Below are 230,686 nucleotides of genomic sequence, written 5' to 3' on the forward strand. Positions count from 1 at the left end.
TATCAGATCTAGATTTAAATATTTACCATGAATTTTTACCTTACCGGCTTCCATGGGACCGCCGGAAACAAATACAGCCGGAATATTCAAGCGCAACGCAGCCATTAACATACCGGGGGTAATTTTGTCACAGTTAGAAATACAAACTATAGCATCCGCACAGTGGGCATTGACCATATATTCTACCGAATCGGCAATAATTTCCCGGGAGGGTAGAGAGTAAAGCATTCCGCTATGACCCATGGCAATCCCATCGTCTATAGCAATCGTATTAAATTCTTTGGCGACTCCTCCCGTCTTCTCAATTTCCCGCGCTACAAGTTGACCTAGATCCTTAAGATGTACATGGCCGGGTACAAACTGCGTAAAAGAGTTAGCGATAGCAATAATCGGCTTACCAAAATCATCCTCCTTCATTCCTGTGGCTCGCCATAAAGCACGGGCACCGGCCATATTTCGGCCATGGGTAGTGGTTCGAGATCGATAAGCCGGCATAAATATCTCCAAAAATCAGATTTAAATTAATAGCAGAGAATAAATTTATCAAAAATAACCATTAACGTAGCAATGCCCGCAAGTGAGCTAAATGAGCTTGACCTCTTTCCATACGCTCAGCCGGATCCCTGAATACGCCTTCTTGCTCCCACTGAAGATCAGAAGCAGGTAGCTCCAATAAAAACCGACTAGACTCCCGTGCTAGGGTTTCTCCATACTGTTGGCGTTTCTCAGCTAGAGTCAAGTATAAATTTCGCTGAGCCCGGGTAATGCCTACATACATTAAACGCCGCTCTTCCTCTAAAGCGCCTTCCTCTATACTAGTGCGGTGAGGTAGTAGCTCTTCCTCCATCCCCACCATAAACACATAGGGAAACTCTAACCCTTTTGCTGCGTGGAGAGTTAATAAATTTACCGCATCTTGATCTTTTTTTTCCTGAGTGCGCTCTAAGATATCTTGTAGATTAATTTTTGCTACTAGGTCGCCAAGGCTCTGTCCCTCTTCTCGTTGATATAATCGCTCCAGCCAGCTGATCAGTGCCTCTATATGGGCCATTTTCCGTTCAACCCCACGACGATCATTACCTATCTCATCTAGCCAAGCCTCATAATTAATCTCTTTGATGAGATCTCTAATTACCATTATAGGGTCACTGCGACGACTGCGATCAGCTAAATCTACAATCCAGTGACAAAATCGACGCAGCCGAACTAAATTCTCACCTGAAAGGTATTCCCCTAGACCTAGTTCAAAACCAGAAGCTAAGAAACTTTGCCCTCGTAGTGCAGCGTATCCTGCGAGCTTTTCTAGCGTTGTTGCTCCAATACCTCTACGGGGCGTATTGGCTATCCGTAGAAAGGCATTATCATCCTCTTCATTCGCAAGTAAGCGTAAATAAGCCATGATATCTTTCACTTCAGCCCGCTCGAAAAATGAAGTCCCCCCACTTAAAATATAGGGAATTCCATGGGAGCGTAACCCCTCTTCAAAGAGACGAGACTGATGGTTACCTCGATAAAGAATGGCGTAATCTCGATAAGCAGTACGATGTTTAAATTGATGATACATTAACTCAGCGATAACCCTATCTGCTTCATGACGTTCATCTCGGCAAACCAGTACTCGAATAGGATCCCCTTCGCCTAAAGCGCTCCAGAGACGTTTTTCAAATACGTGGGGGTTATGGCTAATAAGCTGGTTAGCTACCCGTAAAATTCGCGTAGTCGAGCGATAGTTTTGCTCTAATTTAATAACAGTCAGCTGAGGAAAATCCCTTTTAAGCTCCTGCAAGTTTTCTGGCTGCGCGCCTCGCCAAGCATAAACTGACTGATCATCATCTCCCACTACCGTGAAAGCACCTCGTATTCCTGCCAAATGCCTAATCAGCTGGTACTGAGCCTCATTGGTATCCTGATATTCATCCACAAGCAAGTAACGTATACGGCTTTGCCAGCGACTGAGAACTTCTGGGTAAGTGATAAATAAATGTACTGGCAAAGCGATAAGATCGTCAAAATCAACCGCATTGTAAGCCCGTAAACGGCGCTCATAGGCCGTGTAAATCTGGGCTGCATTTTTTTCCTGGTTATTACCAGCAATCTGTAGCACCCTTTCAGGGGCGACTAAAGCGCTCTTCCAAGTAGAAATCCGCCACTGCAGGCTGGCCTTCTCCTCACTGCCACTCGACTCATGTTGGCAGAGGTCGCCTATAATCGCTAGGCTATCTTGAGCATCTAATAAAGAGAAACCCGCCCTCAGACCCATAAAATTCTGCTCACGGCGCAAAATATTCAGCCCTAAAGTATGGAAAGTAGAGACAGTTAGACCTCGTGTCTTTTCCTTAGGCAGGAGCTGTCCAATCCGACTCTTCATCTCCCGCGCTGCTTTATTGGTAAATGTCACTGCAGCAATAGCGCCTGCTAATAAATGGCATTGATCAATAAGATAGGCAATTTTATGGGTAATGACTCGAGTTTTGCCACTACCAGCCCCTGCTAGCACCAACACCGGGCTCTCAATATGACGTACCGCTAAACGCTGTTGAGAATTAAGGGTGGCCATACAATCGATCCAGCCGTCGATAGCTAATTGCTTCAGAAAGATGCGGAGTACGAATAGTCTCACTCGCTTCTAGATCGGCAACTGTCCGTGCCACTTTTAGAATTCGATGATAAGCACGAGCCGAAAGCCCCAGTTGCGCTAGGGCTTGATCAAGCAGATGATGATCCTTATCACTCAATCGACAAACCCGTTCTACTTCTTGAGTATTTAATCCATTATTAGGCTGACCTGATCGGGATAACTGGCGCGCTCGTGCGGCTTCCACCCGCGCTTGAATTTGATAGCTGGTTTCAACGACTTCTTCACAATGAGCTCGCAACAGATTGAGGGGTACTGGCGGTATCTCAATGTGTATATCAATACGATCCAATAGGGGTCCGGAGATTCGGGCGCGATAGCGCTGTACCTGCTCCAAAGTACATCGGCAACGACCCTTATTATCCCCCAGATAACCACAAGGGCATGGATTCATAGCTGCTATTAACTGGAACCGCGCCGGGAATTCTGTCTGTTGGGCAGCTCGGGAAATCACAATACAGCCTGATTCCAAAGGTTCCCTTAAAACCTCCAGCACGCGACGCTCAAACTCTGGTAGCTCATCTAGAAATAACACTCCATGATGGGCTAAAGAAATTTCCCCTGGCCGTGGTTGTCCGCCACCGCCTACTAACGCTACCGCAGAAGCAGTGTGATGAGGTGCCCGAAAAGGGCGTTGACCCCAATGACTAGAATCAAACCCTTGGCTGCCCACTGATTGCACTGCCGCACTTTCCAACGCTTCAACTTCGGTCATTTTAGGCAAAAGCTTAGGTAGCCGGCTGGCCAACATCGTTTTACCTGATCCGGGCGGCCCAATCATCAGTAGGTTATGACTGCCAGCGGCAGCCACCTCTAAGGCTCGCTTCCCTTGATATTGACCCCGAACATCGGCAATATCAGCGCTTTCTCCCTGTATTGTTTCAAAAGCAGAAACGGTAAAGGGGGAAAGCGGTAATTCACCTCGAAGGTGCTGGCAAATCTCTAACAGATGGGAGATAGCAAGTACCTTAATTTTAGAGACTAAAGCCGCCTCTGATGCGTTTTCTTTGGCAACCACTAGCGTGCGCCCTGTTTTTACCGTCTGCAACGCCGTGGGTAGCACTGCACGAACACCTCTCACCTCTCCGCTTAAAGCAAGCTCACTTACAAACTCATAAGTAGCTAAAACAGCGGGCAAGATCTGATCTGATGCGGCCAAAATGCCCAAAGCAATGGCTAAATCAAAACGCCCTCCCTCCTTAGGAAGATCGGCTGGTGCTAAATTTACAGTAATGCGGCGAGTAGGAAATTCAAAATGACAATTAAGTAATGCGCCTCGAACACGTTCTCGACTCTCTTTAACCGCAGTCTCTGGTAAACCAACGATAGAAAAAGCAGGTAATCCATTTGAAAGATGCACCTCCACAGTCACCAGAGGGGCATCAATACCTGTTTGAGCCCGACTATAGGCAATCGCCAACGACATAAGCTATTGTTGATGTTTCAACTTCAAAGAAGTGCTACAAAGACTCACAACGCCCTGCAACGACGACGCAAGATGAGGTAAAACCTGACCAGTACCTCCATTTTGGTTACTACTGCAAGAAGGCATGCGGGAAGTAAAGCCTGTAGAGGCATACAGCCACTTAATGATAGCTTGAGTCCAAGCAACCATAGATGAAGCAAGAAAAACGTAGTAAGCAACTTGGCAAAAACCAAGTCGAAGAATGCACATAAGCCGATAATTGCAACACGTAAGTAGTTAACTTCGAATTACGTTTGTTCCTCTAATGGCTTTTGGGATTCTTTTCTCAAACCTGCTTGCACTTCAAGCTCAACAACCTGAGTCTCAAGTGCCTCTAGCTTCATCCGCGTACGGGCTAATACCGCTTGTTGAACATCAAACTCCTCTCGTGTAACCAAATCAAGCCTAGCAAAGGCGCTGTTTAAAGTCGCACGAAAATTCTTCTCTACATCTCTTTGAAAATCCTGTAACCCTCTGGGAACAGAATCTGCCAACTTACGGGCTAAATCATCTAAAATCTTGGGTTCTATCACGAATACTACTCTCCAAAATCAATACCATATCTAAATTACACTCCAGTATATCTTATTATGCTGATTTTATAGTGGAAAAATAGCACTGATAAATCTGATACTAACTCCAGCTATAGACTATACTTAGCTTAAAGAGCAAAGAACATCTACTTATTCAGTTTAAGTTAAGCTCATACAGCTATACTTAGTAGCGGTTATAAAAATAAAGAAAGCAGAATAAGCTCTAGCGTGAACAGAAAAAATGAACCTCATCCATGGTTAAAAAAATTACTATTAGCGCTCATACTTATTATAAGTGATATACAAGCAGAAAACATATCGCAAGATCTAGAAGGAAGAGGGGGCTTTGCTAAGAGCGAGGGGCTTTTCGATCTCGCGCCTGGAAAAAATGTGAATGAAACCAAGTTTATGCAGTCTATCCGCACCACTATTGGGGGTTGGCTGGAAGGGGGCTACACCATTAATCCCGACGGGCCACAGAGCGGGATTAACGGACCCACCACCTTTAATAATAGGGCTGATGATCCCGTACTAGATGCCTTTTATCTATTTTTTGAACGGCAAGTTGATGCTAAAGGAAAACACTGGGATATTGGCTGGCGGGCTGATTTTCTCTACGGCACTGATTCCATTTTTACTCAAGCCTTCGGGCTAGACAAAAACATTCTGAATAATGACACCGCCCGCTTTTATAGGACCGCTATTCCTCAGCTCTACGTAAAAACTTTTATCCCTGTAGGCAACGGCATCACGGTTGATCTTGGGCATTTTTATACGTTAATCGGTTATGAAACCGTCACCGCGCCTGAGAATTTTTTCTACTCTCATGCTTACACCATGCAATATGGTGAGCCCTTTACCCATACTGGAATCATTGCTCACTATCCGGTTAACGATAACATTAGGCTCAGCGCAGGCAGCGTTATGGGCTGGAATGATTTCTCCGGTAATCCTTCGAATCAGAACTTTATAGGAAGAATAAGCTGGGCTAGCGATGATCAGCGAACCTCTCTTGATGCTGCCCTGATTACGGGGGATGTGACCAAAGTTGTCACTCCAGTAAACCCTGATCGCAACCGCACTGTATATAGCCTAGTACTTCAGCATCAGGTCACTGAACGACTAAAGTATGTCTTCCAGCATGACTTTGGGATTGAACCCCATGCCGTTGAAAATTTCACTAAGACAGCACGCTGGTACGGCATTAATCAATACCTATTCTATCAAGTTAAAAAAACCCTAGGGGCCGGCCTGCGTTTTGAATGGTTTCGGGATGCGCAGGGCGTTCGGGTAATGGCCAATGGCCTGTCTGGGCCAGCAGATTACTTTGAGGCCACGGTCGGATTAAGGTGGGACATCTTAAAATGGGTTACCTTTCGCCCAGAAGTACGCTATGACTGGATGAGCTCCAGCACGGGCTTTAGGGCTTTTAATGATAATACCAAAAGTAATCAGGTCATTATCGCTGCAGATTTAATTATTAAATTCTAGCACCCTACCCCTTTCCTCCTCGCTGTCGCTCCAGCCTAGCCACAAAAACTTCAATTAAACGTTGGTAAAGTTCATCTTTCAGCACCTGATCTTCAACTCCAGAATCAATATTAGGATTATCATTCACTTCAATGACCTTTACTCCGCGCGCAGTCTCTTTAAGATCGACCCCATAAAGCCCATCACCAATCAGGGTTGCCGCCCGCAAACCCACTTGTATAACTTTAGCTGGAACATCCGCTATTTTAAGGGTCTCGTACCCTCCATGCTTTGGACGCCCAGGGGCATTATGATTCAAGATCTGCCAATGTTTCCGCGACATAAAATAACGACAGGCAAAAAGCACCTCCTTATTTAGTACCCCGATCCGCCAATCAAAAGTCGTATAGACAAACTCCTGAGCTAACAGTAAATCTGAGTCCTTAAATAACTGTTTAGTCACCTGAAGCAGCTCTACTTTATTTTCTACCTTAAATACCCCTCGAGAAAAAGAGCCATCGGGTACCTTAATCACAATCGGGTAAGCAATCTGTTGTTCTACCTCCTCCCAATTATCTTTACGAAGAATCACCGTCTTGGGTATAGGGAGCTGATTACCTTCTAGTAGTTCCTTTAAGTAGATTTTATTGGTACAGCGAAGAATAGAATCTGGATCATCAATCACCACCATCCCCTCACTTTCTGCTTTCTTGGCAAAACGATAGGTATAGTGGGTAATCTGGGTAGTTTCACGAATAAATAAAGCATCATATTCAGCTAGCCGAGCATAATCCTGTCGCTGAATCAATTCCACATTTACCCCATAACGCTTACCCACCCGGATAAGTTTTTTGAGCGCTTGGGGATCTGAGGGGGGAAGTTGCTCTTGAGGATTATATAATACTGCTAAGTCATAGGGATAATGGCTACGGTTTCGGGGTTTACGCCATGGACGGCTAAGATGATCTTTCAATGCCGTGAAGAATGCCTCCATCTGATCTTTCTTCAACGTATGAAGCGATAAGGGCTTAAGAGTAGCAATGCGCCAACTGCCTTGAAGCTTAAATTCGACACGTAATATAGGCGCGCGAAAAACGCCAAATAACTGGTAAGCTAGCTCTTTTAATTCCCCTACTTCACATTGACCAAAAAACAACGTCAGGGTAAAGGTCGTGGAATCTCCATTCTCTTGTCTACGCGTTAAAATTTTATGGAGCTTTGAATCTAAATCCTCAGTATCCAAGCTATAAATCGCTTTACGACTGAGATCTTGGATAGTTCTCACCGTAGGTATGGATCTATGCCCCCGGGCTTCCGCTAACAATGAACAATAATAACCTAAGCTAAGATAGCGATAGCTCCGGCACAAATTAACAATATGCAGGTGCTTTTTTTTAGAGTACACCGGCAGAGTTAGGTAATCTTTCGCAGCAACTACTGAAAACGATGGATAATCAGCTTTCCAATCAGAAAGATTTTCCACCAATAGAATATGCTCAGCCATATTTAAGCTACCCTTCTCGACGGGAGATCATCAATACGGCAGCCAGCCCAGCACGGCCATAGCGCGCCATACATCCAAACTCCCAGTGCAAAATGGGCATACTGATGGAATCGGTAGGGGTTTCTTCATTCTCATAATCCACATAAGGATCATGAACATAAACAAAATGATCATCAAAACCAACTACTACTACCCAATGAGGAAATTTTTCCCCATAAATACGATAAGAGCTGATAAATATTACGGGAATACTACCTTTCTCAAATTTTTCTCGAATTTCAGGCACTGTTAAACTTCCTTGAATAATAGGAATATCTAAGGAATGAATCTCTTCAATCATATCTTCTTGTACTAAGCGCACCACTTCTTTTTTCTCCGCACTACGGACGCTGTTTAACAGGAATGTCTCTTCTGCTTTAACGTAGATTTCCACACCAAATCCCCGATGCCATGCTGATAAGGCAAGCCCATAAGGACCACAGCCTCCATGACCAGAAGTCATAAATATAGTTGTCGCCTCGCGCCAAATACGAAGCTCAAGCTTGCGATTTAAGGTTAATTCTGGATGTAGCGCTTTCATTGCCATCATCAATGCTGATGGCCCACAAGTGAAATCTAAAGTTTGCTCATAAAAAGGAACCCGAAGAAGGTCTAGATTCAAATCTGGGGTTAATGTCTTTTCTAGCCGCAGTGCATCCATATGATCTTCATAATAGCTCGCAAATTCCCCAAATTTCTTATAGCCTAGGCGGTTAAACAAACTCAGCGAAGCCCTATTGTCCTTTCGTATCTCTAAACGTAAGCAGGCTGCACCTCGCTCCCGTGCTGCTACTTCAGCCGCTTTCACCAATACCTCACCCACCCCCTGTTTGCGAGCTAAGGAACCTACCGCAATGGAATATAAACGAGCCATTGCCGTGCCTCGGCTAAATAGCAACAATACATAACCGCGCACTGTATGATCATCTTCTTCTACTAAAATTGACCCATTAGCCCTAGTAAGCATATAGCGAAAATTACGACGAGAAAGACGATCAGAGTGAAAACAGCTGGCTTCTAGATCAACCAAAGCATCTAAATCAGAAATTGTAGCGAGGCGAACCATAAATAAACGACTATATAAATTATTACAGAAACTTTAAATATTCTGGAACAAACAGGCTTTAACCTAAAAATCAAGCTAGGTAGAATACAATAAATTGATTAGTATCAATTTAAAATACTTTCTTATTTATCCTATTCCTAATTTATAGCGATGGATCAACGCTGGAAAAGGTAACTATCATGCCTCATTCTGCTCCCCCCTTAATGGAAATGATTACTCAGCTGATTGCTACCCCTTCAATAAGTAGCGTCAATCAAACTTGGGATCAAAGTAATCTTCCAATCATCGAGTTACTTGATTCTTGGCTATCTGCGCTAGGATTTAGCATCGAAATTCAGCCCATCCCCGATCAAAAAACTGACAAAGCCAACCTGATTGCCACTTTAGGCCAAGGATCAGAAGGACTCATATTAGCAGGTCATACCGATACAGTGCCTTTTGATCAAGGGCAATGGAGGCAAGATCCTTTCCAGCTGACGGAGCGAGAAGGAAAGCTTTATGGTTTAGGGACAGCCGATATGAAAGCCTTTCTTGTCCTAGCTATTGAAGCAGCCCGATCATTTAATCCTTCTACTTTAAAACACCCCCTCATCCTACTGGCCACGGCTGACGAGGAAAGTACCACCTGCGGTGCTCGCTCTTTGGTCAATGCGGGTCGATATCTTGGGCGCCACGCTCTTATTGGAGAACCAACTGGATTACGTCCCATACGCCAACATAAAGGGGTATTCATTGAGGGTATTCAGCTCCGTGGCCACTCGGGGCACTCTAGCAATCCTGCCCTTGGCAATAATGCCCTTGAAGGTATGCACGCCGTGATAAGTGAGTTACTTGCTTTTCGCGCTGATCTGGAATCTCGCTACCATAACCCAGTATTTGATGTACCCTCGCCTACCCTTAATCTAGGGCATATCCACGGCGGGGATAATCCTAATCGTATCTGCGCTGAATGTGAACTGCATTTTGATTTGCGCCCACTGCCAGGAATGGACATTCAGGAGCTTCGCCAAATGCTACACTCCCGAGTGACCCAAGTTGCTGTAAGCCGTGGCTTAACTTGTAAGACCATGATTTTAGCAGAAGGGATTCCTCCTTTTGAGACTCCCTCAACTGCAGCTATTATTGAGGCCACAGAACGCCTGACTGGATATCCAGCTGGCACGGCAGCCTTTGGCACTGAAGGCCCCTTTCTCAATCAGCTAGGCATGGAAACCGTTATCCTAGGACCTGGTGATATCGCTCAAGCCCACCAACCTAATGAATACCTCTCTTTAGACCGAATTAAGCCAACGATAGATTTATTACAACGACTGATCCAGCAGTTTTGCTGTCATTAACCCAGTTGATATAGGTGTATTAGCATTTGAGTCAGGATTACCTCCTACCTGAAGTTCACTGGCTTAGAAACGCCGCTTCCTATATTCACGCTCATCGGGGTCGAACATTCGTCATTGCTTTTGCTGGGGATACCGTACGGGAGCCTCATTTCCCTCACCTAATTCATGATATCACCCTACTAAGTAGTTTAGGTATTCAGTTGGTACTCGTCCATGGCGCTCGCCCCCAGATTGAAGCGGCACTTGCCCAACGAAACCTTAACTTACGCTATATCAATGGCCTACGAGTCACGGACGATAGCGTCCTCCCTCACATTAAAGAAGCGGTGGGTGCAGTACGAATTGAGATTGAAGCGCTATTATCCATGGGCTTACCTAACTCCCCTATGGCGGGAGCCAAAGTTCGAGTAGTCTCAGGCAATTTTATTACCGCGCGTCCCCTAGGAGTGAGAGAAGGGGTAGACTATTGCCATACTGGAGAGGTACGTAAAATAGATGCCCAAGCTATCCGCCAATGCCTTAATCATGGGGCTATTATTCTCCTCTCCCCACTGGGTTATTCACCTACTGGAGAAGTTTTTAACCTCAGTGCTGATGAAGTCGCTACCGCCTCAGCTATTGCCCTTAAGGCCGATAAGCTTATCTTTATGAGTGCGGAACTCTGGGCAGCAGAGCTATTGCCTAGAGAACTTACGCCCACTGGGGCAGCGCAGATTCTTCAGTCATCGCCGCAGCTACCGGGTGAACTAGCTTACTATCTTCAAAATGCAGTACGCGCCTGCCGGGCTAAAGTTCAGCGGGTACACATTATTCATCAGCACCTAGATGGCGCTTTGTTGATGGAATTATTTAAACGGGATGGGATTGGCACACTGGTAACGGCTACCGCTTTTGAGGATACCCGCAAAGCCACGATTGAAGATATCGGGGGGATTCTGGAACTTATTGCACCCTTAGAGGAAAAGAGCTTACTGGTACGACGACCCCGAGAGCGGTTAGAGATGGAAATCCATTGTTTTACCATCATGGAGCGGGATGGAGCAATCATTGCCTGTGCTGCATTATACCCTTTCTCAGCGGAAAAAATTGGTGAACTGGCCTGCTTAGTAGTACACCCGGATTACCGTCAATCCGGACGGGCAACGGCTTTGCTGGCTACTATCGAAAAAGCCGCCATGGAGCAAGGACTTCACCATCTATGCGTCCTGACCACCCAAACTGCTCATTGGTTTCAGGAACGGGGGTTTACTCCAGCAAACTTAGAGGTGTTACCGGAAAACAAACGAAGACTTTACAACTATCAACGTAATAGCAAAGTGCTGGTGAAATATTTATAATAAAGCACAGTATCTCTTGCTTAAAGCCATCAAGCTGCCCCCTGCCTAAGGCTAGCTAGCTAGCATTTACCGTTAAATAGCGGATCTCAATATATCTGCCCATGATCGTTAACCGCTCCCTTTTGCTCTAGGTAGAAAAATCCCTACTGACAAGGTTAGTGACCAATCTATTCAGATCGTCATGGCACCCTAGTGGCAGAGAAAAAATGCGCTCCTAGCGACTACTCGTCTCTGATTAATCACCTTGCAATTAAGGAATAAATAATCTATTTATTATGATTAACTCATTTGTAAAGGTTGAAAAAAAATCAACAGAGCGCCCCTACTGAGCGGGAACTTACGGAGGCAATGACGGCAGTTGGCGGTACAGTTATTTCTGTTGAAGGAAATAATGCATGTAGGCGCGTAGACTACACTGGAACTGTAAACCATACTAGGTTTGAAAATAAACTAATTGAGATTGCTAATGGCAACCGAAACAGTTGGAATTTTATATGGGCTGACGCAATAACAACAGGATTAGCTTCTTTAGCAGAACTATCTAACCCCGACTACTACCAATATGAGCAAGGTCTAAAAATATTATTGGCAGCAACCGAAAAAGTAGTAACTATTAAGATTGCTAGAGAGGATAGGAGGACTCTGAAGGACAACAATTACAGTATTTGTTTTGCAAAGCGCGTTGGAAATAATGATTACAATGTTGTGTGGCAATCCTCTGATGGATATCTAGAAACTAATACCTTTAGGTGGACACCTCAATATCAATTGTTTGGTACAAATACCTTCACATCAGGTCTAATTGTAGATGTAGCAACTAACAGAGTAAATATTAGCTTAGGGGAAACTTCTATCTTAGACAAGTACGGTGATCTTTTACCTTCTACAACAAGAGGGCCTTCTACAGCAATCACGATGGACAATCAATACGGTCTAATTCACCCCGGAATAAATCAGCTTGCAACTAATATTGATGGTAGCCAGAGTAATACACCAATTTATGTTGCGGCGAATGCGGTTCTTAAAGGAACAATTGAGCTAACGCCTATTGAAAAGATACTCGTCTGGTTTGAGCAAAACGTTAAAACCGGCACCATGTTTAGTACAGCAAGAACCAATTCAATAGAAATTGATCTAACTACAGAGAATACAGCCACATGGTTATTTTCTAGCAATAAATGGTCGAAGGTATAGCAGTCAGGTAATTTAAGCTACTATCCCCTATACTTAAATATCTATGTGCTTTTACGAGAAAGTCTGTATTAGTCTACAGGCTTTCTTAATTTATACCATTACGTTATACATGGGTACAGTGTTAAGTACGCTAGCTATCATAGTGTTTTCTTCTTTGATAGCGGCGGCGTTTACCTCTCCTAGATCGAGCTATGGCTAAAGATTGGTAATTCGGAAAAATTAACGGGGCAAGCTCATTTAAAGCATGGTAGTAAACTTTACGTTTAAAGTACACAATTTTACTCAGAGGATACCAATAATTCACCCAACACCAATAATCAAACTCGGGGGCACCCGTAAGATCAAGGCGAACGTCTTGCTCTTCGCCCATAAAACGAAATAAGTACCACACCTGCTTTTGGCCAATACATAAAGGCTGATTACCATAGCGAACATAACGGTTAGGTAGGCGATATCGTAGCCAATTTCGAGTACAGCCAATAATTTTTACGTGCTCTGGGCCTAACCCTATTTCTTCTTCCAGCTCTCGATAAGCTGCCTCTTCAGTGGTTTCATGCTCTTTAATCCCGCCTTGGGGAAACTGCCATGATTCCTCCTTAACCCGTCTCGCCCATAGCACCTTATCATCCCGATTACAAAGAATGATACCTACATTGGCTCTAAATCCATCTTGGTCAATCATGACCTATCCATGCCCTATATGGTCATTAAACGCTATTTAACCAAGATACCTAAAATTAAGTCCTCAACGCAAATTTTAATTTTCCACGGGTTTTTATGTTAGTCTTGAAAATTTTATAAGAACAAGGGGTACAAAATTTATGAGTCTCGCTATATTTGATTTAGACAACACCCTATTAGCTGGGGACTCTGATTATTTATGGGGGCAATTCTTAGCAGAGCAAGGTGTGGTAGACAGTCAATATTACGAGCAAACTAACAATGCCTTTTATCGGCAATACCAAGAAGGAACGCTAGATATTGATGAGTTTCTGGCCTTTCAATTAGCACCCTTGAGCCAATATGCCCCTAGTCAATTAGAGCGCTGGCGATCTCAGTATCTGGAGGAGAAAATTCGCCCTATTATGCTACCAAAAGCCCAGAATCTACTGAGCGCACATCAGGCACAAGGGCATACCTTACTCATTATTACGGCAACAAATCGCTTTATTACGCAACCTATCGCTGAAATGTTGCAAGTAGATCATCTTATTGCGACTGAACCTGAAATTCGAGAGGGGCGTTATACTGGACGTGTTAGCGGTATTCCCTCTTACCGAGAAGGCAAAGTTATTCGCCTAAAAACATGGCTTAAAACGCAATCATTAACGCTAGAAGAAGCGAGCTGGTTTTACAGTGACTCCCATAATGATATACCCCTATTAGAGCAAGTCACCTACCCAGTAGCGGTAAATCCTGATAAAAAGCTAGATTCTTATGCTCGCATCAATGGCTGGAATATCATCAACCTACGAGAAAATATAGATAGTCTCTAATCTTTGCTATAAGTAGAGAGTCGATATAATTCAGCGGTTGAGGCTGACCCAGGTTGAATATTCCTAGCTAATCTATCTACTGCTTCCTCTAATATAGCTACCGTTTCTTCTAGCCGAGCAAGCCTTTCCTCAAAAAGCTGATCAGATTTTACCGCCACTTTCGTCGCCCGTCCGGAGTAAAAATCCTCTGAATTCATTTCTTTAATCACGGCATTAATAGTCTGTTGATCAACGACATGGCTTTCCTCAACATAAGTACATAACAGTACCCGATCACAAAATGTATTTATCCGCCGAGGCAGCCCTTCTGTATAGCCGTAGATCGCCTCATAGGCTTTATCCGTAATCATAGGATCAGAATCCCAGCCAACCAGCTTAAGTCGGTGCTCAATATATCCTCGAGTTTCATCTTTCCCTAAGGGATTTAAGTGATATGCCACAATAATTCGCTGCCGAAGCTGTTCCATATTCTCCAGCGCCAGAGTTTGGCGAAACTCATCTTGCCCCAAAAGAAAACACTGCAATAACGCCCGCTCTCTTACCTGAAAATTAGAAAGCATCCGTAACTCTTCAAGAGAATCTGGAGGTAAATTCTGAGCCTCATCTACTAACAGGAGCACTCGTTTACCTTCTCGTGCCTTAGATATCAAAAAAGACTCAATGGCTTTAAGTAAAGTTGCCTTAGTAACCCCTTCTTGAGCAAGACCGTAGGAGGCCGCCACAATTCGCAGCATGTCGTTTGCCTCCAGCTGGGTTGTTACCACTTGAGCAACCACAGTGCTATTATCTGCTAGCTCAGAGACTAAAGTACGGGCTAACATAGTCTTACCAGCGCCAACCGATCCAGTGATAACAATAAAACCTTCACCTTGCATCAAGCCATAGCGTAGATAAGACATAGCGCGCTTATGAACCGTACTACCATAAAAAAATCGAGGATCAGCGCTGAGTTGAAAAGGTTTTCCCGTCATCTTATAAAATTTTTGATACATCGTAACTATCTTTATAATGTATTAGATTTCAGTAGATTGCCTGAGATCATAAAGCCCTTTAGCGTATAAAATCTATCTATATATCGGCATCTGTATTGCCATCTACAGTAATAAATAGCTTTCATCAGCCGATACGCATATCAGGGAATAAAAAACCTAGATTGCTATAAAAATCAAAGCCTATATCGCCCATCAAGATAATTAAAATCTGTTTTACCCATACTTATTAGTGTACGTTAATTTTAAAAGATAGCCTGATATATTTATAACGCCAAACTTTAAGGAGATAAAATCGAATGAAAATAACCATTTTTGGTTCAGGTTATGTAGGTCTTGTTACCGGCACTTGCCTAGCTGAAGTCGGTAATGATGTGCTCTGCGTCGATATTAATGAGCAAAAAATTGCTATGCTTAAACAGGGTAAAATCCCCATCTATGAACCGGGGCTAGATAGCCTAGTACAAAAAAATATAGAAGGAAACCGCCTCAATTTCACCACCGATATCGCCCAAGGGGTAGCCCATGGTTTATTTCAATTTATTGCGGTAGGTACTCCGCCCGATGAGGATGGCTCTGCAGATCTTCAATATGTGCTTACAGTAGCTCGCAGCATTGCCGAGCATATGGATCAATACCGTATCATTATCAATAAATCTACTGTCCCCGTAGGAACCGCTGATAAAGTTAAAAACACAATACGGGGTACTTTAGAAAAACGAGGTTTAAATCTCGAATTTGACGTGGTCTCTAATCCAGAGTTTCTCAAAGAAGGCGCAGCGGTTGAAGATTTTATGAAACCTGATCGGATTATTATCGGCGCTGATAATCCCCGTACTATTGAGTTATTACGAGTGCTCTATGCCCCTTTTAATCGAAATCGTGATCGTTTAATCGCTATGGATATTCGCTCAGCAGAGCTTACCAAATACGCAGCCAATGCTATGTTAGCTACAAAGATTAGTTTCATGAATGAGCTTGCCAATTTAGCAGAAAAACTCGGGGCTGATATTGAGCAAACCCGCCGAGGTATTGGCGCTGATCCCCGTATTGGTTACCATTTTATCTACCCAGGCTGTGGTTACGGTGGATCCTGCTTTCCTAAAGATGTAAAGGCGCTAGAGCAAACTGCCCGTCAAGTAGGCTATAATGCTGAATTATTGAGTGCCGTAGAAACGGTTAATAATCGACAAAAACAAATCATTTTTAACAAAATACAAGCGCACTTTAAGGGGCAATTGGCTGGGCGAACCATAACCCTATGGGGGCTAGCCTTTAAACCCAACACCGATGATATGCGTGAAGCCCCTAGTCGCACGCTTATGGAAGCCCTATGGAAAGCGGGAGCTCGGGTTCAAGCCTACGATCCAGCAGCTATGGAAGAAGCTCGACGTATTTATGGCGATCAAACAAACCTAACACTATGTGAAACACCAGAGGCAGCCTTACAAGGATCTGATGCATTAGCTGTAGTCACCGAATGGAATGTATTTCGTAGCCCTGATTTTGAGGTGATTAAATCTTCGCTTAAAACCCCTGTAATATTTGATGGCCGCAATCTCTATGATCCCATTTTAATGGCTAACCAAGGTATCATTCATTACTCTATTGGCCGATTACCCGCAGTTAAATAGGCTTAAATAACAATTTAATCTTCTTAATCTTTACCAGGACTTAGATATGCAGTGGGAAACAGTGATTGGGCTAGAAATCCATGCCCAGCTTGCAACAAAATCTAAAATCTTCTCAGGAGCCGCTACTACCTATGGAGCGCTGCCAAATACTCAAGCCTGCGCCATCGATTTAGGATTACCCGGTGTATTGCCAGTATTAAATGAAGCTGCCGTACGCATGGCCGTTAAATTTGGATTAGCCATTGAAGCTGAAATTGCCAAACGCTCTATCTTTGCCCGTAAAAATTATTTTTACCCTGATTTGCCCAAAGGCTACCAAATCAGCCAATATGAACTGCCCATTGTTGCAGATGGCCATATAGTCATCAGCTTAGAAGATGGAACTGAAAAATCTATCATGATTACCCGAGCGCACTTAGAAGAGGATGCTGGAAAATCTTTACACGAAGATTTCCATGGCATGACGGGAATTGATTTAAATCGAGCAGGAACACCCTTATTAGAAATTGTCTCTGGGCCAGATTTGCGATCAACCCGAGAAGCCGTAGCTTATATGAAAAAAATTCACACCCTAGTACGTTACCTTGAAATCTGCGACGGTAACATGCAAGAGGGATCTTTTCGTTGCGATGCTAACATTTCCATCCGCCCTCAGGGGCAAAAATCCTTGGGTACTCGTACTGAACTTAAAAATATCAACTCTTTCCGCTTTGTAGAACGCGCGCTCCAGTATGAAATTGAACGTCAAATTGAGATCTTAGAATCGGGGGGTAAAATTATTCAGGAAACCCGTCTTTTTGATCCGAGTAAAAATGAAACCCGGTCTATGCGTACAAAGGAGGAGGCTACCGATTATCGCTACTTCCCCGATCCCGATCTATTGCCCTTAATACTAGATGATGAATTTATTCAAAAAATTAGAGTAACTTTACCCGAACTTCCCGATACCAAACGTAACCGCTTCATGTTGGCATATAAACTCTCCACCTATGATGCCAGCGTTCTAACCGTCAGCCGAGAATTAGCTGATTACTTTGAAGCCATGGTTGAAGCCACCGGAGGAGAACCTAAACTATGCGCTAATTGGGTAATGGGTGATCTCGCAGCTGCCCTTAATAAAGAAAACAAAAATATTGAAGACAGCCCAGTCTCTCCACAACAGCTCGGAGGGTTGATCAAGCGTATTGTAGATAACACGATCTCTGGCAAGATTGCCAAGACTGTATTTGAAGAAATGTATACCCAACAAGGCGACACCGATGATATCATCGAGCGCCTTGGCCTAAAACAGGTCACGGATACCGCAAGTATTGAAAGCCTTATTGATGAAGTGCTTACTGCCAATCCTCAGCAGCTAGAGCAATATCGAGCAGGAAAAGATAAGCTCTTTAGTTTCTTTGTGGGTCAAATCATGAAAATTTCTAAAGGTAAAGTTAATCCGCAGCAGCTTAATGAACTATTGAAGAAAAGGCTTAGCATGTAAGAAACAACTTGATTTTATGTTACTTTGAATTAGCCTTAGCTGGCTAGCCAGCTAAAGCTAAAAAACCTACAAGTGACGGTTAATCTAGGCTACTGCTAATAGCTCTTGACAAGCTTTTTCACAGGCACGGCAGGATTGGGCACACAGCTGGCAATGCTCATGCATTTTAGCATGCTTCTCGCATTCCACAGCACAGGTATTACAAGCTACGACGCAGGCCTCTAATTGCTTGCGCAGCATATTCTGGCTTGGCTCAGTCTGTCGAGCCACCACCTGCCCTGTTACTTCACAAATGGCAGCGCAATCAAGGCAAGTTCGGATACAGCGCCGGACATGGGCTACATCCTCCTCAGCTAGACAGGCATCAGCGCAGAGAGTACAGGCCTCTAAACAAGCGTAGCAAGCCTTAATACAAGAGGCTATTACATTAATATTGCTAGGTTTTAGAGGGTGGGTTTGCAAAAAATCATTGACACTCATTATTTATCTCCTTATGAAATAAATGCTAGCAGTTATTATTTTAATAGTAGCAGGCATTAGAAAAATTTAAATAGAGGAAAATCATTATTTAGGTAGAACGATGGCCTTCCAGTGGTTATTCTTAGCCCTGCTCTTTAAAAGAGCAATACTACTTTGCGTTACAAGATTTAACTCTAGATGAAATTCAATCTGCTATAAATCCCCCCAAAGTAGCTGCACGCTTGCTAACGCCGCTACCGTGGCCGTTTCAGTGCGTAAAATACGGGGCCCAAGGCGAGTACCAATAAATCCTGCATGTTGCGCCTGCTTAATTTCTGCCTCACTTAGCCCGCCCTCTGGCCCAATCAATAAAGCTAGCTGTCCACCCAGTGGCGGAGGTAGCGCTTTTAATGACTGATTATTCTCTGGATCTAATACAATCTTCATCCCTTCATAGGAGGTATGAAGAAAAACAGTCAATTGTTGAGGGTTATCTATCGAAGGAAGGTAGCTACGGCCACATTGCTCGCAAGCGCTAAGAATCACTCCCTGCCAATGGCGCAAACGCCTCGCCACCCGATCCAGCGACAGCTTTACCGTACTATATTCAGTAAATAAGGGAATAATACTGCTTACTCCAAGCTCTACTGCCTTCTGCAAGGCATAATCCATTCGCTCACCGCGAGAAATTCCTTGTCCAAGGGTAATACGCAGTGGCGATTCGGTATGGCGTGTGATCTGACCCAATATCTGTGCTTCCACCCCTTGCTTTCCCACTATCTCTAGTACTGCTTGGTACTCAGCCCCTTGGCCATCAAACAAATATAATTGATCGCCAGGCTTAAGACGCAGTACCTGAGACACATAAAGCACAGCCCGCTCATCTAAGGCTACCTTAGCGTGAGCGGATAAAGGTAAAGAGGAATAAATACGGGGAACGCGCATATTACATAAGTATAAGAAGAATCCTTTCTCTAAGGTTGCCCTTAGACATAATCAGACTCTGAGCTTAGTCTTGGGTTGCCCGCCTAATACCTTCCCAAGCAACCTGAGCGAGATCCCTAATTTGCTCAGACGTAATCACATAAGGAGGCATAAAATAAACCACATTACCTAAGGGCCGAAGCAATACCCCTTGCTCTAATCCATATTGATAGACTTTCAACCCGCGCCGCTCTTGCCAAGGGTAAGGCTCACGGGAGACTTTATCCTTAACCATTTCAATAGCCAAAATCATTCCCCGCTGACGTACCTCGGCCACATGGGGATGATCGGTAAAATGGGCGGTAGCCTCTTGCATAGTTTTCGCTAGGAAACGGTTATTTTCTAGCACTGAGTCCTCTTTAAAGAGATCTAGTGTTGCTAACGCTGCACTACAACCCAGCGGGCTACCGGTATAGCTATGTGAATGGAGAAAAGCCCGTAAGGTCGTATAGTCATCATAAAAAGCTTGATATACCTTTTCATGGGTCAGCACGACGGCAAAAGGTAGATAGCCTCCCGTCAAACCTTTAGATAAACAAAGAAAATCTGGGGTAATATTTGCTTGCTCACAGGCAAACATCGTTCCCGTACGACCAAAACCAACGGCCATCTCATCAGCAATCAGATGAACCTCGTACCGATCACAAGCCTCCTTTAACAGAGACAAATAAACGGGATCATACATTCGCATATTCCCAGCACACTGAACTAAAGGCTCAACAATCACCGCGCACGCTTCTTGCCCGTAGCGTTCAAGGGCTTTTTCCATATGGATAAATTGGCGCTCAGCGTAAACCCGTTCGCTCTCCCCTTTTTCTCGGAAAAAACTATCAGGAGAGGGAGCTGTAATCACATCCATGAGCAGTGGTTTATAGATCTCCTTGTATAAAGCCACATCTCCTACTGCTAACGCCCCTAAGGTTTCACCATGATAGCTATTAGCAAGGGTGATAAAACGAGTCTTATTTTTTTTCCCTAGATTATGCCAATAATGGTAGCTCATCTTAAGGGCAACCTCGATTGCTGAGGAACCATTATCGGCATAAAAACAACGTGCTAGCTTTCCTGGGGCAAGCTCTCGTAATTGCTCCGAGAGGCGAATAACTGGCTCATGGGAAAATCCAGCTAATAATACATGTTCTAATTGATCGAGCTGTTCCCGTATCGCTTGATTAATCCTAGGGTTTGCATGGCCAAATAAATTAACCCACCAAGAGCTGATAGCATCCAGATAACGCCGACCCTCAAAGTCCTCTAACCAGACCCCTTTCCCGCTTCGAATAGGAATGAGTGGTAATTGTTCGTGATCTTTCATCTGGGTGCAAGGATGCCAAAGCACGTTTAAATCCCGCTGCACCCATTGTTGATTATTCATACTATTTTAGAAGTTTTTTAAAAGATAGCTTATTAAATGCTTATCTATGGAGGGTATACAATCAGGGACATAATTTCTATAGTTTAAAAATTTTCTCACTTCGTTCTTGGCTAGCAAATCCTCTGAAATCATTATTTTTTCAGAAACTCCATAGGCTATATGATTGTGAAATACCTCAAAAAAACTCATCGCTAAACTCAAAATCATCCTTGTAATAAAAACATTAGATGATTCCATCCACTGGATAAAAAATAAAGTCACTTCAAAAAGAAAAATACTATTTCACGGGCACAGCGAAATGAATTTCAACGTGATCAAACCTCTCTACAGAAAAGTATCATCATGCTCAAATACAGAAATGTTTTTCTCTTTCAATAATGACATTAGTGAAAAGGGTAAAGCACCCTCTAAATTTAATTTAGAGTCTATAAATCAATATATTAAACCAAAATACATATTACCTATTGAGAAAACAAAATACATAAAATGGGACGCAGTTATTGACTCTGATGTCTACACCCCTTGGTTTTATAGAAACACTCAATTTATTCAGATATTTCATGGCGTAGCTGCTAAGGCCGTTACCCTCGAGGATGGGACTATTGTCAACTACAACTACCATCCCAATCTGAAAAGATATGATATTTGCTTTTTTACAAATAAGCTTTTCTTTAATAACGCTAAAGAGGCGGGGTTAGGGAAAAAAGACGATACTGGGGAAATCATTGGATTATGTTATTTAGATGATTTGATAGAAAAAAACAACGAAAAATCAATAAAAGAGATAAAAGAAAAATTAGTTCCAGAAAAATTTAGATCTAAAAAGATTATTCTTTATGCCCCTAGCTGGGGGAACCACAATTCATTAGCTTGTAAAGGGGCAGAAATTCTAAGAATATTAGCTCAAATGGATATGTTTACCCTTATAAAGCCACATCCAAACTCCATCATGGATGACATAAAAGACATGGAAGAAGGCTTAGAACTATTTTTAAGTAAAACATTTAAAGACAATAATTTTTCCCTTATCACAAGCTCACCTTATGAACCTGCTGTCATCTCAGATGCCTTAATCACAGATTTGGGCTCTCTAGCCTTAGAATATGCATTGCTACGCAAGCCTATTTTTTTATTTTGCGGTACTGATCACAAAAAATACATAGCAGATCTAAAACAATTCGATATGACGCTTAAATGTAGCACTCCTGTTTATGAATCAGAGCCCATCACTCAAAAAACTTTTGAGATACCGGAAATGAGTGAAGAAAGGCGTACTGCAATGATAGATCTAGAAAATAGTTATTTTGCTAATGTCGGTCATGCTACAGAGGCGGCATTTAATGCCTTACTACGCCGGAATATTATCTGTAGTAAAAAACCCTTAGCATCAATATTACAATAATGCATAGAATAATAAAGCAAGACGGAGGAGTTCTAGCCATCGTTCTTCCTGCCTATGACCTCTACTTAGATAGAACGCAGGATATTTCAACTACAGAACTAAAAAAATCATTAAAAAAACTCATCACAATTAGCCCAGATGAATTAAAAGCGGCCTTATCAGTCATTGCTCAGCTACAGAAAGATTTAGAGTAATCCTTAAATAATGTTAATTTTAGGGTTTAGTCATTAGTAATATTTCTCTATACTTCTCTTTCCTATCTATTCATACTAAGCCATCTATAGATAAATCAATTTTGTCAGCTATAAATAACCTTATTGATTGGCACCCCACAGTATTTCATTAATAATAGTAACTCCCAAAATTAGCTATCAATCCTACTCTAGTTGATGTTAAAAAATAATATAAATGAAAGTTCTAATTCACCCCTTGTTATTACTCCCTGCTGGCCTGCACCAAGCAATATCCGTGCTTATACTACAACTCGTAACGGTGGGGTAAGTTGTCCACCCTATGATTCATTTAATTTAGCCGATCATGTGGGAGATAGGACAGATAAAGTACAGGAGAATCGAAAGATTTTAGCTAAATCTTTAGCTTTACCTAGCGAACCTGTTTGGCTAGAGCAAGTACATGGGAATAACATTATTGACGCTGCTCATGGTATAGGCCAAGGGGATGCCAGTATTGCCCATAAGCCCGATATTGTTTGTGGGGTACTCACGGCTGACTGCCTACCCTTACTTTTGTGTAATCAACAAGGCACCCGAGTAGCCGCTGTTCATGCCGGCTGGCGTGGCCTTGCTGCTGGTATTATTGAACGTATCATCAAAGCACTGGATATTTCTAGCGAACATTTACTCGCTTGGATGGGACCTGCTATCGGCCCAACAGCCTTTGAAGTAGGCTCTGAGGTAAAACAAATCTTTATCCATCAAGATAGCCGTAATACTGTAGCCTTTAGTGCCCTCAGTCCCCTCAGCCAAGGACGCTGGTTAGCAGATATTTATCAATTAGCCCGTTTAGCACTTACAAAACTAGGGATTCGATATATCTATGGGGGTCACTATTGCACCATGACCGAATCTAAGCGCTTTTATTCTTATCGACGGGATGGGGAAACCGGACGTATGGCCACCTTAATTTGGTTAGCAAATTCTTACTAGTCTAGCAAATACTTCTATTTTGGCAAAAATCACTCAACAAGAGGTGCGCCAAATATTACTTATTACCTTAAGTAATATCGGCGATGCTATTCTTACTACTCCTGTCCTAGAGGTTTTACATCAACGTTTCCCTAAAGCTGCTATTGACTTAGTAACAGATCAGCGATCAAGTATCGTTTTCAACCACTGTCCTTATCGAGGTCAGATCTTCCATAAAGACAAAAAAGCGGGCTGGCAAGGGTTAATTCAGCTTATTTATCAACTACGCCATACCTCTTATGATTTAATAGTCGATCTTCGCACCGATGGTCTAGCCTATTTATTAAAGGGGCAAAAACGACTCACCAAATGGCAGGCCAAACCTGTCGGTGACCATGCGGTAGAGCGTCATATGGCAGTAATCGCTTCCTTATTATCTTCATCAATTCCTATCCCCTCTTGCCGGATCTGGCTGCAAACAGCACAAATACAATTTGCTAGAAAACAATTATCCCAGCTACCTAGAAATCGCTGGTTAGCTTTAGGGCCAGGGGCTAATTGGACACCCAAGATCTGGCCTGTACCGGCCTTCTCCACGCTAGTACAGGCAGTTAAAGCATACTTTGATGGTATCATCTTTATCGGTAGCTTGGATGATCAAGAACGAAGCCAGAGGATAGCTGCCGATATTTCTTTGCCTTGGGTAGATTTATGTGGAAGGACTGATTTATTACAAGCAGCTGCAGTGCTTCAACAAGCCAATGTCTTTGTGGGTAACGACTCCGGTTTAGGTCATCTTGCGGCTGCAGTGGGAACCCCTACGTTCACTGTATTTGGTCTTGGCCACCCAGAACGTTATCATCCTTGGGGGAAATATAGTCATTGGCAAGTAGCTCCAAACAATAAGCTCCAAGAATTAAGTGGAGAGATGATTGCTAGCCAAGTGATTAAACTGGCAACATATAGTCAAAAAACTTACTCAGGCGCTTAAAACACTCATGAAGATTTCCCAGATTATGCTCTCCAAAGGATTCGGGGGCGCAGAGCGCTATTTTGTGGATTTATGCTTAGCGTTAACAGCTGCTGGACATCAAGTTCAAGCCATATGTCATCCTAAATTCCAACAGCAAGGGCTATTAGAGCATTGTCCTCAACTTACCTTGTCATCCGCGCGTACCTATGGCCCTTGGGATAGATGGGCAGCACATAAAATTAAACGGCGAATCGCCTCTTTTCAACCTACACTGATTCATACTCACCTCGCGCGTGGTGCTTGGATCGGCGGTAAAATAGCGGCAAATTTAGACGTTCCTTCCTTAGTCAATATCCATAACTATGTAAAGCTTAAACGCTATACTTATATCGACACGTTTATACCTTCCACCATTGATCAAGAAAAATTCTTAATTAATGAAGGAATCTCGCCAGAAAAAATCGTTTGTATACCTCATTTTTCACGGCTACAGCCAGTAGATACTCCCCATATCCTTACCAATAATACCCCCGTCTTTGCTACCCTAGGACGTTTTGTAAAGAAAAAAGGTATGGATGTACTTCTACGCGCCTTTGCCCATTATATTAACCAAGGAGGACAGGCTAAACTTCGTATTGGAGGCGCAGGAGAAGAAGAAGAGGCACTATTTCGCTTATGCCAAGATTTACATTTATCTAAGCAGGTGGAATTTTGCGGCTGGATCAATGATATAAGTGAATTTCTAAGCCAAGCAGATATTTTTATCTTACCCTCTCTGCATGAGGCTTTTGGTATCGTGGTGTTAGAAGCTATGGCCTTAGGGGTACTTATTATTACTACTCGTACCCAAGGCCCTTTAGAGATTCTAAACCCAGAGGCTGCTTATTTTGTGGAGGTTGGAGATAGTATTGGATTAGCAAAAGCGATGGCAGAGGCTGCTGCTCATCCTCAACTCGCCCATCAAAAAGCCGCTACCGCTCTAGCATTATTCAAGGATAAATATACACTTGCAGCGGTGCTCCCTAAAATACTGCAACTTTATCAAACAATAGAGGCACGTTCATTTATTTAAATTTATTTACAATAAACCATCATTACGAATACAGGCTAACACTTTTTCCGGGCTTAAGGCTACCAAACACTGATGTGCCCGCTCTGTAGGGCACTGAGGCAGGTAACAGGGACTACAAGACACTGAATGGGTAAGTACCCGCTCCTTCTGGCCAACAGCGTGACTACGTTGCCAATCAGTAGGCCCAAATAGTGCATACACTGGAGTACCCGCAGCCGCTATAATATGCATAGGGGCTGAGTCAGTAGTAATTGCAAATCGAGCTTGGCGCGCCAGTGCAGCAAGTTCCAAGAGAGAGAAAGCTTCTGAAGCATCGATACCGATCACCTGAGCTAATTTTTGATTTAGACTAGAATCCTCTGCACCGCCTATCCAAATCACCGCTAACCCTTGCTGCTCAAGTATGGTTGCTAAGGTGATAAAATGAGCTTCTATCCAGCGCTTACTTTCCCAACGAGCGCTAGAACCAGCATGAATTAGGATCATATCCCGTCCTAGTAATTTTTTTTGAGCTAGCCAGTCACGAACTACCCAATATTGCGCCCCACCAGCACCCAGATAAGGGCTAGTGGGAGCTATAGGTAAATCCGCTGCTTCTAGTAATCTGTTAAGACGGCTAAAACTATGAACTTCGCCCGCTACAATACCCCGATTAGGGGGACAATGAGTATAGGGAAACCCAGACCCAAGACCGTAGCGCTCATTCGCGCCAGAAAGCGCTACCATTGTTTTACTACGATCACTTCCTTGCAGATCAAAGAGGATTTGAAAAGATTGGCTGCGTATCCATTGAATTGGAGCGGCTAGAGACTTAAGGCCTCTTCTTGGAAAAGATTGAATTTTTAAATAAGGAAATTCTGTAAACAGAGAAGCAAATTCAGGCGCCGTTAATAGCCAAACCTCTTTAGCTTTAGAATAATACTCCATAATTTGCTTTATATGGGGCATAGCAATAATCACATCTCCCAAGGCTCCCAGCTTGACAATCAGTACTTGTTCCATGTAATTTACTATATATGTGGCCTTAGTTTAAATAAATTAAAATTTTATCAAAATGTAACATCAACAACTTGACTGACAAAAAGTAAAATAAAACCAATAACCATTTATGAAACGCTTAACATCAATGATGACGATGTGAGGCCTAGTGAAATTATAAAATAAATTACTCCTGCTACATGAAAAACCAATCCTAAAAAACATCTAAAAATGTTGTAAACCGCTATAAACCTAAATGTTATTATATACTAATATTTATTAGTTTGATTGCCGTAGGGCTATGAACAACTATTTTTACAACAGGCAAAATATGTAACAATTCGTTGTTAACAGTGTTTATAATTTCGTTTATTATCCTTTTAGATCATTTCTAATTTTATTTCAGGTCTACCATTGGTATATGAGATCAGCTAGCAATAAAACTGACACTAAATCAATGCGCTACAACGTAGGCAAATAAACTTATAATTAAATTTCGAATGTAGGTCATAAAACTTAGATTTTCTTTCATCGGTATGATAACATAAATTTGATATAAAATCAAACAGACAAGACCCATTGCACCTAATAAAAGTAAATATAAACTAATAAACCCGATACCCATAGATAAAATGGATTGGATTGTAACGTTATCAGAACTTAGTATTTGCAGAGGCGTAGTATTTTCCTAAAACTAAAAAATTAAAGATTTGTCCATTTTTTACGGGTACCTACAACCGTGTTTTAACTGATCTTCCAATTCGGTATCAGAGTTAACGGTTTACGCTTCACGACCGGCTAACCTGTATCGGTTAACCTGAATTCTCGCTTGCTACGTTTTTCTTGCTTCATCCTAGCCCGTATTCTCATTTAGCTTATACTAAACAAGCTTCCGGTTTGTCTGCCAGTCCACAAGCTTTAATTCCCGTGCGCCTCACGGTATCCTGTCTGCCCGACCTGTCTTGCCGACAGGCAGACAGGCAGGTTAGTGCTTTCTGTAGGATAACTTTAGCTGCTGCACTATCTCTATCATGATGAGCATGACATTCCTTGCATTCCCATTCTCGGACATTTACCAGCAGTTTCTCACCTATTGAGCCACAATCAGGGCAAATGCCAATAGAGCGTTCAAACCGGCCTATGGTCATTAATTGTCTACCATACCATTGGGCTTTATAGGTCAGTTGACAGCGTAGCTCAGACCAATCGCAGTCCCCAACCGCTCTCGCTAGCTTTCCGTTGGCCATGATGCCACGCACGTTTAAGTCCTCAATTGCTGTTACTTGGTTTTCGCGTACGATTGAAGTACTTAAGTCGTGCAGAAAATTCCCTCGCTTGCTGGCTATTCTTTGGTGGATACGGGCTACGCCTATTCTGTTTTTGGCTCTGTTACTTGAGCCTTTTACTTTTCTTGATAAGTCCCGTTGTGCAGATTTAAGCTTACGTAGATACTTGAAATAAAACTTCCTTGGTTTAACTCTATTACCGTTGCTATCGGCTATGAAGGGGGTTAACCCAAAATCTAACCCTATCGCTTTATCGGTTTCAGGGGGATTAATGACATCTATGTAATCACATTGAAGTGAGATAAACCATTGTCCTGAAGAATTACAAGATACCGTAGCACTATTTGGGGTTACGGGTATCTCTTGAAAGCTCCAGACTACTTTAACCTTGCCTAGTTTCGGTAAATCATTTGGTTTAAAGATTTTAGCACCTCTACGTTTATCTAACGTATAACAGCAAGACTTTACTTGATGACGCTTTTTAAACCTTGGGTATTTGCTTTGTTTAGAGAAAAAGCGCTTAAGGGCTTCATCTTGTGTCCAGAGTACATTAATATACATACATGTATGTATATTAATGTAAGGGTTAGTTATGGTTCGGAGGACAAAAGAGGATGCTCAAGAAACACGGGAAAATATCCTAGAGGCTGCATCTATTATCTTTGTAAAAAAAGGAGTAGCTAAGGCAAGTCTTGAGGAGATAGCCCAAGAAGCTAGAGTCACACGGGGAGCAATATACTGGCATTTCAAAAATAAGATGGATATTTTCCAAGCACTTCATGATCAGCTGTATAAGCCATTAACAGATATGATCTTACAAGATTTGGAAAAAGGACACCCAAATCCATTAAAGCAGCTAGAAGAGCTATGTGTAAAATTACTTATAGATTTAGAGCATAATGCTCAGAAAAAACGTATTCTTACTATTTTTTTCCTAAAGTGCGACTACTCTGGCGAAATGGAAGAAATTCTAAGGAAGCAAAATGCAAGAAAAATAGAAAGCTTTAGCTTATTTACTCGTTATTTCGAGCGCGCTCAGCATAAAAAATATTTACCCCCTGAGACTAATCCAAAAATTCTTACCTTATCCATCTCTTGTTATTTGACTGGCATTGCTCAAGAGTATATCCGTAATCGAGGCTATTTTAGCTTGGAAGAACAAGGGCCTGCTATGATGCGGCAGTTTTTTGCAGGGTTTAGTAAAAAAGTATAATCTCGGAGATGATTCAATATTTTTCAATGAATATGCTTCCTAGAGCGAACTCGCTTTAGCTAAATATAATAGGAAAATCTACTTTCTTTCCTCGCCAGTGGGTGAGAGGTGGAATTCTTTAACCGACTTCAGCCGACCCAAAACCTCCGCTAATCTACTGATATTGGAGGCACGATGGGTACAAATAACCATACTGTATTCGAAGAATTCCTTATCACCATTTAGCCAATACTTAAGATTTGACATAGTAAAACCATACTCAGCAATAAGGTGTCGTACCTCAGCTTCTGGCATCCTATCGCTATAAGCAAAGCGTACGATCAAATAAGCATAGGACTGCGCTGGAATTTTAGTCTCAATCCATTTAAAAACAGACAATATCCCCAGAGTAAGCAAAGCTGCTAACGCAGCTGGAAAATAAAAACCAATACCAATCAGGATACCAATAGCGGCAGTTGCTAAGATAGAAGCGGCGGTAGTAAGACCCCGAACTGACCCTCCATCCTGCATGATAACACCAGCGCCAAGGAAACCAATACCCGTCATGATTCCTTGTGCCATCCTAGTGGGATCCATACTGGTATGTCCTAGGGCGGCACTTGAAAGCCAATGGGTTTCGTATACTGTAATGAGCATCAGTAGGCAGGTAGAAAGACACACTAACGCACAAGTACGAAACCCAGCGGGCCGACTATGATAGCTTCGCTCAAGGCCAATGGCAGCCCCTACCAAAAGCGCTGCCAATAACCGTAAAATAAGCTCATTATAGATCCCATTGAAAACATTCTGCATATTATCCCACCCTGAGTCTTCCCCTGTTTTTTACTTTAATACATGTTTTAAATAACAAGCACAACTTCCGGCATAGCATCTACATAATTAAGCGTAGACAGCGAAGGTTTTTCATTATCAGATCGTATAACTCTATGTATCCTGAAATCAGGGGAACATTAACTACCTAAAAGAGGAAGGAAATGAAAAGATTACTTATTGCTATACTCGCCACCTCACTTATTACTGGATTTGCTACTGCAAACGAGGGTAAAGAAGGCGATTGGAAACAACGCCACCATGAACAAATGGAACAGGCGCTTTCCCAGATTCCACAAGATAAAGCAACATTGGTAAGGAACTGGATGCAGCAAATGAAGCAAGAAAGGAAAGCCGCCCATCAACAGCTAAAGGAGTTACATAAGCAAGTAAAGACAATAGCATCAGCCGAGACTTTTGATAAGGGAGCCTTCCTCGCTAAAATGACTCAAATTAGGCAGATCAAATCCCAAAGAGCAGAAAAATACGCCCTAACAGCCGCTGATCTAGGCGAAAAATTAACAGCTCAAGAACGTAATACGCTGCTAAAAGCCTTTAAAGGTCATGATGGCCATGGCCATCACAACGAAAAACAAGAGGATCAGCACCACAGCAACTAAGAGGACGCAGCGCCAAGTAGGATGGCTATAGCCTCCATTATCCAAGAGAGCGCTATTTCGACTCTTGCTAGAGAAGAGGATAATTGCGGTGATGCCATCCTTATGGGGTGGGTGCGGCAAGGAAATCATACCGCATTCACTCGCCTTGTTGAACGCCATGCAGAGCGATTCTATCGCCTTGCTTATCGCTATCTACAGCACCGCCAAGAAGCTGAAGATATCGTACAGCAATCATTCACCCGATTATGGGGGCAGCCAGAATTATGGAATCCAGCAAAGCAAGTGCAGTTTACTACTTGGTTTTATCGAGTCATTATCAATGCCTGCCTAGATGCGCGTAAGGGGCGACGTATATGGGTGGAGGTGTCAGAAGAGATTAATGATACTGCGTTATTGCCCGACGATAGGCTGCAAAAACATGAAGAACAGCGGGTACTAGAGCGTGAGATTCAAGCATTACCCGAACGGCAACAAACTGCATTAAACCTCTGTTTCTATGAAGGAATCAGTAATCAAGAAGCGGCTGAAATCATGGGCATAGGACTTAAAGCACTACAATCGCTCCTCATACGCGCTAAAACCACATTAAAAGAGCGGATGAAAATCTGCCTGTGAGCAGCCAATGGAGCATGAAGAACAAGAAGATCAAGAAGCATTAAAGCTGGATAGACTGCTTAAGCAGCGAGCAGAGCCTCCAGAATCACCAAAACTAGTAGCCCGTATTATTGGAGCAACAATGCAGTCTGTACCCAAAAAACAAGTTTACCCCAATCTAGGAGGCATAATGGGGCTACTCGCCGAAGTCATACCCCAACCCATCCATATTCTCTTCACTGTGCTACTCTTGGGTTTTCTATGCGGGTATGTGATACCACTGCAAATATCGGACTCAATCCCTTCCCCTCTGCAGCTGACAAAAACCTTAGCGCAAGATTTTTTCATGACTGATGAAACTGAAACACTTTTTCCATGAAAAAATTAAAGGGATTACTCGCCGTTTCATTGCTCACTAACGTCATGCTTGGGGGGATAATTGTAGGCCATCTCTCTCACCGTTGGGGTCATAGTATGATCACTGCCATACAAGAATCACTTAAAACCTCTAGCCTACCAAAAGCACGGCAGGAGGCGCTCCAAATGCAGCTCGTCAAGGTACGGCAAGAAGGGAAAGCTACTCATAAAGAGATACGCGCTGCGCATAAGGCGTTGCTGGCTATATTGGCAGCTCCCGTATTTGATGGACAAGCCTATGATATCCAGATTGATCACGTACATACTTTGTACAGTCAGCAACTGAATCGGGTCTCAAAGACCATTAAGGAAACAGCAGAAGAAATGAATCCCGCAGAGCGAGCCGCACTGGCGGATGCACTGCGGCATTTATCCCAAAAGAAATAATAGCCACCTAATATTATCTGTGTAGATATTAGAGCGGCGCTGCTGAAGGGTAAAAGAAGCTCATCATCACCCCTCAGCAGCGCCAGTGGTACTTATCCTCCGATTAATCTGGGGAATATTTTTCTACGACGTTTTACCGCTTACCCTTCCCTTCTGGTCTGCCGTCGGCCTATGATACCTAACAACCCTAGCCCCAAGCTTAAAAGAGCCAGACTTGAGGGTAGAGGTACACTCGCTGTAGTAGGAATAGCTAGGAAGGGAACATCAACACTACCATTATTAGTTGCCCCTGTTCCCAAAATCCAGCCTTGATTATTAATACCAGTTGCTTGATTTAAGCTGCTAAACATCGTCTTGCTCGCAGGCGTGAGTAAATTATACAGATTATACTGAGCTCCCTGATCGTCGAGAAAAGCGCCACCACTACTGCTCTGGCCTACTATTTCGCCACTATCATTGATACCATAACCCGTGCCACCTAAAGAAATAATCTGACCAGTACTAGGATTATAAAGCCCAAAACTCCCCACTGCCTGACCGCTATTATTAATAGCATAGCCCGTACCCCCTAGGGAGGTAATTTTGCCGGTGGTGGGATTATAAAAGCCAAAACTCCCCGTAGCTTGACCGTTATCGTTAACAGCGTACCCTGTCCCTGCCCCTAAATTAATCCCTTTATCCGTATTAAAATTAAAAATAACCGCATCATTCCCAATCTGACCAATGGCTTGATTATTGTTACTGATACCATAAAATTCGCCGCCTGTTACTGTTATCTGATCTGGTGATACCGGCTGGCCGGTGCTTGGATCTGTTACAAAGCCATCATTGTTTATAGCATAGGTTTGATATATACCATTATTGTCTAATCCGACTGCTAACCCCGTACCCCCACTAAAGACGGCCGCAGAACCCCCAAATGAGTTCCCTGGGGAGGTGAAGGCGCTACCCGCTACCTGACCGTTGTTATTCAAATCATTACCAAAATAATCTCCATCGCCTGGGGATACTGGAGAGCTAGTAAGGAAGTCACCGTTGTTAAGATTGGTATAAGAACTAACAAAAACATCAAAACCGGCCTGCTCTGCATTAATCAGTAGCTGGTTATTATTATTAATCCCACTAACACCAGTAAAACCAGGTACGCTTGGGCTAAGTTCAATCACCCTATAAGAAGGCACGGCCCAAGCGCTGGAAGTAGTAATCACTCCGATTAGAATCAAACCAGTACAAAGCAGTGCCTTGAAATAAGGCCCTATCTTAGAGGCACCCTTTAAGCTTTCTAGATAAAGAAATTTCATATAATAAAACCTCTCTAATAATTGAAATTCGAAATGATGATAGATCCATTATTAAGTTTACTTTACTATGTTATCTATTCCATAAAAGATTAGGCAAAACCCATGCCTGTATTGTTTATATTTATGATTTGATGAAATATCAAAAATATATATAGCTATCTTTATAAGTAAAAGTGTAAAAATTTATGACAATTTTATCTGGCTATAACAGGAGTATCCTAACCGCTAAAGGCTTATTAAAAGCTGGGTAATTATGATTATTTTCCTAATAAAATCAATTCAATAACCGTAATAGCTTAATAGCAATGACCTTAATTTACTTTCGATAAAATCAAGTTTAGGGGAGAATGTTAAATTAATTGACAGTCAGGCCAAGGTGAGGATAGAGAAGCTGCGAGCACCTTAGGGAACCTTGCCCTATGGCTAATTATCATGAACTCAGTCAGTGTAAAGATTTAGAACAGTGGGGATAATAATAAGCTGTTGTGAGGTATTCTACTTTTTAGCTTTCGCGCCTTGAACTTTATCTTCGTTGATTAAAATATCTTTTAGAGTCTCGATAAAAATACGATTTTCCTCTGGAGTGCCCACCGTCACTCGAAGACAATCTGCTAGTAACCCTCCATGACTAGAGAGATTTTTAATCAATATCCCTCGGGATTTAAGGGCAGTAAAAATCTCCTGAGCTTGATAAGGGAGAGTACGGAATAGAATAAAGTTTGCATCGCTAGGATATATCTGAAGCCCCGGTAATTGCTGCAAAGCATGTTGCAGCGAAGATCGATCGGATCGAATATTTTGAGCTTGGCGATCTAATTCCCCTCCATGCTTCAAAGCAAACTCAGTGCTAACTTGGGTGAGCAGGTTAATATTATAGGGCAATCTTATCTTTTCCAGCTCTCTCATCCAAATGGGGCTACCCACTAGCATTCCTAGTCGAAGGCCCGCTAAACCTACCTTAGAGAGGGTTCTCATCACCAGTAGCTGATCATAATCACTTAATTGAGGCATAAAAGTTTTGCCTGCAAATACACTGTAAGCTTCATCTACTACCACCAACCCCGGAGCTGCTTCAATAATCGTTTGAATTTCTTTCTCTGAAAAAAGATTACCCGTGGGGTTATTCGGGTAAGCCAAAAAAACTACTGCAGGCGCTTGCTTTTGGAGTACCTGCAGCATTGCAGGTAAATCCAAAGAAAAATCATCTCGAAGAGGTACGCCTTGATAGCGCAACCCAAGCATGGTTGCAATTTGACGATACATGACAAAGGTGGGTTCAGGGGCAACAATCACCCGATCTGAGCCTGCCACAGCTAACAATATCATCTGAATGATCTCATCAGATCCATTGCCTAGAATGATCTCTTTATCCTTGGGCACTTCCATATAGTGCTGGAGTCTTAGCTTAAGGCTTCGGGATTGAGGATCGGGATAGCGATTGACACTTACCTCTCGCAGCTGTGCTAACCAAGCCTCCACAAGCTCAGGGGGCCAAGTGTAAGGATTTTCCATAGCATCTAGCTTAATTAACCCTGCTGCATCCATCACCTGATAAGCAGAGAGCTGCCGTACTTCAGGGCGAATCCATTGATCTACCCGGTTCATTATTATTTTGCTTTTAAACGGTATTCTGCTGAACGGGCATGAGCGGTGAGTCCTTCGCCACGAGCTAATACGGAAGCCGCCCGGCCTAAAGTTTGGCTACCTTGAAGTGAGCACTGAATTAGGCTAGATCGTTTTTGAAAATCATATACGCCAAGGGGTGAGCTAAAACGGGCGGTACGAGAAGTAGGCAACACATGATTCGGACCAGCACAATAATCCCCTAGACTCTCAGCGGTATATCGTCCCATGAAAATAGCACCCGCATGACGAACACGAGTCACTAGCGCTTGCGGATCTTTTACCGATAACTCTAAATGCTCAGGGGCAATAAAGTTAATAACCTCTAGCGCCTGATCCAAGCTCTCCACTTCAATGAACATACCGCGAGATTGTAAAGAGGCAGTAATAATTTCCCGTCGCTCAAGCGTAGGTAGTAGCCGTACCATAGCCTGCGCTACTTTATCCAGAAAAACAGGATCGGGGGAAATTAGAATAGCTTGTGCATCCTCATCATGCTCGGCTTGAGAGAATAGATCCATGGCAATCCATTCTGGGTCCGTTTCTCCATCGCAGAGTACCAGGATTTCAGAAGGACCGGCAATCATATCTATACCTACCTGACCAAAAACTAAACTTTTCGCTGCCGCGACATAGATGTTGCCAGGACCTACGATCTTATCAACCCTTGGAATAGTTTCTGTACCAAATGCTAGGGCAGCAATAGCTTGAGCACCTCCAATAGTAAATGCCCGATCCACACCTGCGATAACAGCCGCAGCCAGTACCAGATCGCTAACTTCACCATGGGGTGATGGAACAACCATAATGAGCTCTGAGACTCCAGCTACTTTTGCCGGCAGAGCATTCATCAGCACTGAAGAAGGGTAAGCCGCTTTACCGCCTGGAACATAAAGACCCACCCGATCTAAAGGCCTTACCTGTTGGCCTAGGATAGTGCCATCTGCCTCGGTATAAGTCCAAGATTCTTGTTTCTGATGATGATGGTAAGCCATAATACGCTCGGCTGCCATTTCCAGTGCTTCCCGCTGTACTATGGGAATAGTAGCCAGTGCAGCTTGAAGACGCTGAGCTGATATTTCAAGCTCTGTAGCGCTTGCTATCTTTAAGTTATCAAAGCGCTGAGTATATGCTAATAAAGCAGTATCTCCTTGAGTACGAATAGCATGGATAATATTGCGTACCACGCCTATCACTGCTTCATCGGCGATACCCTCCCAAGATAAGCGCTGCTCTAAACGGGGCCAGAAATCTTTCTGGGCGATGTTCAACCGAGTAATATTAACCATTCTGCCTCTCCACCGCTCTAGCTATAAGATGGATAAATTCCTTAATTCGCTGATACTCAATCTTCATTACTGCCTTATTTACGACCAAGCGGGAACTAATATCGGCAATATGTGCTAACAGAACTAAGCCATTTGCTTTAAGTGTATTTCCAGTATCGACTAAATCTACAATACGATCAGCAAGCCCTACTAAAGGAGCTAGTTCCATCGAGCCGTAGAGCTTAATCACCTCCACCTGCTCACCTTGCTCGGCGTAAAAACGGCGAGCACTATGAACATACTTAGTAGCAATCCGCAAATGTCTGGATTTTGCTGGTATCTGAGGTTTACCAGCAACTACCATACGGCAGCGAGCAATTTGCAAATCCAAGGGTTCATATAATCCATTCCCAAGATGCTCTAACAACACATCTTTTCCTGCCACACCCAAGTCAGCCGCCCCATATTCAACATAGGTAGGCACGTCAGCTGCTCGGATAATGATGAGCTTAAGATCGCTTCTATTGGTATCAAGTACCAGTTTACGGCTAGTTTTTGGATCATCAATAGGGTAGATATCAATAGTAGCCAACAGCAATAGCATTTCATCAAAGATTCGCCCTTTAGAAATAGCTAACTTAAGGGGTTCAACCATAGGCCGCCGCACAAGCATTGCTAGAAACAATATGGCTCGGAACGCGACGAATTTTTGCCCCTAGATTCTGTAGTTTCTCTTCAATGCATTCATAGCCACGATCTATGTGATAAATACGATCCACAGTTGTTACGCCCCGAGCTACTAGCCCAGCTAAAACCAAACAAGCCGAGGCTCGGAGATCAGTTGCCATTACTGGAGCACCAATAAGCGTTTCCACTCCACTGGTAAACGCTGTATTACTTTCTAGCCGAACTACAGCTCCCATACGCTGTAGCTCCTGAATATGCATAAAACGATTTTCAAAAATAGTCTCAACAATAGCCCCACTTCCTTTGGCAATAATATTTAGCACAGTAAATTGAGCCTGCATATCAGTAGGGAAGGCGGGATAGGGAGAGGTACGAATATCTACTGCCCGAGGTCGACGACCTTTCATATCTAAGGTAATCCAAGTATTCCCTGTATTAATTTCAGCCCCAGCTTCCTCTAGCTTTAGCAATACCGACTCTAAAATTTCTGGGCTTGTATCCTTAAGCTTTACACATCCACCCGTTAAAGCTCCAGCTACTAAATAAGTTCCCGTTTCAATACGATCAGGAAGTACTGTATGGCAAGTTCCCTTTAGAGAATCAACGCCTTCAATAATTAAAGTAGAGGTACCCATACCACTAATCTTGGCACCCATTTTATTAAGAAAATGAGCCAGATCTATTACTTCTGGCTCACGGGCAGCATTCTCTATAAAGGTAGTCCCTTTAGCTAAAGTTGCAGCCATCATTAGGTTTTCAGTCCCTGTTACCGAAACTCGATCCATTAATACCCGCGCCCCCTTCAGTCGTCCTTGTATATGAGCACAAATATACCCTCCCTCAACTTTAATATTAGCCCCCATTAACTGTAAGCCATGGATATGAAGGTTAACTGGCCGAGAACCAATAGCACAGCCGCCAGGTAAAGATACCTCGGCTTTTCCATATCGAGTCAATAATGGCCCTAATACTAATATAGACGCTCGCATTGTCTTTACTAAATCATAAGGAGCATAAAATTCTTTTAGCTCACGGGTATCTACTTCAATATTAAGCTGCTCATCCACTGTAAGCTGGGCTCCCATACGCCCAAGTAATTCCATGGCTGTAGTAATATCATGTAAGTGAGGAATATTACAGATTTTAATTGGCTCATCGGCAAGCAGGGTAGCGGCCAACATAGGTAAAGCAGCATTTTTAGCGCCTGAGATTCGAATCTCTCCATTAAGGGGGGTACCACCGGTTATCAATAACTTATCCAATAATACAATTCCTAGATATTTCTATTTTTTATAAGCTGAGCAGAAAAATTTCTAATTTTCTCCAGGTGCTTGGGTACGTAGAGCTAAGGCATGCAACTTAGATTTAAAACTATCACCTAACGCTTGATATACCATCCGATGGCGCTCAAGTAAGCTTTTATTACTAAAGTGCTCATATATTACAAGAGCCTCAAAGTGGAATCCATCCTCGCTATATACGGTTACCTCCGCTCCAAGCAAGCTCGTTTCTATCATATGTTTGATTGTATTAGCGTCCATTTAAGTTATTCCAATTTAAATCCGTATAGGCAAAAAATTCCTATTCATAGCCTGAATAGTATATTCCTCTTTCTTCTATTTCCCTGCGCTTAAAAGACTCTTTATAAAGAGTCTATTGAGCTAAGAATGCTCAAATATAGAAAGATAACTCCTGAGAAAATAACTACCTCCTCAGCGTAGACGGAAGACTTGATCTAAGTTGTAAGATTTAGCAAGCGCTAGCATTTGATTTGGGATATTTAAAAATTGAAGCGTTTTATTTTTTCTGCTTGCATAACGCACCCACGCAATAAGCAGAACAAGGCCAGCACTATCGGTATGGGATATTTCCTGTAAATCAATATAAAGATCTTCTCCCTCCGTCATATCAAACAAAACCATTCCTTTTTCATCAACCCCTGATACGGTATTAAAGGTCAATTCACCTATAATCCGAAAATCTCCGTTTTGTGCTGATTCAATATGCAAAGCCATTTATGCTCCAGCTTTCTTATTTTTTTCAGCTAGCTTTTCAATCAATTGATCAAGCCCTCCATTTCGAATTTGAGAAGCAAAATCAGCTCGATAATTGGTCACTAAACTCACACCATCAACGGCAACATTAAAAATTTTCCAGCTACCATTTTTATTATAAAGATGCACATTCATGAGTATAGAAGGACTGCCCTCACCTGGCTGAATTTCAAGTCGCACTATAGTATCATTTGCTTCAGCCGATCCACGGATCGGTAAATAATGAACCTTCTGCTCAGAGTATTTCAGTAAAGCTACAGAATAGGTTCGTACTATAAGTACACGAAACTCATTCGTAAACCGTTGTCGCTGCTCTAGCGTAGCTTGCCGCCAATACTTCCCTAAAGCCAGCTGGGCTACACGCCAAAAATCAAAATGAGGTACTACAATATTCTCAACTATAGAGTAAATACGATCAGGGTGATCATCCAACTCTTTTTGATGCGCTTTAACCGTTTTTAACAAACGATCTGAGGTTTGTCTCACTAGATCCTGGGCAGAGGCTGTAGATAAACCGTCAGCAGAAACTGACAAGGGCGTAGCCCCCCACCCAATTATCACTAATATCAAGATAGTACTATATAGCTTTCTCTTGTGATTCATTATCTAGTTACTCAATGGTAATGCCATTAAAATAAAGCCAGCTAAATTCCATTAATCCACTTACTTAGAATCCCCAGCAGCCTTACTGTAAATAAACTGGCCAATAAGCTTCTCTAACACTAAAGCAGATTGAGTAAGGGTTATCTCGCTACCTTCCTTAAGATAAGTGTCCGATCCCCCTGGCTCTAATGCAACATATTGCTCCCCAAGTAACCCTGCTGTGTAAATACTCGCCGAAGTATCATCCGGTAGATAATCATACTCAGAATTAATTCGAATGATTACCTCTGCTTCGTAGGTTTGGGGATCAATCTTTATTGAGGCAATTCGACCTACAGTTACCCCAGATAGGGTAACCGCAGATCGCACTTTAAGCGTTCCAATATTCTGGAATTTTGCAGTTACCGAGTAGGTATTTTCTTTATTAATGAGACTTAAATTACTTACTTTTATGGCTAGTATAAATAGTGCTATTAGACCCGCAGCTACAAACACACCCACAGTAAGCTCCACCGCTGGAGATTGTCTCATCGTCATCCAGCCCCAAACATTAATGCCGTTAGTACAAAATCTAGTGCTAACACGGCAAATGCGGAATGGACAACCGTACGAGTAGTTGCTTGAGCCACTCCTTCAGAAGTAGGAATCGCATCATAGCCCTCAAAAACCGCTATCCAAGTCGCTACAACTCCAAATACAATACTTTTAATAATACCGTTAAGCACATCTTCCTCCCAATCAGTCTTAGCTTGCATCTGTGACCAAAAGGCACCGTCATCTACTCCTAATAATCCTACACCTACAAAATACCCTCCTGCTACCCCCACAACACTAAACATTGCTGTTAGCAGAGGCATAGAAATACAGCCAGCAAAGAATCGAGGCGCTGCAACTCGGCGTATTGGATCAACCGCCATCATCTCCATTCCAGAGAGTTGCTCGGTAGCCTTCATTAACCCAATTTCAGCAGTCAGGGCAGATCCTGCCCGCCCAGCAAAGAGTAAAGCACTAATCACTGGCCCCAATTCCCGAACTAAAGAAAGAGAGACCATTACCCCTAGCGATTGTTCGGCTCCAAAATCCACGAGCGTATTATAACCTTGAAGTCCCAACACCATACCCACAAAGACCCCAGACACCACAATAATAGGTACTGTTAATACCCCCACTGAGTACATCTGAGCAACCACTAAAGAGAACCGCAGTAACAAAGTAGTACAGCTAAGGAAAAGCTGGATCAGAAAAAGGTGGCTACGGCATAGACGTTTAAAGGTTCCTATTCCCTGATAGCCTAAATAACGAAGAGATTTAATCACGTAGGCTCCACTATAGCACGTCGTTTAAATAAGGATTTAACTCCACTTAGAAAATGAGAAGAGGCTCGCTCTGCCCCTGCCAATAAATCTTCACTGTAATCTATACCTGGATAATGAAATGGCACAGGCCCATCGGGTAAACCCTGCATAAACTGTTTAACCGCTGCTGAATTAGAGCAATAGATTTGTTCAGGTGCACCATGATCTATTACTTTTCCTTCCGATAAAATATATATATAGTCCGAAATAGAGGCAGCTTCTTGGACATCGTGGGAGACGATGATACTCGTTAGACCTAAAGCATCATTAAGCTCGCGTATCAGCTGCACCAAGGTACCCATAGAGATAGGATCTTGGCCAGTGAAAGGCTCATCATACATAATTATCATGGGATCTAAAGCAATAGCCCGGGCTAAAGCAACGCGACGAGCCATACCTCCAGAGAGTTCATTAGGCATCAGGTAACGAGCGCAGCGTAAACCCACGGCTTGAAGTTTAATAAGGACTAAATCTCGAATCATAGATTCAGATAAACGGGTATGTTCGCGTAATGGGAAAGCGACATTATCAAATACGGAAAAATCAGTAAGTAAAGCGCCCGTTTGAAATAACATGCCAATACGTCGACGTAAAGCATAAAGCCTCCTACTAGATAAAGTAGGGACATTACAGTTATCCACTTCAATTGTACCTGAATGAGGGTATAGCTGTCCGCCGATCAACCGTAACAAAGTAGTTTTACCTGTTCCGCTAGGCCCCATAATAGCCGTTACCTTACCCCGCTGGATATCAATATCAATGCCCTTAAAAATAGGACGGCTGCCATGGAAGAAATGCAAATCCCGAATTTTTACTAAAAGTGTATCAAATTCTGTATTCATACTCATTAACTTATTGATTTCATTTTCCATTAACTCAGCTTACCATCATTCCCTAGGCAGCTAAAGAACATACTTAGGTCAAAACCTAAGACTCATTTTTAGTTTTCCTAGCACATCAATTTCGCTATATTTAAGGAGTACGATAATTAATTCATTAGCGTTATAGCTTTAAAGTTGATCCACGTTCATCTACCATGCGATGATAGGGATTACTTAGATTTCAGGTTGAAAACTATCAAAAATATAGTGGATATTACCCAGAGATCAATGAAAAAATATATTTTATCAGGAATTAAGCTAGCTATTGGTGTTAGCAGTAGATCTTTAAATCTATAGCGAGCTATTAAAAATCTACTTTGAACGTAAATCGATCGGAATCATGAACTGGGCGCCTATAATAACATCGTGGAATCGATATAAATTACTACTACTTATTAGCTTATTAGCTGGTTGCACCGCCGTAGCCCATAAAGATCCCAAAGATCCCTATGAGAGCTTCAACCGCTCGATGTACAAATTTAACGATAAGGTAGATCGCCATTTTATGAAACCTGTAGCTAAAGGTTATCATAAAGTCATACCGGGGCCCGTTAATAAAGGTATCTCTAATTTCTTTAGCAATATTCAGGATTTAATCGTCACTGCAAACGATATCCTTCAAGGAAAATTTCAGCAAGGATTAACGGATTTTGCCCGTTTTTTAACTAATACCACTGTGGGGGTAGCCGGTTTTATTGATGTCGCAAGCTCAGGTGGTATGGTGAAACACGAGGAAGATTTTGGGCAAACGTTAGGGGTTTGGGGCTTTCATACTGGTCCTTATCTGGTACTGCCTTTTCTGGGACCAAGTTCTGTTAGAGATGGGGTTGGTCTGGGAGTCAATGCAGCTGCTTGGCCTGTTACCTATTTGAACAATCTGTGGATACAAACTGGGCTGTCTGGCGTACGAACAATAGATCTCAGAGCAGATCTTCTTCAAGCTACGGATATCTTGCAACAAGCAGCTTTAGACCCCTATGTTTATGTTCGCGAGGCTTATCTGCAGCGCCGGAAATTCCTAGTATATGACGGCAAAATACCTGAAAGTGAAATGTCTAAGGAAGAAGAATTCGAATTTGATGATGAAGGTGCACCTGAAGAGCCTGCCGAAATTCCTGCTCCAGTTCCTACTGAGATCCCCTCAAAACCGCTATCATCACAGAAATAAGATTATCAGCAACCATATCCCTAAGCTAGCTCAGCTCATATAATATAGTTAGGGAAAAACCCTTAACCGCTCAGCTTTTGCGCCCTGTTAATTCTAGAATAACGCTAGAAACGTTTTATTAGCTCAAAAATTACTATGACACCCCATCCATTAGGCTTATCTTCAATAGGCGACGATATCGATAAACGACTCGCCCAGTTAGGAGCAGCAGTCATTGAAACTGAAGCTAACGCAGTTGCTGCATTAAAATCTAGGATTAATAGTTATTTTGTTACTGCTTGTAAATACATGCTGGCCTGCACAGGCCGTATTGTTATCCTCGGCATGGGTAAATCAGGCCATATCGGCGCTAAAATTGCGGCAACCCTTGCTAGCACCGGTACCCCTGCTTTTTTTGTCCACCCTGGAGAAGCTAGCCATGGGGATTTAGGTATGATCACTGAAAAAGATGTGGTGCTAGCTCTTTCCAATTCCGGAGAAACTGAGGAGATTTGTGTTCTACTCCCCCTTATAAAACGCCTCGGTATTCCATTGATAGCCTTAACCAGCGAACCACAGTCGACCCTTGGAAAAGCAGCTGATATTCACATTGACATCAGCGTAGAAAAAGAAGCTTGTCCATTAGGATTGGCTCCAACTGCAAGTACCACAGCAACCCTGGCAATGGGTGATGCTCTCGCTATTGCCTTATTAGAGGCGCGAGGATTTACGGCAGAAGATTTCGCTCGCTCTCATCCGGGGGGCCGCCTAGGACGGCGTCTCCTGCTTCGCATTAACGATATTATGCACACAGGGGAAGAAATTCCAATTGTTACAGATGAGGTTTCCCTGAGTAGCGCTTTACTGGAAATGACTCGAAAAGGATTAGGAATGACCGCTATAGTGAATAAACAAAATTGCGTAGCAGGAATATTTACCGATGGTGATTTACGTCGAACTCTAGACCGAGAAATTAATATCCATACCACACCTATTACCCAGGTAATGACCATCCACTATAAAACCATGAGTCCTGATCTGCTTGCAGCTGAGGCATTACAAATGATGCAACGTTATCGTATTAATGCGCTCTTAATTGTTGATCAGTCCCAGCATTTAATTGGTGCTTTAAACATGCACGACCTGCTTCGAGCAGGTGTCTTATAAAGAGGCGATTAAATTGCTTCACCCTACGCATGATATCTTAGACAAGGCTTTAGTAATAAAGCTTGCTATTTTCGATGTTGACGGAGTATTGACCGATGGTGGACTCCACTTTGGCAGCAATGGCCAAGAGTATAAAGTTTTTCACGCACGGGATGGTCACGGGATGAAAATGCTCCAGCATACGGGAGTTAGGATTGGAATCATTACTGGCCGAACCTCGCTAGTTGTTGACCATCGCATGAAAGATCTCGGAATAATTGATGTCTATCAAGGACAACAACCTAAGCTACCTGCTTATGAACACCTACTACAAAAATGTAAACTCCAACCCCATGAAATTGCTTATGTAGGCGATGATTTAGTGGATTTAGCCATCATGCAGCGAGTAGGGTTAGCGATTACTGTCCAAGATGCTCATCCCCTAGTCAAACAGCATGCCCATTGGATTACTCCTAACGTAGGCGGACGAGGTGCTGCTCGTGACGTCTGTGAACTCATTATGGAAGCTCAAGGCACTTTCAAAGCGTTACTGGAGAGTCATTATTAAATCAGCGCGCACTTGGGGTATTGTAGCGCTTGTACTTATCGCCACTTTAACCGCTTGGGAATTATTGCGTGAAGAACCTACATCCCAGCCCAGCCTTAATATCGATTCAAACTCACGTACTATAGATTATTTTATGGAGCAGTTTATCTCAACAGTGATAGATCAGAAAGGTTTACTTCTCTACCAATTATCAGGCGCTTATATGGCTCATTATCCCGATAACGACACTATAGATATCACTGCACCTCACATGTTGTTTTATCATCAGGTTGCAACTCCCAGCTGGGATGTTATTGCTGAGCGGGGGCTGACTAATAGCAATGGTGATGAAATTTATCTTCTGGGTAAAGTAATTATCCATCAACTTAAGGACAGCTCCCAAACCAGCCACATGAAGATATTAACTCGAGATGTACGAGTTGAGCCTGCTGCAAAATATGCTGAGACTCAGCAGCCAGCTACTTTATTAGATAATTATGGAAGAACTGATGGTATAGGCGCCAGAATCTACTTTAAAGAGGAGCGTGTAGAAATTTTATCTCAAGTTAGAGGAGACTATGCCGCAGCAGATAAGCCTTAGATTAATAATTTTTTGGCTTATTACCCAAAATCTAGCTTATGAAACTGCTTTAGCTTTCTCTAACGATTCAGGGCAACCCATTCATATTGAAGCTGATCGAGGGGAGCTAGACAACCGCAAACAGGTTGCTATTTATTATGGTAACGTACACCTTACCCAAGACAATTTACGTATTGACTCCGATACGCTTACTATTTTTTATACTCCAGAGAAAAAAATCAAGAAAGCCATTGCGGAAGGTCAGCCTGCTTGGTATCGGCAGCAATCTAATGATGATAGTGAAGATATGCGAGCTAAAGCCCTCAAAATAGAATACCATGCCGATAATGCCACTATCTATCTCTTCCAAAAAGCCCATGTTTGGCAAGGTACAAACGAGTTTACTGGAGATCGGATTGTATATGATACAGAGCACCGTATTGTCAGAGGCCAAGGCTCTAAAGCTGGATCTGGGCGTGTACACGTTACTATCCGCCCTGATGAAGTCGAACCCTCACCCAATAATTCTAACTCTACTCCTAAAAACTCAGATTCTACACCATCTCTAGCAGCTCCTCCTAAAAATCAGGTAGCCGATAATCAGCAGCTTAAAAGCGGAGAAGATCAAGGCCGTACCACAGATTGGCTGGCTTTATACGATAGCGCTAATATTAAGAGTAACCAAATAATACTTCTCCAGCCACGTACTCAAGTCACCATTATTAATCGCAAAGATGAGTGGCTCCATATCACTACGCTCATAAAAGGTGAGCTGCTAGAAGGCTGGGTCGAAAAGAAGTTTATTCGGTTACCTGAATCAAATACAGATTCTATATCCTCCTCTCCCATCCCTATAGAATCTTCTAAAAATCAGGTAGTTAAAAATCAAAAATCTGAAAGCAGGCAGGCTCAAAATCGTACCACAGATTGGCTAAATTTATACGCTAGCACTGATATTAAAAGTAACAAGGTAGCCCGTCTTCAGCCCCAGACCCAAGTCACTATTATAGATCGCAAGGATGAATGGCTCTATATCACTGCTCTTGTAGAAGGCGAGCTACTGGAAGGTTGGGCTGAGAAAAAATTTATTCAATTACCCGAAACAAGTATGAATTCTACGCACCCCTCTCCCATCCCTATAGAATCTTCTAAAAATCAGATAGTTAAAAATCAAAAAATTGAGATCGGACAAGATCGGGGTCGCACTGCAGATTGGCTAAGTTTATACGCTAGCGCTAATATTAAAAGTAACAAGGTAGCCCTTCTTCAGCCCCATACCCAAATCACCATTATAGATCGCAAAGGAGCCTGGATCTATCTCACTGCCCTCGTAGAAGGCGAGCTACTGGAAGGTTGGGCCGAAGGGAGATTTATTCAACTACTAGAGTCCAGTCAGCCGAAATAATTACATTATCCATGAGCAGACTATCAGCAGATCATCTCGCCAAGCGCTATCAATCTCGATGGGTTGTTAAAGATGTCTCTCTAGAGCTTTTAAGCGGTGAAGTTGTGGGATTATTAGGCCCAAATGGTGCAGGTAAAACGACCTGTTTTTATATGTTAGTGGGATTAATTCCATCTGATAAAGGGCTAATTTCCCTAGATCACCATGACATTACTCACTACCCTATTCATCGTCGCGCTCGTCTAGGAATCAGCTACCTTCCCCAAGAAGCTTCAGTTTTTCGTAAGCTAACCGCCGCTGACAATATTGCTGCTATAGCTGAAACTAGATCCGATCTGACAAAGCCTCAGCGCAAGGATTTAGTCGACAGTTTACTACATGAATTAAATATTATGCATGTAAAAGATACCCTAGGCATGAGTCTCTCAGGCGGGGAACGTCGACGAGTTGAGATCGCTCGTGCACTGGCAGTAGATCCACAGTTTATATTATTAGATGAGCCTTTTGCTGGCGTTGATCCTATCTCAGTACTTGATATCCAAGGTATTATTCGGCACCTCATAGCCCGCGGCATTGGCGTTTTAATTACTGATCATAATGTTCGAGAAACTCTCGGGATCTGCAAACATGCCTATATTGTTAATGCAGGGGAGGTCATTGCTAAAGGCGAGCCTCAGGAAATTCTTAATAATGAGCGGGTAAAAGAAGTTTATTTAGGATATAATTTTTATCTTTAGCTGCCTTTGTGGCACATTTATTGCTTAATATTATAGCTAATCTTGCCATAACAACAGATTTTCCAAACATGAAAACTTCTCTTCAGTTACACTTGGGGCAGCAGCTCACCATGACCCCCCAAATGCAGCAAGCAATCCGCCTGCTGCAGCTCTCCTCCCTAGAGCTACAAACTGAGATTCAGCAAACGCTAGAATCTAACCCATTACTAGAGCAAATTGAAAGCGAGGAGGATCAGGAATATTTACCCAGCCATGCTTTACAAAAAGAGTGTAATTCTGACAATAACGAATTAAACTCCTCTCTAAAAGAGGAAATTATCCCTGAAGATTTACTCTTGGATTCCAGCTGGAGCGATACTTATGATAGCGTATTGTTACTCACTTCCTCCGAGCAGGAGATCTTATCAGACTTAGCTCACCAAAAAAATAATGAAGAAACCTTGCAAGAATATCTGCTTGGGCAAGCCTATTTATCTTTTACTGATAAAAAAGATTTTACTATTGCAGCTAGCATTATTGATGCTATTAATGATGAGGGATATTTATGCGATTCTCTCACAGAAATAATGCAAGATTTACAAAAAAATATAGTGATTGATCCTAATGATGTCAAAGTAGTGCTACACCGCATACAAAATTTTGATCCCCCAGGTATTGGAGCAAGTAACCTAAGTGAATGCCTACTACTACAACTCAAGCGCTACCCACCTGATACTCTCTGGTTAGAAGACGCTAAAAAACTGATTTCTCACCACCTAGAGGCACTTAGTAAACGAGATTACGCCCAAATAATGCGGGGAATGAAATTATCCGAACAGGATCTACTCGCGACTATTCGCTTAATTCAAACGCTTAACCCTCGTCCAGGAAATAAAATACAAGCCAATAGAGTAGAATATATAGTACCTGATATCTATGTTACTAAACGTGGTAATGGCCGCTGGGAAGTTGAGCTTAATCCTGACATAGTACCCACCCTCAGAGTGAATAATTATTATGCTAATCTTATTAAACGCGCGGATAGTAGTTTCACTAACAGCTACCTTAAAAACCAGCTCCAAGAAGCCCGTTGGTTTTTAAAAAGCCTGCATAATCGTAATGAAACGCTACTTAAGACCGCTTGCTGCATTATCGATCGTCAGCAAGCATTCTTAGAATATGGCGATAAAGCTATGCAACCTTTAGTTTTACATGATATCGCTAAGGCAATTTCTATGCATGAATCAACTATCTCTCGCGTGACTACTAACAAGTACATATATACCCCCCAAGGAATTTATGAGCTGAAGCATTTCTTCTCTAACCACGTGGCTTCACAAAATGGTAAGGAATGTTCTGCAACAGCTATTCGCGCAATCATTAAAAAACTCATTGCAGTAGAAGATCCCCGCAACCCCCTAAGCGATGACAAAATTGCGCAAAACCTAGCTAAGCAAGGAATTAAAGTAGCGCGGCGTACTATTGCTAAATATCGAGAGTTCCTAAATATATCCACCTCTCATGAGCGAAAACGTTTAATCTAACCTGCTATAAACAATAGGAGTAGTTATGCAAATAAATATTACTGGTCACCATATCGAAGTCACTCAAGCGTTACGTCATTACGTAGAAAATAAATGCCAGCGCTTAGAGCGTCACTTCGATCAATTGTCTAGTATTCATGTAGTACTTAGCGTTGAAAAAACAAGGAAAAAGGCTGAAGCAACCTTGCACCTTGGAGGGGTTAGCGTGTTTGCTTCATCTGAAGATGAGGATATGTATGCGGCTATAGATAATCTAGTTGATAAATTACACCGACAGACTAAAAAACAACGAGATAAACTCAACGATCATCATCGTAGTGAGGGGATAGAAGAAAAAAATAAATAAAGAATTATACAGAAAGCACATGCGAGTTACCGAGATCCTAGTTCCTCAAAAAATTGCTATTGGCGCTACTGCCAGCAGCAAGAAGCGAGTATTAGAGCAACTTAGCGAGTTACTGGCGCACGGTGCAGATGACGTAGACTCAAAAGAAATCTTTGAACGTTTACTTGCTAGGGAACGTCTTGGAAGTACTAGCCTTGGGAAAGGAGTCGCTATTCCCCATGCCCGTATAAGTAGTAGTCAATACCCTTTAGTTGCATTTATGCGTCTAGAACAAGGAATTGATTTTGATGCCATAGATCAGCAGCCAATAGACCTATTTTTTGCCTTACTCGTCCCTGAAGAGTCAACAGAAACTCACTTACAACTACTCTCCCAATTAGCAGCAATATTTCGTAACCATAAGCTACGGGACCATTTACGAGATGCTAAAGATCCAAATACTTTGCTAGAAGCCCTGAAAAAATGGGAACAAACCACAACAGTCAATAACATTATTAATCATTAAGCGAGCTCATACGAAATGGATTCCCCTAGCCAAAGCAGCGCAATAGGCCATGGGGTACTGCTAGTGATTTTTAACTTAGGAGTCCTATTAACTGGAGAAAGCGGTATTGGCAAAAGTAGTTTAGCTTTAGAGTTAATTAGACGAGGGCACCATCTAATTGCTGATGACACTCCCATTTTTCATCGCGAAGGATCTACTAAACTAATAGGCAGCTGTCCTTATATATTACAGGATTTTTTAGCAGTACCCGGCCTAGGAGTCATCAATATCCGCGCTATTTATGGCGATCAAGCTATTATTGATCATCACCCACTTGATTTCGTTATTCGCCTTATTCCTAATAAGTATATTGAGCCACTAACCCGTAGCTTAGGCCAATGGGAGCAATTAGGCATTAAAATGACTGAGCTTACCTTACCTTTAGCAGGAAATATTCCACAGGCAACCATGATAGAAACAGCTGTTCAAGATTATCAGCTACGGTTGAAAAACTATGATGCCTTACTTGAGCTACAAAAGCGACAAAATAAATCTATCTAATGCTTACTGCTAGGTTAAGAAAAAGATAACAGTTTTTATAATATTCTATTTTGTATACATACATTATTCATAGATGAACTTCGCTTAAAATAAAACTAGTGTAGATCCAATGAGATTGATTATCATTAGCGGGGTATCAGGATCAGGAAAAAGCATCGCTCTTCATGCTTTAGAAGATCAGGGTTATTACTGTATTGATAACCTCCCTATCGATCTTCTCCCCCATTTTGCCCAGAAAATGCAAGGAAGTACTAATCGACTGCGAGCTGCTGTTGGTATCGATGTGCGTAATCTCTCCCAAGAATTAAAACAATTTCCTCAGATTCTAAAGGAAATTGAAAGCACAGGAATTGAGTGTCGTATTATCTTCTTGGATGCTAATGATGCAACACTCCTTAAACGTTTCAGTGAAACCCGTCGTAAGCACCCATTCGGTCATATCCCTCTAGCAGAGGCAATTCGCCATGAACGAAACTTACTAGAAGCTATTTCTGAGAAAGCTAACCTTAGGATAGACACCACGTGCACTACAGTGCACCAGCTACGAGATTTAATTAGCGAACGAATTGGCAATAGCGCCTCTACAGAGATGTCAGTATTATTTCAATCCTTTGGCTATAAGCATGGAGTTCCTTTAGATGCTGATTTTGTGTTCGATGTCCGCTGCCTACCTAATCCTCATTGGGAACCCCATTTACGCCCCTTGACGGGGCGCGATCCAGAAGTTATTTCCTATCTTGAGCGCCATAAGATCGTCGCCAATATGAAACAAGATTTAATTATATTTTTACAACACTGGCTACAACATTTTCAAAATACCAATCGCAGCTATTTAACTGTTGCTATTGGCTGTACAGGAGGACAACATCGTTCTGTTTATTTAGTAGAGCAGCTTACAGCTCATTTCCGCTTCCTTCACGACCAAGTGCTTTGCCGTCATCGAGAGTTATCATGACTGTCGGCGTACTTATCATTACCCACGACAATATTGGTCCGTCTTTACTAAATATCGCCAACGATATACTAGGGAGCTGTCCTTTGCAGCTTAAGGTATTACACGTTACCCGAGCATCTCATCTAGAATTCTTGCAAGCACAAGCACAAGTATTGATAAATAGCTTAGATACAGGCCATGGGGTCTTGATTTTAACAGACATGTATGGCTCTACACCTAGTAATATTGCCTGCAATGCAGCTGATAAAAAACACGCTCAAGTAGTATCAGGTCTTAACCTGCCCATGCTAATACGGGTACTTAATTATTCACGCCTAAGCCTTAATGAGCTAACAGAAAAAGCAATCAGCGGTGGACGTGAAGGAGTCCATATCTGCCTGACTACGATAGAGAAACATAATGATACGCGGTGAGGTCATTATTCTAAATAAATTAGGGTTACACGCCCGGGCTGCGGCCAAATTCGTTACTCTAGCTTCACAGTTTACCAGTGAGATACGAATCCAGCATAAAACAAAAGAGGCTAATGGTAAAAGTATCATGGGGATAATGATGCTTGCAGCTTCCCAAGGATCTCACTTATGTATCACAGCCTCAGGATCCGATGAGATAGCAGCACTACAACAATTAGAAGCCTTAATTAATGAGCGCTTCGGGGAGCATGAATGAGCATTAGAGCCAATACCTCTCTCAGGACTAGAATATGACCTTAGCATTACATGGTATTGGAATCTCACGAGGCATTGGTATTGGTAAACCGCACATACTTGCACGAGATCAGCCCGAGACTAATAAACGTATATTAGCGCCAAACCTCATCGAAGGTGAAATTCATAGATATCAAGCAGCCCTCAACACAGCTAAAGCGCAGCTACACACTATTCGAGAACAAATCCCCAGTAATGCTTCTATTGATATAGCCGCCTTTATCAATACCCACTTATTGATGCTTGAGGACAAGGCGCTTGCTACTGCCCCCATAGAGTTAATACAAACGCAACGCTGTAATGCCGAGTGGGCACTCATGCTACAGCATGATCTCCTAACAAAGATTTTTAATGAAATGGATGATCCTTATCTTCGTGCCCGCAAAAATGATATAGATCACGTTGTCAATCGTATTCTAGGAATCCTCACTAATTCAGAGATATTCCGCCATGAGGATACGGGTAACCGGCTTAAAGGTTATATTGTATTGGCTGACGATTTAACGCCCCCGGATCTTGTGTTAATGCAGCAACAGCAAATCACGGGCTTTGTTACCGAACAAGGCGGCACTAATTCCCACACTAGCATACTTGCTCGCAGTTTGGGAATCCCTGCAATTATCGGCCTGCGAGGAGCTCGGCGCTACATTCAAGATAATGAGATTATTATTATTGATGGTGAACAAGGCGTTCTTCTTGCTGGGGTTGACGGGTTTCTTATTGGTAAATTTCAAGAAATACAAGCTGCTCAACGACGCAGGTTTTCCGTCTTGGCAAAACTCAAGCGCCAACCTGCTATCACCCTTGAAGGCCAAGCTATCACTTTAGAAGCCAATATCGAGCTGCCAGAAGATTTACCGTTAGTGGCTGACTCCGGAGCCAGAGGCATAGGACTCTACCGCACTGAGTTCCTATATATGAACCGCACCACCCCGCCTAGCGAAGAAGAGCAGCTAGAAGCCTATACTCTCGTAACAAAAACCCTAGGAAACGTACCTATTACTATCCGTACTATCGATCTGGGTGCTGATAAAACAATCAATGGGAACTACGCAACTGTACCTGCGGCAACTAATCCCGCCTTAGGCTTGCGCGCGATTCGTCTTTGTTTACGGGAACTAGGATTATTTCGGCCACAGTTACGGGCTATCCTCAGAACATCTGCACAAGCCTCTGTACGGCTATTACTACCTATGATCTGCACCCTACAAGAACTCATGCAAGTCATGGCATTACTAGAAGATTGTAAGCGAGAGCTTAAACAACAAGGCTTAAAGTATGATCCTGCTTTACCTGTAGGGGCAATGGTTGAAGTCCCAGCTACTGCTATCTGTGCTGATATTTTCGCACAACATTTAGATTTTCTTTCTATTGGTACCAACGATCTTATCCAATACACATTGGCTATCGATCGCATTGATAATGAAGTTAATTATCTCTACGATCCCTTACATCCAGCGATACTACAGCTTATTTATCGCACTATTACCGCCGGAAAAAAGAGAGGGATAGCTGTCTCGATGTGCGGTGAAATGGCGGGAGATACTCACTATACTCGGTTACTATTAGCCCTAGGGTTACAGAATTTCAGCATGCATCCCGCCTCTCTACTGGAAGTGAAACGAATCATCAACAATAGTAACCAGCAGCGTCTCGCCCAATTTTCTCAACGAATCTTGAGCTATCACGGATTTTCAGAAATACAAGCCTTATTGAGTCAAATGAACGAAGATCTCCCAGGTTAACAATCTCCTTCTTCTAAACCTCACAAATCTGACTTAGCCTAGGTTAAGGCACCTCGCCAGCGCCTAGGAATTACAAACTCAAAATTCCCAATTCCATCAGTCTTAATAGTGTTCCAACACTATATAGCTAAGCGGTTAACCCTAAGCCTTTTAGAAATACAGTCGATAATGCAACTATAGCGTTATTTTTGTATTTTTTAGAATAGCGATACCGTGTTTAGTAGCTACCAAAATTTCTAACGGTAATGAGTCAAGTATGGATGTAGCATAAGGAAAAATAATGAGTAAAAAGATCAGTGGTTCAGAATATCCTTTAGCTAAAATTTTTAGTTCAGAGTTTGAATATGTCATACCTCCATACCAAAGACCCTACGCTTGGGAAATAGAGCAGATAACTACCTTATTTGATGATTTATATGATTTTTTTGAAGCAAATAAAGATGAGGACTATTTTCTAGGAAGTATTGTACTCATTAAAGAAGAAAGAGGAGCTCGTTCAGAAGTAGTTGATGGGCAGCAAAGATTAACGACGTTAACGATATTACTCGCTATTATCGCCTCCAAAATGGAGGAAACAAAAAGACAAAATATTTCTATATATATTTCAGAACCGGGCAATCCGTTTGAGAATTTAACACCTAAGTCAAGATTAACACTCAGATCACAAGATAAAGACTTTTTTAAGCATTATGTCCAAGAATTCAGGTTTGAAGGACTATTTAAGCTTGATGAAAAGCAGCTTAAAAATGAAGCCCAAATCAATATTAAACGTAATAGCCAAGCGTTACATTCCAAAATAATGGAGATTTTTGGCGAAGATATCAAAAAACTTAAAGACTTTACCAGCTTTCTTATACAACGATGCTTTATTATCGCTGTAACAGTATCTAACCAAAACACAGCCTTACGTATATTTTCCGTGATGAATAGCCGAGGCTTAGATCTACAGGAAACTGACATTATTAAAGCTGATATCATACGTTTATTAACAAGTGAATCTGAGCAAAATTATTACAGTAAAAAATGGGAAGAGCTAGAAATTGAGATAGGTCGTGAGAGCTTCAAGGATTTATTTAGTCATATCAGAATGATATATGCAAAAGAAAAAGCAAGGCGTAATATTTTAGAAGAGTTTAGAAAGCATGTTCCTAATAAGAATACTGATCCTAATAAATTTATTGATGACATTTTAGATCCATATGCACAAGCTTATACTTTATACTATTGTTAAAAATAGTGCCTATACGGCAGATACGGCAGAAACTCATGCTGTGGAGGTCAATAATTATCTAAAATGGTTAAATCGTATAGGAATAAAATCTAATAATCCCCATTCCTATAGAGACTGGGTACCTGCTGCAATTCAGTTTACCGTTCAGAATAAAAATTACCCTGAATATATGGCTAGCTTTTTTAGGCAATTAGAAAGTTTAGCCGCTTATATGTACATTTGTAAATTGCAGATTAATGATCGTATAAAACGCTACAAGCCAATACTCTCGGCTTTAGAGAATCCTAACTCAATTGATAAATCTATTGATAAGTCTATTCGAGCTGCTGAATTAACAGATTCAGAAAAACAAGAAATGCTGAAAATCCTAGATGGCGAAATCTATAACTTAACTCAAGGTCGTATGCCCTATATTATTTTGAGACTAGATTCTTTCGTTACTGATGGGGCAGCCACATACGATGGTAAACAACTAACGATTGAACATGTCCTTCCTCAAACAGTAGCAGATAATAGCGATTGGGCAAAAATATGGCCTAATTCTGAGGATCGTCAAACTTGGTGTCATCGTTTGGCAAACTTGGTTCCTTTAAGTAGAAAAAAGAATTCTGAGGCCCAGAATTACGATTTTGAAAAGAAAAAACAGCTTATTTCTCAGGAAAGAACGGGGTTTCATCCTATGCATTAACAACGCAAGTGCTTAAGGAATCTAGCTAGACTTTAGAGGTAGTTCAGCAAAAACAAGAATATTTACTTGAAATATTTAAAGACAATTGGGATCTAAAATACTCATGTTAAGTAGGTTAAAAAACCTATTCTAATAGATATAGAAACTCACTCAGCTAAATTGATCGAAATTCCGTTAAGCGGATCATTTTACCAGCAGTACTCACTGATATATTTATTCTCATTGGATTTCTAAGTAACCGAGGTCAGTACAATAACTTTTCCCTACCGGCGCTTATCCAGCTTTTATCTGCTCTATTTTGCAGCTCTAGGCGCATTACTTCCTTACTGGGGGCTTTATCTACAATCTTTAGGATTCTCTTCCCAAAGCATTGGCGAGCTGATGGCGCTATTAATGGCTGCTCGGATTCTAGGCCCTAGCCTCTGGGATCAGGTTACTAATCATAGTGGCAGAAGAATGGCTACTATTCGCCTAGCTTCCCTGTTTGCTACCCTTACCTTCAGCACCGTGTATTTCTGTCAGAGTTACTTGGCCCTAGCCGTAATGATAGTAGCCTTTGGTCTTTCTCGAAATGGCATACTACCGCAATTTGAGGTAGTTACCCTTTCTTATTTGGATATAGCGAAACAACTCCACTATTACGGCCGAATACGGTTATGGGGTTCTATTGGCTTTATCCTTAGCGTTATTTTGCTTGGCCCAGTATTAGATCGGGTAAATATCCATCTGTTACCTACCGTTATTTTAACTTTAACCATGAGTATCTGGATACTCAGTCTCACAATACCTGAGAGTAATGCCCATAACTACCATAGTAGTCCCCATGACTCTGTATGGAAAATACTAAAAAGCTCGGAGGTTTTAGCTTTTTTTACCCTAGCTTTCTTAATGCAGGCCAGCCACGGACCTTATAATATTTTTTATACCATTTATCTGGAAGACTATGGCTATAGCCGTAGCCTCATTGGCGGCTTATGGGCTTTAGGGGTGATTGCCGAAGTAGGGATATTTCTCTTTATGCCTCGGTTATTACTCAGACTAGGCGTTCGCCGAATATTGCTTGGCAGTCTACTCCTTGCCAGTCTTCGCTGGCTCCTCATTGGCTTATTTCCTGTTCATTTACTGGTAATAATTTTCGCGCAACTATTACATGCAGCTACCTTTGGTGCTTTTCACGCAGCCGCCATTGATTGGGTCTATCATCGCTTTCGAGGTATCCATCAAGGCCAAGGACAAACCCTTTATAGCAGCCTAGGATTCGGCATCGGCGGCGCTTTCGGCAGTTTTTACAGTGGCCATTTATGGGCTATCAATCCTAGCGGTACTTATTTTATTGCGGCTGCTATTACCGTTATTGCTTTTTTTCTTGCTTATTTTACCATTGCTGAATCACCAGCAAGCGAGTAATAGCAATAAAACTTATGATAGGTTTGCGGCAGCATTCAGCCCTCAGTTTTACATCTCCTCAAACAAATGAGTAATTCCAGGGAATTTTTTAACCGCCTGCTGATAATCATGAGCTAGTAACCTTTTTGCGGCAGCAGCAAAAGCGCGTTGGTTATCCGTCTGAGGGGTAGGTACAGATACAGGTACGGTTGCGTTAAAAATAGTATTTTGCGGTGACGCAGGTATATCAGCTCTTGGCTGGGCAAGTCCCGCTTGGATAAGTACTTGCGATACACTTTGTATCCCAAGATCCTTCCGCCGTTTAACCTCCTCATTGTAGTCTGGGGTGCCCGCAAATTTTTCCGATAATAATTGTAATATGGAGGTATGATCCAGAACCCCCTTGAATACCATGCTAGGAGGTATCCATGGTGATATAACAAAAGCAGGCACCCGAGGGCCGGTACTCTCAAATCCTACCGAATATAGGGCTTTAGGCGGTACTGGGGTAGGAATGGTTAACGGTGGAATATGATCGAAAAAGCCTCCATGTTCATCATAGGTAACAATCAATAAAGTACGTTGCCATTTAGTGGGATTATGCGTCAAGATAGTATAAATATCACGCAGAAAATGTTCTCCAGGACCAATAGAGGTAGGTGGATGATTATCATTTGGAATCTGTTCAAAATGAATCGGTGAATCAGTATATTCAGGCTCGATAAAGATGACCTCTGGCGCTGCTGCTAAAGACTCTGATTCCCAATCTGCAGACAAATCCTTGAAGCTGCGGAAATTAGGCCCTAACACATCTTCAAGCCGATCAAACAATGTAAAAAGCGAGAATCCACAATGATAGTTACGCCAGCGTACCTTGTGCGCGCTTAACCAATCAAAAAAAAAGCTCCCTGGAACTAAGGGAATCATTTGAGCTTTTGTATCATCAATTAAAGCATAACCACTGTAGGCCACTGAACGGTTTGGCTGTGTGCTGGTAGGTATAGGCGCAAACCAATGATCACATACAGCATATTGGTTGGCAAAGAAGTTCGATATGGGTACATCTTCAGGCGTATGAAAACCCATTGGCAGATGAACGTCAACCTTACGCTTAGTTTGCTGGTAGTAGGCATCCACGAAACCCCGCATCGTAAACTGGCCATCCTTTTTTGCTAGCTGTACTGCTACTAAATCCCGACTATGAGGGAGATCACTGGGTAAAGGTCCATCTTTTAGATGGAAAGGCTGATAGCCTTGGCTATCCAAGAAATTGGTATAGTCAGGGTTTGTTTCTGGATTAATAAGACCGATGATATCTTTTCGGTTACCATATTGAGCCATACTCAGATGCCCAAGAACATGATCAAAAGAACGATTTTCCATCATTACAATGACAATGGTTTGGATCTGATCAAGAATATTCACAAATCTGCCCTCCACAATTCTCTAACCTCTTAAAACGAGCTAATGACTCATAGTGTTTATCACTATTACACAATTAATATAGACTATCCGCGCTGATCCTCAAGCCATAAGTGATGTGTATAAGCATAATCATTGGAAAGCACTGGTCTGGGGGAATGATTATTTCTATAATCGAAAAGAGGTTCTAACGAAGGCTATCTATCACTGTTAATTTTAAGCTTCAATAGAGATACTTCCATTCCATCATTTTATTTAGCAGGATTTAATTCTAGGTAGGTAATTTGCACAAATGAAGACCCAATCATTATCAATTTCTGGCTGGATGCTTATTGTTACTATTCTATGGATAGGGTTTTTGCTTACGATAAGTTCCCTAGAGAGTCCACTTAAATCCTCTGCCACCTTACCTACGCTATTTCGAATTCAGCTTATCGTAGAAATTTTATTTACCGTATTTATCATTTTAGCTGCTTATTTTGGCAAAATCCCTCGAAATACCCGAGTTTTAATCACAATTATTGCCATTACGCTCATTCTTCAGCTAGTCCTTTTATTTGCCATACTGAATGAAAACATGAATCATGGATCAGAAGCACTAGCTTCACCCTATCATATTGTGCATGTTGTAATAGCAGGGCAAATTATTCGCGCGGTAACCCTACCTTCGTACCCTATCATGTACATGATGATAAAAAACCTCAAATTATTAATCTTAACAATCTTAGCCTTCAGACTATATAGTGAATTGAGATCAGGAAAATCGACTCCGAGAGATCCAGAAAATTCCACTTATATTCAATAGCAGCTCCTATTTTTTGCTAGCGCTAAGAATATTAAAAAGAATGCGCTAACTAAATAGCTTGGATACTCTACTTAAGATTTAATTCCCTTAATTCATGACCACTTGGGATGTAGTGATCATTGGAGGGGGCGCTGCCGGTTTAATGTGCGCTATTGAAGCCGGTAAGCGCCATCGGCGAGTATTAATAATCGAGCATAGCAACCGCGTGGGTAAGAAGATTCTCATGTCCGGTGGCGGTCGTTGCAATTTCACTAATCTTTATACTACCCCTGAAAATTTTCTATCCGCTAACCCCAATTTTTGTAAATCGGCGCTGGCCCGCTATAGTCCATGGGATTTTATTGCCATGGTAGAGCGTTATGGGATTGCCTATCATGAAAAAGAACAAGGGCAACTGTTTTGCAATCAATCTTCAAAATTGATTGTAAACATGCTAGTGGATGAATGTCAGCAGGCTGGGGTGAGAATTGAGATTAATTGCCATATCACTGCCGTTGAAAAAAATGTTACTGGCTTTGCACTAGAAACTAGCCTCGGCTCATTTCAAACCGTAACCCTAGTGATTGCCACTGGTGGATTATCTATCCCAAAAATGGGCGCTACCAGCTTTGGCCATGGACTTGCTAAGCGCTTTGGCCATAGTATCCTTCCTCTTCGCCCAGGGTTAGTGCCCTTAACTTTAAGCAAAAAAGAGTTAGTACAGTATCAAGACTTAACTGGTATCGGGCTTTTAGCTGAAGTTTACTGCCACCACCAGTATTTTACGGATAGTATATTATTTACCCACCGAGGCATAAGTGGCCCAGCTATCTTACAAATATCTTCCTATTGGCAATCAGGCGGTGAACTAAAAATAAATTTACTGCCGGGGATAGCCATTGATGCTTGGCTGTTCGATTGGCAGCGGCACTACCCAGCCACTACACTTAAAACCGTACTGGCTGAGCGGCTACCTAAACGCCTTGCTCAGCGCTTAGGTGAATTAGCCTTTGATAACCGCCCCTTGCGACAATACCATCCACAAGAAATACTAGCAGTCGCTAAGCAGCTACAACGTTGGAGCTTCCATCCTAGCGGAACTGAAGGCTATCGTACGGCTGAAGTTACCTTAGGCGGGGTAAATACTCATGAGCTTTCTTCAGCTACGATGGTCTCAAAAAAAATACCAGGGTTATATTTTATTGGCGAGGTGGTAGATATAACTGGTCATTTAGGGGGATTTAATTTCCAATGGGCTTGGGCCTCTGGTCACGCGGCTGGAAATGCGATTTAAGCTACTTAAAAATAACCTACAATAGTTCTCTGCTAAGCTTTTTCTTCAAATTTAGCTTAAGGAATTGACTCATGGATCGTATCGATATTAACCGCCTAGCAATTGCAGCTGTTATTGCTATTATTTCAATTATCAGCTACTTCTCCGCCTCTGATAATAACCCTATTACTGGTGAAAAACAGCAGGTAGCTCTCAGCACTAGAGAAGAAATTAACCTTGGATTGCGTGCTGCACCAGAAATGTTACAGCAATATCAGGGATTACTGCCTAATCAGCAGGCGCAAAACCATGTAAATAATATAGGTAATCAGCTAATTACAGCGCTAAATAGTGCTTTAGAAAGAAAGAGTAGAAAAAACCCCTATCCCTTCAAATTCTACTTATTGGCAGATAATCAAACCATAAATGCTTTTGCCCTTCCGGGTGGGCGGGTATTTATAACAGCTGCACTATATCATCGGCTCGCTACTGAAGGCCAGCTCGCCGGTGTATTAGGGCATGAAATTGGCCACGTTGTTGCCCGGCATAGCGCACAACAGCTTGCTAAACAGAATCTCACCCAAGGGCTCACTGGAGCTGCTGATATCGCCGGTGGCGATATTAAAACTGCGCGGATAGCTCAAGCTATTGGGCAGCTCATTCATATGAAATATGGTCGTGCTGATGAATTAGAAGCGGATACGTGGGGTGTAAAACTAGCTGCTCAGGCGGGCTATGATCCTCGCAGTATGCTCAACGTAATGCAAATTCTTGAGCGTGCTGCTGGCGGGCAAAGCCCGCCTGAATTTCTCAGTACCCATCCTAAGCCTACTAATCGGATTGTCTATATTCAGCACGTTATTCACGAAGCATTTCCTAATGGCGTACCCGAAGGTTTACGTCCATAAACCACTGCACCCTTAAAAACGGAGTAGTCCCTTTTATACTAGCCTTTAAGACTTAATCCTCCTACAATAGATCCTATGTCAGGTGATACTATTGGTAAACTTTTTACCGTAACTACTTTTGGTGAGAGCCATGGGGCAGCGTTAGGTTGTATCGTCGGCGGCTGTCCCCCAGGATTGGCTTTATCTGAGGCTGATCTTCAAACTGATCTGGATCGGCGACGCCCTGGTAAATCCCGCCATACCACCCAACGTCGTGAGCCTGATCAAATTAAAATCCTCTCTGGGGTATTTGAAGGAAAAACTACAGGCACCTCCATTGGCCTGATGATAGAGAATATGGATCAACGATCTAGGGATTACGACAAAATTAAAGATCAAATCCGACCAGGCCACGCGGATTATACTTATTGGCAAAAATACGGCCTGCGGGATTATCGAGGCGGCGGTCGTGCTTCAGCCCGAGAGACAACAATGCGTGTAGCGGCAGGAGCCATCGCTAAAAAATATTTAGCCCAACGATATAGAATACAGATCCGAGGGTATTTAGCTCAGTTAGGCCCTATTCAAGCAGAAGTATTTGATTGGAGCACAATTGAAGAGAATCCATTTTTTTTCCCAGATGCTAATAAAATATCTCAATTAGAATCCTATATGGATGCCCTTCGTAAAGAAGGTAATTCTATTGGCGCCCGAATTAATATTGTTGCTACTGGGGTTCCTCCAGGCCTTGGGGAACCAGTTTTTGATCGCCTAGATGCTGATTTAGCTCATGCTTTAATGAGTATCAATGCAGTTAAAGGCGTGGAAATTGGCGCAGGCTTTGCTGCTATTACGCAAAAAGGTACCGAGCATCGCGATCCCATTACCCCTAAGGGGTTTCTCAGTAACCATGCAGGAGGAATTTTAGGTGGGATTTCTACTGGACAAGATATCCTTGCCAGTATTGCTTTAAAACCCACTTCTAGCCTTCGCTTACCTGAGCGTAGTATTAATATTCGTGGTGAACCTGTAGAGGTCATTACTACGGGCCGCCATGATCCTTGTGTTGGAATCCGAGCCACCCCTATTGCAGAGGCGATGACCGCTATCATTTTAATGGATCATATGCTGCGCCATCGGGCGCAAAATATGGATGTCGTACCAAAATTATCACCGATTGCGGCTCATCCTAGTGATACTGTTAGCTAGAAATTTTCTTTTCAAGTATCCAGTATTTTCTAAAAACTTAAATTAGCTATGATATATATCTCTCTTTTTCTGTTCTATCTTTTTTTTGCCATTATTCTCTATTTTGTAGCTAAAAAAAAGGGGCGAGAACCAATATTCTGGGCTGGGCTAGGATTTTGTTTTGGCCCATTAGCCCTTTTCTTCTTATTATTTTCTAATAGCATGACTACGCTTAGTCAAAAACATCCTAAAAAAAATGGTAAACGACTTGCTTAAACCAAATTGCTTTTAGCAATCATCTTTTACAAGATGAATCACTATCCTGCAGATAGAGTTTTACATAGTGATAAAAATTAAAATTACTAGAGATAAGCATGGTTAATACAAAAGCAGAGCGATTATTCTCCGGTTTAATTGGTGAAGAGTATAAATGGCTTCACATTATGCTGCCTGAGGCTACTAAAATGAGCACTTTAATCGGTGAATTTGTTGCTCGTAGCAATAAGCTGAATAAGGAACAAGCACTCAATGTCTTGGAAATAGGCTGCGGTACCGGGATAACTACCCTTGCGCTTGTTAATTCTAGGGAAGATATTTGCCTGACTTCCGTAGATAACGAGCCTACTATGCTCAATCAGGCTCGAAAACTTCTATCTCAATGGATTGAACAGGGAAAAATCACTTTAATAGAAAATGATGCTCTCTCCACCCTGCGTGAACTACCTCCTAACAGCGTCGATATTGTCGCTTCAGCTTATACATTACATAATTTTATTAACAGCTATCGGGATAGAGTGCTGGCTGAAATTTTCCGCGTATTAAAACCGAATGGAGTTTTTGTTAACAGCGATCGCTATGCGTTAGATGATTTTGAAGCGCAAACCCAACAAGTACAAGCAGAGGTAAAACGCTACTTTGAAACCCTATCAAAAATGAATCGGATAGATATATTAGAGCAATGGATTATTCACTTATTTAGCGATGAGTCACCTCATCATGTGATGAGAACCTCACAATCTCTTCAAACAATGGAAGCAATTGGCTTTCATTCAATAGAAGAGCATTATCGCCATGGTCTTAATGCCCTTATTAGCGGAACTAAGCCAAAAGATTCCTAAATATTCCTTCTAAATAAGGTGATATGGCCTGCTTAATTCATGCACCATATCAACAAGAGCAGCTACCTTTTCTGGATCCACCGTTGGATAAATACCATGGCCTAGATTAAAGATATGGCCACTACCTAGGCCATAGCCTTTAAGGGTATTACTTGCCTCTTGGCGTATTCGATCGATCGAGGCGTAAAGCACACAAGGATCCATATTACCTTGCAGAGCAACCTGTTTCCCTACCTGAGCTCGAGCTTTAGCAATATCCACAGTCCAATCCAGACCTAAAGCATCACAACCCGTCTTAGCCATCGCTTCTAACCATAAACCTCCCCCTTTGGTAAATAAAATAACAGGTACTCGATAACCCTCATTCTCTCGCAATAAACCTGCCACTATTCGGGACATATAAGAAAGGGAAAAATTTTGATAATCACCATGACTCAGCGCCCCACCCCAAGTATCAAAGATCATTACCGCTTGGGCACCTGCCGCTATCTGTGCATTGAGATAAACAGTCACAGCACTAGCAAGAGTCTCCAGTAACCGATGCATCATCTGGGGCTGATCAAACAGAAGGCTTTTAATCATAGCAAAATTTTTGCTAGATCCTCCCTCAACCATATAACAAGCTAGAGTCCATGGGCTTCCAGAAAACCCGATTAATGGTACGCGCCCATCTAATTCTTTTCTAGTTAACCGAAGCGCATCCATCACATAACGCAATTCTGTTTCTGGATCTGGAACTCCAAGGGCTGATATCTGGCTTTCAGTCCTAACAGGACGTTCAAAACGCGGCCCTTCGCCTTCAGAGAAATATAAACCTAATCCCATCGCATCGGGGATCGTCAAAATATCCGAAAAAATAATGGCTGCATCCAAATCAAAGCGACGTAAAGGTTGTAAAGTCACTTCGCACGCAAGCTCAGGGGTCATGCACATAGTTAAGAAACCCCCAGCTTTAACACGTACTTCCCGATATTCAGGAAGATAACGCCCTGCTTGGCGCATAATCCATATAGGGGTTTTATCTACGGGTTGCCGCAACAACGCTCGAAGTAGACGATCATTTTTCAGCACTACCATGGGTAAAATCTATCCCCTAAAAATAATAAAAGATTTCTTTGTCTATTCATTAAAAGCCCTAATTTATATTGAAATATTGGCTAAGCATTATTATCGCTATCTAGCAAATTTTGAAGATGATCTGTCTACTATTATATATAATTATTTCTTTCTAGCCTTTGGCTTATACCAGCATTAGCATGCTTTGAAGTATTTTAATTAGATTATAAAACGCTTAGGAATAGCCCGGTACCATATCGGCCTTAGCAAGAATGGACTGTGCCATCGCTTGGCGATCAGAAGCCAGACGTTGTGCCAAAGCCGGATCACTCAGTCCCAAAATCTGAGCAGCTAGATAAGCGGCATTTTTCGCCCCCGCCTTACCAATAGCTACACAGGCCACAGGGACACCTCCCGGCATCTGCACCGTTGATAATAAAGCATCCATTCCATTTAATGGCCCTCCAGCCATGGGTATACCAATCACTGGCTTTAAAGTATTAGCAGCTACTGTGCCGGCAAGATGGGCAGCTAACCCAGCTGCAGCTATAAATACCGCACAACCACGAGCATCAGCCTCTTTAACATAGCTAGCAGTAGCCTCAGGTGTTCGATGAGCAGAAGTAATCCGAGCCTCAAAAGATAGCTCTAACGCTTTTAATACCTCCAAAGTAGCCTGCATCACTGGTAAATCTGAATCAGATCCCATCAGTACTGCAACAAAGGGTTTATTCATCCAAGATTTTCCTCCATAAAAAAACTTTAAATCTAATCTATAGCGCTTTATCTTAAAACAATTATCCTTTAGCCTTCTTTTGTGTACTCACTCGATGCGCCTGTTTTTTTACGAGTACTTTGTCGCCTAGAGTTTCGGCTTTACGACGACTTTGTTTTCTTATTGGTGCTTCACTTATTAGCGTTTGCACCTGTTCTAGGCTCAGATCTTTAGGCGCTTGATCTTTAGGAACCCGAACATTACGCTCACCATCAGTGATATAGGGTCCATAACGGCCGTTGAGAATCTGGATATTACTTTCTGGAAAAACCTTGATAACTCGGCTAGCATCCGCCTGATTTTTCTCTTCAATGAGATCAAGGGCACGCGCTAAGGTTATGGTGTAGGGATCCTCTCCCCTTATAGAGAGATATTTATTATCGTATTTAACATAGGGGCCGAAACGGCCAATATTAACACTAATCAATTTACCTTCGGCCGTAACCCCCAAATCCCGCGGTAACTCAAACAACGCTATGGCTTCCTCTGAAGTAATGGTATCCATTTTCTGCCCTAGTCGTAAGCCAGCAAAGCGGGGTTTTTCTTCATCATCTTTAGATCCTATTTGGACATAAGGTCCATAGCGCCCCATACGCACCGATATAGGGCGACCACTTTTAGAATCGATACCTAATTCTCGAACTTGGATGGCTTCTTCTCGGCTAACACTTTGTTCTTTTTCTTGTACTCGCATAAAAAAAGGCTCCCAAAACTCCTCTAATATGGGAATCCAGTCTTTTTCTGCCCGAGAAATAGCGTCAAGATTATCCTCTAAACGGGCGGTAAAATCATAATCCACATAAGGGTTAAAATGTTCTGTTAAAAACCGATTAACTACACGCCCTACATCGGTTGGCTGAAACCGTTTATTTTCTAACACGGCATAATTGCGCTGCTGAAGAGTGGAGATAATCGCAGCGTAGGTAGAAGGTCGCCCAATCCCAAACTCCTCCAAGATACGTACCAAGCTAGCCTCAGTATAACGGGGGGGTGGTTCAGTGAAATGCTGCTCCGGCCGTATCTGTAGTAATTTTACGATATCTCCTTCTTTCATTAACGGCAGTGTCCGCTGCTCCTCCTCTTTAACCTCATCTTGTCCTTCCTGGTACACGGCCATAAAACCGGGATCTACAATAGTGGCTCCCGTCGCTCGAAAAAGATTACCACTACCCTTACTAATAACTCCCTTTATCACAGGTCTTTGTACGTCTAAATCTACAGCAACGGTATTAATAGTGGCATGAATCATCTGGCAAGCAACAGTGCGATTCCAGATAAGCTGATAAAGCTTAAATTGCTCAGGTTTTAAGTAAGACTCCAAACCCTCAGGTATTCGATATACTGAGGTCGGGCGAACAGCTTCATGAGCCTCCTGAGCATTCTTAGCTCGGGTCTTAAATACCCTAGGTTCAGCTGGCAAATTAGTTTTACCAAAACGCTCAACAATAAAATTACGAAGCTCATCCATTGCTTCATGGGCTAAATTAACTGAATCAGTTCTCATATAAGTAATCAAGCCTACAGATTCAGTTCCGATCTCGATCCCTTCATACAGCTGTTGGGCTATAGTCATCGTCCGTTTTGTCGTGTAACCAAGCTTACGAGAAGCTTCCTGCTGTAAAGTAGAAGTAATAAAGGGGGATGCGGGGTTGCGCCGTCGTTGTTTACGCTCTACTTTCAGTACATGCAGTTTATTTTCCGCTGCCCTAGTGAGTTGTTCTACCAAAGATTGAGCCTGATCTTTATTTTCGATAGAAAACTGCTCTAATTTTTTGCCCTCTAGGTGAGTCAATTTAGCTACAAATGCTACTTGATCTGCTTCAGAATCAGCCTCAAGAGTCCAATATTCCCGTTTCTTAAATTCTTCAATTTCTTTTTCTCGCTCGCAAATTAAACGCAATGCAGGACTCTGCACTCGCCCTGCGGACAAGCCACGGCGAATCTTCTTCCATAGTAATGGAGAGAGATTAAACCCGACTAAATAATCCAAAGCACGGCGAGCTTGCTGGGCATTGACTAAATCTACAGAAATATCCCGGGGGTGAGCAATCGCTTCGCTGACTGCCTGACGGGTAATTTCATGAAACACTACCCGTTTAACCGGTTTATCCTCTAGCGCTCCTTGTTCTTTAAGAAGCTCTAAGAGATGCCAAGAAATCGCCTCCCCCTCTCGATCTGGATCAGTGGCTAAAAAAAGGAAATTAGCTTTTTTCAAAGCTTTAGCAATAGCATTCACATGGCGGTTATTTTTTTCAATGACTTGATATTTCATAGCAAATCCATGCTTAGGATCTACTGCGCCTTCTTTAGGAATTAAATCTCGTACGTGCCCATAAGAGGCTAAAACTTCAAAATCCTTCCCTAAGTATTTTTTAATCGTCTTAGCCTTAGCAGGTGATTCTACGATAACCAGACTTTTACTCAACGTACTACCCCTTGAAAATCCAATACTTTGGTTTTGTACACACCAAATAGACCTATAAAGCGAATTTCCATAAGGGCTAAGCAAAATAATTTCATTTTTTAATGTAAAAAATCTCCTATCTCATCAAAAATAAAATCTTCCATCCAAACATAAGCCGCCTCATGCCCTGGCTGATGAGATAACACCATCAAAATAACCCATTTGAGTTGCTCTAAGTCAAAATCCTCTGCCTCTAGCGCCATCACTCGATCGATAACCAATTCTCGCGTCATAGGATCTAATACCCCTACTCGCTCTAAAAACAGTAAAAGCCCCTGACATTCAGTATCTAATTTTTCCTTTTCCTGCAAGGTAAAAATTCGAATTGAAGAATTGGTCACTGGGAACTGCCATGGTTTGCTCTGCTGGAGGATTACCAACCCTTCTAACCAGTCCAATGCTTTACCTATTTCAGTATGATGGAAACCTACCGCTGCTAATTCTACTGCTAGCGACTCTTTAGTAGGTTTTACCTCGGCTTCACTATCCATATAATTCTGAAATAAGTACATCAGCACATCGAGCACATTTTCTTTCATAACTGGCCCTCTTTACTGCAACGAAAATAACGCCCTCCTGGCAATGTTGTAATAAGACCCTGTAGCTCTAAAATTAAAAGCATGGAGGAAAGCCGCTCTGCCGTCAATCCACATCGCTCAACTAATACGTCTACAGAAACCGGATCATAACCTAAATTATCCAGTAAAAGCTGGTATTCTGGATCCTGACTTAATGAGCTAGTTTCTTTAAATACTTCTCTAGGTTGTGGTCTAGCCACTACATTTATTAGAGACCCTAATTCCTCCAAAATATCCTGAGCAGATTCCACTAATTTAGCTCCTTCACGAATTAAACGATGACAACCGCGGGCTAACGGATTATGAATAGATCCTGGAATTGCAAATATCTCTCGCCCCTGATCGGCCCCTAGACGGGCAGTAATCAGCGATCCACTCTGCAGGGCCGCTTCAATCACTAGAACACCCAAGCTAAGACCGCTAATAATCCGATTCCGGCGTGGAAAATTCTGAGGTAACGGTGGCGTTCCGATAGGAAACTCTGATACGAGGGCTCCCCCTTCGCTGATAGCATAGGCTAAAGCCCGATGACGGGCAGGATAGACTCTATCTAATCCAGTTCCCACTACAGCAATAGTAGGTGTCTTTGCCGCTAGCGCGCCCTGATGAGCGGCAGCATCAATTCCTAGAGCCAATCCACTGTCGATCACAAGCCCAGCACCGCCGAGATAATGGGCAAATTGAGCAGCCATCTCTGATCCAGCTGGCGAAGGATTACGGCTACCTACAATGGCTAACTGAGGTGACGAAAGTAAGGACAAATCACCATGAATAAATAATACAGGAGGAGGATCTGGGATCTCCTTCAGTAAAACCGGATAGCATTTATCCGCTAGGGTTAACAAATGGCAATTAGGCTGCTTCAGCCATGCTAAATCCTGCTCTATCCCCTTCCAATCTGGCTGCCTCAGATAGCGCTGTGTTTCATCGCTAAGATGAGTAATCCTAGCGGAGGCGGCAAATACCTCAGCGGGCGAACCATATTGTTCCAAAAGTTGACAAAAAATCGCGCTACCAATCCCCGGAGCACGGTGCAATGCCAACCAATAGGAGCGTTCGTTCATCGGATTATAAAAACAATGTAACTAAAATTATAGCGTGCTGACAATATCATAAATATAGATAGCCTGTTCTGATCTCATCACTAGCCCATAGCTCACATGATCAAAAACGGAAAAAACTATAATTTCCCCTACACGTTTATTGGGTAGCTGGACTTTATTCTCAGCTAGGGGGCTGATAAAATCAGAAATTGTTTCACCGGATCGGTATACGGTGAACATTAATCCTTTCTCTATACCCTCTGCCACCCCTAGGTTCAATGCAACCACTTGATGTTGGCCAAGCTCAGAGATACCTTCTACTATGGAAATAATCTTGCCCTTTATTAAAAAAGAGGATGTATGGGGGGAGAGATCCTCAAGTTCCTGATCAACTACTGGCAATAAACGATCTCCTATCAACACCTCTTGCTTAGAACTTAAAATAGCTAATGTAGCTGGATCACCAAATTGGTGTACCTTACCATCAGCGATAAAAATAGCTTCATAGCCTAAAATTTTATCGGGATAATCAGGATCTCGATAAGCCTCTCCCTCCCGATATATCCCATATTCTGTTATAGCAGCATCGCTCACACCACGGGCATAAACCTCATCTCCGGCTCCTAAAGTCAAACGCCCTTCTACCCCAGCAACAATATAAGGGGCGTTCTCTAGCGTCTCTTCGGTGACTACCTGAGAGCGTAATAAAAACTGTTGGATAGCTTCCATCGGTATGATAACAGCAGAATTTTCCGATTTGAGAATACGGGTCTTGGGTGAAAGCTTATATAGAGGCAGGATTTGGCGTGATTCTAGCTTAAAGTTATGAGGAGGACTAGCACTATGGATTGTAGGATCTCCCCAAACTTCATCAGCAATAATATATAATAGAGTAATAATTAATAATTGTTTAAGTCCCATTAAAATCTTCTCTATAATAGAACTATAGGGCAAGTCAACTATTATAGTGACGTAATAGTTCAATTCTAGAATGAGTTACCCTATGGGTACCCTTTCAAACAAGGTGCCTTTTTTTATAATACTAGGAAAACATCCAATATAATATTTGGTTAAAATCCCATGGCGATACTAAACATATTGCATTACCCTGATCCACGGTTACGGCAAAAGGCTCAACCTGTAACAGTTATCGATAGTTCTATTAAGAAACTTGTCGATAATATGCTAGAAACTATGTATCAGGCTCCTGGTATTGGGCTTGCTGCAACGCAGGTAAATATCACTAAGCAGGTAGTGGTTATCGATATCTCTGAAGATAAATCTTCCCCATTGATTCTGATTAACCCAGAAATCACAGCGCGGCAAGGAACTGTTGAGAGTGAAGAGGGATGTTTATCTGTGCCTGAAATTTTTGAACCTGTTACACGCGCTGCAGAAATTACAGTTCATTATTTAGATTATAACGGCCAAGAAAGAGAAGCCCAAGCACAGAATCTACTTGCAGCCTGTATTCAACATGAACTAGATCATTTAACAGGTAAGCTTTTTATTGATTATCTCTCGAATCTTAAACGTAACCGTATCCGGAAAAAAATGGAAAAACGACGGCGCCTTTCTGCATAATAAAGTAAATAGCTACTTGCCTGAACAATACTAAAGTGTCACGGCTAAAAAGCTCGGCTGGCCTTCTAGTAAGATTAAAATAACTTCCAAGGCAAGCTATCTTTTATTAATTATTTAACAATATACAACGCTATCAGTGCAGATTATCTTTGCTGGAACACCAGATTTTGCAGCTATTATCTTACACCAGATTCTTGAAGCGGGATATCCCGTTAAAGCTGTCTATACTCAACCCGATCGCCCTAGCGGTCGAGGCCGGCACCTAACGCCAAGCCCAGTTAAAATAATAGCGATAGAACAACAGATTCCTATATATCAACCTATCACGCTACGAGACAAAGCCTCACAAGATCAGTTGGCAGCACTTACTCCGGATATTTTAATCGTTGCTGCCTATGGTCTTATTCTACCTGCAGCGATACTTCAAATCCCCCCGCTAGGCTGCATTAATGTTCATGCTTCTCTATTACCACATTGGCGAGGTGCGGCTCCAATTCAAAGATCTTTACTCGCAGGAGATAAGGAAACAGGTGTCAGTATTATGCAGATGGATTCTGGAATGGATACTGGGGCTGTTCTACATATAATTAGCCATCCTATACAGCCTAATGATACAGCCGCTACTTTGCATAACGATCTGGCTAGACTTGGAGCAACCGCCCTACTCCAATGCCTACCCCTCCTTGCTGAAGGTACTATCACTGCTATCCCTCAAGATGAAAGCCAAGCGTGCTATGCGCCTAAAATCCACAAAAAAGAATCTTGGATCAATTGGTCTCAATCCGCAGTACAGTTAGAGCGGCAAATACGAGCCTTTAACCCTTGGCCCATAGCACAAACTCAGATTCAAAACCAAATCTTACGAATATGGTCAGCTGCTGTTCTTACCCAAAAAACTGAGGCTTTACCTGGAACTGTAATCTCTGCCAATAAAACAGGAATTAACGTAGCCACTGGTGACGGAAGAGCGCTGAATCTACTAGAAGTGCAACCTACAGGTAAGCGAATCATGGCAGTTCAAAACTATCTTAATGCCCGCCCGTTAACACCAGGCACTGTATTGGTCAGCGCTTTAGAAAATCCACAAGATTAATTTTTCCCTAAATGGGCAATACACTTAGATCCCTTAGCGCTCGGGTCATTGCTGCCGCTGTGTTAACTCAAGTCTTTAGCCAAGGACGTTCTCTAACTGCAGTTTTGCCCTTAGCAGTAACGTCTCTCTCAGAGCGAGATCAAGCGTTTGTGCAAACTTTGTGTTATGGCGTTCTGCGCTGGTTCCCTCGACTTGAATATCTAACTCAACAGCTGCTACATAAACCATTACGCGCTCGAGATACGGATATTCATACCTTATTGCTTCTAGGGCTATATCAGCTGATAGAAATGAGTATTCCTGCTCATGCCGCATTATCTGAAACCGTAGCGGCTGCTGAAAATCTAGGGAAACCATGGGCAAAAAAGCTTATCAACGCTACTTTACGTACCTATTTACGTAATGAAGCTACGCTGCAAGCTAAGCTTATCACCCATGATATCGCCAATACGGCACATCCTTGGTGGCTTTTAGAAGCTATTCGCCACTATTGGCCCGATAGCTGGCCTCAGATCATCGCGGCGAATAATAACCATCCGCCGCTGAGTCTACGGATTAACCGCCTGCAGAAAAATCGTGAGGATTACCTAAAAACGCTTCAATATAATCATATTAAGGCACATGCTATACCCTATACTGAATCTGGAATAATACTAGAGCAGCCTTGCTCGGTAACTACTTTGCCTGGATTTTCTCAAGGCCATATCTCAGTCCAAGACGGATCTGGGCAGCGAGCTGTACCATTACTAGCTTTAAAACCAGGGTTACGGATCTTGGATGCCTGCGCTGCCCCTGGCGGTAAAACTAGCCATATCCTTGAATTGGAGCCTCAGCTTGATACTTTAATTGCTTTAGATATAGACACCTCTCGTTTAGAACGAATCAAGGAAAATTTAAACCGCCTGCAGCTCACTGCTCAAATAATTCAAGGGGATGCCACCAATCCTAAAACTTGGTGGGATGGAATATCTTTTGATCGCATCTTGCTGGATGCTCCCTGTTCGGGCACAGGGGTTATTCGCCGTCACCCTGATATTAAAGTATTACGACGAGAAGATGATATTTCCAAGCTAATAACTCTACAGAAACGTTTATTATCTGCCTTATGGTCGCTACTTACCCCACGCGGCCTACTACTTTATTGCACCTGTTCTATATTGCCATCAGAAAATGAGCAGCAAATACTTGAGTTTCTTTCTACTCATCCCAATGCAAGAGAGCAACCGCTACAGGTACCATGGGGGATACCTCAAGCTGTAGGACGACAACTGCTAACGGGCACAGAAGAATTAGACGGGTTTTATTATGCTTGTCTGGAAAAATACTAAAATCCGGCCGTGCCAATCTTAGCTATTAAATTGATTAACCTATACCTTTACCGCTTAAGTATAGGCTATCGAGAGGGATTCGTTTTGAATGAACTACTAAACGTAAAAAGCCCATCAAAATATCATTAAGCCGGTAACATAGTAAATAAATATATTCTATGAAAATTATTATCCTAGGCGCAGGCCAAGTGGGCTCTTCAGTAGCTGCTAACCTTGCTAGTGAATCTAATGATATTACGTTAGTAGATATCAACGGCAGATTATTGCAAAACCTTCAAGATCGCTTAGATATTCGTACCGTAGAGGGATTTGCATCCCATCCGGATGTACTGGCTCAGGCTGGCGCTGAAGATGCAGATATGCTGATAGCTGTTACCAGTAGCGATGAAACTAATATGATTGCCTGTCGGATGGCCTATAGCCTATTTCATACCCCTACCAAAGTAGCCCGAATCCGTTCCCCCGCTTATCTAGCATACCCGGAGTTATTCTCCTCTACTCAAATTCTTCCTATTGATATGATGATTAGCCCAGAACAGCTAGTCACTGACTATATTAAACGTCTAATCGATAACCCAGGCACCTTACAAGTACTCAGCTTTGCCAATGGCAAGGTTCAACTAGTAGCCGTTAGAGCCTATTATGATGGTTTATTAGTAGGCCACCAACTTCGAGAATTACCCAAACATATCCCGGGGGTAGAAACCCGCGTGGCTGCAATTTTCCGCCATAACAAACCCATCTTCCCTCAAGGGGATACCATTATTAATGCTGGAGATGAAGTTTTCTTTATTGCGGCACAAAAAGATATACCAAAAGTGATGAGGCAATTACGCCGCCTAGATAATCCTTATAAACGAATCATGCTAGGAGGGGGCGGCACTATTGGTCAGCATCTAGCTAAAGTCTTGGAAAATAACTATCAAGTCAAAATTATTGAATCTAACCCTGAGCAGGCAAAAATACTCTCCGAATATCTCAACAAAAGCATTGTTCTTTTAGGCGATGTAGCGAACGAAGAGCTGTTACTAGAAGAAAATATTGAAGATACGGATATTTTTTGCGCGCTAACGAATGATGATGAGATCAATATCCTCTCTGCTATGCTGGCCAAGCGACTCGGCGCGGGTAAAGTGATGTCCTTGATCAACCGGGCAGCTTATGTGGATCTAGTAGAAAGTGGAGTGATAGATATTGCAGTCTCTCCGCAACAAGCTACTATTGATCTACTGCTTACTCGTATCCGCCGAGGGGACATAGTTGCGGCTCACTCTCTACGCCGAGGCGCAGCTGAGGCCCTTGAAGCGGTTGCCCATGGAGATCCCGCCTCCTCTAAAGTAATAGGCCGCGCCATTAATGAGATTAAACTTCCTTCAGGAACCGCTATCGGTGCTATTGTGCGAGGTGATGAAGTCTTCATGGCACATCATGACACAGTCATCCAGTCTGAAGATCATGTGATTTTATTCTTGGTGGATAAGCGTCGGATTCCTGAGGTAGAGCGCCTATTCCAAGTAAGCTTTACATTCCTGTAGCTTAATAGCTTATTTAATATCCATCAAGATAGCTATTATCTAAGCATGGTGGCAGGACTGTGGTAAGACAGTGTGCGCTTGGTGGTTAGAGCGGACACTAGCATGTCCAGAAGCACTATTTACAAACATGCCGGAGCAGAGTAGTCACACCGGCAACTGTAACAAGATAATGAGGTAAAGATGAACCTAGCCATTGCTGAGTCTCCTATGCTGCAAGGAATCGCTGACGTGAAAAGTATTATCGACGAGTTCCTAGAACGTGATGGTGTTGTCATCCTGCCGCCGCAAGATGTGAAACAAACTCTCGCACTGGTGCGATTGTGGGGCTTCCCGGAGATAGCTGCGCCGTTCATTGCCAGCGCCGGTGATCTACGTGATGACATTTCCCATTCATAAACATTTGCCACGGATATCAAGGCGCTATCTCAGCGCGGCTTTACGATGATGAGATGAGGATAGGTAGATCAGCTATTGACTTCTGTGCTGGAAAATAGATGTCTGATCTAACCAGAATGGAACGTCGCCAGCTGGAAAATCTGTTTGGTATGGGTAGCGGCTACGTCCTAGATTTCACAAACTACACCTTCAGTAACTTTTTCTACGATCGCAGAGTCAATATTGATGCTAAGCGGTACGAGGAAGATGGCGCGTCCAAAGCCAAGCGGATGCGCACCTTTTGGGACGTTGAGGGCAATCATGTCGTGGGGCGCGTCATTGATGGGCTGATCAAGTATGCGACCGATGAGCAATGTTTCGGTGACAGTGACCCGTTGCTGATCAATGACTGCCGGAAGATTGCCCAGCGTCTTCTCAGCGACCAGCCGGTGACTGAGCTGGACGCGCTGACGGCCATCGCAAATGAGAAGGACTTTGAGGTAGTTGCGGAGCATGTCCGCGAAGCCATCGAGAAGAACCAGCCCGAGGGCGGGCTGGATCGACTGCATACCTTCGTTAACAAATTCATCCGGGTGACGTGCGAGTCGCACGGCATCTCGATCACTCGTGACAAGCCACTGCACAGCGTCTTCGGCGAGTACGTGAAGACACTACGGGAAGGCGGCCACCTTGAGTCGGCCATGACTGAGCGGATTTTGAAGTCCAGTATCTCGGTGCTCGAAGCCTTCAATGATGTGCGCAACAACAAAAGCCTCGCACACGACAACCCGATCCTGAACTACGAAGAAAGCCTGCTGATCTTCAACCACGTCGCGGCATCCATCCGCTTCATCAAGGCGCTGGAGACGAAGATCAAGGCTCGAGCCAAGGCGGCAGAACAGCAAGCGGCACGGTTTCCATGGGATGAGAGCATCCCTTTTTAGATAGCTGCTAAGCAGTCCACTGTAAAAGCCATATGCTATTCAGCAGCGTACTGAAAATCGGGCTAATCGAAAATTACACAGACAGTGTCGGGCATTGATCGGAGTTTTTCGAGCGCGGCAGTGGTTTTATGATCTATTTAAGGATAAGCAGCTGTAGGCATTATCTTGATAGAATTTGGGCTAAATAATGGCCAGTATATGAATCTCGAACAGTCGCTATCTCTTCTGGTGTACCCGTAGCGATAATTCTTCCCCCGCCTTTGCCGCCTTCTGGCCCTAGATCTACAATCCAATCAGCAGTTTTAATGACATCAAGATTATGCTCTATGATGACAATCGTATTCCCTTCATCTCGCAGTCTTAGTAACACTTGGACAAGTTGCGCTATATCATGGAAATGTAACCCAGTAGTCGGCTCATCAAGAATATACAAATTCCTTCCCCTCCCTCGCTTTGATAGCTCCCGAGCTAATTTAACCCGTTGAGCTTCACCGCTAGAGAGAGTCATCGCATTTTGTCCTAATTTAAGGTAAGAAAGCCCCACATCTAATAAAGCTTGGAGCTTACCTATAGCGGTTGGAATATGGATAAAAAAATCTCGAGCCTCTTCAATAGTTATCTCTAATATTTCATAAATATTCTTTCCCTTATAGCGGATTTCTAAGGTCTCTCGATTGTACTGCTTACCCTGACAAGTATCGCAAGGGATGTAGATATCGGGAAGAAAGCGCATCTCTACCTTAACCAGACCCTCCCCTTGGCAGGATTCACAACGTCCCCCTTTCACATTGAAGCTAAAACGCCCTGGACCATAACCTCTAGATCTAGCTTCAGGGGTTTCTGAGAGCAAAGCACGAATAAGGGTAAACAAACCCGTATAGGTTGCTGGATTAGAGCGAGGCGTACGACCAATAGGGCTTTGATCAATGCTAATGACTTTATCTAATTGTTGCAGGCCAGTAATTTTTTGATAGGGCGCAGGATTAGTTGAAGCCCGATTAAGGATTTGGGCAGCAGCTCGAAATAAAGTCTCATTCACCAAAGTTGATTTACCAGAGCCGGAAACTCCCGTTACACAGGTCATTAATCCTAAAGGAATATCCAGATCTAAGTGATATAAGTTATTACCATGTGCCCCTCGTAAAGAAATTAGACGGTGAGGATCTGGAGTTACCCGCCGTAAGGGTAAAGGAATTATTTTTTCACCGCTTAAATACTGTCCAGTTAAAGAGGTGGCATTGGCCATAATCTCTGCGGGGGTACCTTGAGCAATAACCTCCCCTCCATGAATACCAGCACCTGGCCCCACATCAATCACGTAATCAGCTGCACAGATAGCGGCTTTATCATGCTCTACTACAATCAGGGTATTGCCTAAATTGCGTAGACAAGTCAAGGTATTTAATAATCGTTGATTATCTCGTGGATGTAGGCCAATGGAAGGCTCATCTAAGACATACATTACCCCTACCAAACCCGCACCTAATTGGCTAGCAAGGCGAATCCGCTGAGCTTCGCCGCCTGAAAGGGTTTCCACTGATCGATCCAAAGTTAAATACTCTAACCCTACGTTATTCAAAAACGTTAATCGAGCTTGAATCTCTTTAATTATTTTGGCAGCAATCCTACCCCGCTGCCCCGGTAAATGTAGCTGAGAAAACAATGCTAATGTCTGCCCCACGGGTAAAGCCGTGATCATAGGAAGACTATAGTTAGCTACAAATACATGGCGAGCTTTTAAACTCAGACGAGCACCTTGACAATCAGGGCATACGCCTACAGCTAGATAGGCAGATAATTGCGCTTGTATCTCAGGCGATTGAGCTTCTCGGTAACGACGCTCCATATTAGGCAATATGCCTTCAAAGGGATGACCGCGAATAACTTCTTTGTCTGCGCTATTACGATACTGAAAACTAATCTCCTCTTGGCCACTGCCATAAAGTACGGTTTGGCGTATAGCGGTAGGTAAATCCTGAAAAGGCGTTTCTACACTAAAACCATAATGTTGCGCCAAGGACAGGATTAAGCGGTAGTAATCGCTATTGCGCTGATCCCAGCCACGTATAGCCCCAGTGGCTAAGCTTAATTCAGGATGAAGCACTACCTTTTCAAGATTAAAAGACTGTTTCACCCCCAACCCATTGCAGCTTGAGCAAGCCCCTTTTGGATTATTGAAGGAAAAAAAAGCAGGATCCAAATCGCTTAAGGTATAGCTACAAATAGGGCAAGCAAAGTTAGCAGAAAATTCCCACTCTTTCTGATCAAGATCATCCAGAGAAACTATCCGCGCTAAACCGCCCGCTAGCTGTAACGCACTTTCAAAGGATTCTGTTAACCGCAATCGAATATCAGGCCGAATCCTAAATCGATCCACCACCACCTCAATAGTAGGTTTTTTATCTAGCCTGAGTTTTAAAGCTTGACCTAACTCTATCACCTCACCATTAACCCGAACGCGGATAAAACCCTGCTGTGCAAGATTGTCTAATACCTCTAGATATTCCCTCTCATACTCTTTTCTCAGCGGTGCTAGTAACATATACCGCCTCTCTAAAGGGAGGCTTAAAACCTGATCCACCATCTGGCTTATAGTTTGAGATTTCAGTACCGTTCTATGCTCAGGACAACGAGGCTCACCTACACGGGCATACAATAACCGTAAATAATCATAAATTTCGGTAATAGTACCCACAGTTGAACGAGGGTTGTGAAAGTTAGATTTCTGCTCAATAGCTATGGCTGGAGACAGCCCTCCAATATGATCTACATCAGGCGCTTCCATAATTGAGAGAAATTGGCGAGCATAGGTAGGTAGCGATTCTAGATAGCGACGTTGCCCCTCGGCGTAAAGCGTGTCAAAGGCTAAAGATGATTTTCCTGAACCAGATACGCCGGTAATCACTACTAACTGATTCCTAGGTAAATCTAGATCAATTCCTTTCAAATTATGGGTACGGGCACCTCGAATATAAATATAATCCACAATTTTTAGCCTATAATCTCTATATCTTGCTAATATACACGGCTTAATAAATACAGCAGCTATATCAGGATGGGGAACAATGAAATCTGATAAGTCAAAACGCCAATTTACTTTTGGGATGACACCGTTAGAGCGGCGCAGTATCTTATCTTTAATAGGAATCTACTCCCTGCGCATGCTAGGGCTATTTTTAATTTTACCTGTTTTCTCTCTTTATGCTCATGACCTTCAAGGCGCTACACCCGCATTAATCGGTCTAGCGCTAGGTGCCTATGGTATTACTCAAGCCTTACTTCAGATTCCTTTTGGTCTGCTTTCCGATCGTATTGGGCGTAAACCAATCATTACCGCTGGACTTATTTTATTTGCCCTAGGCAGTGTAGTAGCCGCCATGGCTAATACTATTACTGGCGTGATTATCGGTCGAGCTTTACAGGGCAGTGGAGCGATTGCAGCAGCAATCATGGCACTAGTAGCGGATCTCACCCGAGAGGAACAACGGACTAAAGCCATGGCCTTAATAGGGCTTTCTATTGGAGCATCCTTTGCAATTGCTTTAGGAGTAGGGCCAGTGCTTAATCGTTGGATTGGGGTACCCGGCCTATTCTGGATGACCGCCGTCTTAGCAATGCTAGCGATTGCGGTGCTTCACTTAGGCGTTCCTCAGGTCACTATTCCTCGCCACCATTTGGATGTAGAGCCTACTCCCAAGCAGTTTCTCCGAATTCTAGGAGATTCTCAGATTATGCGGCTAGCTTTAGGTATTTTTATGCTGCATGTCCTGCTCACCGCCACATTTGTGGTTCTACCTATTAGCTTGCGAGATGAAAGCGGTCTTGATCCGGTATATCACGGTTATATTTACCTGCCAGTGCTCATCGTTTCAATTCTCACCATGGTGCCGTTTATCATCTTGGCGGAAAAAAAGCACCACATGAAAGAGGTTTTTATTGGCGCAGTTATCACCCTTGGCCTAGCAGAGATTACCTGGATTTATTTTCATGCCTCCCTCACCGCCACTGTTATCGCCTTATGGTTATTTTTTAGCGCTTTTAATTTGTTAGAAGCCACCTTACCTTCTTTGGTCTCCAAACAAAGCCCAGCAGGTAGCAAAGGCACTGCTATGGGAGTTTACTCTACTTGCCAATTTTTAGGCGCTTTTGTGGGGGGATGGTCTGGAGGCGCTGTGTATGGTCACTTCAGCTTTACAGGAGCTTTTACCTTCTGCGCTGGTATCGTAGGGGTATGGCTGTATTTTGCTGCCACCATGAAGCCTCCTCAATACTTACGCAGCCATATTCTTGCTGTTGGAAAAATCGATCCTGAAGAAGCTCAGCATTTAGCTAAACGTCTTACTGAGATTGCTGGGGTTGCAGATGCAGTTGTGGTAGCTGAGGAGGGGGTTGCCTACTTGAAAGTAGATGATGAACAGCTAGATCAGACAGCATTAGATCAACTAAGCGCGAATAAAACAGGCTAATTTTCTAAGTAAATCCTAGCAGGGGAATCCATTGTGGCAACAAAAGGTGTCAATAAAGTCATTTTAATCGGTAACCTAGGACGCGATCCAGAAATCCGCTACCCGCCAAGCGGCGGAGCCATTGCTAACATCACCCTTGCTACTTCAGAAACTTGGAAAGATAAAACCACCGGTGAGCCGCAAGAACGTACGGAATGGCATCGAGTAGTGTTCTTTGGTCGTTTAGGGGAAATTGCCGGTGAGTTTCTTAAAAAAGGAGCAAAGATTTATGTAGAAGGTCGCTTACAAACCCGTAAGTGGCAGGGCCAAGATGGCCAAGATCGCTATACTACTGAGATTATTGCTAGCGACATGCAGATGCTAGATCGAGCTGCGGGCGGTAGTGTTCCTTATAATGATAATAATGAACTGATCCAAAGATCCGAATCTAGTCCAAGTCCTTCTAACCCCTCATCACGCCCATCATCTCCATCACCTTCAACCCATAATGATGATTTTGAGGATGATATACCATTTTAAAATATAGTAGTAGTTTTCTTGTAAATAGAGCCCCAATAAATACTGTATTCTAGCGAAAAACCATAGACATTATACTTAGAAGCGTGGTGGTTTCTCATCTGTTTTCTGATAGCTACAAGCTCCTCAGCTGAGATTAAACTCAATACCGCTGCAAGCCGGCTGTACTGTAATCGCAGAAAAAAGCTACAACACCACCCTCATGAGAATTTCAAGCGATGAAAACTGATCGACCTAATCAGACGACATCGTTTGCTGTCGACAGCAGAGTAGAAGATCAGGTGCCACTGCACACACTGTGGCTAGGCGCTATTGGTGTGGTTTTTGGCGATCTAGGTACTAGCCCGCTCTATACCTTACAAGAAATATTCAGCCCCGCTTATAGTCTAGGTGTGACACGCGCTACCGTTCTAGGCGTACTTTCACTGGTGTTTTGGGCACAAGTATTAGTTATATGCATCAAGTATATTACGCTGGTAATGCGCGCTGATAACGAGGGTGAAGGTGGTATTATGGAGCTGCTTGCGCTGGCTGGACGTGCAGTGGGCAGCACGAGTCGTTGGCGTACAGCCATTACCCTGCTCAGTATTTTTGGCGTCGCTTTATTTTATGGCGATAGCGTGATCACGCCTGCTATCTCGGTGTTATCGGCAGTTGAAGGCATCCAAATGGTTGATGCCACGCTTAAATCGTGGGTACTGCCCATTAGCATGGCCATTTTGCTGCTGCTATTTACGCTGCAAAAATTTGGCACCGAACGTATTGGTGCTCTATTTGGACCTATCATGTGTATTTGGTTTATTACCATCGCTACACTTGGTGCTGTACAGATCATACGCGTACCAGAGATTTTGCTGGCGCTTAATCCACTGTACGCCGTACGGTTTTTTGCGGCACACGGTGCAGCTGCGTTTGTCGCTTTGGGGGGTGTAGTATTAGCGCTTACAGGCACCGAGGCATTATATGCTGACATGGGTCACTTTGGTAGGCGACCGATTCGTATGGCATGGTTGACTTTTGTTTTTCCAGCGTTGCTGATTAATTATTTCGGCCAAGGTGCACTACTATTGCAGGAACCCAGTGCAGGTGGTAACCCGTTTTACCGTCTCGTACCACATGCACTATTAGCACCTACAATCATACTTGCTGCCATGGCGACCGTGATCGCCTCGCAAGCAGTGATCTCAGGTACCTATTCTATGACGCGCAGTGCTTTACGTTTAGGTTACTTACCAACGATGCGGGTAGTACACACTTCAGATCGGATAGCAGGCCAAGTATTTGTTCCTTGGATCAATGGTGCGTTGCTAGTGTTGGTAATAGCTGCTGTTTTGGGTTTTCGCTCATCTGAGAACTTGGGTGCAGCATATGGCATTGCCGTTACCGGAACCATGACCGCTACCACTTTGTTACTGCTCGTCGTTGCGTTACATTTGTGGCGCTGGAAGTGGCCAGCCGTCATCACTATTGGTACGCTATTATTGCTGATTGATGGTGCTTTTTTCAGCGCTAATCTGCTCAAAATCGACCATGGTGGATGGTTTTCGCTAGTACTAGGACTACTGATCTTTGTTGTGATGACCACCTGGCACCGCGGGCACACGATGCTTTTGGAGCAAACACAAAACACGACACCTGAGCTGGCCTCTTTCATAGCCCAAGTTACTGCAAGGCCGCTACGCCGACAGCCGGGAACTGCCGTATTCCTTGCAACTAATACAGTGACTATACCACCAGCACTGTGGCTCGTGTATGAACATTTTTACGCGCTGCACGAACACAATCTCATTGTCCACGTCGAAACATTAGAAGTACCCTATGTAGATATACAAAAGCAGGTGCAATGGCACGACTTAGGCGCAGGGTTTGCTGCTGTTACGCTACGCTTTGGTTTCAGACAAGTGCCTAACATGCCAGCTGCGTTAGCACAATGTACTGCACTTTCGTTGTCAGGCTTTGATACTACCGACATAACGTTTTTTCTGTGGGTAGAGCTTGTTCTGGGCAAACGGTACTTTGGTATGATGCTATGGCGCGAGCGGCTCTTTGCTTTTCTTATACGCAATACACCACCGGTGGCGGAATATTTTCATATCCCTAGCCGGCAGGTTATTGCACTAGGTCAATTGTTGGAAATCTGATCTTGCTGAATACCCCGATCTACTCAGGTAATTAAGATCAAAATATTTTTTATAATCGGAGTTGACTGCTTACACGTCTCAATTATCGGTATATTTGCATTCACTGACTTGGCTCCGTAGCTTACTACGTTTTTTCTGCTTCCTCAGAGTTTCTATGGCTGCTTTGCCTTGCCCAGCTATCATCGTCGAGCTGTTATGTCCCTCTACAGGCCTTACTTTCTCGCGCTCCTTGTGGTAGTCCTAGATGGAAAGTTCATCCTATAACAGAAAAACTAAGTTAGTTCACTACCCTTAAGAAAACTATTAAATAATCCTTAAGCACTACAATAAAAACTTATTTTTTTAAAATTTGCTCCTCAAATTTTCATTCCATACAATACAATATCTGTAGTAATTAAAAATCACCCAAGTAATAACGATGCGGAGGATAGTAGTGGAAGGAGAAAAAATTGCTCGTACTGAGGTATTTACAAAAACCCCTGATCAAGTGAGCGATCTTCGTAATTATACAATTACGTTAGTAGTCTTTATTTCTATTGCTGCCAATTTACATTTAGATGCCAATTCTACGTTAGCTTTTCAAAATATTTTAGGCATTCTTGCTTGGATATTTTTATTGGGGTTTCTGCGAGGAGAGAGTAATTTAGTTCGCAGCCAAGTGCTGATAGCAGTCGCATTTGCCACAATAGGAGAGCATTTTGCTTCTGTCTATATGGAAGGCTATATTTACCGATTTCACAATGTACCCGCTTACGTACCTCCAGGGCATGGTTTAGTATATTTAACTGCCGTGGCTCTTGCTCGCTCTAGTCTTTTCAGATTGAACCTTAAAATAATCAGAAATATAGTTTTAATGGCAGGTGGTGGGTGGTCAATCTGGGGGCTTACGGGTGCAACGCAAGAAGATATACTAGGTGCCTTATTATTTGTGATTTTTATCTTTTCTGTTTACTTTGGCCGCTCACCGGGAGTCTATCTAGGGGCTTTTTTTGTCACCACGTGGCTAGAGTTAATAGGTGTTTCCCATGGTACTTGGCGCTGGGTATCTTATGAGCCAATACTACAGCTTACTCAAGGAAATCCACCGAGTGGCGTTGCAGCTTGGTACTGTTTAGTTGACGCGGTCGCCTTAAGGTTTGCTCCTAACATTATAATAGGCTTTAATTGGATACAAGCTACTTGGCGGAAGTAATATTTTTATCCAGAGATTGTTCCCTGTCTACTTTTATTTCCTATCTACAACAGGACTATATCCCCGCATTAGGGCCTGTGGTGCTGTCATAAATAGCAATATTAAAGAATCCCAACGCTATAGTTATCTGATTAAACCGTTATTTATTTAATACTAATCACTCCAAATAATTTTCAACCTAACCTATCCTAGAAATATCTACTAATATAGTTAGAGTAGAGAGAATAAATCTTCATCTTAATTTTCTCAAAATCGTTGTATTTGATTACCAATCTAAGATATGTTAAAAATACATAAATAGATTATTTAACAATCCTACTTTTCGGAGAGAAGCCATGGGCCAGCATACCTCCAAGGCAACTATTGATGTCCGCAGTATTCCACCGCAAGAGCGCCACCCCTTAATCTTTCGTACCTTTGATGATCTTGAATTAGGGGAGTCCTTACTTCTTATTAATGATCATGATCCTAAACCGCTTTATTATCAACTCCAACACAGTCGAGGAAAAAATTTTGACTGGCAATATCTGGAAAATGGACCAAGTATATGGCAAGTACAGATTAGTAAAACAAGCTAGAGCTTCATAAAAACTAACTTGCATAGTGGCTTGCTACTCCCAGCCGACGGGTTCGTATCCACGCTCTTTTAAGCATCTATTAACAAAGTTAATATAAACTTGATTAGGCTGCTTTGAGGAGCCAGATACCAATTCTTGTAACCCAGACATCGCAGCGCTTCCAACCGCGCCAATGGCTGCACCTACACCCGCAGATCCAACAACCGCACCTCCAATAGCACCGGATGCTGCGCCTATTCCCGCATTCGTCACCGAGCGCTTTACTGCCTCTATAGCTCGGCTATCTTTTGGCGTAGCTCCAGCTGCTTTTGCCATCGCCTGACACTCAGCAATATCCCGCTCAACAGTACTCTGACCGACCTCCTTAAGGTGGGCATTAGGATATAAAATCGGCCGTGCTCCTGAGCAACCAATTATCACTAAGGCCATCATTAAAGAACATAGTAAAGTAACTACCTTTATTAGAACATTCATGTTATCTATAATTTAGCGCTCTTTTAGTGGAGGAAAGACTCACTTCTCATTATTCCCATAGATAGGGAAACAGATAAGATAAATCTCGCTCTGCCCAGTTTATTGGCTATTGATGTTGATTAAAATTCAACTTGATTGCTCTACGTTCCCAATTAATCAAAAGTTTAATTATTAGTAATTCACTGGGTTTTAATAGGAGGACAAAACTATTATTTTTTACTACTTTTTATTTTATCTCCGGCCAGTTGCTGCATCTGTTGGCGAAGCTGATCCATTTTGTGCAATAACTCTTCAGTCTTAGCCTCTTGCTTACTCATAGCAGTAACGGTAGCCTTAGAAAGATCTTCAGCTGCTTTATGAACTTGCTTAATTTGCACAGCATCGTAGCTTGCTCGCTGAAGCTCTATAGTTTTCTGTTGGTACTCAGCAACAAGGTGTTTATGCTTATCCTTGCTTAAATCTTTATTTTTCAGCTCTTTTTCAATTTGGTGCATACGCGCTAACACAGGATCAGGGTTATTTCCTTGCTCTTTCATCGTCTTTAATAGCAAAGATTGATACTTATCCTGCTGAATCTTCAAATCAGGGCTGGCCTGTAAGGCTTTTTGCCGAATCTCATCTAGCTGTAGCTCAATTGCATACATTTCCACCTGTAACTTCTTAAGTTCTTTCATCTGATCAGCAGTTAGCGATTGAGAAGAATGAGTGGACTCAGCATGGATGGGTACAGTAACCATAGTTAATCCCATAAAAACAACAAACTGTATTCCTAAAGATAGATATTTCTTGAGAATTTTCATAAATTTCTATAATTTTTTAGAGAGTATAAGATTTTCAGCCTAAGAGATTTTGTACACTTCTGCCGCTTAGCTCAAAGCACGTGTCATAATAACTGGCTTAGATACAGTTAGCTATATTAAGGTTTATGAATCAAATTTATTTTTTATTTACAGAAAATAAGCAACCTTCAATAATATTTCACTATAAAATAAGGATGGTTAGCAAACAACAAGCTGCCAAATGAACATAACTGCTTTTGCTATACTCTTCTTGCTTATTGCAGTTAATTCTCTATACGTTGCTGCAGAGTTTGCTGCCATAGGGATACGCCGTAGCCAACTTTTAGGTCTTGCTGAAAACGGCCACTGGCTCGCAAAGGAGCTACTACCTATAGTTGAAGATCCAACACACCTAGATCAGTACATTGCAGCTAGCCAAATTGGAATTACATTATCAAGCCTAATCCTAGGCGCTTATGGGCAAGCTACCCTAGGGCAGAACCTAGCATTCCTGCTTGAAAAAATACTCAATATAGAGCCATTGGCCGCTCAATCAGCAGCAGTGGTGGTAGTATTGATATTACTGACTGGGCTACAAGTAGTATTTGGTGAGTTGATACCTAAATCATTAGCGCTTCAATACCCGATCCAATTTGCCCTCTACACTTATCTACCAATGCGCTGGTCCTTAAAATGCTATAGTGTTTTTATTGCTTTCCTTAATGGCAGCGGAGTCATCCTGCTTCGATCACTTGGAATTAAGCGCTCACAGCACCAGCACGTCTACTCTCCATGGGAGATCGGCATGCTAATCGCTGAAAGCCGAGAAGCCGGATTGCTTAAACTACATGAGCAGCAACGTTTATATCAAGCGCTATCACTAAATAAACGTACTGCAAGGCAGCTTATGGTACCTCGTCGCTTTGTTGCTGCTGTAGATGTAAAAACCTCACCTCAGCAGTTATTTCAGTTAGCTATAGAGTCACCTTTCTCTAGCTTACCTGTCTATAGTGAATCCTCTGATAATATTATTGGCATTATCCACATTAAAGACATTGCTTCTCATTTTTCTAGATACAAAATACTACCCGCAGTCCGCGAAGTAATGCGCCTAACCGTTAATGTACTTGACAAAATAACAGGCGATCGCCTGCTTACCATTATGCGACAGCAACGCTCTCGTAAACTCATTGTTGTGGATGAATATGGCGTAATGCAAGGTTTAGTAACCCTAGATGACATCCTCATCACCTTAACCGAGGGTACAACCGAGGAGTCCAAAACAAAACGGGCACAACCAGAGTACCTTGCTGATGGGCGAGTTCGGCTACCTGGGTTACTGCGTACAGAAGAAATGGTACTTTGGGTAGGGATGGCTTGGCATAGCCAATCTAATACCGTAGCAGGCCATATTATATCCGTTTTACAACGAATCCCAAGCCAAGGTGAACGAATCATTATTGATGGCTTAGAAGTGGAGATTGAAAAATTAGATGGACCAGTTATCCATTCTATTTTGGTAGACGCTCATTTACTGCCAAAAACCACTCCTGTAGAAGAAAAAAATGAGGTTTAATTCATGGAGTGGTTAATACCAACCATTATCATGGCCTTACTCGTCATTTTAAACGGAGTTTTCGTAGCAGCAGAGTTTGCAATTATTATAGTTCCAAGGGCCAGTATTGAGCGCGGAGTAATAGCTGGCAAATCCAGCGCAAGCTTAGTGCAAGCTATTTTACGGGATCCAGTACGACAAGATCGCTACATTGCCACTGCTCAGCTTGGTATCACCTTAGCCAGTCTAGGGTTAGGTATGTACGGTGAGCATACACTTGCTCAAGGACTCTTTGGCTGGTTAGATGGGTTAGGGACATCTCGCTGGATCGCCACTCATACACTAGCTAGCCTACTTGCCATTACTATCCTCACTTATTTTCATATTGTTCTAGGTGAAATGGTACCTAAATCCCTTGCCCTCACCCATATTGAAAGCACTGCCCTCTGGGTTATCCGTCTGATGCTCTGGGTTGAATGGATCTTTTATCCTTTAATTACTACCCTTAATAAAATTGGTAGTGCTATTTTGCAGTTCATAGGTATCAAGCGCCAACTCTCTAGCAGCCATTACTACACTGCTGAAGAATTACAATTCATTGTAGAAGAAAGCGAGGAGAAAGGCGTACTTAACTCTGAGGCTGGACAAATGTTACGTGAGCTATTGGAGTTTAGGGAGCGAACCGCTGAAGAAGTCATGACCCCCAGAGTTCATGTCACCGGTATCCCTATCGGAGCAACTCCTGAAAAATTAACCACTATCATTAATCAAGCCCACTATACTCGTTATCCAGTATTCGATAGCACCTTAGATCAAATTGTTGGCTTCATCCATATTAAGGATGTGCTGCGCCTCTTAGCTGCAAACTGCTATGTACGACAAGAAGATACTAGACCACTTTCATTTGTTCCTGAGACAGCCACTGTAGATAGTGTATTGGCTGCAATGCGCCGCGCCCATACTCACATAGTCGTTATCATTGATGAGTACGGCGGAACCGCTGGTATCGTCACGATTGAGGATCTTTGTGAAGAAATTGTAGGTAGCATTGAAGAAGAGATTAACGATCCACTGACTCCTTTTATAGACGATCAAGGCGGTATACACGTACCAGGGGTATGGCGACTTGATGAGGTTAGCGAGAAGCTTGGCCTAAACACTAAGCTTTCCCATGAAGAGGTAGACACTCTAGGGGGGTTAGTGCTTCACTTACTTAATCATGAGCCTACTGTAGGTGATACTATTACCTATAAAGGTATCCATATCAAGGTGGCAGCTTTAGAAGGTCACGGAATTCAATGGTGCGTACTCACACCTGAGCTATCGGAAAAAAGCCTAGAATAGATGATTTATCCTAAGAAAAGCACTTGCCTTGAATGATTATCAAGCCAAAATTTCCCCCGTTGCTACAGATACAAAAAAGATGACGAATGACACCCAAAAATTAGGGCAGCTTAATAATTAGTTACTCGGTTATGAGTCGCTTTCAGCAACTTAGCCTTACATTCAAGATCCAATTTTCCCTCATACATATACATCATGAGAGCCTCCAGAAAATCGATGGATAGGCTAAGCTCAAGCTTATCAGGCGGGGTGAGACCATGGGCAGCACCGTTGCCTATAAATGTTATCCTTTTTAACCTTTCAATTATATTAATCGATATCTTAGACACGTCACTCAAATGGCCAATCTTTTCTGCAAGCCACCGCGCCTTTTTATCGTCAATACCTTCAAGAACGCATATCCCTTCTAATAAAGCTCTTACACCCATAGCCGTAATAATATCAAACTCTTGCTAAAACGCAGTTATTATTTCTTTATAGGTTTTAATTAACTTTTCATCTACATGACAAAAATGTTTTGCTTCCCGTTCACGAAAATCCTTTCTCTTTCTCTTTGGATAGTAACAGTAACTATAAAAATCGCCACCATTGTCGTCAGTCATACCTGCGCTAGCCCACTTTTCATCTAGGGTAGCAGTATCACATCCTCGGCAAACTAGAAAGTAGTACTCTGTCAATGCATAATATCCACCGGGAACAACGTAATCTAGGTGATCCACCTCATAATATTCCTTATTATGAGAGGCTTTAATCTCATGGTTAGTTTCACCTTTACAGGTATTGCAATATATTTGCTTTATTTTTGCCACTGCAGTTTCCATGAATCATAACGTCTGAGTTTAGCTACCCGCACTACCCGCAATAGCAGACCTGTAGCCTTGTATAAATCCTAGCAATAACAATAATTGACCTAGACTCCAAGTAATAACCGTACGGGATCTTCTAGGGCTTCTTTAACAGCTACTAAAAATTGAACGGCCTCTTTACCATCAATAAGACGATGATCATAGGAAAGCGCTACATAGGTCATTGGCCGGATTTTAACCTCACCATTTTCTGCCACTGGCCGATCTTCAACCTTATGCATCCCTAAAATAGCGCTCTGAGGTGGATTGAGTATGGGGGTGGATAGTAGAGAACCAAACACTCCACCATTAGTAATGGTAAAAGTACCTCCAGTTAACTCTTCCAGAGTCAGTTGATTATTACGGGCTCGTTGGGCAAAATCAATAATCTTAGTTTCGATCTCAGCGAAACTGAATTGATCCGCATCACGTAATATAGGGACTACTAACCCTCGGGGCGTAGCCACTGCAATCCCAATGTGATAATACTGATAATACAAAATATTATTGTCTTCAATAGCAGCATTAATCACAGGATAACGTTTAAAAGCTTCAATACACGCTTTAATAAAAAATGACATCAGACCTAATCGTACTCCATAGCGCTTTTCAAAAGCATCACGATAGCGATGGCGTAGATTCATCACTTCCTGCATATTCACTTCGTTAAAAGTCGTCAAGGTAGCAGTACTTTGTTGCGATTGAAGTACTCGCTCAGCAATCCGCTGCCGTAATCGACTCATAGGCTCTTGTCGAATATTAGGCTCCTCTCCTTTGGAAGCTACGGTTGCCACTACTTCTAAAGGTGGTTTCTGTACAGTAACTGTTTTCTCCGATTGCAGAAACTGTATGACATCATTTTGAGTCAAACGACCCTCCTTACCTGTTGCCGTAATCTTTCCCGGATCGAGCTGATATTCTTTAATTAAACGGCGAACAGAAGGACCAGAAAGAGGCATTTTCTCACCTTCAACTTCGTTAATGTGACCTGATTCTGCTATATCCTGGGCAGATTCTCGGATAAGTTCTGCTCCTTCATTTTGTCTCGTAATTTTACGACTCCTGCCTTCTTCCTCAGTAAAAGCTCCTCCCTGAGCTACCTCAACAATACCCAGCACCTCTTCACTATTTACGGTGGCTCCTTTTTCCTTTCGTATTTCCTGTAAGATACCATCACTTGGAGAGGGAACCTCAAGCACTACCTTATCAGTCTCAAGATCTAATAAAGGCTCATCTTGTCGTACCTGATCGCCAGGTTTTTTATACCAATTACCTACCTCAGCTTCCGTAACCGACTCTGGTAACCTAGGCACCCGCACCTCTATTCCCATAATCTTTTTATCCCCTACCTTCTACCTTACCTAAAGCTTCTGCGATCAATGTCTGTTGCTGTTTAACATGTAGATTAAAATACCCTACCGCGGGTGCCGCTGACGAGGGTCGTCCCCTATAATACAAGGTTTGATTTTGATGTAAGCATCCTTGTAAACGATGCTGAAGCAAATCCCACGCACCCTGATTTTGAGGCTCTTCCTGACACCAGATAATCTCCTTGGCGTTACCATAATACTTTAATTCTTCTTCTAGCCGCTGTTTTGGAAAGGGATAAAGCTGCTCCAGACGAAGAATAGCCACATTATGCTGTTGTTGCGCGCGTCGTGCCTGTAGTAAGTCATAATATACTTTGCCGCAGCAGAGAATCACACGACCCACTAAATCTGGATTGATATCATCCATTTCACCAATAATCAACTGAAAAGTCCCACTAGTAAAATCATCCAAAGATGAAACTGAAAGCCGATGGCGTAGCAAGCTTTTGGGCATCATCACCACCAAAGGCTTACGGTATGGTCGTAGCATTTGCCGCCGTAATACATGAAATATTTGCGCTGGGGTAGTAACCACACAAACTTGAATATTATGTTCTGCGCAAAGCTGCAAGAATCGCTCTAATCTGGCTGAGGAATGCTCTGGCCCTTGGCCTTCATAACCGTGGGGCAGAAATAGGGTAAGCCCGCAAAGACGAGACCACTTGGCTTCCCCAGAGCTGATAAATTGATCTATGACCACTTGGGCACCATTCATAAAATCTCCAAACTGAGCCTCCCAGATCACCAAGGTATTAGGCTCGGCAGCTGCATAACCGTATTCAAAGGCTAGAACAGCTTCTTCCGATAGCAGAGAATCAATAACACTAAATTTTACCTTTGGATTCAGGTGAGCTAAAGGGGTATAAGTACTGCCATCTTTCTGATTATGGATCATGGCATGACGATGGAAAAAAGTACCCCGACTACTATCCTGACCCGTTAACCGTACGGAATAATCTTCATCCAACAAAGTAGCATAGGCTAAAATTTCCGCAAACCCCCAATCAACCGGTAAAGTTCCAGTGGCCATTTTATGACGATCGGCCCAAATATTGCTTACTCGTGAATGCAGCTTAAATTCTTCAGGAATCTGATTCACGCCAGTGGCTAAATCCTGTAGTCGTGGTAAAGATACCCCTGTCTCTACGGGCTGATCCCATACAGTTCCTAAAAAAACCTTCCAATTTACTTTAAAAGAATGCTGATTTCCTATGATACGGGGAGCAACATTAATTCCCTGCTCTAGAATTTTCCGATAGTCCTCTAACATACGATCTGGATCTTCAGGGGCAATGACTCCCTGGGCTATCAGTTGCTCTGCATAAAGATAGCGGGTTGTAGGATGAACACGGATCTTCTGATACATGAGAGGCTGGGTCACGGCTGGCTCATCAGCTTCATTATGCCCTTGTCGTCGATAACACACTAAATCAATTACCACATCTTTTTTAAAAGCCATACGATAGTCAAAGGCTAAATTAGTGATAAATATTACCGCATCAGGATCATCTCCATTGACATGAAAAATAGGCGCCTGCACCATCTTAGCAACATCAGTACAGTAAACGCTAGATCGTGTATCAAGCGGGTTGCTGGTAGTAAAACCAATCTGGTTATTAATCACAATATGCACCGTCCCGCCAGTGTGAAAACCTCGGGATTGAGACATATTAAAATTTTCCATGACTACCCCTTGACCAGCAAAAGCAGAATCTCCATGAATAAGTACCGGTAGCACCTTATCGCCTAACTCATCTCCTCGTCGCTGTTGGCGCGCTCGCACCGATCCTTCTACTACTGGGCCAATAATTTCTAGGTGAGAAGGATTAAAGGCTAAGGCAATATGTACCAAGCCCCCTGGAGTATCTATATCTGAAGAAAACCCTAGATGGTATTTTACATCCCCTGAATGCTGATTATCTGATTCATGGTGGCCTTCAAATTCCATGAATAGATCTCGGGGTAACTTACCCAGAATATTCACCAATACATTCAATCGCCCACGATGGGTCATACCAATAACGATTTCCTCTACCCTCTTATTGCCCGCGCGGAGAATAAGATTATCTAAAAGAGGAATTAAGCTATCCCCTCCTTCTAAAGAAAAACGTTTTTGACCAATATATTTAGTATGTAAATAATGCTCCAATCCTTCAGCTGCTGTAAGGCGCTCTAAAATATGATGTTTTAGCTCTGTGGTTAATACTCGATTAGCTCTCGATCTTTCTAAATAATCTTGAATCCAGCGTTTCTCAGCCGTTTCAGTAATGTGCATGTACTCAGCGCCAATAGTACTGCAATAGATCTGTTTGATTACATTAAGAATCTCCTGTAGAGGAGCTCTATCAAGCCCTATAAATGATCCAGTACAGAAGGACGTATCTTCATCCTCTTTCGTTAAGCCATAAAAAGCGGGATCAAGATCTGGAATTTCAGGCCGTTCATAGAAGTGTAATGGGTCAATATTAGCCTTTTGATGGCCACGGAAACGATAGGCATTAATAAGTTGAAGTACCGCTGCTTGTTTTGCAGCTGTTTCAGCTGTTGTAGCTATTCTCCTTGGGGACGTTGGCTGTATTGCCGGTACCGGAGAATAAGATAAGGGCATAGAAATAGCGTGTTGTTCTGAAGGGTTATTTTGGATCTGATCAAACCAGTCTCGCCATGGAATAGATACACTATGAGGATCTTTCAGGTAAATTTCATAGAGATCTTCTAAATAAGCAGCATTAGCCACATATAAAGGAGAAACAATGGCTTGTTTTTTAACGCTAGTGCTCATTACCTAAAATTACCTAGCTCCTAATTGAGGTTTTCTTAATAAGAAATTTTTGCACTCAAGCATATTTATACTCATACGTTGTGCACAAAAAATATCCAACACTGAAAAAATACAGCCAAATACTCCAAGATATAGCTTAATATCGAATGAAACTATAATTGTAATTCAATCTCCTTATAGATCCCTTCTCGTAATCGAAAGCCACGCATCTCCAGTACCCCTTTAATGCTCAAAGAAATGATTAGATATAGAGCCTCTGGATAGGCTACCTGGGTTAAATCACTCTTTGAAGGCCAAGGAGGGATATCGAGATGAGAATGATAAATAGCAAATAGCTCCTCCCCTTGTTCACGCATACAGCGCATGGCCTTTATTTGATCTTGTGGATCCATAAGAAATTGCTGCTGCGGATCAGGGGCAATGTTATTTATCAAATAGCAGGTAACGGGAGTACCCTCACGAGCACTAATCAGCCCGCATATCTCTCCTTGAGGATTTATTTGCGCTTGATGCAGCAGCTGATTAGCTATACATCGAGGAAGAATAACCTGCTCTATTGGGTGAATTCTTGTCATTTTTCTTGAAAATTAGCGCATATAGCGCATCTTGGATCCCGATGGATTCTAGTCTCACGCCAGTGCATCTTCATCGCATCTAATAGTAATAATCGATTATATAGACTCTCCCCAATGCCTAATAGCAATTTAAGCGTTTCTAACGCTTGAATACTACCAATAATACCTAGCAGAGGAGCAATAACACCCACTTGAGAGCAAGTCTCTTCGCTTTCTTCGTCTTCTTGAAATAGGCAGTAATAACAAGCGCCATCTGGCTGTCGGCTATCAAACACAGCGACCTGCCCTTCCATACGAATAGCAGCACCAGAAACTAGCGGTCGACCAACGCTAACACAGGCGGCATTTAGCGCAAATCGAGTTGCAAAATTATCACTACCATCAACGACCACATGAGCCTGAGTAACTGCCGCCCGCAAATCCTCATCTTGTAAATGGCGAGCAATTGCCCGTATCTCTATCTCTGAATTTAAGGAAAGCAAACGATGACGGGCAGCCTCCACCTTAGATGAACCAATACATTCATTACTATAAAGGATCTGTCGCTGTAAATTCGAGAGATCTACCTGATCAGAATCAACTAAGGTTAGTTGTCCTACGCCTGCCCCAGCTAAGTATAGGGAAATTGGGGATCCCAAACCCCCAACTCCCACCAGCAAGACTCGAGATCTCAGTAACTTTTGTTGGCCTTCGATATCAATTTGAGGCAGCAGAATCTGCCGGCTATAACGCAAAAGCTGCTGATCATCCATTTAGGTAGGGTATTAACATAAGTCAATTAAATATGGGTCTCTCAATATAATGTAACCTAAGCTACTTAGCCCAGAAGAAAATAATAAAATCCTATCTACTCTAATAGACTGAAGTGATGCCACAGATAGAGATCAACGCAAGGGCAAGTGTCATGATTTTTTACAAAATAACTGTCAATGATTTTTGCACCATGGCTGAATATAAAATTAACTATAAAACAAAAACAAATAGTTATAAATTTGGATCACTTTTTGCAATTACTATTATATAGCTAAGTTATCACAGCTATTCAACAGCTAAATGAGTCTTTAATAATTTTACACGCATGAGGAAAAAATGAAGCATTTATTAGCCCTTTACATCACCTTAGGGTTGTTATTATCCCCAATAACGGGGAAAGCAGTCATCATTACACTACATAGCTATGACATCAGTGTTACTGATCCGAACATCCAAACGCAACAAATTATATCTAGCTTTACAACCGATAATTTGGGTCTAAATGGCCAAGAACAGCTTCCACTGTTTAATATCTGGACAGAGAGTCCTTCTCTAAACATTCCGGTGGACGGTACTCCCATATCGGTTAACTTTAATTTCAGTATGCCCGAGGTTAAGGCAACAATTCAGGGTAATATACAGGGTCTCTTTAACTCAGCGGGGGCAGTAGTATGGACTAATATTGCTCGAGTAAATTTCGGTCTTAACAATACAGGTACATTTATAGCTTCTCTAAGCCCCGCATTTTTCAATTTCTTTGGCCCAGGAGAGCAAAATGGGGCTCAAGTTTCAATAACCATCGCTGTTACTGCTCTACCTACCTTACCTAGCTCTATTTCAGAGCCTAGTACCTTAGCTCTTTTCGGGATAGTTCTTTTATTATTTTTAAGCTTTAGAATTAACACTTGGAGGCAGCGCTTGCACAATTAATCATAACCTTTAGTCTCTTTCAATCTACTCAGACATATGACTGGCTTAGATTCGCTTAAATATGTAATTCCACGATCTTCCACTCGCGCGGCTAGTGATTCTAGCAATTAATTCACCAATCTACTGATCGCGCGTTGAAGATTATGGGCGATAATGTATTTATTAGATATACCGGTAACTTAAATAGCTTAATAAGCCCACCATTGTCCTACAGCCACACGAGGTAATCCAGCAAGATCATAAAAATCTGCTACTTGTTGATAACCTAATTTTATCAGTAGCTTTAACAAAAAGGAGCCTTGATTATAGCCATGCTCAAGAATCAACCAACCGCCATTTACAAGATGTTCTCGAGCGACCCTAGCAATATACGCTAAAGCTTCTAAACCATCAGTACCGGCAACTAAAGCCTGATAAGGTTCAAAGCATAAACTGCCTTGGGTAAGATAGGGATCTTCTTCTGCAATATAGGGAGGATTACTGACTATAAGATCAAACCGTTCATCGCCCAAAGGAGTCAGCCAATCTCCTAATCTAAAAACAACATTATTAAGATCTAAATTTTTCCTATTTTCTTCTGCTACTTGAATAGCTGCTGGAGATATATCGGTTGCAATCACCTGAGCTTGAGGCCGCTCGCTTGCAATAGCAAGGGCGATAGCTCCACTACCTGTGCCTAAATCAGCGATTTTTAGCTGCTCTTCCAAATTCATCCGTTTTAGCGCTAATTCCACTACCTGCTCAGTCTCTGGACGAGGAATTAAAGTTGCTTTACTAACACGTAGAATTAGTGACCAAAATTCCCGTCTGCCACAAATATAAGCAAAGGGCTCATGATTAGCTCGTCGTTGTAGTAGCTGCTTCAAATAGCTCCATTCAATTACTGTCAATCCTCGCTCAGGCCAAGCGTAAAGATAGCTGCGTTCTACTTTAAGCACCCAGCAAAGTAATCTTTCAGCTTCCAAACGCCCATTATCTAAATGAGTTAGTTGATATGTAGCAACAGCAATAGCAGAGGCGATAGAGATGTTGGACATTAATTATCACTGAACTTATTTATTCTAAAAAAATCTAAAGGTGATTTTCTTGCAATCTTTAATATTTAGTCTATATTATAAATGAATAGTAACTTAGTATATTATTCAATGGTTCAGAAGATATAAAAATAATAAATAGAGAGGCTTAAGGTTTATAATTAGAGGCTCCAATAGGAGCCTTTTTTATTAATCTAAAAATAGCTAAGATCAAAGTCCTGTTGCAACAGCCTAAAATAGATCTATAATCCCTAGCCTAATTTAAACTATTCCAACCAAAAAATACCGACTATTGGTTTACTAGCCCAGCCAAGATTTTATAGGGCGATACCGGAAAACATACCTCACTAGCAGTCATAATTATAAAGATAGCTTTATAATCATTCACTCACTATAGGCGCATTCTTTATCCAGCAGCAGCCTGTTTAACTGGACTTATATATATAGGTAATGTATGACTAAACTTATCTATGATAGATATGTTATACACTATAGCTACTTCTTTTCCCTAGCATGACACTATAGTACAAGAAAATACTCATACTTCCCTTAAAAAAACCCATAATAAATTAGGAAAAACCCCAGCGTATTGTAAAAATACCTTTTTACCTAATTATAATAAGTAATGTTTAGCCAGCATTTAATTTTAATCAGCTTAAGGGAGTGTAATGATACTAATGAATAAAGATACTATCTGCATCCTAGGAGGTACAGGCTTTGTGGGCCTACAATTAACTGCCCACTTGGTAAATCAAGGTTATAAAGTACGGGTACTTACCCGGAATCGACAACGGAATCGAGATCTACTCGTTTTACCGGGGCTACAGCTTAGAGAGGTCAATATATACGATTTAGCTGAGCTTAAATCTCAGTTTAATGATTGTTACGGTGTAGTGAATTTAACCGGAATCCTTAATGAAGGAAAGCGAGAGGGTCATAGATTTCGCCACGTCCATATCGATTTACCAGAGAAAATAGCTCAAGCTTGCCTTGATACCAGAGTTAAGCGCTTGCTTCATATGAGCGCCCTTAATGCTAATGCTGACAAGGGATCCAGTTACTATCTACGCAGCAAAGGCGAAGGAGAGTCCCGTATCCTACCCTTAGCAAAGCAAGGACTCCAAGTGACAATCTTTCGTCCTTCAGTAATTTTTGGCCCAGAAGATAGCTTCTTTAACCGTTTTGCTACTTTACTTGAAATCTTCCCCTTTATCTTTCCTCTAGCTTGCCCAGATTCTCGTCTTGCTCCTATCTACGTAGGTGATGTAGTACAAGCGTTTGCTCGTATTCTTACAGATGATAAGTATCACTTTAACCAAAGCTATGAATTATGTGGGCCTAATACTTACACTCTAAAACAATTAGTTGAGTACACAGCAGCAGTTTTAGGACTTAAGCGTCGAATTATCGGGCTTTCCGACAAACTTAGCCGCCTTCAAGCCAGTGCCTTAGAGTATCTACCCGGAAATCTTTTCTCTAAAGACAATTATGCCTCTTTACAAACACCTAGTATTTGTCGCCAAAATGAGCTAGATAAATTAGATATTAAGCCTACTACTATTGAAGCAGTAGTACCTGAATATTTAGGCCAGCGTAATCAAAAAGCGCGTTATCTTGAACTACGGCGATATGCTCAACGTAACAAACTTAGCTAGCCCAGCGGATTAAAACGCCTCATGGAAGTCTATCTTGTCGGTGGAGCCATTCGGGATCAGCTTCTAGGACGGCCTATTAAAGAACGAGATTATGTAATCGTTGATGCTACCCCAGAGGAGCTCGCAATCCAAGGCTATCGTCCGGTAGGAAAAGATTTCCCCGTATTTTTACACCCACAGACTCAAGAGGAATATGCCTTGGCCCGTACTGAACGCAAGATCGGGCCAGGTTATAAAGGCTTTATAGTTCATGCCGCCCCTGATGTAACATTAAAAGAAGATCTACAACGCCGCGATCTCACAATTAATGCTATCGCTCAAACCCCTGACGGTGCACTTATCGATCCCTTTGGGGGACAACAAGATTTAAAGAAAAAAATCTTGCGACACGTCTCCCCTGCTTTTACCGAAGATCCAGTACGTATCCTTCGCACAGCCCGTTTTGCTGCCCGATTTGATTTCAAAATTGCCCCAGAGACACTAGTACTTATGCAAAAAATGGTAGCTGCCGGCGAAGCTGATCATTTAGTACCCGAAAGGATATGGAAAGAACTAGAAAAAGCCCTTTCCGAATCCTATCCTTGGCGATTCTTCCAAACTCTAAGAGCCTGTGGTGCTCTAGTGCGAATATTTCCTGAAATTAACCAACTATTTGGTATTCCGCAACCTAGGCGCTATCATCCAGAGATTGATACGGGTATCCACGCTTTAAAAGTCTTAGAAATAGCTTCCCGTCTAAGCCAAGATACCCAAATCCGATTTGCTGCTTTAACACATGATCTAGGAAAAGGAGAGACTCCCTCTCATAAGTGGCCTCATCATTATGATCATGGAATGCGAGGAGCGCTACTAATTCTTAATCTCTCTGAACGCTTACGTATTCCTAAATCTTATCGAGATTTAGCGACTTGTGTAGCGCGCTATCACGATCTAGTGCATCAAGCTTATAAGCTGCGGCCTAGCGTTCTTCTTAAGCTACTTAACGATATTGACGCCTTTCGCCGCCCTCAACGCCTTAATCAACTTTTGCTGGTTTGTGAAGCTGATGCTAGAGGGCGCCCTGGATTTGAGGATTATCCATATCCCCAGTCTCACTGGCTTCAATCAGTTTTTAGTGAGGCTGTAAAAATAAAAGCTCAACCTTTAGTGGCAAGAGGGCTTCAGAATGAAGCCATTGCTCAAGCACTACAACAACAGAGAATTGAGGCCATTAAGCACCTAAACCGTATTTTTATGGATTAGTAAAATCCTAATTTAATAAAAATAGGAGCATTAGAGGCGTTGGCCTTTATATTCGGGGTCAACTGCTTACGTACGGGTTGGAGTTATTGGCTTATGTGCGTTCGCTAACTTGGTTTCTGCCAAGCTGCCCACTGTGTTTTTCCTGCTCTATCGGAGTCTCTATGGTTGCTTGGGTTTGTCAAGCTATCGTTAAGTAGCTGTGCGTCTCCACAGGCTTTACTTCCTGCACCCCTTACAGTAGTAGCCAAAATGAAGACACCGACCAGATTTTATTATCTCATCGCCGGTCTTCTGACCATACCTTCAAAACCACTTTATTGCGACCTGCAACCCTACCCTAGCTTAATAGCTTAAGATTGTACAGAAAAACGTCGCAATTAATCCCGTGTTGTTTATCCTCGCGCTCTGCGCTCCGCTACGCAAAATCACTGGGAGCCGTCGCTCGTCCTTGCCTTCTTTCAAAGAATCGGCCGCTACCTCTTATTTATTATTTATATTGCGAACGGATCACGCAAAACGACGGTTTGCTCACGATCCGCTCCCGTTGAAACAATATCGATAGGTATACCACATAGCTCTTCAATCTTCTGCAAATAACTACGTGCATTATGCGGTAATTGATCATACTCTGTGATTCCAGCCGTTATTTCTTGCCAGCCAGGTAATTCTATATAGATAGGCTCACAACGATCCAAAATTTTACTGTCAGATAACAGATCAAAACGCTGACCATTATAATAATAGGCTATACAGATATGAAGGCTTTCTATACCATCAAGCACATCCAATTTAGTAACACAAAGGCTAGAGACGCTACTAATAGTGATCGCACGTCGCAGTGCTACTAAATCCAGCCAGCCACAGCGCCGTGGACGGTTAGTGGTAGCACCAAACTCTTGTCCTCGTTTAGCAAGATGAATACCAATATCATCCTTTAGCTCTGTAGGAAAAGGCCCATAACCAACTCGAGTTGTATATGCTTTAGTGATTCCAAGAACATAATCTAAATGAAGCGGTCCTACCCCGCTTCCTGTAGATGCCCCACCAGCAGTAGTATTAGAAGAGGTCACATAAGGATAGGTTCCATGATCGATATCCAAAAAAGCGCCTTGAGCCCCTTCAAAAAGAATATTTTTATTCTGCTGTCGGATCTGAGCTAGCAACATCGGTACATCCGTTATTAAGTGATCAATATTTGATCTTAGCTCTAGTGTTTGCTCTAACACCTGATCATAATTAACAGGCTCAACTCGATAATATTCTCGTAAAATAAAATTATGATAATCTACGATCTCTCGTAAATTGGCTGTGAAATTAGATTCATCTAACAGGTCACCAACTCGCAAGGCACGACGAGCTATTTTATCCTCATACGCAGGACCAATACCTCGGCCAGTAGTACCAATTGCTTGCTTGCAGCGAGCGGCCTCCCTTGCTCGATCAAGAGCAACATGATAAAGCAAAACCAATGGGCACGCAGAGCTGATCTTCAGCCGTCCCTTAACCAATATGCCTTGCTGCTCGAGCATTTTAATCTCTTCCATGAGAGCAGAAGGAGAGATCACTACTCCATTGCCAATCACACACAATACATCTTCCCGCAATATTCCAGAAGGAATTAGGTGTAAGATTATCTTCCTACCCCTAATAACCAATGTATGGCCAGCATTATGCCCACCTTGAAACCGAACTACTGCACTAACACGATCAGTTAAAAGATCAACTAACTTTCCCTTCCCCTCATCGCCCCATTGACAGCCTATAATTACGACGCTTTTAGCCACGCCCTAGCTTCCTCATTTCTATAACTTGCCATTGTCCTGCCTGTAACACTAGCTCCCGATCACAGCTTAACTCCTGAGAGTTATTAATAGCGCCTGGGAGTCCATATATAACCTGCTCTCCCTGCTGGCGTAAGCGGGCTACTTCTCGTTCAAAATTAACATCCTCCGACCAAGGAGCGTAGATCTTATGGCGGAAGTTTGAAGCTTCATAAAGAGTAATTAACTCTTTTAAATCCATACTAAAACCAGTAGCGGGCTGCGCTCGGCCAAACACTTGCCCAATATCATCATAGCGTCCTCCCTGAGCAATTGCCTGTCCACGCCCCAAGATGTAAGCAGCAAAAACTAAGCCCGTATGATACCGATAACCTCGAAGCTCACCTAAATCAAAATGTATAGGCAGTGAGGGCAAATATTTCTCTGCTAATACTGCAACTTTCTTTAGGGTTACTAACGCTTGCTCCACTCCACTTCCTGCTAACACTCGCTCTGCCTCGATAATAACCTCTTTTTCTCCATTAAGGTTAACTAAAGCTAAAAACATATGCAGGAGTCTCGCCTTTACATTATTATTTTGTAATATCCATTTAATTTCATCATGAGATCTACGCTGTAGAGCATCAAATAATAGGTATTCTTGTTCAGATGATAATCCTGCTTGCACTACAAGATCTCGAAATATTCCTACATGACCTAAATCTAAATGCACTTGCTTAATTCCAATTCGATCCAAAGCCTCCACAGTTAATCGTAAGATCTCTAGATCGCTTTCAACCCCTCCATGGCCATAGATTTCAGCCCCCATCTGAATCGGGTTACGGGTTCCTCCTAGATATTGGGGTAAGGTATGCAACACGTTTCCCATGTAACATAGTCGAAGAATACCCTTTCTTTTAATACGATGGGCAGCAATCCGGGCTACTTGCGGAGTAATATCAGCACGCACTCCCATCAGCCGACCCGTTAATTGATCAGTAAGTTTAAATGTACGTAATTCTAAATCAGTCCCAACACCTGTAGTAAGGGATTCTAAATATTCAATCAAGGGGGGAATGACTAACTCATAGCCCCAAGAATAGAAAAGGTCAATAAGCTCACGCTGCACGCGCTCGAGCCTCTCTGCCTCGGCAGGCAAAAGCTCACCCACCCCTTCAGGCAGAAGCCAGCACTCAGTTATTGACATTGGTATTACTTAGATTTTTATAGTAAGCGGGGGCAAATAAAGAGCGGCTAAAAAACTCCTCTATCCATATATACAATAGTTTTTTATTCTAACCCCTTAGATTGAATGGTTATTGATTCAGGCTTAGGCATAGAATCAGAGTTTATATTATTAAAAAACCGAAAAAAATCCCCTTTAGGTTCAAGAAGCAAAAGATCCTGGCCCTCTTGTGAAAAGATATTACGATAAGCTTCTAGGCTACGATAAAGCGCATAAAATTTTGAATCTTGATTAAAAGTATCAGCATAAATCTTTGTAGCGATAGCATCTCCAGCACCTCGAATAGTTTCTGATTCCTTCTGAGCATTTGCTAAAATGATAACACGTTGCCTATCTGCTCCTGAGCGGATTTTCTCAGCAGTTTCAACACCTTGCGAACGTAGCTCCGCCGCCACTCTCTCTCGTTCAGCTTCCATTCGATCATAAACTGAGCTACTTACATCCGCGGGCAAATCAATTCGCTTGATACGCACATCCGCAATTGTAATTCCAAATTCTTTAGCCTGATCATTTGCTCGCCTAGCCATAGTTTCCATGATAAGGGACCGTTCGCCTGAGATTACCTCTTGAATGGAACGGCGCCCAAACTCACTACGTAAACCATCCTTAATAATTTGAGATAACCGTACAGCAGCCCGACTTTCATCCCCAGTCATTGACCGATAATACTGAGCAACATCACTAATCCGCCACATTACAAAGGAATCAACAATAACATTTTTCTTTTCAACAGTTAAGTAACGCTCAGGATCAACGTCTAAAGAAAGAGTCCGGCCATCAAATTTACGCACGGAATTAAAAAATGGAGCTTTAAAATGAAGACCCGGCTCAAAATCTGAGCGCTCAATCTTACCTAACCATAATAAGAGCACACGCTCTCTTTCATCTACAAAAAAAATACTTTGCAGACCAATCACTAACAAAACTACAAAAAGGCTAGCCAAAACACCAAAATTTTTACTCATTAACGTGCCCTCCGATTTCGGCTATGGCTATGGCTATCATCGTTGCTTTGATTTGTATGCTCCTCATTACTCGATGTATTATTACCATTAGAAGATAATCTATCTAGATCTAAGGAAATAGTATGCCGATCCCTAGAGCCTCCTTCATTCGCCATACGATCAAGGGGCAGATAAAAAACATTAGTACCTTTAGGAACATCTACCAATACTTTACGGCTTCGCTCCATGACCTTTTCCATTGCTTCTAAATAAAGCCGCTCTTGAGTAATCTCTGGTGCTACCTGATACTCTTTCAATATCTGTGCAAAACGAGCTGTCTGACCCTCAGCATGAGCGACAGCTTCGCTCTTATAGCCCTCTGCCTCTTGAATTTTACGAAAAGCAGCACCGCGAGCTTTAGGAAGGATATCATTAGAGTAAGCCTCAGCTTGATTTCTTAGTCTCTGCTCATCTTCTCTAGCCTTAATAGCGTCTGCAAAGGCTGATTGCACCTGTTCTGGTGGCTGAGCATCCTGCATATTAACGCTGGTAATAATTAATCCAGCATTATATTGATCTAAAACCTGCTGGGCTAATTTTTGCGTCTGCACCATAGTTTCACTACGGCCAGAGGTCAGTACAAAATCCATAGTACTTTTCCCTACAACTTCGCGAAGAGCACTTTCAATAACTTGGCGCAAATTAATATCAGCATTACGCACATTAAATAAATAATAGCTTGCATCTTTTATTCGGTACTGAACTGCAATCCGAACATCTACGATATTCTCATCTTGGGTTAGCATTAGCGCTTCACTTGGCACTGGGGACCCTGATTGCCCTCTACCTGTCGAGCGGTAGCCAATTTCATAGCTTCGAATCTGAGCTACATCAACCAATTCCACTTTTTCAATAGGATAAGGGATATGCCAGTGAGGTCCAGAATCAGTAGTTGTTAAATACTTTCCAAACCGCAGCACCACCCCTTGTTCAGCAGGCTTAACAATATAAATGCCTGAAAGAAGCCAAGCAATAACAAGAATTAATATTAACAGGGCAATACCCGCAGTCCCGCCCCCTCGGCCTAAAATCTGAGATCCATTTCCACCCTGCATCCGCTGCCCTCCGCCACCAAATAGCTTATTGAGTTTAGCTCTTAAATTTTGAATAATCTCATCAAGGTCAGGTGGCCCTTGTTGGTCACTCGTTTTACCCCAAGAGTCTTTATCTTTATTTTCATTCGGCTCATTCCAAGCCATTAGCCTAGATACTCCAACTGTTGATGTACGTATTTAATTCGGAGTTGACTGCTTACGTGTCGCAATTATCAGCTTATTTACATTCACCGACTTGGCTCCTGCCAAGTAACTCACTGCATTTTTCCTGCTTCGCCGAGGCATCTATTGTTATTTAGGCTTTAAACTATCGTCGAACTGTTATGCCTCTCTACAGGCTTTACTCCCCGCGCTCCTCACAGTAGTCTTTCATGGAAATTCTATTTTATCATAGGAAAAACGCAAGCCGTCAAAATATTTTTTCTGCCTTCGCGCCCCGCTGCATAACATCGCTAGGGGGTCGTCGCGCATCTTTGCGCTCCGCGCTCCTTCCAAGTTATTTAATTAAGCAAACGGGATACACAATTATATTCTACAGGGATAAGCCGTTAATCGGCAAGCTTCATAAAGCTAATATATCGACTCTAATCTTCTAAAAGATTCCTTAGCCGGAAAATACTCAATTAATGCTTGCCGTAGCAAATCAATACCCTCTCCATTAAAGGCTGATAGCCATATTCGACAGATTCTACCAAAAGAATCCCTTTCTAACCGTGGCTTGCAACCTTCTATCTGATCGATTTTATTGTAAATTTCTAACTGAGGAATCTTTTCTGCGCCTATCGAGTTAAGGACTTTATTTACTTGAGTGATTAAATCCATACGCTCTTCAGAAAAAGCATCAATTACATGAAGTAACAAAGCTGCGTCCTGAGTTTCCTCCAATGTTGAACGAAAAGCTTTCACTAAACTATGGGGCAAATTGCGAATAAACCCAACAGTATCGGCTACTACCAAGGACTGAGGTGTTGCTAACCGTAAACGCCTCAACGTGGGATCTAAAGTTGCAAACAATTTATTATCTGCCAAAACTTGAGCCCCAGTTAAATAATTAAATAAAGTAGACTTACCCGCATTAGTATAGCCTACTAAAGAGATCGTGGGTATCTGAGCTCTGTATCGTGATCGTCTGCTTTGATCTCGTTGTTTATGCACTCGATCTAATTGTTTATGTAACTGACGAATACGATTATTAATCAAACGACGATCAGTTTCTAACTGTGTTTCACCCGGCCCTCGTAGACCAATGCCGCCTTTTTGGCGCTCCAAATGACTCCAGCCATGCACCAAACGCGTAGACAAATGTTGTAACTGAGCTAACTCTACTTGCAACTTACCTTCATAGGAACGAGCTCTTTGGGAAAAAATATTAAGAATAAGCTCCGTTCGATCCAGTACTTGGCATCGTAAAAATTGCTCCAGATTACGCCCTTGGGTTGGGGTTAAATCGTGATTAAATACGATTAAATCTGCCCCTTTAGCATCAACCCAAGCGCGGATTTCATCCGCTTTACCGCTACCAATAAAATATTTAGGATGAGGTGTGTCCCGTTTTCCAGTAAAAGTAGCTACTATTCGAGCTCCTGCTGAGCAAACAAGCTCAACAAACTCTGCCTGTCCCTGATAGTACGCAGATTTTTGAAAGATAACATGAACTAAAATCGCGTTATATTTATACTGCTGATTATTGTTAGAATACTTAATCAACAAAGAATACCCACGATCTTTCAGCTCCTCAACTTGTAAGCCACCCTTGATTACAAAAATTTAGCCTTCATCAGTAACCTCATCAGGTTGATGGATATTTCCAGCTTCGCTACTAGGTAATTTGACATTACGTATAGGTACTACAGTAGAAATAGCATGCTTATATACCATCTGGCTAACAGAGTTTTTTAACAGAATTACAAACTGATCAAAGGACTCTATTTGTCCTTGTAATTTAATTCCATTAACAAGATAAATAGAGACAGGAACCCGCTCTTTACGTAGAACATTAAGGAAAGGGTCTTGCAACGACTGCCCACGTGACATTGGCCTTTTCTCCTCGTATTTTTTTGTTTTCAATGATAGATAAGGCCAGAGAGGAGACGTACTAAGCGTCTATCCGGCTTTAAGATAACTCCACTGCAAAATAATAATAATTTTATCACCTGCTTCCTTGGCTATCACATATCACCGTTATTTAATAAAAACCTTTATTTCTAAACGCCTTAGATTTTTAGCCTAATCACTAAAAGCTGATGTATTTTATATCAGATTTTTCGTTTTTTTTTCACTAATTAGACCATTATATTAAAGTCTAGCATACCCTTCTAGAAACGACAGTTTTAGGAAAATTAAACCAACACCCTATCCAATATCCCCCATATTTCTTTCTCACGAAGATCTTCTCCTGATTGAATATATATTGCATTATTCTCTCGCCTTAACCACGTCAATTGCCGCTTAGCCATTTGACGGGTAGCACTAATTGCCCGTTCAACCATAATATCAAAAGAGAATTGACCTTGTAGATAAAGCCACGCCTGACGATAACCAACCGCGCGAATAGAGACTAGCTCTATACTCAAATCATGACGCATAAACAATTGCTTCACTTCCTCCAGAAACCCCGCTTCTAGCATAGCCCAGAACCGTCTCTCAATACGTTTATGGAGTAATGATCTGTCTTTAGGAGCTAAAATAAGTGTGATAACCCGATAGGGTAAAGTAGGTTGCTGGCTATTGGCAGTTAACTCGCTTAAAGGTTTACCCGTTAATTGAAAAACTTCTAAAGCTCGTTGAATGCGCTGAGGATCATGGCTACTAATACGCTCTGCTGTTACAGGATCCACGTTAGCTAAGTGAAGATATAAAGTATCCCAACCTTTAACCATTGCTTCTTGTGCTATAGCCGCCCTAATTTCTGGATTAGCTGGAGGAAGAGAAGACATTCCATACTTTAGAGTATGAAAATATAACATAGTTCCCCCTACTAACAGAGGGATACGCCCCTGATCGCTAATAGCCTTCATTAAATTCTGAGCATCGGTATAAAAACGACCCGCTGAATAAGCCTCTACTGGATCAAGAATATCAATTAAGTGATGAGGGTAGCTACGGCGTTGTATCAAGCTTGGTTTGGCAGTGCCAATATCCATCCCACGATATACCTGAGACGAATCAACACTAATAATTTCGCAGGGAAAGCGCTCCGCAAGCATTAAAGCAAACTCTGTTTTACCTGCAGCAGTTGGCCCCATGAGAAATATTACTGGAGGCCGATTACGCATAATACTAAAAATATAGTACTTTAATACGCTGGTTGCTTAAATTTAAGGATAGGTATAGTAAAGATATCAGCGCTTCATAGAATCAAAAAATGAAGCATTTGTCTTTGATTCTTTTAGCCGATTAAGTAAAAATTCCATAGCCTCTGCCTCATCCATCGGGGCAAGCAGCTTATGTAAAATCCATGTTTTCTGTAAATTGTCAGGATCGGTAAGGAGTTCTTCTCGACGAGTACCCGATCGGTTGATATTAATTGCTGGATAGATACGTTTCTCAGCAAGCTTACGCTCAAGGTGAATCTCCATATTACCAGTACCCTTAAACTCTTCATAAATCACATCATCCATACGTGATCCGGTATCAATTAGTGCAGTTGCAATTACAGTTAGGCTACCCCCTTCCTCTAAGTTACGAGCCGCACCAAAAAAGCGCTTTGGCCGCTGTAGAGCATTAGCATCAACACCTCCGGTAAGTACTTTACCAGATGAAGGTATCACCGTATTATAGGCACGAGCTAAGCGGGTAATAGAATCTAGTAAAATAACAACATCCCGCCTATGCTCTACTAGCCGTTTAGCTTTTTCAATCACCATTTCTGCAACCTGAACATGGCGGCTTGCCGGCTCATCAAAAGTACTAGAGATAACTTCTCCCCGCACTGAACGAGCCATCTCCGTAACTTCTTCTGGGCGCTCATCAATAAGCAAAACAATAAGGTAGCACTCTGGATGATTAGCTGCGATAGATTGGGCAATATTTTGGAGCATAACCGTCTTTCCCGATTTAGGAGAAGAGACAATAAGCCCTCGTTGCCCTTTACCTATAGGCGCAATTAGATCTATCACTCGCGGAGTAAGATCTTCTGTACTCCCATTACCTCGCTCTAAAACTAAACGCTTATTAGCAAAAAGTGGGGTTAAGTTTTCAAATAATACTTTGTCCCGAGAATGTTCTGGCGACTCAAGGTTAATACTACTTACTTTAAGTAACGCAAAATAGCGCTCTCCTTCTTTCGGAGGTCGAATTTTACCTTCAATAGTATCTCCAGTGCGAAGACCAAAACGTCTTATTTGGCTTGGTGAAACATAAATATCATCTGGACCAGCAAGATAGGAGGCGCTTGCTGAACGAAGAAAACCAAATCCATCTTGGAGTAGCTCTAAAACTCCACTACCGTAGATATCATCGCCGTTTTTTGCGTGAGCTTTAAGCAATGCAAAAATAAGATCTTGTCGACGTAAACGAGACATCCCCTCCAGTTCGAGGGATTGAGCAATATCTAAAAGCTCAGAAGCGCTTTTTATCTTGAGTTCAGTGAGATTCATGAAAGTTCGTCTAAATGTATAATATAGGGTGAGATAAATATTAAGTGGAAATAGATGCGCAAAATATCCACTTAGCCAAGAAATATACGAAGCTGCTAAGGATCTTAGGCGGCCTAAATATTAGGAAGTAATACTTAGATAATCCATAAAACTAACTGCTAAAAATGCTTCTACCTAGTCATATAACTGGGATCTATAATAATAACCTTTACATATCCTATTAATATTAATTGCACCTTGAAACATTCTGAGTTAGTCTTCACAGTTTCCACATTAGGAGAGGTGGCCGAGCGGTCGAAGGCGCACGCCTGGAAAGTGTGTATACGTTATACGTATCGAGGGTTCAAATCCCTCCCTCTCCGCCATATCGTTAAGTTTTTTAATATTTTATTGATTTCAGGGAAAAATCCCTAATTACTCATCTTTATTATAGATATAAATCAGAATACGCTACCTAATAACTAAGTTAAGTAATTTTCTGCTTAACCATTTATAGTTAGCTCATTTCTCGCCTGTAAACTACGTCAGATTCTATTTATCGCTATTAGCCTATTACTAACCTGAGCTTATGTATGTCCATTTGTTGTTTTTTAGGTAAAAACTAGATGAGACTAGATTCTGAGGTGAGGTAATAACAGTGATTTCTTGAATTTTAAATTGTATTTAAACTTTAAACTAGATACTTAATCAATATCAGTCGTTTAGCTTACTGAGGTCAGTTACTTGAAGGCGAGAGAGCTCTTTAGGATATACTCCTTAGAAGCAGAACCTCCCTTAATTTGGCCATCTTTAAACGGGAACTAATAACACACAATAGTAACAATACAATACTATCTTTTCAAGAGAAATTGCTACCCTCAACTTAAAATTAAAATCTTGCATTTACAATTAACCTTAAGCAAAATAATTATGATGGTGGCTTGTATCGGTCTCCTCGCAACGATACGCTGTAAACCCCGTCAGGCCTGGAAAGGAGCAGCGGTAGCAGTAAACTCGGGTGCCGAGGTAAGGCTGGTACAAGCCACTACCTTAATTGTAAGACTCATAATTAATTACATTGAGGAAGCACAAATCCTCTAGCGATGTTGCGTAGCGTAATGGAACACAGAGCGCGAGGGTAGATAACATGTGCTGTTAATTGCGTCGTTTTTTCGTATAATCTTCATCGGGCTGCGGCCTTGAAGGTGTGATCAGAAGACCGGCGATAAGGTAAAACCCCACCGGCACCTCCACTTTGACTATTGCAAGGAGTGCGGAAAGTGAGGCCTGTAGAGGTAAGTGTACAGCTACTTAACGATAGCTCTGACAAGTCCAACAAATAACCTTAGGGATTCCGATGGAGCAGGAAAAATCCAGCGAGCAACCCAACAGGGTGGGCAAACGCGCATAAGCTGATAATTGCAACAGGTAAGCAGTTAACTCTAAATCATGAATCCTTTCTCAAAACGAGTAATTAATTGATAAAATAAATATGGTAAATAAAAAATACCGCTATTATTAAATAAACCATTAAATTTTATGAGTTATCAAGTTCTTGCACGAAAATGGCGGCCTCGTAATTTCACGCAAATGGTAGGACAAGAACATGTCCTTCAAGCCTTAATCAATAGCCTTGATAATAATCGACTACATCATGCTTTTTTATTCATTGGGACTCGAGGTGTAGGTAAAACAACCTTAGCTCGCATCCTAGCAAAATCCCTTAATTGCAAAGAAGGGGTGAGATCCTCACCTTGTGAAAACTGTCAAAATTGCCAAGCCATTAGCACTGGTAATTTTGTAGATCTTATTGAAGTAGATGCAGCATCTCGTACTGGCGTGGATGATACTCGCGAGTTATTGGAAAATGTACATTACGCACCAACTACCGGTCGCTATAAAATCTATCTTATTGATGAAATCCACATGTTTTCTACTTCAAGTTTTAATGCCTTACTCAAAACCTTGGAAGAACCTCCCCCCCACGTTAAATTCTTACTAGCTACAACAAATCCCAAAAAGATACCTGCAACAGTACTCTCCCGCTGCCTTCAATTTAACCTAAGGCACATTACCCCTAAAGCAATCTCCACTCATCTAGACAAAATTCTAACTGAGGAACAAATCCCCTCTGAGATGGAAGCCTTAAGCTTAATTGCTTGTGTAGCTAAAGGTAGTATGCGTGATGCCCTCAGTCTTCTAGATCAAGCTATCGGCTACGGAGGTGGCCAAGTCACTACGGCTCATGTGCGTATGATGCTAGGTAGCACTGATCAACAAAATTTATTTGCGCTACTCAATGCCTTGTTGCTTCGAGATGGTCAGGTACTTATTGAGAAAGCCCGGGAAATCTGTAGCTATTCAGTAGATATAGCCTTTATTATAGGAGATTTACTGCACTTGCTACAGCAACTTGCTCTCTATAAAATTGCCCCCAGCACCGTTGATGAAATAGGCGATCTTGAAGAATTTCAGACTCTTGCAAATCAAATGAGCCCCGAGGATATCCAATTATTTTACCAGATTGCTCTCATAGGTAGCCGTGATCTTGCTCATGTACCTGATCCTCGTACAGCTTTTGAAATGTTACTGCTACGTATGCTGTGTTTCCATCCCATAAATGAGGATTTTACGCCACAAATATTTGCTCAGACTAAATCTACTAAAGCAGAAATAACTGCCTTAATTCCACCCTTAGAGCAAAAATCCATCGACTCATCTCTCCCAAACCATGATGATTGGCCAAAATTAGCTATCCGGCTAAAATTAACTGCCGTAGCCCGACAATTAGCAGAAAATTGCACCTTAGATCGATGCGAAAATGATACTTTGTACTTACAATTAGCCCCTAACATGGCTAATCTTCATAATAAGCGTGCAGAAGATCGCCTACAGCAAGCTTTATCTGAGCACTATGGGAGATCTATGCGATTAGTTATTCAAATTGCAGAGTCAGCAACGACTGTCGATACAGCAGCAATTAGACGTAATAAAGAACATACAGCACAGCAGCAAGCGGCGGCAGAATCCATTCAAAATGATACTAACGTTAAGGCGCTTTGCGAAACGCTTAATGCTCGACTACTACCCAATAGTATTCGCCCGCTAGAGATTAAATAAAATACTTCCAAGGAGAATAAAAAATGAAAGGCGGACTTGGTAACTTAATGAAACAAGCCCAACAACTTCAATCAACTATGGAAAAAGCACAAGAAGATCTGGCTAACATGGAAGTCACTGGCCAAGCTGGAGGAGGAATGGTAACCATTATAATGACCGGGCGGTATGATTGTCGACGTATCACTATCAGTGATGAGCTATGGCAAGAAGGGAAAGAGATGGTAGAAGATTTAATAGCCGCAGCAATCAACGACGCAGTTCGTCAAGTTGAAACTAAATCAAAGGAGAAAATGGCCAATATGACTTCAGGTATCTTGCCTCCTGGTTTTAAATTACCATTTTAATCCCTTTCTTCTTTAATTGTCTCTCGGCTCCTAAATATGAACTTATTTGGTCCTTCTCTGGAGCGTTTAGTTGTAGCATTACGCTGCCTTCCTGGCGTTGGCCCTAAATCCGCTCAACGTATGGCTTTTCATTTACTAGAGTCTGATCAAACAGGAGGGCGACGCTTAGCTGATGCGCTAATAGAAGCTTTAGATAAAATCACCCATTGTCAAGCCTGCCGCATTTTAAGTGAAACAGATCTATGCGCCTTCTGCGTTAATCCTAAACGAAATCATAGCCAGCTATGTGTCGTAGAAATGCCTAGCGATGTTCAAGCTATCGAGCAAACTACGGCCTATCAAGGATTATACTTTGTTTTGATGGGGCATCTATCCTCCCTTGATGGTATCGGCCCTACTGCTTTAGGTATGGATTTACTAGCAGAGCGCTTGGATAAAAATGAAATTCATGAAGTTATCCTCGCAACTAACCTAACAGTTGAGGGTGAGGCGACAGCTTATTACATCGGCGAGCTGGCGCGAGGCCGAAAGATTACAGTAACCCGTATTGCCCATGGAGTTCCTTTAGGCGGAGAGCTTGAGTTTGTGGATAGCAATACGCTATCCCACGCCTTTAAAGGCCGACAGCACTTATAATTAAACTAAAACTAAATTTATTAAGATCTTGATTAAATTATATTTAGAGAAATAAATTCTCTTACCCTAACCTTACCTTAACCCAATATCTCTAAGCCTTTCTATGAGTAGGCTTTATTATCTTGATCCTCATGGGCCGGCTAATGCTTTCCCTAACCCAGAGCTAGCACTTACCGATCCAAACGGATTATTAGCTGTAGGAGGCGATTTATCAGTAGAGAGAATCATTGCTGCCTATCAGCAAGGCATATTTCCTTGGTACAGTGAAGGGCAACCTATACTTTGGTGGTCTCCTGATCCGCGTATGGTCTTATTTCCTGAAAAACTGCATATTTCTCGAAGTCTACAAAAACAACTACGCCGAGAAACTTATCAGGTGACACTGGATCAAGACTTTTTAAGTGTAATTCAAGCTTGCGCTAGCTCCCGCTCAGTTAGAGAAGGAACTTGGATTACACCAGAAATAAAAAATGCTTATCTTTACCTTCACCAAATGGGAATAGCCCATTCAGCGGAAGCATGGAAAGATGGAAAATTAGCAGGGGGGCTTTATGGGTTAAGTATAGGCTATATCTTTTTTGGTGAATCTATGTTCAGCCGATATCCTGATGCTTCTAAAGTAGCTTTTGTCCATCTTTGTCGCCAACTTCAACGATGGGGATTTCCGCTTATCGACTGCCAAGTCGAATCGGCTCACTTGCAGCGACTAGGGGCTGAAACTATTTCCCGAAGCAAATTCCTCTATTGGCTACAAAAACTATGTAATCACACCTCAAATAATGGATTATGGCACCTAGATCATGATCTAAGTATTTAGCTTAAATCGCCCTATTCTTCTTTCTTATTAGAGCTATTAAGCAATCTTATCAAGGGTAATATAGAAAGTTTTTCAAAAACCATGATAGAATTTAATATTCTAAGTATTCATTATAGGAGATTATTAAGAATTACATGGCAAAAGAAAAAGAAGGTTTCATTGAAATGGAAGGAACGGTTATTGATACCCTGCCAAACACTATGTTCAGAGTAGAGTTAGAAAATGGGCACGTGGTTACTGCTCACATCTCTGGTAAAATGCGTAAGCACTATATTCGCATCCTCACAGGAGATAAGGTTACTATTGAGCTTACCCCTTACGATCTCAGCAAAGGTCGTATTATCTATCGTGCTCGCTAAGAATTTTACCCGTGCCTCTCTTCAAAATTACCCATAAACCCCTAAGCTTTAACAGCAACTATTATTTACCCCCCCTAGCTAATAACTAAAAGATCAGCGTTTTAATTTATTAATTTAACTTACCAGAAAAAAAATCCACCTACACCCACCACATTAGCTTCTTGCCGATTACCATGCCCATACCATTCATTAATTATGCGAGAATACTCAGCCACTAGTTTTAGGTTAGCATTCACATCATGATAAATCCCAGCGACATAAGCTTGTTGATCCTTAATGGTAGCCCCAGCTCCTGATAGCCGTAAAGCCGCATCAGTGGCCGTCTCATTCTCTCGTGATACCCCATAACTAAAGGCTATTTTAGTATGCTTCAAGAAAGTATATCCTCCCTGAGCTATCCAACCCTTATCTCGGCGAAAATTTCCATCTGCATCCATAGAATCGGCAGCCATAAGAAATGAGGTACCTAAACCTGCGCCTGCATAGTAAGAGCCGTTAAAATCCCAGCCACGATACTTCACCTGAGCACCCGTTGACCAGCCCCAAACATCGTTCTTCTTATTTGTCGGGTTAATATCTATTGGCTCACGCTCTAAGCTTTGCCACATTCCTGAGCCCCAGACCTGAAAACTACCATCCGTAAATGTACCCACATAGCTGGCCAGACCTTCACCTCTGGGGGTATTGGTAGTTCTAATACAATTTGCACCGCTAGCCGCTACATACTGCCCTCCTACGGCTTCTGCGCCACAAAGCTGAGAAGGATCAACCGCCGCTAAGGAAATTTTAAGACCATTCATATCTGGACTAGTCCAGCGAACTTGGGCATTAAACCCAGGATAGAGATAGCCAAAACCAATTCGCCCAAGGGTAAATCCACCTCCGTGCACATTACCCGTACCGCCTACGCCAAAGAGGGTTTGATCTGTAAGAATATTCTTACCCATGAAAAGATCCAAAGTTCGTCCTGCTAAGATTTGGCCAAAAGTTCCATCAATAGTGAAATATCCTTCTCGAAATTCAAAATTTCCCCCAAGATTAGTGGTATTACTAGAATTTTGGATACCCGTGGCTGTACCCGCTCCCCCGACTCCGCCGAATGAGCCCAAAGTATTATTCGTACTATTATCATTATTAGTTTGGCCCGCAAAGCTAATTCTTCCGCCAATATCTAGCCCATGCCAAGTGGGCGCCTTTACATTAAAGCCAAACAGCGCCGGCATAAGACCAGTACGGAAACGACTAGAACTCTGACTAAAAGGATCCATCGTCATGTTCCCACCAATGACTTTACCTAACGGATTAGAGGCAGTGGGATTATCAGGCCGACCAGATGGATCACTCCACACATAAAACTGGTTGATATTACCATCAAAGCTCACTTCCCAGCCATTGTCACCGCCGACAACAACGATAGCTTTTGCCGGCAGTGATAACCCCATGACGGCAGCTACTACGGCTAACCTAGTTTTCTTGAAATGCTCCATCCCTTATCCTCTTCATTCACAAGAAACTAAAACCCTACAACCTAAAATATTATTGTTAATTCTAGCCCCCTTAAACATGATTGCAAAACTAATCTTTTCTTCGTTGGCTAGCTATATGTATTTTTGAGGTTTTATTAAAATTTCTCAAATATACTAGGAATAATGCTTGAATATTAAGCGTTTTTTACCTTATTTTCATCAAAAAACAATACAAACCTACTTTATTACTTTAGGATTCCTCGATTTTCCCTATCGGCGAGTCCGAAAAAAAGTAGACATCATCAGCCCACAAGACTCAGCTAAAACCCCCCCTTGAATTTCAGCTCGATGATTTAATCCCTCCCCAGGAAGCACCGGCAACACACTGCCCGCTGCCCCGGCTTTAGGATCAAAAGCACCAAACACCACTCGCTTAATCCGCGCTTGGATAATGGCCCCAGCGCACATGACACAAGGCTCTAAAGTTACATAAAGGGTTGTGCCCACTAACCGATAATTACCCCTATATTGGCCAGCCGCCCGAATAGCCTGAATTTCCGCATGGGCAGTGGGATCATGGGTTCCTATAGGACAATTCCAGCCCTCGCCAATAATCTCATTATTTTGCACCAACACCGCCCCCACTGGCACCTCTCCTGCCTGTTCAGCCTGCCGGGCAAGCGTTAAAGCATAGTTCATCCATTCCTGATCTTTTTCCATTATTTTTGGAGTTTGCGGCTAAATGTCACTCGGCTGTTCCATACAGCCTCACTTGATTTGCTACAATTCGCGTTTCGCAGGAGTCCTTCAGCAGGCATAATCTGCCTCCAGTTTGTGTACCCCTCCACGCACATCACTTTCCCTCCTCCCGAGGGTAGCTAACGCTAAGATATTCTTGGCCGCGTTGATATCGCGGTCGTGGACTGTCTGGCAGTCTTGGCAGGTCCATTCACGTACCGATAGCGGTATGGTCTCTTGTACCGTACCGCATGTGCTACAGGTCTTGCTGGTCGGTGCCCATCGATCCACTTGCACCCACTCACAGCCCGTCCATTTGGCTTTATATTCCAATTGCCGTTTAAGCTCGTCCATGCCTACATCGCTAATGGATTTAGCCAATCGCCGATTGGCCATCATGCCTTTGACGTTGAGATCTTCCATGGCAATAAAACCGGCTTGACCGATAAGGGTTGTTGAAAGCTTGTGTAGCCAGTCTTGGCGGGTATTCCTCACTCTGGCATGGGCATTAGCGACCCGCATTCGCTGACAGTGCCAGCGCTGGCTGCCTTTCACTCGCCTAGATAAACGGCGTTGGGTTTTCGTGAGTTGGCGTCTGTAAGTGAGTAGATATCGAGGATTACCCGACTTCCAACCGCTTGAGGTCACGACAACGTCTTTAAGTCCGAGATCGACCCCGATACCGCTTGGCTTTTGCGGTAAGGGCTGGATACTTTCTTCGCACGTAAAGGAGGCAAAATAATGGCCTGTACAGTCTTTGGTAATCGTGACCATCTTTGGAATACCCAAGGGCTTACGGGACCACTTGAGCTTAAGCTCCCCTAACTTGGGAAGCTTGAGAAATTCACCGGCTCGGTACAGATTCGCCACTATCCGTTGATCAAGTTGATAGCGGATGCTTTGCCCGTGTAGCTTCTTTTTAAACTTTGGATATTTGGCCCGACCGGCAAAGAAGTTTCTAAATGCCGTGTCCTGATCCCGTAGCTTTTGCTGTAAGACACAAGCACTGGCCTCTTTCAGCCAGTCGTAGGTTCCAAGCTGTTTTAAAAAGGTAAGTTCACGGCTAAAGTCTATCGCTGTGACTTTCTCGCCCACATCTTGATAAAGATTGCTACGCCAAGCTAGACACTGGTTCCACACCCAACGGGCATGGCCAAATTCAACGGCTAATTGCTGGCGCTGGACGCTACCGGGATAGCAGCGAAACTTGTAGCTACGTTGGATTTTGATAGAATCTAAGTCGGTCATGGCCTCAATATTTTTCCTATTGGGTCTGTGGCAAGTGGCTAGCGGGTATTGCAAGTACCTACTAGCCGCGACCTCGATTATACTGCGAATTCCAGCCGCTGCAAACGTCACTTTATATTGCCCTCGCGCTCGGTGCGCCGCTACGCTTCTCAACCTCGCTAGAGGGTCGGAATGCATCCCTGTATTCCTTCAAAGAGTAGTTCAGCCTGTAAGCCTTGAACATCTTTGGTGACTTGGTAAACCACTTCCTGATTTAAAGTAAAATGAGCTTCGCCACATTTAATTTTTAAGTTTTCATCCCGGCGACGCTTCGCCTCCTCCAGTTCAGATTTAGTTTCTACGATAAAATACACCCGAGTATCATTTTCAAATACTAGCGCCCAATCAGGATTATAATTACCCAAAGGAGTCGGGATTTTAAAGGCTGCAGGCAATTTGAAGAAAAACTTCACCCGCTCATCCAAAACACAATCCTGAGCAAAACCACTTTCCACGTCACTGTCTTTCACCACACAGGCAAAAGCTTCCCCCAAATCACCGTTGTCTAAAATAGGTTCAGCCTGTAACAACGTTTTACTAAGCGGTAGAGTGGTAGCGTTATTATTTGACGGGTAAACACTGCTTAAATAGGTTTCTATTGGTTCATCAAATAGCGTCATTTCATAACGTTTACCGTTAATCTCATGATATTTAATACCTTGCACCAACAACCCTTGCAAACAGGTAGTAATCGCCCTCACCACGGTATCCAAAAATCCTTGCCCATTGATTAATAACTCACCCAAACGACCAGCGCCTTTTAAAATGGCAAACAAGCTTTCCCGGGATACCGGCACCCGATTTTGCAAATAGGCATATACATCAGGCACAACAGCGCTTTGATAGCTTACCGCTTGCTCACTGACTGCATTGACCACACTCTGCACCCCTTTGTTATCCAGTACCAATTTTGCTTTTTTTGAGCGCACTTTAGGCGCTTGCACTTTGGGGTATTGATTAAAATCCTGTAAAGCGGCTATACAGCTTTGCATCAATTCAGTGGTATCCAGCTTCACGCTATAACGGGTTTGGTAATTGATTTTGTTCCAAATCGCGGTAAATAAAGCGTGTTCCTCAGCACTTAACGGCTTGCGGCTAATACGAACTTTTGCCCGCGCGTCCTTAACCCGCCCTGCAAACTTCACTCCGGCATCTTCTTCCAACTCTTGTTGCAAGGCTGTCGCAAAACTTGCATAGCTTTCATTGGGGATTACGGTTAATATATTCACTTGTTTATCGTGTACCCGCTCACCTTGCTGGTTGACGGGCAACCGCAAACCCCGCCCCAGCTCTTGGCGTTTTTTCAGCAGGCTTTTACTTTCATTCAGGGTACAAATTTGAAACACATTGGGATTATCCCAGCCTTCCCGTAGCGCCGTATGGCTAAAGATAAATTGTAACGGCTCATCCAAGCTTAATAAGCGCTTTCTCTCTTGCATGATCAGCTCATAGGTATCGTCATCTTTTGAGCTTCCCCGCTCCGTACTGTCTACCCAAACGGTGTTAGCGCCGCCCCCTTTACCTTTTTTATCGCCGGAAAAATAACCGCCATGGACGGTTTTTACATCATAAGGAATTAAATCGGGATAACGTTTGGCGTATTTTTCAAAAGCGGCTGTAAACCAAATAGCAAATTTACCCGCCACCGCCTCGCTGCTGTCATCAACGCTACGATAACTAGCCACCTTATCAATAAAAAATAAACTGAGTACTTTAATGCCTTGGGGTTTTAGTCTTTCGAGCTTGGCAAAGTGGGTTGCTACGGTACGTTCAATCTGAAAACTCATCACTTCATCCATCAATCCGCCGTGGGCATGATGCAGCTTGAGCACCAAACCGCCAGAAAATACTACCTCATCGCTACGGATTTCATTGAGAATAAACCCAGCTTGGTAATAGGCGCGCTGGTTGGACTTCACATACAAATCATCCCCCAGCTTTAAGGGCAAGGTTTTACGTTTCACCTCTGTTTTATCGTTGACATCTAGGCTGATCTTCGCCGTCATCCTCTTGGCTTTGGCTTCAATATCTACCAGTTCTACAAAAGCCATATTTTGGCTGTGATCCGCCAAAATCCCATCCACTTCAATTTGCTTCACCAAGCCCAAATCGTAAGCTTGCACCGGATCGAGTTTATACAGCAGATTATAAAGATTTCGATGGGTAGCCGAGTAACGCAAAGTACAAAGGGGATTTAAGTCAAACAAGGCTTTACGGCGAATATCAGTTTCAAAGTTTTGCGGTTCATCCACGATCACAATCGGCTGTACTGCTCGAATGTGTTCAATGGGCGCACAAGCTCGTTCGCCTAGTTGATTAATTTTGTTGCTGTCTTTGGTGAAACTATCGATAGTGATCACCAAAATACTCAGAGCATCGCTTTGGGCAAAGTGTTTGAGTTCGTTGAGTTTATCGCTGTTATAGAGTATGGCTTCGCAAGGCACTCGAGCATAATCCGCCGCAAAGTGCTCATGGGTATCCCGCAGATTTTGCAACGTGCCCTCACGAATGGCCACACTGGGCACCACGATTACAAACTTTTTAAAGCCATATTGTTTATTCAGCGCGTAAATGGTTTTAATAAACGTATAGGTTTTACCCGTGCCCGTTTCCATTTCAATGGTAAAGTTCAACAGACAAAACGTCTCTTTACCATTATCGGATTTTGATACCTCCAAAACGGTAGAAGGAATTAAGCCATTGGCTTGTTGCACCCGCTGTACATTACTCAGGATTTGCCCATCATCAATCTGTAACTGATTACCAATGCTGCCATCAGCGCCATAGCGCACACTGGAATTTTGGCTAACTAAAGCAAATTCAGATTTAGCCAAAGGCTGGCCGTCAAACAATTGTACCACCGCATTTACCGCTTGGGTTTGATACGCTTGGTGGGTAAATTGTAATTTCATCCCTGCCCCATTAAATCACCCACAACCCAATATCCAAGCCCGCTAATTCTAGTTGTAAATTACTCAGGGCTTCATCTTTGTTATCGCCGGTAAAACAAGAATTCAGTAAAATCACCTGCGCCGGTTTAGCTTTAACGATTTCCTCTTTTAGCCCTTCGCTATAAGGCTCAAAGCATAACCACAGCCGTTTATCATCCGGCATCAACACCCGATGCACGGTCACACCGGCCATTGATGTAGCTTTCCCAATGGCATGCACTCCCAGCACCCCTAAACCGTTTTTGAGCAATAACTCCGTCAGCATATTGGTTTGTAAGTTATCCTGCCCGTCAGCCGCAGGCGCTTTTTCTGTTTTTTGAAAGGCTTCTAGCTGCTGTTCAATTTCTTCTACGCTGTTTAAATCACTGCGCCACACCTTAAAATTGCTCGGTGCCAGCGTAAAATAAGCACAGGCCAGATCTTGGGTTTTATCAGGATACTCGGCTTTGAGCTTGGCCATCACCTTATCGATGCGGGCGCGGGTAATATCGGCAATGGTGCGATAACCGGCTTTATACGCTTCGCTATTTTCTGCTAGCTTTTCTGGGAGCTGTACCAAAATACATTGGCGATTACCGCCATCTTCTAGGTTCAGTGCCATCACGGCGTGGGCGGTAGTGCCAGAGCCGGCGAAAAAATCGAGGATGATGCCGTCGGAGTTACATCCTATTGTTAAGATTTTTTTTAAATATTCAACTGGTTTCGGATAATCGAAAAAAGCTTGGTTATTAAAAATTCTCTTTAATGCTTTATTTGAGCCATCAGTATGTCCTACTTCATCGTAATCCCAAAATGTTGATGGTGTAAGTCCTTGTTTAACTTCACTTAAGAATTTTTTTACCGATGGTACATTATTTCCTGTTTTACCAAACCAAATCCTATTATCTTCAACCATTTCTTTAAACTTATCTTCACTAACCACCCAACTTCTCCCCTCTGGAGGGAGAATCTCTCTTCCTGAAGGGGTAATAATTTTATACCTATCTTTTTCTGTAACTCTACCAACACTTAGATCTGCCGATTTCCATGCTCCTCTTGAGTCATCATCTATATTTTTATATCTATTATCCTGTTCTTCTGTCCGTTCTACCAAGTTCAATCTAAATTTCAATTTATCTTTAGCAAAAACAATCAAATTTTCATGACTAATAGAAAAATATTTTGCATCATTTTGAAGTCCGTACTTCTTCCTCCAAATAATTGTGCTTACAAAATTCTCTTCCCCAAACACCTCATCACACAGCAATTTCAAATTCGCCGCTTCGTTATCATCAATAGAAATAAATATCACCCCATCATCCCGCAATAAATTACGGGCTAAATACAAACGGGGGTACATCATGGACAGCCAAACGCTGTGATAATGGCCATTTTCTTTGCTGTTTTTCTTCCATAGGCTTTGTTTGTTTAACAAGCCTTGTTCATCTATTTCGCCGGTGCGTTGGCGGTAGGCTTCCAGTGTTTCAGAATAGTCATCCGGATAGACAAAACTATCGTTGCCGGTGTTATAGGGCGGGTCGATATAAATCATCTTCACCTTGCCGTAGTAGCTTTTTTGCAATACCCGCAGCACTTCCAAGTTTTCCCCTTCAATCAACATATGCTGAGCATGCTCAGGGTTATTGGCCGCAGGGCGTAAAGTATGGCTGGTGGTTTTTTGAATTTCACGCCGAGCGGCACTTTTACCCGCCCATGAAAGTTCGTAGTGTTCTTTTTGGGTTAACCGATCTTCACCTAGTAACGCTTTTAAGGCGTTGAGATCAAGATGATTATCGCGGATCAACTCCGGCGCCGCTTGCTTGAATAGATCAAGCAGTTCTTGTTTGCGTTGCGCCAAAGCATCCGGGCTATGGCTAATATTAGGAGGAGTTTGGTTATTCATCATTCTTCCGGCCAACGTAGATTAAAGTGCTCTAGCAGCACATTTTTTAACTCATTGGGCTGGATTCGGTGGGTAGTTAAACCCCCATTGGGATGACGGTGCCTCAGTTCATCGCCCAATACCGACAAACGTCCGCCCTCCGGTAAAGCACGGGATACAATGATTTGATCACGAAAACTAGACTCTGGATGGGTACTGGTATACCAATTGGCTACTTTTTGATCACTAATGGGCATCACCTCGCCCCAAAACTCGTAGATATCCTGCCAGTGATTATCTTGCCACACCTGATGAAACCAACGCCCTTCTTCCTGAATCAAGCGACGACGATCGTGAGGCGTTTGTTGTTCAAGGCCATTTTGCCACAGCAAAGCTTGAGTGAGAGAAAGACTGCCTACCCCGACATCAGTCAGCCATTGCTGCGCTGCTAACGTAACTATAATAAATAAATGGGTACGGGGCGGCATTTCTGAGCGATCTACGGTACGCAAACGCACCCGCGCCGCCAGTGGCTTGGCCTTAAACCCTAACTGCAATAGCACCTGCAAAAACAACCCATTTTGCTCAAAGCAATAACCCCCACGCTGGGAAAGCACCAGCTTGTTAAACAACGCATCCAGCTCTAACTCCACCGGTCGGCGTAAAAATACATCCAGATTTTCAAAGGGAATAGATTGGCTATGGGCGCGGGTTAACCCGTGCAAAACGGCTACTGTAGGCGCTAGCGAACCTTGATAACCAATACGAGTTAAGTACTGTGATAGATTGATTTGCATTGCTGAAAACCCTTAACTCCAGATTAAGAATCTTATCATTTTCAAATCTATGATTTGTATCACATTTTTGACTTATAGTGCTTGAAAGAAAGCTATTTCACTAGTAAATCTTAAACCTTAAGTTAAAAAATCAAATTTATACAGTTATTTATGCTACTGAGAATGCAAGCAACCACGGCTACCTATCTATCTGCATTCATCATACATAGTATTAAAACTAACTAAAGGAGACGATTATGGGCATTAACATCAGCATCGTTGCTGGACAAGATAAATCTTCATCCAGTGTAAATGCTAGCGGAACTGTACAGCATGTTATTACTGATGAGGAACGAACAACTTTTCATTTAGGTGATAAACAGCTTAAGGATGCGGTAAAAGCCTATTTTGGTAAGAGTCCAAACGATGCTTATCTTCATAGCCCAACACCCTGGGACGACCTATACAAAAGATATAATTGGCCACAAGTAGAAATGGTGCTGGTTGTCCAGAGCGCAGAAATCCTTGGTATTACCTCAGAGCCGGTTATTGTTAAAACCCAAGAATTTTCAAATAACAGTAATAAGACGGGAACCTTCAACGTTAATATCACTGAGTCAGTAGACAATACAACATCATCTAACTGGAGCACGGGGGGTACACTCACCATCGGCCAAAAAATTTCCTATAAAGTAGGATTTCTAGGTACTGGTGTTGAGGGTGAAACTTCAATGTCATACAGTCAATCATGGGGCGTTGGCGGGCAAGAGTCAAAATCAATCACAGTGGGTTCATCCTCTGGCGTAACCGTAGAACTTAACCCTGGTGAGTCTGTTATTGCTGAGCTTTCAGCAAGCCGTGGCGTAATGAAAGTTCGTATCCATTACAATGCCTATCTCATCGGAAGTACGGCGGTAAACTATAACCCTACCTACAAGGATCATCATTTCTGGAGCTTAGACATTGCCGCTGTTATGTCCAAAGGAGGCATCATCAACTCAGTGAAATCAACCGAAGACATAGAGATTGGTTATTATTCTAACTCTAAGATCGAACTGAAAGATAAAAAAACGGGAACCTTTAAAGCCGCGTACTCTATGGCCGATCAACCGGGTAAAGCAGCATAAACACTAAGATAAGACCTAACAGGTGGCTATGGCACACATAGCCACCTTCTTTCGTTCTCAACTAGATCACCAGTTTCTAATCATTAACAGATAGAGATCCCTTCACCAGAAGGGAGTGATTAGACCTTACCCAGCACAGATTACCCATGCACGTAATGGCGCGGCGGCACAATGGGGATCTTCACTCCGCTTTCTTCAGAAGCGCGACTTTGCTCGTTATAATGCCAAATAACGCCAAGCTGATAATGAGCTGATGACTATTTAAAACAAATTTAAACAGGAATTTCACTATGACAAGTGCCCAACAACGCGCCGAACTCCAGCGCCGAATTTGGCAAATTGCCGATGATGTTCGCGGTTCGGTGGATGGCTGGGATTTTAAGCAGTACGTATTAGGCACCTTGTTTTATCGTTTCATCAGTGAAGATTTTGCCAATTACATTGAAAATGAGGATGACAGTATCGATTACGCAACACTTCCCGATGAGGTGATTACCCCAGAAATTAAAGACGATATCATTAAAACCAAGGGCTATTTTATTTTCCCCAGCCAGTTGTTTGCCAATATTGCGACTAACGCTAACAAAAATGACCGTTTAAACACCGATTTAGCAAACATTTTTACCGCCATAGAAAGCTCGGCCAATGGCTACCCATCTGAGCCAGATATTAAAGGCTTGTTTACCGATTTTGATACCACCAGCAACCGCTTGGGTAATACAGTGGTGGATAAAAATAGTCGTTTAGCGGCAGTCATCAAAGGCGTGGCCGAGTTGGATTTTGGCAGCTTCCAAAACAGCCAAATTGATTTATTCGGCGATGCCTACGAATTTTTAATTTCTAACTATGCCGCCAATGCAGGTAAATCCGGTGGTGAATTTTTCACTCCGCAGCATGTTTCAAAACTCATTGCACAACTGGCCATGCACAAACAAACCAGTGTCAATAAAATTTACGATCCCGCGGCGGGTTCAGGTTCTTTGTTGCTGCAAGCGAAAAAACACTTTGAGGCCCATATCATTGAAGAGGGTTTCTTTGGCCAAGAGATTAACCATACTACTTACAACTTGGCGCGGATGAATATGTTTTTGCACAACATTAATTACGATAAATTCAATATCGCCCTCGGCAATACCCTGCTCAACCCACAGTTTAGCGACGAAAAACCTTTCGATGCCATTGTTTCTAACCCGCCCTATTCAGTGAAATGGATCGGCAGCGACGATCCCACCCTGATTAATGATGAACGTTTTGCCCCCGCCGGTGTGTTAGCACCTAAATCCAAAGCCGACTTTGCCTTTGTGCTCCATGCGTTGAGTTATTTATCCAGCAAAGGGCGGGCGGCCATTGTCTGCTTTCCTGGTATTTTTTATCGCGGCGGTGCCGAGCAAAAAATCCGCCAATATCTAGTGGATAACAACTATGTTGAAACCGTGATTTCGCTTGCGCCTAACCTATTTTTTGGCACCAGTATCGCGGTGAACATTTTAGTACTTTCTAAACATAAAGCCGACAACACCACCCAGTTCATTGATGCCAGCGAACTGTTCAAAAAAGAAACCAATAACAACATCCTGAAAGATGAGCATATTACCCAAATTATGCAGGTATTTGACAGCAAAGAAGCTATTGAACACTTTGCCAAAACCGTAGAAAGCAGCGCGATTGCGGCCAACGACTACAACCTAGCCGTCAGCTCTTACGTGGAAGCCAAAGATACCCGCAAAATCATTCCTATTCATCAGCTCAACGCCGAACTCAAAACCACTGTCGCTAAAATCGACCAACTCCGTACCGAAATTGATGCCATCGTGGCAGAAATCGACCTGCCTGCCCTGTCTGCCGTCAGGCAGAGCAGGCAGGAAGAAAACTGATGTTTTATACGTATGTTTTGCTTTGTGATAATGGAGCGTATTACAAGGGTTTTACTAATAACCTTGAGCGTCATTATCAACAGCACTTGAATGGTAATGGTGCAAAGTACACTGCAAAACACAAGCCTATAAAAATAACTTACTATGAAACCTTCAAAACCGAACAAGAAGCCGTTGCAAGAGAAAAATACTTCAAATCTGGCGCTGGTCGTGAATGGCTGAAAACTCAAATTGATCTGCTGCCCTGCCTGCCGTCAGGAAGGTCAGACAGAACAGCATGATATTAGAAAATAAACTAAACATCACCCATCAAGCATGAATAGCCACGAGATTGATAAGTTAAGTAAGCAAAAAGCCTATGACTTATATGACTCTGGTTTTATAAATACGGTTGAAGTGGGCACAACCCAAGGTTTACAACAGATACATCGCTATCTGTTTGCTGGCTTATACGATTTTGCTGGGCAAATCCGTGCGTTAAATATCTCAAAAGGCCACTTTCGTTTTGCCAATGCACTCTATTTAAAACCGGCCTTACAGGCGATTGAGCAAATGCCGGAAACCACCTTTGCAGACATTATCGATAAATATGTAGAAATGAATATCGCCCATCCTTTTTTGGAAGGCAATGGCCGCGCTACCCGTATTTGGCTGGATTTAATGTTTAAGAAAAATCTTGGCCAAGTGGTGGATTGGCAACAGGTGGATAAAAAACGCTATTTACAAGCCATGGAACGCAGTCCCATTAATGATTTGGAAATCAGCTTTTTACTAAAAAACGCCCTAACCGACAAAATCCACGACCGCGAACTCTATATGAAAGGAATTGATCAATCCTACTACTACGAACAACCCGAGGATAACCACTAATGGGTGGAAACATTCTGGAATTGATTAAACAGAATCCAGTGGAATGGAAGCCTTTGGGTGATGCGCTGATTCGTACAAGAGGAACCAAAATTACCGCTGGACAGATGAAAGAGCTACATAAGGATAACGCACCGTTAAAAATATTTGCTGGCGGTAGAACTTATGCATTGGTTGATTTTCAAGATATTCCAGCAAAAGACATTAATCTGAATCCATCTATTATTGTTAAATCACGCGGTGTAATTGAATTTGAATACTGTGATCAGCCCTTTTCACATAAAAATGAAATGTGGTCTTATTATTCAGATAATGAAAGTGTCAATATCAAATATATTTATTACTATCTAAAAACTCAGGAGACGTACTTTCAGAATCTTGGCACTAGAATGCAAATGCCGCAAATAGCCACACCAGATACAGATAAATTTACCGTTCCCATCCCACCCCTCGACATCCAAGCTGAAATCGTCCGTATATTAGACGCATTTACCGCCATGACCGCCGAGCTGACCGCCGAGCTTAACATAAGGCAACAGCAGTACAACTACTATCGCGATTTATTGTTAAGCGAAGCTGAATTGCAGAAAGTCGGCTTTGAGTGGAAGACTTTGAGGGAGGTTGGCGAGTTGGTTCGTGGAAATGGTTTACCAAAAGCTGATTTCACAGAATCAGGAATCCCAGCGATCCATTATGGGCAAATTTACACTTATTACGGGCTATCGACCGTAGAAACTCTTTCATTTACTTCACTTGAAACTGCTGAAAAACTAAGAAAAGTAGATACAGGTGATGTAATTATTACTAATACAAGTGAAAACCTAGAAGATGTAAGTAAGGCGCTTGTTTATCTGGGAGAGCAGCAAGCTGTAACAGGCGGGCATGCAACTATTTTTAAGCCTAGTAATGCCATTTTGAACAAGTTTTTTGCTTATTATACACAAACGAATTTTTTCTTTACCGAAAAAAGAAAATATGCAAAAGGAACTAAAGTAATAGATGTTTCGGCAACAGACTTAGCAAAAATAAAAGTCCCCATCCCACCCCTTACCGAACAAGCCCGCATTGTCGCCATTTTGGATAAATTCGACACTCTCACCAGTTCCATCAGCGAAGGTTTACCGCGTGAAATCAAGCTGCGCCAACAACAGTACGAATACTACCGCGATCTTCTACTAAGTTTTTCTAAGACAGAAGTAGATACATTGTCTAAATTTAAGATTAATTAACTACTTAGTGTGTATTATGATTTGAAATATATACATAAAAGTATGAGGTGTACTTATGACAACTGGAACAATTAACTTCAAAATTGATAACGAACTAAAAGAGCGATTTCAACAACTCGCCAAAGATTTAGGCGCTAACACCACAACGCTTCTAACCATGTTTGTAAAACGTGCGGTTGATGACCAAGCCATTCCCTTTGATGTTAAGGTCAAACCCAAGCTTAATGCGGTTTATCGTCAGCTTATTGCTGAGGAAAATGCCAAAATTTTAGGTTTAATTCCTGATGATGCTACCGAGCTTACTCAAAAAGAAATGGAGGAATATCGAAGCCTTTATCAATGAGTTTTACAGTAAAAGAAACAAGCCGATTTATACGACATATGCGCACATTGCCAGAGCGTTTATTAATTTCAAAAGAGCAAGCTAAAGAAGCAGTTAACGAAATTCTAGACGCTATTGAAATTTTAAGAGAAAAAGGCACTTTGCCGCCCGAATGCCATTATTCGCTACATCGACTAGAACATGAACCTTGGGCGGGTTTTATGGAGTTTCATGCTTTAGATGATGTGTTAGTCGTGTATGCTGATTTAACCAATAAAAACGTCATTCGCTTAATAGGCATTTATAACCATGAACTGTTATCAAGCGGCCAATTAGATTAGATAGGTATTTGGAGCAAAACGGTGAATACTTATAGCAACCCATCGATCCATGTGTTATAGTGATATGTATTAAATAAATACATAAATAAAGGTGATGTATGTCTGGTTTAACCATACGGAAAAACTTTGCATTGGATGCCGAGGCGGTTAAAAACGCAGAGCAAGTGCTAAAGCAAAACCATAAAAGCCTGACTGAAGCCATTAATTTGTATTTCAAAGCCTTGGCTAAGGATGCGTCAATTTTAGAACAGGTTGAAAAAACAGCGACTAAACGCACAGGTAGTTTTATTGGTTTGCTCGATAATCAAGTAGGCGATACAAGCTTTCAGCAAATGAAAAAGGATTACCATGAAAGTCTTTCTTGATGCCAATATTTGCTTAGATTTATTGGATAATAGTCGTCAAAACGCACCTGCTTCTGTCGCTTGGTATATGAAAAACAAAAATAACCCCGCATGGGATTTTTATTTTTCTGGTGACTTTATTACCACTTTTTATTATGTCTTAACGCAAAAGAGAAAAATAAAACCTGATGAAGTTATTAAAGCAATAAACCAAGTATGTACAGAAATCAGCCCTATCTATCTTGTTCATCATGATTTTCTATTGGCACAGAAAAGTTTTTTTACAGGCATTTTTGATGATTTTGAAGACTTAATCGTGTTGCACAGTGTATTGCGAGCGTCTTGCGTTCAGTTCATTACCAACGATAAGAAATTATTGAAACTAAAAGCATTAGATACCTTGGCAATTTTGCATCCATAGGGCAGCTGTACAGAGCGGATAAAGGTAAATCTATGATGGAATATAACCCCATCGCCGAATCCAACAACTTTATTATCTTAGAAAAATATACCCAGCTTGATGACATCAGCGAAGGCTATAAATGTAAAATCATCCATATTTATGATGTAATATCATCCATTAAATGGCTGTTTTTACATCTATGTATTACCGTACGATTCAACATAATATCCTAGAAGCACTCAAAGATTCCCCGGTCGTGCTGCTTAATGGCGCGCGGCAAACAGGCAAAAGCACGTTGGCCCAAGCTTTAGGGCAAGACATGCGTTACTTAACATTGGATGATCCTACCGTGCTGGCCGCCGCTAAATCCGATCCTTTTGGCTTTATTGCTGCATTCAACGAACCCATTTGCCTTGATGAAGTGCAGCGTGCACCAGAATTATTTTTAGCGATTAAAACGGAAGTGGATAAAAACCGCACGCCAGGCCGCTTTTTATTAACAGGCTCGGCTAACGTGTTGATGCTGCCACAAATGGCCGACTCCTTAGCTGGACGCATGGAAATTATCCAACTATGGCCACTGTCTCAAAGTGAGCTAAACAATCAATCGAACAGCCTAATCGACACCTTATTTGAGGGTGATTTTGCCCACAGTTATGCCTTTGAGCGCGCCGACTTTATTACGCGGCTTACAACCGGGGGTTATCCAGAGGCCAGCAAGCGCAGAACAGAACGCCGCCGTGAAGCATGGTTTGATAATTATCTCGCCACTATTTTACAGCGCGATGTAAAAGACTTGGCTCAAATTGAAGGTTTGACCGAATTGCCCAAACTGCTTGAACTATTGGCCATACGCAGCGGTGGGCTACTGAATTTTGCCGAACTTTCTCGTAGCGCTGGTATTGCACAAACCACCCTTAAACGCTATATGGCGCTTTTAGAAACTTTGTTTTTAGTTCGCCAAGTGCCTGCGTGGGCTTCAAACTTGGGTAAGCGTTTACAAAAATCACCCAAACTCTTTTTATCTGATTATGGCCTCATGGCGCACTTACAAGGGCTGAGCGCAGCGCAGTTAAACGTAGCACATGGTTTGCCGGGTGATTTGGTTGAGGCGTTTGTACATGCAGAATTAGCTAAACATCAAACTTGGGCACAAAGCTATACAAAACTCATGCACTACCGTACCACCACGGGCGTTGAGGTGGATTTTGTATTAGAAAACCGCCGCAAAGAGCTATTGGGCATTGAAGTTAAAGCCGCCGCTACCGTGGTGAGCAAAGATTTTAATGGTTTAAGACATTTACGCGATACGGCTCCCGAGCTTTTTAAATATGGCGTGCTTTTATATACGGGCGAACAAGTTGTCGCTTTTGATAAACAATTGATAGCCGTACCTATAGGGTTTTTTCTCGGATAAGTCAAAAGATGCAGAAAGAAAAACACTAGCGGCTACCCAATAAAGGCAACTATATAAATGAGCAATTATAAAACCATCGCCGAAACCAGTCATTTTATCGTACTGGAAAAATACACCCAGCTTGATGGCATCAGTGAGAGCTATCAAACGGAATATCACCTAGAGAACGAGTTTATTCAGGATTTACAAAACCAAGGCTATGAGTATTTGCCTGATTTGATTACACCCAACCAGCTGCTGGCTAATGTGCGGGTGCAATTGCAAGCGCTTAATCAGGTGCAGTTCAGTGAAACCGAATGGCGGCGCTTTGTTATTGAATATCTCGATAAACCCAGCGATAGCATCATCGATAAAACCCGCAAAATTCATCATGACTATATCTATGACTTTGTGTTTGATGATGGGCATATTCAAAATATTTACTTGCTGGATAAAAAGCATCTCACTCACAACAAGCTGCAAGTGATGCGCCAGTTTGAGCAAACAGGCACGGCGGCTAACCGTTATGATGTGACCATTTTGGTGAATGGCTTGCCTTTGGTGCAGGTGGAGCTGAAAAAGCGCGGGATGGCGATTCGTGAAGCCTTTAACCAAGTACACCGTTACAGTAAAGAAAGCTTTAACGCGGAAAGCTCGCTGTTCAAATATCTACAAATTTTTGTCATTTCTAACGGTACGGACACGCGTTATTTCGCCAACACCACCAAACGCGATAAAAACAGCTTTGATTTCACTATGAATTGGGCCAAGGCCGATAACTCCTTAATCAAAGATTTAAAGGATTTTACCGCTACTTTCTTTCAGAAAAATACGTTACTGCATGTACTCACTCAGTATTCAGTATTTGATGTGAGCGATACCTTGCTGATTATGCGCCCGTATCAAATTGCAGCCACCGAACGGATTTTATGGAAAATTAACTCTGCCTATCAGGCAAAAAACTGGAGCACAACGGAGAGCGGAGGCTATATTTGGCACACGACTGGATCAGGCAAAACCCTCACCAGTTTTAAGGTGGCACGCTTGGCTACCGAGTTGGATTTTATTGATAAAGTCTTTTTTGTGGTAGATAGAAAAGACCTTGACTATCAAACCATGAAGGAATACCAGCGTTTTTCACTGGATAGCGTGAATGGCTCCGAAAACACCGCGGGCTTAAAGCGTAATATTGAAAAAGATGACAATAAAATTATTGTTACCACCATTCAAAAGCTGAATAACCTGATAAAAAGCGAAACCAGCTTGCCTATTTACAATAAACAAGTGGTTTTTATTTTTGATGAGTGCCATAGAAGCCAATTTGGTGAGGCGCAAAAAAACTTACAGAAAAAGTTTAAAAAATATTATCAGTTTGGTTTTACTGGCACGCCAATTTTCGTACAAAACGCGCTGGGCGCAGAAACCACCGCCAGCGTGTTTGGCCGTGAGCTGCATTCCTATGTCATTACCGATGCCATTCGGGACGAAAAAGTACTGAAATTTAAAGTAGATTACAACGATGTACGCCCAAGATTTAAAGCCATTGAAAGTGAACAAGACGAGAAAAAACTCAGCGTCGCCGAAAACAAACAAGCGTTGTTACATCCTGATCGTATCCACGAGATTACACAATATCTATTGAACAATTTCCAGCAAAAAACACACCGTTTAAACGCGAGTGGCAAGGGTTTTAACGCCCTGTTTGCCGTGAGCAGTGTGGATGCAGCTAAACTGTATTATGAAAGCTTTAAACAGCTGCAAAAAGACCGCAAAAAGCCTTTAACCATCGCCACAATTTTTTCATTTGTGGCCAACGAAGAACAAGATGCCATGGGCGATATTGTCGAGGAAACCTTTGAACCTACGGCCATGAACAGCAGTGCGAAGGAATTTTTAGCAGGCGCTATTGCGGATTATAACGCGCAATTTAAAACCAACTTTAGCATGGATAGTCAGGCCTTTCAAAACTATTACCGCGATTTAGCGCAGCGCGTTAGAAATCAAGAAGTAGATTTGCTGATTGTGGTGGGTATGTTTTTAACGGGCTTTGATGCCCCTACGCTTAATACTTTATTTGTAGATAAAAACTTACGTTACCACGGGTTAATTCAAGCCTATTCACGCACTAATCGTATTTATGATGCCACCAAAACCTTTGGTAATATCATCACCTTCCGCGATTTGGAACAGGCCACCATTGGTGCCATCACGCTGTTTGGCGATAAAAACACTAAAAACGTGGTGTTGGAAAAAAGCTATAAGGAGTACATGGAAGGCTACACTGATAGGGCAACAGGTGAGGCACGTCGCGGCTATCTTCAAATCGTAAAAAAGCTACAAGATCACTTTCCAAATCCTGATGACATAGCTACCGAAAAAGATAAAAAAGACTTTGTTAAACTGTTTAGCGAATATTTACGGGTTGATAATGTGCTACAAAACTATGATGAGTTTGCAAGCCTACAAGCCTTGCAAAATTTAGATATAGCCAATCCAGAAGCGGTAGAAGCGTTTAAAGCAAAGCATTATCTAAGCGATGATGATTTAGTTGCCATGCAAGGCATTAAAATACCCGCACCTCGTGTTATTCAAGATTACCGCTCAACCTATAACGATATCCGCGACTGGCTACGTCGCCAAAAATCCAGCGATGAACAAAGCGCTTCAACGCTGGATTGGGCTGATGTGGTGTTTGAGGTAGATTTGCTGAAATCGCAAGAAATCAATTTAGATTATATTTTAGAGCTGGTTTTTGAGCACAATAAGAAAACCAAAAATAAATCCGATTTAATTGAAGAAGTACGCCGCTTAATTCGGGCCAGTCTTGGCAACCGCGCTAAAGAAAGTTTATTGGTGGATTTTATTAACCAAGCGGATTTAGATGGAATTCCCGACAAAGCCAGCATTATTGAGGCTTTTTTCTTATTTTCCCAAGTACAACAGCAACATGAAGCACAAAAGCTCATTAGCTCCGAAAACCTACATGAAGAAGCGGCTAAACGCTATATCACCGCCTCATTAAAGCGTGAATATGCCAGTGAAAACGGCACCGAGTTAAATAGAATATTACCCATAATGAGTCCACTCAACCCGCAATATCTCACCAAAAAACAAAGTGTTTTCCAAAAAATTACCGCGTTTGTTGAGAAGTTTAAAGGCGTGGGCGGGAAAATTTGAACCAAAAATTATAATGTTACTAGGCAATGGGAACGAAGATTTAGGTGTTATTTCACGCTAGTCAGTACCAGCTATTACCTAACGCGAGATCTCCATTTTATTGTATTTTATACGAAAAATTATTTTAATATCAATGCATTATAATGGAATACATACGCAATACCATCCAAAATATCATGATCCATGTAGTTGATGTCGAATGCGACTTCCAAAGAAATTTGAGATGAAGACTCGCTAAGTATAGGCTTAGGTTTTCCTAGTGCCTTAGTCGACAGCGTATCCCAACCTCTGTATCATGTTGCTCTGCCTCCTGTTCATACCTTTTGACCATTGACATTAAAAGTAATGACACTACGAAGGGATGCGTGAACTGCAAAGCGTCAGCCCAAGTGCGATACTTTTCCGTGAGATCCCGTTCCTGGCCTCTGCCTTCATCGCGCCAATGGGCACCCCGCGCATTGTAGAGACCCGTACAGGCACCTCTCATAATGCTCTCGGACCGCACATCTTCCATTAAGTCTCGAACAGCCTCATTTGGCCACACGCCATCCTTACCAACAGGTGCGTGCGAAAGAAGTTTACCGAGGCAAACGTCCGCAATATCTGTCCGATCAAGCTCAGCGCACGATTTCCTTACCGCTGAGACCCATTCAGCAAGCTTTTCACGCTGTTCCTCTCCGGTCGCCTTATCTTGGCCGGGGATACGCTCAATGGCATCGAGAAGACGATACCCACGCTCGGCTAAATGCTTGTGACCTTCTGAGACGTGAAGCGCCAAAGGATCCTCACCACGATCTTTGCGCTTGTATGCCCACACGATTACCTGCACGAACATCCCAGGATGTTCCTCGATATAGCGTTCGAGATTTGGAATCTGGTGCCTATCTCTACCCCGGAACGGGCGCGCTAAAACATCAAGGTACGCGAACTCCAGCCTAGCCTTCTCATCTGAAGAAACATCCGGGTTACGATTAAGCAGTTGGAAAGCACGCTGAACATGGTGGTCGCGCAGCTGGTACTCACCCGGCTTGTCCTTTCCCTCTTTAGTCATGCCTGACAACATCTGCACAAGCAGTGGTGGTCGTATTTCTTCAAGCTTAAAATCCACCGACGTAAAGGCCGCCCTAGGACGCTCAACAGCGAGCAGATAGCGAACGCTTTCGTTGTTTTCCTCAGGAGAATCGAAAATATATTGCGGGACTACCTCGCGCCAGTAGCGCAATCGCGCGTCTACCGAGAGCTGTTCTGCAAAATTCCACGTCAAAGCGCAGTATGGCGAATGAAACAGAATATTAAGTGCTTCCGCTTCCGTAATCTTGCCCCGTAGGTTGGTATATATCACCTCTCGCCGATCATTGCCAAGAGTCCAAAACGCACCAGCAACTATGCTATTACGCCTCACGTCATTCGATTCTGGACGTAGGCATTGCAGAATCATGTCCTCGACCTGCTCGTCCTCAAGTATGGAGACTAGATGTCTACCAATTTGGCGCTGAGAATCCCCTTTCTCAGCGAGTGAGAAAATGCCCGGGATGCCTCTATCTCGCACAATTTCCGTTAGGGCTTCAGCGCGAAGCTTTTCGATGCGTTGCTCCCGCCCCCGAGAGTCCATATCTTCTTCAGCGAGCTCATCTGCTGACTCCTCAACCCACTCCTGACGAAACAGCCATTCATGCTTGTTAACAATGTCCTTGGGCTGCATTGCCACATATACCAACTTAGCTTGTTTAGTTAGAGTTGCCTGCCCCATCTCATTAGCCCTCTTAAGCCCCCCGCGAGAAAGGACAGTCACGCGGATTTTCTCGCGTACTTTAGCGATTTCTTCGTCTGAGAGACTCGAGCGCCATTCACCAATAATCTCCCAGACACGTTCCTGATTCTCAAGCTTGAGTGAATTCAGCTTTGAGACGAGATCACACAACATTTCCGCTGTATAGGAAGGCCTAGAAAGGATAATTTTAACTATCTCCCTGATAAATGCGTAGACCGGTTCCGGTGTCTCAAATGGCTCTCCGAAATTGTATCCATCGCGCCGCCACTTAGGTTTGTGACTATAATATCCACTGCGCTTCCCGCCATCGCCGAATTGCTGTAGACAAACCTTCCAACCGATAGTGGGATACTTCGCTAGAAGCATGTGAATCGCTTTCAAGCGCATCTTGTGATCAGCTGCCGTTTGAGGCATCAAAGCCCAGAGTATAGAACTAAGCGAATTAATGGGCTTGTTCGTCAAGTTATCGTTGATCTCTATTTCAGAAAGCTGAGCCAAAATCTTCACAACACGAGGAAAGGTCAATGGATTCCACGCAAGTCCTTCGAGCGCCCAAAGCAATCCTGTGCGCGGACACGGGCTAAAGAATCTAGTGCTAACAGGCCTCAGCAAACCCATTACCTCCGGCTTTTCTGTGCGTAGATCACGCTCGATGATGTCGAGAAACTCGCCGGGGGCGGCTTCTGCATAAAGCGGAAGGTCACGCTCATTCGCCTCCAATTTCCTCGCTTGAACCGGCTCAAGAAGTTCCCGCACGAGTTTCGCAGCCTCAAGTTCGCCGTCAAAGCCGAAACGCTTCCCGAAGAGATGCTTGCCATGTACTGCCAGCAAAACAAGGGTCTCGGATACACCTTCACGCACTGACCCAGAGAGCTCGCGCTGTTTACCGTGTATAGCCGCCGCCCAACGATCTTTCTCAGGCAGGTCAAGGGCAGGCTCATCTTCGCCCAGAACGCTCCTCGCAATGTCGAGAAAACGGTCAAGATCAGCCTTGGAAATAGCACCACTAATTGCAAAGAGGGAATCCATTTTTGAAATCACACCCCTGTATCCGCCAATCGACCAAACCGGAGAGTCATTAAGCCGTAACAACTCAAGAATACGTTTTTCCAGAGCCTCGAAAGGGGTGTCTTCCGCTAGGCGGGACAGGATGATTTGATCCGCCTTGTTCTGGGCGTCCCATGCGCCGACAAGGGCAAGCGGAACAAGCCCGGATGCAATTTCTAGGTTGTCAGCCCAAACAGGTGTACGGATTGCCGGAATGTTCGAGAATCGGCGTCGAAGAACTGTTAATGAACGACCTGAAGCGTTAGTCAACTCCGCTATTTCATCACGCGTCTTGCCCATTGCTTCCAGCGCCTTGGTAAATGCCTCATCTCCGAGAGGCTCCAACACAATATCGGGTTTGGAACTTGTGGCATTTCTCGGATAGACGACGATAGTTTGCAGTGATGCGCTATAGGGTCCAAGCTCGCGCTCTACTTCTCGCGTGTGAGCAACAGCGATAAAATTTGTTGCTCCTTGGGCGAGCTTCGGCAGTACGCCAAGTTGGTCAAATACCAACAGCCTGTCCTTATGCAGTTCAAACCCAGGGGTCGCTAGAACTTGGCTGAGGAAAGCAAGAGCCTCTTCCACGGAATCAGCTGCGATCACTAGAAGATCGGAGCTGCCTCTCGCCAAGAAAGATTTGATCCGGTCACCCCACACCTGGTTCGCGGTGGCGAAGAGCAAGGGGTGAATGGCTAGCTCTGCCACATTTGCCCAATCATCCCAGCAGCGCTCCAGCGTTCTAACTCCGTCAGAGGGGCGATTCGTCTGATTCGCAAACCATGTCTGCGCGGCGATTGATTGCTCCATCCATTGCTCAAGATCGCTAGCATCGTAGACACGAACATCTCTCCAGCGCCTCCTCGCCTTCATTTCTGCAACCCAAGCCGTTTTGCCAGGCCATCGCCTAGGAGTGACAAAAACGAAAGCTATTTCTTTCTGATCTGCTGTCGAAATCGCCTTAACACTCTTTGCAAAATCACTGTCTGCCTTGGATTTAATATTCTCTGTGACGCCGAATTCCCAGCCAGAGATACCTAACGGTATCCAAGGCGTGCCAGAATCCGACTCAATGAGGCCGTCCCATCCGGGACGCTCCGCGTCATCATTACCGGGGAAGTCCACCTTCTGAAGATCATGACCCGTAGAGTGAACAAGCGTTCGCAACAGAACCGCGAGCTTAGTACGAGCAGGAATTGTTGTTGTGAACCAATTTACGAGATCGTTGGCTTGTATATTAAGAAATGGCGGTACGTATGTCCGCGTTTTCTGAGCGGCATCCGACGTTTTTCCTGTATGCGTATCATAAGCGGTTTGTAGGTCAAGGATGGTTTTAGCCGAAATACTAAAGGCGCGCTCAAGACAGGCTGCCATATCTGGCGTTGCCGATACCTTTCCATTCAGAAAATTCGATACACTGGGACGGCTGATACCGATCAATTTTGCCGCCTGCGTGACGGTAAGCTTACGAGGATTGAGAATGTTTTCTCGGACATATGAGCCTGGATGAACCGGAAGTGTTACGCTAGCCATAACTAAAAATCCTAGTTTTTTGTTAAGTGTTAGGTTACACATTACATAAACAAGGAACAAAAAACAAGTATTTGCTTAGACGCATGATGCACTTGGGACAGAAAGCGCTTGCGGGGTATTATAAACTACATGCGATAAAGGGCACGCTCTTATTCCCGGTTATCATTTTTTTGTCGGAACGCTTTGGCTATTTGACGCAAGAGAATGGTCAATTCTGCCGAGTCCCCATCCCTGCGGACTTCGGCCAACAGCTCGTGCGCATAGGCTAAATCAGCGCAGAGTTGTTCGGCCATCGCATCATCGTGCGGCCTATCCTTCACTTTTGCTTCCTCCGCGCTTGCTCGGGTACTAGGGATAAAGGCCTTGTCTATAGCCTCCCCAAAGCAGCTATTCGATAGTCCTGCCTAATCTGCTATTTCCGTTAGCTCTTTCTGTCTCATCAGCGCTGACCCACCCGTCGGCGTCTCTCGCGCGAATACGGCTTGATCGCCCCAATCGCATTTTCACCGGCCATCAGCCTCTCTCTTTGGCGTAAATGTCGCGGAGCGACTAGACTAACAGCCTCGCAGAGCAAGATGCCGTTCTATGCCAGACGCGGAATCACTCCCACTCAATAGTAGCGGGAGGTTTGCTAGAAATATCGTAGGTGACTCGGGAAATTCTGGGAACCTCATTCATGATGCGGCGGGAAGTACGATCCAGTACATCATAAGGTAAATAAGCCCAATGAGCGGTCATAAAATCAATGGTTTCTACGGCCCGTAGGGCAATGACAAAATCATAGCAGCGCCCATCGCCTTTAACGCCTACTGATTTCACTGGTAAGAAAACAGCAAAAGCTTGACTGACCTTAGCATACCAATCGGCTTGGTGTAGTTCTTCCATAAAAATGGCATCGGCTTGGCGTAGTAAATCGGCGTATTCTTTTTTCACTTCTCCTAAAATTCGCACGCCAAGCCCAGGGCCGGGAAATGGATGGCGATAAATTAAATCAGCCGGTAAGCCCAACCCAGTGCCAAGCTGGCGTACTTCATCTTTAAATAATTCTCGCAACGGCTCTAAGAGTTTTAACTTTAACTGCTCTGGCAACCCCCCCACATTATGATGGGATTTAATTACCTGAGCTTTTCCAGTCTTAGCAGCGGCTGATTCAATGACATCGGGATAAATGGTGCCTTGGGCAAGCCATTTAACATTAGGTAATTTTTTAGCTTCTTCCTCAAAAACTTCCACAAATACTCGGCCAATGGTTTTACGTTTTTCCTCCGGATCGACAATGCCCGATAACGCCGCTAAAAACCGAGATTCCGCTTCAATCCGAATAATCTGGACACCCACCAAGTGCTGGGCAAAGATAGTCATCACCTGATCGGCTTCTTCTAGCCGTAATAATCCATTGTCTACAAACACACAAATCAGTTGATTCCCAATGGCCTGATGGAGTAAAGCAGCCACTACTGAAGAATCCACGCCCCCCGAAAGGCCGAGGAGCACTTGATCCTGACCGACCTGATTTCGTATTTTTTCAATGCTATCGGCAATAATTTGGGTAGGGGTCCATGAAGCCTCACAGCGGCAAATATCACGGACAAAGCGGGCTGAAATCTGAGTTCCTTGGCGAGTATGGGTCACTTCCGGGTGAAACTGAAGACCATAAAATTTTCTAGTTTCCTCTGCCATCCCTGCAATAGGGCTATCTTCAGTAGAAGCAATGGATACAAATCCTTCAGGTAAATCTATGACTCGATCTCCATGGCTCATCCATACTTCTAACACAGCCTGACCATCGGGGGCACGATGATCGGCAATTTCTTCAAGCAAGGCTGAGCTACCATGAACCCGTACTTGGGCATAGCCGTACTCGCGATGGGTAGAAACGGTTACTTTACCGCCCAATTGAGCTGCCATGGTTTGCATGCCATAGCAAATGCCAAGCAATGGTATACCCAGAGTAAATATCAATGCCGGTGCTTTAGGCGCGGATTCTTCTACCGTGGAATCCGGCCCTCCTGAAAGAATAATGCCTTGCGGGGCAAAGGCTCGTAACGTTGCTTCATCCAAGTTATAAGGATGAATCTCGCAATACACCCCTATTTCTCGTACCCGACGAGCGATCAGTTGCGTATATTGAGATCCAAAATCGAGGATCAAAATCCGGTAGGTACGAATATCCCTCATCTTAAATCCAAGCGATAATTAGGCGCCTCCTTCGTAATGGAGACATCGTGGACATGGCTTTCTCTAACACCCGCTGCTGTAATACGCACAAAGGTCGTCTTAGTGCGCATTTCCTCAATATTGGCGCATCCCGTATAACCCATGCTTGACCGTAATCCGCCTACGAGCTGATGCACCACTGGACCAAGATTACCCTTATAAGGCACCCGCCCTTCGATGCCTTCTGGAACTAATTTATCCACGCTTCCCGATCCTTCCTGAAAATATCGATCGCTAGAGCCTTGCTGCATCGCCCCTAATGACCCCATGCCTCGATACGCTTTATAAGATCGGCCTTGGTAGAGTTCCATCTCCCCAGGAGCTTCCTCAGTACCAGCGAACATGCTTCCAATCATGGCAGCATAAGCCCCAGCGGCAATAGCTTTGGCAAAGTCCCCCGAATAGCGAATTCCCCCATCGGCTAAAAGGGGTACACCGGTACCCTTTAGCGCTTCAGCTACATTAGTAATGGCAGTGATTTGGGGCACCCCCACGCCTGTCACTACTCGGGTAGTACAAATAGATCCTGGACCAATACCTACTTTCACCCCATCAGCCCCTGCCTCCATTAAGGCTTTGGCCGCCTCTCCCGTAGCGATATTACCGCCAATCACCTGAACATCAGGGTATTCTGATTTAATCCAGTGCACCTGATCCAGTACCCCTTGGGCATGGCCATGAGCCGTATCCACTACGAGCACATCTACTTCCGCCTCAATTAAAGCTACGCTTCTCTTTTGGCCAGCGGACCCAATGCCAACAGCCGCCCCAACTCGAAGTCGCCCATACTCATCTTTGCACGCTAAAGGATATTCCGTCGCTTTTTGGATATCCTTAACGGTAATCAGCCCTTTTAGCCTGAACTGATTATCCACCACCAGCACCTTTTCAATCCGGTTTTGATGGAGCAAATCAATCACCTGCCCCCGACTAGCCCCTTCTGGTACCGTCACTAAACGGGATTTTGGAGTCATAATGCTAGAGACAGCGTTATCCGAACGGGTTTCAAAACGTAGATCACGGCTAGTGACAATCCCCACCAACTGCTCTTTCTCAACGACAGGAACGCCAGAAATACGATGAGCACGAGTGAGAGCTAAAACCTCACCAATACTCATCTCCGGGGTTACTGTGATTGGTTCTTTAATCACACCGCTTTCAAATTTTTTTACCTTCCGTACCTCAGCAGCTTGATGCTCCACACTCATATTCTTATGGATAATACCCATACCGCCTTCTTGAGCCATACTAATCGCCAATCGAGACTCAGTGACGGTATCCATGGCCGCTGATACCAAAGGGATATTCAGTTTAATACCACGGGTTAAGTAGGTTTCTAAATTTACTTCTCGGGGCAGAACACAGGAATGGGCCGGCAGAAGTAACACATCATCAAAGGTAAGGGCTTCCTGAATAAGACGCATAAGCACACTTTATAATCAACAATTCACTAAAATAAGATAAATAATCACATTATTATACCGTTTCTTGCTATTGACTGCACCTCATAGGGGACTACTTAGATGGATAAGCATGCTAATAGCCTACAATCCAAGCAGAATATTTATTCTATCTCCCGTTTAATACATGAAGCCCGTGGAATCCTTGAACAATCTTTTCCACTGCTTTGGGTGGCAGGAGAGATCTCTAATCTATCTCAACCCTCTTCGGGTCATCTTTATTTTACGCTGAAAGATAAAACGGCTCAGGTGCGCTGCGCTATGTTCCGTAATCGCAACCATCGACTAGGATTTATTCTGGCCAATGGAATCCAAGTACTGGCTTGCGCTCAGGTCAGCCTATACGAAGCTCGGGGAGAATTTCAACTCATTATCGAATCGTTAGAAGAAGCGGGTGATGGTGCCTTACGACGTGCTTTTGAAGCCCTAAAATACCGGCTAGCTGCTGAAGGGTTATTTGCGCTAGAACATAAACAACCCTTACCAACTTTACCCCAGCGTATTGGCGTTATTACCTCCCCTTCAGGGGCAGCTATCTGCGATATTCTCAGCGTACTTAAGCGACGTTTTCCCGCGATCCCGGTGCTGATCTATCCGGTACCTGTTCAAGGGGAAGGAGCTGCTCAACAAATTGCAGCTGCCATTAGTAAAGCCGATCAGCGTCGTGACTGCGATCTTTTGATCTTGGCGCGGGGGGGCGGATCTTTAGAAGATCTATGGGCATTTAATGAAGCAGTATTAGCCTATGCTATCTATCACTGTACCCTGCCCATAATTTGTGGTGTAGGCCATGAAATAGATTTCACTATTGCCGATCTAGTCGCCGATCAGCGAGCACCCACCCCTTCAGCAGCGGCAGAAATGGCGGTGCCTGATAGTCGAGAATGGTATCAGCGCTTTGCTCAGCTTAAGCAACGACTTCATCTGTTATGTCAGCAATATTTACACTACCAAAACCAGCAGGTTAAAAACTTAACGGCTCGCCTTCGCCATCCTCACAGCCAACAACAGGCGTTAGCCCAACGGGTAGATGAGTTAGAACTGCGCCTTAATCGAGCTTACATCACTTTAAATAAGGAGCGGAACATGCATCTAAATCATCTGATTCCGCGCCTCAAAGCCCTTTCTCCACCCCAACAATTAAAAGCTTACCGGCTACGCTTAATAGAATTGGCGCAACGTCTCCGAAATGCTAAGCAACGCTACTTAGCGCAACAACAAAGGCGGCTTGAAGTAGCGCAACGTGCCCTCCAAGGGATCAGCCCCTTAGCAACCTTAGAACGAGGTTATGCCATTGTCACTGGATCTACGGGCATCGTACGAGTAGCCCATCAGCTTCAACTCGGGGAAAATATTGAAGTTCAGTTTGCAAGCAGCCGTATTCAAGGCAAAGTAACTAAAATATAGCTGAGATGACCACCCCAACCGTTCCCCGTATTCAGCGTTTATCTCCTGCGCTGGCTAGCCAGATAGCTGCTGGAGAAGTCGTTGAACGACCGGCTTCTGTGCTTAAAGAGTTGATTGAAAACTCCCTAGATGCGGGAGCCCAGCATATTGAAATTGAAAGCGAAGCAGGCGGTATTGGCTTGATCCGTATTCGTGATGATGGTTACGGCATTCACCCTGAAGATCTCTCTCTGGCCTTAAGCTCCCGGGCTACCAGTAAAATTCACCGAGCAGAAGAATTACTGGCTATCACTACCTTAGGTTTTCGCGGTGAAGCCTTAGCCAGTATTCAGGCTGTTTCCCGCTTGAGCCTCAGTTCTCGCATAGTAGACGCTAATCACGGCTGGCGCATTCAGGAAAATAGATCACCTCAGCCCATCGCTCATCCTGTGGGCACTACGGTTGAGGTGCGTGATTTATTTTATAACACCCCAGCCAGGCGCCGTTTTCTTCGGGAGGAAAAAACCGAATTTATACGCTTAAAATCTACCCTTACCCGACTAGCCCTAAGCCACTTTAACGTGGGTTTTCGTGCAAACTACAATGGCCGCCCTCTCCTTGCCCTACCTGCTCACCATTGCCCAGCTGAGCGATTAAAACGGGTAGCGGCTGTCTACGGACAAGGTTTTGTTGCAAACAGCTTATACGTTGAACAAGAACAGGACGAATTACGCCTATGGGGCTGGATCGGAAACCCCGCCTTCTCCTGCGGTCACAATAATTTACAGTATTTCTATACTAATCATCGTATGGTTCGGGATAGATTACTCACCCAAGCCGCCCGCCAAGCCTATGGCAACCGCCTTCCTCAAGGCCGACACCCAGCCTATCTATTATATTTAGAGCTACCCCCTAACCAATTGGATGTGAACGCCCACCCCACCAAAAATGAACTTCGGTTTCGGCAAGCCCGACAAGTCCACAGCTTTATTGTGCGCACCCTTATTGAAGTGCTCAAACAACCCGAATTACAAGGACAGTCCTGGTTACCTGTATCACTACTACAATCCAGCCGCTACCCCAATCTCAAAGAAAAACCCGCTAAAACAACCCACACTATTGCAGAACACCTAACCCCCTATCATACCCAACCCCTAAAAAAACACGTACCCGAAGCAACAGAAGATAACGATCCATTGCTAGGCCAAGCCCAAACATTGGTACTTAACCGCTATCTGTTAGCAGAAAATAAAACAGGACTCATCTTAGTTGATACCTATATGGCCAAAGCCCATCTAACTCAGACACGCCTACAAATAGCCTATGCTAATGACAATATCACACAACAACCATTACTTTTTCCCCTCACTCTCAACGTTCTAGCTAGCCAAGCAGAATGGGTAGAGCTACACGGCTCCAAGTTACTGGAATTAGGGTTTGGGTTATACCGACTAGGCCCTGAGCTTTTAATTCTCCGAGAAGCCCCTACCCAACTTAAAGGGCTTAACTTTAAATCATTCCTGCACGCATTGCTGCTTCAATTAACTACACAGCCACAAAAACCCCTTGAGCTAGCTTTCATTAGAGAAGGGATTATTAACCTGATAGGCTCGCACCTAGCGCCATCAACGCCTCCCCTTTCCCTACCTGAAATGAACGCTCTCCTTCGGGATCTAGAACATTTTTATCAGCATACATCAACCCTTAACCGCAAGCTTCCTTGGCGGGAGTTCCCTAAAGATCAAATTGAGGCTTGGTTCTCCTCGCCACACGATCAGAACACCTGAGAAACACCCCCACGGGCGTGGGGAAGACGCATCCGTGAGAATGAGGGGGATGGCAACGGGGGAAACACCCCCACGGGCGTGGGGAAGACATTCATACAAGCAAGGACTACACACATGAAAGAGAAACACCCCCACGGGCGTGGGGAAGACCGTCGAGAAGCGATTTTTATGACAAGACCCCCGGAAACACCCCCACGGGCGTGGGGAAGACCGGAGCTGTCCATAAGCACGTCTGGCGGTGGAGGAAACACCCCCACGGGCGTGGGGAAGACAATGTATCTATAGTAAAACGAGCTTTCTATATAGAAACACCCCCACGGGCGTGGGGAAGACCCGTTCGGGGAACAGCTGCATATCCATCCGCCGGAAACACCCCCACGGGCGTGGGGAAGACCAAAGATAAAGTCGAGGGCTGAGTATGATCTCAGAAACACCCCCACGGGCGTGGGGAAGACGATATGCAGCGCTCAAACTCTAGAGAATAAGGGGAAACACCCCCACGGGCGTGGGGAAGACATACCGGAGGCCGCTGCTATATTTCTTACTATAGAAACACCCCCACGGGCGTGGGGAAGACTCTTAGCGAAAAGGTTTTTAGGAATATTTCAAAGAAACACCCCCACGGGCGTGGGGAAGACAACATTAAACGTTCTCATTATCACTCCGATTTAGAAACACCCCCACGGGCGTGGGGAAGACCTAGCCGTGACCGTCTTTAAAAGTAAAGACAAAGAAACACCCCCACGGGCGTGGGGAAGACTTTCTAGTTCTAGCTCATCTCGATTACGCGGCAGAAACACCCCCACGGGCGTGGGGAAGACTCGTTGTCTTATAAGTAACGCCGTCGCTAATCAGAAACACCCCCACGGGCGTGGGGAAGACTCGCCGATTTTCACTTCGCAAAAAAGCTGGGAAGAAACACCCCCACGGGCGTGGGGAAGACCCGGCTCTGTACCAAGTCAGTGAAAGCGACCAAGAAACACCCCCACGGGCGTGGGGAAGACGGCATATTTACCGAAAAGCCTAATCGCGTGCCAGAAACACCCCCACGGGCGTGGGGAAGACAAAAAAATGAGCGTACAAAAATTAAAAACTTTAGAAACACCCCCACGGGCGTGGGGAAGACATTCAAGTCACCTACCTTTACTTCACAGAAAAGGAAACACCCCCACGGGCGTGGGGAAGACAATGTATGAAAAGCTCGTTTTAATATAGGTGCAGAAACACCCCCACGGGCGTGGGGAAGACAAAAGACTATATAAGATGTGTATCAACAAAAAGGAAACACCCCCACGGGCGTGGGGAAGACGATAGTCTCAGTGTCGTACGATAGTTTTACGTGGAAACACCCCCACGGGCGTGGGGAAGACCACCATCCTTGTAGTGCTTAATGAAGCGTCTGAGAAACACCCCCACGGGCGTGGGGAAGACTGCAGGATATCTTTAAAAAACGTTTTTACTACAGAAACACCCCCACGGGCGTGGGGAAGACTTATCTTACGATACTAGCTACAGTAATATAAAGGAAACACCCCCACGGGCGTGGGGAAGACACTGTGTGACTGTCATCGCTTGAAGAAACTAAAGAAACACCCCCACGGGCGTGGGGAAGACCTATCATAAGACACTGAGACTATCGTTTCTTTAGAAACACCCCCACGGGCGTGGGGAAGACAGAAATCTCATATTTTACTTGCATCCCTCAGGAGAAACACCCCCACGGGCGTGGGGAAGACAGAAATCTCATATTTTACTTGCATCCCTCAGGAGAAACACCCCCACGGGCGTGGGGAAGACTCTTTCCCTAGAGTTCCAAGTAAGATAACTTTAGAAACACCCCCACGGGCGTGGGGAAGACGCGCGGAGTGAGGTTTAAGGGGTATATCGGGTAGAAACACCCCCACGGGCGTGGGGAAGACTTCCAAGCGCTCCAGTCGCTCCATGCTAGAACAGAAACACCCCCACGGGCGTGGGGAAGACCCTAGGGAACGGATTCTGGGAAGATTTGCCTGAGAAACACCCCCACGGGCGTGGGGAAGACTTTTAGAGTATGTAAAAGATAACCCTAAACCCGGAAACACCCCCACGGGCGTGGGGAAGACAAGTTTGGGGGGTGGCTAAAATATACGATGATAGAAACACCCCCACGGGCGTGGGGAAGACCCATGAGTGTCTGCCTTTTCTAGATGAGAACCAGAAACACCCCCACGGGCGTGGGGAAGACGCTACATCCCAATTATTCAGACAAAACCTGTAAGAAACACCCCCACGGGCGTGGGGAAGACACAAGGAGAAACAAAATGGTTAGACGAGTAAAAGAAACACCCCCACGGGCGTGGGGAAGACTCGCCTACTTTCACTTCACAAAAAAGCTGAGAAGAAACACCCCCACGGGCGTGGGGAAGACTTGTACACATGAAACATTACATTTACAAAGAAGGAAACACCCCCACGGGCGTGGGGAAGACGGAGCCGGTTCTCTAACCCGCCATCCTTTCGTGGAAACACCCCCACGGGCGTGGGGAAGACTAAGCGACGTGACTAGAGATGAAGTAAGAGAGAGAAACACCCCCACGGGCGTGGGGAAGACAGAGGTGATGCAGTAAGACAGGCTATGGAGAAAGAAACACCCCCACGGGCGTGGGGAAGACGCTTGGAACGCATCACAGAACTGAAAAAAAGCAGAAACACCCCCACGGGCGTGGGGAAGACCAAAATCGCTAAAGCATGCAAAAACATCCACGAGAAACACCCCCACGGGCGTGGGGAAGACACGCTACCTATCCTAGAAGCCTCAGAACCCATAGAAACACCCCCACGGGCGTGGGGAAGACTTTGCACTAGATAAGAGCTGGAGCCTAAAAGAGGAAACACCCCCACGGGCGTGGGGAAGACTCCTCTTTTCCGGTAGAGGTGCCCACGTAGACGGAAACACCCCCACGGGCGTGGGGAAGACGTTCCATGTGCCCGATATGGGCGTGGAGTGAGGGAAACACCCCCACGGGCGTGGGGAAGACAGCCGTGCCCCTTCAACGCGCCCTGAAACCTTAGAAACACCCCCACGGGCGTGGGGAAGACAGCATACGATAGAAAAAGTAATAATAAAGGGGAGAAACACCCCCACGGGCGTGGGGAAGACAAAACAGGAGTACAAAAAATGAGCATACAAAAAGAAACACCCCCACGGGCGTGGGGAAGACTCAAATCGTAGATGTCTTTGCATGCTTTAGCGAGAAACACCCCCACGGGCGTGGGGAAGACCCCAAGTTTCAGAGGAAATAAAAGAGCCGGCCAGAAACACCCCCACGGGCGTGGGGAAGACCGCAGCGCGGAGTAAAACTTATAGACCCCGGGGGAAACACCCCCACGGGCGTGGGGAAGACCGCGTTTATCCAGAACTGACCCGGGGCTTTTCAGAAACACCCCCACGGGCGTGGGGAAGACCATCATCAAGATAGCTATTTAACATAATATACAGAAACACCCCCACGGGCGTGGGGAAGACTTGATGGAACATGGGAAGACGGCGCTAAAGACAGAAACACCCCCACGGGCGTGGGGAAGACATCCTGATAATAATGGTTATCCGCGGGGATGATGAAACACCCCCACGGGCGTGGGGAAGACCAGTACTTTAATGGAAGGAACCTAGCTATCTTGGAAACACCCCCACGGGCGTGGGGAAGACAAAAGTCAGGAAGGGCGCTAAAATAAATCATGAGAAACACCCCCACGGGCGTGGGGAAGACGCATCATCCCCCGCATCATCGCACCAGCACCTAGAAACACCCCCACGGGCGTGGGGAAGACTATAAAAAAGTCATGAGCAGCGCTAAAAATAAAGAAACACCCCCACGGGCGTGGGGAAGACTTGAAAAGCACAGGGCTATATCTACCAGCTCTAGAAACACCCCCACGGGCGTGGGGAAGACAAAGTAAGCGTCAATTCGCTAACTAGATAAATGGAAACACCCCCACGGGCGTGGGGAAGACCTAGATGTTCTCATTATATGAAAAAGTATATTGGAAACACCCCCACGGGCGTGGGGAAGACTTAAAGAACTAGCGAGCAAGGTGTGACAATGGAGAAACACCCCCACGGGCGTGGGGAAGACTGAAGATAAAAACGGGGTTATGATTTCATCTGAGAAACACCCCCACGGGCGTGGGGAAGACTAGCTTCCTCTAGAACCGTTTGTTTTTTATTGAGAAACACCCCCACGGGCGTGGGGAAGACCAATGACTGCTGTCAAAACCCAGTCCAGCGATAGAAACACCCCCACGGGCGTGGGGAAGACCAGTTAAATGAATGGTGTTACAGGAACCCTAAAGAAACACCCCCACGGGCGTGGGGAAGACCCTTGGCAACAGCAGTCCGATCTTCTTCCTCGAGAAACACCCCCACGGGCGTGGGGAAGACTTGTCCGGAATTGGTTTGCTTAAATAACCACCTGAAACACCCCCACGGGCGTGGGGAAGACACTGAGATTCTAAGGGATTTCTGCATCATTATGAAGCCCTTAACGGGTACAGAAAATTTAATATTTTGTTAAAGAACTTTGGTGATCGATAGCCTCCTAATAGAGTTAATTTACCTCTTTCAAGGTTTCCACAATCAATTGAAGACCCGAAAGGGTGATCGTAGGTTTACGGGGTGGGCCAATGGTTCTGATCTCAAAACCCGGTGAGCGGGGAATCGAACGGACAAGCAGCACACCGGATTCTACCGGGCAGTGTTTGTACAGATAATCCACCACTGTAGTGGCGACCGAATCTTTGATACCCGAGACAAATACATTAGGCCGAGGCTCAATAAACCATAATTTCATCCGCCCACGCACCGCAGGCGGTAAGTCATTTGCAATAACGATTAGCACGTCCACTCCCCAGTATAGCAGTCACATCTGCCCCTACTCTGGCCAATAGATCCATCTCAATCACCCGTTCCCGAAATCTCGCAGATACTTTATGTTTGTCATAACGCCCGGCCAAATCGCGAGTTAAGGCAAATGCTAAATCAATACACAGCGTTTCTTTATATAAATCCGCCAAATCATAGATAAAAGGCAAGGGACTCCCAGAGTGAATAAAGCCAATACACGGCGAATAACCCATACTATGGATGGCTGAACAAAGAATACCGTAAAGGGCAGCGTTGGCAGCTGTAAGCACCTGATTGGTGAGATCGCTGATTTCAAATTTGCCCGGCGTATAAATACGCCCCTTCCAGCCTACTTGATACTCTTCGGCTTTTTGCTGATATAGGCCACGTACCCGCAAGCCCTCCATGCCCATCATTTCCTTAATCGTCTTACCTGCTAAGTCAGCCTCAGGAAAGCGATGGGCAAAGAACCGTCGCGCCACTGCTAAGGATTTTTTAGGGTCGCTGGCAAGCTCAATTTGTTGCTTAAGATTACGGGTATTGGCGGTAGGCAGAAAACCGGCGGCGTAAAATAACAGAGAATCCTCCCCTACCCAACATACCGCACAGTTAGCGGCAGTGGCCGTTTTAATCGCGTCATGGGTCACGGTCGTCCCCGGCCCCAACAATAACGCATTGAGGGTAGCCACCGGCAATGGCACCACGTTGGCATCAGCATCGATCCACTTAACACTGCTGTCATCAATTTCTAACCGCCCCCGCTCCAGATAGATAAAAGGGTATTTATCTTTTACTTGGGGCAAAGACTCTCGGGTGATCTTGACAAATAAACGCTGATCGTCGCTCATATTCGCTACGCTAGCCGCTGTACCGTCACCCGTCGGTCACGGTATTTTTTATGCTCGCCAAACTGTAACGGAACATCGTTTAAGGTCAGTACTTCGTCGCCCTCATGCTCCCCTTGTCGTACTTGCAATACAGCCGTACGTTTCTTTTCCTCAGCTAATTTTTGGCCGGCGGCCAGGGCCTCACCTCCGGTCATAAATTCGCCTCGATAAATAAACTCACTGGGTACGCAATTTTTACGGCCTAGATACAAATCCCATACCGGTGCCTGTAAAGCGGCTATAATGTCTGTCACCCTAGCGGCAGGTACTTGTAAGGCTACTGCATAGGCCATATCTTGCAAATAGTAGCGGTAAGTCATCTTAGTCCCTCCGCCAACTGCTTTGCCGCCATCACTTTTTTTCGGGATCAGTAGCGTTTGCCACGGATCTTGATCGTCATAGCCACTCCCCACCATATGAAAATCCCGCAGCAAGGGCTGGCGGTCCTGAGCATCCCGCGGTACATAAGCCACTAACTGCATATCCAAATCGACCCAAGCCGCCAACCAATCCCGCTGCTCTCCCCCGATACCTAATGCACAGCAGATCAAACCCAACACCCCCGATTTGGTGGGGAAATGTAAGCTATCACGGTGGCCAAACTTGGAGTCATGCCCCCAAGCCTGTAAAGGAGCCTCTAGCCATAATAAAAGATAAGGATCGCTCATGATTCCCCCTCACTGCACATGATTTTGCAGCTTGGTAATCAGATCATCGATGCTGAAATTTTCATCTTCACCAAACTCATACGCCCCTAGCTGGCCAAACAATGAGCCGCTGAGTTTTTCTTTTTTATCGAGGTAGTCTTTCAGCGCCTCAATGCTAGGTTGCAAGTAGCCCTCACCTTTAGCTTTAACGGGTTTTTCAAAGGGTATTTGTAAGCGCTGGCCTTTGCGCACCAATACCCGAGCAAACTCCCACGGGCTGGCACCGGATTGGGTGGTTTGGCGGGCACTGGGCACCGCCACAAATAGGGCTTGGGTAAAAGCAGTAATGGCTTTTTTCAGGTCTTCTGTCCCCAACGTTTGGGCAAGCTGGCCTAAATCTAAGCTGACGTAGCGGTAATAGGTAGCGCTATTAAATTCCAAGCTCCCCATGTGGGCGGAACAGGGTTTTTCCGCTAGATCATCCAGCGCAGTAAAAAACTCCACCTCATTACTCACCTTGTGGGTAGAAATAGCATGGGCAAAAGACGCGGCGGCCTCCACGTTCATGTCTGCTGTCTTAGCCACCATGCGACCAAATAGGGCAATATCCAGCGCATCCACCGCTGGATTGATTGTTTTTTTAGCAACCTTAGCTACTTCCTTATCTTTGAATTTACTGACATCAAAGCCATTTTCTTTGGCGTACTCAGCAAAAGCGGTAGCTTCGGTGTCGCTGATAAATAGCAAAGTATCATCGATAATCAGATCTGCCAGTTTTTTGCCACAGGCTTGAGCCAAGCTTTCTTCAGCTCCGGCAGCTTGGCAGGCTTTAGTAAAAATTCTTTCTGCCTGTTTGGTACGGGTTGCTAGCTTGATACCAAAATCTGGCATCGCCAGCCGCACCTGGCGCTTCCAGCACTGGGAGCTAACACGGGCACGAGTGACTCCCCCCACTACAGCAGTCTTGGGTGCCCCCACGTCATCCCGATTCAGACAAGTAACGGGGAAGGATTGGAGGATATGAAATTCAATACGGGTATTTGTGTAGATGTTAGTCATGAAAAACTCCTGTTTAGTTAAATGGGTTATCAATCAGCGGCACAATCTGTAGTAGACCGCAGCCAAAGGCGCGGCCTCGGCCAATGCCGTTGGTAAAGTTGTGGCAAAATTGCTCACGGTTGGTTACAGCAAGCTGGCCTTGGATATGGGCTTGGGCTAACGTCACCGGACGCTGGGCTTTGTCTTTAAACTGCAACACTTCTAGCCGGTCTATTTGCAGGTGCTCAGCAGAAGCGGTAAAACCCCAGCTGGCAGCAGCCCGCTCTAAAAACCACTGGGCTACCGCGTCGCGACTCTTCACTGGCATCAACTTACGGCTAGCGTTATCGCGTCGGGTGGGATTGATAATCACCTTGAAGCGATAGCGCCCGTGGGTAAGAAAATTATCTGGAATGGGACGGCTATTCACCTCACCATAGGCTTGGCCGTCCTCATTTACAGCCTGCTCGGCAGGCACACGATTAGCCAGTAGCAAAATCTTACGTCCCTGAAAATCACCCCCTTGGTCAGCGTATAAAATGCCGCTGGCTTGGCTACCCTGTTTCTCAGCGCTGCTACGCCTATCTTCGTATAAGCTATACACCACCCGATGCAGGGAATAAGGATCGGTGATGCGCAACGCCTTGATAGCAGCACGATCAAGCTGTAACACGCTAGCGGTCAGATTCATGGGGCCCCCTCAGCTGGAGCATCAGCCTCAGTTTGGCGACCATAGAACTCTTGCGCCCATTGCGCTTTGATTTGTTGCCCATGAGGGGCAAAATACTGCAACTGCCGCAATAAACGAACGTAATCTAAGGGTTGGGTCACGCGGCTTTCAATTAGGGTTAGCACTGGGCGCAAAATACGGCACAATTCAGGTAGGCCATCGCAGGCCAGTACGCGACGCAATTTGGCCTTGGCCTGATCGCTTTGGTTGTCATCGGTGTAACAAGCAGCGATGGCTTGGCCCAGCCTGAAATTGCCGTTACGCTCAGCCCTAGCTTTCGCTAGGGCAGCCGCTACAGTGATAAAGGGTAGACGCTGATACTCCTGCTCTAGATCAACCCCAAACCCAGCCAAAAACTCCCAGCTCTGATATTCAGTGGCCGGATTATCAGCTCTGCGTAAGCGCGCGGCCAACCCTTTATCCTGCTGGATACGGGTCAGCAGGTAGCTCACGAAATTTTCTTCCCGACTGGCCGGGCGATCGGATGCTACAGTTTCCACGGATCAATCCTCCTGCTTTACTTTAAATATTGACTTAAATTGGGACGGCGCTTAGCCCAAGCGTCCAACTGCCGAGCGGTTTCGTTGGGGCAAAAGCGGTTATAGGCTTGGCGCACGTAACTGGCAAAACGCAAGCGCAGTTTGTGACGCTGGTGTTGGTTTTTCTCATCCTGATTACAGCTATCGAGCAAGGTTTGAAAATCACGCTCGCACAGTTGCCAAAACAGTTGAGTGGCTTGGGCGGCAAGCTTACTGCCATCGACCAACTGTTCTTTAAAGTAAGCCATGACGCAGCCATATAGCGTTTTAGCGCTGATATCAAGCGCGCTCATTTCGGCTTGAAGCTGAGCAAACCAAGACTCACCTAACATGCTGCTATGTAGCCAAACTTGAGATTCAACGAAATCATCACCCTGCTTAACAGATTGATCGCCAGAATTAGAAGAAACTTTTATCCCGCCGCACCAAATAGAAAAAATTTTATGATTACTCTCAACAATACGATTAATACCAACTTTCAGAGCTATACACTCAAAACCAGTAGAGGAAGAAAATACGTTAACAGCTAGTATTGCTTCCAACTCTCTCCACGGTCTTTTCTCAGGATCGGCGTACTTAGTTTTTATTTCTTTTCCTGACTTATTAATCAACAGGCTTGGCTCAGTCCAGCCCTCTTTAACTTTTGGGTATTGAATACCATCCAGATAAAAAACACCCTCATCTTTCAGCAACACAAAACGCGATAAAGCCACTAACCCAGCTTGATAGCTGGTTTTATATGCTTCTGCGATAGTGTCTTTTTCTGTTTCAGGCATCCTTTCCCAAAGGGGTATACCCACACCACTAGGCCAAGGATTTAATTTTTGAAAATTCTCCCCTGTCATTAAATTAAACCAAAGACTTTCAAGTATTGAGTCAACCAGGGGGAAACAATGCAGCTGGCCATTCCAACTGCCAAGACTAGGCCCAGCATAGGCGGTGTAACCACTCTTCAAAACATCTCCAGCAAGGGAGGTCAAATCGAACTCAATACGTTTTCCGCCAAAAGAAAAATTCATTAATGTAACCAAGAAAATAGCCTTCTCTGCATCAGATAAGGTTCTATGAAAAAGCGTTTGTGATAGCTGGGTATTATTTTCGCTTGGTAAATCTGGATAAAAGCCCGCACCAAATCTCTTGGCACTTCCAGACTGTATGGCTTCTGTTTTTTTACTTAGTGTTTTAGCCGTAGCTAGCTTTTTTTCCGTCCTATCAGCAATCAGTTTTTCTATGGCCGACATCTGCAAAAACGGTTTTTCCCCGTACAGATAAAATCGGTCATACCACTTATCCAGATAGGCTAGGCAGTGTTGAGCCAAGCCCGCTGCCTCCAGTGCCTTCCATTCTTGTTCATCCTTGGGGGTACAAGCAGCTTGAGCAATAGCTAATAGTAATTTCATTAAGGCAATTTTTTGTACCGGATTACCGCCCAAGGCTCGGTATTCAGAATTGCTGAATATCTGCCGTAAACTCACCCGCCCCCTATCGGCTACGGGCAGCCAAGGCTCATCAATCAGGTTAAATTGATTTTCCATAGTGTCTCCAGATCAGTCCTTATCTTTTGTTAAAACTTGGTAGCCCAAGTCATTGCGGTATTCCAAATAGTAGCGTTCATGCACAGGGGCACCATATAAACCTTGAAGCCGATCCGAATCCACTAACGCTACGCGTAAGAGACTCTCGTCCTCTGCCCAATTGGGATCACCCAAATAGAAACAATGGCCAAATCCAAGTTTCTGTAGCTGATCCCGTGCGGGGGGGGGCAAAGGTGCCTCAGCGGCGCGTACCGGCACGACCTGCTGCATGAGTGTTGCTGTCAGGGTTTTCCATGCAGATTTATTTAAGCGATGGTACTGCGTAGGTAATTCAAGGGTTTGGCCATCTAGCAAGGTCAAACGGGTAACGTGGTGGTCTTTGTCGTAATACAAATCCCGTAGCAGTAGCACTTCATAGCTATCGCTTTCGCTATAACGGGTTTGGGCTTTGGCTTCTGGTAACGTTTTGCCATCTTCGGCCAAGCCGATACGCGCCAATTGCCGTAGAGCTTGTCGACCCATACGCTGATGGCCATACCCTTTGCTGCCATGTTCCAGCTCATACAGCCAACGAGCCATAGCGCCCTCTTCACATCTATTGGCGTAAGTGGCTTCAATCAGACCCCGAATATCGCTGGGTAAGGCAAGCTGTTGAACGGGCTGCCATACCTCCAAGCTACGGCATAGCACATAAGGGGCATAAACATGCGCACTGGCACCAAAAGCATGAACGGGATTTTCAATAGCACCATGTAAATCCGGGGCTAATAGCCAAGCTTCACAACGTGCTCCCGCTGGACGGGGAGTATCGGTGTGGCGCCACAATCGACCTAGTCGCTGCAATAACATATCTGTAGGGGCAAAACGACTCACCATAAAATCGGCATCGATATCCAGCGACTGCTCTAGTACTTGAGTGCCGATTAGAATCCGTCCTTGCTTAACCCGGTGCTCCCAACCGGGTTTACCGAATAAATCCACCCAATGATTTTCAATTTTTTGCCGATCGGCAGCAGTAAAGCGTGAATGGAGCAGGCCGCAAGCTAGTCCCAATTCCTGAGCACGAGCCGCTAAATCAAGGTAGCGTTGCTGAGCCTCTTTGACGGTATTTTCAATCCATAGTACTTGCTGGCCTTGGCTAGCACGATCTAGCGCCTCTTGTATTGCCTTAGCTTCGTCCTGTAGCAATATAATTTCTATGTGCGTATCAGGCGGAGGCGCAACGGCCAGTTCCCGCACTGCTTCCGCTGCGCGGACGGCGGTAATCAGAGGATAGGCTTGGCTATGCAGTGGCATTTGTAGCAATTCACTGCGCCGCTCCTGATTGAGGGTGGCGCTTAGAATAATGACCGTACAATGCAGGTTACGCAAAAGCTCTACCAGCGCATTTAGCAAGGTGCCCGTATAGGCATCATAGGTATGCACTTCATCGAGAATCACCACCTTGCCCGCCAAACCAAAAGCGCGCACAAAACCATGTTTAACATTCATGGCGGCCATTAAGGCTTGATCAATAGTGCCCACGGCAAAGGGTGCCAATAGCCCACGTTTAGCTTGACTAAACCACGCGCCGCCGGGTTTCCCTTCTTCACCCATCTCCATTTCCTGTAACCATGCCTTGCTATGGAGCAACAAAGCGCGACGGTGCGGGCAATCGGGGGCAAGGATGCGCTCTAGAAAGCAATTGAAACGTTGATACATCTTGTTAGAAGTGAGCTGGGTAGGCAGGGCGAAATATATTCCCATCGCCTGCTCGGATTGCAGTATCTGGTAGGCAGCATAGAGGGCTGCTTCGGTCTTCCCCAGCCCCATAGGCGCTTCCAACACATACACCCCTGAGCCGCTTCTTACAACGTCGATCAATTGTTGCTGGGCTGGGCGCGGGGGCGGGGTAAAATCAAACACCTGCTCAAAGCTCAGGTTTTTCTGATAAGTGGGTAGTACAAAACCGGCCTCATCTACAGCACGCTTGATATTCTCCTGCCAAGGCTGTTTTGGATCTTCAAAATGCTGCCCCGAACCCACCCAGTCGGCCACACTGGTAAGACCGGCCACTAAACGCGCCTGAGCAGTTGAGTTTATTCGGGGCCAATCCATCCCAAGGTGCTGTTTTAGGTCTTCTACTAAAGCCTTACGCTCTAGCTGCCAAGGTAGGCCGCCAAACACCTCTGCATCCGCCCGTTTACCACTCAATTGAGGAGAAAATCCATGATGCTGCCCCAAAATTTCAGGCACCCATTGGGGGGCATTCAGCGCTTTAGCCGCTGCTTGACTCACGCCAGCGTGTCCACCCCATTGCTTTTCAAGATCAGGATTAATCGATAAAGCTGAAAAATGCTCAATACCAATAGTGCAGGCACGGCGAAGTTTTTCAAAAAAAGTAGGACTAACCTTGCCGATATCGTGACAGGCGGCGGCAAAGGGGGCATCGTCTGGAAATAGCTGATGGCGCAACTGATCCGGATAGCGCTCAAGCAACACACGGGCTACCTTGCCTACGATTTGACAGTGCTCGGGCACGCTACGGCCAAGCTGGATATTCCCCGCTGCATCCTTAAATGTTTTTGCAGGGCAGTTGATGAATGGAATGACGGGAATATTGTTTTTATTCCCTGAGCTTGGTGGCTTTCGCATTTCAAAATCCTGTGCTTAGAATCTGTTAACGCTCTTCTGGGTAATCACCCTAAGAAGACCCCATGGATGCGCAATAAGCAGGTTTTACGCTTGCGCTCGCAAGTTTTTTCACATATTTTCTCTAGCCGCACAAAGCTGCGATCAACAACAAGGATGCAGGTACGGCCTCAGCAGATAGATCTTTGGTGTAGTCGCAGTTATACGGTTGAGCGGGTTCGTTTATGAACTTGTTCTAATATCGACTGAATCGATTAGAACTTTAGTACGAATCTTATGGAAGTAAACAAGTCTAGGCTTGTTCACCACAAGAATCCTCGTCGTTTAGGGGAGAGGAAGATATCAATGCAGTATTATCAGCTCTGGCCCAGCGAAGATCATCGCTACACCATACTAATTTATTACCTCTACTAAATTTATGGGTTTCAGCAATATATATATCTGGTCGGCCCACATAATAACCTTGAGCATAATCCACGCCGTATTCCCGTAGTAAAGCTAGAATTTCAGCACTTTCTACAAACTCGGCTACGGATTTTTTACCCAGCCCTTTAGCAATATCACTTAAAGCTTTAATGAGTACCCGATCTTGAGGATTTTCAACTAATTGACGCACAAAGGTGCCGTCTATTTTGATATAGTCAACGGGGAGATGCTTGAGATAGAAGAAAGAAGAAAACCCCATACCAAAATCGTCCATGGCAAAATAACAGCCATAGGCTTTGATTTTACGGATAAAATTCTCTGCAGCTACTAAATTGGCAACCGCTGCTGTCTCAGTAATTTCAAAAATTAATAAAGAAGGATCAATATTAGTAGTGTTTAATAGACCCTCCAAGATCGGCAGTAAATTAGGATCATCGACAACTCGCCCTGACAGATTAATAGAGAAGGTTAACTTATGCTCCTGAGGAAGCTGGGATATCTTTGTAATCGCCTTACGTAACACTAAATGATCTATGGCATGAATTAAGCCTGATTTTTCAGCGACTGGAATAAATTTATCTGGAGAAATAATAATTTTTCCCTCACTATCGCGCATGCGCAGCAGTACTTCATAATGGTGAATAGTGTTTGTTTTGATCTCCAATATGGGCTGGAAGTAAAGTAAAAACCGATCCTCTCGAAGTGCCTGCTCAATTTGCTCTTTCCAGTACACTTGCTTTCGCATTTGATCACGGGCTTTCTCATCAATTGAGAATAAATGCCACCCGCCTCTACCCGCATCTTTAGCCTGGTACATAGCTAGATCAGCATTGGCCATTAATTCAGGCGCCGTTGCGCCATGAAGGGGAAAGAGGGTAATGCCAATACTGGCCGAAATAGAGTGACTATGCCCTAAAATTGGAAACTCTAACTCACCTAACTGAGTACATACTCTTTTTGCGGTTTGAATAGCTCCCTGAGTGTCACATTCAGCAATAACAACAGCAAACTCATCTCCTCCCAGACGAGCGACGATATCATTGGCTCGGATCACTTGGCGTAGCTTATCAGCCACTGCTTTTAGTAATAAATCCCCACTCTGATGGCCATAAGTGTCATTGATGTATTTAAATTGATCTAGATCAAAATAAAGTAAGCTGCCATTGCGCTGATGGTGCTGAGAATCTATTAAGATTTGCTCAAATTCATGTTGAAAGCGACGACGATTAAACAACTCAGTGAGGGGATCATGATCGGCTAACCAAGTGAGCTTTTGCTCAGCTTGCTTCCTTTCAGTCACATCATGACCTACGCTAAGAAGCACACCATCATAGGGGGATCGGGCGGTTAATCGAGAGTGAAGCCAAGAAATAATACGCTGCTCGCCATTGCGGCTGCGAAGTACCATATCCACGCGTAGATGATCTCGGTAGCCTACTCGCAGTTCTTCCAGCTCTTGAATGATCCTAGGTAAATTTTTATTCCCTGCCAAAAGATTATTAAATGGCCGACCCATAATTTCATCAATATTATAGCCGGTGATCATCAGACCTTGCCGATTTAGCATTGTCACTTGCCCAGCCGCATTTTGGGTTAGAATAATCACTGGCGCTGTATTCAACAACCCAGTGACAAAATCTCGTTCCCGTATTAAATCATTACTCCGTTCGGCTAAACGGAGGGTTCGCTCCTGTATCTCGGTCTGTAAAATCTCCAGCTGATAAGAAAGGGTGAAAGTTGCATTATCAAGCACGCTAATCTCATCTTGCCACCAAGGCTGTCGAGCTGGGCTTTCAAGATTCTCTCGGGTAGCCTCAAAATTATGATCGGCTAAATAAGGAAGACTTACCGCAACGCGTCGCAGGCGGACTATAGCAATTTCTAATAAAATGAGCAGTAAAGCCTCAGAGATCACTAAACCAATAAAACCCCCTAGAAAGATTTTCTGAGCTTCCACTTGAATAGCGGCCAGCTTATCAGTTAAATCACTAATGATGGCCAATCGCAGTAAACCTTCGTCGCTCCCAGTTTTTATCGCCATTAATTGAATTTCATATTCCCTACCCCTATAGCTCTGCCATACCGACTGAGTGTCTATTGTTGCTAGGGCATGATGTCTAGCCACCGCCTGTAATAAACGTAAATTACGATTTACATGGGTAAACACCTCTACCCGCACTCCCCATTCAGGCAATAACGGGTAGGATTTAGCCTCATTTTCAGGAGATATCTCATCATCAGCGATAATACTAATATCGCTACCGGAGATCTTATGGAAGGTGGTAGCTATATCTGCAAGGGAGCAGCTAAGTAACAAAACACCCCCATCATCCTCGTCTAATAATGGAACAGCTATATATTGAATACAGGTATTCTTGCAATCTAATCCGGTAACAGGTTGTTCTGTTTCATTAGCTGCATATACCCATTCTGATACTTGAGAAGTATCCATTTGAGGTTCCCAAGTACCCAATAATTCATTATTTGTAGAATATAAGCCTACTATCTTAAGTCCCCACGATGTCTGTAGCAGATTCTTATGCTGGATAGAGATCGCCTGAATACGGCCAAGTAAAGAATTATCTTCACTACCCTTCTCATATATTAGAGGCATAATATCGGCGAGCTTCTCCATATGGGAATATGAATGCTCCATAATCCCTTGTATCTGCCGCTGATAATCCAAATAAGCTTGCTCACGCTGCACTGTAAACTGATGTAACAAGCTTACGTAGGCCATCCCGCCTAAAGAAACAATGATAGCAATTAGAATTAAGCTAAAGACTAAGGCCGCTTTCCATTTAAGGCTTAAAAAACGTAGGAGGGGAGCTTGTTCAGTATCTTGCATTGATATCTTCTACAAAATCAGAGTTAACGGTTTACGCTTCACGACCGGCTAACCTGTATCGGTTAACCTGAATTCTCGCTTGCTACGTTTTTCTTGCTTCATCCTAGCCCGTATTCTCATTTAGCTTATACTAAACAAGCTTCCGGTTTGTCTGCCAGTCCACAAGCTTTAATTCCCGTGCGCCTCACGGTATCCTGTCTGCCCGACCTGTCTTGCCGACAGGCAGACAGGCAGGTTAGTGCTTTCTGTAGGATAACTTTAGCTGCTGCACTATCTCTATCATGATGAGCATGACATTCCTTGCATTCCCATTCTCGGACATTTACCAGCAGTTTCTCACCTATTGAGCCACAATCAGGGCAAATGCCAATAGAGCGTTCAAACCGGCCTATGGTCATTAATTGTCTACCATACCATTGGGCTTTATAGGTCAGTTGACAGCGTAGCTCAGACCAATCGCAGTCCCCAACCGCTCTCGCTAGCTTTCCGTTGGCCATGATGCCACGCACGTTTAAGTCCTCAATTGCTGTTACTTGGTTTTCGCGTACGATTGAAGTACTTAAGTCGTGCAGAAAATTCCCTCGCTTGCTGGCTATTCTTTGGTGGATACGGGCTACGCCTATTCTGTTTTTGGCTCTGTTACTTGAGCCTTTTACTTTTCTTGATAAGTCCCGTTGTGCAGATTTAAGCTTACGTAGATACTTGAAATAAAACTTCCTTGGTTTAACTCTATTACCGTTGCTATCGGCTATGAAGGGGGTTAACCCAAAATCTAACCCTATCGCTTTATCGGTTTCAGGGGGATTAATGACATCTATGTAATCACATTGAAGTGAGATAAACCATTGTCCTGAAGAATTACAAGATACCGTAGCACTATTTGGGGTTACGGGTATCTCTTGAAAGCTCCAGACTACTTTAACCTTGCCTAGTTTCGGTAAATCATTTGGTTTAAAGATTTTAGCACCTCTACGTTTATCTAACGTATAACAGCAAGACTTTACTTGATGACGCTTTTTAAACCTTGGGTATTTGCTTTTCTAGGGTTAGCATACGTGAAAGCGAAACGGCGTTTAACGCCTCTTTTCGTTCCTTATAAGCCTCGCTATGGGTTTTAATGCCCAGTTCCAGACGTAACGACAGGCATTAAACTCTTTAGTGAGCTGTTTTCTTTGGCGATCAGTGGAATAAAATCTAAGTTTATATGCTTTCATAGTTAAACTTCACATTAACTGTGGTAACGTAAAAAAATACAACCCGTCAAAACGTTTTATGTTGCCCTCGCGCGCTGTGCTCCGCCCCACTACGCAGAATCGCTGGGGGGATCATACATCCATATACTCCTTCAAGGTCTGCTGTAATGTGGTAAAGCGTTTGTTTTTTCGATATACCATATACCAATGACTCATGATCGGGAAAGAGGCGATATTTAAGACCGCTAGCCGCTGTAAAGTAAGCTCTTGCGCTAAAGTGTGCTGAGAAATAATACCCAGCCCCAGCCCCGCCTGTACTGCCTGTTTAATTTCCTCAGGGTGATTCATTTCCATGCTCGGAGTAATAGCAACTCCCAAGCGTTCAAAAAACAATTTTATGATCATCCAGTCACTAGAATCCTGATTGGGTAAGATAAAAACTTCTTGCTGCAATTCCACCAGAGATACCTGCCGCCCTATCAAAGCATGATCTGGAGGTGCAATCACTACAAGAGGATTCTCCATAAATGATTCGGCTACTATCTCCAAGTTATCTGGAGATCCATTCATAATAGCCATATCGATAGTATTTTCTTCTAAATATCTTAGTAGTCTTTCTTGAGGGGCTACTTCAAGATTAATGCTGGCTTGAGGAAATTGTTGGTGAAAACGACCTAATATATTAAAGACAAAATAGCTAGCGGTAGGGTCTATAGCAATAGTCAATGTACCGCGCTTGCTTTCCTTAAGCTCTTCTAAAACATTCTTCGTCTCGCTCAGTGCTTGGAGAATTTTTTGGCTATAATCATAAAATTCTCGGCCTGCTTCAGTAAGAAAAGTTTTTTTTCCAACCAGCTCAAATAGCGCAAGACCTATACTATCTTCTAGTTGTTTAATTTGCATGGAAACAGCAGGCTGGCTTAGATGAAGCTCCTCTGCTGCCCGAGTGTAGCTAAGGTGACGGGCTACGGTCTTAAACACATACAGCTGACGAAAAGTAAAATTCATAATTCAACCCTAAAGAATATATCCATAATTGAGTGCACGCTGATAGCCTCATAAGCGCATTTCCCATCAATTATCGACACTTTCAACCCTATCTAAAGGGTAATCGGTTGATTTTTAGATTGTTTATCCCTAATCCCTAAGAGTCGCAAAGCCATAACGCAGTAGCGCAATTTTCATCACTCACTTAGTCACGATTCCCACACTTATTACAGATATATAGACAATTCATCTGCCATGCAGATTCGTAATCAAATTTCAAATTGTTTAAAATCCTAAGAATCAATAGTAATTGGAGTTACATCTACCATGAGTAATCAGACTATATCGGTAACCGACAACACTTTTGGAGAACAAGTACTTAACTCTGATCTACCGGTACTGGTAGATTATTGGGCTGAATGGTGCGGGCCTTGTAAAGCCATCGCCCCCATTTTGGAGGAAATCGCAAAAGAATATGCGGGTAGGGTTAAAGTTTGTAAATTAAATATTGATGACAATCCGGCAACTCCGCCGCGCTATGGTATTCGTGGAATCCCAACGCTGATGTTATTTAAAAATGGGAATGTCACCACTACCAAAGTAGGCGCATTATCAAAATCAGATCTAGCCGCGCTTCTTGATAAAAATTTATAGCTAAATCTCTGCTAACTATCTCAATCTCTCTCGGAGTTAACAGCTTACGCGTCGTAATTACAAGGACTCTTGCTAGCAACGTTTCGCTCCCCGTGTTTTTCTCATTCATTCCAACCCCTAGACCGCACAAGTGACTTGTGCGGTTTCAGGCTAGTCTAGCCAGCCCACAAGCTTTCCTGCCTAGCCGTCAGGCAGGAATTCCCGTACTCCTCACAGTATCCTGTCTGCCCGACCTGTCTTGCCGACAGGCAGACAGGCAGGTTAACGCTTCCTGTCAGATTATTTTCACTGCCACACTATAATAATTTTTATTTTGCCCTCGTACTCTGTGCTCCGCTATACTGGGTGGTATCGCGTATCATGCGCTCCTTCGATGGCATAAAATCCGTTCAACAACAGCCCCTAAATAACTTAGAAACATGGTTCCTAGCTCGGGCTGAAACCGATCTAGTTCTTGACTTCCCATAGCCAGCATACCAATACGCTGCCGTTCCCCAAATGGAATCAAAGCACAAGAAACTGCTATATTCGCCTGCTCCCTAAAAAGATATTTTTTCTGCTTCATGGTCAGCCGACCACAAATAGGTTGAGTACTTTTTAAGATGTGAGTAAATATTTTAAGCTCAGATACACTTTGCGAAATTAAGGTGATATTAGGATGATTCAAACTCAAAGAATCAAGAAGCTGATCATTAACAAATAACCATAAGGCTATAGTATTTACTTCAAAATCAGCCCGTAAAGAAGAGAACAAGGTTTCAAGCATTACCTGAGGGCTGGTCATCGTAAACACTCGTAAGGTCAGCTGATGTATCTTTTTACTTAAATCGCCATTAATTTTTGCGTTTTCTATTAAATTTTGCAGCTGCTGCTTTAATACCCCATTTTTATGATGTAACAATGCTAACTGCCGTTCCACTAAGCTAACAGCCTCCCCGCTTAAGTGAGGAATAGTAAGCTCGCCCAGTAGATCGGTGTGATAGATAAAAAAATCCCGATGAGTACGTAAGTACTCAATGACCAATTGCTCATGATCTTGATCCTCAATAAGCTGAATCTTTTGCCCTTCTTTTATTTTTATTTTCCTTCTCATAGTGTAATTGACCCTTTGAACACAGTTTCTACTGGCCCCGTCATCCAAACAGGTTTATTATCCCCTTCCCAGCAAATACTTAAACGCCCGCCAGGCAAATCTACTTTCACCTGATGCGACAACCAGCCGCGTCGTTTACCAATTACCACTGCTGCGCACGCCCCAGTACCACAAGCAGGAGTCTCTCCCGTGCCCCGTTCATAGACTCGTAGCTGAATATGATCAAAGGAGATGATTTGCATAAAACCAACGTTTACCCGCTGAGGAAAGCGTGGGTGCTTTTCTAACATAGGCCCTAGGGTTAACACTGGCGCCGAATGAACAGTGGGCACCCGGAGCACACAATGGGGATTACCCATGGAAACTATGCTTACCTCTACGCACTGGCCATCTACTGCCAGTGAATAAACATCAGCCTCACAGTCTACTTTAAAGGGTATTTGTTCAGGGGCAAAACGGGGTATTCCCATATTTACAGTTACCTGTCCATCAGACTCTAACTGAAGGTGAATAACGCCCCCCACTGTTTGAACCCGTAGATTATCTTTATCAGTAAGCCCTTGATCGCGGACAAAACGAGCAAAGCAGCGAGCACCATTACCACATTGTTCAACTTCGCTGCCATCTGCATTAAAGATTCGGTAGCCAAAATCAACCTCCGTGGATGGAGGCTGTGTTACCAATAATATCTGGTCGCAACCTACACCTAGTCGGCGATCAGCAATCCGTCGTACCTGTGAAGTAGTTAAAGATAACGGCTGAGAAACGGTATCAATGACCACAAAATCATTACCCAGGCCGTGCATCTTGGTAAAAGTAATATTCATCTTAGTTTAGGCTTAAAATAAAAATGGCTTATTAATATTAAAAACCAACTCACTATTTCTATTCTATATACCCCATTACAACCTTACACGGGTAAAATCGACTCACCCTCATAAAGAGACTGTACCGTTTCCCGCGCCCGTACTAAATAAGCTTCAGTACCCGTTACAATAACCTCAGCAGCTCGCGGGCGGGTATTATAATTAGAACTCATGGTAAAACCATAAGCCCCCGCAGAGCGCACTGCAAGTAAATCTCCGGTTTCAATAGCCAGACTACGCTGCTTACCGAGAAAATCCCCCGTCTCACATACCGGACCTACGATATCAAAAAGATTCAATTCTCTATCGCTATGAATAGCCACTGGAATGATCTCTTGCCAAGCCCCGTAGAGCGCCGGACGAAGTAGGTCATTCATAGCAGCATCCACAATGGCAAAATTCTTTTTAGATGTATGCTTAAGGTATTCAATCTGTGTCAAAAGTACCCCGGCATTACCCACAATTGCCCGCCCAGGCTCAAGCCAAACTTCTAAATCCCGCCCAACCAATTTCCCCTGTAATGCGGTCACATACTGTTGTGGGCTTGGGGGTGTTTCATCCCGGTAGATAATGCCTAAACCTCCTCCTAGATCAATATGACGTACTTTAATCCCTCGAGCAGCAAGTTGATCGACTAGCACCAGCACTCGATCTAAGGCAGCTAAAAAAGGAGCTAGGGTGGTGAGCTGAGATCCAATATGGCAGTCTACGCCCAGAATATCGATATAAGGTAAACGGCTCGCATGAGCATAAACCTCTAGGACCTGCTCAATCTCTATACCAAATTTATTTTCCTGTAAACCAGTTGCAATATAAGGATGAGTACCCGCATCTATATCCGGATTTACCCGTATGGATACTGGCGCACGCTGTCCCAATTTCTCAGCAATGCTATTTAAACATTCTAGCTCGGCCTCAGACTCCACATTAAAACAGGCAATCCCTACTAATAGCGCCCGATGCATTTCATCCGCTTGCTTACCCACGCCGGAAAAAACTATGCGCTTAGGATCACCCCCAGCCGCTAACACCCGCTCCAGCTCTCCTACTGAAACAATATCAAAACCCGATCCAAGCCGCGCTAAGATATTTAAAATTGCAAGATTAGAGTTGGCCTTAACCGCATAACATATACGATGAGGGTAGCCTTGGAAGGCTTGATCAAACGCTTGCCATTGCTGCTCTATAGCGGCTCGAGAATATACATAGCAAGGGGTACCAAAACGGTTTGCAACCTCTGACAGCGGAACTTCCTCAGCCCATAAAATATTATTCTGATAGTGAAAATAATCCATGATTTAGAACGCCTTTTGTGCTACTCCCTCTTTGGGTAAATAAAGTGGCCCGACCTGACCACAACCTGCGATACACAATCCGATCAATAGTAAACTCAGCCCTAGCAATCCTCTCCAATGCTGCGGCATATACAAGCCTCCTGAAAATTTTTTCTATTGTAACCTGCTTTTAGTAAAAGAATTTTTCTTCTAATTACTCTTCAACTTCTCAAGAATTCGCTCATGCTAACGATATTAAACATTATTAGGAAAATCTGTTCTTAGAGGATCTTGTTACTATTTAGGTGTAGCAGCGTTATGTTAACTCCACAAACACAAACGATTACCCCCGGTCTCGTCCGTCTATTAGTCAAAGAAGGACTATTGACTCAGGAAGCCGCACCCCAGCATTACGAGCAATCACGCAAAGCAGGCACTTCTTTTGTTTCCTATCTCATACAACAAAAATTAGTTGAAAGCCGAAATATTAGCCAAGTGATCTCTCGAGAATTTGGTATTCCTTTATTTGATCTTGACACCTTAGACTTAAATTATCTTCCTAAAGGACTCATAGAAGAAAAGCTCCTGATCCAACATCGGGCACTACCTATATTTAAGCGGGGGAATCGCCTATTTGTGGCGTTAGCCGATCCTACCAATTTACAAGCACTAAGCGAGATTAAATTTCATACCGGTATTAATACCGAGGCTATTATCGTTGAAGAAGATAAGCTTACTCGAACTATTGAACAGATTACAAAAAAACAAGATACCTCATTAGCGGAGCTGCACGATATCGTCCTAGATAGCCTAGAGACTCCCTCAAGTGAGGATGAGTCATCTGGAATTACCATTGATCCCAGTGTTGATGATACCCCCATAGTGCGCTTTATTAATCAAGCCCTGTTAGATGCTATTAACCGAGGGGCTTCAGATATCCATTTTGAGCCCTATGAAAAAAGTTATCGCATCAGGTATCGGCAAGATGGGATATTACACGAAGTCTCATCCCCACCTATAGCGCTAGCCACTCGGATAGCTGCACGTATTAAAGTGATGGCCAGATTAGATATTTCAGAACGCCGTATTCCTCAAGATGGGCGCATGAAAATGAAAATCTCTAAGCAGAAAGCCATTGATTTTCGAGTCAGCACTTGCCCTACCCTATTTGGCGAAAAAATTGTCCTCCGTATTTTAGATCCTACGAGTGCACAGCTAGGGATCGAAGCCTTGGGCTATGAGGAAAATCAAAAGAATATCTTCCTAGAAACCATTCATCGGCCTTATGGTATGGTACTGGTCACTGGACCCACGGGTAGCGGTAAAACCGTCTCTCTTTATACCGCTCTTAATATTCTGAATACCGGAGATCGGAATATATCTACAGCTGAAGATCCCGCTGAAATCAATTTACCCGGTATTAATCAGGTTAATATCTACCCAAAAGTAGGCTTAACCTTTGCTGGCACCCTAAGAGCTTTTTTGCGCCAAGATCCAGACGTTATTATGGTTGGTGAGATTCGAGATCTTGAAACCGCTGAAATTGCCATTAAAGCAGCGCAAACCGGCCATATGGTGCTCTCCACCCTTCATACTAACGACGCGCCTCAAACCCTCACTCGGCTTTCAAACATGGGGGTAGCTTCTTACAATATCGCCTCAGCTGTCTCCCTTATTATTGCCCAGCGCTTGATACGGCGCCTTTGTGTTCATTGTAAAACTCCCCATGAAGTACCTGATGAAACCCTCTTAGAAGAAGGTTTCACCGAAGCTCAGATTAACGCTAGCCCAATGGTCTATAAAGCTTCCTCTGACTGCCAGCATTGCTCAGGAGGCTATAAAGGTCGCATAGGTATTTATCAAGTGATGCCTGTATCAGAAAAGATGGGGCAGATGATTATGGCGGGTGGTAATGCGATAGAGTTGGCCCAGCAAGCAAAAAAAGAGGGCATTACTGATCTACGGCAATCAGGGATTAAAAAAGTCATCGAGGGCATTACCAGCTTAGATGAAATCAATCGAGTAACTAAGGAATAACCTTATGGCGCAACCGGCTACTAAAAACCATCTCTTTATCTGGGAAGGCACTAACCGGCAAGGACAGAAAATTACCGGTGAGTTAAGCAGTAAAAATGCTACCTTAGTAAAAGCTACTCTGCGGCATCAAGGAATCATTCCAATAAAAGTGCGTAAAAAGCCCAAACCCCTATTTGGCCAGCGTCAAAAAAAAATAACGCCTCAAGAAATTGCTGTGTTTAGTCGCCAACTCGCCACTATGATGTCTGCTGGGGTTCCACTAGCTCAGTCTTTTGAAATTATAGGCCGTGGTCATGAAAATCCTTCTATGCAAACCCTATCCTTAAATATCAAAAGCGAAATAGAAAGCGGTGGAACGCTTGCTGAAGCCCTTAGAGAGCACCCAAAACACTTTGATAACCTCTTTTGCAATCTCGTCCATGCAGGAGAGCAATCGGGTACTTTAGAGATACTATTAGATAAAATTGCAACCTATAAAGAAAAAACAGAAGCAATCAAAGGAAAGATTAAGAAAGCCTTATTTTATCCTGTTGCAGTCATTATCGTTGCACTCATCATTACCACCATTTTGCTTATTTTTGTTATTCCCCAATTTGAAAGCCTATTTAAAGGCTTTGGTGCCGATTTACCTGCCTTAACCCTGTTAGTCTTAAAACTTTCAGCAATTTTTCAACAATGGTGGTGGGCTATTTTTGCAGCTATCGGCATCACTATCTATGGGCTTATCATGGCTAAACAGCGTTCCCGTAAAATCAACTATCTCTTTGATCAACTATTACTTAAGCTGCCTATTATTGGTGTCATCATGAATAAGGCTATCATTGCTCGGTATGCCCGTACACTCTCTACTATGTTTGCTGCGGGCGTTCCTTTAGTGGAAGCAATGGCTTCCGTAGCCAATACCGCCGGTAATTCCATCTATACTCAAGGCATCCTACGTATGCGTGATGAGGTTTCAACGGGTAATCAGCTACAAGCCGCTATGCGGGATAGTCAACTCTTTCCCAATATGGTGGTGCAGATGGTAGCTATTGGCGAGGAGGCTGGCTCCATTGATCAGATGCTAGCTAAAGTGGCAAGTTTCTATGAAGAAGAAGTAGATAACGCTGTTGATGGGTTAAGCAGCTTATTAGAACCCGTTATCATGGCTATTTTAGGTGTTTTAATAGGGGGGCTAGTGATTGCCATGTACTTGCCCATCTTCAAAATGGGCTCAATCATTTAATTAAATATAACAACCCATTCACTTAAACCAATGGAAACGATTACCTTCCTTAATGATCACCCGATGAGCTTTTTAGGTTCAATTTTTCTGCTGGGACTTACGATAGGTAGCTTCCTTAATGTAGTGATTTATCGCCTTCCCCTGATGATGGAGAACTACTGGCAGCAGCAGTACGCAGAATTACAAGGCAATCCCTTACCAGAATTAAAACAGTTAAATTTATGCCTCCCTCGATCTCACTGCCCAAGGTGCAATCATGTCATTCAGATCTGGGAAAATATTCCTATATTGAGCTATTTACTACTCAAAGGCCGCTGCAACCATTGCGGCTCGCCTATCTCTCCTCGTTATCTTTTAGTTGAAATTTTAACCGCTATCTTCTCTGTTGCCATTGCTTGGCGATTTGGTGTCAGCTGGCAAACTATTGCCGCGCTAGTATTAAGCTATGCTCTAATTGCGCTTACTTTTATCGATCTCGATCATCAATTATTGCCCGATAGCATTACCTTACCATTTCTCTGGCTAGGGTTAACTCTCAATTTATTTAACCTATTCACTGATATACGGGCTAGTGTTATTGGCGCAATCGCCGGTTATCTCTCTCTTTGGCTTGTTTATCATGTATTTCGAATACTTACCCATAAAGAAGGCATGGGTTATGGTGACTTTAAGCTGTTAGCTTTACTGGGCGCTTGGCTAGGCTGGATAATGCTACCCGCTATTATTTTACTCTCTTCATTAGTCGGCGCAGTGTTAGGCACCCTATGGCTTTATCTATCTCATCAATCCAAAGAATCCCCACTTCCTTTTGGTCCCTATCTTGCGGCTGCAGGCTGGTTAGCCTTAATGTGGGGACGAGATATCAATCAATTTTATTTATCTATTACTGGGCTTGGCTAAAATAAGGATATTGTTAGAGATAGGATGCCTGTTTATAAAATTGGGCTTACCGGCGGTATGGGGAGTGGTAAATCTACCGCAGCTAAGGTTTTTTCCGAGCTCGGGATCTCGGTTATCGATGCCGATATTATTGCCCGAGAATTAGTGAAACTTGGTCAACCTGCCCTTGCTGAGATCGCTGCTTTCTTTGGTAAAGAAATTCTCACCTCTAAAGGAGAGCTTAACCGAACGCGCTTACGCAATTTAATCTTTGAAAACGAGAAACTAAGAAGTAAGCTGGAATCCATCCTACACCCCCGGATACTCCAAGAGATGCACAGCCAAGCTGGAAAGCTTACAGCCTCTAACCCTTACTGTATTCTTGTCATCCCATTACTGCTAGAAACAGCCCAAGAATGCTATGTCAACCGGATTTTAGTCATTGATACCCTTAACGACACCCAGCGCCATCGTATTAAAATTCGGGATGGACTTTCAGATAAAAAAATCAATGCTATTCTTCGAACCCAATGCCCCCCCGCCCTCCGGCTTGCAGCAGCTGATGACAGTATCAGCAATAATACCGATCTAGCAGCCCTATATCATCAAATTAAATGCTATCATCAACAATATCTTATATTAGCTCAACAGCACGCTATAGCCTGCCCAATCATGAACGAGCATACAAAACGACCTATTTACTGCCCCACCTGTAAAGCAGAGATTACTTGGTCCGAAGAAAATCCTTGGCGCCCCTTTTGTAGCCAGCGTTGCCGGTTAATTGATCTAGGGGCTTGGGCTACAGAATCTCATCGAATTCCGGGAGAAGATACCGTTAAACTAGATTCCGATACTGAAGAGTAAGAAAATTAATCCCAGCCAGCACTGATCCCGCTAAGCCCTTTTCCCCAGAAAGACCTAATAGCTGCAATCCCTTGCGCTCCCCGATTCCAGGATTCCTCTAAGTGTTCCCATCCCAACCCGCCTAAAGCATAGACTGGAAAGGAAACCCCGGCTATCAGCGTTTGCAATTGATCCCAACCTAAAGGTAATGCGTGCGGATGGGATTGGGTTTTAAGCACCGGCCCTAGCACTGCAAAATCAACCCCAATATTAGCAGCATGGGTGAGCTGTTCTGCACTATGACAGGAAGCGGCTACCCATTTACTGGTGGCTAATGGCCGCTGGGAGCATAGCATTAGACGCTCACTTGTTAAATGCACTCCATCAGCGCCCAATGCCACTGCTTGGATAGGTGTAGTATTCAGCAATAAAGCGGCACCATATCGAGCACAAAGGGATTGAGCCTCTTCTGCTAAACTAGCGTAGTCTGAAAAACTAAGGGTTTTAGCCCGTAGCTGCACCAAGCGCATTCCAGCGATGAGTGATTGGGATAAATAGCCCAAAAATACCGCCTGATCCCCAACAAGATCTCCAGTAATAAGATAGGTTGAGGGCAGCTGGGCTGCACTAACGATAGATTGATTAGCAGCAGGAAAATTATAATGGCTTAAATCTTTTGGCCAAACCCATCGTATAGGCTGTCCTTCCCGACCCCGAGCAACACCAGAAAATCCCTCTACTTTCCAAGTATCCAGCAGCACAGCACAATCGCTATAATTATGGTGGATTTGGATCAATGGACGAGCTTTAAGCACTTTAAGCCCTAACTCTTCCTTTAATTCCCTAGATAGGGCTTGACTGACGCTTTCCCCTGAATTTAGCTTTCCCCCTGGAAATTCCCATAAATTACCTTGATGAACATAGGATGGGCGTTTTGATAGGAGTACTTGGCCTTGTTCATTAAAAATTACCCCTACGGCCACATGGCGTATCATAACGCTATTTTTGTGAAATTAATCTTAACACCTATGTCACGCTTACTGATTATTCTAGGATTAATACTCGTTATCATAGGACTCATCTTCCCTTGGCTTACTAAACTCGGCTTAGGTCGATTACCGGGTGATATCGCTATTGAGCGGGAGAATTTTCATTTTTACTTCCCAATCACAACTTCTATTTTGATAAGCTTGATTCTTACTCTACTATTTTGGTTGTTCCGTCGCTGATGGCTTAAGTTGAAGCTTGATATTGATTACGTTTATGGATTAGGAGGTAGGCTATACAATAGGTATTTTCTACTGCTTATCTACCTTAATACACAAAAAAATATTTTTGTGTTATAAATTAAAAGACTTGATAATTTAGTTCATAAGCGCAATGAATAGTTAAAGATAATGGGTTAATCAGCCTAACTATTACTGATACTAGAGTAATTAGCTATTCACACAGAATAGCTATATTTCTTATTTAATACAGTAACTTAATAAATACAGGCTAAAATAGCAAAAAGGAAAACAAACCTAAGCTAGTAAATAATTAAAATTATTTTATTATCAGATCAAAATTGGTGCTACAACAACTGTGATATGCATAAATCCCAAGCTTATACCTTAATACCATAATTACTATTACTATAGGGAAATGTACTGGATTTGCAGCGATCAAACGAAAACGATATTACAGAAGATCCACTAGAACTGAGTATTATCATTCCCTTTTTTAATGAGCGGGATAATGTAGAGCCATTACTCGCAGAAATTGATTCTGCTTTGTGTACGTTATTTACCTATGAAATTATTGCGGTTGATGATGGCTCAACTGATGGTACAACAGAAATTCTTAGCCAGCGCGCTGCTTATACAGCTCATTTGCGTATGTTACGCTTAGAAGAAAATCGTGGTCAGAGCGTTGCTATTGCTAATGGCGTTTATATAGCTAAAGCACCATTAATTGTAACGTTAGATGGCGATGGACAAAATCCGCCGGCTAATATTCCTACCTTGGTATCGGCTTATCATGCAGCAGATACATATCCTTGTATTATCGCTGGTTGGCGACAGAATCGCTATGATAGCTTAGTGTACCGTTTATCTTCGCGTCTTGCTAATACTCTACGTTGTTGTTTACTTCATGATAAATGCAGAGATACTGGCTGTGGGCTTAAAGTCTTTGCTCGACAAACCTTCCTAATGCTGCCACTTTTTAATCATATGCATCGCTTTCTTCCAGCGTTGGTTAATCGTATGGGAGGTAAAGTTATTAACGTTCCAGTAACCCATCGCTATCGTAAAGCAGGCCGTTCCAAGTACGGCGTACGTAATCGCTTATTGGTAGGACTTGTTGATTTAGCGGGAGTATATTGGTTAATGCGGCGGAGTTGTCCTATTTTACATAACCATAAGGTATAAAATGTTTGAGGGGTCATTGTCTACTGAAACGCTGTGGATCGGCTTTGGCCTGCTGGGCCAAGCTTTGTTTTCAGCTCGCTTCCTTATACAGTGGATTGCCAGTGAGCGTGATAAGTGCAGCCATATCCCTGTTTCTTTTTGGTATTTTAGTATTATGGGCGGGATAATGCTGTTAATTTACGCTATTTATCGTGAAGATCCAGTGTTTATTCTGGGACAAGCCGCGGGTATTTTTATCTACTCTCGTAATCTCTATTTAATTTATAGGTATAACAAAAAGTATTAATTAAGCATTACGGATTCGTTAAGGTAGACGTTTTTATCAATATCTACTTCTGTAATTACTTCGAGATAAGACATTCTTAATTACCCGACTCTAAGGGAGAGACGCAAAACACGTACTACTAGTATTGTTTCTGGTAATGTCTGCTAGCGTTTATCAATCGAAGAGCAGCTCTAGGTATTCTTCCCGATATTTTTTCTCAGCCTACTTTACTCAAACCGATTGTACTGGCCGTCTATCCTTTCTGGCCTCGTGCAATATCCAAAAATCCATCCACTCTCCAAGTAATAGCCCAATCGCTATAATCACCGAAAGTAACCCATCGTCTCAGGAGCCTAGCATTTATTATATTTGCATACTAAATTTACGCTATAAGACAAATAATCTATTGAGGGAGGACTTATTATGTCTAGTAACAGAGCGGTTGCTTATAAAGGCCCAGGGCGTGTTGAGGTCGTTAGCACTGATTATCCTACCTTCGAACTCAAAGATGGGCCGGGGGTAAATCCAGCTAACATTGGGCGCAAAGTGCCTCATGGGGTAATTATTAAAACTGTTGCCACCAACATCTGTGGTTCTGATCAGCACATGGTGCGTGGTCGTACCACAGCTCCTATTAATCTTATTCTTGGCCATGAGATCACCGGTGAGATCGTCGAGGTTGGGCGTGATGTGGAATTTCTCAAGGTTGGGGATTTAATCTCAGTACCTTTTAATATTGCCTGTGGCCGGTGTCAAAACTGTATCAACGGTCATACGGAGGTCTGTCTACACGTTAATCCAGATCGTCCAGGGAGTGCTTATGGTTACGTAGATATGGGGGGCTGGGTAGGCGGCCAAGCCAATTATGTATTGGTACCTTACGCTGATTTCAATGCCTTGAAATTCCCAGATAAAGATCAAGCCTTAGAAAAGATCTTAGATCTCGCCATGTTAACCGATATTTTTCCAACTGGTTTTCACGGTTGTGTAACGGCTGGCGTTGGCCCTGGGTCTACAGTGTACATTGCGGGTGCCGGCCCCGTTGGGCTAGCCGCGGCAACTGCCGCCCAATTATTTGGGGCAGCTACCGTCATCGTAGGTGATATGAACGCTCAGCGCCTCAAGCAAGCTGCAAGTTTTGGTTGTGAGGTGATTGATCTCTCTAAAGGAGAACCTAAGGAGCAAATAGAACAAATTCTCCGTGTCCCAGAAGTGGATTGTGCTATTGACGCAGTAGGTTTTGAAGCTAAGGGGCACGGGGCTAATACCGCAGCAGATGCACCGGCTGCAGTACTGAATGCCCTCATGGATATTACCGCTGCCGGAGGTTGCATTAGTATCCCAGGATTATACGTTACGGGCGATCCGGGGGCGGCTAATGAGGCGGCCAAAAAAGGAGCGCTATCGCTTAATTTTGGCACTGGATGGGCGAAATCTATATCTTTTGCGACTGGACAATGTCCGGTAATGCGCTATAACCGAAAACTGATGCAGGCAATCCTCGCTGATAGGGTGCACATTGCTAAAAATGTCAACGCTAAAGTGATTACCCTTGAGGAGGCTCCCCGTGGCTATGCCGAATTTAATGAAGGGGCAGCGACTAAGTATGTACTCAATGCCAATGGATACTTAGATAAATTTGCGGCCTAAATGAATATTTAACGCTATTAGCTCTGTGCGTTTATTGTGCAGAGCTAATTTGTGATCAAAATAACGAACTGTTTAGCAGCCTAAACAAGGGAGAATCTACTGAAAAAATACTTCACAATGAGTTGATGCTGATATAGCGTAACTTAGCCAAGAAATCAAATTACAATCCTTATTAAATTCACCCTAATCGAGCTATGTTACATTCATTACGTAGCCGTTTGTTAGCCTTGCTTGCCTTGCTAGTACTTGCTGTAAGCGCAGCCGGGATTCTTATGCTGGATCTATATCAGCAATCCACAGTAGCCAAAGTAGGGCAAGCCAATGCTGAGATTGGTCGAGCTTGTGACACCATTACTATGGCCTATCATGCCTATAGTCGCCAGCATGAACCATTATCATTAGAGGGTACTCATTTGCGGCGGGATTTGACCGCTATCGTATTATCGTCGTTGCGCGATTGGCCGGGCATAGAGGGTGGAATTTGGCAAGCTAAAGCCGGCTCACTTGCTTATGCCTTTCCGACTTATGAAGGATCAGGGCCAAAGACAGATTTGCCGCAAGCCGAAATCTCTAGAATCCGTGCTATTAATAAAGCAGCGCTTAGGAAACAGCAGCAAGCGAGCTTTCAATATGTTGGATCTTCTCAAACCGTTTTATTTACCGCTTGCCCCTTGCTGGGTTCAGCACCAGATCTTACCGCTTGGACTATGATGCGCGTATTTACCCTTGGTGGGCAAGCTTATCGGCAGCTCTTGCTAGGGCTAGGAGTACTATTTCTTACCGTCATCTTTACGGCAATTTTATTAGCTTGGCTTATGATAACTTGGTCCCGTCATATCTTGATAATCGAGAAGATTCTCACTACCCATGATATTGCTGAGTTACCTAGCCTGCCAATCACAGGAGAGTTAGAACTAGATCGCATCATAACGGCATTGAATGAGGCCGGTCGTCGCCTAGCTGCTAGTCATCAACAGTCTAAAGCGCTGACTCAACAAATAGCTTCAGGACAACGTTTAGCTGCTATTGGTCGGATTGCAGCTGGGGTTGCTCATGAGATTCGCAATCCGATTGCTGTCATGCAGCTTAAAGCAGAAAACGCTTTAGCTGGAAACACGGAGCGAAAAAACCAAGCCCTTATAGCCATACTTGAGCAGATTAAAAAACTTGAGCTACTCCTTCGTCGGCTATTAAACATTACGGAACACAATAAACCAAACCTAAAAACTGTAGCGCTTGGAGCATTCTTGGAGGCCTGTGTTACCGCTCATGTGAAGCGGGCGGCCGCAAAGGGTATCTTGATACACTATCACACCCATGTTAAGGCAGGCTGCTTTGATCCTGAGCAAATGAGATCTGCGCTTGATAACCTCATTCTTAATGCTATTGTAGCCTCTCCGGTAGGGAGCCAAATAATAATCACCGCTACGCACCTAGAAGCAAATCTGATCTTCTCAGTAAACGATCAAGGACTTGGTCCTCCACCCAGTATCAGTGAGCACTTATTCGAGCCCTTCGTAACTGGACGCCATGACGGTACTGGATTAGGTCTCTCTATTGTACGTGAAGTAGCTGAATCCCATGGTGGAATAGCGGAATTAATAACATCGACAGGCAAAACCTGCTTTAAGATCACTGTGCCATGGCAACCATCTTAATTGCTGATGATGATGCCGCCATACGGGAGGCTTTGGCTGAAGCAGTTTGCGACTTAGGCCATACTGCTTTAGAAGTCGATTCTGGCGAAGCGGTTCTCTCGGTGATCGAGCACCAAACAGTTAATGCGGTCCTCCTTGATCTTCGAATGCCGGGCATGGAGGGTCTGGAAGTATTACAGCGCCTGCATGGGCTACCCTCGCCACCTGCTGTGACAATATTGACGGCCTACGCTACCGCTAGCAATACTATTGAAGCAATGCGGCTAGGCGCCTTCGATCATCTGACCAAACCGATTGGCCGGGCGGATTTGGCACAAGTACTTAATAGCATGCTGGCAAGTACAGCTAAACTAGAAGCAAACCCCATCCCATTTACAGCAGAGGAAGTTTTAGTTGGATCGAGCGAAGCCATGCGCCAAATTCAGAAGCGTATTGGTATGTTGGCCGATAGCGATGTTACCGTGCTCATTACGGGTGAAACTGGTACGGGTAAGGAATTGGTAGCTCATGCTATTCACAACTTCGGCCAACGCCATAGAAAACCCTTTATCGCCGTCAATTGCGCAGCCATTCCTTCGGATCTTCAGGAAAGTGAGATGTTTGGCCATACACGCGGCGCTTTTACGGGTGCCATCACTGAGAGAACAGGTGCTTTCCTTCAAGCAGATGGGGGCACCTTATTTCTGGATGAGATTGGCGATATGGATATTGCTATGCAGGCGAAGATCCTTAGAGTATTGCAGGAGCGTATTGTAACTCCGGTAGGCGGTCAACCTACACCTGTAGATGTTCGAGTCATTGCCGCAACCCATCGGGATTTATTTCATCAAGTCCAAAAAGGAATGTTTCGAGAGGATTTATTTTATCGGCTCCATGTAGTGCCCATTCATCTACCTCCTCTACGGGAGAGAATCACCGATATCATTCCCTTAGCTGAATATTATCTAGCGCGTACAAACAATAAGCAACTGGCTGCCGATGCAATTGCCCGATTAATCCAGCATGATTGGCCGGGGAACATTCGCGAACTAAAAAATGCAATGGAACGGATTTCAATACTAGTACAGGGTCAGTTGATTCAAGCAACTGACTTTCGTTTTCTCGCTGAAAGGCAGCTCAATCCAAGACAAACCCTTAATTGGCCTAATGAGGATCTCCCCGCAGCTGTGGCCAAGCTAGAGGCTACGCTTATTCGCCGCGCTCTGCAAAAAACAAACGGGAATCGCGCTGAAGCTGCGCGCCTTCTAAACATTCATCGTCAGCTTCTTTACGCAAAAATAAAACGCTACGGTATCAAAGAGTCAGAAGACCGGACAAATGATGTCATCAAACAGGACAACAATATTCCTTAACCTAGCTCAAGATCCTCTTTCTTCGCCCTTTCAACGGATGGCATAGATTTTGTACTGACTTATTTAGGATCTCTCTACAAGATTTTCTAACTAAGGAGTGATACATCATGACTATACAGTCCATAACTAGACCGCAGAAAATAGCACTGGCTCTCGGGGTAATGATTGTTGTTAGCCCTGTTTTTGCTCAGAGTCAATCGCATTCTGTACCTACACCCCCTTCATCTAACCCTACTACGCCGGTACCTCCAGCATGGATACATGAGTTACCCGCTACATCCCCTGCACCATCCACCACTGCTGAATCTTTTTATAGTACGCAACAACTGCCGGTTTACCAAGGCCAAGTGCGGCAATTTACTCTGACACCGCGAGGGGATATTGATGGTTTGATCCTAACTGACGGTACAGAAGTGAAAACACCACCTTATCTTTCAGCGGAGTTTGCGTATTCAGTGCATCCAGGCGATCAAGTGACTATCCATGGCCCGCAGGCAAAGGAACTGTCTTTAATCAGAGCAGTTTCAGTGACAAACCAAACAAATGGGCAAACCATAACCGACACTAGCCATGGCAAGCGTAACCATGAAGAGATCCAAGGCCAAGTACGTATGCGCTTACATGGGTATCGAGGAGAAGTTAATGGCGTACTGCTTAATGACGGAACAGTGATCCATTTACCCCCTCCCGAAGCTGATCGTTTTGCTGAAATTATTAAACCAGGACAGATCTTATTTGCCGAAGGAGACGGAATAAGTAACGTGTTTGGACATATGATTGAAGCAAATAGAATCGGCTCCTCTAAAGATCAGCTTGCTGTTGTGAATATGCCTCCAAAGCGGGGCAGAAAACATCTTAGACCCCATGAAATGGAGTTTAATCCTAGATTATCGCCAAAACCTTAGATCCATAAAGCATGGTAATATGGGGATCGTATCGTGAAAAGATATCCCGCCCTTGATTGGTTAAATTTCTTCATCGCAGATGTGAAGGATGGGGCGGGCCCCTTTCTGTCAGTTTACCTTCTTTCTAGCCAGCATTGGGATGCGGGTAAAATTGGCTTAATTATGGCAATTGCTGGTACAGCCACTGTATTAGCTCGAACTCCCATAGGTGGATTTGTTGATTGGGTTACTTGGAAACGTGGCTTGATTATTACTGCGGCGGTAATGGTTGGGATCTGTTTAGTACTTATTACTTGGATTCCGAGTTTCTGGCCAGTAGCCGTTACCCAAGCGGTGATTGGCATAGCCGATGCTGTCTTTCCCCCTGCTATTACCGCAATTTCTCTTGGCATTGTCGGTTTTGAAAGATTTACCTACCAAGTGGGGCGTAATGAAGCCTTTAATCATGCGGGTAATGTGGTAACAGCGCTCGTAGCTGGAGTTGCTGGGTGGCTGATCAGTCCAAGTGCAGTACTATGGCTTGCTGCGTTTATGGCTATCCTGAGTATTGGGGCGGTACTGAATATAGAGGGCAAAGCTATCAATCATAAAATAGCCCGCGGATTACCGGCCGAGAGCGGACAGATTCTAGCTCCAAATCTACTAGAACTATTCACTTACAAGCCACTACTCATTTTCACAGCCACAATAACGCTATTTCACTTTGCCAATGCCGCGATGTTACCACTGCTCGGCCAGAAACTGGCGCTCACTCATCCTGACGCTGCCAGCTTAGTCATTGCCTTCTGTATTACTATAGCCCAAATTGTCATGGTACCAATGGCTTTACTGGTGGGGCGAAAAGCCAATTCCTGGGGTCGAAAGCCAATCTTTCTAGCAGCTTTTGCTGTGCTGCCAATCCGAGGTTTTCTCTACACTCTCTCTCAAGATCCTTATTATCTCATCTCGATTCAGCTTCTTGATGGTATCGGTGCGGGTATTTTCGGTGCGTTGTTCTACATCGTGGTCTCCGATCTCACCTGGGGAACAGGGCATTATAACCTAGCCCTAGGCGCTACCTCAGCTTGTTGGGGTTTAGGAGCCGCTTTGAGCCATTTGGTAGCTGGTTTTATTGTGGATTATGCAGGTTATAATGTGGCATTTCTAAGTCTTACTGGAATCGCACTAATCGCTTTTTTACTGTTTTGGCTTGCAATGCCTGAAACCAGTAGGGTAAAGCGTAACAGCACAACTTAGTCACCTAACCCATGCTCGCCAAAATAAGGAATCTTTTAAAAATTAGTTGATGCTCATAGTTTTAGCCCACCGGAAAATCAATACTGCCTAGCAGTAAGCACCCTAGAGACCTCTATTCTTCAGAATAGGGAGAAGGGAGAATACGGATTTCTAGTCTTTGAGTGTGTAAACAGCCCCGCAATAGGGGCATTGCTCCTGCCCAGTATCCTCTATGGGCAGATAAACCCGAGGATGGGAATTCCATAATTCCATAGCCGGCATAGGGCAAGATAAGGGCAAATCTGCCCGAGTAACCTCATAGCAATGTTCTTTGCTCGCCTGAATCTTATGGAGCTGAGAGCTTAAAGTACTCTGTACTGTTATTTCACTTGCAGTCATATATTCACCATCATTTAAGAATTAATAAAAAGAAAGCCAACTATCTTTCGTTTATTTTCAGCCTCTTAGCCTTTTAGATAGAGACCTCTAGCATCCGATCTAAAGCTAAGCGGGCAAGCTCTACCTCTTTCTCTGGCACCTTGATTTGATTGACTATCTGCCCAGATACTAGATTTTCTAAAACCCAAGCCAGATGCTGAGGATCAGTTCGGAACATTGTCGAGCACATACACACCATAGGCGACATAAAGTGGATAGATTTACCTTCGCCCTTAAACCGCTCATGGAGGCGATTCACCAAATTAAGCTCTGTACCTACGAGCCAGCGAGTATTAGAGGCTGACTCTTGAATAGTTTTAATAATATATTCTGTTGATCCCACATAGTGAGATTTTTGGCATACTTCAAAGCTATTTTCAGGGTGGGAGATAATTCTCGCATCAGGATAGCGCTCCAAAAAGCGATCAATATGCTCTGGCTGGAACATCTGGTGAACAGAACAGTGACCTTGCCATAGAATTATTCGAGCTGATCGAATTTGATCTGGCATTAACCCTCCATTGGGGCGATTAAAGTTCCAAACCACCATCTCTTCAAGGGGGATACCCATACCATAGGCCGTGTTTCTACCCAGATGTTGATCAGGAAAAAATAATACCTTTTCCCGACGGGCAAACGCCCATTTAAGAACAGCTTGGGCATTACTTGAGGTGCAAACAATACCGCCATGACGGCCACAGAAAGCTTTAAGATTAGCCGCAGAGTTAATATAGGTAACTGGAGTCACCTGCTCCATATCTAAGATCTCTCCTAACTCTCGCCAAGCGCGCTCCACCTTAACCAAGTCCGCCATATCCGCCATAGAACAGCCAGCTGCCAGATCAGGAAGGATAGCCATTTGCTCTGGGCGAGATAAGATATCGGCCACTTCAGCCATAAAATGAACACCGCAAAAGACGATATATTTAGCCTTAGAAGCAGCCGCCTGACGCGATAATTTAAGAGAATCTCCAGAATAATCAGCGAATCGAAAAACTTCCTCTCGCTGGTAGTGATGCCCGAGAATAACCAACTCACTTCCCAAAACCCGCTTAGCCTCAGCGATCCGAGACTCACAATCATCATCATTTAAATGAATATAGTTTTGGATTGCTACTGCAGATTTAGCCATAATTGTAGCCTCCATCAAGAACTAATAAAGAAAATAGTTTACTAAAGAATTAGATCCTCTTGATAAAAAATAGTGACATTTAAACCCATTTTAAAGATAAACCCGACTCAAAATTAGAGGTTAATTAATGATGAAAGTTATTGACCTTAATCACTACACTTTGCGAGCAACACGAGAGATCCTAGAAGAATTATGCCTATTTTACTGCGAGATCATAAGGCTTAAAATTGGCTCACGGCCACCCATTGGTGGTAATGGATATTGGCTATATGCAGGTAATGATCCTATCCTTCATTTAATAGAATGCTCTCCTGATGAACCTAGATCCACGATAGCTAAAAATACATTTGATCACGTTGCCTTCACCTGCCAAGATCCCGCTGCTTATGAGCTACATATCAGGAAACGGGGAATTATCTATAAGGTGCGTACCGTACCACAAACGAATCAGTTCCAAATTTTTTTTAAAGATCCCGCAGGTAACGGCGTAGAGCTCAATTTTGCAAGCAAAGAAACTTAAAATATTGTGATTCTAAAACTAGAGAATTAGCGTTTATCTTAACCAATTTAGGTACAGTTATCTTAAGGCTTTAAGCGCTCTGCCTACTTTGAGGTGGACGGGCTAGACTTAATTCCCAGTTCTTGAAGCTGTGATCCTGCCACTGATCCAGGTGCGCCTGTGAGCAAACAGCTTGCCGTTTGAGTCTTAGGAAAGGCAATCACTTCCCGAATAGAAGTACTTCCAGTCATTAGCATCACTAAGCGATCTACACCAAAAGCGATTCCACCATGAGGTGGGCATCCATATTTTAATGCATCTAAAAGAAATCCAAATTTATCTTGAGCCTCCTCTTGCTTAATTCCTAAAAGGCTAAAAACCTGCTGTTGTACTTGAGGCTGGAAAATACGCATAGATCCCCCCCCAACCTCACTACCATTAAGTACCAAATCATAGGCACGAGAGCGGCAAACCGCCGGATTTTGTGCTAATAAAGCCAGATCCTCTTCTTTAGGAGCAGTAAAAGGATGATGCAACGCGCTCCAACGATTTTCTTTATCATCCCACTCAAACATGGGGAAATCTATGACCCATAGAGGCCGCCAACCTGATTCTACCAAGCCGTGATCATGGCCTAATTTGACTCGTAAAGCCCCTAGGGACTCATTTACAATAGCGGCTTTATCAGCCCCGAAAAATAAAATATCTCCCTCCTTTGCGTCCGTACGCTCTAAAATAGCGTCAATAACCTCATTAGGTAAAAATTTAAGAATTGGTGACTGTAACCCCGCTCGTCCTTGGCTAAGATTAATCACCTTAATATAAGCTAACCCCTTAGCTCCGTGGATAGCTACAAACTGAGTATAGTCATCAATTTCTTTACGGCTAAGCTTATTGCCTCTAGGCAATCGCAACACCGCCACTCGCCCCTGATCATTTTTAGCGGGCTCAGCAAAGACTTTAAATTCTACTGTTTTCATCAAATCCCCCGCTTCCACTAATTTTAAGGGGATTCGCAAATCAGGTTTATCCACCCCAAAGTGGGATATGGCTTCAGCATAGGGCATACGCGTAAATGGAGTTTGGAGATCTACCCCTAACACAGTAGTAAATAGATCTCTTATCATCTCTTCCATTAGATTCATCAGCCCATCTTCATGTAAAAAAGAGGTCTCTATATCCAATTGAGTAAATTCAGGCTGACGATCTGCCCTTAAATCTTCATCACGAAAACAACGAGCAATCTGATAATAGCGATCCACTCCGGCAACCATTAATAACTGCTTAAAGAGCTGAGGAGATTGAGGTAACGCAAAAAACTGCCCAGGATGGGTACGGCTTGGCACCAGAAAATCCCGCGCACCTTCCGGGGTTGACTTAGTCAAAATAGGGGTATCAATATCAAGAAACCCTTGGCTATCAAGAAATTGGCGTAGCTGTCGAGTAATGGCTGATCGTAGCCGAAGCCGCTGGAAACTTTCAGGTCGACGAAGATCAAGATAACGATAGCGTAACCGAATATCCTCCCCAACTTCTAACTTCTCATCTATTGGAAAAGGGGGAGTCTCTGATATGTTGAGCACTTCAATATTTTGACCCCATACCTCTATCTGGCCCGTAGCTAGATCAGGATTCTCAGTTCCTTCTGGCCGACGCTGCACTCTTCCCTTAACTCGAAGGACATACTCACTACGTACTTGATTAGCCTGATTAAAGCTCTCTTGAGAATATTCCGGGTTAAAGACCAATTGGGTAATTCCTTCCCGATCTCGAAGATCAACAAAAATCACTCCACCATGATCTCGGCGACGATTGACCCAGCCGCAAAGGGTAACGTCTTGGTCAATATGCGCTTCAGAAAGAGCACCGCAATAATGGCTACGCATGGTAAATCCTTAGCTAAAAGTTAAAAGCAGGCGATTTCTAGGATCTCTAGCGGATTGGCGCAATAGAGCCAAACCTACCCGTTGATTCTTAGTTCTATTTTCTACAAGCCCACTTTCAAAGCAGGCTAATTAGTAGCCGTGGTTGAAGTTGCTGCATCTTTCTTAGGATTAGCATTAGTTTCAGCGCTTCCTGAATGATCTGGGGCTTTTTCAGCGCTTTCCTTTTCCTTAGGCCCATCACCCGAGGCGACTACATTGCGTTTATTACTATTTTTAAAATCCGTCTCATACCACCCCCCCCCTTTAAGCCGAAAACCGGCTGCCGAAACCAGCTTACGCAATTTATCCTCACTGCAAGAAGGACACCGAACCGCTGGCGCATCAGTCAATTTTTGCAACAACTCCACTTCATGACTACAGGACTCACAACGGTATTCATAAATAGGCATAACATTACACCCTAGTTTATTATATTTAACTATATTAAATAACACTAAATATTAGAAAAATAAATATCCAACTTATCAAGTTACTTAGGATAATTACTCTCAAAAAACATAGATCCTAGCCCCGCTCAAGGGCTTAGTAATATCCCTTAGCCCAAATAATTAAGTTATAAAAATCAAAACCTATTTTGACTTAATCTAGAGACCCTCTACTCTAACTGGATAGTTAACATAAAATAGCTACTATCATCAACTAGTCACACTACCAATTAGCGCATCAATATCCTAGCCTAGCAGCACTAGATTGTCACATTCCGGAGGATATCCACATTCGGAGAATCAAGCAGGCGCAAGAGAACTAGCCATCTCTAAAATCGCCCATCAAAACAAATAGAGAGGAGTTACTTATCAGAATGGAGACAATCATGAGCAGTAGCTTGCTAAGCAATTGAACTATCCAACTCAAACCGGCAAATAACTGAAATTTCTCCTCTTCTGCTCATAAAAGGCACAAAGAAGAAACAGTAGAATGCTGGAAATCAATAAACTGCCAATAAAGAAGCTTAGAATCAACAGGGCACTCATTCTCAATAAGAAGTAAAGTTAACAGTCAAAAAATTAACCAATCAAAAAAAACCCTACGGAGGTAAAAAGCCTCCCCATAGCACTAAGTAACACCATTAAAATCCAGAAAAACGCTACACTTGTATTCTACCTACTCGCGTCATAACGTGAGCCAGAAAGACACCGATCAGCCCAATCAGAAACAAACTGGCGCTGGCAGGTTCAGACACGGCCAGCGCTTTAAGCGCGTCTGTCGCAACTATACTCTGAACTACTGCGGTCGGATGCAGATCATCCCAGAACAGATGGTCATTTGGATTCGCACAGACACTGCCTGATTGGGAATCGGTGAAATTACCGGTCCAGCAAGGGTCAGTCACGTTGGTAAGCCCGTATTTTCTAGGATCAGCGACGATATTGTCGAGGGCGACATAGGTATTCACAAAGCTGAGATGGAAACCGTCGCGTTGCGCTAAAGTCAGCAATTCCTGCTGGAAAGCACTATTGAAGGTCTCGGTCAGGGTTTGGATGTCAGCTAACACGGCGGCAGGGTCTCTAGGATCGACATTTTTCGCCGCCGCGATCGCACGTGGATCCTTGCTAAGATCGGGGACATTCAGCGCTAGTAAATGCTTCATATCATCCTTGGCAAGGCTATCCACCACGGAACCGATATTGCCAACCGCTTGGTTGATGTCTGTTTTAATATCACTACTTGACAGGGAATGAGAGCGATCGAGTAGCCCTGTAATCAGTGCATCAACATCGTTTGAACCAATCCAGAGGGCGTAGAGGGCATCAGGTTGCGGATTAGGCACTGCTTTTTGGTAAGCCGAAAGTTGCGCGGGTAGATCAATCGCTTTATCAAGTATGCTGTTACCCGGGTGTGCCAGCGTTGGCCCAGTCTGCGCATCACCGTAGGCGAAATCTTGACCACCTTTTAAACTAGGCGTGACTTGGCCAAGCCCCAGCGAAGCGGCTAGGTCTTGCACCCAAACAGCGCCGTTGCTAAACCGTCCTTTTGAATAAGGCGGTGAAACCGGCACTGTACCTTTAGTTAAAGCATAGAGGTTGCCTACATCGGAGAGGCTGTCGCCGAATACATAAAAGCCACTATATGTTGGTATCGCGAATGCCGTACCGGTCCAACTGCAAATGAGTAAACCCACTCTGACTAACAAGTACCATTTGTTCTTGAATCTCATAGGTTTCTCCTTTGATCTTGCTATTAGTGTTTGGGCGATCGCTACCATCACGAGGCACACAAATTTCGCGCCCAGACAAATAATACTGCCCGGTCAAACCACTAGCGATACGCTGCCGATCAGCATAAATAATCACTGTAATTTAATCCAACATTAGCCCCTATTAACAATATATATCAAAAAATTAAAGATACTACGGCTCATCATTTTCTAGACGATAAATAATCATAAGCCATCTATTTATGGGATTTAGAGAGAGGATATGGCCTACACTTAGGACAACATGAGGAATGCTTAAGCTTAAGTTTTTGCCGGCCGCTGCTTCTTACTCCTAAGTGCCCCACTAGCACGACTGTTCAAAGATCAATTAAACATTAAAGTCCTCCTAGATCTTACCGATAATAGGCCGAACCAAGATATTTTTTTTTGTCTAATTTATGAAGTTAAATCTATTAGGCTAAGAAACCCAAGATTTAACGATTATTATTTTCCCATAAGCAAGCTAATTCATCCAATCTTGGTCATGATTGAACAAGAGATCGACGAGCCAACATATCAGGAGTAAACTCATGAATGACCCCAAGCTAAAAAATGACTCACCCTCTACCCAAGAAGGAGTTACAGCCAGCTATCAAGCAGCCTTTGCTACTCAGATTACTACTACCCTAGATCAACAACATTTAATATCTATACTAAAAAATATTCATCCTGAGCAATGCCTTAATTTTTTATCCCGTAAATCCTTAAATGAGACTCTGCTTACCCGACATCATGGTCGATGGAGCTGGGGGGAATTATCTAGCAATATTACGCTACCTTGGTCTGAAGAACTTATTGATCAATTTAAAAGCCACTGGGATTGGATTCACTTATCTCGCAACATTGCCTTACCTTGGTCTCTAAAATTTATTGAACGATTCAAAGATCACTGGCACTGGGGGCAGTTATCTTCCAATACCCGCGCTTTAGCTATTTTACCTGTTTTAAAACCTGAAGACGTTACCATAATCATGGCTCATCATTTCCCTGATGATAGTGGTTGCAAACTACCTACGCTTCATTCTTAATCACGGAAAGATGCCATCTCGGCCCCTAGGGTAGCGGATAAAAATCTAAACCTTCACCGCTACCCTTCCCTCATTTCCTCAACCCAATCTAAAAAGTCATTTTTCAAGGCTAATCTAGTCTGCTAATCTAGTCCCTCTTAGCATGAGGTTGCCAAGTTTTTTATTGCTTTATGATAGAATTCCGCGATATAAAAAAGCACTCTTGACTCATGTTATATATAGCTTGTAATAATCTTAGTTTTACCTTTTGGTAGTGGAGAAAAATATGAGTATAGATAGTGTTGATCACGGTAAGCGCCGCTTTTTAACGGCTACAGCAACAGCGGTTGGTGTAGCTGGTATAGGCTTTACCGCGGTACCCTTCGTCAAGTCTATGAACCCCAGCGCTCAAGCTCAAGCAGCAGGCGCCCCAGTAGAAGTTGATATCAGCAAACTTGAACCTGGCCATTTAATGACCGTAGAGTGGCGTAGTCAGCCGGTGTGGATTTTCCATCGAACACCGGAAGAACTCAAGGATTTAGATATCCTCACCACCAGTGACGAGCTTCGAGATCCTAATAGCGATGTAACGGATCAACAGCCCTCTTATAATAAAAATTCCTATCGCTCTCTTAAACCTGAAATCGCAGTGCTTATTGGAATTTGTACTCATTTAGGCTGTTCTCCTACCTTCCGTCCAGAGCTTGCCCCAACAGATTTAGGCAAGGATTGGAAAGGAGGGTTTTTCTGCCCGTGCCACGGTTCCCGTTTTGATCTTGCCGGCCGAGTCTTTAAGGAGGTTCCAGCGCCAACAAATTTAGTTGTGCCCCCTTATCGTTTCCTCAGCGAAAACCGCTTACTAATCGGTGAAAACCCAGGAGATAACGCCTAATGAAAATGATTAATCAAATATTTGAATGGGTCGATTCTCGCCTTCCCATTTCTAAGCCATGGAAGGAACACATGGCGGAATATTATGCGCCAAAGAATTTTAATATTTGGTATTTTTTTGGCTCTTTAGCTTTGCTGGTATTAGTTATCCAGTTAGCCACTGGATTATTTTTAACTATGAGTTACAAGCCCGACGCTAGCCTAGCTTTTGGCTCGGTTGAGCACATTATGCGAGATGTAGAGTGGGGATGGCTTATTCGTTATATGCACTCTGTTGGTGCATCAGCTTTCTTCGTTGTGGTGTACCTCCACATGTTTCGAGGACTGCTCTACGGCTCATCTAGGCAGCCAAGAGAGTTATTATGGATCATCGGGATGATGATCTATCTTGCCCTAGTAGCAGAAGCTTTTATGGGTTATTTGTTGCCCTGGGGGCAAATGTCCTATTGGGGTGCAGAAGTCACCACCTCGCTTTTTGGCGCTCTACCCTATATTGGTACGGGCTTAGCTGAGTGGATTCGGGGTGATTATGGTATCTCCGATGCCACTTTAAATCGCTTCTTTGCCTTCCATGTATTTTTAGTTCCTTTTCTACTGGCTGCGCTAGTGGTTGTGCATATCATAGCACTACATCAAACTGGATCTAATAACCCAGATGGGATAGAAATTAAAGAGAATAAAGATGCCTATGGCATCCCTTTAGACGGTATCCCCTTTCATCCTTATTATAGCGTCAAAGATATATGGGGATTTGGCGTATTTTTATTCATATTTGCCTGGATAGTTTTTTATGCCCCAGAGCTTGGGGGATGGTTCTTAGAAGGGGATAATTTTGAGCCTGCTAACCCGTTAGCTACACCAGAAGATATCAGACCTCTATGGTATCTGACCCCTTATTATTCCATACTACGCTCTGTTCCTGATAAGGTAATGGGGGTTGTTGCGATGGCTGTGGCAATGCTCCTGTGGATTTTTGTCCCTTGGCTTGATCGTAGCCCAGTAAAATCTATTCGTTACCGGGGAACACTTTATAAGTCTGCTATCACTCTCTTTGCTATTAGCTTTATATGCCTAGGCTATTTAGGCACAAAACCGGCTACACCGGTGACTGCTATGATCGCTCGCATATTTTCAGTCATCTATTTTGCCTTCTTTTTGTTAATGCCAATCTACACTAAGCTGGATAAAACTAAACCTGTTCCTAAGAGAGTGAGCTAACAATGAAAAGAACTATTGCCTGTTTATTACTTTTTGCTTCATCAGCGGCTGTGGTTTGGGCCTCTTCAGACCACTATCCGCTGGATAAGGTAAAAATTGACCTTCATGATAAGGAGTCCCTACAGCGAGGGGCAAAAACCTTTGTGGACTACTGCGTAAGCTGCCACTCTGCTAAATACATGCGCTATAGCAGAATGGCAGAAGATCTTGGCCTGACCACGGCAGAAGTCACCCAGAATTTTATGCTTACTACCAATAAAATTCACGATCCCATGGAGATTACAATGCGGCCTGAGGATTCAAAAGCCTGGTTTGGAGCTACCCCACCCGATTTAACCTTAGTCGCTCGCTATAAAGGCCCAGCTTGGCTGCACACCTATCTGCGAACTTACTATCTTGATCCGGGTCGCCCTACTGGCGTGAATAATCTAGTTTTTAAGGATACAGCGATGCCCAATCCTTTATGGCCTCTTCAAGGCTGGCAGACTTTAGTTAAGAAAGGAGATGAATCCTCAGATCTTAAGCTAACAATGCCTGGAGCCCAGTCTCCTAGTCAGTATGAACAAACCTTAGACGATTTGGTTAATTTTTTAACCTACATGGGTGAACCCGCTCAGCTTGAGCGAGAAAAATATGGCCCTTGGGTCTTAATTTACTTGGCTGTTTTTTGCGTTATTGCCTATTTCCTTAAAAAGGAATACTGGAAAGACGTTCATTGAGATAAGCACGGGCAGTTTTGGCTAAAATAATTATTAATAATTTCAGTTAACTGGCTAAATGAAAACTAGATTATATTTATTTTGCACAAACTGCCCAGCATCCCGTAAGTAAGTAAAAATCGCACAATTAAAGTTATTCACAAAAATATAGGGAGTGCTAAAAGCTAGATCTAATGACTATTTCTAATAAGAGAACTACTACAACCCTATTCTCTGATCCGCTATGCCCGGTTTGTCACCGTACCCGTATTGTTATTGCGGAGAAGAACATTCCCATCGATATTATTAACGTAGATCCTAATAACCCTCCAGAGGAGTTGATTCTCCTTAATCCTTATAACTCGGTTCCCACGCTTATTGATCGGGATCTGACATTATATGAATCAAAAGTCATTATGGAGTACTTTGACGAACGCTTTCCTCATCCACCTCTAATGCCTATAGATCCCATCTCTAGAGCCCGTATTCGGCTTACCCTTCACCGGGTTGATCTGGAGTGGTATCGCTTACTTGGTAGTCATCCTTACTTCAATATATCGTTAAAAGCACGTAAAGCCCTAGCTGAGGATTTAACAATATTAAGTCCTGTTTTTGAACGAGCACATTTTTTTATGAGCGAGGAATTCTCGCTGCTAGATGCTGCCTTAGGGGCTTTATTGTGGCGCTTACCCGTACTGGAAATTAAATTACCCTCTCAGGCAAAGTTTATTGAAAGCTATGCTAATCGCATTTTTTCTAGGGACTCCTTCCAACGAAGTCTAAGTGATGCTGAACGAGAAATGCGATCAGAGGTTGTGGGCATTACTTAGATAGGATTATCCTATGTATGATCGATAACTCAAAACCTACTATGAGTTCAAACCGTCCCTATCTAATCCGAGCTTTATATCAATGGATCATCGATAATGGCCTAACCCCCTATCTATTGGTAGATGCTACGGTAATAGGGGTAGAAGTACCTCATCAGCATGTTTCTAACGGCAAAATTACCCTCAATATCCATCCAAATTCGATTCGTGATCTCTCACTAGAAAATGATTGGTTCAGTTTTTCCGCTCGTTTTTCTGGCATCTCCCATCAAATACTATTTCCAGCCCAGGCCACCTTGGCTATTTATGCAAAGGAGAACGGGCAAGGAATGAAATTTAATGAAGAGGATCGATCGCCACCACCACCTCCAAACCCATCAAGCCCAAATCCTCTTAGCCGAAAACCTACTTTACGCATCGTAAAGTAAACAAATCGCTAATATTTCTTTATCTATGAGTCTTGGCTAATCCAAGCAAGGGCTCGATCAAGGCGCATCAGTACCCGCTCTTTCCCCAAAAGTTCAAGGGTAATATCAATAGGCGGCGAAATAGGGCGCCCCATCATAGCTACTCGCAAAGGCTGGGCTAATTTAGCTAATTTCAAATCATGGCTCTCCATTATTGCTACCAAGATCTCATGTAATGTAGTTGCAGTCCAGCACTGTGCTTTTTCAAAACAGCTACGCAGCTCTTGTAATGGCTGCAGAATAGCAATGTTAAGATATTTGCTAGCTGCCGGTTCTTCATATTCACTAAAATCACGATAAAATGGCAGGCTGTTATGAGCCATTTCTACTAAGGTCTTTGCTCGCTCCTGCTGCGCCTTAACGATAGCCACTAAATCCGGCCCCTCTGCTGGATCAATCCCAAGCTGCCCTAAATGCCAGCTTAGGTGGTGAGCAATATAGGCTGGATTAGCATTTTTAATATACTGTTGGTTAAGCCAAAGCAGTTTTTCAGGGTTAAAGATAGAAGCAGATTGATTAATATCTCCAATATCAAATAACTTGATCATTTCATCTAAGCTGAAAATTTCCTGATCCCCATAAGACCAGCCGAGGCGAACTAGATAATTTAGCAACGCCTCAGGTAAATAACCTGCCTCTCGATAGCTCATTACACTTACAGCGCCATGGCGTTTTGATAACCTTTGTTTATCCGACCCTAGAATCATAGGTACATGGGCATAAATAGGGGTTGTTTTACCCAAGGCATGAAAAATATTGCTCTGACGAGGCGTATTATTAAGATGATCATCGCCTCGAATAACATGGGTAATCTGCATATCCATATCATCCACTACCACAGTTAAATTATAGGTGGGAGTACCATCAGCGCGGGCTAAGATTAAATCATCTAGCTCACTATTCTGGAATACTACAGATCCTCGGACTAAATCTCGTACCACAATCTGGCCTGTTAGCGGGGTTTTAAAACGAACCACAGGAGAAATTCCATCCCTTGGAATAGCATTCTCTCTACACCGGCCATCGTAGCGAGGCTTTTCTTTCTGGGCTAACTGTCTAGCACGCCTAGCCTCAAGCTCTTCCTTAGTACAATAGCAAAAATATGCATGACCAGAAGCAATAAGCTGTTTAATAATCTCCTGATAACGGGAAAATCGATCAGTTTGATAAAAAGGCCCCTGATCGTACTCCAGCCCTAACCAAGTCATGCCCTCAAGAATGGCATTAACAGACTCAAGGGAAGATCGTTCCCGATCTGTATCCTCTATTCGTAGGATAAAATGGCCACCGTGCTTACGGGCGTGAAGCCAAGAAAAAAGCGCAGTGCGAACACCGCCAATATGCAAATAACCAGTAGGACTAGGAGCAAAACGGGTACAAACAGTCATTGTAAGGGCCACCCAATATGTATCAACTAAAAAAATTTCCCTATTTCTACACTAATAACACTTAGAAATGCTAATAAGCATTCTAGCAAAGTGCTATAGATTTCCTCCATGGTAAATTTCTCTCTAAGCAAAGTAGTTAAATTCAACCCCATCTAAAAAAAAGAATACTATTCTTTTGTTATTTACTTTGAGATAAAAGCACCTTAGACCGATGATCTAGGGTAGCTCATAATTGCAAAGTTCAATAAGTATGCGATAATTCTGAGTTAGCACTGGGAGTAAAATAAAAATGCAAATCGGAATTCCAAAAGAACTCCATTTAGGTGAGAAACGGGTAGCGGCTACCCCAGATACAGCCGAGCACTTACAAAAACTAGGGTTTTCAGTTGCATTAGAGTCTAAAGCGGGCCTTAGTGCTAATTTCTCTGATGAAGCTTATCGTCAAGTAGGCGTTAAAATCATTGAAAACACCCCATCTTTATGGGAAACCTCGGATATTATCCTTAAAGTTCGCCCTCCGGGAAAATATTCAAAACCTGCTATTGATGAATTAGCCCTATTACGGGAAGGCGCTTATTTAATCAGTTTTATCTGGCCGACCCAAAATAAAAATTTATTAGAACAACTAGCAACAAAGAAAGCTACCGTCTTAGCTATGGATAGCGTACCTAGGATATCTCGTGCTCAAAAACTAGATCCTCTAAGCTCCATGGCTAATATTGCAGGTTATCGGGCGGTTATTGAGGCCTCTTATCATTTTGGCCGCTTCTTCACTGGGCAAATTACTGCTGCCGGTAAAATTCCGCCTGCAAAAATATTAGTTATTGGTGCTGGAGTAGCTGGACTATCCGCCATTGGTACCGCAGTAGGATTAGGTGGTATTGTGCGGGCATTTGATACTCGACCCGAGGTTAAGGAGCAAGTTCAAAGCATAGGTGCTGAATTTCTAGTCCTCAACTTTAAAGAAGAAAGTAGTGGAAAAGGCGGATATGCCAAGGAAATGAGTAAAGAGTTTATCCAAGCAGAGATGGCGCTCTTTGCCCAGCAGGCTGCGGAGGTAGATATTATTATCACCACCGCTCTAATTCCAGGTAAGAAAGCACCGATCCTCATTACCGAGGAAATGGTTAAATCCATGAGACGGGGCAGTGTTATCGTTGATCTAGCTGCTGAGCAAGGAGGAAATTGCGCTTTAACAAAACCCGATGAAGCTACTACCAAGCATGGGGTGACTATTCTTGGCTACACAGACCTACTGAGTCGTCTTCCCACCCAAGCTAGCCAGTTATATGGAACTAACTTACGTCATTTACTTGAAGAGCTATGCCCAAATAAGGATGGGATCATTCATTTAAATATGAAAGATGAGATCATCCGTAGCCTCACGGTAGCCAAAGATGGAGAGATTACCTGGCCACCTCCACCTCTATCAAAACCAGCCGTACCTGCCCCCAAGCCATTACAACAACAGGCAGAATCCATACCCACCCAAGGGCAAGCAATAGCGGCAACACCAAAAAAGAAATGGCAACTTTCTAAAGCTGTTAAAATTGCATTATCCATGAGCTTAAGCGGCTTAAGTTTATGGGGGTTAGGGGCTGTGGCTCCTCCTTCTTTTATGCCTCATTTTATGGTCTTTGTGCTGGCCTGTTTTGTAGGTTATCAAGTGATTTGGAATGTGACCCCCTCCTTACATACACCTTTAATGAGTGTCACGAATGCCATCAGTAGCATTATTATTATTGGCGCGCTTGTTCAGGTTGCTAAACCTGGGATTTTGCTCGGGATCCTCGCAACAATTGCTATCTTAATCACCAGTGTCAATATTGCCGGTGGCTTCCTTGTAACCCAACGCATGCTGCGGATGTTTAGAAAATAGGAGAGAGCAACATTATGTCCCAAGGTCTGGTTACAGTCACTTATATTGGTGCAACCATCCTATTTATCCTCAGCTTGGGCGGTTTAAACCACCAAGAAACTGCTCAGCGTGGCAATATCTATGGCATGGTGGGTATGGTAGCGGCCATTTTAGCTACAGTCTTCAGCGGTGCAATTAATACTCCCAGTGCCCATATCTTGCTTATAATCGCCATGGCGATTGGTACTATCATTGGAATTAAGCTGGCGCAAGAGGTCAAAATGACCCAAATGCCAGAGTTAGTAGCCATACTGCACAGTTTTGTAGGTCTTGCCGCAGTTCTAGTAGGCTATGTTAATCTCATTGCGCCAGAAATTGAGATTACCGGAGTTGAAAAAACAATCCATAGCGTCGAAATCTATCTCGGAGTTCTCATTGGTGCGATTACTTTTTCCGGATCTATCATCGCTTTTGGTAAGCTTAGTGGGCGTATTGACGGTAAACCTTTATTGCTTCCTGCTCGCCATGGGTTAAATTTAGGATTGGTTATCCTCATGATCTGGCTAGGAAAAGCCTTTGTTGTATCTCAAGCAACAGGGTCAGGGCTGCTCTTTCTTTTACTGATGACAGTTATTGCCCTTGGATTTGGTGTTCATATGGTGATGACTATTGGAGGTGCCGATATGCCAGTGGTGATCTCCATGCTCAATAGCTATTCTGGCTGGGCAGCCGCTGCCACTGGCTTTATGCTAGCCAATGACCTATTAATTGTCACCGGTGCTTTAGTGGGCAGCAGCGGTGCTATCCTTAGTTACATTATGTGCCGTGCCATGAATCGCAATTTTATCAGCGTTATTATGGGCGGTTTTGGTACTGGATCTGGTGATACCCTCACCCCCCTTACTACCAGTAGTGGTAAAGTAATTGCTATTAGCGCTGAAGAATCAGCCCAGCTTTTAAAGGTAGCTAAGAGCGTCGTTATTATCCCTGGCTATGGCATGGCGGTCGCTCATGCTCAGCATACTGTGTATGAAATCACTAAATTACTACGAGAGCAGAACATCAAAGTACGCTTTGCCATTCATCCGGTAGCTGGGCGCATGCCAGGCCATATGAATGTATTATTGGCTGAAGCTAAAGTACCCTACGATATCGTTCTGGAAATGGATGAAATTAACCAAGACTTTCCAAGCACAGAAGTAGCTATTGTGATTGGTGCCAATGATATTGTTAATCCTTCTGCTCAAGAAGATCCTAATAGCCCTATTGGTGGCATGCCCGTCCTTGAAGCTTGGAAAGCAAAAACAGCAATCGTATTAAAACGAAGCATGGCAGCAGGTTATGCCGGTATAGATAATCCTTTGTTCTACAAAGAGAATACTCGCATGCTCTTTGGGGATGCCAAAGAAAGTCTAGGCGCTGTACTCTCTTATCTTCATAAAAGCCCTTAAAATAGTACCGGCTAAAACCAATGGCGTAAGTCTCAAGGAAGAGCCGCCCCTAGCCCTAGCATTATTCAGCATCTAAATATTTGTCTCATCTACCTGCTAAAAAACTATCATTAGCAGGATAGTTGAGCCTTCTAAGCAGAATCTCTTATCCAGTCTCAGTCCTTTACAAATATCATCACAGCTTGGAATAAAAATTGGCCTATTCTCATTTTAGCCACTAGCGGCAGAGCTTTAGCTCAATCAGCGGTAGCGGGTAGTTATCGAGTATTAGTAGCGGATCATTACGCCGATGTGGAGACTCGGCAAATGGCTTCAACTTGGGTATACATCCCACTTGATGCTGATTATGTATATTGGTACCAAGCTGTTGCACAGATTATTGATCTAGAGACTCACCCCGTAGGTTTAATTTTTGGCAGCGGGTTTGAACATCGCCCTCATTTTATTGAAGATCTGAGCCTGCTAGGAATATTACTAGGCAATACTGCCAATAATATCCGATTACTTAAAGATCCTCATTATTTTTTCTCCTTACTCCAGTCTTTACACATTCCTGCGCCTGAAACCCAATCTTTTCCTCCAATTAATCCTATAGGCTGGTTGCGCAAAACTATCGGTGGCACTGGAGGCCAGCACGTGCTATCCGCAATGCCTGATCAGATCGCGTCTAACTGTTATTACCAACGTAAACTGGAAGGCCAGCTTGGATCTGTGCTCTTCCTTGCAAATGGTAAAGAAGCCCAAATCCTAGGCTACAATCGATTGGAGCTCACTCCAATCGCTTTTGCTCCTTACCGTTATGGCGGAATCTCAGCGCCTTTAGCTATAGATCCTGTTACTCATATGCTTATGCAAAGCTATTTAACCGCTATTACAGCAGTAACGGGTTTATTGGGCCTAAATGGGCTTGATTTTATTCAAACCCCTACCAGAGAGATCAAGGTATTAGAAATCAACCCTCGACCCCCTACCTCTTTAGATCTATATCAAGATCTATTTAACCCATTAGATGCCCATATTCGCGCTTGCTTAGGAGTATCATTGCCTATCCACGTCAATCCTATGTTATTTGCTCGCGCCTTTTCCATCCTTTATGCACCCCATTCGCTGCGAATCCCACAAAATGTATCTTGGCCTCATTTTTGTCATGACTACCCCATAGGCAATTATTCTATTGAACAAGGAGAACCCATTTGCTCAGTTCATGCTCAAGGCATTAGCATTGAGCACTGCTGGCAGCAGCTCCAACAGCATCAATCCCAAGTGTTAAAGTTATTAACTGCAACCTAACACAAATTTGTTACCTCTTTTTATGGTACAGGTAGTTATTTTTAATAATCATCATGGCTGGCATAGCCAGCAGCTGGAAGTAGCTTTAACAGCTAAAGGGATAAAAACTATCCGCGCAAGCTTAGACCAGTGTCGGATTGATTTAGATCTCCCTTCTGGGCTTTATATTCCTGGATTAAGCGCAACATTGCCCCATGCGGTCATCACCCGAGGAATTGCAGCGGGCAGCTTTGAGCAAATTAGTGTACGCTTAGACATCTTGCATGCCCTAGCTGAACTAGGTGTTTATGTACTCAATAACGCGCTTGCTATTGAACGTACCGTAGACAAAGCGCGAACCTCGCTACTGCTCCATTATCAAGGTATTCCCACGCCCCGTACTTGGGCCTGTGAAGATACAGATCAAGCTCACCAATTAATTGCCCAAGCACAAAGGCAGTGCCACGAACTTGTGCTCAAACCTTTATTTGGCTGCCAAGGGCAGGGGCTTATTCGACTCAGCTGCCCTGCTGACTTAAATACCTGTGGGGCTGTAGGTGGACTCTATTACCTACAGGAATTTATCCCTCCTATAAATAAGGGTATCTGGCAAGATTGGCGAGTTTTTGTGGTGAATCATCAAGCAATTGCCGCCATGATTCGCCGAGGGCACACTTGGATCACCAACGCTGCCCAAGGCGCAGAATGCTTTCCAGTGCCCTTAGATCCTGAAATCAGTAGGCTGGCCTGCCAAGCCACCCAAGCTGTCGGCGTTGATTATGCAGGGGTGGACATTATCTATTCCGTAGATAAGGGTTTTCAGGTACTGGAAGTTAACAGCATTCCTGCTTGGCGGGCGCTACAGCAAACCACAACCATTAATATTGCTCAGGTGCTAGTAGAATTTTTATTAGAAAAACTCTATTGCTCTTGACATATGACGATGCTGACACGTGCTCGTAGCTTGAATCCGCTCCACTATAAAACCAGAACAGCAGTTAACTTAAAATTAACACTGTAGCGCTCTGGAAGAAAACTAAGTGCTTATTGCGCTGGGCGACTGCCTAAAAGCCAACCATTCACTATCGTACCGTATAGCGACATCGGGGTATTATGGTATTTTGCGCGCGTAGTCGTGACATTACCGGTATAGCGAGGGTCTTGCGGACGTTCGTGGGCATTCATGTACATCGCCACATCCCACGCCTCTTGGTCACTTAGCACACTGCTAAGATTTAAAGGCATATTAGCCTTGATGAACGCAGCGGCGTTATCCAGCTGGTGCATGCCGGCTCCCCAATTGAATGACTGGGAGCCCCATAACGGCGGAAACACATTGCGTCCTGCAATCTGCTGACCCGCGCCGTCAGGACCATGGCACGATGCACAGTGATTCACATAGACTTCCTTGCCGCGCGTGTAGTCTGGCGATCGCTGGGGTTTAAAGTCTTGCTTTGGATACCCAGCGCCGGTTAGCTTTACACCCCTAGGCGCGCCCTTGGATAACCACCGCGCATAAATCTCTAGCGCAACGATGACATCACTGTTCAGCGGTGGCGCTTTCCCGTTCAGGCTGAAACGGAAGCAGTCCTGCAGACGCTCGCCGAAACTATTCACGTGGCCATTCTTTGCCAAATATCGTGGATATAGGCCGTAGGCACCCCACAAGGGTGCAGAGTTTGCACGCCGCCCAGCATCAAGATGGCAATTACTGCAGGATAACCTATTACCAACATAGGTGCGCGCTTGCTTTGCTGTATCGGTGAAGATAACGCGACCGCGCCGGATCTTATCACCTAGGGAACCGGCAGGGATTGCCGACTCTGGCGGGGGCGTGAACGTAGGTCGTTCCGGAAATTTTAATGCAGTATGAGTGATCACCGCAACACCCACCACGCTGCGTCCCATATCCAGCGAGGTGCTTTTGTTTGAAGACTGGGAACACACGGTAAGCGCCAGCACCCCCAAAAGCAATATTAGCAATTTACCCATAGCCTTATTGCCAATAACGGGTGGTGGCTTCCACCTCCTCAGCTTTACTGGCTATAGGTGGAAAATTCTGCGCACTGAATTAAATCCTCAGCGCTTAAATTGCCATTATATAAAGCGCTGGCTAATAACACTCCATCGGCACCCCACCGGACTAATTGTTGTAAATCTTTGAGGCAAACAACCCCCCCCGCTGCAAATAACCCTCCTTGCTGTAGCCGTTTTTGCTTGATCTCATTCAACAGTGCCCAATCCGGCCCTTTCTGGGTTCCTATTTGTCCTAAGCTCATGACAATCACGGTCTCTGGCCATAATTCCGGCTGGGCACTCAACTCCGCAGAACCAAGGAAATGGCCATCGCGGTAATCTAACGATAGAACTAATTGATCGGCCATGGGTAAACGCCGCAATTTTTGCCAAGTGTCTATATCAGGTAGACTTTCCGTCCCCACTACCGGATAGGCTACCCCCAACGCAAATAATTGCAGGATAGCCTCACAGCTTACCGCCCCCCCATCTACCCATAATTTCAGCTTAGGATAATTTTGTACAATGGCGGCTATCACCGAGCGATGATGACCACGCCCCATAATTCCATCTAAATCAGCTAGATATAAATGGGAAAACGGATACCATTCCAACAATCCAGCTATAACCTCTAAAGGGGATGAATGAGCAGAAAAAGGAGAAATCAACGGTAAATAATGTTCCCGCCGCCCTCCTTTTGCATGGACAACTAAATTATTCATTAAGTCAAGCACAGGTAGGAGTTTCATCAAATCCTCGCGCCCTCGCTAAAACTGAAGAAAAAGCCCACTAAATAAATTAATCCGGATAAAATTCACCCGCTAGCACCTGACTCCAAGTCCATCCAGTATCCGCAAAAGCGGCGGGAAAAGTATCTTCATCCCTATCTGTTTCTCGTGCGGCTACCGTTACAGCGCTTGGGTAAACTTCCCGGATCGTCTCTTCAACTTTTGGCTTTAAGCTTGGGCTTTTGGTTAAACGCCGAGCAATATGCTGGCGCTGTTCTTTAATCGTTAATTGCCAACTTCAGGTTCTGCGATTGGGTTGGTATTTCCATTTAAGTAAGTGCATCAGCAATACAATTAACCGATTCTCAACCTCATTTCTATCGCTGGAGGCCATTTCCTCTAACTCCCCAATCAGGGCTTCCACGTTCACCTCCTCAAACCGACCTTGTCGTAGCTTTTCAACCGTCTCCTGAGTCCAACCATAATAGTCTTGCTGTGGAGTTATCATGTTAAGCGCTCCCATAAATCACTTTAACCATAATACCCCTGACTATTTCAGCAAGGACGAAGGCATAAAGTTAATCTTAAGGATCTGCATAATGCGTTCACGGCTGTTTAATGACCCACGGGTAATCGTTCGTATCACCTCATAATAGGCCCTCAGTTTTGGATCTTGAATTCGGTTATCGTTAAATTTAATACTTTCCAGATAGCCCGCCGGCAGCTCTCGGTGAAAATGCCCAATCCGCCAATTTGGGTCGTATTTTGCTGGCAGCCTTGCGAGTAAGGGATCGGCTAAGGCGCAGGTATCGATGTAATGGGTACCTGGGCCATCGTGGACAGAGAAAAACCCGAGGAAACCACATCTAACTTTAACTTTCGCCGAAAATTGTAGCGTGCAAGATTCTCTGCCAAGGGAGCGGCATATCATTTCGGCTTGATAGCGATCATCCCCTATGGTCCATTCTGGGCGAGCAAACGTAGACTTTGGCGCCGCTAGGAGACCATACCCTTGAGAATAAAACCCTCGTTCATCCGCTATCCCATCGTTGTAAATCTTTACATGGGAATAATCAAAGCCGCTGAAAATATTGGGCTGGAGGGAAAATATTCCAAAAGCTAGAAGCGCTACCGTCATATAAGCGGTATATTCTTTATCTAGTCGATTCAATAACGCCTTGGCAATCATCACGGAGGCCACGAAAAAAGGTACCGTAAAAAATCGGCCCTCCATGAAATCCCCCCCCACGCTAATAATATAAACGATATACAAGCCTATCCCAGCCGCTAAAGCTTTGTGAATGGCTGAACCGCGAGCACCCAAGAGTAACCCCAAAGCTATCCAAAATAGGGTTAAGGGATCTCGATCTAGACTATGCAGGATATATCTAAATCCTTGAACAAATAGCTCGCTCTGGGGTATCCCCGTACCCAGCTTAGCATAGGCGGTATTGGGGAACATAAATCCATAGTAATACAGGGAGAAACCCGTCCAAGCAATGATCGGGATAACAGCAATCAGTAAGGATTTCATCAGCCGTTTTTTATCCTTAAGATTCTGTATCAATACGAGCATCGCAAGGGGAAGAATCACCAAAATTAAATCAGCCCGATTGAGATAAAGTAAGGAGCAACACAGAAAGAATAACGTCAGGTTTTTTTCAGGTGCTTCCTCAAGTCTGATAGCCAGTAATATAATCGTAATACTGAGTAGATGAGATAACGGATTTTCTAAACCAGAAGTTGAAAAATCAATAAAGGCTTTTGACAAGGTTAACGCAAGTAACATTAAGATTGCAGCGGGTATATTTTTAGTAAATTTTCCCAGTAATAATCCCACGGAGGCTATTGAGGCTAAGAGGGAGAGCACGAATGTGGAGACATAAACATTTTTAAAGATTAATGTACCAAGACTGAGCAGCAAAAACCAAAGCGGATGGGTATAGGCTTGAACCCGTTCATCTACATTAAACGTTGGCCCAAATCCATGGGTAAAATTGAGGACAGTTCTAAGTGTGATGGCCGCATCATCAGAAATCCAAGCCGTTTTAACTAAAATGACCAAAAAATAAAAATAACAGCCGAATCGAATAAATGTCTGTAAGGATAGATTCATTGCTTAGATCTCATTGATAATTTCTTTGTGCATTACTTTCCTCCCTCATCAGGGAGGCTAAATCTTCAAGGAAAGTGTATTCTACGTCAATCCTAAACTATGAAAATCCTCGTGTATGAGCATATAACCAGCGGAGCCTTATGCACAGCGCCCTTACCTACCTCACTGGTCAGGGAAGGCAACGCCATGCTGGAAGCTTTGCTCACCGATCTAGCAGAAAACTCAAGCGTACAAACTGTTATTCTTCGGGATTATCGCCTAAAGCTACCGGCTCATATCCGCCACTATTACTATATCCATAATCTTGATGAATTCCACTGCCGCTGGCACGACTGTTTAGAGGGTGTGGATGCGGTCTTACCCATTGCTCCAGAAACTGAGGGTCTCTTAACCAAGATTCAGGAATCGGTACTTAAAGCGGATAAACGCTTACTCGGCTGCCATCCGGAAGCAACGGCTATCGCCACTAGTAAAAGCCAAACGGCTCACTGTCTAGCGGTAGCAGGATTAATGACTCTCCCCACCACTTGGCTTCAGGATTGGCAACCCGATAACGCCATAGCTGATCCTCTGATCTGTAAGCCCGATGATGGCGTTGGTAGTACTGATGTTTTATATTTCGATAACAGTACTACTTTAAACAGATGGAAACAGGGAAAACCGCCAGAAATTTTAGCCAACCGGATTGTTCAACCTTATCTTCAAGGAATAGCTGCTAGCCTTTGTCTGCTCTGCGATAAGGGTGAGGCGCTTTTACTCTGCATCAATCAGCAGCATATCCAAATGAAAGCGGGAGCCTTGTATCTAAGGGGGATTACCGTCAATACCATGGCAATCTCAAAAATCTTTCAGGAAATCGCGGATCGGATTGCCCATGCCTTACCCAAGCTATGGGGTTTCGTGGGGGTTGATCTTATCCTTGGCCCACAGCCTATCGTAGTAGAGATTAACCCGCGCTTGACCACCAGCTATCTCGGGTTACGGAAAACGTATGGGATCAACCCTACTCGCTGGCTATTGACCCTCCTAGATCAAGGGATAAAGGCAGTAGAGCTACCTCCTAATTTAGGCTATAAAATGACGCTTATCACGGAAAAACAAAGGGTTATTTGTGCCACTGACCGTTATTAGCGGCTGGGATATAGGGGGCGCTCATCTTAAAGGGGCTTTGACCAATGCTCAAGGCCAAATTATACGCTGTACTCAAGTATGCTGCCCTTTATGGCAAGGGTTGGATCATTTACTGCAGGCTTTTGAACATATGAAAATCCAACTAGGAGGAATCGGTGACCTAGTAGCCATCACTATGACAGGAGAGCTTGCTGATATTTTTAAGGATCGCCATCAAGGCGTTCAGCTTATTTTAGAATGTGTTGAGCAGTTTTTTAGCCCGATGCCCGTGTATGTATTTGCGGGCACTCAAGGATTTATTCCATTAGGGCACGCCTCAAAATATATAAAATCAATTGCCTCTGCCAATTATCTTGCTACTAGCCAGTTGGCTGCTCGCCATTGGGATCAAGGACTGATCATAGATATTGGTAGCACTACCAGCGATCTCATTCCCTGTAAAGCGGGTAAGCCACACCCTCAAGGAAAAAATGACCATACTCGCCTGATAAGTGGTGAACTCGTATATAGTGGTGTCATCCGAACACCGCTGATGGCTATAGTACAGCAGGCTCCTATAGAGGGGCGCTGGGTGCGACTAGCGGCTGAGCATTTTGCCACTACCGCTGATATCTATCATTTGTTAGGATGGCTCCCAAAGGGTGTTGATCTTTATCCCAGCGCAGATCATCAAGGTAAAAGCCCAGAAGACTGCGCCCGGCGGCTGGCGCGAATGATAGGCGCTGATAGCCAACAAGAATCATTCTCTTCGTGGAGAAAACTAGCCTTCTATTTTGCTGAACAACAATGCCAGCAGCTAACTCAAGCTATTTTTCAAGTACTTTCACGGATAAACCTTAAGCCTGAAGCCCCCATTATTGGCGCTGGCATAGGGCGGTTTTTAGCTATTGAATGCGCTCGAAGGGTTCATAGACCTTATGTAGATTTCGCTGAAATATTAAAAATGAGCCCCCATATCCCTATCAATGCGGATCACGCCCCTGCTGCTGCTATAACACAACTTGCTTGGGAACAATTGCAAAATACCCATTGTTAATTTTATGCAAACCCACCCCTTATATGCAGAATTGCCTTATTCCGAGGACTCAGTACCGTTATTTGAAGCGGTACGACTAGATCCTTGGCCGATTTTTTTAGATAGCGGCTGGCCTACCAACTCACTAGGGCGTTTTGATATCATTGCCGCTGATCCCTTTGTAACCCTTAAAACAACAGAGCTAGAGACAACCATTTGTAAGCGTGGCCATACTTTCTCAAGCATTGATAACCCCTTTACCCTGTTACGATCTGAGCTGTATCGCTATCGAAACCAAAAAACGCCTTTCTCCACCCATGAGCTTCCCATGATAGGGGGCGCTATGGGCTATTTCAGCTATGACTTGGTTCGATACTTTGAAAAGCTCCCGACCCTTGCCTTAGATAGGGAAAATATGCCTGAAATGGCCATTGGGATTTATGATTGGGTCATTATTGTTGATCATCACCAGCAGCGCTGCTTTCTTGTAGGTCAGGGTTATGACGCTAAAACTAGAGAACGATGGGAAGCGCTTAAACATCATTTACGCCAAGTTCGCTGCTCACCGCCTCAAACTCCATTTCACCTCAGCAGCCAAATTATATCTAACCTAGATAGGCAAGATTACCATCAGGCATTTACTCATATTCAATGTTATATTCGGGAAGGGGATTGTTACCAAGTTAATCTCTCCCAGCGATTTGAAGCCTTTGCCCAAGGAGATCCATGGGCGCTCTACCGTCGCTTACGCCTAGTCAATGGGGCGCCTTTTAGCGCCTACTTTACCATTCCAGAAGGCACTATACTCAGCACTTCTCCTGAGCGCTTCCTGCAGGTGGATGCTACCGGCACCGTTGAAACTCGTCCTATCAAGGGAACTCGTCCTCGAAGTGCTAACTCATTAGCCGATCAGCAGCTTGCACTAGAACTTCAGCACAGCCCTAAAGATCGGGCAGAAAATGTGATGATTGTCGATCTGCTACGTAATGATCTAGGTCGGGTATGTACCCCAGGTACCATTCACGTTCCTAGTCTTTGTACGATTGAATCCTTTGCCACCGTCCACCATTTGGTAAGCACCATACGAGGTCAACTTGCACCCAAGCAAGATTCCCTTGCGCTATTGCAGGCCTGTTTTCCAGGAGGATCAGTGACGGGGGTTCCCAAGATTCGGGCAATGGAAATCATTGAAGAATTAGAGCCTCATCGTCGTGGGATTTACTGTGGTAGTCTCGGTTACCTTGATTTTGAGGGCAAGATGGATACCAATATCGCTATCCGCACCCTAGTGCATAATCAAGGCTGTTTGCGCTTCTGGGCCGGAGGGGGCATTGTGGCCGACTCAATGGAGGAAGACGAATACCAAGAGACGTTAACAAAGGCAGCCGCTATCTTATCTACTTTAACTGAGTACACCCGATTAACTCATCATCCTACAAGATTTTCTTGCCTTGGCTAGCTTTACAGAACATAGCGCTCCATGGGTGATTAAACTGGGGGGTAGCCTCTACTACAGTCATACCCTTTCCCAATGGCTACAGCAGCTTAGTGCAATTGGAGCCGGAAAATTTGTTATCGTCCCAGGCGGAGGCCCATTTGCTGATCAGGTACGGGCTGCTCAAAAACGCTGGAAAATCACCAATATTCATGCCCATGCCATGGCATTACTGGCCATGGGGCAATTTGGCTATCTACTCCAGAGCTTAGCACCTAAGCTGTGTGTTGCTAACAGCTGTAGCCATATTCACCAAGCTTTACATCAAGGGCAGGTACCCATTTGGCTGCCGACCACTGAGGTATTAAATCACCCTGAGATCCCAGCCACTTGGGAGGTCACTTCTGACAGCCTAGCCCTTTGGCTGAGCGGTCAATTAAAAGCCAGTCGATTAATTTTGGTGAAAAGCGCACACATCCCTGACTCATCATCCATAAGCGCTCAGACCCTTGCCCAGCAAGGAATTGTGGATACGGCTTTCCCCAATTTTCTTCGCACAATTACTATTCCCTGTTATTACGCCCATACAGAGGATTATCTACACGCCACCGAAAATGGAATCAGTCACATAGGAACCTGTATCCTTGTATAAATCTCTAAAAATTTACAGGCATATAACCAATCCCTATAATCTACCCTTTTAATTATCCAGATTAAATATAATACCCGCTTCAAAATTAACAGTTATTCAGTATTTAACTTATCTTAATGCCCCATGCGAAAAAGTAATATTATTGCCCTGACGTTATTCACCCTCGCCCTTGTTAATATCGCCCTTCAGTACTTGGCAGGGGAGGCTATCGGTAAGTGTGCCCCAGGAATCCCCATTTTCACTTGCCCGTTACTGAATGCAGATGTGCTGTATATCCCCACCCTGTTTTCTGATCTGCTGGCCAAACAAGGCCACTTTCAGGATTGGTTTCTGACCCCAGCCCCCTATTTCTTCCCCGATTACCTTATGTTTCTGTTGGCCTATCTGCTAGGCTCAGGGCCTTATATTCAAATTCTGATTTTTGCCCTCCTGCAAGTCAGTTTAACCTTTGGGGCTATTTGGCTGCTGGCAAAGCAGGTCCTCGATAACGCTCATGCACTACTCACTGCTGCTGCCGTATCGATCCTATTGGTTTGGCTGGCCTTAACCGCTTCTCAGCCCTTTGTGCTGTTTTTAGTGATTGGGTTTCACTATGGTACTTTTTTGATTTCTATTATTTTTATGGCGTTATGGTTGCAGATCAAAGACTCAAGAGAGAATCAAAGCCAACGCCTAGTTTATGTATTGCTTGCGCTGCTGGCCTTTCTGATTGCTGTATCCGATCGACTCTTTATTGCTCAAACTCTTGCCCCACTAATAGCTATTAGTTTGCTGATTCCCCTTATCAAGCAAAACTTCACCTTAAAAACCGAATGGTTAGCCCCAGCCATGGCTTTAACCTTGATTGGTTTAATAGTCCTGCAATTGGCGGTCAGTCTTCCTTATTATTTTTCTATGGAATTGGGGTTTATTATCATTGCCGTGCTGGCCACTTTAATGAGCCAAGATTTACTTTTAAAGCTAAAAAACCACGTTATTCACCCAAGCCCTACCCTAAAATCTCACCTGCCTTTAATGTTAGTCATCGCCTCTACTCTCATCGGGGTGGTGGTGTTTAAGCTGACAATTACGATTCCTCATTATGGCGTAGTGCCTGAATTTAAAGGTATATCTATCAACCTAGATAGATTTTATACGGCATTTCAGAGCGCTGTTACCGACCATCCTCTCTTTAGTGGGTTATTGGTATGCTATCTAGCTGTTGTTCTACGTACTTTTTACCGCCTCAAAACTAACCCCCGTGCCCTTGACTATAAACTATCTTGGCTCATCCTCTTTTCTGTCCTCTCTATGACACTGGTCTTACTTGCTTTTTTATCAGTTTCTAGGCCTGTAAATACCATCCGGTACTTAATTCCGTTTTTCTTCTGGCCCATTATCATTACTTGCTTCTATTTAAGCCATTATCTCACGACTAGATTTATCCCCACTGCCATCACGGCCTGTCTCCTGCCGATACTGGCCTTAAGCGGACAGTCCTATCAATTAATTCAAGAAAATGGCCTCAATACTCGTTACTATCCCAACGATATTGCCTGTCTCGATGAGACCTTGGAAAAAGCCCAGCTTAATCATGGCCTCGCTCAATATTGGGATGCCAAGTATCTCCAGAATTTTAGTCGCTTGGATCTCACCCTTGCTCAGTACGACAAAGATAACGCGCCCCTTAAAAAGGATTACTATTGGATCACCTCAAAGAAATATTTCAGAGAAAACTACGATTTTGCCATTATGAATGAGCGAGCCTCCCCTGAGCCTATTATTAGGATTAATGGCAGTCCCCAGCGGGTTAAAAGCTGCGGATTTAGAAAACTCTATATCTACGGTAAAGATAGGTTACAGGTTAACAATACCTTTAATCCAGGCGATTCTTATACTTGGAAAGCCTGTGATTTGCCTACAGAAATCGGTCAGAAATCAGATCAATGTGCTATGGAGAAAAAAGATACAGCACAAGCGGGGTTTGTGACTCATGGCCCGTATAAAAAATTACCCGCCGGTCAATATCATTTTGAAATTACTTACATGAGCCCAGCAGATACATTAGCGACCGTGGGCGCTTGGGGCGTGGTGGTTGACCCCAGCCAGAATCTTAAAGTCTTAAAATCTCAGCCGCTCTTAGGTACTCACTGGGCAATAGGAAAGGCTCGCGGGGATTTTTTCTTAGCCTCAGCTCAAGATATGAAGGAGGTGGAGATCCGTACTTGGGCTAAAAAAAACCAGAATCTAAAGGTGCTCTCTCTTCAAATTACCCGAGATACTCGATTCTGGCATCAAAACTCAATTTGGAATAATTAAGGCGTGAAAATTTCTTATTTAATGCCATACTAAAAATTCAGCTAAGTAGTTTAACGGGCGTTTTTTATAGTAGCTTCTAAAATATGAGGAGCAAAATCATTAGAGACTACCGCATGGCCTAACTCTTTGAGTAATACTAGGCGTAGCTGACCATCTATAACCTTTTTATCTACTGCCATCAGTTCTAAAAAACGAGCCGCGTCAATTGCTTGGGGCGCTCGTGTGGGAAGCCTTGCTTGCTCCAAGAGTCTAATCACACGGTTGACCTCAGTGGTGGATAGCCAGCCTAATCGCTGAGAGAGATCGGCTGCCATGGCCATACCCACTGCAACTGCTTCCCCATGAAGCCAAGTTCCATAACCCATTCCCGTTTCAATAGCATGACCGAAAGTATGCCCCAAATTAAGCGTAGCCCGAATCCCAGACTCTCGCTCATCCGCAGCCACGATCTCCGCTTTATTATGGCAAGAACGTTCAATCACATACCTTAAGGCACTACTCTCCCGTGCCAACAACTGATCCATATGCTGCTCTAGCCAAGTAAGCAGCTCAAGATCTCGAATCAGGCCATATTTTATGATCTCAGCAATTCCAGCCCATAGTTGCCGATCATCTAGGGTATTCAAGGTATCGGTATCGGCCAGAACGCAACGGGGCTGATAAAATGCGCCAATCATATTCTTCCCTAAAGGATGATTAACCCCCGTTTTTCCACCCACTGAGGAATCTACCTGTGCCAGTAACGTGGTAGGAATTTGAATGAAAGCCACTCCTCGTTGGTAACAGGCAGCGGCAAATCCTGCCATATCACCTATCACCCCTCCGCCTAATGCAATGAGGGTACAACGGCGAGAGAAAGTAGCTGTCAGTAGGGCATCAAAAACCTGAGTTAATATCTCTAAAGTTTTATACTGTTCACCATCAGGCAGGATAACTTCAGCACACCGATAGCCTTTTAGTCCTTTTAAGAGCTGATCCAGATATAAAGGTGCAATCGTTTCGTTAGTCACAATGGCAACCTCTGATCCTGTAATATGAGCTGCCAGCAAATGACTCTGGGCTAGTAAACCACAGCCAATGTAAATGGGATAGCTTCGCTCCTGAAGATCAATTGCTACGGTAATCATACAATCATGATACTTAAGCTTTTAAAGTCCCTAATCCCTTCACCTATATAGCATACCTTCATTTTTTTAACCCATTGCAAGACATTTTTTTCTGATAAGCGCCTTTTTTACATAGTTTAAGCTGCTGTAGTACCTCATTTACTACCACTCTAATTGGCCGCTCCCCGGTCTTAATCATAATATCCGCTACTTCTCGATATAGGGGATCCCGCGCTTTGAGTAAGCTTTTTAAATATTCCAATGGATTTTTCGTCTGTAATAAAGGACGATTATGATCATGCATTGTCCGGCGATGTAGCTGCTCTGCTGATGCATACAAATAAACGACTATGCCGCGTTGTGTTAAATATTGTCGATTTTCAGCAGCCAGTACTGCGCCTCCCCCCGTAGCCAATATAATACTATTTAGCTGAGTCAATTCGGCAATCATCCCACGTTCACGCTGACGAAAACCCACCTCGCCTTCAACCTCAAAAATAACTGGAATACTGACTCCCGTACGGTACACTATTTCTCGATCGCTATCATAAAATTTACGCCCCAGTAACCTTGCTAAATACCGACCAACCGTTGTCTTACCTACCCCCATAGGGCCAATCAGAAAAACATTTTCTATCACGTTAAATTCATCAGCCGCTATGAGATTTTATATAAATCATTAAGCATAAAAAACTGATAATATCAGGAAAGCTAAATCGCATAATTAATTAAATACACTATGTTTCCTCTTTTACAATTTTAGGTGTGACAAAGATAAGCAGCTCGCTTTTATTATTTTCCTCTGTCCTACTTCGGAATAAAGCCCCTACGTAAGGTAATTTACCCAAAAAAGGAACCATACTTCTATTCTGATTTTGCTCTTGCTCATAGATTCCTCCTAACACTACGGTTTGACCATTATCTACCAACACTCGGGTAGAGAGTTGGCGAGTATTGATACTTGGCACCCCATTAAAAACAGTACCTACAGTATCTTGGTTCACCATTAAATCCATGATAACTCGGTTATCCGGAGTAATCTGAGGAACTACCTTTAAACTGAGCACTGCTTTCTTAAAGGACACAGAAGTTGCACCGCTGGAAGCTGCTTGCTGATATGGGATCTCAGTACCTTGTTCAATTAACGCTTCTTTATTATTAGAGGTAATCACCCGTGGATTAGAGATCACTTTACCTCGACCCTCCGCCTGAAGCGCCGAAAGTTCCAATTCTAATAAAGTACCATAAGGCAATTTAGTAAAAGCAATAGCAGCTCGTGCAGCATCCGCCTGAGTAACGGGAAGATTAACATTTAACTGATTTTTTAACGGATCCTGAGTACTCTGAGTACCATTAATAATCTGATTCGTTGCCTCTAAGGATCCCGAGCTAATGGGCTGACTACCCGTCTCAGTGACGCCAAATCGAACGCCAAGTTCTTTACTAAACGTAGTGGTAGCGATCACAATCCGTGATTCAATCAGTACTTGGTGTACTGGCACATCAAGCTGGACAATCAATTTACGAATCTCAGCGATTTTATCCGGAGTATCCATGATTAATAAGGTATTTGTACGATCATCTATTGTTAGCTTACCCCGCGGTGATAAAAAAGAGTTATTACTCCCTCCTCCACTGCCTTGAAATCCGCCTCCCCCTAAATACCCTCCTCCTCCCTGAGATCCTCCCCCTCCCCATGAACTTTGAAGCCCTTGACCACTATTTGCGGTATTTTCAGATTCAAAATTACCCCCTCCTTGAATAATATTGGCAAGGGCACTGGCTTTCGCAAAATTTAGCTGAATAAATTCAGAGCGTAGCGGTGCCAACTCCTCCATTTGTTTTTTTGCCTTTAGCTCCTGTTCTTCTCGGGCTGCGATTTCCTCGCTGGGAGCTATTAAAAGGATATTATCCGTACGGCGCATAGCCAGTCCTTTCGTTTTTAGAATAATATCCAAAGCTTGATCCCAAGGCACTCTTTTGAGGCGTAAGGTAATATTTCCTTGCACTGAGTCAGTTGTGACTAGATTAAATTCAGAAAAATCTGCCAATAACTGTAAGACCGATCTAACCTCAATATTCTGAAAATTTAGAGAAAGCTCTTTACCCGTATAGCCCGGCTTATTTTCGTTGACTAACCCCTTATTTTGCGTAATCTGCGGTTTAAGCTCGACCACCAAGGTGTTCTCTGATTGATAAGAGAGATATTTATACTCAGCACTGGTAGGAATAATCACAATACGGGTATTCTGACCTTCAGCAGCTGCATCTATAAATTTGATCGGGGTTGCAAAATCCAATACATCAAGGCGTCGCTCAAGATCCCGAGGCAAGGTAGTGTTATTAAAATCAACGATAATCTGACTATTTTCCTCTCGAATATCTACGGGTATCTGGGTATCTGAGAGGGAAATAACCACTTGGCCTTCGCCATTTTCTCCCCGCCGAAAATCAATATTTTTAAGCAAATGCCGCTTTGCATTGGCTACCGTACCTGATTTAGAGAAGCCATTGATAGTGACGTAAATGGTATTTTTTTTGATTTGGGTTTTAAACGGCACGCTGCGTACTAGATTAACGACGATCCGCACTCGATCTGCTGCTTGAGCCATAGTAAGACTATGGGCTACTCCTAACCCAATGAGCTGAGATTTACTCATTGCCCCAATTTTTATTCCCGGAAAATCCAGCACAATACGCGCGGGTTCATCAATAGTGAAAGATTTAGGATTAGGCATAGCCCCTGAGAATTCTAACCGAATTTGAACCCGATCCCCTGATAACAATGAATATTTAATATCTTGTAATTCAGTAATCGCTAGGACGGTACGAGGCAAAAGCACAAATAGCAGGCTTACTATCAGCGGTGAAAAATACAAAAATATCCTACCCATAAAATGACTTAAACCTCTCCTTAAACCTACTCAGTCAGCATCAACGTGGCTTGATGTTCTGACCAACCTCCTTTCTCATCAGCAATAAGCTCAGTCAACTCAATCAGCTCCTCATGAATAGCCGTCACCTTGCCATAGTTTTTGCCCATATAGTTACCTTCTTTAATGCGGTATAACATTCCATCAGGAGCCCGCATAATGGCCCAGATCTCCTCTTTGTTCTCCAACACCCCTACCATCTTAAGTGAGTCAAGTGTGTATTCTTCTAGAGGTTCTTTATGTCGTTTAATATCAGGGGTAACAGTACTCTGATCAGGATTAGTGGAGACCATTGACTGCCCGTCGGGCGTAAAAGGATCACGAAACTCAGATGCCTGATAGGTAAAAGTCTCGTAAGGTTTAGAGATTGGGAGGGGTTTAATAGGCTTTTGAGGACGAGATTTTATTTGCTGTATATATTTTTCTAAATCTGCAAAGGGCTTATCACCACACCCCGATAGTATTACGGGTAAAATGCCTAGCAAACCTATAACTCTTATTGAAGGATTCCTTTTAGACTCACGCTTATCACTCATTTCTTATTATTTCGTTTTTGACTTCCTCGGCTGGCTGGACTCTCCCCCTGATCAAAATAGCGATAAGTTCTGGCCGTAATCTCCATCACTAATTTTTCCCCTTCTTTATGCTGGATAGTAAAATCATGCAAAGTTACAATGCGAGGAAGGCGCGCCACCTCGCTTATGAATATGCCAAATTGATGGTAGCTCCCCATAACACGAATCTGAATAGGCAGCTCGGCATAGAACTCTGCTGGAACCTCAGCCCTTGGTTTAAAAAGATCAAATCCCAGTCCAGTGGAAATTCCGACTTCAGAAATATCGGTCAATAAGTTAGCAACCTCAGTTTTACTGGGTAATTGACGCAATATAGACCCAAAAGAGAGTTTCACCTCCTCCATTTGCTGCTCATAGACCCCTAAATTTGCTGCTTTCTCCTGCTTAGATTCAAAAATAGCTTTTAATTCAGGTTCCTTATTTCTAAGCATTTGAAGCTGTGATAACAAATCTTGGGTAAAAAACCAATAACCTCCACCTGTCACTACGGTGCAAAGCAATATTACTGAAACTGCCTTAACCGTAACCGGCCAATCACTTATCTCATTAAAATCAAGCTCCATAAGAATCCAACATTTAATTTAAGATATATTTACTCATCTTTATCCTCTTTTGCTAGAGCTTCATTTTCATTCACAAGTAGGGTAAATTTACGGGCAACTCCTTGGTTTTTTGCTATTTTTTCAATAATTTCTAATTTAGGACTCTGGAACACCACAGAATCCTCCAGATTACGCATAAAAGTAGAGATTTGCGTCTCTGATTCAGCAACGCCATGAAGGGTATTGATATGATTTTGACGTTTTATACTCTCCAAATAAACCCCGCTTGGAACTGTCCGCACTAGCTCATCAAAAATATGAACAATCTGAGGGCGGCTAGCCTGAAGTTTTTGAATAATGTCCATACGCATAAGCAGTTTATCTTTTTCTTTTTCCAGATCTTTAATCTTATTTATCTGTTTATCTAAGATAGTGATCTGTTCTTGTAGATATTGATTGCGTCGTTTTTGATTTTCCATCAGGGCACTAATATGCGAATTGATCAATAAAAGGACACCAACCATTAATAGGGTACTTAGGGCTAAGGCAGCATAAAAAATTTTCTCCCGCCGCTTGCGCTGTAACTCACGCCAAGGCAATAAATTAATGCGAGTCATTAATCCAAACCTCTAAGCGCTAGCCCGCAAGCAACCACCAATGCAGGTGCGTCATTACGTAGCAAGTTAGCGTCTATCCCTGAAGCCAAGGCCATACCCATAAAAGGATTAGCAATTACAGTACTAATCTCTACTACGCTCTCAACTAGCTTGTCTATGCCTTGAATAGAAGCACATCCGCCTGTCAATACAATATGATCAATATTATGGTAATGGGTTGAAGAAAAAAAGAATTGAAGCTCCCGCTTAATATGCTGCGCAACCGCCTGCTTAAAGGGCTCTAAAATATCGGGGATATAATTCTCTGGTAACCCTCCATAACGCTTTGCTAAATGAGCTTTTTCATAAGATAAGTCATAATGTCGTTGTATCTCCTCAGTGAGTCGATTACCTCCAAACAGTTGTTCCCGGGTGTAAATCACTTTGTGATCATGTAACACATGAATGGTTGTTAATACTGCCCCCATATCAGCAACCACAATAGTTTTTTCTTCACCCTGCGACATCATCAAAGCTCTTTCTATCCCATAGACATCTATATCCACAACTGTTGGGGTTAAACCTGCTAACACTAACGCAGCTACCCGAGCATCAATGTATTCTTTACGACAAGCTACTAGCAACACCTCCATTGCTTCAGGATCTTTTGCTGAAGGACCCAGTACTTCAAAATCTAAGTTCACCTCATCCAAGGGGTAAGGGATATATTGCTCCGCCTCTAGTTCAACCTGTACCTCCAGCTCACGACCCGAAAGATTTGCTAGTACAGAAATAACCTTAGTAATCGCTGCCGAACTGGGAATCGCCGTAGCTACTTTTTTGGTTTGTATGCCTGAGCGCTTAATTATCTTTTTAAGCACTTGACTCAAATCCTCTATAGCTTCAATTTTATTATCAACCACAATACTAGGAGGCAGAGATTCAATCGTATAATGCTTAAGCCAAGTACGATCTCCCACTTGAGAAAGCTCAAGTAGCTTGACAGCGGATGTACTTATATCAATCCCTAGTAAAGGAAAAAATTTCCGAGAAGGTGATCTCAGTGATTTTCGCCAGAGATGAAGAAAAGGACGCGGACGAATCAGCGCGCTAAACATATTCGACATAAAAATATTTTTCATGCTAAGTTCAGATGACAAACTAAAATCATAGCTTAAATGAGATATCCTCTTTATACTTTCTCTATCTATCAATCAATAGAAATTATCTAGCTACCCATTAGCTCTCATGCCCTATTTACTTAGTTTCTTTCGCTGGATATTCATCTTATTATCTGCCGTCTCAGCGCTTGGTATTGTGACCGCCATAGGGATATATCTTTATCTTGCCCCCCAGTTACCCTCTACTGATGTGCTTAAAAATATTCAGCTTCAAGTACCTCTTCGTATCTATTCTCAAGAGAAAAAACTTATTGCTGAATACGGGGAAAAGCGCCGTATCCCCTTAACTTTCAATCAATTTCCAGATCTCATGGTCAAAGCTATACTAGCTGCAGAAGATAATCGATTTTACGAGCACCCAGGCGTTGACTATCAAGGCATCCTACGAGCCATCCTATATTTGATTAAAACGGGTAAAAAGGCTCAAGGTGGTAGCACTATCACTATGCAGGTTGCGCGAAATTTCTTCTTAAGCAACGAAAAAACCTACCTACGTAAACTCAGTGAAATCCTCCTAGCCCTTCAGATTGAACAGAAGCTGAATAAACAAGAAATCCTTGAACTCTACTTAAATAAGATCTATCTGGGGAACCGAACCTATGGAGCTGCAGCGGCTGCCCAAGTATATTACGGCACTACCTTGGATAAACTTGAGCTATCACAGCTGGCTATGATTGCGGGTCTACCCAAAGCTCCTTCTCGTTATAATCCAATAGCAAGCCCGGAGCGTGCCTTGTTACGAAGAAATTATGTACTCCGGCGCATGTATGAGGATGAATACATTGATGATAATGACTATCAGCAGGCGATAGCAGCGCCCCTTACCGCAAAATTTCATGAGCTACCCATTGAGGTAAACGCCCTTTTTGTGGCAGAAATGGTACGAGGACAATTACTTGAAAAATATGGGCCTGATATTTATACAGCAGGGTATAATATCTATACGACTATTCAGGCTAAGCACCAAGAGGCTGCTAATAACGCTTTACGCTCTGCGCTGCTGACTTACGATCAACGGCACGGATTTCGTGGCCCAGAACGCCATATCAAGCTACCTCAGAAGGCTAATGAATCTTTTTATCACCAAATTTTATCTCAATTTCAGCCTATTAACGATTTAATTCCAGCTATTGTACTTACCACTCACCAGCTCACCGCCCAAGTTTATACGGAAATTAAGGGTGAAATTACTCTTTCTTGGAATGGTTTATCATGGGTTCAACCCTACCTCGAAATAAATAACTTAGGAAAAAAACCAGAGAAAGCAGCGGACATTCTAAAACCAGGGGACATTATCCGCTTAGAATCCTTACCGAATGAACAGTGGCAATTAGCACAATTACCCCAAGTAGAAGGAGCCATAGTATCCCTTTCTCCCTATGATGGGGCGATTACCGCACTTAGTGGCGGCTTTGATTTTCATCAGAGTAACTTTAACCGAGTAACGCAATCCAAGCGCCAGCCTGGCTCCAGCTTTAAACCATTTCTCTACTCTGCTGCTTTAAATAAAGGCTATACCGCTGCAAGTGTTATTAATGATGCACCTATCATAATGAATGAACCTGGGCTAAACAAAGTTTGGCGACCCGAAAACTATAGCGGGCATTTTCTTGGCCCTACTCGACTAAGGGTAGCGTTAAGCCACTCCACGAATTTGGTATCTATCCGCCTATTACGTGATATAGGTATTAATTATGCTATCGATTATATTCAGCGTTTTGGGTTCAAGCGCGAACAATTACCTCAAAGCTTATCCTTGGCGCTCGGTAGTGGTAGCGCTTCTCCCTTAGAGATGGCTCGTGGCTTTGCTGTCTTTGCTAATCAGGGATATCTGATTAATCCCTATCTTATTGAGTATATTGAAGATAGTAATGGAGAGATTATTTTTCGATCCTCCCCAGCTCAAACCTGCCAGCGCTGCGAAAACCCGGATATAACCCAAGAACACACTGATAATCTATGGCAGATCGAAGCTAGAGATAATACTCAATCCATTCAGTCTATATCTGCCCCTAGAGTTATTACAGCCCAAAATGCTTATCTTATTAACAGCATGCTCCAAGACGTTATTCACAGTGGTACAGGGCGGCGCGCTAGAGTTCTTGGACGAGATGATCTGGGAGGTAAAACTGGAACGACTAATGAGCAGCATGATACATGGTTTGCTGGTTTTAGCCCAAAGATAGTCGCCGTGTGCTGGGTAGGCTTTGATCAGCCTAGATCGCTAGGAAATGCCGAAACTGGCGCAAAAATAGCTCTCCCAATGTGGGTAAAATATATGGGTGATATACTTAACGGTGTGCCCAAAAAGCGTTTTACGCAGCCCCCGGGGATGGTAACAGTGCGTATTGATCCAAAAACTGGATTACTTGCAGATCCTAATACACAGAATGCCATCTTTGAGATCTTTCGTGCTGAAGACATACCTACTGAGTACGCAAACTCAAATCACCCAAAAAGTGATAATACAAAAACAAGTGCTTCAATAATTGAGCAATTATTTTAAGTGAGCCTAATAAGATAATTTATGCTTAAAAAAAATCGTCAAATGCGAGAATATATTGCTAAAGAAGCGGCTCGGCTTATGATCGAGCATGGAATCAAAAGCTATTATCAAGCTAAATGTAAGGCTGCAGCTACCCTAGGAATAACAAATACGCATACTCAGTTACCCACTAATCAAGAAATAGAGCAAGCTATTATCACCCACTTGCGCCTATTTAAATCAGAATCCTTGCCTACAGCTTTAGAAAAGCTATACCAAACAGCGCTGAAAGCAATGCACCTCTTTTATCGCTTTAATCCTTACTTAGTAGGTTCTATATTAAACGGGCTAGCCTTTGAACATTCTGGGCTCAATCTTCATTTATTCGCTGATACAGAGGAGGAAATCGCCTTGTTCCTAACAGAGATAGGTATTCCCTTCCAGTTAAAATCACAGCAATTATCCTTTTCTTCTAAAAAAATTCAAACACTTCCAGTTTTTTGCTTTATAGCTGGAGACACACCTGTAGAACTTACTGTATTTCCAACCGCAAGCGATCGTTATACCCCTCTTAGCCCAGTTGATGGGAAACCCATGCAACGCGCAGGGCACAAAGAAGTTCAGACCTTACTAGAGGCAGTACCGTCGCTCACAAGTTAATAATCTTAACTAGATTGTATAGATTAATTGCCTATTTTTTAGCTTGACTAATGCTTAAGCAGAAAAATAGTAATAATGAAGAGATAGCGGTTGATCATTTTTATAAATGATGTCTAACTCACAAGGATAATAAACACCAATTTTCCAATAAACTTAAAATCAATCCTTTATATATACGAATCTTTAAGATTTTTTATACCTTTGGTGGAATTTATCCACACGCCCTGCTGTATCTAATAGCTTTTGTTTACCCGTATAAAATGGGTGGCAAGCGGAGCAAACTTCTATCTGAAGATTCTTATCCTTTGTAGATCGGGTAACAAATGTATTGCCACAGCTACAGGTAACTGTAATTTCATTATATTTTGGATGAATATCCTGTTTCATATATATACTCTTAGGGTAAAATTTTTATAATTTCCATTATTAAATAATAATGGCCTTACTAAGCGAACTGCCAGCAATGGGCTAAATGTTTATAAATTTTCCTAAATATTGTAACAGTAGAGGGTAACAATTTTTCCCTATGGCCATTAATCATACCAAAAAGAAGGGAGCATAAGAACTAGAAAAGGAAAAATCTCTAATCGACCTAGCAGCATTGCAACACACAAAACCCACTTAGATAGAGTATTAATATCCTCAAAATTCGCAGCTACCTGCCCTAATCCTGCTCCTAGGTTATTTAAACACCCAGTCACAGCAGAGAAAGAGGTCATCATATCTAGCCCAGTGGCTAGCAGGAGCAAATATATCACAATAAAACAAGTCACGTAGATAACAATAAAACCGCTCGCCCCTTCTATGATCTGATCGGAGACGCTTTTATCTCCAATCTTCAGTGGTATAATAGCGCCTGGGTGAATTAAACGCTTAATTTCTCTTACCCCCTGCTTATACAGCAACAAAACTCGAATGACCTTCATACCTCCGCCCACAGAACCTCCACAGGCACCAATATACGTAACCATAAATAATAAAATAGGTAAAAAACCCGGCAATTGAGGATAGTCACTTAAAGTAAATCCAGTAGTGGTGCCAAAAGAAATCGCATAAAAAATACCATGCCGTAAAGCCAATAGGGGTTCAGTGAGATACCGCGTTATCCAAAGATAACCAGATGCCAGTATCGCCACTGTCACAAGTATCCCTAAATAAACCTTAAATTCCTCATCTCTCCAGTAATGCTGTACTGACAAGCGCCGCCAAGCGAAAAAGTGAAGGGAGAAGTTAACCCCTGCCAAAAACATGAAAAATGCCGCAAGTATTTCAATCAGCCCACTATTAAGGTAACCTATGCCCGCATCGTGGGTAGAAAAGCCACCAATAGCAACCGTTGAAAAACTATGACCCACTGCATCAAAAAGAGTCATTCCTGCCGCCCAGTAAGCCATAGTACAAGCTACCGTTAAACTTAAGTAAATTAACCACAAAGCCTTTGCTGTTTCCGCAATGCGGGGCGTTAGCTTATTGGTCTTCATCGGCCCAGGGATTTCCGTTTGGTAAAGCTGCATACCACCAATACCTAGCAAAGGTAAAAGTGCTACCCCCAAAACTACGATACCCATTCCCCCTAACCATTCTAACTCTTGGCGATAGAACAGTATTGATTTAGGCAAATTATCAAGGCTAGTAATCACTGTAGCCCCAGTAGTAGATAAACCAGAGACTGACTCAAACACAGCATCAGTAAAGGATAAATCAAGTTCTGTGGTTAGAAAGAAAGGCAGAGATCCGGATAAACTCAACACTACCCAAAACATAACGGCAACCACAAAACCATCTCGTCGCCGTAATTCTCGATTCTCATGATGACGTCTAAGTAACCAACATAGTAAACCAAGACCTAGAATTAAGCTAAAGGCTCCTAAAAATTCTCTTTCTATACCATCATGGTAAAACCACGATACCATCACCGGAGGCAGCATAGCAGTACTAAATAAAATTAGCAGTAAGCCTAAAATTTGCTGAATGACACTAAACTGCATTAAGCTGGTTTTTTCTCCTTCCTATAGCGTTGGTAGTATCCTCCAATCACAAACATACATAAACATGCCCCTATTACAGGCCTATTCCCCCAAAATACATAAGGGGTAGTCCCTGATCGAAGCTGAACATTACCCGTTAACGTAGCAGCTTTAAACTGGGGGGTTATTGCTTGCAAAATGCCTTTAGCATTAATAATAGCTGAAATTCCATTGGTAGTAGCTCGCACTAGATCTCGCCCCGTCTCTAGGGCACGCATGCGGGAAATCTGTAAATGCTGATGAGGCGCTAAAGAATCTCCATACCAAGCGTTGTTAGTAATATTCACTAATAATACTGCCTCAGGCAGCGCAGAAATAATCTCCTCTCCAAAAGCATCTTCATAGCAAATAGAAGTAGCTATTGGATAGCCTACAACTTGTAGTAAAGGTTGATTCTTAGGTCCTGGCGTAAATGGAGGAATGGGTAAACCTAAAGTATTAATTATTCCCTGAAGATATTTATTAAGAGGAACATATTCACCAAACGGAACTAAATGCTGTTTATAGTAGAAAGCTTCCCGAGAACCCAAGCTTAAAACAGCATTATAATATTTTTCTGTTTCTCCATCAAAAACAGGTAAGCCAACCAACAGCTCTGTTTTATGACTCCGGGCTTCATCAGCAAGAAAAGCTAGATAGCTATCCGCTACTTGATGGTAAAATGCTGATACGGCACCTTCTGGCCAGACAATAAGATTGCTGTCCCAATGCTGAGCAGTTAACTGCCAGTACTGTTCCAAAGTAGATTTTACTTGCTCTGCTTGCCATTTTACCGCCTGAGGATTATTTCCTTGAATTAAGCTTACTTGCAGTGTTTTATTTAATGCTATCGTCCAAGGAATATAGAAGCAAAACAGCCCTAACCCCCATAGAGCCCCTAACCCGCCAAAAGCTATAAATCGTATACGCCCCGGCCAATACCTAGCTACTAATATCAGCCCTGAGCTAAAAACTGTGGCTAGAGAAACACCGTAAACTCCAAAAATTGGAGCCAGCCCATGTAAAGGGCTTTCAATTTGGCTATAACCAAGATTTAACCATGGGAAACCAGTGAGAATCCAGCCTCGAAGCCGCTCCAAAAGCACCCAAAGTGCAGGCCAACCTAAAAGGTATTTACCTTTACTCTCGTGAGCAAACCAGAATGTCACTATTCCTGCCAGCAGAGCGGGAAATAAGCTTAAGACTGCTGCAAGTAGCCCAGTCAATGATAGGGCTAAAAACGCACTGGCTCGCCCCCAGTCATGAATAGCAATATAAATCCAAGAAATACCAAAACCAAACCATCCTAATCCAAACAGCCAGCCACGCCAAAAAGCGCGCCGAGCGGATATGTTACGGCAAGTAGCAAATAATAAGGCTGGACTAATAATAGCAAGAATATAAAAATTATAAGGCGCAAAAGCAAACGGACCGAAAAGACCCCCTATTAATGCTAAAATATCTCCGCTCCATAATTTTTCAGCATAGCAGGAAAAAGGCTTCCCTTGCACCATCACTTCCTTTCCGTTAGGAGCGTTTCGCTCAGTTACCCAGCTCACAACAATATCTTTTGCGCGTCCAAGTAAAATACCCCTACTTTAATAAAGCAAATTCTCATTAACGTAGCGATCCATTACCCTATTAACTGCTTTTCTCTGGTATTAAGCTCTGCACTTTATCGACATTTGATAATAAATGTAATCCTAATAAATGGATTCTCCGACTATCTGCCTGCAGGACTTTAAATTCAAAATTACCGATAGTAATCATCTCCCCTCTCCTAGGTACCCGCCCAAACTCATTCAATACTAAACCCCCAATAGTATCGAGTTCTTCATCACTAAAATCAGTGTTAAAATACTCATTAAAATCCTCAATAGGAGTAAGCGCTTTAACTGTGTAATCCCCATCCTCACAATGGGAAATTAAGGTGTCCTCAACCATATCATGCTCATCTCCAATCTCACCTACAATCTGTTCTAAAATATCTTTAATAGTCACCAAACCCGCTGTCCCTCCATATTCGTCCACTACGATAGCCATATGATTATGGCTATCGCGGAATTCTTTCAGTAAAGTATTAAGACGCTTACTTTCAGGAATAAATGAGGCAGGTCGCATGATCTCTCTAATAATAAAAGATAGCGATTCTCGTTGCTGGCAATAAAATAGCATATCTTTGACTAGCAAGATTCCAACCACGTCATCACGGCTTTCGCCAATCACTGGAAGGCGTGAATGAGCAGATTTTGTGACTACACTAAGCACTTCCCCTAGAGACATATCTTGCTCTACAACCACCATTTGTGAGCGTGGCACCATAATATCACCTGCCTGCATCTCTCCCACTACTAAAGCGCCCTTTATGATACTCAACGCGCATGGATCAAGGAGGCAACGTTCCGAGGCGCTGTGTAAAATTTCAACAAGTTGTTCTCGATCACGGGGCTCACCCAGCAATACCTGCCCTAAGCGTTCTCGCCAAGAACGGGATACTGAGCTGCTACTAGGTCGATCTTCGTTCATAAATCCTCATATATACTCTCATAAGGATGCGGGTAACCTAATGACTTAAGAATAGCGATTTCTAAAGATTCCATGTGCTCTGCCTCAGTTTCCTGCTGATGATCAAAGCCCAGTAAATGAAGTACTCCATGAATCACCAGATGCGCCCAATGCGCTTTTTCATCCTTACCTTGCTCTAAAGCTTCACGCATCACCACAGGGGCACAAATGACTATATCGCCCAAAAATGAAATTTTACAAGGTATAAGATTCTCATATGGAAAAGAGAGTATATTAGTTGCGCCCTCTTTATAACGGTACTGCTGATTAAGGGCTATCATTTCATCTTCGCCAACAATACGGATGAGAACTTCAGCATTCTTTAAATAATTAGAAAGTGCCGCCCTCACCCAACGCTGAAAATCTATCTTAAGAGGAATTTCTTCTCCAGCTATAGCATGCTGAATATGAACCACAACGCTTATAATTTCCTCCTATCATCGGAACCAAAGCGCTCATAAGCTTGTACTACTCGTTGTACTAGTGGATGACGCACTACATCGCAAGATTCAAAGAAGGTAAAACTAATCCCTTGGATATCCTTTAGCACTTCAATAGCATGGCGTAAACCTGAATATTGACCTTTCGGTAAATCAACCTGAGTGATATCCCCTGTTATCACAGCAGTTGATCCATACCCTAAGCGAGTAAGAAACATTTTCATCTGCTCTGGAGTGGTATTTTGAGCTTCATCTAAAATAATAAAAGATTCATTTAAAGTCCGGCCACGCATATAAGCTAATGGCGCTACCTCAATAACGTGGCGCTCCATAAGCTTAGTAACCCGCTCAAAACCCAACATTTCATAGAGTGAATCATAGAGAGGCCGAAGATAAGGATCAATTTTTTGAACTAAGTCCCCTGGTAAAAACCCCAGACGCTCACCCGCCTCTACCGCAGGTCGTATTAAAAGCAGTCGCCGTACCCGATCTTTCTCTAAAGCCTCGACAGCACAAGCCACAGCCAGATAGGTTTTACCTGTACCTGCTGGGCCAATACCAAAACTAATATCATGAGTAAAAATATGACGTAAATAGCAAATTTGGCGCAGACCACGGCCTTTAATCATGCCCTTACGCGTCCGGATAAGAACCTCTTTTTGATCCCCTACAGTGGTGGTATATTCTGAACGATCCGCCGCCTGTAAAAGAAGGTGAACATGCGCTAGAGTTATATTATTTTCATCATAAAGACACCTTATTACCTTAGTAGCTGTCTGTACTGAGTGATGACTCCCAATTATGCGGAAACAATTTCCTCTATTGCTAATAGATACAGCTAAATTTTTTTCTATTTGGCGCAAATGCTCATCCGATTGACCACAAAGATTGGCTAGCCGTTGGTTATCGAAAGGCTCTAAGGCAAATTCATTACTTTCAGAATAATCAGAAGGAGATCGTCTATTCAAGATACATCAATAATAATGTAACTAGCTTAAATATTAAATCAAAATTATGAATCTCTTGCCCTACTACGGAGTGGGAAGCAAAGTACGGATAAATACTCAAATACTAAGGAAGTAGAAGATAGGAAAAGACAATACCAATCGCAGCAAATCTTGCTTAATTTCCACCCATTACCAGCGTTTCATTATTAACTAATACACCTCGTAAAGAGTTAGGTAATGCCTCTGTGATTCTAATATTGACAAATCTACCGATTAAATTCTGGCTAGCAGAAAAATTTACTACCCGATTATTGCTAGTACGCCCAGCTAATACCGATGAATCTTTTTTTGATGGGCGCTCAACCAATACCTGTTGTATGGTACCTACCATTCCTTGGCTGATAGAAGCTTCTAAAGCACGAAGGCGATCCTGTAAAATGGCTAATCGCTCTTTTTTTACTTCTATGGGTATTCGATCTAGAAGGCTTGCAGCTGGAGTTCCCGGTCTTGGGCTATAAATAAAGCTAAATGAATGATCAAATCCTATTTCATCAACTAGATCTAGCGTGGCCTGAAAATCAGCTTCAGTCTCTCCAGGTAAGCCTACAATAAAATCACTAGAAATACTAATATTAGGCCGTACTTGACATAATTTACGAAGTTTTGCTTTATACTCTAATACCGTATGGCCTCGCTTCATCAGACTCAGCATCCGATCCGATCCACTCTGTACAGGTAAATGCAGGTGGCTAACTAGCTCTGGTACTTCAGCGAAAGCCTGAATCAGGCTATCAGAAAACTCTACTGGATGAGAGGTAGTAAAACGGATACGACCAATACCTTCAATAGCCGCAACATAATTAATCAATAGCGCAAGATCGGCAAGATTGCCATCGCTCATTGATCCTCGGTAAGCATTGACATTTTGGCCAAGAAGAGTAACTTCCCGTACACCTTGTTCTGCTAACCCGACGATTTCGGCAATAACATCATCTAGGGGTCGATTTATTTCCTCACCACGAGTATAAGGTACTACACAAAAGGAGCAATATTTACTGCACCCTTCCATAATAGAGACAAAGGCTGTTGGGCCTTCAGCGCGAGGTTCGGGTAATCGGTCAAATTTTTCAATTTCAGGAAAGGAAATATCGACTACTGGTTGCTGATTTGCTCTTACTTGCGCTAGCATCTCAGGTAACCGGTGTATAGTTTGTGGCCCGAAGATAAGGTCTACATAAGGCGCTCGAGTACGAATAGCTTCTCCTTCTTGGCTAGCAACACAGCCTCCTACCCCTATCACTAACTCAGGACGGGCTTGTTTCCATAGCCGCCATTGACCTAGCTGAGAAAAAACTTTTTCTTGCGCTTTTTCTCGAACAGAACAGGTATTGAGTAACAAAACCTCTGCTTGTTCAGGATCAGAAACCAGCTTTAACCCATGGGATTCCCGCAGAACATCCGCCATCCTAGCAGAATCGTACTCATTCATCTGGCAACCATGAGTTTTAATATAAAGTGTATTGGCCATAAACACGATTGCAGCAAATTTCTTCTATTACTGTTTCATAAGAACTTTAATAACATAGGTGCTAAAACTTAAAACTCCAACCTACTCCAGTGCCTAACAGGTTCAATTAAAAAAATAATCTAATATAAAAACAGTGAACTAGGACACAAATTCATAGTCACTTTTCGTATAAGCTTATATAAAAATTCATATTAAGTATAGTGATTCAATTTTTGTGGCAATTACTGATTGGCCTACACTGGAAAGACCTCGAGAAAAATTACTTCAGAGAGGCCCAGGAGCATTATCTGATGCTGAGCTTTTAGCCATTTTTCTTCGTACTGGAGTTACTGGAAAAACCGCTGTTGACTTAGCGCGGGAACTTCTAGAAACCTTCGGGGGGTTACGTGCCTTATTAGAAGCTAGCCAAAGTGAATTTTGCCGTATTCCTGGCTTAGGATTAGCTAAATATACACAACTACAAGCCTGCTTGGAGATAGGTCGCCGACATTTAGAAGCCACCCTTAAACGAGGAGATGCACTCACCGATCCACTCACCACTAGACGATATTTAATGGCGCGCTTACGCGCTTACCCTTTTGAAGTGTTCTCTTGTCTCTTTCTTGACAATCGACACCGAGTGCTTGCTTTTGAGGAATTATTTCAAGGCACCATTAACAGTGCTAGTGTTCATCCCCGGGAGGTAGTTAAGCGTGCTCTAGCTCATAATGCCGCCGCCGTTATCTTAGCCCATAATCACCCCTCCGGGGTAGCAGAGCCTAGCCAAGCTGATAAAGCGATTACTCAACGACTCAAAGAGGCTTTAGATCTAGTGGATATTCGGGTTTTAGATCACGTTATTATTGGAGATGAAGAAACGCTCTCTTTTGCTGAACTAGGATTTATTTAAATTTAAGGATCGCTCCAAACGACTAAAACTATAGGGATAAAGGTTGTTAGCATCAGGGCTATGGTATTCTTGC

The 230,686-nt window shown here is 43.4% G+C and carries 206 protein-coding genes, 1 tRNA gene, 1 other RNA gene, 4 pseudogenes and 1 CRISPR repeat array (2 of these 213 cut by a window edge); of the genes and pseudogenes, 109 read left to right on the forward strand and 103 right to left on the reverse strand.

Features of this window, described 5'->3' with window-relative positions; all coding sequences use genetic code 11:
- The 5 genes from ilvD to ubiK form a co-directional block, all read right to left on the reverse strand.
- Positions 1-495, reverse strand: partial view of a dihydroxy-acid dehydratase gene (gene ilvD / locus TAO_RS08130; protein WP_096527434.1) — the 5' portion only. 1,365 nt of this gene lie to the left of the window's left edge; the window shows 495 of its 1,860 coding nt (coding positions 1-495); the start codon lies at positions 493-495; the stop codon falls past the left edge of the window.
- A gap of 61 nt (positions 496-556) precedes the next feature.
- Positions 557-2,557 carry a DNA helicase Rep gene (gene rep / locus TAO_RS08135; RefSeq protein ID WP_096527435.1) on the reverse strand — a complete coding sequence of 667 codons (2,001 nt, stop codon included), beginning with the start codon at positions 2,555-2,557 and terminating at the stop codon, positions 557-559.
- On the reverse strand, positions 2,544-4,061 hold the full coding sequence (locus TAO_RS08140; RefSeq protein ID WP_096527436.1) for a YifB family Mg chelatase-like AAA ATPase: 1,518 nt from the start codon (positions 4,059-4,061) through the stop codon (positions 2,544-2,546). Before TAO_RS08140 ends, rep begins: the two co-directional genes overlap by 14 nt.
- Before the next feature lie 3 nt (positions 4,062-4,064).
- A complete protein-coding gene (locus TAO_RS09575; RefSeq protein ID WP_145955156.1) occupies positions 4,065-4,310 on the reverse strand; it encodes a hypothetical protein in 246 nt (81 codons plus the stop codon).
- A 38-nt stretch (positions 4,311-4,348) separates the two neighbouring features.
- Positions 4,349-4,633 carry a ubiquinone biosynthesis accessory factor UbiK gene (gene ubiK / locus TAO_RS08145; protein ID WP_096527437.1) on the reverse strand — a complete coding sequence of 95 codons (285 nt, stop codon included), beginning with the start codon at positions 4,631-4,633 and terminating at the stop codon, positions 4,349-4,351.
- Between the two features lie 228 nt (positions 4,634-4,861).
- On the opposite strand from ubiK, the gene TAO_RS08150 reads away from it, so the two are divergent.
- Complete coding sequence (locus tag TAO_RS08150; RefSeq protein ID WP_231910633.1) at positions 4,862-6,124, forward strand: porin; 1,263 nt, start codon at positions 4,862-4,864, stop codon at positions 6,122-6,124.
- Positions 6,125-6,128: 4 nt separating this feature from the next.
- On the opposite strand, the gene TAO_RS08155 is transcribed toward TAO_RS08150, so the two are convergent.
- Together TAO_RS08155 and TAO_RS08160 are read right to left on the reverse strand one after the other, a co-directional pair.
- Positions 6,129-7,607 (reverse strand): RimK family protein, encoded by a 1,479-nt coding sequence (locus TAO_RS08155; RefSeq protein WP_096527439.1) that lies wholly within the window; start codon positions 7,605-7,607, stop codon positions 6,129-6,131.
- Between the two features lie 7 nt (positions 7,608-7,614).
- Positions 7,615-8,712 carry a GNAT family N-acetyltransferase/peptidase C39 family protein gene (locus TAO_RS08160; protein ID WP_096527440.1) on the reverse strand — a complete coding sequence of 366 codons (1,098 nt, stop codon included), beginning with the start codon at positions 8,710-8,712 and terminating at the stop codon, positions 7,615-7,617.
- A gap of 179 nt (positions 8,713-8,891) precedes the next feature.
- Between TAO_RS08160 and argE the strand changes: the two genes are divergently transcribed.
- The 3 genes from argE to TAO_RS08180 all read left to right on the forward strand — a co-directional run bounded on the left by argE (position 8,892) and on the right by TAO_RS08180 (position 12,580).
- A complete protein-coding gene (gene argE / locus TAO_RS08165; protein WP_096527441.1) occupies positions 8,892-10,049 on the forward strand; it encodes an acetylornithine deacetylase in 1,158 nt (385 codons plus the stop codon).
- Between the two features lie 26 nt (positions 10,050-10,075).
- The gene (gene argA, locus TAO_RS08170) at positions 10,076-11,386 is read left to right on the forward strand and encodes an amino-acid N-acetyltransferase (protein WP_096527442.1); all 1,311 of its coding nucleotides are present in this window, start codon (positions 10,076-10,078) and stop codon (positions 11,384-11,386) included.
- Positions 11,387-11,734: 348 nt separating this feature from the next.
- Entirely contained in the window at positions 11,735-12,580 is an 846-nt protein-coding gene (locus TAO_RS08180) for a hypothetical protein (RefSeq protein WP_197702535.1), read from the forward strand.
- A 130-nt stretch (positions 12,581-12,710) separates the two neighbouring features.
- Here TAO_RS08180 and TAO_RS08185 read toward each other — a convergent pair whose 3' ends face one another.
- Positions 12,711-13,262, reverse strand: a complete 552-nt coding sequence (locus TAO_RS08185; RefSeq protein WP_096527443.1) for an RNA pyrophosphohydrolase — start codon at positions 13,260-13,262, stop codon at positions 12,711-12,713.
- A 139-nt stretch (positions 13,263-13,401) separates the two neighbouring features.
- On the opposite strand from TAO_RS08185, the gene TAO_RS08190 reads away from it, so the two are divergent.
- Entirely contained in the window at positions 13,402-14,076 is a 675-nt protein-coding gene (locus tag TAO_RS08190; protein ID WP_096527444.1) for a histidinol-phosphatase, read from the forward strand.
- Here TAO_RS08190 and TAO_RS08195 read toward each other — a convergent pair.
- Positions 14,073-15,068, reverse strand: coding sequence for an XrtA/PEP-CTERM system-associated ATPase (locus tag TAO_RS08195; RefSeq protein ID WP_096527445.1), 996 nt, complete (start codon positions 15,066-15,068; stop codon positions 14,073-14,075). The two genes, TAO_RS08190 and TAO_RS08195, sit on opposite strands and share 4 nt — an antisense overlap.
- A gap of 296 nt (positions 15,069-15,364) precedes the next feature.
- On the opposite strand from TAO_RS08195, the gene TAO_RS08200 reads away from it, so the two are divergent.
- The gene (locus TAO_RS08200; protein ID WP_096527446.1) at positions 15,365-16,699 is read left to right on the forward strand and encodes a UDP-glucose dehydrogenase family protein; all 1,335 of its coding nucleotides are present in this window, start codon (positions 15,365-15,367) and stop codon (positions 16,697-16,699) included.
- Between the two features lie 46 nt (positions 16,700-16,745).
- Positions 16,746-18,182 (forward strand): Asp-tRNA(Asn)/Glu-tRNA(Gln) amidotransferase subunit GatB, encoded by a 1,437-nt coding sequence (gene gatB / locus TAO_RS08205; RefSeq protein ID WP_096527447.1) that lies wholly within the window; start codon positions 16,746-16,748, stop codon positions 18,180-18,182.
- Positions 18,183-18,266: 84 nt separating this feature from the next.
- Here gatB and TAO_RS08210 read toward each other — a convergent pair whose 3' ends face one another.
- The 3 genes from TAO_RS08210 to TAO_RS08220 form a co-directional block, all read right to left on the reverse strand.
- On the reverse strand, positions 18,267-18,662 hold the full coding sequence (locus TAO_RS08210) for a four-helix bundle copper-binding protein (RefSeq protein ID WP_096527448.1): 396 nt from the start codon (positions 18,660-18,662) through the stop codon (positions 18,267-18,269).
- Positions 18,663-18,854: 192 nt separating this feature from the next.
- Positions 18,855-19,586 carry a 16S rRNA (uracil(1498)-N(3))-methyltransferase gene (locus tag TAO_RS08215; RefSeq protein ID WP_096527449.1) on the reverse strand — a complete coding sequence of 244 codons (732 nt, stop codon included), beginning with the start codon at positions 19,584-19,586 and terminating at the stop codon, positions 18,855-18,857.
- A gap of 64 nt (positions 19,587-19,650) precedes the next feature.
- The gene (locus tag TAO_RS08220) at positions 19,651-21,000 is read right to left on the reverse strand and encodes an adenosylmethionine--8-amino-7-oxononanoate transaminase (protein WP_096527450.1); all 1,350 of its coding nucleotides are present in this window, start codon (positions 20,998-21,000) and stop codon (positions 19,651-19,653) included.
- 274 nt (positions 21,001-21,274) lie between these two features.
- Between TAO_RS08220 and TAO_RS08225 the strand changes: the two genes are divergently transcribed.
- The 5 genes from TAO_RS08225 to TAO_RS08245 all read left to right on the forward strand — a co-directional run bounded on the left by TAO_RS08225 (position 21,275) and on the right by TAO_RS08245 (position 25,592).
- The gene (locus TAO_RS08225; RefSeq protein ID WP_331712996.1) at positions 21,275-22,402 is read left to right on the forward strand and encodes a CDP-glycerol glycerophosphotransferase family protein; all 1,128 of its coding nucleotides are present in this window, start codon (positions 21,275-21,277) and stop codon (positions 22,400-22,402) included.
- On the forward strand, positions 22,402-22,596 hold the full coding sequence (locus TAO_RS08230) for a hypothetical protein (RefSeq protein WP_197702536.1): 195 nt from the start codon (positions 22,402-22,404) through the stop codon (positions 22,594-22,596). The genes TAO_RS08225 and TAO_RS08230 overlap by 1 nt, the downstream gene beginning before the upstream one ends.
- A 195-nt stretch (positions 22,597-22,791) precedes the next feature.
- The gene (gene pgeF / locus TAO_RS08235; protein WP_096527452.1) at positions 22,792-23,568 is read left to right on the forward strand and encodes a peptidoglycan editing factor PgeF; all 777 of its coding nucleotides are present in this window, start codon (positions 22,792-22,794) and stop codon (positions 23,566-23,568) included.
- A gap of 19 nt (positions 23,569-23,587) precedes the next feature.
- Positions 23,588-24,538, forward strand: coding sequence for a glycosyltransferase family 9 protein (locus TAO_RS08240; RefSeq protein ID WP_231910634.1), 951 nt, complete (start codon positions 23,588-23,590; stop codon positions 24,536-24,538).
- Positions 24,539-24,545: 7 nt separating this feature from the next.
- On the forward strand, positions 24,546-25,592 hold the full coding sequence (locus TAO_RS08245; RefSeq protein ID WP_096527453.1) for a glycosyltransferase: 1,047 nt from the start codon (positions 24,546-24,548) through the stop codon (positions 25,590-25,592).
- Between the two features lie 6 nt (positions 25,593-25,598).
- On the opposite strand, the gene TAO_RS08250 is transcribed toward TAO_RS08245, so the two are convergent.
- Both TAO_RS08250 and TAO_RS08255 read right to left on the reverse strand, forming a co-directional pair.
- The gene (locus TAO_RS08250; protein WP_096527454.1) at positions 25,599-26,594 is read right to left on the reverse strand and encodes a glycosyltransferase family 9 protein; all 996 of its coding nucleotides are present in this window, start codon (positions 26,592-26,594) and stop codon (positions 25,599-25,601) included.
- Positions 26,595-27,445: 851 nt separating this feature from the next.
- The gene (locus TAO_RS08255; RefSeq protein WP_096527455.1) at positions 27,446-28,417 is read right to left on the reverse strand and encodes an RNA-guided endonuclease TnpB family protein; all 972 of its coding nucleotides are present in this window, start codon (positions 28,415-28,417) and stop codon (positions 27,446-27,448) included.
- Positions 28,418-28,448: 31 nt separating this feature from the next.
- Here TAO_RS08255 and TAO_RS08260 point away from each other — a divergent pair, with 31 nt between their 5' ends.
- Positions 28,449-29,069, forward strand: a complete 621-nt coding sequence (locus tag TAO_RS08260; protein ID WP_096527456.1) for a TetR family transcriptional regulator — start codon at positions 28,449-28,451, stop codon at positions 29,067-29,069.
- Positions 29,070-29,147: 78 nt separating this feature from the next.
- Here the strand turns inward: TAO_RS08260 and TAO_RS08265 are convergent, their stop codons facing one another.
- Positions 29,148-29,861 (reverse strand): MgtC/SapB family protein, encoded by a 714-nt coding sequence (locus tag TAO_RS08265; protein WP_096527457.1) that lies wholly within the window; start codon positions 29,859-29,861, stop codon positions 29,148-29,150.
- Positions 29,862-30,043: 182 nt separating this feature from the next.
- Between TAO_RS08265 and TAO_RS08270 the strand changes: the two genes are divergently transcribed.
- Genes TAO_RS08270 through TAO_RS08285 form a run of 4 tightly spaced genes read left to right on the forward strand, consistent with a single transcriptional unit; the run spans position 30,044 to position 31,897 of the window.
- On the forward strand, positions 30,044-30,499 hold the full coding sequence (locus tag TAO_RS08270; RefSeq protein ID WP_096527458.1) for a periplasmic heavy metal sensor: 456 nt from the start codon (positions 30,044-30,046) through the stop codon (positions 30,497-30,499).
- Positions 30,500-30,520: 21 nt separating this feature from the next.
- The gene (locus TAO_RS08275; protein WP_096527459.1) at positions 30,521-31,114 is read left to right on the forward strand and encodes a sigma-70 family RNA polymerase sigma factor; all 594 of its coding nucleotides are present in this window, start codon (positions 30,521-30,523) and stop codon (positions 31,112-31,114) included.
- A 7-nt stretch (positions 31,115-31,121) separates the two neighbouring features.
- On the forward strand, positions 31,122-31,472 hold the full coding sequence (locus TAO_RS08280) for a hypothetical protein (RefSeq protein ID WP_096527460.1): 351 nt from the start codon (positions 31,122-31,124) through the stop codon (positions 31,470-31,472).
- A complete protein-coding gene (locus tag TAO_RS08285; protein WP_096527461.1) occupies positions 31,469-31,897 on the forward strand; it encodes a periplasmic heavy metal sensor in 429 nt (142 codons plus the stop codon). The genes TAO_RS08280 and TAO_RS08285 overlap by 4 nt, the downstream gene beginning before the upstream one ends.
- Positions 31,898-32,037: 140 nt before the next feature.
- Here the strand turns inward: TAO_RS08285 and TAO_RS08290 are convergent, their stop codons facing one another.
- The 11 genes from TAO_RS08290 to TAO_RS08340 form a co-directional block, all read right to left on the reverse strand.
- Positions 32,038-33,198, reverse strand: coding sequence for a PEP-CTERM sorting domain-containing protein (locus TAO_RS08290; RefSeq protein WP_096527462.1), 1,161 nt, complete (start codon positions 33,196-33,198; stop codon positions 32,038-32,040).
- A gap of 495 nt (positions 33,199-33,693) precedes the next feature.
- Complete coding sequence (hisC, locus tag TAO_RS08295) at positions 33,694-34,803, reverse strand: histidinol-phosphate transaminase (RefSeq protein ID WP_408607625.1); 1,110 nt, start codon at positions 34,801-34,803, stop codon at positions 33,694-33,696.
- A 2-nt stretch (positions 34,804-34,805) separates the two neighbouring features.
- Positions 34,806-36,110, reverse strand: coding sequence for a histidinol dehydrogenase (gene hisD, locus TAO_RS08300; RefSeq protein WP_096527464.1), 1,305 nt, complete (start codon positions 36,108-36,110; stop codon positions 34,806-34,808).
- Positions 36,103-36,744, reverse strand: a complete 642-nt coding sequence (gene hisG / locus TAO_RS08305; protein WP_096527465.1) for an ATP phosphoribosyltransferase — start codon at positions 36,742-36,744, stop codon at positions 36,103-36,105. Before hisG ends, hisD begins: the two co-directional genes overlap by 8 nt.
- Positions 36,737-38,038, reverse strand: coding sequence for a UDP-N-acetylglucosamine 1-carboxyvinyltransferase (gene murA / locus TAO_RS08310; protein ID WP_096527466.1), 1,302 nt, complete (start codon positions 38,036-38,038; stop codon positions 36,737-36,739). Before murA ends, hisG begins: the two co-directional genes overlap by 8 nt.
- A 51-nt stretch (positions 38,039-38,089) precedes the next feature.
- Complete coding sequence (locus TAO_RS08315) at positions 38,090-38,317, reverse strand: BolA/IbaG family iron-sulfur metabolism protein (RefSeq protein ID WP_096527467.1); 228 nt, start codon at positions 38,315-38,317, stop codon at positions 38,090-38,092.
- Positions 38,318-38,488: 171 nt separating this feature from the next.
- Positions 38,489-38,791 (reverse strand): STAS domain-containing protein, encoded by a 303-nt coding sequence (locus TAO_RS08320; protein ID WP_096527468.1) that lies wholly within the window; start codon positions 38,789-38,791, stop codon positions 38,489-38,491.
- Positions 38,792-39,364 (reverse strand): MlaC/ttg2D family ABC transporter substrate-binding protein, encoded by a 573-nt coding sequence (locus TAO_RS08325; RefSeq protein ID WP_231910635.1) that lies wholly within the window; start codon positions 39,362-39,364, stop codon positions 38,792-38,794.
- A 129-nt stretch (positions 39,365-39,493) separates the two neighbouring features.
- Positions 39,494-39,964, reverse strand: coding sequence for an outer membrane lipid asymmetry maintenance protein MlaD (gene mlaD, locus TAO_RS08330; RefSeq protein ID WP_096527470.1), 471 nt, complete (start codon positions 39,962-39,964; stop codon positions 39,494-39,496).
- Positions 39,965-39,966: 2 nt separating this feature from the next.
- The gene (mlaE, locus tag TAO_RS08335) at positions 39,967-40,749 is read right to left on the reverse strand and encodes a lipid asymmetry maintenance ABC transporter permease subunit MlaE (protein ID WP_096527471.1); all 783 of its coding nucleotides are present in this window, start codon (positions 40,747-40,749) and stop codon (positions 39,967-39,969) included.
- Positions 40,746-41,630: an ABC transporter ATP-binding protein gene (locus TAO_RS08340; RefSeq protein ID WP_096527810.1), complete on the reverse strand. Its 885-nt coding sequence runs from the start codon at positions 41,628-41,630 to the stop codon at positions 40,746-40,748. Before TAO_RS08340 ends, mlaE begins: the two co-directional genes overlap by 4 nt.
- Before the next feature lie 379 nt (positions 41,631-42,009).
- Here TAO_RS08340 and TAO_RS08345 point away from each other — a divergent pair, with 379 nt between their 5' ends.
- The 17 genes from TAO_RS08345 (at position 42,010) to TAO_RS08420 (ending at position 56,878) form a co-directional block, all read left to right on the forward strand.
- A complete protein-coding gene (locus TAO_RS08345) occupies positions 42,010-42,837 on the forward strand; it encodes an MlaA family lipoprotein (protein ID WP_096527472.1) in 828 nt (275 codons plus the stop codon).
- A 135-nt stretch (positions 42,838-42,972) separates the two neighbouring features.
- Positions 42,973-43,983 (forward strand): KpsF/GutQ family sugar-phosphate isomerase, encoded by a 1,011-nt coding sequence (locus tag TAO_RS08350; protein WP_096527473.1) that lies wholly within the window; start codon positions 42,973-42,975, stop codon positions 43,981-43,983.
- Between the two features lie 13 nt (positions 43,984-43,996).
- A complete protein-coding gene (gene kdsC / locus TAO_RS08355) occupies positions 43,997-44,530 on the forward strand; it encodes a 3-deoxy-manno-octulosonate-8-phosphatase KdsC (protein WP_096527811.1) in 534 nt (177 codons plus the stop codon).
- A complete protein-coding gene (gene lptC, locus TAO_RS08360; RefSeq protein WP_231910636.1) occupies positions 44,463-45,110 on the forward strand; it encodes an LPS export ABC transporter periplasmic protein LptC in 648 nt (215 codons plus the stop codon). Before kdsC ends, lptC begins: the two co-directional genes overlap by 68 nt.
- On the forward strand, positions 45,088-46,494 hold the full coding sequence (gene lptA / locus TAO_RS08365) for a lipopolysaccharide transport periplasmic protein LptA (protein ID WP_096527474.1): 1,407 nt from the start codon (positions 45,088-45,090) through the stop codon (positions 46,492-46,494). Before lptC ends, lptA begins: the two co-directional genes overlap by 23 nt.
- Before the next feature lie 11 nt (positions 46,495-46,505).
- Positions 46,506-47,231 carry an LPS export ABC transporter ATP-binding protein gene (gene lptB / locus TAO_RS08370; protein WP_096527475.1) on the forward strand — a complete coding sequence of 242 codons (726 nt, stop codon included), beginning with the start codon at positions 46,506-46,508 and terminating at the stop codon, positions 47,229-47,231.
- A 68-nt stretch (positions 47,232-47,299) separates the two neighbouring features.
- Complete coding sequence (locus TAO_RS08375; RefSeq protein WP_096527813.1) at positions 47,300-48,754, forward strand: RNA polymerase factor sigma-54; 1,455 nt, start codon at positions 47,300-47,302, stop codon at positions 48,752-48,754.
- Between the two features lie 25 nt (positions 48,755-48,779).
- A complete protein-coding gene (gene hpf / locus TAO_RS08380) occupies positions 48,780-49,100 on the forward strand; it encodes a ribosome hibernation-promoting factor, HPF/YfiA family (protein ID WP_096527476.1) in 321 nt (106 codons plus the stop codon).
- A 19-nt stretch (positions 49,101-49,119) separates the two neighbouring features.
- Positions 49,120-49,605 carry a PTS sugar transporter subunit IIA gene (locus TAO_RS08385; protein ID WP_096527477.1) on the forward strand — a complete coding sequence of 162 codons (486 nt, stop codon included), beginning with the start codon at positions 49,120-49,122 and terminating at the stop codon, positions 49,603-49,605.
- A 15-nt stretch (positions 49,606-49,620) separates the two neighbouring features.
- Positions 49,621-50,145, forward strand: coding sequence for an HPr kinase/phosphorylase-related protein (locus TAO_RS08390; protein ID WP_096527478.1), 525 nt, complete (start codon positions 49,621-49,623; stop codon positions 50,143-50,145).
- 109 nt (positions 50,146-50,254) lie between these two features.
- Positions 50,255-51,100 carry an RNase adapter RapZ gene (gene rapZ, locus TAO_RS08395; protein ID WP_096527479.1) on the forward strand — a complete coding sequence of 282 codons (846 nt, stop codon included), beginning with the start codon at positions 50,255-50,257 and terminating at the stop codon, positions 51,098-51,100.
- The gene (locus tag TAO_RS08400) at positions 51,097-51,513 is read left to right on the forward strand and encodes a PTS sugar transporter subunit IIA (protein WP_096527480.1); all 417 of its coding nucleotides are present in this window, start codon (positions 51,097-51,099) and stop codon (positions 51,511-51,513) included. The genes rapZ and TAO_RS08400 overlap by 4 nt, the downstream gene beginning before the upstream one ends.
- The gene (locus tag TAO_RS08405; RefSeq protein ID WP_096527481.1) at positions 51,500-51,769 is read left to right on the forward strand and encodes an HPr family phosphocarrier protein; all 270 of its coding nucleotides are present in this window, start codon (positions 51,500-51,502) and stop codon (positions 51,767-51,769) included. The genes TAO_RS08400 and TAO_RS08405 overlap by 14 nt, the downstream gene beginning before the upstream one ends.
- Before the next feature lie 34 nt (positions 51,770-51,803).
- Positions 51,804-53,552: a phosphoenolpyruvate--protein phosphotransferase gene (ptsP, locus tag TAO_RS08410; RefSeq protein WP_096527482.1), complete on the forward strand. Its 1,749-nt coding sequence runs from the start codon at positions 51,804-51,806 to the stop codon at positions 53,550-53,552.
- Positions 53,553-53,832: 280 nt separating this feature from the next.
- Positions 53,833-54,783 (forward strand): DUF262 domain-containing protein, encoded by a 951-nt coding sequence (locus TAO_RS09995; RefSeq protein WP_231910637.1) that lies wholly within the window; start codon positions 53,833-53,835, stop codon positions 54,781-54,783.
- Positions 54,752-55,471 carry an HNH endonuclease family protein gene (locus TAO_RS10000; protein WP_231910638.1) on the forward strand — a complete coding sequence of 240 codons (720 nt, stop codon included), beginning with the start codon at positions 54,752-54,754 and terminating at the stop codon, positions 55,469-55,471. The genes TAO_RS09995 and TAO_RS10000 overlap by 32 nt, the downstream gene beginning before the upstream one ends.
- A 252-nt stretch (positions 55,472-55,723) precedes the next feature.
- Complete coding sequence (locus TAO_RS08420) at positions 55,724-56,878, forward strand: MFS transporter (protein WP_096527483.1); 1,155 nt, start codon at positions 55,724-55,726, stop codon at positions 56,876-56,878.
- Between the two features lie 48 nt (positions 56,879-56,926).
- Here TAO_RS08420 and TAO_RS08425 read toward each other — a convergent pair whose 3' ends face one another.
- The gene (locus tag TAO_RS08425) at positions 56,927-58,282 is read right to left on the reverse strand and encodes an alkaline phosphatase family protein (protein WP_145955157.1); all 1,356 of its coding nucleotides are present in this window, start codon (positions 58,280-58,282) and stop codon (positions 56,927-56,929) included.
- 289 nt (positions 58,283-58,571) lie between these two features.
- Here TAO_RS08425 and TAO_RS08430 point away from each other — a divergent pair, with 289 nt between their 5' ends.
- From TAO_RS08430 to TAO_RS08450, 5 genes are all read left to right on the forward strand, one after another.
- Entirely contained in the window at positions 58,572-59,084 is a 513-nt protein-coding gene (locus TAO_RS08430; protein ID WP_096527485.1) for a hypothetical protein, read from the forward strand.
- Between the two features lie 94 nt (positions 59,085-59,178).
- Positions 59,179-60,357 (forward strand): BaiN/RdsA family NAD(P)/FAD-dependent oxidoreductase, encoded by a 1,179-nt coding sequence (locus TAO_RS08435; RefSeq protein WP_096527486.1) that lies wholly within the window; start codon positions 59,179-59,181, stop codon positions 60,355-60,357.
- A 71-nt stretch (positions 60,358-60,428) separates the two neighbouring features.
- Positions 60,429-61,244 carry a M48 family metalloprotease gene (locus TAO_RS08440; protein WP_096527487.1) on the forward strand — a complete coding sequence of 272 codons (816 nt, stop codon included), beginning with the start codon at positions 60,429-60,431 and terminating at the stop codon, positions 61,242-61,244.
- A gap of 75 nt (positions 61,245-61,319) precedes the next feature.
- Positions 61,320-62,432, forward strand: a complete 1,113-nt coding sequence (aroC, locus tag TAO_RS08445) for a chorismate synthase (RefSeq protein ID WP_096527488.1) — start codon at positions 61,320-61,322, stop codon at positions 62,430-62,432.
- 353 nt (positions 62,433-62,785) lie between these two features.
- Positions 62,786-63,529, forward strand: a complete 744-nt coding sequence (locus TAO_RS08450; RefSeq protein WP_096527489.1) for a class I SAM-dependent methyltransferase — start codon at positions 62,786-62,788, stop codon at positions 63,527-63,529.
- 9 nt (positions 63,530-63,538) lie between these two features.
- Here the strand turns inward: TAO_RS08450 and hemE are convergent, their stop codons facing one another.
- The 6 genes from hemE to TAO_RS08485 form a co-directional block, all read right to left on the reverse strand.
- Positions 63,539-64,606, reverse strand: coding sequence for a uroporphyrinogen decarboxylase (hemE, locus tag TAO_RS08455; protein ID WP_096527490.1), 1,068 nt, complete (start codon positions 64,604-64,606; stop codon positions 63,539-63,541).
- 214 nt (positions 64,607-64,820) lie between these two features.
- Entirely contained in the window at positions 64,821-65,321 is a 501-nt protein-coding gene (gene purE / locus TAO_RS08465; protein WP_096527492.1) for a 5-(carboxyamino)imidazole ribonucleotide mutase, read from the reverse strand.
- 61 nt (positions 65,322-65,382) lie between these two features.
- Positions 65,383-67,785 carry a DNA topoisomerase I gene (locus TAO_RS08470; protein WP_096527493.1) on the reverse strand — a complete coding sequence of 801 codons (2,403 nt, stop codon included), beginning with the start codon at positions 67,783-67,785 and terminating at the stop codon, positions 65,383-65,385.
- A 98-nt stretch (positions 67,786-67,883) separates the two neighbouring features.
- On the reverse strand, positions 67,884-68,363 hold the full coding sequence (locus TAO_RS08475; RefSeq protein ID WP_096527494.1) for a DUF494 family protein: 480 nt from the start codon (positions 68,361-68,363) through the stop codon (positions 67,884-67,886).
- On the reverse strand, positions 68,360-69,466 hold the full coding sequence (gene dprA / locus TAO_RS08480; RefSeq protein ID WP_096527495.1) for a DNA-processing protein DprA: 1,107 nt from the start codon (positions 69,464-69,466) through the stop codon (positions 68,360-68,362). Before dprA ends, TAO_RS08475 begins: the two co-directional genes overlap by 4 nt.
- A 27-nt stretch (positions 69,467-69,493) precedes the next feature.
- Positions 69,494-70,366: a peptidoglycan-binding protein gene (locus TAO_RS08485; protein WP_096527496.1), complete on the reverse strand. Its 873-nt coding sequence runs from the start codon at positions 70,364-70,366 to the stop codon at positions 69,494-69,496.
- 159 nt (positions 70,367-70,525) lie between these two features.
- Here TAO_RS08485 and def point away from each other — a divergent pair, with 159 nt between their 5' ends.
- The 6 genes from def to TAO_RS08515 all read left to right on the forward strand — a co-directional run bounded on the left by def (position 70,526) and on the right by TAO_RS08515 (position 76,304).
- Complete coding sequence (gene def, locus TAO_RS08490; protein WP_096527497.1) at positions 70,526-71,029, forward strand: peptide deformylase; 504 nt, start codon at positions 70,526-70,528, stop codon at positions 71,027-71,029.
- 136 nt (positions 71,030-71,165) lie between these two features.
- Positions 71,166-72,122, forward strand: a complete 957-nt coding sequence (gene fmt / locus TAO_RS08495) for a methionyl-tRNA formyltransferase (RefSeq protein WP_096527498.1) — start codon at positions 71,166-71,168, stop codon at positions 72,120-72,122.
- An 11-nt stretch (positions 72,123-72,133) separates the two neighbouring features.
- Positions 72,134-73,450 (forward strand): 16S rRNA (cytosine(967)-C(5))-methyltransferase RsmB, encoded by a 1,317-nt coding sequence (rsmB, locus tag TAO_RS08500; protein ID WP_096527499.1) that lies wholly within the window; start codon positions 72,134-72,136, stop codon positions 73,448-73,450.
- Positions 73,451-73,608: 158 nt separating this feature from the next.
- The gene (gene trkA, locus TAO_RS08505) at positions 73,609-74,985 is read left to right on the forward strand and encodes a Trk system potassium transporter TrkA (RefSeq protein ID WP_096527500.1); all 1,377 of its coding nucleotides are present in this window, start codon (positions 73,609-73,611) and stop codon (positions 74,983-74,985) included.
- Positions 74,986-75,165: 180 nt separating this feature from the next.
- Complete coding sequence (locus TAO_RS08510; protein ID WP_096527501.1) at positions 75,166-75,381, forward strand: hypothetical protein; 216 nt, start codon at positions 75,166-75,168, stop codon at positions 75,379-75,381.
- A 116-nt stretch (positions 75,382-75,497) separates the two neighbouring features.
- The gene (locus TAO_RS08515) at positions 75,498-76,304 is read left to right on the forward strand and encodes an abortive infection family protein (RefSeq protein ID WP_231910639.1); all 807 of its coding nucleotides are present in this window, start codon (positions 75,498-75,500) and stop codon (positions 76,302-76,304) included.
- 160 nt (positions 76,305-76,464) lie between these two features.
- On the opposite strand, the gene uvrA is transcribed toward TAO_RS08515, so the two are convergent.
- Positions 76,465-79,290 (reverse strand): excinuclease ABC subunit UvrA, encoded by a 2,826-nt coding sequence (gene uvrA, locus TAO_RS08520; protein ID WP_096527503.1) that lies wholly within the window; start codon positions 79,288-79,290, stop codon positions 76,465-76,467.
- A 79-nt stretch (positions 79,291-79,369) separates the two neighbouring features.
- Between uvrA and TAO_RS08525 the strand changes: the two genes are divergently transcribed.
- The 5 genes from TAO_RS08525 (at position 79,370) to TAO_RS08545 (ending at position 85,197) form a co-directional block, all read left to right on the forward strand.
- Positions 79,370-80,770, forward strand: a complete 1,401-nt coding sequence (locus TAO_RS08525; RefSeq protein ID WP_096527504.1) for an MFS transporter — start codon at positions 79,370-79,372, stop codon at positions 80,768-80,770.
- Between the two features lie 33 nt (positions 80,771-80,803).
- Positions 80,804-81,289: a single-stranded DNA-binding protein gene (gene ssb / locus TAO_RS08530; protein WP_096527505.1), complete on the forward strand. Its 486-nt coding sequence runs from the start codon at positions 80,804-80,806 to the stop codon at positions 81,287-81,289.
- A gap of 215 nt (positions 81,290-81,504) precedes the next feature.
- On the forward strand, positions 81,505-83,427 hold the full coding sequence (locus TAO_RS08535; RefSeq protein ID WP_096527506.1) for a potassium transporter Kup: 1,923 nt from the start codon (positions 81,505-81,507) through the stop codon (positions 83,425-83,427).
- Positions 83,428-83,845: 418 nt separating this feature from the next.
- A complete protein-coding gene (locus TAO_RS08540; RefSeq protein ID WP_231910640.1) occupies positions 83,846-84,619 on the forward strand; it encodes a hypothetical protein in 774 nt (257 codons plus the stop codon).
- 335 nt (positions 84,620-84,954) lie between these two features.
- Positions 84,955-85,197, forward strand: a complete 243-nt coding sequence (locus TAO_RS08545; RefSeq protein WP_096527507.1) for a DUF2249 domain-containing protein — start codon at positions 84,955-84,957, stop codon at positions 85,195-85,197.
- Between the two features lie 33 nt (positions 85,198-85,230).
- Here the strand turns inward: TAO_RS08545 and TAO_RS08550 are convergent, their stop codons facing one another.
- Both TAO_RS08550 and TAO_RS08555 read right to left on the reverse strand, forming a co-directional pair.
- A complete protein-coding gene (locus TAO_RS08550) occupies positions 85,231-85,671 on the reverse strand; it encodes a glycine zipper family protein (protein WP_096527508.1) in 441 nt (146 codons plus the stop codon).
- A 209-nt stretch (positions 85,672-85,880) separates the two neighbouring features.
- The gene (locus TAO_RS08555; protein ID WP_096527509.1) at positions 85,881-86,471 is read right to left on the reverse strand and encodes a hypothetical protein; all 591 of its coding nucleotides are present in this window, start codon (positions 86,469-86,471) and stop codon (positions 85,881-85,883) included.
- Between the two features lie 220 nt (positions 86,472-86,691).
- On the opposite strand from TAO_RS08555, the gene TAO_RS08560 reads away from it, so the two are divergent.
- Positions 86,692-88,026: a hemolysin family protein gene (locus TAO_RS08560; RefSeq protein ID WP_096527510.1), complete on the forward strand. Its 1,335-nt coding sequence runs from the start codon at positions 86,692-86,694 to the stop codon at positions 88,024-88,026.
- Positions 88,027-88,029: 3 nt separating this feature from the next.
- Positions 88,030-89,349: a hemolysin family protein gene (locus TAO_RS08565; protein ID WP_096527511.1), complete on the forward strand. Its 1,320-nt coding sequence runs from the start codon at positions 88,030-88,032 to the stop codon at positions 89,347-89,349.
- 110 nt (positions 89,350-89,459) lie between these two features.
- Here the strand turns inward: TAO_RS08565 and TAO_RS08570 are convergent, their stop codons facing one another.
- The 6 genes from TAO_RS08570 to TAO_RS08595 all read right to left on the reverse strand — a co-directional run bounded on the left by TAO_RS08570 (position 89,460) and on the right by TAO_RS08595 (position 95,673).
- On the reverse strand, positions 89,460-89,777 hold the full coding sequence (locus tag TAO_RS08570; RefSeq protein WP_096527512.1) for a DUF4145 domain-containing protein: 318 nt from the start codon (positions 89,775-89,777) through the stop codon (positions 89,460-89,462).
- A 24-nt stretch (positions 89,778-89,801) separates the two neighbouring features.
- The gene (locus TAO_RS08575; RefSeq protein ID WP_145955158.1) at positions 89,802-90,158 is read right to left on the reverse strand and encodes a hypothetical protein; all 357 of its coding nucleotides are present in this window, start codon (positions 90,156-90,158) and stop codon (positions 89,802-89,804) included.
- 101 nt (positions 90,159-90,259) lie between these two features.
- Positions 90,260-91,525, reverse strand: coding sequence for a 2-oxoglutarate dehydrogenase complex dihydrolipoyllysine-residue succinyltransferase (gene odhB, locus TAO_RS08580; RefSeq protein ID WP_096527514.1), 1,266 nt, complete (start codon positions 91,523-91,525; stop codon positions 90,260-90,262).
- 7 nt (positions 91,526-91,532) lie between these two features.
- A complete protein-coding gene (locus TAO_RS08585) occupies positions 91,533-94,346 on the reverse strand; it encodes a 2-oxoglutarate dehydrogenase E1 component (RefSeq protein WP_096527515.1) in 2,814 nt (937 codons plus the stop codon).
- Between the two features lie 152 nt (positions 94,347-94,498).
- On the reverse strand, positions 94,499-94,921 hold the full coding sequence (locus TAO_RS08590) for a Mov34/MPN/PAD-1 family protein (RefSeq protein ID WP_231910641.1): 423 nt from the start codon (positions 94,919-94,921) through the stop codon (positions 94,499-94,501).
- Positions 94,918-95,673: a HesA/MoeB/ThiF family protein gene (locus TAO_RS08595; RefSeq protein ID WP_096527516.1), complete on the reverse strand. Its 756-nt coding sequence runs from the start codon at positions 95,671-95,673 to the stop codon at positions 94,918-94,920. The genes TAO_RS08590 and TAO_RS08595 overlap by 4 nt, the downstream gene beginning before the upstream one ends.
- Positions 95,674-96,010: 337 nt before the next feature.
- Between TAO_RS08595 and TAO_RS08600 the strand changes: the two genes are divergently transcribed.
- The gene (locus TAO_RS08600) at positions 96,011-96,604 is read left to right on the forward strand and encodes a PEP-CTERM sorting domain-containing protein (protein WP_096527517.1); all 594 of its coding nucleotides are present in this window, start codon (positions 96,011-96,013) and stop codon (positions 96,602-96,604) included.
- Positions 96,605-96,792: 188 nt separating this feature from the next.
- On the opposite strand, the gene prmC is transcribed toward TAO_RS08600, so the two are convergent.
- The gene (gene prmC / locus TAO_RS08605; RefSeq protein WP_096527518.1) at positions 96,793-97,641 is read right to left on the reverse strand and encodes a peptide chain release factor N(5)-glutamine methyltransferase; all 849 of its coding nucleotides are present in this window, start codon (positions 97,639-97,641) and stop codon (positions 96,793-96,795) included.
- A gap of 674 nt (positions 97,642-98,315) precedes the next feature.
- Here prmC and TAO_RS08610 point away from each other — a divergent pair.
- Together TAO_RS08610 and TAO_RS08615 are read left to right on the forward strand one after the other, a co-directional pair.
- A complete protein-coding gene (locus TAO_RS08610; RefSeq protein ID WP_096527519.1) occupies positions 98,316-99,293 on the forward strand; it encodes a complex I NDUFA9 subunit family protein in 978 nt (325 codons plus the stop codon).
- Positions 99,294-99,314: 21 nt separating this feature from the next.
- Positions 99,315-100,535: a multifunctional CCA addition/repair protein gene (locus tag TAO_RS08615; protein WP_096527520.1), complete on the forward strand. Its 1,221-nt coding sequence runs from the start codon at positions 99,315-99,317 to the stop codon at positions 100,533-100,535.
- 491 nt (positions 100,536-101,026) lie between these two features.
- Here the strand turns inward: TAO_RS08615 and TAO_RS08620 are convergent, their stop codons facing one another.
- From TAO_RS08620 to rho, 8 genes are all read right to left on the reverse strand, one after another.
- Positions 101,027-102,319, reverse strand: coding sequence for an adenylosuccinate synthase (locus TAO_RS08620; protein WP_096527521.1), 1,293 nt, complete (start codon positions 102,317-102,319; stop codon positions 101,027-101,029).
- Positions 102,312-103,502, reverse strand: a complete 1,191-nt coding sequence (locus tag TAO_RS08625; RefSeq protein WP_096527522.1) for an ATP phosphoribosyltransferase regulatory subunit — start codon at positions 103,500-103,502, stop codon at positions 102,312-102,314. The genes TAO_RS08620 and TAO_RS08625 overlap by 8 nt, the downstream gene beginning before the upstream one ends.
- 83 nt (positions 103,503-103,585) lie before the next feature.
- Entirely contained in the window at positions 103,586-104,506 is a 921-nt protein-coding gene (gene hflC, locus TAO_RS08630) for a protease modulator HflC (RefSeq protein ID WP_096527523.1), read from the reverse strand.
- Positions 104,506-105,744, reverse strand: a complete 1,239-nt coding sequence (hflK, locus tag TAO_RS08635) for an FtsH protease activity modulator HflK (protein WP_096527524.1) — start codon at positions 105,742-105,744, stop codon at positions 104,506-104,508. Before hflK ends, hflC begins: the two co-directional genes overlap by 1 nt.
- Positions 105,745-106,170: 426 nt before the next feature.
- Positions 106,171-107,307: a ribosome rescue GTPase HflX gene (gene hflX, locus TAO_RS08640; RefSeq protein ID WP_172419089.1), complete on the reverse strand. Its 1,137-nt coding sequence runs from the start codon at positions 107,305-107,307 to the stop codon at positions 106,171-106,173.
- Positions 107,308-107,367: 60 nt separating this feature from the next.
- Positions 107,368-107,634: an RNA chaperone Hfq gene (gene hfq, locus TAO_RS08645; protein ID WP_096527526.1), complete on the reverse strand. Its 267-nt coding sequence runs from the start codon at positions 107,632-107,634 to the stop codon at positions 107,368-107,370.
- A 305-nt stretch (positions 107,635-107,939) separates the two neighbouring features.
- Positions 107,940-108,875, reverse strand: coding sequence for a tRNA (adenosine(37)-N6)-dimethylallyltransferase MiaA (gene miaA, locus TAO_RS08650; protein WP_096527527.1), 936 nt, complete (start codon positions 108,873-108,875; stop codon positions 107,940-107,942).
- 66 nt (positions 108,876-108,941) lie between these two features.
- A complete protein-coding gene (gene rho, locus TAO_RS08655) occupies positions 108,942-110,198 on the reverse strand; it encodes a transcription termination factor Rho (RefSeq protein WP_096527528.1) in 1,257 nt (418 codons plus the stop codon).
- A gap of 276 nt (positions 110,199-110,474) precedes the next feature.
- Between rho and TAO_RS08660 the strand changes: the two genes are divergently transcribed.
- The 7 genes from TAO_RS08660 to infA all read left to right on the forward strand — a co-directional run bounded on the left by TAO_RS08660 (position 110,475) and on the right by infA (position 115,453).
- Positions 110,475-110,563: transfer RNA gene (locus TAO_RS08660), tRNA-Ser, on the forward strand.
- A 558-nt stretch (positions 110,564-111,121) separates the two neighbouring features.
- Positions 111,122-111,218: signal recognition particle sRNA small type (gene ffs / locus TAO_RS08665), an RNA gene on the forward strand.
- A gap of 498 nt (positions 111,219-111,716) precedes the next feature.
- Positions 111,717-113,297, forward strand: a complete 1,581-nt coding sequence (dnaX, locus tag TAO_RS08670) for a DNA polymerase III subunit gamma/tau (RefSeq protein ID WP_096527529.1) — start codon at positions 111,717-111,719, stop codon at positions 113,295-113,297.
- A gap of 23 nt (positions 113,298-113,320) precedes the next feature.
- Positions 113,321-113,641 (forward strand): YbaB/EbfC family nucleoid-associated protein, encoded by a 321-nt coding sequence (locus TAO_RS08675; RefSeq protein WP_096527530.1) that lies wholly within the window; start codon positions 113,321-113,323, stop codon positions 113,639-113,641.
- Between the two features lie 36 nt (positions 113,642-113,677).
- A complete protein-coding gene (gene recR, locus TAO_RS08680; protein ID WP_096527531.1) occupies positions 113,678-114,277 on the forward strand; it encodes a recombination mediator RecR in 600 nt (199 codons plus the stop codon).
- A 103-nt stretch (positions 114,278-114,380) separates the two neighbouring features.
- On the forward strand, positions 114,381-115,094 hold the full coding sequence (gene aat, locus TAO_RS08685; RefSeq protein ID WP_096527532.1) for a leucyl/phenylalanyl-tRNA--protein transferase: 714 nt from the start codon (positions 114,381-114,383) through the stop codon (positions 115,092-115,094).
- A gap of 134 nt (positions 115,095-115,228) precedes the next feature.
- Positions 115,229-115,453 carry a translation initiation factor IF-1 gene (gene infA / locus TAO_RS08690; protein WP_096527533.1) on the forward strand — a complete coding sequence of 75 codons (225 nt, stop codon included), beginning with the start codon at positions 115,229-115,231 and terminating at the stop codon, positions 115,451-115,453.
- A gap of 119 nt (positions 115,454-115,572) precedes the next feature.
- On the opposite strand, the gene TAO_RS08695 is transcribed toward infA, so the two are convergent.
- From TAO_RS08695 to TAO_RS08720, 6 genes are all read right to left on the reverse strand, one after another.
- Positions 115,573-116,940: a porin gene (locus TAO_RS08695; RefSeq protein WP_096527534.1), complete on the reverse strand. Its 1,368-nt coding sequence runs from the start codon at positions 116,938-116,940 to the stop codon at positions 115,573-115,575.
- 249 nt (positions 116,941-117,189) lie between these two features.
- Positions 117,190-117,639 carry a tRNA adenosine(34) deaminase TadA gene (gene tadA, locus TAO_RS08700; protein ID WP_096527535.1) on the reverse strand — a complete coding sequence of 150 codons (450 nt, stop codon included), beginning with the start codon at positions 117,637-117,639 and terminating at the stop codon, positions 117,190-117,192.
- Positions 117,640-117,726: 87 nt separating this feature from the next.
- Positions 117,727-119,082, reverse strand: coding sequence for an RNA-guided endonuclease InsQ/TnpB family protein (locus TAO_RS08705; RefSeq protein WP_408607626.1), 1,356 nt, complete (start codon positions 119,080-119,082; stop codon positions 117,727-117,729).
- Complete coding sequence (locus TAO_RS08710) at positions 119,064-121,856, reverse strand: restriction endonuclease (RefSeq protein WP_096527536.1); 2,793 nt, start codon at positions 121,854-121,856, stop codon at positions 119,064-119,066. Before TAO_RS08710 ends, TAO_RS08705 begins: the two co-directional genes overlap by 19 nt.
- 10 nt (positions 121,857-121,866) lie before the next feature.
- The gene (locus TAO_RS08715; RefSeq protein ID WP_197702537.1) at positions 121,867-123,780 is read right to left on the reverse strand and encodes a site-specific DNA-methyltransferase; all 1,914 of its coding nucleotides are present in this window, start codon (positions 123,778-123,780) and stop codon (positions 121,867-121,869) included.
- The gene (locus TAO_RS08720; RefSeq protein ID WP_096527537.1) at positions 123,777-124,553 is read right to left on the reverse strand and encodes an arylamine N-acetyltransferase family protein; all 777 of its coding nucleotides are present in this window, start codon (positions 124,551-124,553) and stop codon (positions 123,777-123,779) included. Before TAO_RS08720 ends, TAO_RS08715 begins: the two co-directional genes overlap by 4 nt.
- Before the next feature lie 236 nt (positions 124,554-124,789).
- Here TAO_RS08720 and TAO_RS08725 point away from each other — a divergent pair, with 236 nt between their 5' ends.
- The 11 genes from TAO_RS08725 to TAO_RS08775 all read left to right on the forward strand — a co-directional run bounded on the left by TAO_RS08725 (position 124,790) and on the right by TAO_RS08775 (position 135,612).
- Positions 124,790-125,659, forward strand: coding sequence for a follicular epithelium yolk protein subunit (locus TAO_RS08725; RefSeq protein WP_096527538.1), 870 nt, complete (start codon positions 124,790-124,792; stop codon positions 125,657-125,659).
- A gap of 290 nt (positions 125,660-125,949) precedes the next feature.
- Positions 125,950-127,533, forward strand: a complete 1,584-nt coding sequence (locus TAO_RS08730) for a type I restriction-modification system subunit M (RefSeq protein WP_096527539.1) — start codon at positions 125,950-125,952, stop codon at positions 127,531-127,533.
- Positions 127,533-127,814 (forward strand): GIY-YIG nuclease family protein, encoded by a 282-nt coding sequence (locus TAO_RS08735; protein WP_096527540.1) that lies wholly within the window; start codon positions 127,533-127,535, stop codon positions 127,812-127,814. Before TAO_RS08730 ends, TAO_RS08735 begins: the two co-directional genes overlap by 1 nt.
- A gap of 34 nt (positions 127,815-127,848) precedes the next feature.
- Positions 127,849-128,403: a protein adenylyltransferase Fic gene (gene fic, locus TAO_RS08740; protein ID WP_096527541.1), complete on the forward strand. Its 555-nt coding sequence runs from the start codon at positions 127,849-127,851 to the stop codon at positions 128,401-128,403.
- A complete protein-coding gene (locus TAO_RS08745) occupies positions 128,403-129,629 on the forward strand; it encodes a restriction endonuclease subunit S (RefSeq protein ID WP_096527542.1) in 1,227 nt (408 codons plus the stop codon). Before fic ends, TAO_RS08745 begins: the two co-directional genes overlap by 1 nt.
- A 55-nt stretch (positions 129,630-129,684) precedes the next feature.
- Positions 129,685-129,972 carry a type II toxin-antitoxin system RelB/DinJ family antitoxin gene (locus TAO_RS08750; RefSeq protein WP_096527543.1) on the forward strand — a complete coding sequence of 96 codons (288 nt, stop codon included), beginning with the start codon at positions 129,685-129,687 and terminating at the stop codon, positions 129,970-129,972.
- A complete protein-coding gene (locus tag TAO_RS08755; protein ID WP_096527544.1) occupies positions 129,969-130,292 on the forward strand; it encodes a type II toxin-antitoxin system YafQ family toxin in 324 nt (107 codons plus the stop codon). Before TAO_RS08750 ends, TAO_RS08755 begins: the two co-directional genes overlap by 4 nt.
- Before the next feature lie 98 nt (positions 130,293-130,390).
- Positions 130,391-130,657, forward strand: a complete 267-nt coding sequence (locus tag TAO_RS08760; RefSeq protein WP_096527545.1) for a hypothetical protein — start codon at positions 130,391-130,393, stop codon at positions 130,655-130,657.
- Positions 130,641-131,057, forward strand: a complete 417-nt coding sequence (locus tag TAO_RS08765; RefSeq protein WP_096527546.1) for a type II toxin-antitoxin system VapC family toxin — start codon at positions 130,641-130,643, stop codon at positions 131,055-131,057. The genes TAO_RS08760 and TAO_RS08765 overlap by 17 nt, the downstream gene beginning before the upstream one ends.
- 163 nt (positions 131,058-131,220) lie before the next feature.
- Complete coding sequence (locus tag TAO_RS08770; RefSeq protein ID WP_231910642.1) at positions 131,221-132,456, forward strand: ATP-binding protein; 1,236 nt, start codon at positions 131,221-131,223, stop codon at positions 132,454-132,456.
- A gap of 57 nt (positions 132,457-132,513) precedes the next feature.
- Entirely contained in the window at positions 132,514-135,612 is a 3,099-nt protein-coding gene (locus TAO_RS08775; protein WP_096527548.1) for an HsdR family type I site-specific deoxyribonuclease, read from the forward strand.
- 256 nt (positions 135,613-135,868) lie between these two features.
- Here the strand turns inward: TAO_RS08775 and TAO_RS08780 are convergent, their stop codons facing one another.
- The 3 genes from TAO_RS08780 to guaB form a co-directional block, all read right to left on the reverse strand.
- Complete coding sequence (locus TAO_RS08780; RefSeq protein ID WP_096527549.1) at positions 135,869-139,963, reverse strand: HigA family addiction module antitoxin; 4,095 nt, start codon at positions 139,961-139,963, stop codon at positions 135,869-135,871.
- A gap of 600 nt (positions 139,964-140,563) precedes the next feature.
- A complete protein-coding gene (guaA, locus tag TAO_RS08790) occupies positions 140,564-142,141 on the reverse strand; it encodes a glutamine-hydrolyzing GMP synthase (protein ID WP_096527551.1) in 1,578 nt (525 codons plus the stop codon).
- Positions 142,138-143,604, reverse strand: a complete 1,467-nt coding sequence (gene guaB / locus TAO_RS08795) for an IMP dehydrogenase (protein ID WP_096527552.1) — start codon at positions 143,602-143,604, stop codon at positions 142,138-142,140. Before guaB ends, guaA begins: the two co-directional genes overlap by 4 nt.
- A 99-nt stretch (positions 143,605-143,703) precedes the next feature.
- Between guaB and xseA the strand changes: the two genes are divergently transcribed.
- Together xseA and mutL are read left to right on the forward strand one after the other, a co-directional pair.
- Positions 143,704-145,047 (forward strand): exodeoxyribonuclease VII large subunit, encoded by a 1,344-nt coding sequence (xseA, locus tag TAO_RS08800; protein WP_096527553.1) that lies wholly within the window; start codon positions 143,704-143,706, stop codon positions 145,045-145,047.
- Between the two features lie 5 nt (positions 145,048-145,052).
- Positions 145,053-146,579 (forward strand): annotated as a pseudogene (gene mutL / locus TAO_RS08805) (DNA mismatch repair endonuclease MutL); the annotation flags it as partial.
- 233 nt (positions 146,580-146,812) lie between these two features.
- Positions 146,813-151,294: a CRISPR direct-repeat array (repeat unit 29 nt; unit sequence AGAAACACCCCCACGGGCGTGGGGAAGAC).
- Positions 151,295-151,399: 105 nt separating this feature from the next.
- On the opposite strand, the gene cas2e reads toward mutL, so the two are convergent.
- Genes cas2e through TAO_RS08845 form a run of 8 tightly spaced genes read right to left on the reverse strand, consistent with a single transcriptional unit; the run spans position 151,400 to position 159,705 of the window.
- Complete coding sequence (gene cas2e, locus TAO_RS08810; protein ID WP_096527555.1) at positions 151,400-151,690, reverse strand: type I-E CRISPR-associated endoribonuclease Cas2e; 291 nt, start codon at positions 151,688-151,690, stop codon at positions 151,400-151,402.
- Positions 151,668-152,543, reverse strand: a complete 876-nt coding sequence (cas1e, locus tag TAO_RS08815; protein ID WP_096527556.1) for a type I-E CRISPR-associated endonuclease Cas1e — start codon at positions 152,541-152,543, stop codon at positions 151,668-151,670. Before cas1e ends, cas2e begins: the two co-directional genes overlap by 23 nt.
- A 5-nt stretch (positions 152,544-152,548) precedes the next feature.
- A complete protein-coding gene (gene cas5e, locus TAO_RS08820; protein ID WP_096527557.1) occupies positions 152,549-153,250 on the reverse strand; it encodes a type I-E CRISPR-associated protein Cas5/CasD in 702 nt (233 codons plus the stop codon).
- A gap of 9 nt (positions 153,251-153,259) precedes the next feature.
- Positions 153,260-154,288 carry a type I-E CRISPR-associated protein Cas7/Cse4/CasC gene (cas7e, locus tag TAO_RS08825; protein WP_096527558.1) on the reverse strand — a complete coding sequence of 343 codons (1,029 nt, stop codon included), beginning with the start codon at positions 154,286-154,288 and terminating at the stop codon, positions 153,260-153,262.
- A 13-nt stretch (positions 154,289-154,301) separates the two neighbouring features.
- Positions 154,302-154,958 carry a type I-E CRISPR-associated protein Cas6/Cse3/CasE gene (gene cas6e, locus TAO_RS08830; RefSeq protein ID WP_096527559.1) on the reverse strand — a complete coding sequence of 219 codons (657 nt, stop codon included), beginning with the start codon at positions 154,956-154,958 and terminating at the stop codon, positions 154,302-154,304.
- The gene (gene casB, locus TAO_RS08835) at positions 154,955-155,497 is read right to left on the reverse strand and encodes a type I-E CRISPR-associated protein Cse2/CasB (protein ID WP_096527560.1); all 543 of its coding nucleotides are present in this window, start codon (positions 155,495-155,497) and stop codon (positions 154,955-154,957) included. Before casB ends, cas6e begins: the two co-directional genes overlap by 4 nt.
- 17 nt (positions 155,498-155,514) lie before the next feature.
- Positions 155,515-157,071, reverse strand: coding sequence for a type I-E CRISPR-associated protein Cse1/CasA (gene casA / locus TAO_RS08840; RefSeq protein ID WP_096527561.1), 1,557 nt, complete (start codon positions 157,069-157,071; stop codon positions 155,515-155,517).
- A gap of 12 nt (positions 157,072-157,083) precedes the next feature.
- Positions 157,084-159,705, reverse strand: coding sequence for a CRISPR-associated helicase/endonuclease Cas3 (locus TAO_RS08845; protein ID WP_096527562.1), 2,622 nt, complete (start codon positions 159,703-159,705; stop codon positions 157,084-157,086).
- Positions 159,706-159,771: 66 nt separating this feature from the next.
- Here TAO_RS08845 and TAO_RS09685 point away from each other — a divergent pair, with 66 nt between their 5' ends.
- Complete coding sequence (locus TAO_RS09685) at positions 159,772-159,930, forward strand: hypothetical protein (protein WP_172419090.1); 159 nt, start codon at positions 159,772-159,774, stop codon at positions 159,928-159,930.
- 64 nt (positions 159,931-159,994) lie between these two features.
- Here TAO_RS09685 and TAO_RS08850 read toward each other — a convergent pair whose 3' ends face one another.
- From TAO_RS08850 to TAO_RS08860, 4 genes and pseudogenes are all read right to left on the reverse strand, one after another.
- Entirely contained in the window at positions 159,995-162,976 is a 2,982-nt protein-coding gene (locus tag TAO_RS08850) for a bifunctional diguanylate cyclase/phosphodiesterase (RefSeq protein ID WP_096527563.1), read from the reverse strand.
- A gap of 125 nt (positions 162,977-163,101) precedes the next feature.
- A pseudogene (locus tag TAO_RS08855) lies at positions 163,102-163,950 on the reverse strand (RNA-guided endonuclease TnpB family protein); the annotation flags it as partial.
- A gap of 99 nt (positions 163,951-164,049) precedes the next feature.
- Positions 164,050-164,190: a helix-turn-helix domain-containing protein gene (locus TAO_RS10170; protein WP_231910643.1), complete on the reverse strand. Its 141-nt coding sequence runs from the start codon at positions 164,188-164,190 to the stop codon at positions 164,050-164,052.
- 111 nt (positions 164,191-164,301) lie between these two features.
- Complete coding sequence (locus tag TAO_RS08860; protein ID WP_096527564.1) at positions 164,302-165,177, reverse strand: LysR substrate-binding domain-containing protein; 876 nt, start codon at positions 165,175-165,177, stop codon at positions 164,302-164,304.
- Positions 165,178-165,483: 306 nt separating this feature from the next.
- Between TAO_RS08860 and trxA the strand changes: the two genes are divergently transcribed.
- Positions 165,484-165,810: a thioredoxin TrxA gene (trxA, locus tag TAO_RS08865; RefSeq protein ID WP_096527565.1), complete on the forward strand. Its 327-nt coding sequence runs from the start codon at positions 165,484-165,486 to the stop codon at positions 165,808-165,810.
- A 358-nt stretch (positions 165,811-166,168) separates the two neighbouring features.
- Here the strand turns inward: trxA and TAO_RS08870 are convergent, their stop codons facing one another.
- From TAO_RS08870 to lptM, 4 genes are all read right to left on the reverse strand, one after another.
- Positions 166,169-166,903, reverse strand: coding sequence for a DUF484 family protein (locus TAO_RS08870; RefSeq protein ID WP_096527566.1), 735 nt, complete (start codon positions 166,901-166,903; stop codon positions 166,169-166,171).
- Positions 166,900-167,730, reverse strand: coding sequence for a diaminopimelate epimerase (gene dapF / locus TAO_RS08875; RefSeq protein ID WP_096527567.1), 831 nt, complete (start codon positions 167,728-167,730; stop codon positions 166,900-166,902). Before dapF ends, TAO_RS08870 begins: the two co-directional genes overlap by 4 nt.
- Before the next feature lie 83 nt (positions 167,731-167,813).
- Positions 167,814-169,064: a diaminopimelate decarboxylase gene (lysA, locus tag TAO_RS08880; RefSeq protein WP_096527568.1), complete on the reverse strand. Its 1,251-nt coding sequence runs from the start codon at positions 169,062-169,064 to the stop codon at positions 167,814-167,816.
- Positions 169,065-169,067: 3 nt separating this feature from the next.
- On the reverse strand, positions 169,068-169,193 hold the full coding sequence (gene lptM / locus TAO_RS10010; protein WP_231910644.1) for an LPS translocon maturation chaperone LptM: 126 nt from the start codon (positions 169,191-169,193) through the stop codon (positions 169,068-169,070).
- Between the two features lie 168 nt (positions 169,194-169,361).
- Here lptM and pilB point away from each other — a divergent pair, with 168 nt between their 5' ends.
- From pilB to yacG, 5 genes and pseudogenes are all read left to right on the forward strand, one after another.
- Positions 169,362-171,080, forward strand: coding sequence for a type IV-A pilus assembly ATPase PilB (pilB, locus tag TAO_RS08885; RefSeq protein WP_096527569.1), 1,719 nt, complete (start codon positions 169,362-169,364; stop codon positions 171,078-171,080).
- Positions 171,081-171,084: 4 nt separating this feature from the next.
- On the forward strand, positions 171,085-172,305 hold the full coding sequence (locus TAO_RS08890) for a type II secretion system F family protein (protein WP_096527570.1): 1,221 nt from the start codon (positions 171,085-171,087) through the stop codon (positions 172,303-172,305).
- A 30-nt stretch (positions 172,306-172,335) separates the two neighbouring features.
- On the forward strand, positions 172,336-173,205 hold the full coding sequence (locus TAO_RS08895; RefSeq protein WP_096527571.1) for a prepilin peptidase: 870 nt from the start codon (positions 172,336-172,338) through the stop codon (positions 173,203-173,205).
- A gap of 24 nt (positions 173,206-173,229) precedes the next feature.
- Positions 173,230-173,835: pseudogene (coaE, locus tag TAO_RS08900) on the forward strand (dephospho-CoA kinase); the annotation flags it as partial.
- A gap of 21 nt (positions 173,836-173,856) precedes the next feature.
- Entirely contained in the window at positions 173,857-174,048 is a 192-nt protein-coding gene (gene yacG, locus TAO_RS09690; RefSeq protein ID WP_172419115.1) for a DNA gyrase inhibitor YacG, read from the forward strand.
- A 5-nt stretch (positions 174,049-174,053) separates the two neighbouring features.
- Here the strand turns inward: yacG and TAO_RS08905 are convergent, their stop codons facing one another.
- Positions 174,054-175,022, reverse strand: coding sequence for a Nudix family hydrolase (locus TAO_RS08905; RefSeq protein WP_096527573.1), 969 nt, complete (start codon positions 175,020-175,022; stop codon positions 174,054-174,056).
- A gap of 33 nt (positions 175,023-175,055) precedes the next feature.
- On the opposite strand from TAO_RS08905, the gene TAO_RS08910 reads away from it, so the two are divergent.
- The 8 genes from TAO_RS08910 to TAO_RS08945 all read left to right on the forward strand — a co-directional run bounded on the left by TAO_RS08910 (position 175,056) and on the right by TAO_RS08945 (position 183,504).
- Entirely contained in the window at positions 175,056-175,256 is a 201-nt protein-coding gene (locus TAO_RS08910) for a DUF2905 domain-containing protein (RefSeq protein WP_096527817.1), read from the forward strand.
- Positions 175,257-175,682: 426 nt separating this feature from the next.
- On the forward strand, positions 175,683-176,438 hold the full coding sequence (locus TAO_RS08915; RefSeq protein WP_231910645.1) for a glycosyltransferase family 2 protein: 756 nt from the start codon (positions 175,683-175,685) through the stop codon (positions 176,436-176,438).
- 1 nt (position 176,439) lies between these two features.
- Positions 176,440-176,724 (forward strand): lipid-A-disaccharide synthase N-terminal domain-containing protein, encoded by a 285-nt coding sequence (locus TAO_RS08920; RefSeq protein ID WP_096527574.1) that lies wholly within the window; start codon positions 176,440-176,442, stop codon positions 176,722-176,724.
- 402 nt (positions 176,725-177,126) lie between these two features.
- Positions 177,127-178,353 carry a formaldehyde dehydrogenase, glutathione-independent gene (fdhA, locus tag TAO_RS08925; RefSeq protein ID WP_096527575.1) on the forward strand — a complete coding sequence of 409 codons (1,227 nt, stop codon included), beginning with the start codon at positions 177,127-177,129 and terminating at the stop codon, positions 178,351-178,353.
- Positions 178,354-178,547: 194 nt separating this feature from the next.
- On the forward strand, positions 178,548-180,011 hold the full coding sequence (locus tag TAO_RS08930) for a sensor histidine kinase (RefSeq protein WP_096527576.1): 1,464 nt from the start codon (positions 178,548-178,550) through the stop codon (positions 180,009-180,011).
- On the forward strand, positions 179,996-181,363 hold the full coding sequence (locus tag TAO_RS08935; protein ID WP_096527577.1) for a sigma-54-dependent transcriptional regulator: 1,368 nt from the start codon (positions 179,996-179,998) through the stop codon (positions 181,361-181,363). Before TAO_RS08930 ends, TAO_RS08935 begins: the two co-directional genes overlap by 16 nt.
- Before the next feature lie 107 nt (positions 181,364-181,470).
- Positions 181,471-182,268 carry a hypothetical protein gene (locus TAO_RS08940; protein ID WP_096527578.1) on the forward strand — a complete coding sequence of 266 codons (798 nt, stop codon included), beginning with the start codon at positions 181,471-181,473 and terminating at the stop codon, positions 182,266-182,268.
- A gap of 33 nt (positions 182,269-182,301) precedes the next feature.
- Complete coding sequence (locus TAO_RS08945) at positions 182,302-183,504, forward strand: MFS transporter (protein WP_096527579.1); 1,203 nt, start codon at positions 182,302-182,304, stop codon at positions 183,502-183,504.
- A 150-nt stretch (positions 183,505-183,654) separates the two neighbouring features.
- On the opposite strand, the gene TAO_RS08950 is transcribed toward TAO_RS08945, so the two are convergent.
- Both TAO_RS08950 and nadA read right to left on the reverse strand, forming a co-directional pair.
- Entirely contained in the window at positions 183,655-183,882 is a 228-nt protein-coding gene (locus TAO_RS08950; protein WP_096527580.1) for a zinc-finger domain-containing protein, read from the reverse strand.
- 73 nt (positions 183,883-183,955) lie between these two features.
- On the reverse strand, positions 183,956-185,053 hold the full coding sequence (gene nadA, locus TAO_RS08955) for a quinolinate synthase NadA (RefSeq protein ID WP_096527581.1): 1,098 nt from the start codon (positions 185,051-185,053) through the stop codon (positions 183,956-183,958).
- A gap of 127 nt (positions 185,054-185,180) precedes the next feature.
- On the opposite strand from nadA, the gene TAO_RS08960 reads away from it, so the two are divergent.
- On the forward strand, positions 185,181-185,573 hold the full coding sequence (locus tag TAO_RS08960; protein ID WP_197702538.1) for a VOC family protein: 393 nt from the start codon (positions 185,181-185,183) through the stop codon (positions 185,571-185,573).
- Between the two features lie 83 nt (positions 185,574-185,656).
- Here the strand turns inward: TAO_RS08960 and aspS are convergent, their stop codons facing one another.
- The 3 genes from aspS to TAO_RS08975 all read right to left on the reverse strand — a co-directional run bounded on the left by aspS (position 185,657) and on the right by TAO_RS08975 (position 189,653).
- Positions 185,657-187,438 carry an aspartate--tRNA ligase gene (aspS, locus tag TAO_RS08965; RefSeq protein ID WP_096527583.1) on the reverse strand — a complete coding sequence of 594 codons (1,782 nt, stop codon included), beginning with the start codon at positions 187,436-187,438 and terminating at the stop codon, positions 185,657-185,659.
- 125 nt (positions 187,439-187,563) lie between these two features.
- Positions 187,564-187,887 carry an FmdB family zinc ribbon protein gene (locus TAO_RS08970; RefSeq protein WP_096527584.1) on the reverse strand — a complete coding sequence of 108 codons (324 nt, stop codon included), beginning with the start codon at positions 187,885-187,887 and terminating at the stop codon, positions 187,564-187,566.
- A gap of 695 nt (positions 187,888-188,582) precedes the next feature.
- Positions 188,583-189,653 carry an SGNH/GDSL hydrolase family protein gene (locus tag TAO_RS08975; protein WP_172419091.1) on the reverse strand — a complete coding sequence of 357 codons (1,071 nt, stop codon included), beginning with the start codon at positions 189,651-189,653 and terminating at the stop codon, positions 188,583-188,585.
- 569 nt (positions 189,654-190,222) lie between these two features.
- Here TAO_RS08975 and TAO_RS08980 point away from each other — a divergent pair.
- The 6 genes from TAO_RS08980 (at position 190,223) to TAO_RS09005 (ending at position 194,764) form a co-directional block, all read left to right on the forward strand.
- Entirely contained in the window at positions 190,223-190,720 is a 498-nt protein-coding gene (locus TAO_RS08980) for a hypothetical protein (protein ID WP_096527586.1), read from the forward strand.
- Between the two features lie 265 nt (positions 190,721-190,985).
- Positions 190,986-191,591, forward strand: a complete 606-nt coding sequence (gene petA / locus TAO_RS08985) for a ubiquinol-cytochrome c reductase iron-sulfur subunit (RefSeq protein ID WP_096527587.1) — start codon at positions 190,986-190,988, stop codon at positions 191,589-191,591.
- On the forward strand, positions 191,591-192,808 hold the full coding sequence (locus tag TAO_RS08990) for a cytochrome b (RefSeq protein ID WP_096527588.1): 1,218 nt from the start codon (positions 191,591-191,593) through the stop codon (positions 192,806-192,808). The genes petA and TAO_RS08990 overlap by 1 nt, the downstream gene beginning before the upstream one ends.
- 2 nt (positions 192,809-192,810) lie before the next feature.
- Positions 192,811-193,527 (forward strand): cytochrome c1, encoded by a 717-nt coding sequence (locus tag TAO_RS08995; protein ID WP_096527589.1) that lies wholly within the window; start codon positions 192,811-192,813, stop codon positions 193,525-193,527.
- A gap of 173 nt (positions 193,528-193,700) precedes the next feature.
- Positions 193,701-194,336, forward strand: coding sequence for a glutathione S-transferase N-terminal domain-containing protein (locus TAO_RS09000; protein ID WP_096527590.1), 636 nt, complete (start codon positions 193,701-193,703; stop codon positions 194,334-194,336).
- Positions 194,337-194,377: 41 nt separating this feature from the next.
- Complete coding sequence (locus tag TAO_RS09005; RefSeq protein WP_197702539.1) at positions 194,378-194,764, forward strand: ClpXP protease specificity-enhancing factor; 387 nt, start codon at positions 194,378-194,380, stop codon at positions 194,762-194,764.
- 23 nt (positions 194,765-194,787) lie between these two features.
- Here TAO_RS09005 and gltX read toward each other — a convergent pair whose 3' ends face one another.
- The gene (gene gltX / locus TAO_RS09010) at positions 194,788-196,191 is read right to left on the reverse strand and encodes a glutamate--tRNA ligase (protein ID WP_096527819.1); all 1,404 of its coding nucleotides are present in this window, start codon (positions 196,189-196,191) and stop codon (positions 194,788-194,790) included.
- Between the two features lie 289 nt (positions 196,192-196,480).
- On the opposite strand from gltX, the gene TAO_RS09015 reads away from it, so the two are divergent.
- From TAO_RS09015 to TAO_RS09030, 4 genes are all read left to right on the forward strand, one after another.
- Complete coding sequence (locus tag TAO_RS09015) at positions 196,481-198,070, forward strand: Re/Si-specific NAD(P)(+) transhydrogenase subunit alpha (RefSeq protein ID WP_096527592.1); 1,590 nt, start codon at positions 196,481-196,483, stop codon at positions 198,068-198,070.
- Positions 198,071-198,084: 14 nt separating this feature from the next.
- Complete coding sequence (gene pntB, locus TAO_RS09020) at positions 198,085-199,500, forward strand: Re/Si-specific NAD(P)(+) transhydrogenase subunit beta (protein ID WP_096527593.1); 1,416 nt, start codon at positions 198,085-198,087, stop codon at positions 199,498-199,500.
- Between the two features lie 306 nt (positions 199,501-199,806).
- Positions 199,807-200,790, forward strand: coding sequence for an ATP-grasp domain-containing protein (locus TAO_RS09025; RefSeq protein WP_231910646.1), 984 nt, complete (start codon positions 199,807-199,809; stop codon positions 200,788-200,790).
- Positions 200,791-200,812: 22 nt separating this feature from the next.
- Positions 200,813-201,703 carry an ATP-grasp domain-containing protein gene (locus TAO_RS09030; protein WP_096527595.1) on the forward strand — a complete coding sequence of 297 codons (891 nt, stop codon included), beginning with the start codon at positions 200,813-200,815 and terminating at the stop codon, positions 201,701-201,703.
- A gap of 110 nt (positions 201,704-201,813) precedes the next feature.
- Here the strand turns inward: TAO_RS09030 and TAO_RS09035 are convergent, their stop codons facing one another.
- The 5 genes and pseudogenes from TAO_RS09035 to TAO_RS09050 form a co-directional block, all read right to left on the reverse strand.
- Positions 201,814-202,437 carry a c-type cytochrome gene (locus TAO_RS09035; protein ID WP_331712997.1) on the reverse strand — a complete coding sequence of 208 codons (624 nt, stop codon included), beginning with the start codon at positions 202,435-202,437 and terminating at the stop codon, positions 201,814-201,816.
- A complete protein-coding gene (locus TAO_RS10015; RefSeq protein WP_231910674.1) occupies positions 202,383-202,565 on the reverse strand; it encodes a hypothetical protein in 183 nt (60 codons plus the stop codon). The genes TAO_RS09035 and TAO_RS10015 overlap by 55 nt, the downstream gene beginning before the upstream one ends.
- Before the next feature lie 240 nt (positions 202,566-202,805).
- A complete protein-coding gene (locus TAO_RS09040) occupies positions 202,806-203,534 on the reverse strand; it encodes a HisA/HisF-related TIM barrel protein (RefSeq protein WP_096527597.1) in 729 nt (242 codons plus the stop codon).
- A 49-nt stretch (positions 203,535-203,583) separates the two neighbouring features.
- A pseudogene (locus tag TAO_RS09045) lies at positions 203,584-204,036 on the reverse strand (DUF29 domain-containing protein).
- 27 nt (positions 204,037-204,063) lie between these two features.
- The gene (locus TAO_RS09050) at positions 204,064-205,629 is read right to left on the reverse strand and encodes a hypothetical protein (RefSeq protein ID WP_096527598.1); all 1,566 of its coding nucleotides are present in this window, start codon (positions 205,627-205,629) and stop codon (positions 204,064-204,066) included.
- Positions 205,630-205,728: 99 nt separating this feature from the next.
- Between TAO_RS09050 and TAO_RS09055 the strand changes: the two genes are divergently transcribed.
- The 5 genes from TAO_RS09055 (at position 205,729) to TAO_RS09075 (ending at position 212,160) form a co-directional block, all read left to right on the forward strand.
- On the forward strand, positions 205,729-206,760 hold the full coding sequence (locus tag TAO_RS09055; protein ID WP_096527599.1) for an ATP-grasp domain-containing protein: 1,032 nt from the start codon (positions 205,729-205,731) through the stop codon (positions 206,758-206,760).
- Complete coding sequence (locus TAO_RS09060) at positions 206,741-207,796, forward strand: hydantoinase/oxoprolinase family protein (RefSeq protein ID WP_096527600.1); 1,056 nt, start codon at positions 206,741-206,743, stop codon at positions 207,794-207,796. Before TAO_RS09055 ends, TAO_RS09060 begins: the two co-directional genes overlap by 20 nt.
- A gap of 4 nt (positions 207,797-207,800) precedes the next feature.
- Positions 207,801-209,234 carry an aminodeoxychorismate synthase component I gene (gene pabB, locus TAO_RS09065; RefSeq protein ID WP_096527601.1) on the forward strand — a complete coding sequence of 478 codons (1,434 nt, stop codon included), beginning with the start codon at positions 207,801-207,803 and terminating at the stop codon, positions 209,232-209,234.
- Entirely contained in the window at positions 209,227-209,862 is a 636-nt protein-coding gene (locus TAO_RS09070) for an amino acid kinase family protein (RefSeq protein ID WP_096527602.1), read from the forward strand. The genes pabB and TAO_RS09070 overlap by 8 nt, the downstream gene beginning before the upstream one ends.
- A gap of 123 nt (positions 209,863-209,985) precedes the next feature.
- Positions 209,986-212,160, forward strand: a complete 2,175-nt coding sequence (locus tag TAO_RS09075) for a hypothetical protein (protein ID WP_096527603.1) — start codon at positions 209,986-209,988, stop codon at positions 212,158-212,160.
- A 50-nt stretch (positions 212,161-212,210) separates the two neighbouring features.
- On the opposite strand, the gene aroB is transcribed toward TAO_RS09075, so the two are convergent.
- The 7 genes from aroB to TAO_RS09110 all read right to left on the reverse strand — a co-directional run bounded on the left by aroB (position 212,211) and on the right by TAO_RS09110 (position 219,039).
- A complete protein-coding gene (gene aroB, locus TAO_RS09080; protein WP_096527604.1) occupies positions 212,211-213,287 on the reverse strand; it encodes a 3-dehydroquinate synthase in 1,077 nt (358 codons plus the stop codon).
- 58 nt (positions 213,288-213,345) lie between these two features.
- Complete coding sequence (locus TAO_RS09085; RefSeq protein WP_096527605.1) at positions 213,346-213,906, reverse strand: shikimate kinase; 561 nt, start codon at positions 213,904-213,906, stop codon at positions 213,346-213,348.
- Between the two features lie 97 nt (positions 213,907-214,003).
- The gene (pilQ, locus tag TAO_RS09090) at positions 214,004-216,160 is read right to left on the reverse strand and encodes a type IV pilus secretin PilQ (protein WP_096527606.1); all 2,157 of its coding nucleotides are present in this window, start codon (positions 216,158-216,160) and stop codon (positions 214,004-214,006) included.
- A 26-nt stretch (positions 216,161-216,186) separates the two neighbouring features.
- Entirely contained in the window at positions 216,187-216,735 is a 549-nt protein-coding gene (locus tag TAO_RS09095) for a pilus assembly protein PilP (protein ID WP_096527607.1), read from the reverse strand.
- On the reverse strand, positions 216,732-217,337 hold the full coding sequence (locus TAO_RS09100) for a type IV pilus inner membrane component PilO (RefSeq protein WP_096527608.1): 606 nt from the start codon (positions 217,335-217,337) through the stop codon (positions 216,732-216,734). Before TAO_RS09100 ends, TAO_RS09095 begins: the two co-directional genes overlap by 4 nt.
- A gap of 29 nt (positions 217,338-217,366) precedes the next feature.
- Positions 217,367-217,933 carry a PilN domain-containing protein gene (locus tag TAO_RS09105; RefSeq protein WP_096527609.1) on the reverse strand — a complete coding sequence of 189 codons (567 nt, stop codon included), beginning with the start codon at positions 217,931-217,933 and terminating at the stop codon, positions 217,367-217,369.
- Positions 217,933-219,039 carry a pilus assembly protein PilM gene (locus TAO_RS09110; protein ID WP_331712987.1) on the reverse strand — a complete coding sequence of 369 codons (1,107 nt, stop codon included), beginning with the start codon at positions 219,037-219,039 and terminating at the stop codon, positions 217,933-217,935. Before TAO_RS09110 ends, TAO_RS09105 begins: the two co-directional genes overlap by 1 nt.
- A gap of 121 nt (positions 219,040-219,160) precedes the next feature.
- Here TAO_RS09110 and TAO_RS09115 point away from each other — a divergent pair, with 121 nt between their 5' ends.
- Both TAO_RS09115 and TAO_RS09120 read left to right on the forward strand, forming a co-directional pair.
- The gene (locus tag TAO_RS09115) at positions 219,161-221,599 is read left to right on the forward strand and encodes a penicillin-binding protein 1A (RefSeq protein WP_096527611.1); all 2,439 of its coding nucleotides are present in this window, start codon (positions 219,161-219,163) and stop codon (positions 221,597-221,599) included.
- Positions 221,600-221,620: 21 nt separating this feature from the next.
- The gene (locus tag TAO_RS09120; protein WP_096527612.1) at positions 221,621-222,238 is read left to right on the forward strand and encodes a hypothetical protein; all 618 of its coding nucleotides are present in this window, start codon (positions 221,621-221,623) and stop codon (positions 222,236-222,238) included.
- Positions 222,239-222,421: 183 nt separating this feature from the next.
- On the opposite strand, the gene rpmE is transcribed toward TAO_RS09120, so the two are convergent.
- The 7 genes from rpmE to miaB all read right to left on the reverse strand — a co-directional run bounded on the left by rpmE (position 222,422) and on the right by miaB (position 229,724).
- Positions 222,422-222,625 (reverse strand): 50S ribosomal protein L31, encoded by a 204-nt coding sequence (rpmE, locus tag TAO_RS09125; protein ID WP_096527613.1) that lies wholly within the window; start codon positions 222,623-222,625, stop codon positions 222,422-222,424.
- A 146-nt stretch (positions 222,626-222,771) separates the two neighbouring features.
- Complete coding sequence (locus tag TAO_RS09130) at positions 222,772-224,226, reverse strand: TrkH family potassium uptake protein (protein ID WP_096527614.1); 1,455 nt, start codon at positions 224,224-224,226, stop codon at positions 222,772-222,774.
- Positions 224,226-225,803, reverse strand: coding sequence for an apolipoprotein N-acyltransferase (gene lnt, locus TAO_RS09135; RefSeq protein ID WP_231910647.1), 1,578 nt, complete (start codon positions 225,801-225,803; stop codon positions 224,226-224,228). Before lnt ends, TAO_RS09130 begins: the two co-directional genes overlap by 1 nt.
- A gap of 82 nt (positions 225,804-225,885) precedes the next feature.
- On the reverse strand, positions 225,886-226,770 hold the full coding sequence (locus tag TAO_RS09140) for an HlyC/CorC family transporter (protein WP_096527615.1): 885 nt from the start codon (positions 226,768-226,770) through the stop codon (positions 225,886-225,888).
- Positions 226,767-227,225: an rRNA maturation RNase YbeY gene (gene ybeY / locus TAO_RS09145; protein ID WP_408607627.1), complete on the reverse strand. Its 459-nt coding sequence runs from the start codon at positions 227,223-227,225 to the stop codon at positions 226,767-226,769. Before ybeY ends, TAO_RS09140 begins: the two co-directional genes overlap by 4 nt.
- A gap of 5 nt (positions 227,226-227,230) precedes the next feature.
- Entirely contained in the window at positions 227,231-228,217 is a 987-nt protein-coding gene (locus TAO_RS09150) for a PhoH family protein (RefSeq protein WP_096527617.1), read from the reverse strand.
- A gap of 154 nt (positions 228,218-228,371) precedes the next feature.
- A complete protein-coding gene (gene miaB / locus TAO_RS09155; RefSeq protein WP_096527618.1) occupies positions 228,372-229,724 on the reverse strand; it encodes a tRNA (N6-isopentenyl adenosine(37)-C2)-methylthiotransferase MiaB in 1,353 nt (450 codons plus the stop codon).
- A 214-nt stretch (positions 229,725-229,938) separates the two neighbouring features.
- On the opposite strand from miaB, the gene radC reads away from it, so the two are divergent.
- Positions 229,939-230,613 (forward strand): RadC family protein, encoded by a 675-nt coding sequence (gene radC / locus TAO_RS09160; RefSeq protein ID WP_096527619.1) that lies wholly within the window; start codon positions 229,939-229,941, stop codon positions 230,611-230,613.
- Here the strand turns inward: radC and folA are convergent.
- Positions 230,599-230,686: the end of a type 3 dihydrofolate reductase gene (gene folA / locus TAO_RS09165; protein ID WP_096527620.1), read on the reverse strand. It continues 419 nt past the right edge of the window; 88 of the gene's 507 nt are visible here — the last part of the coding sequence; its start codon lies off the right edge, out of view — the gene reads right to left on this strand; it ends in the stop codon at positions 230,599-230,601. The two genes, radC and folA, sit on opposite strands and share 15 nt — an antisense overlap.

Source organism: Candidatus Nitrosoglobus terrae (genome assembly GCF_002356115.1).
GTDB lineage: Bacteria > Pseudomonadota > Gammaproteobacteria > Nitrosococcales > Nitrosococcaceae > Nitrosoglobus > Nitrosoglobus terrae.

Coding starts and splice junctions, on each gene's coding strand:
- rep (WP_096527435.1), bottom strand. CDS start 2,557: ATGGCCACCCTTAATTCTCAACAGCGTTTAGCGGTACGTCATATTGAG.
- TAO_RS08140 (WP_096527436.1), bottom strand. CDS start 4,061: ATGTCGTTGGCGATTGCCTATAGTCGGGCTCAAACAGGTATTGATGCC.
- TAO_RS09575 (WP_145955156.1), bottom strand. CDS start 4,310: ATGTGCATTCTTCGACTTGGTTTTTGCCAAGTTGCTTACTACGTTTTT.
- TAO_RS08155 (WP_096527439.1), bottom strand. CDS start 7,607: ATGGCTGAGCATATTCTATTGGTGGAAAATCTTTCTGATTGGAAAGCT.
- TAO_RS08160 (WP_096527440.1), bottom strand. CDS start 8,712: ATGGTTCGCCTCGCTACAATTTCTGATTTAGATGCTTTGGTTGATCTA.
- argE (WP_096527441.1), top strand. CDS start 8,892: ATGCCTCATTCTGCTCCCCCCTTAATGGAAATGATTACTCAGCTGATT.
- TAO_RS08180 (WP_197702535.1), top strand. CDS start 11,735: ATGACGGCAGTTGGCGGTACAGTTATTTCTGTTGAAGGAAATAATGCA.
- TAO_RS08185 (WP_096527443.1), bottom strand. CDS start 13,262: ATGATTGACCAAGATGGATTTAGAGCCAATGTAGGTATCATTCTTTGT.
- TAO_RS08190 (WP_096527444.1), top strand. CDS start 13,402: ATGAGTCTCGCTATATTTGATTTAGACAACACCCTATTAGCTGGGGAC.
- TAO_RS08195 (WP_096527445.1), bottom strand. CDS start 15,068: ATGTATCAAAAATTTTATAAGATGACGGGAAAACCTTTTCAACTCAGC.
- TAO_RS08200 (WP_096527446.1), top strand. CDS start 15,365: ATGAAAATAACCATTTTTGGTTCAGGTTATGTAGGTCTTGTTACCGGC.
- gatB (WP_096527447.1), top strand. CDS start 16,746: ATGCAGTGGGAAACAGTGATTGGGCTAGAAATCCATGCCCAGCTTGCA.
- TAO_RS08210 (WP_096527448.1), bottom strand. CDS start 18,662: ATGAGTGTCAATGATTTTTTGCAAACCCACCCTCTAAAACCTAGCAAT.
- TAO_RS08215 (WP_096527449.1), bottom strand. CDS start 19,586: ATGCGCGTTCCCCGTATTTATTCCTCTTTACCTTTATCCGCTCACGCT.
- TAO_RS08220 (WP_096527450.1), bottom strand. CDS start 21,000: ATGAATAATCAACAATGGGTGCAGCGGGATTTAAACGTGCTTTGGCAT.
- TAO_RS08230 (WP_197702536.1), top strand. CDS start 22,402: ATGCATAGAATAATAAAGCAAGACGGAGGAGTTCTAGCCATCGTTCTT.
- pgeF (WP_096527452.1), top strand. CDS start 22,792: ATGTTAAAAAATAATATAAATGAAAGTTCTAATTCACCCCTTGTTATT.
- TAO_RS08245 (WP_096527453.1), top strand. CDS start 24,546: ATGAAGATTTCCCAGATTATGCTCTCCAAAGGATTCGGGGGCGCAGAG.
- TAO_RS08250 (WP_096527454.1), bottom strand. CDS start 26,594: ATGGAACAAGTACTGATTGTCAAGCTGGGAGCCTTGGGAGATGTGATT.
- TAO_RS08255 (WP_096527455.1), bottom strand. CDS start 28,417: ATGTATATTAATGTACTCTGGACACAAGATGAAGCCCTTAAGCGCTTT.
- TAO_RS08260 (WP_096527456.1), top strand. CDS start 28,449: ATGGTTCGGAGGACAAAAGAGGATGCTCAAGAAACACGGGAAAATATC.
- TAO_RS08265 (WP_096527457.1), bottom strand. CDS start 29,861: ATGCAGAATGTTTTCAATGGGATCTATAATGAGCTTATTTTACGGTTA.
- TAO_RS08270 (WP_096527458.1), top strand. CDS start 30,044: ATGAAAAGATTACTTATTGCTATACTCGCCACCTCACTTATTACTGGA.
- TAO_RS08275 (WP_096527459.1), top strand. CDS start 30,521: ATGGCTATAGCCTCCATTATCCAAGAGAGCGCTATTTCGACTCTTGCT.
- TAO_RS08280 (WP_096527460.1), top strand. CDS start 31,122: ATGGAGCATGAAGAACAAGAAGATCAAGAAGCATTAAAGCTGGATAGA.
- TAO_RS08285 (WP_096527461.1), top strand. CDS start 31,469: ATGAAAAAATTAAAGGGATTACTCGCCGTTTCATTGCTCACTAACGTC.
- TAO_RS08290 (WP_096527462.1), bottom strand. CDS start 33,198: ATGAAATTTCTTTATCTAGAAAGCTTAAAGGGTGCCTCTAAGATAGGG.
- hisC (WP_408607625.1), bottom strand. CDS start 34,803: ATGAACCGGGTAGATCAATGGATTCGCCCTGAAGTACGGCAGCTCTCT.
- hisD (WP_096527464.1), bottom strand. CDS start 36,110: ATGGTTAATATTACTCGGTTGAACATCGCCCAGAAAGATTTCTGGCCC.
- hisG (WP_096527465.1), bottom strand. CDS start 36,744: ATGGTTGAACCCCTTAAGTTAGCTATTTCTAAAGGGCGAATCTTTGAT.
- TAO_RS08315 (WP_096527467.1), bottom strand. CDS start 38,317: ATGGACGCTAATACAATCAAACATATGATAGAAACGAGCTTGCTTGGA.
- TAO_RS08320 (WP_096527468.1), bottom strand. CDS start 38,791: ATGGCTTTGCATATTGAATCAGCACAAAACGGAGATTTTCGGATTATA.
- mlaD (WP_096527470.1), bottom strand. CDS start 39,964: ATGAGACAATCTCCAGCGGTGGAGCTTACTGTGGGTGTGTTTGTAGCT.
- TAO_RS08340 (WP_096527810.1), bottom strand. CDS start 41,630: ATGAATACAGAATTTGATACACTTTTAGTAAAAATTCGGGATTTGCAT.
- TAO_RS08345 (WP_096527472.1), top strand. CDS start 42,010: ATGAACTGGGCGCCTATAATAACATCGTGGAATCGATATAAATTACTA.
- TAO_RS08350 (WP_096527473.1), top strand. CDS start 42,973: ATGACACCCCATCCATTAGGCTTATCTTCAATAGGCGACGATATCGAT.
- lptA (WP_096527474.1), top strand. CDS start 45,088: ATGCCGCAGCAGATAAGCCTTAGATTAATAATTTTTTGGCTTATTACC.
- lptB (WP_096527475.1), top strand. CDS start 46,506: ATGAGCAGACTATCAGCAGATCATCTCGCCAAGCGCTATCAATCTCGA.
- TAO_RS08375 (WP_096527813.1), top strand. CDS start 47,300: ATGAAAACTTCTCTTCAGTTACACTTGGGGCAGCAGCTCACCATGACC.
- hpf (WP_096527476.1), top strand. CDS start 48,780: ATGCAAATAAATATTACTGGTCACCATATCGAAGTCACTCAAGCGTTA.
- TAO_RS08385 (WP_096527477.1), top strand. CDS start 49,120: ATGCGAGTTACCGAGATCCTAGTTCCTCAAAAAATTGCTATTGGCGCT.
- TAO_RS08390 (WP_096527478.1), top strand. CDS start 49,621: ATGGATTCCCCTAGCCAAAGCAGCGCAATAGGCCATGGGGTACTGCTA.
- rapZ (WP_096527479.1), top strand. CDS start 50,255: ATGAGATTGATTATCATTAGCGGGGTATCAGGATCAGGAAAAAGCATC.
- TAO_RS08400 (WP_096527480.1), top strand. CDS start 51,097: ATGACTGTCGGCGTACTTATCATTACCCACGACAATATTGGTCCGTCT.
- TAO_RS08405 (WP_096527481.1), top strand. CDS start 51,500: ATGATACGCGGTGAGGTCATTATTCTAAATAAATTAGGGTTACACGCC.
- ptsP (WP_096527482.1), top strand. CDS start 51,804: ATGACCTTAGCATTACATGGTATTGGAATCTCACGAGGCATTGGTATT.
- TAO_RS09995 (WP_231910637.1), top strand. CDS start 53,833: ATGAGTAAAAAGATCAGTGGTTCAGAATATCCTTTAGCTAAAATTTTT.
- TAO_RS10000 (WP_231910638.1), top strand. CDS start 54,752: ATGCACAAGCTTATACTTTATACTATTGTTAAAAATAGTGCCTATACG.
- TAO_RS08430 (WP_096527485.1), top strand. CDS start 58,572: ATGAAGACCCAATCATTATCAATTTCTGGCTGGATGCTTATTGTTACT.
- TAO_RS08435 (WP_096527486.1), top strand. CDS start 59,179: ATGACCACTTGGGATGTAGTGATCATTGGAGGGGGCGCTGCCGGTTTA.
- TAO_RS08440 (WP_096527487.1), top strand. CDS start 60,429: ATGGATCGTATCGATATTAACCGCCTAGCAATTGCAGCTGTTATTGCT.
- aroC (WP_096527488.1), top strand. CDS start 61,320: ATGTCAGGTGATACTATTGGTAAACTTTTTACCGTAACTACTTTTGGT.
- TAO_RS08450 (WP_096527489.1), top strand. CDS start 62,786: ATGGTTAATACAAAAGCAGAGCGATTATTCTCCGGTTTAATTGGTGAA.
- hemE (WP_096527490.1), bottom strand. CDS start 64,606: ATGGTAGTGCTGAAAAATGATCGTCTACTTCGAGCGTTGTTGCGGCAA.
- purE (WP_096527492.1), bottom strand. CDS start 65,321: ATGAATAAACCCTTTGTTGCAGTACTGATGGGATCTGATTCAGATTTA.
- TAO_RS08475 (WP_096527494.1), bottom strand. CDS start 68,363: ATGAAAGAAAATGTGCTCGATGTGCTGATGTACTTATTTCAGAATTAT.
- dprA (WP_096527495.1), bottom strand. CDS start 69,466: ATGAACGAACGCTCCTATTGGTTGGCATTGCACCGTGCTCCGGGGATT.
- TAO_RS08485 (WP_096527496.1), bottom strand. CDS start 70,366: ATGGGACTTAAACAATTATTAATTATTACTCTATTATATATTATTGCT.
- def (WP_096527497.1), top strand. CDS start 70,526: ATGGCGATACTAAACATATTGCATTACCCTGATCCACGGTTACGGCAA.
- rsmB (WP_096527499.1), top strand. CDS start 72,134: ATGGGCAATACACTTAGATCCCTTAGCGCTCGGGTCATTGCTGCCGCT.
- trkA (WP_096527500.1), top strand. CDS start 73,609: ATGAAAATTATTATCCTAGGCGCAGGCCAAGTGGGCTCTTCAGTAGCT.
- TAO_RS08510 (WP_096527501.1), top strand. CDS start 75,166: ATGAACCTAGCCATTGCTGAGTCTCCTATGCTGCAAGGAATCGCTGAC.
- TAO_RS08515 (WP_231910639.1), top strand. CDS start 75,498: ATGGAACGTCGCCAGCTGGAAAATCTGTTTGGTATGGGTAGCGGCTAC.
- TAO_RS08525 (WP_096527504.1), top strand. CDS start 79,370: ATGAAATCTGATAAGTCAAAACGCCAATTTACTTTTGGGATGACACCG.
- TAO_RS08535 (WP_096527506.1), top strand. CDS start 81,505: ATGAAAACTGATCGACCTAATCAGACGACATCGTTTGCTGTCGACAGC.
- TAO_RS08540 (WP_231910640.1), top strand. CDS start 83,846: ATGCGGAGGATAGTAGTGGAAGGAGAAAAAATTGCTCGTACTGAGGTA.
- TAO_RS08545 (WP_096527507.1), top strand. CDS start 84,955: ATGGGCCAGCATACCTCCAAGGCAACTATTGATGTCCGCAGTATTCCA.
- TAO_RS08550 (WP_096527508.1), bottom strand. CDS start 85,671: ATGAATGTTCTAATAAAGGTAGTTACTTTACTATGTTCTTTAATGATG.
- TAO_RS08555 (WP_096527509.1), bottom strand. CDS start 86,471: ATGAAAATTCTCAAGAAATATCTATCTTTAGGAATACAGTTTGTTGTT.
- TAO_RS08560 (WP_096527510.1), top strand. CDS start 86,692: ATGAACATAACTGCTTTTGCTATACTCTTCTTGCTTATTGCAGTTAAT.
- TAO_RS08565 (WP_096527511.1), top strand. CDS start 88,030: ATGGAGTGGTTAATACCAACCATTATCATGGCCTTACTCGTCATTTTA.
- TAO_RS08570 (WP_096527512.1), bottom strand. CDS start 89,777: ATGGGTGTAAGAGCTTTATTAGAAGGGATATGCGTTCTTGAAGGTATT.
- odhB (WP_096527514.1), bottom strand. CDS start 91,525: ATGGGAATAGAGGTGCGGGTGCCTAGGTTACCAGAGTCGGTTACGGAA.
- TAO_RS08585 (WP_096527515.1), bottom strand. CDS start 94,346: ATGAGCACTAGCGTTAAAAAACAAGCCATTGTTTCTCCTTTATATGTG.
- TAO_RS08590 (WP_231910641.1), bottom strand. CDS start 94,921: ATGACAAGAATTCACCCAATAGAGCAGGTTATTCTTCCTCGATGTATA.
- TAO_RS08595 (WP_096527516.1), bottom strand. CDS start 95,673: ATGGATGATCAGCAGCTTTTGCGTTATAGCCGGCAGATTCTGCTGCCT.
- TAO_RS08600 (WP_096527517.1), top strand. CDS start 96,011: ATGAAGCATTTATTAGCCCTTTACATCACCTTAGGGTTGTTATTATCC.
- prmC (WP_096527518.1), bottom strand. CDS start 97,641: ATGTCCAACATCTCTATCGCCTCTGCTATTGCTGTTGCTACATATCAA.
- TAO_RS08610 (WP_096527519.1), top strand. CDS start 98,316: ATGAATAAAGATACTATCTGCATCCTAGGAGGTACAGGCTTTGTGGGC.
- TAO_RS08615 (WP_096527520.1), top strand. CDS start 99,315: ATGGAAGTCTATCTTGTCGGTGGAGCCATTCGGGATCAGCTTCTAGGA.
- TAO_RS08625 (WP_096527522.1), bottom strand. CDS start 103,502: ATGTCAATAACTGAGTGCTGGCTTCTGCCTGAAGGGGTGGGTGAGCTT.
- hflC (WP_096527523.1), bottom strand. CDS start 104,506: ATGAGTAAAAATTTTGGTGTTTTGGCTAGCCTTTTTGTAGTTTTGTTA.
- hflK (WP_096527524.1), bottom strand. CDS start 105,744: ATGGCTTGGAATGAGCCGAATGAAAATAAAGATAAAGACTCTTGGGGT.
- hfq (WP_096527526.1), bottom strand. CDS start 107,634: ATGTCACGTGGGCAGTCGTTGCAAGACCCTTTCCTTAATGTTCTACGT.
- miaA (WP_096527527.1), bottom strand. CDS start 108,875: ATGCGTAATCGGCCTCCAGTAATATTTCTCATGGGGCCAACTGCTGCA.
- rho (WP_096527528.1), bottom strand. CDS start 110,198: ATGAATCTCACTGAACTCAAGATAAAAAGCGCTTCTGAGCTTTTAGAT.
- dnaX (WP_096527529.1), top strand. CDS start 111,717: ATGAGTTATCAAGTTCTTGCACGAAAATGGCGGCCTCGTAATTTCACG.
- TAO_RS08675 (WP_096527530.1), top strand. CDS start 113,321: ATGAAAGGCGGACTTGGTAACTTAATGAAACAAGCCCAACAACTTCAA.
- recR (WP_096527531.1), top strand. CDS start 113,678: ATGAACTTATTTGGTCCTTCTCTGGAGCGTTTAGTTGTAGCATTACGC.
- aat (WP_096527532.1), top strand. CDS start 114,381: ATGAGTAGGCTTTATTATCTTGATCCTCATGGGCCGGCTAATGCTTTC.
- infA (WP_096527533.1), top strand. CDS start 115,229: ATGGCAAAAGAAAAAGAAGGTTTCATTGAAATGGAAGGAACGGTTATT.
- TAO_RS08695 (WP_096527534.1), bottom strand. CDS start 116,940: ATGGAGCATTTCAAGAAAACTAGGTTAGCCGTAGTAGCTGCCGTCATG.
- tadA (WP_096527535.1), bottom strand. CDS start 117,639: ATGGAAAAAGATCAGGAATGGATGAACTATGCTTTAACGCTTGCCCGG.
- TAO_RS08705 (WP_408607626.1), bottom strand. CDS start 119,082: ATGCATTCCGACCCTCTAGCGAGGTTGAGAAGCGTAGCGGCGCACCGA.
- TAO_RS08710 (WP_096527536.1), bottom strand. CDS start 121,856: ATGAAATTACAATTTACCCACCAAGCGTATCAAACCCAAGCGGTAAAT.
- TAO_RS08715 (WP_197702537.1), bottom strand. CDS start 123,780: ATGATGAATAACCAAACTCCTCCTAATATTAGCCATAGCCCGGATGCT.
- TAO_RS08720 (WP_096527537.1), bottom strand. CDS start 124,553: ATGCAAATCAATCTATCACAGTACTTAACTCGTATTGGTTATCAAGGT.
- TAO_RS08725 (WP_096527538.1), top strand. CDS start 124,790: ATGGGCATTAACATCAGCATCGTTGCTGGACAAGATAAATCTTCATCC.
- TAO_RS08730 (WP_096527539.1), top strand. CDS start 125,950: ATGACAAGTGCCCAACAACGCGCCGAACTCCAGCGCCGAATTTGGCAA.
- TAO_RS08735 (WP_096527540.1), top strand. CDS start 127,533: ATGTTTTATACGTATGTTTTGCTTTGTGATAATGGAGCGTATTACAAG.
- fic (WP_096527541.1), top strand. CDS start 127,849: ATGAATAGCCACGAGATTGATAAGTTAAGTAAGCAAAAAGCCTATGAC.
- TAO_RS08745 (WP_096527542.1), top strand. CDS start 128,403: ATGGGTGGAAACATTCTGGAATTGATTAAACAGAATCCAGTGGAATGG.
- TAO_RS08750 (WP_096527543.1), top strand. CDS start 129,685: ATGACAACTGGAACAATTAACTTCAAAATTGATAACGAACTAAAAGAG.
- TAO_RS08755 (WP_096527544.1), top strand. CDS start 129,969: ATGAGTTTTACAGTAAAAGAAACAAGCCGATTTATACGACATATGCGC.
- TAO_RS08760 (WP_096527545.1), top strand. CDS start 130,391: ATGTCTGGTTTAACCATACGGAAAAACTTTGCATTGGATGCCGAGGCG.
- TAO_RS08765 (WP_096527546.1), top strand. CDS start 130,641: ATGAAAGTCTTTCTTGATGCCAATATTTGCTTAGATTTATTGGATAAT.
- TAO_RS08770 (WP_231910642.1), top strand. CDS start 131,221: ATGGCTGTTTTTACATCTATGTATTACCGTACGATTCAACATAATATC.
- TAO_RS08775 (WP_096527548.1), top strand. CDS start 132,514: ATGAGCAATTATAAAACCATCGCCGAAACCAGTCATTTTATCGTACTG.
- TAO_RS08780 (WP_096527549.1), bottom strand. CDS start 139,963: ATGGCTAGCGTAACACTTCCGGTTCATCCAGGCTCATATGTCCGAGAA.
- guaA (WP_096527551.1), bottom strand. CDS start 142,141: ATGAGGGATATTCGTACCTACCGGATTTTGATCCTCGATTTTGGATCT.
- guaB (WP_096527552.1), bottom strand. CDS start 143,604: ATGCGTCTTATTCAGGAAGCCCTTACCTTTGATGATGTGTTACTTCTG.
- xseA (WP_096527553.1), top strand. CDS start 143,704: ATGGATAAGCATGCTAATAGCCTACAATCCAAGCAGAATATTTATTCT.
- cas1e (WP_096527556.1), bottom strand. CDS start 152,543: ATGAGCGACGATCAGCGTTTATTTGTCAAGATCACCCGAGAGTCTTTG.
- cas5e (WP_096527557.1), bottom strand. CDS start 153,250: ATGAGCGATCCTTATCTTTTATTATGGCTAGAGGCTCCTTTACAGGCT.
- cas7e (WP_096527558.1), bottom strand. CDS start 154,288: ATGACTAACATCTACACAAATACCCGTATTGAATTTCATATCCTCCAA.
- cas6e (WP_096527559.1), bottom strand. CDS start 154,958: ATGAATCTGACCGCTAGCGTGTTACAGCTTGATCGTGCTGCTATCAAG.
- casA (WP_096527561.1), bottom strand. CDS start 157,071: ATGGAAAATCAATTTAACCTGATTGATGAGCCTTGGCTGCCCGTAGCC.
- TAO_RS08845 (WP_096527562.1), bottom strand. CDS start 159,705: ATGCGAAAGCCACCAAGCTCAGGGAATAAAAACAATATTCCCGTCATT.
- TAO_RS09685 (WP_172419090.1), top strand. CDS start 159,772: ATGCGCAATAAGCAGGTTTTACGCTTGCGCTCGCAAGTTTTTTCACAT.
- TAO_RS08850 (WP_096527563.1), bottom strand. CDS start 162,976: ATGCAAGATACTGAACAAGCTCCCCTCCTACGTTTTTTAAGCCTTAAA.
- TAO_RS10170 (WP_231910643.1), bottom strand. CDS start 164,190: ATGAAAGCATATAAACTTAGATTTTATTCCACTGATCGCCAAAGAAAA.
- TAO_RS08860 (WP_096527564.1), bottom strand. CDS start 165,177: ATGAATTTTACTTTTCGTCAGCTGTATGTGTTTAAGACCGTAGCCCGT.
- trxA (WP_096527565.1), top strand. CDS start 165,484: ATGAGTAATCAGACTATATCGGTAACCGACAACACTTTTGGAGAACAA.
- TAO_RS08870 (WP_096527566.1), bottom strand. CDS start 166,903: ATGAGAAGGAAAATAAAAATAAAAGAAGGGCAAAAGATTCAGCTTATT.
- dapF (WP_096527567.1), bottom strand. CDS start 167,730: ATGAATATTACTTTTACCAAGATGCACGGCCTGGGTAATGATTTTGTG.
- lysA (WP_096527568.1), bottom strand. CDS start 169,064: ATGGATTATTTTCACTATCAGAATAATATTTTATGGGCTGAGGAAGTT.
- lptM (WP_231910644.1), bottom strand. CDS start 169,193: ATGCCGCAGCATTGGAGAGGATTGCTAGGGCTGAGTTTACTATTGATC.
- pilB (WP_096527569.1), top strand. CDS start 169,362: ATGTTAACTCCACAAACACAAACGATTACCCCCGGTCTCGTCCGTCTA.
- TAO_RS08890 (WP_096527570.1), top strand. CDS start 171,085: ATGGCGCAACCGGCTACTAAAAACCATCTCTTTATCTGGGAAGGCACT.
- TAO_RS08895 (WP_096527571.1), top strand. CDS start 172,336: ATGGAAACGATTACCTTCCTTAATGATCACCCGATGAGCTTTTTAGGT.
- yacG (WP_172419115.1), top strand. CDS start 173,857: ATGAACGAGCATACAAAACGACCTATTTACTGCCCCACCTGTAAAGCA.
- TAO_RS08905 (WP_096527573.1), bottom strand. CDS start 175,022: ATGATACGCCATGTGGCCGTAGGGGTAATTTTTAATGAACAAGGCCAA.
- TAO_RS08910 (WP_096527817.1), top strand. CDS start 175,056: ATGTCACGCTTACTGATTATTCTAGGATTAATACTCGTTATCATAGGA.
- TAO_RS08920 (WP_096527574.1), top strand. CDS start 176,440: ATGTTTGAGGGGTCATTGTCTACTGAAACGCTGTGGATCGGCTTTGGC.
- fdhA (WP_096527575.1), top strand. CDS start 177,127: ATGTCTAGTAACAGAGCGGTTGCTTATAAAGGCCCAGGGCGTGTTGAG.
- TAO_RS08930 (WP_096527576.1), top strand. CDS start 178,548: ATGTTACATTCATTACGTAGCCGTTTGTTAGCCTTGCTTGCCTTGCTA.
- TAO_RS08935 (WP_096527577.1), top strand. CDS start 179,996: ATGGCAACCATCTTAATTGCTGATGATGATGCCGCCATACGGGAGGCT.
- TAO_RS08940 (WP_096527578.1), top strand. CDS start 181,471: ATGACTATACAGTCCATAACTAGACCGCAGAAAATAGCACTGGCTCTC.
- TAO_RS08950 (WP_096527580.1), bottom strand. CDS start 183,882: ATGACTGCAAGTGAAATAACAGTACAGAGTACTTTAAGCTCTCAGCTC.
- nadA (WP_096527581.1), bottom strand. CDS start 185,053: ATGGCTAAATCTGCAGTAGCAATCCAAAACTATATTCATTTAAATGAT.
- TAO_RS08960 (WP_197702538.1), top strand. CDS start 185,181: ATGATGAAAGTTATTGACCTTAATCACTACACTTTGCGAGCAACACGA.
- aspS (WP_096527583.1), bottom strand. CDS start 187,438: ATGCGTAGCCATTATTGCGGTGCTCTTTCTGAAGCGCATATTGACCAA.
- TAO_RS08970 (WP_096527584.1), bottom strand. CDS start 187,887: ATGCCTATTTATGAATACCGTTGTGAGTCCTGTAGTCATGAAGTGGAG.
- TAO_RS08975 (WP_172419091.1), bottom strand. CDS start 189,653: ATGAGATTCAAGAACAAATGGTACTTGTTAGTCAGAGTGGGTTTACTC.
- TAO_RS08980 (WP_096527586.1), top strand. CDS start 190,223: ATGAATGACCCCAAGCTAAAAAATGACTCACCCTCTACCCAAGAAGGA.
- petA (WP_096527587.1), top strand. CDS start 190,986: ATGAGTATAGATAGTGTTGATCACGGTAAGCGCCGCTTTTTAACGGCT.
- TAO_RS08990 (WP_096527588.1), top strand. CDS start 191,591: ATGAAAATGATTAATCAAATATTTGAATGGGTCGATTCTCGCCTTCCC.
- TAO_RS08995 (WP_096527589.1), top strand. CDS start 192,811: ATGAAAAGAACTATTGCCTGTTTATTACTTTTTGCTTCATCAGCGGCT.
- TAO_RS09000 (WP_096527590.1), top strand. CDS start 193,701: ATGACTATTTCTAATAAGAGAACTACTACAACCCTATTCTCTGATCCG.
- TAO_RS09005 (WP_197702539.1), top strand. CDS start 194,378: ATGAGTTCAAACCGTCCCTATCTAATCCGAGCTTTATATCAATGGATC.
- gltX (WP_096527819.1), bottom strand. CDS start 196,191: ATGACTGTTTGTACCCGTTTTGCTCCTAGTCCTACTGGTTATTTGCAT.
- TAO_RS09015 (WP_096527592.1), top strand. CDS start 196,481: ATGCAAATCGGAATTCCAAAAGAACTCCATTTAGGTGAGAAACGGGTA.
- pntB (WP_096527593.1), top strand. CDS start 198,085: ATGTCCCAAGGTCTGGTTACAGTCACTTATATTGGTGCAACCATCCTA.
- TAO_RS09025 (WP_231910646.1), top strand. CDS start 199,807: ATGGCTTCAACTTGGGTATACATCCCACTTGATGCTGATTATGTATAT.
- TAO_RS09030 (WP_096527595.1), top strand. CDS start 200,813: ATGGTACAGGTAGTTATTTTTAATAATCATCATGGCTGGCATAGCCAG.
- TAO_RS09040 (WP_096527597.1), bottom strand. CDS start 203,534: ATGAAACTCCTACCTGTGCTTGACTTAATGAATAATTTAGTTGTCCAT.
- TAO_RS09050 (WP_096527598.1), bottom strand. CDS start 205,629: ATGAATCTATCCTTACAGACATTTATTCGATTCGGCTGTTATTTTTAT.
- TAO_RS09055 (WP_096527599.1), top strand. CDS start 205,729: ATGAAAATCCTCGTGTATGAGCATATAACCAGCGGAGCCTTATGCACA.
- pabB (WP_096527601.1), top strand. CDS start 207,801: ATGCAAACCCACCCCTTATATGCAGAATTGCCTTATTCCGAGGACTCA.
- TAO_RS09075 (WP_096527603.1), top strand. CDS start 209,986: ATGCGAAAAAGTAATATTATTGCCCTGACGTTATTCACCCTCGCCCTT.
- aroB (WP_096527604.1), bottom strand. CDS start 213,287: ATGATTACCGTAGCAATTGATCTTCAGGAGCGAAGCTATCCCATTTAC.
- pilQ (WP_096527606.1), bottom strand. CDS start 216,160: ATGGGTAGGATATTTTTGTATTTTTCACCGCTGATAGTAAGCCTGCTA.
- TAO_RS09095 (WP_096527607.1), bottom strand. CDS start 216,735: ATGAGTGATAAGCGTGAGTCTAAAAGGAATCCTTCAATAAGAGTTATA.
- TAO_RS09100 (WP_096527608.1), bottom strand. CDS start 217,337: ATGGAGCTTGATTTTAATGAGATAAGTGATTGGCCGGTTACGGTTAAG.
- TAO_RS09105 (WP_096527609.1), bottom strand. CDS start 217,933: ATGACTCGCATTAATTTATTGCCTTGGCGTGAGTTACAGCGCAAGCGG.
- TAO_RS09110 (WP_331712987.1), bottom strand. CDS start 219,039: ATGTCGAATATGTTTAGCGCGCTGATTCGTCCGCGTCCTTTTCTTCAT.
- TAO_RS09115 (WP_096527611.1), top strand. CDS start 219,161: ATGCCCTATTTACTTAGTTTCTTTCGCTGGATATTCATCTTATTATCT.
- TAO_RS09120 (WP_096527612.1), top strand. CDS start 221,621: ATGCTTAAAAAAAATCGTCAAATGCGAGAATATATTGCTAAAGAAGCG.
- rpmE (WP_096527613.1), bottom strand. CDS start 222,625: ATGAAACAGGATATTCATCCAAAATATAATGAAATTACAGTTACCTGT.
- TAO_RS09130 (WP_096527614.1), bottom strand. CDS start 224,226: ATGCAGTTTAGTGTCATTCAGCAAATTTTAGGCTTACTGCTAATTTTA.
- TAO_RS09140 (WP_096527615.1), bottom strand. CDS start 226,770: ATGAACGAAGATCGACCTAGTAGCAGCTCAGTATCCCGTTCTTGGCGA.
- miaB (WP_096527618.1), bottom strand. CDS start 229,724: ATGGCCAATACACTTTATATTAAAACTCATGGTTGCCAGATGAATGAG.